This is a genomic window from Phycisphaerae bacterium (genome assembly GCA_024102815.1).
In the GTDB taxonomy this organism is placed as follows: domain Bacteria; phylum Planctomycetota; class Phycisphaerae; order UBA1845; family UBA1845; genus JAGFJJ01.
Map to the genome: position 1 here is coordinate 1 of JAGFJJ010000010.1, position 163422 is coordinate 163422.

At 62.9% G+C, this 163422-nt stretch carries 132 protein-coding genes, 2 tRNA genes, 1 other RNA gene, 4 pseudogenes and 1 riboswitch; of the genes and pseudogenes, 80 read left to right on the top strand and 59 right to left on the bottom strand.

Translation table 11 applies throughout. The features are described from left to right. Positions 1–45 precede the first annotated feature (45 nt). Positions 46–2742 carry an AAA family ATPase gene (locus J5J06_02725; protein ID MCO6435984.1) on the top strand — a complete coding sequence of 899 codons (2697 nt, stop codon included), beginning with the start codon at positions 46–48 and terminating at the stop codon, positions 2740–2742. Positions 2743–2812: 70 nt separating this feature from the next. Further along, on the top strand, positions 2813–3352 hold the full coding sequence (locus tag J5J06_02730; GenBank protein MCO6435985.1) for a hypothetical protein: 540 nt from the start codon (positions 2813–2815) through the stop codon (positions 3350–3352). 119 nt (positions 3353–3471) lie between these two features. Here the strand turns inward: J5J06_02730 and J5J06_02735 are convergent, their stop codons facing one another. Continuing rightward, the gene (locus J5J06_02735) at positions 3472–4170 is read right to left on the bottom strand and encodes an SDR family oxidoreductase (protein MCO6435986.1); all 699 of its coding nucleotides are present in this window, start codon (positions 4168–4170) and stop codon (positions 3472–3474) included. A gap of 80 nt (positions 4171–4250) precedes the next feature. Next, positions 4251–5348: a folate-binding protein YgfZ gene (locus J5J06_02740; GenBank protein ID MCO6435987.1), complete on the bottom strand. Its 1098-nt coding sequence runs from the start codon at positions 5346–5348 to the stop codon at positions 4251–4253. A gap of 374 nt (positions 5349–5722) precedes the next feature. On the opposite strand from J5J06_02740, the gene J5J06_02745 reads away from it, so the two are divergent. Together J5J06_02745 and argS are read left to right on the top strand one after the other, a co-directional pair. Continuing rightward, positions 5723–6073 carry an iron-sulfur cluster assembly accessory protein gene (locus tag J5J06_02745; protein ID MCO6435988.1) on the top strand — a complete coding sequence of 117 codons (351 nt, stop codon included), beginning with the start codon at positions 5723–5725 and terminating at the stop codon, positions 6071–6073. 151 nt (positions 6074–6224) lie between these two features. Beyond that, positions 6225–8051, top strand: a complete 1827-nt coding sequence (gene argS / locus J5J06_02750) for an arginine--tRNA ligase (GenBank protein ID MCO6435989.1) — start codon at positions 6225–6227, stop codon at positions 8049–8051. Positions 8052–8173: 122 nt separating this feature from the next. Here argS and J5J06_02755 read toward each other — a convergent pair whose 3' ends face one another. The 3 genes from J5J06_02755 to J5J06_02765 form a co-directional block, all read right to left on the bottom strand. Beyond that, entirely contained in the window at positions 8174–8449 is a 276-nt protein-coding gene (locus J5J06_02755) for a FeoB-associated Cys-rich membrane protein (GenBank protein MCO6435990.1), read from the bottom strand. Beyond that, complete coding sequence (gene feoB, locus J5J06_02760; GenBank protein ID MCO6435991.1) at positions 8450–10858, bottom strand: ferrous iron transport protein B; 2409 nt, start codon at positions 10856–10858, stop codon at positions 8450–8452. A 100-nt stretch (positions 10859–10958) separates the two neighbouring features. After that, entirely contained in the window at positions 10959–11288 is a 330-nt protein-coding gene (locus J5J06_02765; GenBank protein MCO6435992.1) for a ferrous iron transport protein A, read from the bottom strand. A gap of 439 nt (positions 11289–11727) precedes the next feature. Here J5J06_02765 and J5J06_02770 point away from each other — a divergent pair, with 439 nt between their 5' ends. Both J5J06_02770 and J5J06_02775 read left to right on the top strand, forming a co-directional pair. Beyond that, positions 11728–12264: an RNA polymerase sigma factor gene (locus J5J06_02770; GenBank protein MCO6435993.1), complete on the top strand. Its 537-nt coding sequence runs from the start codon at positions 11728–11730 to the stop codon at positions 12262–12264. Further along, positions 12261–13052 carry a hypothetical protein gene (locus J5J06_02775; GenBank protein MCO6435994.1) on the top strand — a complete coding sequence of 264 codons (792 nt, stop codon included), beginning with the start codon at positions 12261–12263 and terminating at the stop codon, positions 13050–13052. Before J5J06_02770 ends, J5J06_02775 begins: the two co-directional genes overlap by 4 nt. A 101-nt stretch (positions 13053–13153) precedes the next feature. Here the strand turns inward: J5J06_02775 and pepF are convergent, their stop codons facing one another. Together pepF and J5J06_02785 are read right to left on the bottom strand one after the other, a co-directional pair. Further along, entirely contained in the window at positions 13154–15007 is a 1854-nt protein-coding gene (pepF, locus tag J5J06_02780) for an oligoendopeptidase F (GenBank protein MCO6435995.1), read from the bottom strand. A 198-nt stretch (positions 15008–15205) separates the two neighbouring features. Then, positions 15206–15292 (bottom strand) — tRNA-Ser (locus J5J06_02785). Between the two features lie 379 nt (positions 15293–15671). On the opposite strand from J5J06_02785, the gene J5J06_02790 reads away from it, so the two are divergent. Together J5J06_02790 and J5J06_02795 are read left to right on the top strand one after the other, a co-directional pair. Then, a complete protein-coding gene (locus J5J06_02790) occupies positions 15672–17582 on the top strand; it encodes a S9 family peptidase (GenBank protein MCO6435996.1) in 1911 nt (636 codons plus the stop codon). Between the two features lie 163 nt (positions 17583–17745). Next, positions 17746–20349, top strand: coding sequence for an exo-alpha-sialidase (locus J5J06_02795; GenBank protein MCO6435997.1), 2604 nt, complete (start codon positions 17746–17748; stop codon positions 20347–20349). A 486-nt stretch (positions 20350–20835) separates the two neighbouring features. Here the strand turns inward: J5J06_02795 and J5J06_02800 are convergent, their stop codons facing one another. Beyond that, the gene (locus tag J5J06_02800; protein MCO6435998.1) at positions 20836–21291 is read right to left on the bottom strand and encodes a hypothetical protein; all 456 of its coding nucleotides are present in this window, start codon (positions 21289–21291) and stop codon (positions 20836–20838) included. Positions 21292–21698: 407 nt separating this feature from the next. On the opposite strand from J5J06_02800, the gene J5J06_02805 reads away from it, so the two are divergent. Next, positions 21699–21845, top strand: a complete 147-nt coding sequence (locus J5J06_02805; GenBank protein MCO6435999.1) for a hypothetical protein — start codon at positions 21699–21701, stop codon at positions 21843–21845. Between the two features lie 132 nt (positions 21846–21977). Beyond that, a complete protein-coding gene (locus tag J5J06_02810; protein ID MCO6436000.1) occupies positions 21978–22664 on the top strand; it encodes a 7-carboxy-7-deazaguanine synthase QueE in 687 nt (228 codons plus the stop codon). A gap of 215 nt (positions 22665–22879) precedes the next feature. Here J5J06_02810 and J5J06_02815 read toward each other — a convergent pair whose 3' ends face one another. Beyond that, positions 22880–24196: a GGDEF domain-containing protein gene (locus J5J06_02815; protein MCO6436001.1), complete on the bottom strand. Its 1317-nt coding sequence runs from the start codon at positions 24194–24196 to the stop codon at positions 22880–22882. After that, on the bottom strand, positions 24193–25527 hold the full coding sequence (locus tag J5J06_02820) for a hypothetical protein (GenBank protein MCO6436002.1): 1335 nt from the start codon (positions 25525–25527) through the stop codon (positions 24193–24195). Before J5J06_02820 ends, J5J06_02815 begins: the two co-directional genes overlap by 4 nt. Positions 25528–25945: 418 nt before the next feature. Here J5J06_02820 and J5J06_02825 point away from each other — a divergent pair, with 418 nt between their 5' ends. Both J5J06_02825 and J5J06_02830 read left to right on the top strand, forming a co-directional pair. Beyond that, positions 25946–26362: a hypothetical protein gene (locus tag J5J06_02825; protein ID MCO6436003.1), complete on the top strand. Its 417-nt coding sequence runs from the start codon at positions 25946–25948 to the stop codon at positions 26360–26362. Then, positions 26359–26676, top strand: coding sequence for a hypothetical protein (locus J5J06_02830; GenBank protein MCO6436004.1), 318 nt, complete (start codon positions 26359–26361; stop codon positions 26674–26676). Before J5J06_02825 ends, J5J06_02830 begins: the two co-directional genes overlap by 4 nt. Positions 26677–27040: 364 nt before the next feature. Here J5J06_02830 and J5J06_02835 read toward each other — a convergent pair whose 3' ends face one another. The 3 genes from J5J06_02835 to J5J06_02845 form a co-directional block, all read right to left on the bottom strand. Then, positions 27041–27385 carry a hypothetical protein gene (locus J5J06_02835; protein ID MCO6436005.1) on the bottom strand — a complete coding sequence of 115 codons (345 nt, stop codon included), beginning with the start codon at positions 27383–27385 and terminating at the stop codon, positions 27041–27043. A 448-nt stretch (positions 27386–27833) separates the two neighbouring features. Next, positions 27834–28226: RNase P RNA component class A (gene rnpB, locus J5J06_02840), an RNA gene on the bottom strand. Between the two features lie 319 nt (positions 28227–28545). Then, positions 28546–30513, bottom strand: a complete 1968-nt coding sequence (locus J5J06_02845; GenBank protein MCO6436006.1) for an ATP-binding protein — start codon at positions 30511–30513, stop codon at positions 28546–28548. 1082 nt (positions 30514–31595) lie between these two features. Between J5J06_02845 and J5J06_02850 the strand changes: the two genes are divergently transcribed. Beyond that, a complete protein-coding gene (locus J5J06_02850) occupies positions 31596–33707 on the top strand; it encodes an alkaline phosphatase family protein (protein MCO6436007.1) in 2112 nt (703 codons plus the stop codon). After that, positions 33704–35779, top strand: coding sequence for an alkaline phosphatase family protein (locus tag J5J06_02855; protein ID MCO6436008.1), 2076 nt, complete (start codon positions 33704–33706; stop codon positions 35777–35779). The genes J5J06_02850 and J5J06_02855 overlap by 4 nt, the downstream gene beginning before the upstream one ends. 116 nt (positions 35780–35895) lie before the next feature. Here J5J06_02855 and J5J06_02860 read toward each other — a convergent pair whose 3' ends face one another. Beyond that, positions 35896–36042 carry a hypothetical protein gene (locus J5J06_02860; protein MCO6436009.1) on the bottom strand — a complete coding sequence of 49 codons (147 nt, stop codon included), beginning with the start codon at positions 36040–36042 and terminating at the stop codon, positions 35896–35898. 14 nt (positions 36043–36056) lie between these two features. On the opposite strand from J5J06_02860, the gene J5J06_02865 reads away from it, so the two are divergent. From J5J06_02865 to J5J06_02900, 8 genes are all read left to right on the top strand, one after another. Continuing rightward, complete coding sequence (locus tag J5J06_02865; protein MCO6436010.1) at positions 36057–36251, top strand: hypothetical protein; 195 nt, start codon at positions 36057–36059, stop codon at positions 36249–36251. A 183-nt stretch (positions 36252–36434) separates the two neighbouring features. Then, a complete protein-coding gene (locus J5J06_02870; protein MCO6436011.1) occupies positions 36435–37379 on the top strand; it encodes a hypothetical protein in 945 nt (314 codons plus the stop codon). Positions 37380–37532: 153 nt separating this feature from the next. Next, positions 37533–41534 (top strand): exodeoxyribonuclease V subunit gamma, encoded by a 4002-nt coding sequence (locus J5J06_02875; GenBank protein MCO6436012.1) that lies wholly within the window; start codon positions 37533–37535, stop codon positions 41532–41534. Between the two features lie 188 nt (positions 41535–41722). Then, on the top strand, positions 41723–42541 hold the full coding sequence (locus tag J5J06_02880) for a hypothetical protein (protein MCO6436013.1): 819 nt from the start codon (positions 41723–41725) through the stop codon (positions 42539–42541). Next, on the top strand, positions 42492–42875 hold the full coding sequence (locus J5J06_02885; protein MCO6436014.1) for a hypothetical protein: 384 nt from the start codon (positions 42492–42494) through the stop codon (positions 42873–42875). The genes J5J06_02880 and J5J06_02885 overlap by 50 nt, the downstream gene beginning before the upstream one ends. Continuing rightward, positions 42872–43738 (top strand): hypothetical protein, encoded by an 867-nt coding sequence (locus J5J06_02890; GenBank protein ID MCO6436015.1) that lies wholly within the window; start codon positions 42872–42874, stop codon positions 43736–43738. Before J5J06_02885 ends, J5J06_02890 begins: the two co-directional genes overlap by 4 nt. Positions 43739–43923: 185 nt before the next feature. Further along, a complete protein-coding gene (locus tag J5J06_02895) occupies positions 43924–46473 on the top strand; it encodes a DNA translocase FtsK 4TM domain-containing protein (GenBank protein ID MCO6436016.1) in 2550 nt (849 codons plus the stop codon). Positions 46474–46847: 374 nt separating this feature from the next. After that, positions 46848–47552: a hypothetical protein gene (locus tag J5J06_02900; protein MCO6436017.1), complete on the top strand. Its 705-nt coding sequence runs from the start codon at positions 46848–46850 to the stop codon at positions 47550–47552. A gap of 3 nt (positions 47553–47555) precedes the next feature. Here J5J06_02900 and J5J06_02905 read toward each other — a convergent pair. Then, positions 47556–48397, bottom strand: a pseudogene (locus J5J06_02905) (IS5 family transposase). 309 nt (positions 48398–48706) lie between these two features. Between J5J06_02905 and J5J06_02910 the strand changes: the two are divergent. The 12 genes and pseudogenes from J5J06_02910 (at position 48707) to J5J06_02965 (ending at position 56801) form a co-directional block, all read left to right on the top strand. Further along, positions 48707–48934 (top strand): helix-turn-helix domain-containing protein, encoded by a 228-nt coding sequence (locus tag J5J06_02910; GenBank protein MCO6436018.1) that lies wholly within the window; start codon positions 48707–48709, stop codon positions 48932–48934. A 17-nt stretch (positions 48935–48951) separates the two neighbouring features. Further along, on the top strand, positions 48952–49788 hold the full coding sequence (locus J5J06_02915; GenBank protein ID MCO6436019.1) for a hypothetical protein: 837 nt from the start codon (positions 48952–48954) through the stop codon (positions 49786–49788). Between the two features lie 95 nt (positions 49789–49883). Further along, complete coding sequence (locus J5J06_02920) at positions 49884–52373, top strand: DUF3987 domain-containing protein (protein ID MCO6436020.1); 2490 nt, start codon at positions 49884–49886, stop codon at positions 52371–52373. Positions 52374–52487: 114 nt separating this feature from the next. Then, positions 52488–52838, top strand: a complete 351-nt coding sequence (locus tag J5J06_02925; protein MCO6436021.1) for a hypothetical protein — start codon at positions 52488–52490, stop codon at positions 52836–52838. Between the two features lie 44 nt (positions 52839–52882). Further along, positions 52883–53374, top strand: coding sequence for a hypothetical protein (locus J5J06_02930; protein ID MCO6436022.1), 492 nt, complete (start codon positions 52883–52885; stop codon positions 53372–53374). Between the two features lie 6 nt (positions 53375–53380). Then, entirely contained in the window at positions 53381–53707 is a 327-nt protein-coding gene (locus J5J06_02935) for a hypothetical protein (protein MCO6436023.1), read from the top strand. Between the two features lie 4 nt (positions 53708–53711). Continuing rightward, positions 53712–54050, top strand: a complete 339-nt coding sequence (locus tag J5J06_02940) for a hypothetical protein (GenBank protein MCO6436024.1) — start codon at positions 53712–53714, stop codon at positions 54048–54050. Between the two features lie 95 nt (positions 54051–54145). Then, entirely contained in the window at positions 54146–54844 is a 699-nt protein-coding gene (locus J5J06_02945) for an HK97 family phage prohead protease (GenBank protein MCO6436025.1), read from the top strand. Between the two features lie 153 nt (positions 54845–54997). After that, positions 54998–55174 (top strand): hypothetical protein, encoded by a 177-nt coding sequence (locus J5J06_02950; GenBank protein ID MCO6436026.1) that lies wholly within the window; start codon positions 54998–55000, stop codon positions 55172–55174. A gap of 9 nt (positions 55175–55183) precedes the next feature. Further along, a complete protein-coding gene (locus tag J5J06_02955) occupies positions 55184–55408 on the top strand; it encodes a hypothetical protein (GenBank protein ID MCO6436027.1) in 225 nt (74 codons plus the stop codon). A gap of 32 nt (positions 55409–55440) precedes the next feature. Next, on the top strand, positions 55441–55656 hold the full coding sequence (locus tag J5J06_02960; GenBank protein MCO6436028.1) for a helix-turn-helix transcriptional regulator: 216 nt from the start codon (positions 55441–55443) through the stop codon (positions 55654–55656). 2 nt (positions 55657–55658) lie between these two features. Beyond that, a pseudogene (locus J5J06_02965) lies at positions 55659–56801 on the top strand (site-specific integrase). Positions 56802–57065: 264 nt separating this feature from the next. Here J5J06_02965 and J5J06_02970 read toward each other — a convergent pair. The 6 genes from J5J06_02970 to J5J06_02995 form a co-directional block, all read right to left on the bottom strand. Beyond that, positions 57066–57149, bottom strand: a tRNA-Leu gene (locus J5J06_02970). 25 nt (positions 57150–57174) lie between these two features. Beyond that, on the bottom strand, positions 57175–58356 hold the full coding sequence (aroC, locus tag J5J06_02975) for a chorismate synthase (protein MCO6436029.1): 1182 nt from the start codon (positions 58354–58356) through the stop codon (positions 57175–57177). A 4-nt stretch (positions 58357–58360) separates the two neighbouring features. Next, positions 58361–59275, bottom strand: a complete 915-nt coding sequence (ftsY, locus tag J5J06_02980; protein MCO6436030.1) for a signal recognition particle-docking protein FtsY — start codon at positions 59273–59275, stop codon at positions 58361–58363. A gap of 8 nt (positions 59276–59283) precedes the next feature. After that, positions 59284–59718 carry a transcription antitermination factor NusB gene (gene nusB, locus J5J06_02985; GenBank protein ID MCO6436031.1) on the bottom strand — a complete coding sequence of 145 codons (435 nt, stop codon included), beginning with the start codon at positions 59716–59718 and terminating at the stop codon, positions 59284–59286. Positions 59719–59725: 7 nt separating this feature from the next. Then, positions 59726–60202, bottom strand: coding sequence for a 6,7-dimethyl-8-ribityllumazine synthase (locus J5J06_02990; GenBank protein MCO6436032.1), 477 nt, complete (start codon positions 60200–60202; stop codon positions 59726–59728). 160 nt (positions 60203–60362) lie between these two features. Next, on the bottom strand, positions 60363–61511 hold the full coding sequence (locus tag J5J06_02995) for a hypothetical protein (protein ID MCO6436033.1): 1149 nt from the start codon (positions 61509–61511) through the stop codon (positions 60363–60365). Positions 61512–61726: 215 nt separating this feature from the next. On the opposite strand from J5J06_02995, the gene J5J06_03000 reads away from it, so the two are divergent. Then, positions 61727–62704 carry a hypothetical protein gene (locus tag J5J06_03000; GenBank protein ID MCO6436034.1) on the top strand — a complete coding sequence of 326 codons (978 nt, stop codon included), beginning with the start codon at positions 61727–61729 and terminating at the stop codon, positions 62702–62704. On the opposite strand, the gene J5J06_03005 is transcribed toward J5J06_03000, so the two are convergent. The 4 genes from J5J06_03005 to J5J06_03020 all read right to left on the bottom strand — a co-directional run bounded on the left by J5J06_03005 (position 62676) and on the right by J5J06_03020 (position 67831). Further along, positions 62676–64907 (bottom strand): MFS transporter, encoded by a 2232-nt coding sequence (locus tag J5J06_03005; GenBank protein ID MCO6436035.1) that lies wholly within the window; start codon positions 64905–64907, stop codon positions 62676–62678. The genes J5J06_03000 and J5J06_03005 overlap by 29 nt on opposite strands. 180 nt (positions 64908–65087) lie before the next feature. Continuing rightward, a complete protein-coding gene (locus J5J06_03010; protein MCO6436036.1) occupies positions 65088–66245 on the bottom strand; it encodes an acyl-CoA dehydrogenase family protein in 1158 nt (385 codons plus the stop codon). Positions 66246–66481: 236 nt separating this feature from the next. Then, positions 66482–67198: a hypothetical protein gene (locus J5J06_03015; GenBank protein MCO6436037.1), complete on the bottom strand. Its 717-nt coding sequence runs from the start codon at positions 67196–67198 to the stop codon at positions 66482–66484. Between the two features lie 42 nt (positions 67199–67240). Continuing rightward, entirely contained in the window at positions 67241–67831 is a 591-nt protein-coding gene (locus tag J5J06_03020; GenBank protein MCO6436038.1) for a type II secretion system protein, read from the bottom strand. A gap of 358 nt (positions 67832–68189) precedes the next feature. On the opposite strand from J5J06_03020, the gene J5J06_03025 reads away from it, so the two are divergent. Continuing rightward, on the top strand, positions 68190–70211 hold the full coding sequence (locus J5J06_03025) for a YgiQ family radical SAM protein (protein ID MCO6436039.1): 2022 nt from the start codon (positions 68190–68192) through the stop codon (positions 70209–70211). A 23-nt stretch (positions 70212–70234) separates the two neighbouring features. Here the strand turns inward: J5J06_03025 and J5J06_03030 are convergent, their stop codons facing one another. Both J5J06_03030 and J5J06_03035 read right to left on the bottom strand, forming a co-directional pair. Further along, positions 70235–71173, bottom strand: a complete 939-nt coding sequence (locus J5J06_03030; GenBank protein MCO6436040.1) for a hypothetical protein — start codon at positions 71171–71173, stop codon at positions 70235–70237. Positions 71174–71195: 22 nt separating this feature from the next. After that, on the bottom strand, positions 71196–71624 hold the full coding sequence (locus tag J5J06_03035; protein MCO6436041.1) for an ACT domain-containing protein: 429 nt from the start codon (positions 71622–71624) through the stop codon (positions 71196–71198). A 153-nt stretch (positions 71625–71777) separates the two neighbouring features. On the opposite strand from J5J06_03035, the gene J5J06_03040 reads away from it, so the two are divergent. Continuing rightward, the gene (locus tag J5J06_03040) at positions 71778–72413 is read left to right on the top strand and encodes a DUF2238 domain-containing protein (protein MCO6436042.1); all 636 of its coding nucleotides are present in this window, start codon (positions 71778–71780) and stop codon (positions 72411–72413) included. Positions 72414–72466: 53 nt separating this feature from the next. Here J5J06_03040 and J5J06_03045 read toward each other — a convergent pair whose 3' ends face one another. Next, on the bottom strand, positions 72467–75067 hold the full coding sequence (locus J5J06_03045; GenBank protein ID MCO6436043.1) for a hypothetical protein: 2601 nt from the start codon (positions 75065–75067) through the stop codon (positions 72467–72469). 505 nt (positions 75068–75572) lie between these two features. Then, complete coding sequence (truD, locus tag J5J06_03050; protein MCO6436044.1) at positions 75573–76826, bottom strand: tRNA pseudouridine(13) synthase TruD; 1254 nt, start codon at positions 76824–76826, stop codon at positions 75573–75575. Positions 76827–76929: 103 nt separating this feature from the next. On the opposite strand from truD, the gene J5J06_03055 reads away from it, so the two are divergent. The 4 genes from J5J06_03055 (at position 76930) to J5J06_03070 (ending at position 85589) form a co-directional block, all read left to right on the top strand. After that, entirely contained in the window at positions 76930–78360 is a 1431-nt protein-coding gene (locus J5J06_03055) for a 3-deoxy-D-manno-octulosonic acid transferase (protein ID MCO6436045.1), read from the top strand. Beyond that, on the top strand, positions 78360–80351 hold the full coding sequence (acs, locus tag J5J06_03060; protein ID MCO6436046.1) for an acetate--CoA ligase: 1992 nt from the start codon (positions 78360–78362) through the stop codon (positions 80349–80351). The genes J5J06_03055 and acs overlap by 1 nt, the downstream gene beginning before the upstream one ends. A 233-nt stretch (positions 80352–80584) precedes the next feature. Continuing rightward, the gene (locus J5J06_03065) at positions 80585–83584 is read left to right on the top strand and encodes an SMP-30/gluconolactonase/LRE family protein (GenBank protein ID MCO6436047.1); all 3000 of its coding nucleotides are present in this window, start codon (positions 80585–80587) and stop codon (positions 83582–83584) included. Between the two features lie 133 nt (positions 83585–83717). After that, on the top strand, positions 83718–85589 hold the full coding sequence (locus J5J06_03070; protein ID MCO6436048.1) for a chloride channel protein: 1872 nt from the start codon (positions 83718–83720) through the stop codon (positions 85587–85589). 6 nt (positions 85590–85595) lie between these two features. Here J5J06_03070 and J5J06_03075 read toward each other — a convergent pair whose 3' ends face one another. The 12 genes and pseudogenes from J5J06_03075 to thiC form a co-directional block, all read right to left on the bottom strand. Continuing rightward, entirely contained in the window at positions 85596–86849 is a 1254-nt protein-coding gene (locus J5J06_03075) for a cytochrome c3 family protein (GenBank protein MCO6436049.1), read from the bottom strand. Further along, on the bottom strand, positions 86839–88080 hold the full coding sequence (gene hybB / locus J5J06_03080) for a Ni/Fe-hydrogenase cytochrome b subunit (protein MCO6436050.1): 1242 nt from the start codon (positions 88078–88080) through the stop codon (positions 86839–86841). Before hybB ends, J5J06_03075 begins: the two co-directional genes overlap by 11 nt. Further along, positions 88043–89077: a 4Fe-4S dicluster domain-containing protein gene (locus J5J06_03085; GenBank protein ID MCO6436051.1), complete on the bottom strand. Its 1035-nt coding sequence runs from the start codon at positions 89075–89077 to the stop codon at positions 88043–88045. The genes hybB and J5J06_03085 overlap by 38 nt, the downstream gene beginning before the upstream one ends. A gap of 70 nt (positions 89078–89147) precedes the next feature. Further along, complete coding sequence (locus J5J06_03090; protein ID MCO6436052.1) at positions 89148–90356, bottom strand: substrate-binding domain-containing protein; 1209 nt, start codon at positions 90354–90356, stop codon at positions 89148–89150. Positions 90357–90588: 232 nt separating this feature from the next. Next, positions 90589–92277, bottom strand: a complete 1689-nt coding sequence (locus tag J5J06_03095; GenBank protein MCO6436053.1) for a hypothetical protein — start codon at positions 92275–92277, stop codon at positions 90589–90591. Between the two features lie 164 nt (positions 92278–92441). Next, the gene (locus tag J5J06_03100; protein ID MCO6436054.1) at positions 92442–92795 is read right to left on the bottom strand and encodes a four helix bundle protein; all 354 of its coding nucleotides are present in this window, start codon (positions 92793–92795) and stop codon (positions 92442–92444) included. Between the two features lie 217 nt (positions 92796–93012). Beyond that, positions 93013–94227 (bottom strand): annotated as a pseudogene (locus J5J06_03105) (error-prone DNA polymerase). Positions 94228–94260: 33 nt separating this feature from the next. Continuing rightward, positions 94261–94725: pseudogene (locus tag J5J06_03110) on the bottom strand (PHP domain-containing protein). 12 nt (positions 94726–94737) lie between these two features. Continuing rightward, the gene (locus J5J06_03115; GenBank protein ID MCO6436055.1) at positions 94738–96333 is read right to left on the bottom strand and encodes a DNA polymerase Y family protein; all 1596 of its coding nucleotides are present in this window, start codon (positions 96331–96333) and stop codon (positions 94738–94740) included. Further along, positions 96239–97099 (bottom strand): hypothetical protein, encoded by an 861-nt coding sequence (locus tag J5J06_03120; protein ID MCO6436056.1) that lies wholly within the window; start codon positions 97097–97099, stop codon positions 96239–96241. The genes J5J06_03115 and J5J06_03120 overlap by 95 nt, the downstream gene beginning before the upstream one ends. Positions 97100–97381: 282 nt before the next feature. Beyond that, positions 97382–99271 carry a radical SAM protein gene (locus J5J06_03125; GenBank protein MCO6436057.1) on the bottom strand — a complete coding sequence of 630 codons (1890 nt, stop codon included), beginning with the start codon at positions 99269–99271 and terminating at the stop codon, positions 97382–97384. 292 nt (positions 99272–99563) lie between these two features. Further along, on the bottom strand, positions 99564–101633 hold the full coding sequence (thiC, locus tag J5J06_03130) for a phosphomethylpyrimidine synthase ThiC (protein MCO6436058.1): 2070 nt from the start codon (positions 101631–101633) through the stop codon (positions 99564–99566). An 82-nt stretch (positions 101634–101715) separates the two neighbouring features. Next, positions 101716–101836, bottom strand: a riboswitch (TPP riboswitch). A 364-nt stretch (positions 101837–102200) separates the two neighbouring features. Here thiC and J5J06_03135 point away from each other — a divergent pair. From J5J06_03135 to J5J06_03165, 7 genes are all read left to right on the top strand, one after another. Next, positions 102201–103124, top strand: a complete 924-nt coding sequence (locus J5J06_03135; GenBank protein ID MCO6436059.1) for an HDOD domain-containing protein — start codon at positions 102201–102203, stop codon at positions 103122–103124. A 652-nt stretch (positions 103125–103776) separates the two neighbouring features. Beyond that, on the top strand, positions 103777–105288 hold the full coding sequence (locus J5J06_03140; protein ID MCO6436060.1) for a flagellin: 1512 nt from the start codon (positions 103777–103779) through the stop codon (positions 105286–105288). Positions 105289–105585: 297 nt separating this feature from the next. Then, the gene (locus J5J06_03145; protein ID MCO6436061.1) at positions 105586–107037 is read left to right on the top strand and encodes a flagellin; all 1452 of its coding nucleotides are present in this window, start codon (positions 105586–105588) and stop codon (positions 107035–107037) included. Positions 107038–107242: 205 nt separating this feature from the next. Beyond that, positions 107243–110407: a flagellar filament capping protein FliD gene (gene fliD / locus J5J06_03150; protein ID MCO6436062.1), complete on the top strand. Its 3165-nt coding sequence runs from the start codon at positions 107243–107245 to the stop codon at positions 110405–110407. Between the two features lie 101 nt (positions 110408–110508). After that, a complete protein-coding gene (gene fliS / locus J5J06_03155; GenBank protein ID MCO6436063.1) occupies positions 110509–110991 on the top strand; it encodes a flagellar export chaperone FliS in 483 nt (160 codons plus the stop codon). A gap of 116 nt (positions 110992–111107) precedes the next feature. Then, positions 111108–112307: a hypothetical protein gene (locus J5J06_03160; protein MCO6436064.1), complete on the top strand. Its 1200-nt coding sequence runs from the start codon at positions 111108–111110 to the stop codon at positions 112305–112307. 298 nt (positions 112308–112605) lie between these two features. Continuing rightward, the gene (locus J5J06_03165) at positions 112606–113679 is read left to right on the top strand and encodes a branched-chain amino acid aminotransferase (GenBank protein MCO6436065.1); all 1074 of its coding nucleotides are present in this window, start codon (positions 112606–112608) and stop codon (positions 113677–113679) included. Between the two features lie 109 nt (positions 113680–113788). Here J5J06_03165 and J5J06_03170 read toward each other — a convergent pair whose 3' ends face one another. Next, complete coding sequence (locus tag J5J06_03170) at positions 113789–114046, bottom strand: hypothetical protein (protein ID MCO6436066.1); 258 nt, start codon at positions 114044–114046, stop codon at positions 113789–113791. A gap of 20 nt (positions 114047–114066) precedes the next feature. Continuing rightward, positions 114067–115038, bottom strand: coding sequence for a zinc dependent phospholipase C family protein (locus J5J06_03175; protein ID MCO6436067.1), 972 nt, complete (start codon positions 115036–115038; stop codon positions 114067–114069). A 229-nt stretch (positions 115039–115267) separates the two neighbouring features. Between J5J06_03175 and J5J06_03180 the strand changes: the two genes are divergently transcribed. The 7 genes from J5J06_03180 to J5J06_03210 all read left to right on the top strand — a co-directional run bounded on the left by J5J06_03180 (position 115268) and on the right by J5J06_03210 (position 122392). Then, positions 115268–115624 (top strand): STAS domain-containing protein, encoded by a 357-nt coding sequence (locus J5J06_03180; protein MCO6436068.1) that lies wholly within the window; start codon positions 115268–115270, stop codon positions 115622–115624. Between the two features lie 35 nt (positions 115625–115659). Then, positions 115660–116127 (top strand): ATP-binding protein, encoded by a 468-nt coding sequence (locus tag J5J06_03185; GenBank protein ID MCO6436069.1) that lies wholly within the window; start codon positions 115660–115662, stop codon positions 116125–116127. A 31-nt stretch (positions 116128–116158) separates the two neighbouring features. Beyond that, a complete protein-coding gene (locus J5J06_03190) occupies positions 116159–116443 on the top strand; it encodes an acylphosphatase (GenBank protein ID MCO6436070.1) in 285 nt (94 codons plus the stop codon). Between the two features lie 234 nt (positions 116444–116677). Continuing rightward, positions 116678–117469, top strand: a complete 792-nt coding sequence (locus J5J06_03195; protein MCO6436071.1) for an electron transfer flavoprotein subunit beta/FixA family protein — start codon at positions 116678–116680, stop codon at positions 117467–117469. A 1-nt stretch (position 117470) separates the two neighbouring features. Continuing rightward, a complete protein-coding gene (locus J5J06_03200; GenBank protein ID MCO6436072.1) occupies positions 117471–118457 on the top strand; it encodes an electron transfer flavoprotein subunit alpha/FixB family protein in 987 nt (328 codons plus the stop codon). Positions 118458–118533: 76 nt separating this feature from the next. Then, a complete protein-coding gene (locus J5J06_03205) occupies positions 118534–120648 on the top strand; it encodes a (Fe-S)-binding protein (protein ID MCO6436073.1) in 2115 nt (704 codons plus the stop codon). A gap of 370 nt (positions 120649–121018) precedes the next feature. Beyond that, positions 121019–122392: an MmgE/PrpD family protein gene (locus tag J5J06_03210; GenBank protein ID MCO6436074.1), complete on the top strand. Its 1374-nt coding sequence runs from the start codon at positions 121019–121021 to the stop codon at positions 122390–122392. Between the two features lie 202 nt (positions 122393–122594). On the opposite strand, the gene J5J06_03215 is transcribed toward J5J06_03210, so the two are convergent. Beyond that, on the bottom strand, positions 122595–123467 hold the full coding sequence (locus J5J06_03215; GenBank protein ID MCO6436075.1) for a hypothetical protein: 873 nt from the start codon (positions 123465–123467) through the stop codon (positions 122595–122597). 142 nt (positions 123468–123609) lie between these two features. After that, entirely contained in the window at positions 123610–125133 is a 1524-nt protein-coding gene (locus tag J5J06_03220; protein ID MCO6436076.1) for an MFS transporter, read from the bottom strand. Between the two features lie 293 nt (positions 125134–125426). On the opposite strand from J5J06_03220, the gene J5J06_03225 reads away from it, so the two are divergent. The 5 genes from J5J06_03225 (at position 125427) to J5J06_03245 (ending at position 131495) form a co-directional block, all read left to right on the top strand. Further along, entirely contained in the window at positions 125427–126884 is a 1458-nt protein-coding gene (locus J5J06_03225) for a hypothetical protein (protein ID MCO6436077.1), read from the top strand. Between the two features lie 688 nt (positions 126885–127572). Then, positions 127573–128265, top strand: a complete 693-nt coding sequence (locus J5J06_03230; GenBank protein MCO6436078.1) for a methyltransferase domain-containing protein — start codon at positions 127573–127575, stop codon at positions 128263–128265. Between the two features lie 121 nt (positions 128266–128386). After that, positions 128387–128851: a ribonuclease HI gene (gene rnhA / locus J5J06_03235; protein ID MCO6436079.1), complete on the top strand. Its 465-nt coding sequence runs from the start codon at positions 128387–128389 to the stop codon at positions 128849–128851. 32 nt (positions 128852–128883) lie between these two features. Beyond that, a complete protein-coding gene (locus J5J06_03240) occupies positions 128884–130542 on the top strand; it encodes an alkaline phosphatase (GenBank protein ID MCO6436080.1) in 1659 nt (552 codons plus the stop codon). A 236-nt stretch (positions 130543–130778) separates the two neighbouring features. Further along, complete coding sequence (locus J5J06_03245; protein MCO6436081.1) at positions 130779–131495, top strand: hypothetical protein; 717 nt, start codon at positions 130779–130781, stop codon at positions 131493–131495. Here the strand turns inward: J5J06_03245 and J5J06_03250 are convergent. The 7 genes from J5J06_03250 to J5J06_03280 form a co-directional block, all read right to left on the bottom strand. Further along, complete coding sequence (locus J5J06_03250; GenBank protein MCO6436082.1) at positions 131482–132726, bottom strand: serine/threonine protein kinase; 1245 nt, start codon at positions 132724–132726, stop codon at positions 131482–131484. The two genes, J5J06_03245 and J5J06_03250, sit on opposite strands and share 14 nt — an antisense overlap. A gap of 231 nt (positions 132727–132957) precedes the next feature. Continuing rightward, the gene (locus J5J06_03255; GenBank protein ID MCO6436083.1) at positions 132958–134154 is read right to left on the bottom strand and encodes a 50S ribosome-binding GTPase; all 1197 of its coding nucleotides are present in this window, start codon (positions 134152–134154) and stop codon (positions 132958–132960) included. Then, positions 134151–134948, bottom strand: a complete 798-nt coding sequence (locus J5J06_03260; protein ID MCO6436084.1) for a type III pantothenate kinase — start codon at positions 134946–134948, stop codon at positions 134151–134153. Before J5J06_03260 ends, J5J06_03255 begins: the two co-directional genes overlap by 4 nt. After that, on the bottom strand, positions 134926–135993 hold the full coding sequence (gene obgE / locus J5J06_03265) for a GTPase ObgE (GenBank protein ID MCO6436085.1): 1068 nt from the start codon (positions 135991–135993) through the stop codon (positions 134926–134928). The genes J5J06_03260 and obgE overlap by 23 nt, the downstream gene beginning before the upstream one ends. 9 nt (positions 135994–136002) lie before the next feature. Continuing rightward, positions 136003–136428 carry a hypothetical protein gene (locus J5J06_03270; GenBank protein MCO6436086.1) on the bottom strand — a complete coding sequence of 142 codons (426 nt, stop codon included), beginning with the start codon at positions 136426–136428 and terminating at the stop codon, positions 136003–136005. Between the two features lie 152 nt (positions 136429–136580). Continuing rightward, positions 136581–136826, bottom strand: coding sequence for a 50S ribosomal protein L27 (gene rpmA / locus J5J06_03275; GenBank protein MCO6436087.1), 246 nt, complete (start codon positions 136824–136826; stop codon positions 136581–136583). A gap of 120 nt (positions 136827–136946) precedes the next feature. Beyond that, positions 136947–137594 carry a hypothetical protein gene (locus tag J5J06_03280; protein ID MCO6436088.1) on the bottom strand — a complete coding sequence of 216 codons (648 nt, stop codon included), beginning with the start codon at positions 137592–137594 and terminating at the stop codon, positions 136947–136949. 179 nt (positions 137595–137773) lie between these two features. Between J5J06_03280 and J5J06_03285 the strand changes: the two genes are divergently transcribed. The 7 genes from J5J06_03285 (at position 137774) to J5J06_03315 (ending at position 142870) form a co-directional block, all read left to right on the top strand. Next, entirely contained in the window at positions 137774–138172 is a 399-nt protein-coding gene (locus J5J06_03285) for a hypothetical protein (protein MCO6436089.1), read from the top strand. Positions 138173–138178: 6 nt separating this feature from the next. Then, positions 138179–138484 carry an EthD family reductase gene (locus J5J06_03290; protein MCO6436090.1) on the top strand — a complete coding sequence of 102 codons (306 nt, stop codon included), beginning with the start codon at positions 138179–138181 and terminating at the stop codon, positions 138482–138484. A 27-nt stretch (positions 138485–138511) separates the two neighbouring features. Then, the gene (locus J5J06_03295; protein ID MCO6436091.1) at positions 138512–141085 is read left to right on the top strand and encodes a serine/threonine protein kinase; all 2574 of its coding nucleotides are present in this window, start codon (positions 138512–138514) and stop codon (positions 141083–141085) included. Between the two features lie 118 nt (positions 141086–141203). Then, positions 141204–142043 carry an enoyl-CoA hydratase/isomerase family protein gene (locus tag J5J06_03300; protein ID MCO6436092.1) on the top strand — a complete coding sequence of 280 codons (840 nt, stop codon included), beginning with the start codon at positions 141204–141206 and terminating at the stop codon, positions 142041–142043. A 26-nt stretch (positions 142044–142069) separates the two neighbouring features. Then, positions 142070–142300, top strand: a complete 231-nt coding sequence (locus J5J06_03305) for a DUF433 domain-containing protein (GenBank protein ID MCO6436093.1) — start codon at positions 142070–142072, stop codon at positions 142298–142300. Continuing rightward, positions 142300–142632 carry a DUF5615 family PIN-like protein gene (locus J5J06_03310; protein ID MCO6436094.1) on the top strand — a complete coding sequence of 111 codons (333 nt, stop codon included), beginning with the start codon at positions 142300–142302 and terminating at the stop codon, positions 142630–142632. Before J5J06_03305 ends, J5J06_03310 begins: the two co-directional genes overlap by 1 nt. Before the next feature lie 73 nt (positions 142633–142705). Beyond that, positions 142706–142870: a hypothetical protein gene (locus J5J06_03315; protein ID MCO6436095.1), complete on the top strand. Its 165-nt coding sequence runs from the start codon at positions 142706–142708 to the stop codon at positions 142868–142870. A gap of 181 nt (positions 142871–143051) precedes the next feature. On the opposite strand, the gene J5J06_03320 is transcribed toward J5J06_03315, so the two are convergent. Beyond that, the gene (locus J5J06_03320) at positions 143052–143204 is read right to left on the bottom strand and encodes a hypothetical protein (GenBank protein MCO6436096.1); all 153 of its coding nucleotides are present in this window, start codon (positions 143202–143204) and stop codon (positions 143052–143054) included. A 179-nt stretch (positions 143205–143383) separates the two neighbouring features. Here J5J06_03320 and J5J06_03325 point away from each other — a divergent pair, with 179 nt between their 5' ends. The 7 genes from J5J06_03325 to J5J06_03355 all read left to right on the top strand — a co-directional run bounded on the left by J5J06_03325 (position 143384) and on the right by J5J06_03355 (position 151753). Then, positions 143384–144151: an enoyl-CoA hydratase/isomerase family protein gene (locus J5J06_03325; GenBank protein ID MCO6436097.1), complete on the top strand. Its 768-nt coding sequence runs from the start codon at positions 143384–143386 to the stop codon at positions 144149–144151. 56 nt (positions 144152–144207) lie between these two features. After that, positions 144208–145005 carry an enoyl-CoA hydratase/isomerase family protein gene (locus J5J06_03330; GenBank protein MCO6436098.1) on the top strand — a complete coding sequence of 266 codons (798 nt, stop codon included), beginning with the start codon at positions 144208–144210 and terminating at the stop codon, positions 145003–145005. Positions 145006–145173: 168 nt separating this feature from the next. Next, on the top strand, positions 145174–147111 hold the full coding sequence (locus J5J06_03335) for a transketolase (GenBank protein ID MCO6436099.1): 1938 nt from the start codon (positions 145174–145176) through the stop codon (positions 147109–147111). Between the two features lie 118 nt (positions 147112–147229). Beyond that, the gene (locus J5J06_03340; protein MCO6436100.1) at positions 147230–147853 is read left to right on the top strand and encodes a DUF1579 family protein; all 624 of its coding nucleotides are present in this window, start codon (positions 147230–147232) and stop codon (positions 147851–147853) included. 241 nt (positions 147854–148094) lie between these two features. Next, a complete protein-coding gene (gene amrB / locus J5J06_03345) occupies positions 148095–148976 on the top strand; it encodes an AmmeMemoRadiSam system protein B (protein ID MCO6436101.1) in 882 nt (293 codons plus the stop codon). An 81-nt stretch (positions 148977–149057) separates the two neighbouring features. After that, positions 149058–150686 (top strand): phosphoglycerate dehydrogenase, encoded by a 1629-nt coding sequence (locus J5J06_03350; protein ID MCO6436102.1) that lies wholly within the window; start codon positions 149058–149060, stop codon positions 150684–150686. A 62-nt stretch (positions 150687–150748) separates the two neighbouring features. Beyond that, the gene (locus tag J5J06_03355; protein ID MCO6436103.1) at positions 150749–151753 is read left to right on the top strand and encodes an ROK family protein; all 1005 of its coding nucleotides are present in this window, start codon (positions 150749–150751) and stop codon (positions 151751–151753) included. An 11-nt stretch (positions 151754–151764) separates the two neighbouring features. Here J5J06_03355 and J5J06_03360 read toward each other — a convergent pair whose 3' ends face one another. The 6 genes from J5J06_03360 to J5J06_03385 form a co-directional block, all read right to left on the bottom strand. Beyond that, positions 151765–152184: a PEGA domain-containing protein gene (locus tag J5J06_03360; protein ID MCO6436104.1), complete on the bottom strand. Its 420-nt coding sequence runs from the start codon at positions 152182–152184 to the stop codon at positions 151765–151767. 17 nt (positions 152185–152201) lie between these two features. Beyond that, positions 152202–152681 carry a metallophosphoesterase gene (locus J5J06_03365; GenBank protein ID MCO6436105.1) on the bottom strand — a complete coding sequence of 160 codons (480 nt, stop codon included), beginning with the start codon at positions 152679–152681 and terminating at the stop codon, positions 152202–152204. A 55-nt stretch (positions 152682–152736) separates the two neighbouring features. Further along, on the bottom strand, positions 152737–153171 hold the full coding sequence (locus J5J06_03370) for a CBS domain-containing protein (GenBank protein MCO6436106.1): 435 nt from the start codon (positions 153169–153171) through the stop codon (positions 152737–152739). Between the two features lie 157 nt (positions 153172–153328). After that, positions 153329–154438, bottom strand: coding sequence for a ThiF family adenylyltransferase (locus J5J06_03375; protein ID MCO6436107.1), 1110 nt, complete (start codon positions 154436–154438; stop codon positions 153329–153331). A 155-nt stretch (positions 154439–154593) separates the two neighbouring features. Next, positions 154594–155280 carry a hypothetical protein gene (locus tag J5J06_03380; protein MCO6436108.1) on the bottom strand — a complete coding sequence of 229 codons (687 nt, stop codon included), beginning with the start codon at positions 155278–155280 and terminating at the stop codon, positions 154594–154596. Positions 155281–155326: 46 nt separating this feature from the next. Continuing rightward, positions 155327–155794, bottom strand: a complete 468-nt coding sequence (locus J5J06_03385; GenBank protein ID MCO6436109.1) for a universal stress protein — start codon at positions 155792–155794, stop codon at positions 155327–155329. 248 nt (positions 155795–156042) lie between these two features. Between J5J06_03385 and lipA the strand changes: the two genes are divergently transcribed. The 6 genes from lipA to J5J06_03415 all read left to right on the top strand — a co-directional run bounded on the left by lipA (position 156043) and on the right by J5J06_03415 (position 163301). Further along, entirely contained in the window at positions 156043–156966 is a 924-nt protein-coding gene (lipA, locus tag J5J06_03390) for a lipoyl synthase (GenBank protein ID MCO6436110.1), read from the top strand. Positions 156967–157612: 646 nt separating this feature from the next. After that, complete coding sequence (locus tag J5J06_03395; protein ID MCO6436111.1) at positions 157613–158143, top strand: hypothetical protein; 531 nt, start codon at positions 157613–157615, stop codon at positions 158141–158143. Next, positions 158025–160697, top strand: a complete 2673-nt coding sequence (locus J5J06_03400) for a hypothetical protein (GenBank protein MCO6436112.1) — start codon at positions 158025–158027, stop codon at positions 160695–160697. Before J5J06_03395 ends, J5J06_03400 begins: the two co-directional genes overlap by 119 nt. 135 nt (positions 160698–160832) lie before the next feature. After that, on the top strand, positions 160833–161555 hold the full coding sequence (tmk, locus tag J5J06_03405; GenBank protein MCO6436113.1) for a dTMP kinase: 723 nt from the start codon (positions 160833–160835) through the stop codon (positions 161553–161555). Then, positions 161542–162705, top strand: a complete 1164-nt coding sequence (locus J5J06_03410; GenBank protein MCO6436114.1) for a DNA polymerase III subunit — start codon at positions 161542–161544, stop codon at positions 162703–162705. The genes tmk and J5J06_03410 overlap by 14 nt, the downstream gene beginning before the upstream one ends. Before the next feature lie 128 nt (positions 162706–162833). Continuing rightward, positions 162834–163301, top strand: a complete 468-nt coding sequence (locus J5J06_03415; protein MCO6436115.1) for a DoxX family protein — start codon at positions 162834–162836, stop codon at positions 163299–163301. The last annotated feature ends 121 nt before the right edge of the window (positions 163302–163422 follow it).

A 163422-nucleotide genomic window follows, 5' to 3' on the forward strand; every position in this document is an offset into this window, starting at 1 on the left:
CTGTCAACTACGCGCACTGTCACCGACTAGGAGACCTGAACCACCATGGAGCTCAAGCCCACGAACAAGGTGGCCGAGGCCCTCGCGCTCGCTCAGCGAGCCGCCCAGAGCGCCGGTCACCCGGAGATCACCCCGGACCACATCACCAGCGCTCTCGCACAGCTCGACACCACGCAGGCCGACGCCCTCCTGGCCGCAGCCGGGACCGGCGTGGGGCACGTGCTCTCCCAGGCCGACGCGCGTCTCCGGTCGCTGCCGAAGACCTCCGGAGCCGCCCAGGGTCCCACGTTCGGCCGCGAGGCGATGACCGTGCTGGACCGAGCGAACACCCTCATGCGTGCGAAGGGCGACAGCTTCCTCGCCGTCGACCTGCTCTGGCTCGCCCTCGCTGAGACGGGCCACCTGGCCGCGGTCGAGAAGCGCGGCGCCGCCGACATGGAGAAGGCCATCGACCAGATGCGGGGCGGGCGCAAGGTCACCTCGGAGACCCCGGCGGAGGTCGGCGAGGCGCTCGAGAAGTACGGCACCGACCTGACCCAGATGGCCCGCGACGGCAAGCTCGACCCGGTCATCGGTCGTGACTCGGAGATCCGTCGCGTCGTCCAGGTCCTCTCGCGACGCACGAAGAACAACCCCGTCCTCATCGGTGAGCCCGGCGTCGGCAAGACCGCCGTCGTCGAGGGCCTCGCCCAGCGCATCGTCGACGGCGACGTGCCCGAGAGCCTGCGCGACAAGAGGCTCATCGCCCTCGACCTTCCCGCGATGGTGGCCGGGGCGAAGTACCGCGGGGAGTTCGAGGAGCGGCTCAAGGCCGTCCTCGAGGAGATCAAGGCCAGCGACGGCCAGATCATCACCTTCATCGACGAGCTGCACACCATGGTCGGCGCCGGCGCCTCCGGCGAGGGTGCCATGGACGCCGGCAACATGCTCAAGCCGATGCTCGCCCGAGGCGAGCTGCGCCTCGTCGGTGCCACCACGCTCGACGAGTACCGCGAGCACATCGAGAAGGACGCGGCCCTCGAGCGCCGCTTCCAGCAGGTCTTCGTCGGTGAGCCCTCGGTCGAGGACACGATCGCCATCCTGCGCGGCCTCAAGGAGCGCTACGAGGCGCACCACAAGGTCGAGATCGAGGACTCCGCCCTCGTTGCTGCCGCATCGCTCTCGCACCGCTACATCAGCGGCCGCCAGCTCCCCGACAAGGCCATCGACCTCGTCGACGAGGCCGCCTCGCGCCTGCGCATCGAGAACGACTCCATGCCCAGCGAGCTCGACGAACTCCGCCGCCGCATCATGCAACTGGAGATCGAGCGCGAAGCCCTCAAGAAAGAAAAGGACGAGGGCAGCCGCCGCCACCTGGAGCAGGTCCAGAAATCGCTCGCCGAGTTACAGGAAGACAACGGCCGACTCTCCGCCCAGTGGGAGAACGAAAAGAAACAACTCGAATCCATCAAGGAGGTCAAGCAGGCCATCGACGCCAAGCACAACGAGCTCGACGACGCCCAGCGCCGCGGTGATCTGGAACGCGCCGCGCGCATCCGTTACGGCGAACTCCGCGAACTCGAACAAACGCTGAGCGACCGCGAAATCAAGTTTGCCGAGCTCCACGCCGCCGGCGGCGGACTCTTGCGCGAGGAAGTCACGGCCGAGGAAATCGCCGAGGTCGTCAGCAAGTGGACCGGCATCCCCGTCTCCCGCATGCTCGAAGGCGAAATCGAGAAGCTCATGCGCATGGAGGATCGCCTGCACGATCGCGTCGTCGGCCAGGATGAAGCCGTCCGCGCGGTGTCCGATGCCGTACGGCGATCTCGCGCCGGACTGGGCGACCCGAACCGCCCGGTCGGCTCGTTCCTCTTCCTCGGCCCGACCGGCGTAGGCAAGACCGAGCTGTGCAAAGCGCTCGCCGAGTTCCTCTTCGACGATGAGTCGGCCTTCGTCCGCATCGACATGAGCGAGTTCATGGAGCAGCACAGCGTCGCGCGACTCATCGGCGCCCCGCCGGGCTACGTCGGCTACGAGGAAGGCGGGCGCCTGACCGAAGCGGTGCACCGCCGCCCCTATTGCGTGATCCTCCTCGACGAAATCGAGAAGGCCCACCCCGACGTGTTCAACGTGCTGCTCCAGGTGCTCGACGACGGCCGCCTGACCGACGGCCACGGCCGCACCGTGGACTTTCGCAACACGATCATCGCCATGACCAGCAACCTCGGCAGCGAGTACATCCAGCAGATGATCGACGAAACCGGCGAAGGCGCGAGCCGCAGCATGAAGCCTGCGCAGACAAGCGGCGACGAAGTCGCCTCCAATTCCGACGCCTCGCTTGCCGAAGACAATACGCTACTCGACATCGAAATCGAGATGAAAGTCCGCGAAGTGCTCAAGCAGCACTTCCGGCCGGAGTTCCTCAACCGCATCGACGAGACGGTCATCTTCCGGCAGCTCTCCCGCGGCGACCTGGTGAAGATCGTCGAGATTCAGACGCGGCACCTGACGCGGCGACTGGCCGACCGCGACATGTCCCTGGAGCTCACGCCGGCCGCCATGGACAAGCTCGCCCGCGACGGCTACGAGCCGGCGTACGGCGCCCGCCCGCTCAAGCGACTCATCCAGCAGGAGATCGAAAACCCCCTGGCTCGGCGCATCCTCAGCGGCGAGTTCGCCCCCGGCGACCACATCACCATCGACGCGGCCGGGGAGGGGTTTGTGTTCGGGAAGAACAGAGAGGCAATAGGTAATAGGCAGTAGGCAATGGGCGACGGGGCAATTGTAGGCGTTGCCCGGCCCACAACAACAGCTTGAAGAAGGAGATTCGCTGATGAGGTACATGCCGCCGAAACAAATCGAATTAACGCAGTCTGAAACGGACTTATATGCACGCATCCCTGATATGCCTTCCAGCGACAATTGGCAGGCGGGCGCCGATGCAATGGAGGAACTCGTCACATCGCTCCTGGACCGAAATGCGGTCCCAGAAGTGCGTCTGCGGCTCTTCCAGGATACGGACTACACTGAAACGGATAGCGGCAAATCGCCGGAAACAGTGTTTGAATCCAACGGTAAGATTGGTAGCGCGATATACCGCGACGGCAACTTCATACCGTACTTGCGGCACTGGATTGAAGGGCCTAATCTGCCATCTCACGTCGTCGATGGTCTGTGTGCGATCATGAATGAGGATCGAGGCACATCCGGGATGATGATGAAACAATACCAGAGTTTCGCAAGGGAAGCAGTGCGCAAATACAACCTTAATGCACAAAGAGCTGCGAAAGAGTTCTTTCGGCTTGGTGTAGAGATCGGTATGGAAATCGGGGATGCAAGGGTCTTACGGCAGGCGGCAATGAGCGCCCGGTAGCCAAAGATTGGGTAGGAAGCAAGGCGGGATCATCCGTGCGTACTCCGTCGTCCCTCCTATTGCCCATTGCCTGTTGCCTCTCTTCCCCTTCGTGGCTCCGTGGCTTCGTCGCTTCGTGGCTATCTTCTGACAAACACCGTCTCCCCCGTCGCGTAGTGGAATTCTTCTCCGCACAGGCCGAACACCGCGGCCGCGACGTGGGAGGGTTCGAGCGCCTGTCCTTCGGGAAAGTCGGGGAACGCATCGCGGAGCATGCGCGTCTCCACCGCGCCGGGAGCCACGGCATACACGCGGATGTTGTGCGCCCGCCCTTCGTCCGCGAGCGCCCGCGTCCACAGGTTCACCCAGGCCTTGGATGACCCATACGCGGCGAAGCCTGAGAAGGGATCGACCGAGGCAACGGACGAAATCGTTACGATCACGCCCCCGCCCTGCCGCTTCATGATCGGCCAGGCATAGCGGCACCCGTGGTAGACGGCGTCGATGTTCACGGCGCGAATGGTGTCGAACAAGGCTGGCTCCATCTCGTCGAAGGGCCCCTTCGGCGCGACCCCCGCGCAGTTCACCAGAATGTCCACCCGTCCGAACTGCTTGGCCGTGTCGTTGATCAGCGACTGGATGTCACCCGGGGCGCACACGTCCGCCGCCTGGAAATAGCACTTCCCGCCCGACGCCTCGATGGCCGACGCCGTCTCCTTGAGTTCCTTCACCGAGCGCGACGCCGCCACCACCTGCGCCCCGGCCGCGGCGAATCGCTCGCACACCGCCCGCCCGATTCCCCGGCCTCCGCCCGTCACCACGACAACTTTCCCATTCATCGCGGATTCTCCGTTGGGTGAATGTTGAATGTCGACTTCGTGCCTTCGCGCCGGCGCTCGGACCGCACGCGCTCTGCTTGCTACGCGATGGGCAGCTCCGCCAGCCGGGCACAACGCGGGTGCTCTTGCGACCCCTCGCCCCCGCCGATCATGACGACCTTCTCCGCACCGAGCGCCACCGTTCGCACGTACCCGAGGGCCACGATCTCCGGCCGGGCGGGCGATCGCGCCGCGCTGGTCATCGTTCCAATCGTCTGACCGGCTTCATCCAGAATCGCCTGCGGCGCCGCCAGCACATCGCCCGGTTCCACGAGCAACCCGCAGAGCCGCCGCGCCACCACGCCGCGCGAACGCATCCGCTCCACGACCTCCTGCCCGAGATAGCACCCCTTATTGTAGCTGACCGCCCGCCGCGACTGCCCCGTCTCCGCCGGAAGATATTCCTCGATGATTTCCCGCCCCGGCCAGGGCACACCCGCCTCGATCCGCCGCACGTCCAGCGCTTCGCTGCCCACCGGACCGGCCGGCATTTTTCGCGAGCCGTCCGTCAGCCACTGCCAGAGCTCGACCGCTTTGCCCACCGGAACGATCAGCTCCATCGCATACGCGCCGGAAAAGTCGCTGCGGAACAAGGTGACCGGCACGCCGCACAGTTTCGCCTCCCCGTGCGACCAGACGGCGAGATTGGCCGCTTGCGGCAAACCCTCCCCGGCCAGAAGCTCGCGCGTCCGCTCGCCGACCAGCGCCATCCGGACGCACTCGTCTCCCATCGCCGCGATCGCGACATCCTCGGTGATCGTGTACTTTTCCAAGTGCCTCAGGGCGGTGTCTAGAAATCGACAATCCAGATCGAGTCGGATTTCCTCTCGCCCGACGAGCAGACCGACATCGAACAGAATGCGCCCCTGAACGTTGAGCACGAACGCGTAATTGCCCTCTCCTGCCCCAACCGTCTTCACGTGATTCGTGGTGAGATTGTGCAGCCACGAGGCGCGGTCGGCCCCGCGAACGCTCAGGATGGTGCGGTTCGATCGGTCGACCAGCGCCGGCCCGGAACCGAGCAGCGCATACTCCTCATCAAGCGCGCCGAACCGGGCAACCGGCGACTCGCCTTCCGCGATCGCTGCCGCACCGGTCGAGCTAATCTGAGACTTTAAGAAATCCGTCCATCGTTGCATGGCAACTGGTTCCGTTGCAGAGGATTCCGACTTCAGATCAGGACGCTCCATAGGAGAAGCATACGAGCGCGGGCTAGGTCCGCAAACACCTCGTCAGCCGGCCGTGGAATGACGATGGAAAAGGGGGCGGGTCGTTCCGGCGATAACCGAAATCCAGAACCCGCGTTTGCCTGCTTCCTGGACTCTGGCGTGTTCCGAAGTGATGGCGGGTCGCAAGGCGGACCGCTTGTCTGGAGTTCCCCCGGGGCCGATGTCCGCCCACGAATCAGGCGGAAATCCCGGGCGCTGAATTTTTCGCGTCCCGTGTATACAATTGGTCGGACCGGAGAATCGGGCCAATACAAGAGCATTGATCTGAATCGGAGAACAACGTCATGGTCATGTTGACGGAACGGGCCGCGAAAGAGGTCAGCCAGATCATCGAGCAGCAGAACGAAGCCGCGCGGAGCAGCAACGAAGAAGCCAAGCCGCTGTACCTTCGCGTGGGCGTCAAGGGCGGCGGTTGCAGCGGATTCAGTTACTCGCTCGACCTGACCGAGAGCAAGTCGGATCAGGACGAAACCTGGGACCAGCACGGCGTCCAGGTCATCTGCGACCCCAAGAGCCACCTCTACCTTGACGGCACCGAAATCGACTTTAAGGACGAAGTCATGGGACGCGGGTTCGTGTTCAAGAACCCGAACGCCACTTCGAGCTGCGGCTGCGGATCGAGCTTCTCGGCGTAGCCACCATCTCGCGTACGGCCGACCTTCAGCGCCGACGCCGCTCGAAACAGACTTACGCAAGCCGCGGAGGTAAAGGCCTTCGCGGCTTGTCTGCTTATGACCCGCGGGCGCACGGTTGCGGACGCCCCGCGCTGCGGTCATTATGCCCGCCATGCGTTCACCACAAGAGGAACTCGACGTTCGTATGCGGCAGGCTCTGACGGCCTTGGGTGCCGCGGACGCCGACCCGTTGCTGCGCCCCGCGCAGGACGAGAAGTTCGGCGATTACCAATCCAATTGCGCCATGGGTCTGGCCCGGCAACTCGGCAAGAAGCCGCGCGATCTTGCCCAGGCCATTGTCGAGAACCTCAAGATTGACGACGTGTGCGAGCCCGTGGAGATCGCCGGACCGGGGTTCCTCAACTTCCGCCTCAAGCCGGAATACCTGTCCCGAGTCCTCGCGTCGATCCCCGCTGCGAAAGAAGGCGAAGTCGACCGTCTGGGGGTTCCGCCCGCCGAGCATCCCGAGATCGTCGCGGTCGATCTTTCCAGTCCCAACCTCGCCAAGGAAATGCACGTCGGCCACCTCCGCAGCACGGTCATAGGCGACTGCATTTGCCGCGTCCTCGAGTTTGAAGGCCACACGGTCCACCGCGAGAACCACGTCGGCGACTGGGGCACGCAGTTCGGCATGCTCGTCGCGTTCTTGCGCCGCGTTCGCCCGGATGTCGCCGATCGCCCCGAAGAGCTCGTCATCCGCGATCTGGAGACGTTCTACGTCGAGGCCAAGAACCTCTTCGATGCCGACGAGGAATTTCGCAAAGAAGCCCGCGATACGGTCGTCGCACTGCAGAAAGGCCATCCCGGTACGCGCAAGATCTGGCGCGCGTTCTGCGACGAATCCCTTCGCCACTGTCACGAGATCTACCGCCGCCTCGGCGTGCGGCTCGAGGACCGCGGCGAGAGCTTCTACACCGACCTGATGGACGAGGTCATTCGACGCATCGAGAGAATTCGTCAGAAAGATGAATCCACCGGCCGCCCACGCGACAGAGACTGGTACGTCGACGAAAGCGACGGGGCGCTGTGCGTCTTCCTCGGCGAACGATTCAAGACGCGTGAGGGCAACGACCTGCCCCTCATCGTCCGCAAGGCCGACGGCGGCTACAACTACGCCACCTCCGACCTCGCCGCGATCATCCACCGCATCGAGCAGCTCCACGCCACGCGAATCGTGTACGTCGTAGGACTCCCCCAGAAGCAGCATTTTGAGATGGTCTTCGAGGCTGCCCGAAAGCTGGGCTTCGCGGATGACTCCGTGGCCCTCGAACACGTCGGATTCGGAAGCATGCTGGCCAAGTCCGGACGCCCCTTCAAAACGCGCGAGGGCGGAACGGTCAAGCTCAAGGACCTCCTCGACGAAGCCGTCGCCCGCGCGCGGCAGGTTGTGGATGCCTCTTCGGCCGAGAGCGCCGCCGAGTCCGACCTCGACGAGTCACACCGGAAGGCCATCGCCGAAACGGTCGGGCTGTCCGCCGTCCAGTACTTCGACCTCTCCCATGCCATCACCAGCGACTACAAGTTCGACCTCGACACCATGCTGTCGCTCGAAGGGAACACGGCCCCGTACATGCTCTACGCCTACGCCCGCGTCCGCTCCATCGGGCGCAAGGCCGGTATCGAGTGGTCGTCGCTGGACGCACATGCGCCGCTGCCGGTGGAGCACCCGGCCGAGGTCGCTCTGGCGAAGCGACTGCTTCAGTTCCCGGATGTTCTGCGCGCCGTGACCGCGGAGCTCCGCCCGAATCTGTTGACCGACTACCTCTATGAGCTCTCCCGCGCTTTCAGCCGCTTCTACGACAAGAAGCTCGGCGTGCGCGTGATTGACGCAACACCCGAGAGCACGCGAAATGCCCGCCTGCGCCTCTGCGACCTCACCGCCCGCACGCTAAAGCTCGGCCTGCACCTGCTGGGCATCGAGACGCTCGAGCGAATGTGATGCTTGCGGAGTTGCGAACGCGGAGAAACGTAGGGTACGTCCCCCCGACGCGCCATCTTCTGGTCCAGCTTCCGAGGCGCCATTCGACCATTCGCTGACGGCTAGAGGGGCTGCCGAGCACGTCACTTCGGCGCAGGCCGGAATCCAGAGGAATGTGCTGGAATCCGGTCTTGAATCCCGGCTTCCGCCGGATTGACGCCTTCAGGATGCATAACGTTGACGGTCACCAGCGGAATCACCTTTACCTGACGCGATGTTTCACGCTGATCGCCGCTGGACGCGCAGCCTCCGCAAGACGACCCGCACCCCGCGTCGCCGCGCATGGAGCGCCACATCCACCGTGCGGCGTAAACCGCCGCGGCAAGCACAAGCAAAATGGCAATGATGTCACCGATCATTCACGACACCCAGTGCGAGGCCAACTGATACGTGGCCAGCGCCGCAACGTACGCCAGCGAAGTCATGTACACGAATGTCACGATCGGCCACGTCCAGCTCCTTGTCTCTCGCTTGATCGTGGCCAGCGTGCCGCCGCATTGGCAGCAAAGCGCAAAGAACACCATAATGGAAAGCGCAACCGCGATGTTGAAAACCGGCGAACCGTCCGGCCAGGTCGCCGACCGCAGCTTCTCCCGCAAGCTCACGCTTTCTTCGTTCTCGTTGCCTCCAAGATTGTAGATCGTGCCCATCGTGGCGACGACAACCTCGCGTGCCGGGAACGATGCGATCACGGCCGTCCCGATCCGCCAGTCCCAGCCGAGCGGTTTCACGACCGGCTCGATCCACTGCCCCATCCGCCCCAGCAGGCTGTGCCGCAGATACGCCCCCGACTCCAGGTGGTCGATTTCCGCCAGCCGCTCATCCAGCGACTGCGCTTCGACTTTATGCGTCGTTTGCACTTCCCCTTCGTGCCTTCGTGCCTCCGTGTCTTCGTGCCTTCTTCGATCTTCCCCTCCGTGGCTCCGTGGCTCCGTGGCTCCGTGGCTTCCTCTCGCTGCCTGTTGCCCATTGCCTTCTTCAAACGTCGCCGCCGCCTCGGCCCGCATCTGCTCGAACCTCTCGCCAATCGAAGCCGGGCGAGGATAGTATCCCAGCGCCCAGATGATCAACGTCACGGCGAAAATGATCGTCCCGGCGGACGAGACGAAGGCCTTCCCCTGCCCGACGACCCGATGCAATACGGTTCGCACAGACGGCCATTTGTACGAAGGCAACTCCATCAGGAACGCTTGCGGCGGGCCGCGCATGATCGTTCGCTTCAGCAGCAGCACGACCCCCACCGCCGCGATAACGCCGATCACGTACATCGACAGCAGCACGACCGCCTGGAGGTTCAGCAATCCCCCCAGGATCCACACCGACGGAACGAACGCCCCGATGAGCAGCACGTACACCGGCAGACGCGCGCTGCAACTCATCAACGGCGCGACCAGGATCGTGATCAGCCGATCGCGCCGGTCCTCGATCGTCCGTGTCGCCATGATGCCCGGTACGGCGCAGGCAAAAGAAGAAAGCAGCGGAATGAACGACTTGCCGCTCAGCCCGACCAGACCCATCCAGCGATCCAGCAGGAACGCCGCCCGCGCCATGTAGCCGCAGTCTTCCAATATCGCCAGAAAAAGAAACAGGATCAGAATCTGCGGCAGAAAGATGAGCACCGCCCCCACGCCGGCGATCACGCCGTCCACCACGAGACTGCGCAGCGCTCCCGTAGGAAGCAGGGGACCGATCACCGTCCCCGACCAGGCAAACCCCGTGTCCACTGCGTCCATGATCGGCGCCGCCCACGCGTAGATCGACTGGAATACCGCTCCCATGAGCAGAATGAGCACGGCCAGCCCCAGCACGCGATGCGTCAGCACGCGATCGACGCGCTCCGACCACGACGCCGGTGCCGGAAAGCGACGCACGAGCGCGTTTCGTCGAACACGATCGATCCACGCATAGCGGATCCGCGCTTCGATTTCTCCGCGCGGGACACCCTTGCCCTCAAAGACCGACCGCCGCCGATGAAGCTCGACCTCTGCTTCGGCGCCGTACCGCCGGCTGATGCGCTCCTCGTGATAGCCCCCGCTGTCCAGCAAGGCCTGAAGCACCTCGGCCTCGGATACATGGCCCCCCCCGTTCCCGAACTGGGCGATAAACGCCCGGAATCCGGCGACCTCGGCCGCGACCTCTTCCGGCAACGTGACCTGCCGCGGAGGAGGCTCCCCGCCGATGGACGCAACCACCGCCTGGATGAGTTCCGCGACGCCCTTCTGCGTTCGTGCAACCACCGGCACAACGGGAACGCCAAGCTCGCGCGACAACGCCGCGGCGTCGATCGTGACGCCCGTTGCTTCGGCCAGATCAACCATGTTCAACGCCGTGACCACAGGCCGGTCCAGCTCCAGGAGCTGACTCACGAGAAACAGGCTTCGCCCGAGGTTGGTCGCATCGATCACCGCAACGATCACGTCCGGCGCGGGCACGTCCGCCTGAGCGCCGAGCAGCACATCCAGAACAACGGCCTCATCCGCCGAACCGGCCGCAAGACTGTACGCACCTGGAAGATCCACGATTTCGACCTTGCGCCCGTCTCCGCCCTGCCGAAGAATGCCGACGGTCTTGTCGACGGTCACGCCCGGATAGTTTCCGACGCGCTCCCGGAAACCCGTAAGCGCGTTGAACAGCGTGGTCTTGCCCGTATTGGGATTTCCGACCAGGGCCACGAATGCGGCGCGCTGGTATACGACCTGACTTGCGTTTGCGGGAGATCGCGGCGCGTCAGCCGTCGCGGGGTTGGGGCTGGGAGGAAGATGGCTCATCGATCATCGAAGAACCGGGACGACCCTTCGGCCGACCGGCGTCATCCCGGCAAATGCAGCATTCGTTTGCGATTCGCGTCGGCCCGAACAACGATCGCGATCAAGCGGCGCCGGCAATGGGAAGGTGTTCGCCCGGAAGTTTCTGCACGACTCGGCTGATCCGGATGCAGGCCTGATGGCGCCGCCCAAGCCCCACGCATCGACCATCGAGCCGTACAATGCACGGACAACCCGCGCGCACCATGGTCAGCTCCATGCCCTGCGTGAACCCGAGGTCAGCGAGTCGCTTGCAGTGCAGATAACCGCAGTCAATCGACTCGATCCGCACCGTCTCCCCGGATTCCAGCGATGCCAGCGTGAGGCCCCCGAGACCGGCCCCCAAACCTCGCTTGCCACATCCCTGTTTGCGAACCATGCCCAGCCCCATCATTCTTGAGACTCCGTCTCCGATTCGAAATCGGAGAATACGTTCCGGGGTTGACTCCGGCCCCGTCGGCCCGTCGCGGTACCCATCCGCGCCTCTCGCCGTTCTGTCCAGCAATCAACGTGCCATGAACGGCGTCCGCGCCGAGATACTCAATGTCAACTCGCCCCATTATTCTACCACGCAATCGCCGATCGTGTAGGGATTGGTGCGCATAAACGAAACTTGGTCTCAAAGAATCCGCACGTTCGTGTCTCACAAACGGACGCGCATCGGAGACGAACGACGGCTCTCTTCTCTGACCACATCGAGGGTAACCGTGCGGAAAGCGTCAAGTTGCAATAATCCGGGGGCTCCGGGACATTGTTCTCCATGAGGGCTGTTCAATGGGGTAGCCCGACGGGTCGATTGGCCAGATTAGATCCCCGCCATCTTGCCATTGCGAATGGACGAATTCTCCGACGCGTTCCGCGGGGCTTACCGGTCCCTCTGGTTTGTCGCCGTAGGTACGTCCTCATGCGCCTCAGAAGCGGACGACATCGTCCAGGAGGCCGCCGTAGTCGCCCTGAAAAAGCTCCACGAGTTTCAACCCGGTACTGATTTTGTCGCCTGGATGGCCCAGATCGTTCGCTACGTCGGCCTGAATCACTCGCGCAAGCGCCGCAGAAGGCCCATGAACAACGCCGACCCGAGCACTCAGACTGACGCTGCCCATCGTGCCCATGCGGGCGAAACTCCCGCGCCCGGCAACAGCGCCCTCAAGCACGGCATTCTGACGGCACTGGAGGACGTTTCCGATACGGCGCGAGCCTGCCTTATCCTGAGAACCGTCGAGGACATGCCCTATGGCCGGATCGCCGAATTGCTCGAGATACCTGAAGGAACCGCCATGAGCCATGTGCACCGGACCCGGCAGATTCTCCGCAAGCGCCTGCGCCAAATCGCGCAGCCGCAGCACAACTGGACCGAGGGGAACGGATGAGCCTGGACCCGAACATTCCCATCGATGACCAGCTCGACCGTTATCACGACGGCATGATGAGCGAGGACGAGCGCCGCGCATTTGAGCAGCGGCTCGCCTCCGATCCCGAGTTGCGTCGCGAACTCCAGCACCAGGACAGGATCGACGCCGAGATCCGCCGAGTCTTCGCACCTCCCCGTGTGGAATCCGAGCGCGCGGACGACGTACTGAACCGGGCACTGGCCGCGACCGCAGGCGGCACCCGCGCGCCCCGGATGAGTGCAAGTCCTCGATCTCCCTGGCGGTTCGTTGCCGCCCTCGCGGCCGCGCTTGCTATGAGCATCTACGCGGGATGGCAGGTGTACGAGTTCACCCGCCCCGAGCGCCCGGCCGTGCGATCCTACGTCGTCGGCCCGAAGCGGAGCATGCTCGCCGTCTACCGGGAGGAGCTCGAGAAGGGGTTCAAGCCCGAGTGGGTCTGCCGAAATGAGGAGGAATTCCGGCGCTCCTTCAGCGACCGATTCGGCCAGGCTCTGGCATTCGCCCACCTGCCCAGGAACGTCTGCCCGCAAGGCCTCTCCTACGAACACATCTTCTCCACGTTCACCATGCACCTGCTGGTCCGCGTGGACGACCGCGCCGTCGTCGTCTTCGCCGACAAGCTGGACCGCGACGAACCCCAGACCCTCCCGCCGGACTCCGACCTGCATCTCCACCGCCGCGTCATCGGCGATCTCGTCCTCTACGAAATCTCGCCCTTCGCCGAGCCGCGCGTAATACCCTACTTCTTTGATCCCGACGCAAACTGATCACCCTTCGCAGGCATCGGCGTTCGGCCCAAAACAAATCGACCCGGACGACGTCTGCCATCCGGGTCGATTGAAATGGCCATTTCGTCAATGCGCAGCGATCAGGCCCCGGGGCCCACCTTCTTCAGCAGCTCCTCCGTCTGATTCAGAAGGTCCTCGAAGATCTTCATCGCATCGAGAATGGGCTGCGGCGAAGTCATGTCCACGCGGGCCATCTTGAGCATGTCGATCGGATATTTCGTGCTCCCGCCCTTGAGGAACGACAGATACGCGTCTACCGCTCCCGGCTCCTTGTCCATGATCCGCCGGGCAATGTTCGACGCGGCGCAGTAGCTTGTCGCATACTTGTACACGTAGAAGTTGTAGTAGAAGTGCGGAATGCGGATCCAGTAGCTGTCCACGAGATCATCGTGCGTGTACGCCGGTCCGTAGTACTTCTTCATGATCTTCCCGTACTCGGCATCGAGCGCATCGGCCGTGAGCGGCTGTCCCTGCTCGGCCATCTCGTGAACGCGCTGCTCGAACTCGCTGAACATCGTCTGCCGGAACACCGTCCCGCGAATGCCCTCCAGGAACTCCACCAGCAGGTACAGCTTGAGCTCCGGATCGGCCGTCTCCTTCAGGACGTAGTTCTGGAGGAGAATCTCGTTGCAGGTCGAAGCCACCTCGGCGCAGAAGATGTCGTAGTCGGCGTAGATATACGGCTGAGTCGTCCGCGAAAGGTACGAGTGCATCGAGTGACCCATCTCGTGGGCCAGCGTGGACATGTCCTCGTATCCGCCGTGGAAATTCATCAGGATGTACGGCTGGGTGAGGAACGTCCCGCTCGAATAGGCTCCGCTGCGCTTGCCCTTGGTGGGATACACGTCCACCCAACGGGACTCGAAACCCGTCGTCATGGCCTTGATGTACTCGTCTCCCAGCGGAGCGAGGGCCGTTTCAATCTTCTTCACCGCCGGGTCGTATTCGATCTCATACTTCTGCTCCGTGACAAACGGGGCGAAGAGATCGTACGCGTGCACGCCGTCCTTCAGGTTCAGCGCCTGCTTGCGGATCTTCTGATAGCGATGAAGCAGCGGCAGATTATCATTGATCGTCTTGATCAGATTGTTGTACACCTCCGTGGGAATATTGCCGCCGTCCAGCGCCGCCGCCAGGCAACTGTCGTATCCCCTGGCCCTCACGTTCATGATGTGCGTTTGCACGACGCCGTTGAGCAGCGCGGCCGCCGTATTGCGGAATTCGCGATACGTACCCACGATCCCTTCATACGCCGCCTTGCGCACGTCGCGATTCGTATTGCGCATGAACAGGTAGAACGCGGAGTCACTCAGCTCCACGTTGTCGCCCTTCTCGTTCTTGATCGTGGGGAACTTCATGTCGGCGTCCTTCAGGAAGCTGTAGGCCTGATAGGGCGTCGACGTCACCTCGCCGGTCAGCGCCATGAGCTCTTCCTCGCGCGGAGAGAGGATGTGCGCCTTCTGCCGGAACAAGTTGTCGAAGTACTGCCGATACAGCGCCAGCACCGGATTGTCACTCATCCAGGAATCCAGCGTCTCTTTCGGAATAGACGTGAGCTCAGGCTCCAGCCATGACGTGGACCGGCTGTAGTTGACCGCCAGCGAACGAGCCCGCGAGCGCATGGCCTGCGTATCGCCCTCGCGCAGGTCCTGGTCGGCCAGCAGAGACGCGTACACGTAGACCCGCTCCAGCCGGGCGGCAGCGTCATCGCGTGCCTTCAGCACACCCAGGAGCTGGCTCGGCCCCCGGCTGGGCATGCCCTGCATGCTGCCCAACTCGGTGATCTGCTTCTCGACGGCCTTGTACTCATCCTCCCAGGCGCCCTTGTTGATGAAGATCGTCTCGGTCGCCCAGGTGTATTGCTTGGGAACCTCGCTGCGATCGAGGACGCGCTGGGTCTCCTCTGCTCGGGTCGTCGAGGCGGACGAACTCATAACCGTCACCATCCCTGCCATCGATAAGAGTAGGAAGCGGAACGAAAACATCGGGGAAGTCTCGCAACGGGGCGTATGGAATGAGCTTGCCCGCGGCGACCCCGCCTGCCGCGGCGCGGGCGCGTCGGCCTTACGCTGTAGGTCAACGAATCGTCAGACTATCGACCCGCCGCCGACGCCGCAAGTCAGATCTGGTAACGGAGCGGGAGGGATTCGAACCCTCGGTGCAGTTACCCGCACACCGCATTTCCAGTGCGGTCCCTTCAGCCACTCGGACACCGCTCCGGGGCACTTCGCACGATCCGCCATCTCGCGGACCGCGCGGACCCGCAAGTCTAATCCCCACCGCAGTCCCGGTAAAGGTTTTGCCATCCCGAGCCCCCGTCATTCCGGCCGAAGCCGGAATCCGGTCCTGCCCGCTTGTCGGCTCGGCAACGAATAGTTTCGACAATAAGTAACACGCCGTCTTCCCTTACCCCCGGTTATCATCTATTGGTGTTGGAACCGCCGCACGGCCCGTCCGTACGGCGACGACGCAACTCGGCCGGCGCCGTTCACGATAAAGCGCAGCGACGTCACCGTTGCCATGAATCGAAAACGCGGAGCGAGCAACATGAATCGAATGAACTACGCAGGAGGCATCATCCTCATCGCCTGTGCACTCATGAGCCCAAGAACTTTCACCCCGAACGCCAAGGCCGAGCTGCCGCCCCTCATCCCGAGGAAGGTTCTTTTCGGAAACCCCGACCGCGTGTCCCCGCAGGTCTCCCCGGACGGCAAGCTCCTCGCGTACATCGCGCCCGACGAAGGCGTCCTCAACGTCTGGGTACGAACAGTCGGCGCCAGCGACGACCGCGCCGTCACCGAGGACCGCAAGCGCGGCATTCGCTACTACACCTGGGCGGAGAACAGCCGCCAGCTCCTCTACATTCAGGACAAGGACGGCGACGAGAACTGGCATGTCTACGCGACCGACATCGCCACGGAGAACACCCGCGACCTGACCCCGATCAACGGCATCCAGGCCCGCATTCTCGCCACCGAGCCCCAGTTTCCCAACGAAGTCCTCGTCGCAATCAACGAGCGCAATCCGCAACTTCATGACGTCTACCGCGTCGATCTCCGTACCGCCGAACGCAACATGGTCGCCGAGAACGACCAGGGCTTCATCGGCTGGCTGGCCGACCAGAACCTCGCCGTGCGCGGTGCCATGCAGGCCACGCCCGATGGCGGCACGCGCCTCCTTGTCCGCGACACCGTCCGCGCCCCGTGGCGCCCGCTCGTATCATGGGATACGGCCGATGCCCTCAACAGCGGACCCGTCGCCTTCACCGCCGACGGCCGGTCCATGTACATCATCAGCAGCGCCGGCAGCAACACCGGCGAACTCCGCCGTGTGGACCTCGCCACCGGCAAGCAGACCACCCTTGCCTCCGATCCCCAGGCCGACGTCTCCAGCCTCTTCATTCACCCCGTGACCCGCGTGGTGCAGGCCGTGGCCTTCACCAAGGAACGCGAGGAGTGGAAGGTGCTCGATCCCGCCATCGCCGATGACTTCGATGCCCTGCGCAAGGCCCATCGCGGCGATTTCACCATCATCAACCGCGATCGCGCCGACCGCACCTGGCTCGTCGCCTACGTCACCGACGACGGACCGGTCTATTACTACGCCTGGCAGCGCCCGGAGAAAAAGGCCGAGTTCCTCTTCACCAACCGCAAGGAGCTTGTCGACCTCACGCTCGCCCGCATGGAGCCCATCGCCTACCAGGCCCGTGACGGCCTCGTGGTTCACGGCTACCTCACCCTCCCGCCCGGGCTGGAGCCCAAGAACCTGCCGCTTGTGCTCAACGTCCATGGCGGACCTTGGTACCGCGACACCTGGGGCTACAACGGCGAGGTCCAGTGGCTCGCCAACCGCGGCTACGCCGTTCTTCAGGTGAACTTCCGCGGCTCGACCGGTTACGGCAAGGGGTTCCTCAATGCCGGCAACCGTGAGTGGGGCGGCAAGATGCAGGACGATCTCGTCGACGCCGTGAAGTGGGCGATCGAGAGGGGCTTCGCCGATCCCAAGCGTATCGCCATCTACGGCGGCTCCTACGGCGGATACGCCACCCTCCGAGGCATGACGTCCACACCCGAACTCTTCGCCTGCGGCGTCAGCATCGTCGGCCCCAGCAACCTCATCACCTTCATGAAGAGCATTCCGCCCTACTGGAAACCGCTCGAACCCATCTTCTTCGAGCGCGTCGGCAATCCCGAAAAGGACGCCGAGTTCCTGAAGGAACGCTCCCCGCTGACCCACGTGGACAAGATCACTAATCCCCTGCTCATCGCCCAGGGTGCCAATGATCCGCGGGTCAACCGCGCGGAGTCCCTCCAGATCGTCGAAGCCATGAAGGCCAAGAGCAAAACAGTCGAGTACGTCGAGTATCCCGACGAAGGCCACGGCCTCGCCCGACCCGAGAACCGCCTCGACTTCTACACCAAGGCCGAGAAATTCCTATCCGAGCACGTCGGAGGCCGGTACGAAAAATCCCCCGACGACGGCGGCGGCCCATCCTCACATTCGGATTGACGCCCGTCGGGTCCGCCCTGCGGACCATGTTCCCGTGTGCCACTGCTCTTGAGCAGTGCAGTCCCTGCCCGTCCAGGGATTGCCCCCATTCGATTAACATACCCGCCCTCCATCCGTCCCATACGGCAACGACACGGCAACGCCGTTCCCGGAGCCGACAGGCATGTATCGAACACGAACGAATCCCCGTACGCGCAACCTGATTTGGGCGCCCCTCTTCGCCCTTGCCTCTGCCCAATCCACCCTCGCCGCAGGGAACGCGGCCCCGCAGCTTGCTCGCCCCGCCGACGCCGCCCCGCCGGCCCTCCGCTTCGCTCACTCCCCCGACGGCCTCGAGTTCCGCGACACCGGCGTTGTCTTCGCCAAGCGGGCCGCCGCACCCGACCTCTTCCGCATGCCCGGCGGAACGCTGCTCGCCCTCTTCGACCACGCCCCCGACACCGCCACCCCCAACCGCTACGCCGCCCACGTCTGCTTCTCGCGCGACGACGGCAAGACCTGGTCACGCCCCCAACCGGTCGACATCACCGACCGCGCCAAGCGGAGGCACCTTGCCATCCAGGGTGACATTTTCCTGGCACCGGACGGCATCATTCGACTCTACTTCGTTGAACCGGTTGCAGATGCCCGCGCGTCACGCTCCGGGGGAAACCGCAGCCACTTTCGCCTCCGTTCCGCCGTCACCCGCGACGGCATCCATTACCGGCTTGACGAGCGTTTCCGCGCCCCCGACTGGGGCGACCGCGTCGCCGACCCCACGCCCATCGTGATCGACAACCGTGTCCACCTGCTTATCCGCGCGGCCGAGAACGAAGACGATAAGTCCTCGGCTCTTCGCCACGCCGTGTCCCGCGACGCCCGCCGATTCGCCCGCCTCGCCCCGCCGGATCTCCCTCGCGACGCCGTTCCCTTCGCGACGGTCAAGCTCGCCGATCGCCTGCGCATCTACGTCGCCACGCCGGACGGCATCCGCTCCGCCACGTCGCGCGACGCCCGCCGCTGGGATATGGAAGACGGCGTTCGTCTCGCCGACGCCACGGACGCGGCCGTCGTCCGCCTCGTGGACGGCTCGTACCTCATGCTCTACCGCCCCGCTGATCCCGCATCGCTCCCATCCGATTCGCCCGGGTTGACATCGTCCCTGACGCAATCCCTGTATGGATACGACCTCGACGCGCCATCGGCCGATGCCGCCGTCATGGCACTCGACACCGGCCAGCCGGACACCGGGCACATGCCCACGGACGCAGACAGCGGCGATTCCAGCGGCAGTGCCAACAGCTTGGAAGCATCCGACGCCTCCATGCAGGGGGGTGACGACTTCGACTCTGATTCGGACGTTGCCTCTTCAGACGCCGGCACAGATCCAGTCGACGCGAAGGCCACCGATCCCGACGACGAAGGCCATGCGGAAATACTCGATGAAATGTCGCCGTTTCCCGACCCCGACGGCTTCGCTCCCCTGCCGGATTTCACCAACCCCGTCGATTACTTGAGCTGGTACCGCGACTACTCGGCCAACCCCGCCGGAACTGCTGCCTACGACGCTTACACGCAGTTGATTCCACTCGATCAATCCCAGGACGGCCGCGGCACTGTCTGGCCGGAGGACACCACGAACATGTTCTCCGACCCCGATTACGATGGACCACCCCGCCCCTGGAATCCCGCGGACCACCCTGACTGGGAATCCTCCTACCAGGCCATGCGCGATCTTGTAGACCGCTTCCGCGATGCCTCCGAGCTCGACGGCTACGCCACCCCCGCCGCCACCCGCGACAGCACCAACATCCTGCTCGGAATCCTCCTGCCCTCGCTTGCTCCACACCGCGCCCTGGCAAAGCAGACCCTGGCCGACGCCTGGCGGATGGAGAACGGCAGAGTACCGCCGGAGCGCATGCGCCAGGCTTTTCAGACCACTCTCCGCGCCGCCGCGCACATGGAGGAGGGAGCCACCCTGATCGAGGGTCTCGTCGGTCTCGCCGAGTGCAGACTCGTTCGTGACAACGCCCGCGCCGCCCTCGCTCAAGACGTATTCAATTCGCCCGAGCAGATCGCCGAAACGCTGCACACGCTGCGCGAATACGACCGCCCTGGCCCTGACCCGACGTTCGCCTTGCGCGGCGAACATGCCGCCGCTATGGACCTGATCCAATACATGTTCACCCCACCCGCCCCCGACGGAACGCCGCAGTACCATCCCGAGCGCGGTCAGGATCTGCTCTCCGAATTCGTCGACGACCCGGTCCGAATCGATCTCGGCCGGCTCACGCCCAACGATGCCTACCGCTCAATTGCCACGCTTGATAACCACTACCGTGAGCTGGCTCAGATGATGAGCATCGGCTATCCCACGGTCCGCGCAGCCGATATCGCCGCCATGGAAACCGTCAACGCCCAATCGACGCCGCTCACCAAAGTCCTCCTGCCCTCGCTCAGCCGCCTGTACAGCCTTCACGCCCGCGCCGAGGCCGACCGCCGCGCGACGCAGCTTGCCTACGCCACGGAGCTCTTCCGCGCCCGCAACGGCCGCTGGCCCGCCTCGCTGGCGGAACTTCCCGCCACCGAAATCGCCCCGGAAGCGCGCACCGATCCCTTCACCGGACGCGATTTCGGCTATCGCGTCGATGACAACGGACCGCGCATCTATTCGCTTTCGGAAAACGCCCGCGATGACGGCGGCGTTCATGCGCCGCGCTGGAACGATCGACTTGAAAGCGAAGACGCCTCCGATGACTACGTCTTCTGGCCGCCCCAAGAGAAGTGACCCCGGAAGCGAGGCGACCAGCAGCGACTGACCGGCAGAAACCCACCGGCATGACACGGCGCGCTATGAGCATGGTGCAACCCACAACACGCGCCCGGCGACCGGAATTTCGCGAAATGCAGCACGCAATCGGCGACAGAACAAAGAACCGTAGGCTTCCGCTCTCCGATTCCCTCCGTTCCGGCGCAAACTGGAATTCAGACCCTCCCCGGAATCTCATCCGGCACGGCTCGTGAGCCAATCTTGCTATTGCCTACTGCCTATTATTGCCTCTTGCCTGCTGCCTATTGCCTACTGCCTATTGCCTTTCTTCTCTTCCCCTTCGTGCCTCCGTGCCTCCGTGGCTACGTCGCTTCTTCCTCCGTGCCTCCGTGCCATCTTCCTACTGCCTACTGCCTATTGCCTATTGCCTACTGCCTATTGCCTATTGCCTTCCTTCTCTTCCCCTCCGTGCCTCCGTGCCTCCGTGGCTACGTCGCTTCTTCCTCAACTCTCCCCCCCGATATCATGCCACAGCGCCAGGTACAGCACCCGGTCCTCCTCCGCCTCGTGCCGCCGCACCACCGCGATCAGCTCCCGCACCCGCGCCGCGAACACGAACCGGTCCTCCAGACCAAGATCGGCCAGCGTCTCCGACGTCCGAATCAGCCGGTCCAGAGCGCCGATCATCGTCGAGTGCTCATTCCGCAGCGCCTCGAACTGGGCCAAATAGCGCGGAGCGATCTCCTTCGCATCCTTCGGCGTCTCCAATACACCGATGGCATGATGAATCCGCATCTGCGCGTGAAGCTCGCGAAGGGCCTGATCAATCACACCGAGATCACAGCCCTCCACCCCGCCATCACGACCTTCGTCCAGAATCCGCTCCAGCCGGTCCACGAAAGGCCCGATTTCGCTGGCGCGCGTTTGCCCGCTCTCCATTTCCGACGGTAAGCTGGACATGTCTTGACCTCCTGAGGAAGGGGGATTTCGACACCGGCCGCGCTGGGATTTCGACCGTCCCGTGGAACCCGGCCCGCGCGGCCCATTCTACCGGGGCCCGCAGTCGGCGACCAGCCTCCACCGGCGCCGCCATGCGAGCGCCGCTCCGACGCCGGTGTGCCGCTGCCCCGAGGCAGTGCTCGTCCCATGACTGGAGAACCGCAATGCCCGCGAAGATCGACTGGTACTACCATCGCAAGGGCTGAACGACCTGCGGAAAAACGCAGGGGTACCTTGCGAAGAACAACCTGGAACCGAAGGAAATCATCGACGCCAAGGCCAGACTCGGCCAAAGCGACGCACTCGAACTGGCACGATCCGCCTCGACCGTCATTGCCGCCAAGGGCAAAAACGTGGTGCGCTTCAATATGAAAATGGACCCGCCGGACGATGCCACGCTTCTGTCACACATGCTCGGCCCGACCGGCAACCTGCGCGCCCCCACGCTCCGCATCGGCAAGACCCTGCTGATCGGCTTCGACGAGCAGACCTACGGCGACATACTGGGAGCCTGACGCCAATCAAACGGAAGTCGCGCCGCCAGGCGCACTGCGGTCATTTTCGGGGGGACTCCGTAGAATCTGCGGTGCGGACCAGCTATGCAGCGGCTCGGAAGGTCGTTGTTCATCAACGAAAACTGGACAGGCATGCTCATCGCCGAAATTTTCCACAGCATCCAGGGCGAAGGAAAGCTCGCCGGCGTGCCCAGCGCCTTCATCCGCACCAGTGGCTGCAACCTCCGCTGCTCCTGGTGCGACACGCCGTACACGTCCTGGGAGCCCGAAGGCGAAGAATTGTCGATCGATCAGATTCTCGCGCGCATTCGCGAGTACGCCGTCACGCATGTCGTCCTCACCGGCGGCGAGCCTCTCATCGTTCCCGGTGTCGAGCAGTTGTCCCGCGCCCTCGTCGAAGGCGGCCACCATCTGACCATTGAAACCGCCGCCACCGTCTGGAAGGACGTCGCCTGCGACCTCGCCAGCCTTAGCCCCAAGCTTGCCAACTCCACGCCCTGGCAGCGCGAGTCAGGCCGCTGGGCCCTGGCCCACGAGCGCTCCCGCATCCACGCCGACGTCATCCGCCGTTTCATGGAATTCCCGGATTATCAATTGAAATTCGTCGTCGAGAATCCTGACGACCTGAAGGAAATCGATGATTTGCTTGCCGAACTCGGCCCCGTCCCCACGACCAACGTCCTGCTCATGCCCCAGGGTCTGACCGCCGACGAAATCAACGCTCGCTCATCCTGGCTTGCCCGCCTCTGCCTCGACCGCGGATTCCGCTACTGCCCCCGCCTGCACATCGAACTCTTCGGCAACACCCGCGGCACGTGAAGCGCCTTCCACTTTCTGTGGCCTACTGCCTATTGTCTATTGCCTATTGCCTATTGCTTATTGCCTTTCTTCTCTTCCCCTTCGTGGCTCCGTCGCTTTGTCGCTCCGTGGCTTCTTCTTCTCTGCTTCGTGCCTCCGTGCCTCCGTGCCATCGTGCCTTCTTCCTACTGCCTATTGCCTATTGCCTACTGCCTTTCTTCTCTTCCCCTTCGTGCCTACGTGCCTTCTTCCTCCCCTATCACAAACACCCGATTCTTCCCCGCCCGCTTCGCCGCCAGCAGTGCCTCGTCCGCCTTGGCCACCAGCTCCTCGGCCGACTTCCCATCCCACGGATACGTCGCCAGCCCCCCGCTGATCGTCACTTCCGCCCGCGCCTCCGACGCCAGCCGCGGAAACGACTCGTCGTGCAGCGCCGCGCGGAATCGATCCAACACGTCCAGCGCCTGCTGCGGCGGAGCCGAACCCGCCATCCGCGACCCCTCCGCATCCCAGAACACCACCGCGAACTCATCCCCCCCGTACCGCGCGACGATATCCTGTTCCCGGCAGTACTTGCGGAACAGCTCCCCTACGCGCCGGATGATGTCATCCCCCGCATCATGCCCGCACGTATCGTTGAACGTCTTGAAGTTGTCGATGTCAAACAGCAGCACCGTCACCGCGAACCGCTGTCGCTCCGCCCGCGACAGAATCTCGCCGAGCCGCTCGCGAAGATACCGCCGGTTGGGAAGCCCGCTCGTCTCATCCGTCTCCGCCAGCCGACGCAATCGCCGCTGCCGAGTCGCGGCATCCAGCAAATACCCCGTAATCCGCGCGTAATGCGCCAGCTTCTCCACTTCCGCCGGCAGATATCCCGTCCGCTCCCGCTCCGACACCGTGATCTGCCCGATCACCCCCGAAGCCCCCTCCAGCGGAACCACCAGCACCGGCCGCGACACCGCCTCACCCGCCGTCGCCACCGCCCCCTCCGCCACCACCGTCACGCCCCGCGCCCCCAGCGCCCACTGCACCAGCGACGCAAGCGACCGCAACAGCTCGATCGGCCGGCCCTCCATCCGCGACAGCGTCTCCGCGAATCGCGCCAGCTCCTCCGTCGACGCCGGCGGAACCTCGGCCGACCTGACCCGCGCCTCCTCCCTCACCAGCCCCAATGCCGCGTCCATCTCCTCACCCACCGGAGGCAACAGCACGTAATCATCCGCCCCGTCGCGCATCAGCTCCCGCGCCTGCGACTCCAGCGCCGGCTCGCAAACCGGCACGATCCGCACCTCGCGCCCTCCGGCCATCCGCATACCCGCAATCGCCCGCCGCGTCCGCCGGGCATCCTCCACCAGCGGAATCAGCACCGCCTGCACATCATCCCGCGCCGCCTGCACGACCCCCGCCAGCAGACTCGGAATGACCACCGTCCGCATCGCCGGATACCGCCCCCGCACAAACTCCGCGAGCTGCTCGTGCATCCCGCCCGCGGCCACGACGACCAGTCGTCGTGCTTCTTCCTGATCGGACTTGATCATCGGCGTAACGCTCACGATGACGCATCCTCCCCGCCGGAGCGGCCTGCGTCGGACTCACCGTTTCCGCGATCTCCGCGCTTTCCCCCCGCATCCCGCATCCGCGGCACAAACGCCGCAACATCATCACCCAGCAACTCACGCAGCTCGGCCTCGCTCAGCAAAGGCTCCTCCCGCCGCGCACGCGACGTCGAACCCTTGGCGGATTCCGATGCCTCTCCCGGTTGGAAACTTTCCGCGGCAGGCGCGCTCGACTCTGCCGCCGGCGAGGTCAACCGCGCGTCGCCCGCCTCCTGTTCGCCCGCTTTCTTTCCGCCCGCTTCCAGTTCACCCGCTTTCTGAAATACGTTTCCCTTTGGATCACCGCCACGATCCGCGGACGTCGCTTCCTTCGATCCCGCCTCTGCGCTTCCCGGCTTTCGCCTGACCGGCCGACCCTCATACTGCTTCCACGGAACCCGCACCCCCTCGGCCCCGCCTTGGCCGGCTATCTCTTCTTCTTGATGGGTCCGTGCTTCCGTCGCTTTTTCCTTCTTCCCCTCCGCGCCTTCGTGCCTTCTTCCTTCTTCCCCTTCGTCGCTCCGTGGCTTCGTGGCCCCGTGGCTTGCTTCTCCCTGTTGCCTGTTGCCCGTTGCCTGTTGCCCCTTCTCTGCTTCGTGCCTCCGTGCCTCCGTGCCTTCGTGCCTTCTTCCTTCTTCCCCTTCGTCGCTCCGTGGCTTCGTGGCTTCGTCGCTTCTTCTCTCCACCCACCGTTCCGCCCTCGCCTTCGCCAAGACCTTCACGCCGCCCGCGCGCTCCAGCCGCTCCAGCAATCCGCCGTCGGCCCCCCCGCGATACACCACCACTTCGGGCCCTCCGCGCATGCGCGACAGAATCCCGAAAAACTCCTCATCTTCCGGATCGAGGTCGCGCGTCCGGACGATCACCGCGTCCCATAAACACTTCGATTCACCTTCATGACCATCCCCCCCCACGATCATTGCCATCGCCTGAAAAACATCCGGGCACGCAACCACCTCCGCCCCCGCCTCGCGCAGCCGCGCTTCAACCGCGCCGACCAGCGCCTCATCTTCAACCCCGGCCGACTTCTCCGCCGGGCTCGGGATCTTGCTTCCCGGGCTCCATGAGCTCCGTCGCACGCCCGACTCGGCGCCCGGCCCGCTCCGAGCCCCGTTCAACGGCGATTTCTGACCCTCTTTTCCCGGGAATTCTCGGACGAACGCAGGTGTTCGGACATGAAGCACGCGAAACGCGGATGTTGGGGCCTCGGCGGTCATGGCGACGGCGATCGCGTGAAATGCATCTGTGGGCTCGCTCTTTTCCTCCAATTCCCAGTCTAGGGATCGCACTGAGGGGCGTCAATCGCGTTTTGCGCTACTGGGGCCGGGGGCGCTCACTCGGCCGCCACTTTGCGCGCGATCACCCATCACGTTATTACCTATGGAGGCATCAACGGGCATCGTGCCCCGACCTCCCGCAACGTTCCCCGCGCGAGCACCAATGCGCACGAACGTCGCCCGCTCGTCCTTCATGGAACGCACTCCCGGTGCCTTATGTCCTCTTCTCTCGTCGTTTCTGTATTCCCTCTTCTCTTCCCCTTCGTGGCTTCGTGGCTCCGTGGCTTCGTGGCTTCGTCGCTTCTTCCTCCGTGCCTCCGTGCCTTCGTGCCTTCTTCCTATTGCCTATTGCCTACTGCCTATTGCCTACTGCCTATTGCCTTTCTTCTCTTCCCCTTCGTCGCTCCGTGGCTTCGTGGCTTCTTCTCCCATGCTGACCACCACCATTGAATCTCACGCCGCTTTGATCGCCCTGCTCACGCCGCTCATCGGCGTGCCCCTCGGCCTGATCACCTTCTACCTGCGTTCCCTCCGCGAGAACCAGCAGTCCTGGGCCGCGGAGTTTCGCCGCCGCATCGCCGCCCTCGAAGCCGCCCTTCGCGATCTCCGCCGCGCCGACGCCGACTTCGCCCGCGACTACACCACCAAGGAGGAATGGCTCCGCGAGCTCTTGCACGCCCGCCGCCTCTTCGAACGCCTCTCCGAACGAACCTGCCGACTGGAAACGCACGCCGACCGGGCCCGGCCGGCGCGCCATGATCCACCCGAAACGAAACAAGCCGACGGCGCCGCACGCGCGACTTCCGCGCCGGCGGCGACCCGGCCCACCCAGGAGAAAAAACCGTGACCGTCACAAACCGAGACGCCACCGAAACCAAGCGTGTGCGAAACGAATTGCTTGTCGTCCTGAAAGTCGTCTACCCGGCCGCGCTCCAGACCGACCAGATCTTTCGCAGCATGCTCGTCCTCTTCCCCATGCTCGAACTCGATGAGCTCCGCCGCGACCTGCACTACCTCGCCGCCAAGAACTACGTCGAACGCGTCGTCGCCGACGACGAGCACAACGGCGATTACACCGCTTGGCGCCGCCGCTGGTTCCGCCTCACCACCACCGGCCTGGAGCTCGCCGATCGCTGCATCCACGACCCGGCCTTGGAGTAATCCTCGGCGTAGTTGGCTGTCGTTGGATTTGATTGGATGAACTCGATTGGATGAACTCGAATGACCCCGGACCCAGTCATGTGTGCCACTGCTCTTGAGCAGTGTTGTTTAGGCGCGATCCCATCGCTCTTGGGCAGCGCCAACCTAGATCCAGGCGACAGGCACCTCTCTTGGCCATTGCCTGCCGCCGTTCTTCTCTTCCCCCTTCGTGGCTCAGTGGCTCCGTGGCTTCGTGGCTTCTTCCTTCGTGCCTCCGTGCCTCCGTGCCTTCGTGCCTACTTCCTATTGCCTACTGCCTACTGCCTATTGCCTTTCTTCTCTCCCCCTTCGTGCCTTCTTCCACAAAAGGTCTCCCACAATGACGTCACCCGCCCACCACAATCAGATTCCCGGTGCCGAAGTTCCCATCGACCCCCACCGCCACCGGCAGGTCTCCATCGCCGCCATCCTCGATTCCACCTTCGGGCGCTTCGCCGAAGCGCACCCCGATCTCTGGCAGCGCCGCGCCTTCCTCATGCTCGTAGGTCTCGTCTACGACCGCCTCGCCACCGACGAGCAGGAACTCTCCACCGAGGACCTCGTCAAACTCGCCCGCGTCCTGGCGGAGAGCCGTCGCGCGCAGCCCAGTCCGGCGGAATCGGGCGATGACGTGACCGCCGGACAGGAAGGCAGCGGCCCCGATGCACCATCCGCCGGCGGACTCCCCCATTTCCTCCGGAACATCCCGGATCAATGGACCACGGCCGTACGCGAAATCTACGGCGCCGATCCGGAAGGTGATGTTCCGGATATCTCCTGCGAGCCGCAGACTCCTGTCCCTGACGCGAGGCCACTCGCTTTGCGGGGGAACACGTGTCAAGGATCAGCCTTCGCGGCAACCCCGATTTCGATAACTTCCCGCACCCCCTCCGACCCGCCGGCCTGTGAGACATGCGGTTCGCCGCTCGTCATTCCGGCGAAAGCCTGTATGCCATGCGGTTCGCGTGTCTCCGGACACGCGGTTCGCATGCCTGTACCAATCCGCCAACACAGATCAACAGCCCAACGCCTCAGCGCAATCGCGCAGGCGAATTTCTACCCCGAACTGCCTTCGTCAACCCGCGCAAATGCCTCGACACGATGGGATGCGATCCCGGAAGTGAAAAAACGCCGGACGGTGGCGGAGGGGGTGCGTAAGCCGAATTCTGTTCCCCGATCACTCGGGGCGGCGGTCATGTATCTGGGCCGGCGGTCGCCCGCCGGCTCGAGCACCCTACCCGCAGCTTACGGCCGGAGCCCGGCCGACGGAACGGGCCGCTCCTCGCTGCCTATTTGGGCTTGCTGGCGGTGGGGTTTGCCCTGCCGCGACCGTCACCGGCCGCGCGGTGCGCTCTTACCGCACCTTTTCACCCTTGCCGTCCGCCGGTCGCCCGGCGGCTTGGGCGGTGTCTTTTCTGTGGCACTTTCCCTCGGCTTGCGCCGGGTTGGCGTTACCAACCACCGTGCCCTGCCCAGTTCGGACTTTCCTCCCGATCGCCTGTGGCGATCGCGCGACCACCCGCACCCCCTCCGCCACCGTCCGGAGTGCAAGGCAACGCGTCATTGTATCCGACCATGCGCAAATCGCACGGCCGCACGTTCTACAAATTGTAAGACTGGAATCTTGCTTGAATCGATCGGCGTGTACGCCCCGCCCGCGGAACTACATCGTCCCCCCGGAGCGTCTTCCCGGTGCCCATTGCCTATTGCCTCTCCTCTCTTCCCCTCCGTGTCTTCGTCGCTTCGTGGCTCCGTGGCTTCTTCCTATTGCCTACTGCCCATTGCCTATTGCCTCTCCTCTCTTCCCCTCTGTGGCTTCGTCGCTTCGTGGCTCCGTGGCTTCTTCGCCAATCATCTCCACCGCTGCTGCGGACCCAGCGCCGCCGGCCTGCGGAACGGAACCGGTCCCGTCGGCAAGGGCTTGGCCGACGGCGCTGCCGCACCGGCCTCCGCCAGCTCCGGCGCGATCGCGGGGGGAAGTTCCTCCTGGTCCAGTTCGCGCCGCCCGGCGTTGCGGTCCTGCCGCCGCCAGTGGTCGATGATGTTGTCCAGATCGCCCTGCGGGATCTGCGACGACCACAGCGTGAAGAAGTCGAGGTTGCCGCTGTTCGGCGGCGGAGCCGGGAAATCCACCAGCGTGCGCATGGGCATGATCACGCTGTCGCCGATCACGAAGGCCTCGCCGGGACGAAGAATCGGCAGCATCTGGATCAGGCCCGTAAAGTGATCGCTGACCACCTTCGCCACGTAGTTCTGGTCCTCCGGGTTGCTCAGACGCATCGTCACGAAGCTGTTGCACTGGGCCAGCACCGTTTCGGAGAGCTCCGACGGACGCTGCGAGACGATCATGGCCGCCACGCCGTACTTTCGGCCTTCCTTCGCCACCCGCTCCACGGCGGTGCGGGCGAACGACGAGATCTTCGAATCGCGCGGAATGTAGTTGTGCGCTTCCTCGAAGACCAGCAGCATCGGATGCCGTTCGTTGTGCGGCGTCCAGAAGTTCAGATCGAAGAGCAGCCGCGTGAGCACGGCCACGGTGATATCGATGATCTCGAACGGCAGTCCGGACAAATCGATAATGGTCATGTTGCAGCGCGGCTCGACCCGCCCCGTAAGCAGCTTGATGAGGTGGTTCATGAGCAGCGAGGTTTGGCCGGCGCTGGCGTTAGCGATGAGATGGTCGCGGAAATAACGCGACTTCAGGCCGTGATCCATCGGCCGCAGCAGGAACTCGTAGCGCCGGTCATTGTACTTGGTGTCAATGGAATCGATCAGCCCGAGCAGCTTTCCGAAGTAGAGCGGATGCGGCGTCTCGCCTTCGGGATTGCCCCGGTTGAAATGGCAGCGCTGGGTGCGCATGAGCTGCTGTTGCTCGTCGATGGGCAACGAGCGCAAGGCGAGCTGGCTGAAGGCCAGGTGATCGTCGTTGAGCACGAAGCGGGCTTCGTTGAGGTTCTCCGCGTACGCCTTGAAGCGATCCAGCGAGAAGTAGATGGGCGTATCCAGCGTCAGCGTCTTGGTGAGGCCGAGTTCGCGAGCGGCGTCCTGCTTGAACTCCAGCAACGCGGTCCGCAGGAACGAAACCTGCGTCGAAACGTTCATCGGGTTCGACTCGTCCAGAAAAATGGCCTCGATCTCCTCGTACTTGAGCAGCCAGTACGGAAGCACAAGGTCATCGGCGCCGAGATAGGTGACGTTGGCATTGAGCTGCCCGTGCTCATCCGAGAAGGCGGAACGGTACTCACCGTGCATGTCAAAGAGCACGACCTGGGCCTGGGGAAAATCCAGCACCTCCTGCATGATCTTGGCCGTGGTGCAGCTTTTGCCGCTACCGCTGTTCCCCAGGACGGCCACGTGCTTGGTGAACAGCTCCGTACCGAGAACCTTGACCTCGAAATCCGGATTGAGCGCGAAGCGGCCGAGGGTGAAGCTTTGCGGGTACTTGGAACCGGCCAGGAGCTGGTCGAAGCTGCCGAAGATCTTCTCGAAGTCGCCGCTGACGGCGACCCAGACATCGTCGCCGACGATGGGGTACTCGTTGACGCCGCGGACAAAGCGCCCGGCCTTGATCTCGCCGAGGAGCTGCACGTGCATGATCATCTGCGGCTCGACGTCGACGACGGTGATCTCCTGCCGCCCGACGCCCGTCACGAAGCCGACCAGGGTGCGGTCGTCCATGGGAATGGTGATATAGGAGCCGAGTTGTCCCACCCGGTAGGTCCGCTCCTCGTGAAGGAGGTTGAGCTCAGGGGTGGTGATGACGACGTCCACCCGGCCGCTGGCTACCTTGACGACATTGCCGATCTTGAGCTGGCTCATTGAGCTGCCTCTCCAGGATGTAATCGGGGCGGGCCCGCCACCGAGTGGCCTCGGGGCCTCTTATTCATCGGAATCGAGCGGGCGTACCGGAACCGCATGTGCAGGTTGTTTCTCTAGAACAGGGTACGATTCCGGCGATCGGCCGCGCCCCGCCGACGCCACCGGCTATCTTCTCGGCTGGTTGATAAATCAGGGAAAAAATGAACGGCCCGCGCGTGCTCGAACTACACCTCGCCGGCGTGTGCATTATCGGTACGAGAGACCTTTCCCCTCCGGGTCACCGGACGGCGGACGATTGCTCGGCCGCCACCGCCGGTCCAAACCGCGCCGGACGGCGCGAGCCCTCGACGCTGTTACAGAGCCGGCCCTCGGTCATCCGGGGAAGCGCTCGACAACGACCAGACACTCGGCAGGAGTTGCCGATTGCAGCTCCAATGGATTTATTTCCACAATCGCCGAGGCGCGCCGACCCGCGTTGCGTCGTTTCCGGAAAGTCGGCCATCCCAAGTCTAACTCGGTCACCGCTTAGTTTTGATCGTGTCACGGCGAATCTAGGACGGCAGCGAATAATTCTTGGGAGAAATCTTGTCGATGTTGACCTTGGACGATGAACGGGTATAGTATGAGGCGGATGCGCGATCAAGGCAGGGCCGAAAGAATCGCGCAGATTGCCAGAATAACCAAGCTTCCACTCGCTGCGGCACCCTTAGACCGCGCCAATTTCTCAATCGGGGTGCCGCACGCCTTTTTACAGGCCTGTGATATTTTTGCTCAAGTCGTTCATTCATCGTGCACGGGTCTTCGAACCAGTCAGACTTCAATAACAGCCACCGCTGGTCTTTTCGGGAATCCGAGCGCGTCCGGCGCGTATTCTGGTGAAATGGCGCATCCGGACGCACCCCGCCACCGATTCGCGCTGATCAAGAGGCGCATCAAGATGCACCCAGCGCGTTCTGGACGCGCGTGATGAATCGCACGATCATCCGGCATTGTGACATTTGCTTGGCAGTATTGTGATTAGCAGGCATTCATCCCCGTTGGGTCCCCCGCGAATCAAGGCGTGGATCATCGTCCTGGCGTTGATCGTCGTCGGGAGTTGGTGCTCACCGGCTCAGGCCTACATCGGACCGGGCGCCGGATTCGCGGTCGGCTCGACGGTCGTCGCATTCTTCTTTGCATTTCTTTCCGGTCTCGCGGCGATTTTCCTCTGGCCGATTCGATGGCTTTTCCGATTCATGCGCAGCCGGCGGGCGATGTCGCGGGCGCGGATTCGGCGAGCGGTGATTCTCGGTCTGGACGGCATGGAGCCGAGCCTGGCGGAACAGTTCATGGCCGAGGGCCGGATGCCGAACCTCAAACGGCTCGCCGAGCAGGGTTGTTACAAGAAGCTGGCGACGACGGCCCCGCCACTGTCTCCAGTGGCCTGGTCCACCTTTCTCACAGGCTGCAACCCGGGCAAGCACAATATCTTCGACTTCCTCACGCGGGATAAGCGCACCTATCTGCCGCTGCTTTCTTCCGTGAGCATTCATGGCCCGCGCCGGACCATGAAAATCGGGCGGTGGTCCGTGCCGCTGGGAAAGCCGGAGATCCGTTTGCTTCGGCGCGGCAAGCCGTTCTGGAACGTGCTCGGCGAGCACGGCATTTTCAGCAATATCATTCGCGTGCCCATCACGTTTCCGCCGGAGCGGTTTCGGGGCGTGCTGCTTTCGGCGATGTGCGTTCCGGATCTGCGGGGCAGCCAGGGAACCTTCAGCTTCTATACGACACGATCTGAAGCCGACGAGGAGCACATCGGCGGCGAGCAGATCCGCGTGCGGCGCGAGGGTGACGTCATCCGGTCACACCTGGTGGGGCCGAGCGTTTCGTCGGAAGGAAACGGCGGGCCGCTGAAGTGCCCCTTCGAGCTGCGCATCACGGGGAAAGACAGGGCGATTCTCAAGGTCAACGGGGAGTCGATTTCGCTGACGCGGGGAGAGTATACGCCGTGGGTGCGGGTCTCGTTCCGCGCCGGCCCGGGGGTGAAAGTAAGGGGCATTTGCGAGTTCCTGCTGCAAGCGACAGAGCCGGAGGTCGAGTTGTACGTAACGCCGATCCAGATCGACCCGGAGCGGCCGGCGATGGCGATCGCGCATCCGACGGTGTTCTCCACGTACCTGGCGAAGAACCAGGGGATGTACGCGACACTGGGACTGGCGGAGGACACGTGGGGACTCAATGCGAAAATCCTGAGCGACGATGACTTTTTGCACCAATGCCTGGAGGCGGACCAAGAGCGCGAAGAGATGTTCTTCGATGCGCTGGAGAAAGTGCGGAGCGGACTGGTGACGTGCGTGTTCGACAACACGGATCGTATCCAGCACATGTTCTGGCGGTACATCGATCCGGATCATCCGGCGCATGCGGGACAGGCGCCGGTGCAGCACCGCAAGGCGATCGAGGAGCTCTACGAGCGGATGGATGATCTCGTGGGACGGACGATGGAGGCGTGCGATGACGATCGCACACTGCTCATGGTCGTCTCGGATCATGGGTTCGCGCCGTTCCGTCGGGGCATCGATCTGAACGTATGGCTGGAGCAGAACGGCTATCTGAAGCTAAAACCGGACGGGCGGGGGAAGAAGTATCTGGCGGGCGTGGACTGGGAGAACACGCGAGCGTACTGCCTGGGGCTGGCGGGAATCTGGCTGAACGTGAAAGGCCGGGAGTCCCAAGGGGTGGTCGAACCCGAAGAGGCGGCGGTGCTGCGCGACGAATTGTGCGCGCGGCTGACGGGCTTGCAGGACGAGGAAAGAGGCGCGCCCGCGGTGCGGCGGGCGATGAACGCGCACCGGATCTATCGCGGGCCGTACAAGGAGGACGCGCCGGATATCATATTGGGATATGAACGAGGCTACCGGGTGAGCTGGGAGGCAGCGATCGGGCAAGTCACCGACGCACTGTTCCACGACAACATGAAGGCGTGGAGCGGAGATCACTGTATCGACCCGACGCTGGTGCCGGGTGTGCTGTTCTGCAACCGGGCGATCTCTGACGAGCGGCCTCGGCTGATGGATCTGGGAGCGACGGTGCTCGATCTGTTCGGCGTCGATGTCCCCCGGCACATGGACGGCGCGGCGCTCAAGGTGGCGGATATCGATGGCACGTTCTCCGGCAATGGAGTGCGCGCCCAAACGGCAGGTCAAACGGAATGAGGGGAAGGCCGCTTAACGTCGCGATGCTGACACGAAGTGTCGTTGCCGCCCTGGGCCTGGCTGCGGCGATCGGTCTGACGTCGTGCAGTCGTTCGGCGGCGAAATCGAGCGCGGCGGGCAGCGGCGCGCAGGCGGTCGATCCCGCGCGGCGGAAAGTCGTGGTCATCGGATTCGACGGCATGGATCCGCGGATGTGCCAACGGCTGATGGACGAGGGCGAGCTGTCGAATCTGAAGGCGATGGCAGACCGCGGCGGGTATCGGCCGTTGGGTACGAGCATACCACCGCAGAGCCCGGTGGCGTGGTCGAACTTTATCACGGGTGCGGGGCCGGGGGTTCACGGCATCTTCGACTTCGTACACCGTGACCCGGCCAAGCAGATCGACGCGTATTACTCGGCGGCGAAGACGATCGAGAGCGAGGACGGCTGGGTGGTGGGCGAGCACAAGCTCCCGCTGACGTTCTGGCCGTTCGGGGACAAGCCGACCGAGACGGTGCTCATGCGGAGGGGAACGCCGTTCTGGGATTACCTCGATCGCGCGGGGATCGCGGTCCGGCTCTACGACATTCCATCCAACTACCCGCCGACGCTGTCTTCGGCGGGGAATGCCAAGTGCATGAGCGGGATGGGCGTTCCCGACCTCATGGGGACGTATGGGACGTACCAGTATTTTTCCGAAGACACGACACGGGTGACGCGCGAGGACGGCGGGATTCGGCGAGGGCTGGTGTTCGTGAAGGATCGGGCGTCGGGGATTCTGGAGGGGCCCGCCAACTCGTATGCCGACGGGCGGACGGTGCCCTCCACCGTACCATTCGTGATCTACCGGCATCCTTCGGAAGCGACGGCGCGGATCGAGATCCAAGGGCAGACGGTGCTGCTGCGGCAAGGTGAGTGGAGCACGTGGAAGCGGGTCGTATTCGACATGGACATGCCCCCGTTCCTGCCGAAAGCGAAGGCGAACGGGATCTGCCGGTTCTTCCTGCAAGAGGTGCGGCCCAACTTCCGGCTGTTCGTTTCGCAGATTCATATCGATCCGAGCGACCCGGCCGGTCAACGCGTGAGCGAGCCGGAGGCATTCGTCACGGAGATCTACGATCGGCTGGGGCTTTTCCCCACGGCGGGATTTCAGGAGGCGTACAAGGCGCTGTCCAACGAGGTGTTCAACGACGCGGAGTATCGCGAGCAGGCGGATAACGTCTTGACGGAGCGGTTGCGGTTGCTGGGCTTCGCGCGGGAGGAGTATCAAGGCGGGTTGCTGTTCTTTTACTTCTCGAGCACAGACCTCCAGGCGCACATGTTCTGGTGGGACAGCGACCAGCCGCATCCGACGCGGACGCCGGCCGAGGCACGCAGGTACCACAAGGTGATTCAGGACCTGTACCGGTCGATGGACGGCGTGGTTGGAGAGATTGTCGAGCAGTATGGGAAAGACGCGCTGGTGCTGGTGCTTTCGGACCACGGGTTCTGCAATTTCAAGCGGCAGTTCCATTTGAATACGTGGCTGCGGCAGGAGGGGTACATCAAGCCGGATGACTGTACGTCGGTCGCCGATGAGAAGGCGGCGGTGGCGGTGGACTGGAGTCGGACGCGGGCGTACGGGTTGGGGTTGAACGGGCTGTACCTGAATCTGAAGGGACGGGAGAAGCTGGGGATCGTCGAGCCGTTTGAGAAGGAGGCGCTGCTGCGGGAGATCTCGCAGAAGCTGCTGAGCGTGCGCGATCCGGTCGACGGCCGGCCGGTGATCAAGTACGTCTATCAAACAAGTGAGGTTTATGACGGGCCGGAAGCTGCGAATGCGCCGGACCTGATCGTCGGGTATTACCGGGACTTTCGGGCGTCGTGGGCGACGACGCTGGGGGAGATCACGGATTCCATCCTGACGGACAATCACTCGGCATGGAGCGCGGACCATTGCATTGCGTCGGACGAGGTTCCGGGGGTACTGTTTTCGAATCGGCCGATCACGCGGACTGACCCGGCATTGATCGATTTGGCGCCGACGATATTGGAGGAGTTCGGCGTGGCGCGGCCGGAGGCGATGCAGGGGAAGAGTGTGTTTGGCGAGTAGCCACGAAGCGACGAAGCCACGGAGGGAAGAAAGGCAATAGAAGCTGTTTCAAAACCCCTGTGACACCGCGTTTTCAGTAGCCCCGGGCCAGATGCCGGGCAGTTTTGAAATGGCTTCTAGGCAATAGGCAATAGGCAATAGGCAATAGGCAATAGGCAATAGGCAATAGGCAATAGGCAATAGGCAATAGGCAATAGGCAATAGGCAATAGGCAATAGGAAGATGGTCGGAGCGGGATGCTCGGTTACATGAACGAAAAGCACTGGGAGAGGTGATTGTGGCGAAGATCAAGATCGAGGACAGCGTGTTTGATCGGGTGAAGCGGGTGGCGGAGATCGCGGGGTACGCGACGCCGGAGGAGTTCGTCGTTCACGTGATCGAGCGGGAGCTGGAACGGATCGAGGGGAGTGAGGGCGCGGCCGACGAACAGCAGGTGATCGATCGCCTCAAGGGGCTGGGGTACCTGGAATAGAAATGCGGAATGGTGAATACGGAATGTGGAATGAAGACATAGCATAGAAATCGGTCTGCGGGGCAGACCCCATGATCTGTGAATGCTCAATGGCGAATGCGGAATGCGGAAGGTGGAATTGGCGACAAAGAAGTGACAGAGAAATCGGTCCTATAGGCTGACAGTGCAAGGGTGTAATAGGGCGTGGATGCGGTCGAGTGGGTATTGATCGAAGGTGCGCTGGCGGTTCGCTGGCTGGGCGGCGCGATCGCGTGGCTGGCGGAGCGCGCCTGGGGCGGATTCGATCAGGTGGCCAACCCGTTGCTTTCCCCCATCGTCGGGTTCGTGAACCCGGTTACGACGACGATCGGGGATGCGGTCTACGCGGTGCTAGGGTGGATACCGGCGTGGGCGGGGCTGGTGATTTTGTCGGTAATCGTGGGCGTGGTGATGGTGCCGCTGTTCGGGCGATTGTCCAATCAGGCGGGGATCGCGCGGGCCAAGGATGCGATCAAGGCCAACCTGCTGGCACTGAAGCTCTATCGCGATGAGTTGCACGTGACGTTCCGGTCGCAGTGGCGGATTCTAAAGGCGATCGGGCGGCTGCAATGGCATGTGTTGATGCCCATTCTGATCCTGCTGTTTCCAATGCTGCTGGTGCTGGCGCAGATGGGCGTGCATTACCAGTGGCGCGCGGTGCGGCCCGGGGAAGTCGTTCAGGTGCGGATGAAGGTCGACGAGGCGCGGCTTGGCGATCGGCCGGTGGTGTTGAAGGCAGGGCCGGGGTTTGCCGTGGAGGTCGGGCCGGTGCCGGGGGGCGGGGAGATGTGGTGGCGGCTGCGGGCGGAAGAGGCCGGGCGTTGCAATCTCGATTTCGCGGTTGGTCCGCTGACAATTCGGAAGGAGCTGGTGGTCGGCGAGGGAATCAGGCAGGTGAGCGCGGTGCGGCCGGGGGCGTCGTGGACGGCGCGGCTGCTGCATCCGGTAGAGCGGCCTTTGCCGGCGAAGTCGGGCGTGGAAGAAATCGAGGTGTTGTATCCGGCAAATCCATCGTGGATTGCGGGATCGAACGTGTGGGTGGTGACGTTTTTCGTGGTGTCGATGGCGGCGGCGCTGATCGCGGCGCCGGTGTTCGGGGTGAAGTTCTGAAGAAGGCACGGAGGGGAAGAGAAGAAAGGCAATAGGCAGTAGGCAGTAGGCAAGAGGAAAAAGGCACGGAGGCACGAAGCGACGGAGGGGAAGAGAAGAGGCCCCCGGGGGGAATGTTGACCGTCGGGGGGCGGTCGGATACCACGCGGGGTCATGTCGGTTCGATTCATCATCGGGCGAGCGGGCACGGGCAAGACGCACTACTGTCTGCAATCCGTCCGGGAGAACCTCAAGCAAAGTCCGGTTGACGGGCCACGGTTGATCGTACTGGTTCCGGAGCAGGCGGCGCTGCAAACGGAGCGGTCGCTGCTGGAGTCGGGCGGCGTGGGGGCTGCGCATCGCGCGGAAGCGCTGTCGTTCCGGCGACTGGCGATGAAGGTATTGGAATCGACCGGCGGTTCGGACCGGATGGCACTGTCCGAGCCGGCGCGGGCGATGGTGCTGCGGCACCTCGTACACGTGCACGGGAAGAAGCTTCAGTATTACCGGCGGGTGGATCGGCTGGGCGGGTTTCTGGAGCGACTGGGGGGAACGATCTCGGAGCTGATGCAGGAGTGCGTGGGGCCGGAAGAGTTGGTTAGAAGAAGGCACGGAGGCACGAGGGCACGGAGGAACGGAGGAAGAAGCGACGAAGCCACGAAGCCACGGAGGCACGAAGGAGAAGAAAGAAGAAGGCACGGAGGCACGGAGGCACGGAGGCACGGAGGAAGAAGCGACGAAGCGACGGAGCCACGGAGCCACGAAGGGGAAGAAAGAAAAAGGCACGGAGGCACGAAGGCACAGAGGAACGAAGGGGAAGAGAAAGACTGGGGGGATGATCCGCTGCGGGCGGCGAAGCTGGCGGATGTGGCGCGGTTGTATCGAGCTTATCTCGATTACCTGGGTGACAGCCGGGTTGATCCGACGCAGTATCTCGATCTGGCGCGGGAGCGCATCGCGCGGTGCGGGTGGTTAAGCGGGGCGCTGCTGTGGATGGATGGGTTCGCGTCGGTGAGCCGGCAGGAGATGCGGATTCTGCTGGAGTTGGGGAAGGTCTGCCGGCGGGTTGAAATCTGCCTGATGGGCGATCCCGGGGCGATGCACACGGCGGGACGGTCGGGCGGGGAGCTGGAATCTCTGCGGTTGTTTCGGCGGCTGGAGGAAACGCGGGAAGACCTGGAGCAGGCGTTTGCGGAAGCCGGCGTGGAGATCGAATCCCCCCTGCTGCTGAAGGGTCGGCCGGGACGGTTTCGGGACGGTTCGATGCTGGCGACGATGGAGGCGCGATGGACGGGGAATGGGGAATGCGGAATTGTGAATGGGGAAGGAATAGAAAAAGACGATCCGCATAGCGGACCCTGCGGAACGGGGAATGCGGAATTCGGAATTGCGGAAGAAGAAGCGCTCGGAGCAGACGCGCGGGTTGAGACGGGTGGGTCCGAGGAAAGACCACAAGGTGGTGCGTCGGGGGACGCACCCTACGAAGGCTCAGAACGAGCGCGCGAAGCAAGCGTAATCGGAAGGACCGCGCAGGCTGAAGCCTGCGGCTCGTTGGGCGGGATCGAGCTGGTTGAATTGCCAACGCGGCGGGTCGAGGTCGAGTATGCAGTGTCAAGGATCTGTCAGTGGCTGCGCGGCGAGGATGGTGCGCCCCCCCACCGCCTGCGGGACACGGCCATCATCGTGCGGGACCTGGAGCCCTATCACGATCTGATCACGGCGGCCCTTTCCGCGCGGAACATTCCACACTTCATCGATCGCCGGCGCCCGATCGGGCATCACCCAATCGTCGAACTGCTTCGCTGCGCAGTGAAGCTGGTCGTTGATGACCTGCCCCTGGATTCGATGCGGACGCTGCTCAAAACGGGCTTGTTGCCGCTCGGCGCTTCGGACGCGGACGCGTTGGAGAACGCGCTGATCGCCCGGGGTATCGAGGGGATCGAGGCATGGCGCCAAGCGTGGCCGGCGTGGACGGAGGCCGGTGGCGATCGCGGAATGCACCGTGAGCAAGCGTACGAGGAAGCGCTCGCGGCGCAGGTGAATCAAGCGCGCGAGAGCATACTGGGAGTACTGGAGCCGTGGCTGGACGTCGTGCAGCGGGAGGCGGTGCTCAGCGGGCCGGCGTGGGCGGAGGCGATTCGGTCGTGGCTCAAGCACCTGAATGCGGCCGGAACGCTTGCCGCGTGGAGCACCGAGGCGGAGCGACGGGGGGATGCGGACGAGGCGAACGAGCATCGGCAGGCGTGGCGGGACGTGGCGGCGTTTCTGGACGATCTCGAGGGCGCGTTCGCGGAGACAGAACTGGCGACGGAAGAACTCGCCCGTGTGCTGGAGCACGGCCTGGCGGCGCTGACGCTGGGGCTGGCGCCGCCGATGGTAGACCAGGTGCTGGTGGGATCGATCGAGCGGAGCCGGCATCCGAACATCCGATCGGCGGTGCTGCTGGGGTTCAACGACGGGATGTTCCCGCGACGTATCGCGGAAGACGCCATTCTGAACGACGAGGATCGAACGTTTCTGCGGGGGCGCGGATTGCGCGTGGCGCCGCCATCGCGGGAGAGACTGCTCGACGAGCGCTTGCTGGTGTACATCGCCCTGACGCGGCCGAGTGAGCGCATGGTGATCACATGGGCGGCGGCGGACGACGACGGCCGGGCGCTGCGGGCATCGCCGTTTGTCGAGGCGGTGAAGGGATCGGTTGCGGGTTTGGAAACAGCGAGTGTGGGCGATCCGGTTCGGACGCGGAGCTTCTGGGACATTCAGACGATTCAAGAGGCGGCGCGGCGAATCGGAATGGAGATGCGGAACCGGCCGTCACGGGCGGAAGATGAAGAAGGCGTTCGGGGGGCGTGGAATGGGCTGTATGAGTCGCTGCGGGGGGAAATGAAGAATGCGGAATGCGGAATGGGGAATGCGGAGAGAACAGGCGGCGAGGAAGATGGTTCGTCGGGGGACGCACCCTACGAGTTGCGGGCGTTGGGGGCGGAGCGCGAGGCGCGGCTGACCGCGGAATCCGTGCAGACGCTGTTTGGCGGCACGCTACGGATGAGCGTTTCGCAACTGGAATCCTACGCGGCGTGTCCGTTCCAGCACTTTGCGCGGTTTTCGCTGCGGCTGCGCGAGCGGCAGACGTCGGAGATGGCGGCGGTGGACATGGGCCGGGTGCATCACGCGGTGCTGGAGCGAACCGTTCAGGAGATCATCAGTCGCAAGCATGATCTTGTGGCGATGGACGAGGATGCGCTGGGCGGCGTCGTGGAGGACGTATGCGCGGCCGTGGGCAAGGAACTGGAGGATGCGGCGCGCGTATCGCAGGCGCGGGATCGCTACCAGTTGCGTCGTACGGCGGAGGAGTTGCGTAGAATCCTCCAGGCGCAACGCCGGATAGCGGGTGCGGGTCGCATGCGGCCTGCGGCGGTGGAACTGGGTTTCGGATTTGACGAGCCGGGCTCATTGCCGGCGCTGGAGGTGTCGACACCGAATGGGCGGAAGATGCTCGTGCGCGGATATATCGACCGAGTGGATCTGGCGGATCTGGCCGGGGAGATGCTCGGCGTGGTCATCGACTACAAGCGGACGCGGCATCGCACGCTTGATCTCGGACAGGTGTTTCACGGGCTGTCGCTGCAACTGCCGGCGTATCTGCTGGTGCTGGCGGCGCGGGGCGAGGCGCTGGCGGGCCGGCCGGTTCGTCCGGTGGGTGCGTTCTTCGTGACGCTGGAGCGGACGTATCAATCGGTGGTGCATCCGGATGCGAAAAAGGGGGACGACGACGAGGATCCGGCGAGCGGCGTGGGGAAACCGCGTGGTGTGCTGCTCGGCGACCATGTGGATGTGCTGGAAATGATCGGGTCCGGCGGGCAGTCGGCGTGCTACAACTTTCGATGGAAGAAGGACGGGGACATCGCGGCGATCGATCGCAGCGACGGGGCGGACGCGGCGGGTTTCGACAAGATCATGGCGATTGCGCTGCGGCGGATCGGGGAGTTGGGTGACGCGATGATCGATGGTCGCGTAGAGGTGCGGCCGTTTCGGATGACGGGCACGACCTCGCCGTGTACATGGTGCAAGATGATGCCGGTGTGCCGGTTCGAGTTCGCACCGGACCGGGTGCGGTATCTGGAGAGATTGGGACGGAAGGAAGTGATGGGAGGGAGCAGGCACGAAGGCACGTAGGCACGGAACTACGAACGGGAAGAGAAGAAAGGCAATAGGCAGCAGGCAATAGGCAATAGGAAGAAGGCACGGAGGTACGAAGCAGAGAAGAGGCAGCAGGCAAAAGGCAACAGGCAATGGGCAGTAGGCAATAGCAGGCAAGAGCGAGTGCGAAGCAACCTATGCGGGCGTTGTGGTCAAGATTGAAGATGGTCCGCGAGGCAATCGCGCTGCGGAGGCAGTTCGGATTGCCCGAAGTGGACGGCTCGCTGGAGCACGGGGCGCTGTTCCTGCTCGACGGCGTCGGCGGTCTGCAACTGAGCGTGGTGCTGGCACGGGCGGCGCTTGCGGCGGAGACGGATGCTCCGGGAACGATCGTGTTTCGCTGGCAGACGCCGGTCATGGGCGAGATGCTCAGCGATCTGATGTGGCTGCGGCGTAACAAGGTGCAGGCGGCGAAACTGGCGCGGCGGATCCTGGCGGTGCGGCGAGCACACCCGGAAGCGAAGATTCACGTGCTGGCGGTGAGCGGGGGTTCGGGGATCGCGGTGTTCGCGATGGAGGCGCTGCGCGGCCGGGCTGTCGTCGAAACACTGATCCTTGCATGTCCTGCGCTTTCGCCGGGGTATAATCTCGGGCCGGCGTTGCAGTGCGTCGAAAGGGCTTACGCGCTGGTCAGCCATCGAGATCGGTTGATCCTCGGCGTGGGAACGTCGGTTTTTGGGACGGTCGATCGGAAGTGGTGTGCGTCGGCGGGCCGGGTGGGATTCGAGCTGCCGATCGCGGCAAGCTCAAGCGATCTTGCGAACTACGGGAAGTTTCGCGAGTTGCACTGGTCGGAGGATCTGGAGGCCGTCGGGCACCACGGCAGCCACGCGGAGTGGGCCGGGCGGCGTTTTCTTGAAGCGCACCTGATGCCGATGCTGCGGGGGGAACCGCTGATCGAGGCCCGGCCTATTACGCGTCGGACGGCGGACCGTGCTCGAAGCGGGCCAGCAGGCGGAGCACATCGGACGGAGCTTCCGTGAGGGGTACGACTTCGGAGCTCGAGGTGATGGCGCCGGAATCGTGCTCTCCGGCGAAATTCATGACGACGACGTCGGCGCGGGCTCCCCGGCGGGAATAGACCTCGGCGACCCGGCCGTCGCGGAGGACGACAATGATTTCCGTGCGCGTCATGCGATGAGCGACCTCGGCGGCGCAGGAACAGACCACGGCTCGAACCGGCAGGCGTCGAGTTTATCACAAGCGGAGTTCATGGACATCCGGGGGACGGGGGAGCCAATCGCCGATAAGCCATTGGGCGGGACCGGGCGGAGAAAAGCGGAGGCGAGGTCCTGCATCGCTTGGAGCCGAACATGATGAATCGAGCGAGAAGGTGGATGTACATTCCGGCAGCGGCGGCTGTAGCGCTGCTCGCTTTCGGAACGACCTGGGCACAGCAGATCGAGCCGGCGCGAAAGCGGCAGCCGGCGAGGCCGGTCTCGCGGAAGTCGCTGGAAAGCGATCGGGCGCGGAAACCGGGTGGGCCCGCGATCGGGGGGTATTGCCCGGTGTCGTACTTCCGGGACGGAAAGGCGGTTCCCGGCAAGGAAGAATTCAAGCTGACGCGGCTGGGGGAGACGTACTACTTCGCCGATGCGGAAGCGCGGGCGATGTTCGAGAAGGATCCGGAAAGGTACACGCCGAGGTTGTCCGGGTGGTGCGTGCTGACATTGGGGGGGCCGTACGGAAACCGGTTGGAGGGCGATCCGGAGGTTTTCCGGATCATCGACGGGAAATTGTATCTTTTCTTGTCCCCGCGAGCGATGCGGGCGTTTGACGCCCAACCGGCCGGCGTCATTGAGAAAGCGGAACAACGATTTCACCAGCCGATGATCATCGGATACTGCCCCGTTTCGTACTTTACCAAGGGGAAGGCGGTGATGGGGAGCCCGGAGTTCATCGCCGTCTATGCGCGACGGACGTACCAGTTCGCTGACGCGGAGGCGAAGGCCAAATTCCTGGCCGACCCGGAGAAGTACCTGCCGCAATACAACGGATATTGTGCCGCGTCATTGATCGACCGGAAGAAGCTCTTTGCCGACCCGACACAATTCAGCATCGTGAACGGACGGCTGTTGCTGTTTCTCAATGCTGAGAAGAAGGCCTGGTTCGACGAACACGCCAAGGAAGCGATCGAGTCGGCTGACCGGGTCTGGGCGCTTGTGCGAGACCGATACTAGGCCCTGCGGTCGCGTTCGGGGTGGAGCGCCGCCCGGAGGACAGCCGATATCAAGGGAAGAAGCCACGGAGCGACGAAGCCACTGAGCCACGAAGGGAAAGAGAAGAAAGGCAACAGGCAACAGGAAGAAGAGATCGGACACGGAGGGATGAGGGGCGCAATTGACGGCACCTCTCTTGACCAGGGATGAGTCGCCGAACGACGGACAGCATGGAGGCGGAATTGCCTACGCCGAGGTCGCTCCTGCTGCCTCTGGCGGCGCTGACGGCATGTCTGTTTTTCTGGGCGGCGCTGCTGACATTCAACCCGGGCGACTGGCCCAGTCCTCACCAGTTTCCGCATAATCAACCGGCCGTGAACGCGTGCGGTCAGGTGGGCGCTTTCGGAGCGTACTGGCTGCGTCATGTTCTGGGCGATGGGGCCTATCCCCTGCTGCTGTTCTTTACGCTGATGGCGCTGTCGCGGCTGACGCAGGGGCCCATCGGGAGTCTGTGGGAGCGCGGTTTCGGACTGGCCCTGCTGGTCGGCGCGACATCCACGACCTCGTATTTGATGACCCGTGGGACGGCGACGGCGTCGCTGACGGGGCACGGAGGGCTGGTCGGGTTCGGGCTGGGTCGGTTGATGACCACGTACCTGGATCGGACGGGAACGATCATCGTCGTGGTTTCAAGCCTGATCGTGGGACTGCTGTTCATCACCGAGGGATGGGTCCTGCGCCTGCCGGGAATCGCCCGGCGGACAAGCGTGACGGCAGGAAATCAAGCGATTCGTGTGATCCGGGCGGCTTCGGCGACGGCGGGATCGGTGTTGAAACCGGCGATCGGGGTGACGGCCGAGGAAACCGAGGAACTTCTCGGAGCGCCGCGCGCACGCGCGTCGGCGGGATCGGGTTCGCGGAACAAGTCCGGGACCGCTCAAGGGAATCTCTTCGACGAGGAAGAGGCCGCGGAAGAAGAGCGCAAGTCAGCGCGCCGAGGACGCCGGACGGTGGAGCCGGAGGATGAGGAAGAGGACGAGGCCGTCGACGAAGTAGAAGAGGATGCGATCGACGAGGACGAGGAACTGGACGAAGACGTCGACGCCGAGGAGGAGGAGGAGGAGGAGGCGCCCGCCCAGGCCGCTCGTGCCCGTGCGGCGCGGGCGCTTGCCGGTCCCAAGGTGAACATGCCCAGTCCGCAGCGCATGGCGCGAGCGGAGCCCTATCCAAAGCAGATCGAGAACTGGCGGTTGCCGTCGCTGGATCTTCTGGAGGCGCCGCAGTTCAACTTCAGCGCCCAGCAGGAAACGGCCGTGCGGGAGCAGGCCAAAGTCCTGGAGGGCACGTTGAGCGAGTTCCGGCTGGACGCGCGGGTCGTGGAGATCGACACGGGGCCGGTCATCACGATGTTCGAGCTGCGGCTGGGTTCGGGTGTGAAGGTCTCGCAGATTTCGGCCCTTTCGAATGATATCGCCCGGGCGCTGAAGGCACACGCCATTCGCGTGGTGGCGCCGATTTCGGGGAAAAACACGATCGGCGTCGAGGTTCCCAACCTGCAAAAGGAACAGGTCCGCCTGAAAGAGCTGATGACCATGGCGGGCAAAAAGGCGTCGGAGCAGAACCTGCCCCTCTTTCTTGGGAAAGACGCGAGCGGCGCGGCGCTGGTGACGGACCTGACCAAGATGCCGCACCTGCTGATCGCGGGCACGACGGGATCGGGAAAGAGCGTGTGCCTGAATGCGATCATCCTCAGTCTGCTGATGACCAAACGGCCGGACCATGTGAAGCTGATTCTGATCGACCCGAAAATGGTGGAGATGAGTCAGTTCAAGGAAGTGCCGCACCTGATGTGTCCGATCGTCACGGACATGGCCCGGGCGGAGAAGATCCTGGAATGGGCCGTGACGAAAATGGACGAGCGCTACGAACTGCTGGCCGAGGCTCGCGTGCGAGACATCGCTTCGTACAACCGGCTGGGCGCGGACGAGCTGTATCGGCGCATGGAGCCGACGACGGATGAAGAGAAGGCCCAGATTTCAACGCACCTGCCGTTCATCGTGATCGTGATCGACGAGCTTGCGGACCTGATGATGACCTCGGCCAAGGAAGTCGAGCATCATCTGTCGCGGCTGGCGCAAAAGTCTCGGGCGGTGGGGATCCACATCATCGTGGCGACGCAGCGTCCCGAGGCGAAGGTGCTGACGGGGCTTATCAAATCCAACCTCCCTTGCCGGATTTGCTTCCGCGTGGCGTCGCGGCTGGACTCGCGGATCGTGCTCGACCAGAACGGCGGCGAGGTACTGCTGGGACAGGGCGATATGCTGCTGCTGCCGCCGGGCATGCATAAGCTGACGCGAGCGCAGGGAACGTTCCTGGACGACAGGGAGGTCCAAGCCGTCCTGGATGATCTTGCCAGCCGGGCCAAGCCGGAATTCCATCCGGAACTGGTGCGGATCAAGACGCCGGGCGAGGAAGGTGACCTCTCCCTGCGTGACCCGCTCTTCGACGATGCGGTGCGGATCATTCTCGAGTCGCGGCGCGGAAGCGTGAGTTTGCTTCAGCGGCGGCTCAACGTCGGCTATTCGCGGGCGTCGCGGCTGATCGACCAGATGGCGGAAGCGGGAATCGTCGGAGACTACAAGGGCTCGCAGGCGCGGGAAGTGACGCTGACGCTCGAGGAGTGGGATGCGATCCGGTCGCGGATGGAGGAAGAAGAGAACGAGGAGGCGACGGTATCGACGGAGCATGAAGGGTAGGGAAAGGCAATAGGCAATAGGCAATAGGCAATAGGAGGCGTCGTTCGTTCTGAATTGCGGCTGGGGGGACTCGAACCCCCACGACACGTCCATAAAGCCCCGTCAATCAAGCACTTACAAGCGATCTGAAAACGACATATGTCGAGACATATGCTCCGAGGCCCTCGATCCCGAGTTGGCGGCCCTGGTGCGGGCGTGGCCCCGGCTGCCCGAGGCTCTCCGGGCTGGCATCATGGCGATGATTCGATCGACGGCGGACGGTGGGTAAACTGTAAGCGGGTAGGTCGCTGATCCCGACCGAACCGAGCCGAGTGGAGATCGGACGCTATCCCCCGATCCCCTCGGCCCGGGCCCGCCCTTAGGGGGGTAGCACCATGCTCGATCAATTCCTGGCTGACGTGGCCCAAGCGGCCGACGAAGTAAGGCGACTCATCCGAGATCACGGCACGGTGACGGTGCCCGGCCCCGTCGAGGGCTCGACGTGGGAGCTGTCCGAACGCGAGAAGCCCCTCGGGAAGCTGTGCGGCAAAGTACGCGACGCGGCGGATCGTGCTCGCCGATCTCTTGCTCCCAACGGCCCGACGCTGCTCTCCGGCAAGGTCGATGCAATCGAGGAGCTATTCCTCAGGTTCGCGGCCGATGCCTTGTACGCCCGGCGATCGAACGAGCCCCCGGCATCGGCTACCGAGATCGACACGGCAATCGGTGACGCCGTCAAGTATCGGTACGCGGCCGACGGGGCAAGCACGCCCGAGGCTGCCCGGTTTACGCACTCCGATGATTTTATGAGTGTGCTGTGGGGCGAGCGAGTATTTCACTTTACCAAATCGCAAGCGGCAGCGATCAAGCTCCTATGGCAAGCGTGGGAACGCGGCGGGCTTTCTGTGGCCGAGGAAACGCTTGGCGAGGCCGTGGGCAGCATTGCAGATCGCTATCGGCTACTGCACACTTTTCGGAAGAATGGCAAGAATCATCCCGCCTGGGGCACGATGATCGTCAAAGCCGCTAAAGGCACCTATCGACTGGCTCCGCCCAACTCTATCGAGAATCACCAGAAATCACCAAACGTCAACCGTTAGAAACTATCTCAAATTAGCCAGTCGCCATGATCGACGATACCACAGCAGAAGGCACGCCAGTTGAATCAAGCCGAGGTAGTTGTGCGCCTTTTTGTTGTAGCGGACGAGAATCGCGCGGCAACGATTCAACCAGCCCAGCGTGCGCTCCACAACCCAGCGTCGTGCTGGCTTTGTCTTGCGAGATCGGTCGTCCATCTTCTCCTCGCCGATCCGACGGATGTGCGGATGGTATTCTCCGTTCACCGCAGCCGCACGGCCGGTCGGGTTATCATAGCCTTTATCCAAACACAGATGTTGTTCCTCGTCGTCCGGATCAGGACGCTCGACAACGATCGCTTCGATTGTCGCCTCCAGCAGCTTGGCGTCATGCACGTTCGCTGCCGCGACAACAACGCCCAGCGGACCGCCATCGCCCTCGACAATCACGCTGCGCTTGCAGCCGTTTTTCGCACGATCCGTCGGGTTTTTGCCCACTTCGTCCCCCCCAAGCGCGCCTTGCCCATGGCCGCGTCACCGCTCTGCCACTGCCAGTCTACGCCATCGAGCTCATCACAATGCTCGATCAGCAACGACCAGATTTCGGCAAACACGCCTTGTTCAATCCAGCGCTGCATTGTGCGATGCACCGAACTGTCGTCGCCGAACCGCTTGGGCAGCACGTTCCACTGACAACCGGTGCGCAACTGATAGATGATGCCGTTCAATGCTTTGCGGGCATCGATTCGGTTGCGACCCGGCCCCGGTTTGCGCGCATCCAACCGCTCCAACACCGGCTGAACATAATCGTTCCAGAGATCGTCCGGACACGCCCAGACGGTCTCCAACCGTTTGACACGCCGTTTCATTCTGGCCATCCATGGCTCCTTCCAAAAAGTCCATGACGCCAATATCGACAGGAAACGGCTTTTTGAGATAGTTTCTTAGTACACACCGTGCCCGGTAGACTTCGGGCATGGAAACGCAACGGCTCGACAACCTACGGGCACTGGCACGCAAGCTCCAGCTCCCCGCCGATTGGCTAAAAGCTGAAGCCCGAGCCGGGCGGATTCCCTGTTTACAGGTTGGGCGGCAACTCAGATTCAACGCCGAGGCGGTAGAGCAAGCCCTTATACAACGTGCGACGGCGGAGCCCTCGAAGCAGGAGGGTCCGGCCAGTGAGTGACATCCGGTTGACACCCGATCCTATGGGCGATCCCCTGCTCAATTCACGGAGTTTGTGCAAGTTCTTGGACTGCACCGATCGAACGCTCCGAACCTGGCGTGCCCTCGGGCGGCTCCCCGACGCGGACGTGTGCATCGGACGCAATCTTCGATGGCGACGCTCGACAATCGAGCGATGGCTTGAACAAGAAACCCGGCAGCGTGGCCGGTGTGATAGGTGATTTTCGAGAGGATAGCAATGGCACGTGGACGACTGAAACCGAATTGGCAGGCACACTTTGTGTGCCCGGATTGTTTGGGATGTTCGGGCTGGCATGGCCCCGATCCGAGAGACGAAGTTTACGTCTGCGATGACTGCGAGACGTGGTGGCCCGGGTGCAATTTCGATCCCGAGGATTCATTGCGAAAGCTGGACGCGGCGGAGGCGGCCGACAAAAAGGCCCGCTATCGTGAGGTTGCTTGCGTGCCCATGCCCGAGATCGTGATTGCGGAGCCGTGGGATAACCTCAGCACGTGCGTTTCCTGCAATAGTAGCTTTGCCGAGGATGAGCACTTCGGGCTGTCATTCTTTCACGAAAACTTGCTCTTTTCACTGTGCCGACGCTGCGGCGAACAACGCGATCTGCGACTCGCTCAATACGTCGCACTCCTGAATGCGGCGATCGGATTGCGGAAAGGCGACTGCCTGGCGATCGCCCGCAACAACGCAATGGCCGAATCACTTGCCCAATCGGGGGCACAACGAATTTACGGAGACGCGGGCGGGGGCGGATTGTTTAAGCTTGCATTGGGGGCCGATGACGATGCGGCCGACATGAGCGTTTATTGCGGCCGATGCCCGGACTGCAACAAGGTGGGCGACTTGACGTGGCGTGATCCTGTGGTGCCTGTGTTTTGCTGCGATGATTGCAAGACTGTCTGGGGCATGAACGTGGGCACGATCTTCGGCGGCTGGCGGAGTATGTCCGAAGCGGACTTCGCTCGTGAGCGTGAGCGACTGGCGGGGTATCGCTGGTGTGGGGTTGGAGACGAGGTATCAAGCAAGGCCAGTGCCGAAGCAATTACCCCGTACTAATGAGAAACCCGCCCCATACAGGCGGCGGGCGGAGTGATGACTAGGTGAATCATACTGATCCCAATTCCCCCCCGCAACGGCCCCGAGCTGGTGAGTTGCCCCCCGAAGCTCGCCAGCTCCTGGGGCTGATCTTCAAGCCGGATGATCTCATCGAGTTCCGGATCATCGATCCCGATGGCACCGTCGATCGAAGCTGGACTACCCTAGCAAAGCCGAGCCCGGCGGCCGTGGCGAATATGATCGGTGGCAATTCGGTGAAGCGGGCGGGTATTTACTTCTCGGTGTGTGCTCGCAAGCACAAGGGGGGGAAGAAACAAGACGTTGCCCGGGCTCGATCACTGTGGGGTGACTTCGACGGGATGACGCCCGACGAAGTTGCCTATCGATGCAACGAGCTGGGCATCCCCCCGACGATCATCATATCCAGCGGCGGCGGCACTCACCTTTATTGGGTACTCGATGAGCCGATCGAGTTCGACAGCCCCGAGGCGATCGCCAAAGTCGAGAACGCAAACAAGCGGATCGCACAAGCGATCGGCGGGGATCACGTGTGCGACGTTTCAAGGGTGCTGCGACTGCCGGGCTTTCTCAACGCGAAATATGATCCTGCACGCCCCTGCACAATCGTGAAGCTCGACGGCCCCCGGTGGGACTTCGATCGGCTCTTGGAGTTTCTGCCCGAGTTGCCGGCGGCTCCAACGCCCTCGGCGGACGGCAACGGCAAGCATCGCGGCCCCGTCAATCACGCCCTGGTCGGCCGTGCGATGGAAATGCTGGCGGCCGATCCGGGGGACGGAGATCGCTCGCGGCGGGATCACGGAGCACTCTGCACACTGTATCGAGCGGGATGCACTCAAGAACATGCACAAGCCCTGTGCTCCGGTTTCTCGAAATTCGGCGACGGGCGAAAAGATTACTTTGCACGCTCCTGGGTAGCGGCAATAGCGGCGACGAAAAACGAAACCCCCCGTGGCGACCCCGCCAGTAAGGGTTTTGTCACCGTCGCCAGTGCAGAGAGTTTGAAAATCGATATCCCGGCATGGCGGCCGTGCCCCGTCGAGGCCCTCCCCCCGAGGCTCTTGGAGATCGTGACGGCGATCTCCTCGGCGACTTCTACTGATCCGGCTTACGCTACCCTCGGTGTGCTCACAGCGGCGGCGGGGTGCATAGGCAATCGGGTAGCTGTGCTGCTCAAGGGGGGCTGGGTGGAGCCCTCGATATTGTGGGGCGGGATCGTAGGCCGATCCGGCGTGACGAAGAGCCCGGTAGTCAAGGCCGTCACACGCCCCCTCGTGCAGCTCTATCAGCAAGATCGGCAAGCTTTCGCCGAGGCGATGACTGAGCACGCTATAGCTGAAGAGCGGTACGGGATCGAGCTTGCGGCGTGGAAGGCCGCTCAAAAAAAAGGCCCGCCTACTGATCCCCCGGTACGTCCAGAGAAGCCTAAACAGAGACGCGTGCTCATCGGTGACATAACCATTGAGGCCGTGGGTGCCAAGCATAGTGAGAATCCGCTCGGGCTGATCGCTGTGCGTGAAGAGCTTGCAAGCTGGGTAGGCTCATTCGACCGCTATGCCAGCGGCGGTAAGGGCTCGGACTCCGGGGCTTGGCTCTCAATGTACGACGCAACTCCCCTTGTGATCGATCGTAAGGGCGGAGACTCGATATTCATCCCCCGTGCGGCTGTGAGCATATTCGGCAGCATACAGCCCGGTATTCTGCGGCGTTACTTTGGTGCCAAGGAACGTGAATCCGGCCTACTCGCTAGGCTGCTGCTCACGTACCCCCCCGAGCGTGCTCCGGTATGGACGGAAGCCGAGCTGGCTGAGGGTGTAGAATCTCGTTGGGGGAGCCTGCTCGGTATGCTCCTGGGGCTCCTGCCCGGCATCGACGACGACGGCAACCCGAGGCCCCGGTACCTACCCCTCGGCGATAGTGCTAAGGCCTTGTGGATACCCTGGCACAACGCCCATGCCCAAGAGACGGTGGAGATCTCCAACGACGATCTCGGGGCTCACTTGGCAAAGCTCCGGGGTGTGTGTGCTCGGTTGGCCCTGATCTTTGCCTGTGTGCGTGCAGCGGATCACAACGCCCCCGTAAACAGCATCGGCCCCGAGGATATGCAACGGGCGATCACGTTCACGGATTGGCTCAAGTGTGAAGCCGGTAGGGTGTATGCCCTGCTTAACGAGACGGATGCACAGCGTGAGTATCGCCAGCTTCTAGAGTGGATCACTCGACGTGGGGGATCGTGCTCTGTGCGTGATCTCACCCGAGGCCCCCGGCAGTATCGGGATGATCCCGAACACGCCCAGGCTGCACTAGAGCGTTTGGCTGAAGCGGGCTTCGGTACCCTCGGGTACGACTCCGGGCCCGGCCGGCCAAGTCTCAAGTTTCGGATCACTTCCAGTGGCGACGGCGACGAAACCCCTTGCGACGCTATCACCAATGAGGGTTTCGATTTTGAGACAGTGGATATCGAGGCTGATCCGACGTGTGGGACATCGGCGGTGGAATACCCCGACGTGCTGCCCGAGGAGTGTACGGGGAGCGATCCCCCAGCGGATTATCGTTATGGTACTTGAGTTAGTACAGTGTGGGTGTAGTGCCCTTGCAATCTCGGGTAGCTGGCCATTTATAGACCGTGTGCCCAACGTGCATTTTTTCGAGCCGTTGCCGACTGAAAATGGATATTCGCCATGAGCAAAGAAACCATTAAGGCCCCCAAGCACTTGAAACCCGCCACTCGGCGTTGGTTCGAGGAGATCGCGGCCGAGTTCGAGCTTGAAGCCCATCACGTGAAGCTGCTCACACTGGCGGCTGAGTCGTGGGATAGGTGCCAAGGTGCTCGGGAGCTGCTCGACAAGTCGGGTGTGTCCTATACGGATCGCTTCGGGTGCCCGCGATCCCGGCCCGAAGTGGCTGTCGAGCGTGACTCCCGGCTGGCCTTTGCTCGCCTTGTACGGGAGCTGGGGCTCGATGTGGCACCCGAGCCCGGGCGGGTGCCTCGGTTATCGCCTACCGGCCCGGCCAAGAAAGGCGGTGCGTGATGCCCCCTTACCGAAAAAGAACATCACGGCGGCAGCGGCCCGGCTTGGAGCTTACCGACGCTGTGCGTGCTCTCCTGGAGCGGGGCTCGACGATTCTCATCGAGCTGGAACGTGGGCTCCGGCACCATGTCGATGATGATGAGATTCGGGCATTGTGGGAATTGCACGGCGAGCAGATCACTCGCGAGTGGGCTGCGAAATATCCCGGCTCCCGGCCGTATCACTGGTGGACATTTGATGCGCCTGAAAAGCGTTTGTGCTTGGGCGGTGTGCACTGGTTCGATGATCCCACGTGGAAAGCGGCGGTGGCCGAGGCCCATGCGGAGTACCCTGATATCTACGGCGTGGTCGGTGGATACTACGGGCTGTCCCGCGGCGTGCCTCGGATTTGGAGTAGGGAGCTTGCCAGCAATGCGGCGGGCGATGACTTCGAGACTGAAGCCGAGTTCTTGACTCGGCTCGGGCTGTGGTTGCCCGGTGAATGTGAGCGGTGGGAGAGTCTACCCCCCGAGAATGATGCTGATGATGAGGAGTAAGAAACAATGGCGAGTGCTACGAAAGTCGAGCGTGACGTTGGCGAGCGAGTGCAGGAGTTGTGCAGGTCGGTATCTGAAGCCGGTAGGCATTTCGTCGAGGCGGCTTCGGATCGAAGCGTGCTCACGCTGGCATTGAACGAAAACCGCGACTTGCAAAACAAGCTTCGAGGCCGACTGCATATCGTGCTCGGACAAGAGGCCGATGATATCGCCGAGGAGTTGGATCACTTATGGCATCGATCGCGGCGGCTGCTCGACATTCAATCGAGCATCGGTCGGATCGTGGTGGAATTGAAGCGTATGACTGAGGCTATCCAAGCAATAGGAGAGTGAACGTATGACAACGGACATGAAACTTCTGGCGACGATCGAGAACCTGGCCGAGGAAACTGCTCCGCTCCGTGATTCGACACGGCGTATCGAGGAGCTGCGGCTGATGGAGAAATCGTATCGAACCCTGGCGACCCGGGCGGCGGATCGACAGCGTGAAGCGGGATACAACGGCGACTATGCAGCGTCGAGTTCGGCGGGGCATGAGAACGAAGCTTTCCGCGTTTGTGCCGACATCACCCGCGACGTGGCCGAGACTCTCCTATCCCTGCAAACCCTGGGCGGGCGGTTTAAATCGCTGCGGCGACGGCTCGAAGAAGAGCTCGCCAAGAAAGTAGGTGCCTGACCATGCCATATTATTCATCAACATTGGCGCAAAAGGCCGACTTCCTAGCGGGTTTCGTGCGGCACTGGTCAAAAAACCTAGACCAGCTTGAGAGAATGTCGGCACGCTCAGCGGAGGATGATGTGGAAGCCCTCTTCAGGGAAATTCACCATCTTGCGACAGAGGAAGAATATCGTTGGCTGCAACGGTATCGCCCGGTGATCGACAAACTCAAAGGGGCGATATCGGGGCGTGCCGAACGGCGTTATTTAACGGCGAAAGCAGCAAGGCGGCTGCAAGAACCGCCAAGCACGGCCCAAGGTTGGGCGATATGCGGGCTGGCCAGCGTGTTCGAGGATGATCTCGACGATGGCACAAGGTTCTGGATTCTGCCCGATGCTTACGAGACTGTCGCCCCCAGGGCTTTCGATAAAGCACTGCGGGAGCGACAAGCGGTGAAGTGCCTTATCACCCACGATCGGCGATACGAGATCGGCTCGACAACGCGGGGCAATCTATCATTGTCCACCACATGCAAGGGGCTGCTATACGAGAATACCCTGACGGTGGATTCTGCCATAGTTCGCAAAGCCCTCGGGGCAGTGTGGGATGGTGCCCTTGCCGGATCATCGTTTTGTTTTCAATTGGCGGCCGACGGCTCGGGCGAAGAGTATCGACTGTTGCCGGGCAATGTTGTGCATCGGCGGATTCTGGAAGTTGAGAAGCTCATCGACGTTGGCCCGTGTGAGCGTGGAGCGTACGCCTCGGCCACGACGTACACAATGCGTGTCGATCAATTGGCACTCTCAGCGTGATCGGGCTCCCCGTTACGCTGTGGTCGGGCTGTGCAGCACGCTCCGGCCGGTCGTTCCGTGACGGCTGGGGCGGTGCTCCCCCGCGTTAATGTGTGAACGAATCGGCGTGGTGCCGATCGCTGGTTATGTGGCTTATTATTTGGAGTATTTGCTATGTTGTTTGTTGAAGTAAGTGCAGAGAACGGCCGGATATTGTTTCCGTTGAATGAGGTCGCTTTCGTTGAAGAAAAGGACGGTTCAGCGGTCGTTGTTTCGAAGGTCGGAGGTAAACGCTACCAGTGCGTTCGTTCGTTCGATGAGCTCAAAGCCCTGACCACACCGGCCGAGTAGGAAGCGTCAATGGCTGGCCGGGTAAACCCCTTGTCCGATGCCCGGATCGGCGGGAGCAAAGCCGAAGCTCCGCCCCCGATGAGCAGCCCGCCGACAAGTCGAGACGGCCAGTATTCCGACGGCATCGAGGAGCGAAGCCCCGGCGACGCGGACAAGCTCCCGACTCGTGATGCCGTGTTCGCCAAGCACGTGCAGCGGATCGGTCGATGGCTGCGGCGGCATCGGACGGGTTGACGGGATATCGACAACGGGATAAGCTATCCGGCATGAATACGGATCAACTCAACGCGGCGGCCCGGCAGCACTTCGAGAAGCTCGGCATAAGCATGAACGAGCTTTGCCGACGATCCGGGCTCGGATACGCGACGGTACACAATTGGTGCTCGGGTGCCCGACAAGGCACGGTGGAGCTGGCGACATTCGTACGGATCGCCGAGGCCCTCGGGCTCGACATCCGGCTGGTGCGACGGCGAAAGGGGTAGCGATGGCCCATATCTTTAAGGCTAGGCATCCGAAAATGCGGACGGCTCGCGGGCGTGACGGCTCGCCGATCATGGTGGAGAAGATCGCGGCCCGAGGCCCCAACAAAGGCAAGCGTGTGCTCGTGCCTCAGCGGGAGCCGGTGCTCGGCCGTGACGGCAAGCCGGTGTACGTCGAGGCGGATGTATATTCCATCGCTTACACCGATGCCAGCGGCAAGCGTAAGACGGCATCCGGCTATCGTGATCTCGCCTCCGCCAAGCAGAAGCTCGCCACGATTGAACGGAGCGTCGAGCGGCAGCGGGCGGGCATCGTCGATGTTTCCTTCGAGCACGGCGAGAAAGCCCTCGACAAGCACGTTGCCGACTGGATCGACGATCTTCAGCGGGCGGGGCGTGCATACCAGTACACCCGGAAGCTGCACGATCGGATGAAGCTGATTACCAACGAGATCGGCTGGACAAAACTCGGCCATATCGACGTGGATAGCTTCTCCTCCTGGCTCGGACGAAAGCGGCGGGCGGGGCTGTCCGATCGGACGTGCAATCACTACATCGAGGCTGTGCGTGCCTTGTGCAATTGGCTGGTAAGCCACAAGCGGATGGAGAAGAACCCGATCGCGGGCATCGCCAAGGCCGAAGCTACCGAGCCGGTGATCCCCCGGCGGGCGGCGACCCTCGATGAGCTTGGCAAGATCGTGACGGCCAAGCGTGGCCGAGGGCTGATCTATCGCACGCTGGCTTACACGGGGCTGCGGCGGATGGAGTGCCAAGCACTTCGCTGGGGTGATCTACTGCTCGACGATCCCAAGCCCGCGATCCAGCTACGGGCGAGCACGACGAAGAGCCGACGGGCGGACGCGATCCCCCTGCCGGCGGACTTGGCCAAGCTGCTCCGTGAGTATCGCCCCGAGGGCTGGAAGCCCGGTGACACGGTGTTCGGCCCCCTGCCGACGTATCGCACGTTTCGACGTGATCTCAAGAGCATGGGCATTGAACCGATCACGGATGCCGGGCGGCTCGATCTTCATTCCCTGCGGGTAACGTACGGGACGATGCTCGCCAAGGCTGGCGTGAACATCCGTACGGCGATGGAGTTGATGAGACACACGGACATCCGGCTCACGACTCGTGTCTATACCGATGCCCGGCTTCTCGATACGGCTGGAGCGGTGGAGCAGCTCCCCCGGCTGGACGATTCGCCGCAGCAGGAGCAAGCCCGAGCGACGGGTACGGACGGGCGATCTCAGACATATGTTGAGACATATGTTGAGGGGCTTCCGAAAGGGCGTAAAACTTACCGGATGCCTAACAAAATGGACGATCGGCCCGTAAGTGCCGACGGTGCGAAAAAGCCTATAAAACAAGGCAAAAACGCACAAAAACGAAGTGACAAGATTCTGTCACTTAACTGCGGCTGGGGGGACTCGAACCCCCACGACCTCTCGGCCACTGGATCCTAAGTCCAGCGCGTCTGCCAATTCCGCCACAGCCGCAAGCTGCCGTTCGGGCGCATTCGGATCAGGGCTGAGCGCCATCGCCCGGGGCGGATGCGGGCGAGAGCGAACGGGCCGCGCGCAGAAAATACTCATACGCCGCCCGCACCTCGTCCAACGTATCGCCGCCGAACTTCTCGAGGAACGCCCTCCCGATCTCAAAGGCGACGACATTCTCCGCAACTACGCTGGCCGCTGCAACCGCTGCCACATCGCTGCGCTCGTAGTCGGATCGCTCGGGGGTAAGTGTCAAAAGATTGACACTCGGCATACCCCGCAGGAGCGTGCTGATCGGTTTCATCGCGGCCCGCAGGACGATCGGCGCGCCGTTCGTCATGCCACCTTCGATTCCCCCCGCGTTGTTCGTCGGCCGCACGAATCCGAGCGAGGGCAGGTTTCGCTCGGCCGGGCTGAAGGTAATTTCGTCGTGTACCGCGCTGCCGGGCAACCGGGCTGCGCCGAATCCCAGGCCGATCTCCACACCCTTGATCGCCTGAATGGAGCCGACGGCCTGCATGATGCGGCCATCCAGCTTGTCCTGCCAGCGCATGCAAGAGCCCAATCCCGGTGGATGTCCGGTCACGTGTACTTCAACCACACCGCCGACCGTGTCCCGATCGGCGGCGGCGCGATGAATAACGTCGATCATGCGCAGAGCGGCCGCGGCGTCGGGGCAATAGGCTTCGTTGGCGTCGCGATTCCGCCGAAGATCATCGGGAGCCGTATCGAGGTCGACGGCCGCTTCAGCCCCCTCGATCGACTTGACGAAGCCCACGACGTCAATGCCGAATTCGTCCAGCAGGTTGCGCACCAAGGCGCCCGCCGCGACACGGGCAGCGGTCTCTCGCGCCGAGGCCCGTTCGAGCGTCTCGCGACAATCCACGGTCAAGAACTTGAGGCTTCCGGCCAGATCGGCATGACCCGGACGGGGGCGATGAACCGCCGGCGCCTCGTCGATGCGGACATCGCGGTTGACGATCTGAAGCGCAAGGGGCGAACCGATCGTCCGGCCTCCGCGAATCCCCGAGAGGATCTGGACCTCATCGTGCTCAATTCGCTGCCGACCGCCTCGGCCGTAGCCACCCTGCCGTCGACGGAGCTCTCCGTTGATGCGGTCCTCGCGAACCGTAACGCCCGCCGGCAGGCCCTCCACCAGCGCAATCAGCGCTTTACCGTGCGATTCACCGGCGGTGCGATAGTCGAGCATCGGACTACTCTGCAAAAAGCGCTTCCACAAACGTCGCCGGATCGAAGGGTGCGATGGCGTCAGGCGTTTCCCCGAGTCCGACGAACTTGACCGGCACGTTGAGCTGATCGCGAATGCCGACGACGACACCCCCCTTGGCACTGCCGTCGAGCTTGGCCAGGAAGATGCCGGTTACATCCACGTGCTCGGAAAACTGTCTTGCCTGGTTGATGGCGTTCTGGCCGATGGTCGCGTCCAGCACGAGCACCACTTCATGCGGTGCACCTTCGATCTTGCGCTCAACGACCTTACGGATTTTGCCGAGTTCGCGCATGAGGTGATCCTGCGTATGGAGCCGACCGGCCGTGTCGAGCAGAAGTACGTCCGCCTCCCTGGCCACGGCCGCCTCGCAGGCATCGTAGGCCACGGCACCGGGGTCGGCCCCCTGCCCGTGCTTGACGATCTGCACACCGACGCGCTGCGACCAGATGGAGAGTTGTTCAACGGCGGCCGCACGGTACGTATCGCAGGCACCGAGAATGACCTTCTTTCCCTGCCCGGTGAACCACTGCCCGAGCTTGGCGACGCTGGTGGTCTTGCCGGAGCCGTTGATACCGGTGACGAGAATGACGGTCGGCCCGGACGGCGCAAAGTGGATACTCCGATCGGACTCCGGCCAGAGGGAAATGATGTGGCGTTTCAGGTAGGGCGTGACATCCTGCTCTTCGACAATCTCGCCCTTTTTCCAGGCCGCATTGAGCAGGCCCACGAGCTTGGCGGTTGTCGCGGGGCCGAAGTCCCCGGCGAGCATGGCTGCTTCCAGGCGGTCCAGGGTTTCCTGATCGATCTTTCGCCCCACGCGGAGGATGGACCGGAATCCGGTGGCGATCTTCTCGCGGGTGCGCTGCAACCCCTGTTTGATACGATCGAACAGTCCCATGATTCTCTTTACGCAGGTTCGTCCGGAGTCGCCCGAATCGATCGCCACACGCGATCGAGTACACCGTTGATGAAGCGCGGTGATTCGGCGCCGCCGAATTCCCGGCCGATGTCGACGGCTTCCGTAATCGCCACCTTGGGCGGCGTGCGTCCGCCGAGGAGCTCCACGGCGGCGACCCTCATGATGTTACGCTCGACGGTGGAAATTCGCGAGAAGTCCCAGTGTTCGGTGGCGGAGGCGATGAGCTTGTCAATCTGCGGAGCGCGCGACCAGTAGATTCCGACGATCCATTCCGCCTCCGTCGAGGCATCCGCGGGGACGTCCTGCTCGGCGAGGAATTCGCGCAAAAGGTCGTGGCCGGAGTCGGGCTGGGCCTCCCATTGACAGAGGGCCTGCATGGCCAGAATGCGAGCCTGATGACGTTCCAGGTGTGGAGCAGTCATGCCAGGATCAGGAACCGGAGGGGAACTGGCGGAGCAGGGTGGTCAATTCGATCGCACTGAGCGCCGCATCGGCTCCCTTGTTGCCGGCCTTGCTGCCGGCGCGCTCCACGGCCTGCTCCAGCGAATCGGCGGTGATGACGCCGAAGGTGGTGGGCACGCCCGTGGACATGGCCACTTCGGCGATGCCCTTCGCCGCTTCGGCGGCGATATACTCGAAGTGCGGTGTTTGCCCGCGAATGATGCAGCCCAGGCAGATGACCGCGTCGAACTGACCCGAGCGCGCAGCCTTGCCCGCGACGAGCGGTAACTCGAAAGAGCCGGGGACGTAGATCGCGGTAATCTGACCCTCCGGGCATCCGTGGCGCTTCAGCGCGTCAATCGCCCCGCTGACCAGGCGACCCGTGATGAAGTCGTTGTAGCGGCTCACGACCAACGCGAAGCGCTGCGAATCGACGGCGAGTTGTCCGTGAAGTTCCTTGACCATTGTGTCTATCCCTACGCGGCGAGGCCGTACGACACTTGGGCGAAAGCCGGAGGCCAACGGAAGCGTGCATTGGACGTGGATTCCGGATTGCGCCGGAATCACACGCCCCAATACCCCCTACCGCTCCTCAAATTACGGTGCACCGGGGACTGGTCAACCACTAATCCCCCACCGCCTTGGCCTGGATCCGATTCGATTTCAGATCGACGACTTCCATCGTATCCGCCCATTCGTCGCGGACAAGATACTCGGCAAGCTCCTCCGCGGTCATCTTGGCCTTGATGCGGAACGTGGCGACGCCCTTGGTCACCTTGGGGCCGTCCACGCTGACAATCTTATCGGGGTCAAGATCGCGCAGCCTTTGCTTGATTCTCAGCCCCTTGGCCACGGACATCCCTTCCACCTCCAGGGTGATCTCGCCGCCGGAGGAAATCCGCGTCGCCCACTGTTTCATGATCGTGTAGTAGACGTTCTCGACGAGGTCCACGCCGGCGTTCTCCAGGGCCTTCTTGCCGGCCTGCGGCGACGTGGTATGGAACCCGCGGGCACCTCCCCGCCAGTTCGGAATGGACTCGCTGGCGATGAGCTGGCCCGTATCGGTGTAGAACATCTTCACGGCGGCGTCGGCGTTGTACATGGCCGTGGGCTCGCCGAAGAGGTCTTTCACGCCGGCCGCGTTCGCCTGGGCCGTGCCGGTCACGAAGATCTCCGTGCCGAAGTCCTTGGCGATCGCCTGGACCTTGGCGACGTTATCTTCTGCTGCAGCGTCAGCCGATTCCTTCTCCATGATCTTGCGAATCTGCTCCCCGGCGTAGACCGTGAAGCCGATGTCGAGCAACCGCTTCTCGATCTGCGTCTCGAGGATGCTGCTGTCCTGCACGACGCCGTCGATGCGTTCGAGGATGTAGACGGCGATACCGGGCCGGCCGATCTGGTCGAGCACGTTCTGCACCGCGCCCCACTCCGAGCTGACCACGCTCTTGTCCACTTTGGCGCGAATCGTGCAGTAGAAGACCCCCCCAGCCCCGGCCTCCTCCTTGACGACTTTGTAATCGGTGACGATGCCGTCGGCCCGTGCGTAGATGGTGTCGCGGATCAGTTCGAAATTCTCGGTCTGGCTGTGGGAGCTGATCTCGACCTGACCTCCCCGCTCCAACGCAACCCGAAGGGCGTCCTTGCAGGCGGCGTCCTTCGTAATACCTTTGCCTTCCGCGTTGACTTCAACGATTTCCGCCCGAACGGGGGGGACCATCGACAAGACAACGGCGAAAAATCCGATCCGAAGTACCGAATTCAAAACAGCTTTCATGCGGCTGATCCTGTACGAAAAGAGTCGATCCAACGCAATGAGATTGTCCCCGGCGAGGCGGGGCGGTCAAGTTGGGCAAAACGGTGCCCCCGCCCCCTTGAGCCAACCAAAGAAGCAACCGATCTACTTGGCAAGACCGCTCGCCGGACGAGAAGTTAGATAAAGTCCGTCGGATCGGACTGGTCAGGACAGATGTCGTGGAAATACGCTTCAGCATGCCACATTCGCCGATTCTCCGGACTTACGGGAAGGTCCCGGGCGCTTTGCGGGAGGACCGTCGCGGGGGCTTCTGCAACAGGACTCGAACCTGCGCGGAACGGGCCGCGCTCGTCCTCGCGGCGTTGAGCATCAGCCTGCCCGGCTGCGGCAACATGCTGGGCACAACCCCCTACGTCCTGTTCACAGTCCCCTTTTCCGTTGACGGCGAGTCCGTTGGAAGCGCCTTGATCGACACCGGCGGAAGCTTCGAGATCATGTTGCGCGAGACCTACGGTCTCGATGTCGTCGGGAGCGTTGACGTACTCTCGTTCGATGGGCCGCGCACGGTCGATATGACCGCGCCGTTCACGTACCGGGCAGGCGGAATCCAGGCTCAAGCGTCGGGGGCGATCGTCGGTGCCGCAGCCTGCGACTGCAACGCCCTTGGCATCGAGTTCTTCCGCAAGACGGGCGTTATTCTCTCCCTGGATTTCCGGGAGCGAACGGCCGCGTTTGCCGCGGCAATCGCGCAAGAGGGTGTCTTCGTGCCGTTCGCCGATCCGCCGGAGCACCTTCGCGGATTCGATTCGGCGTTCCTCGAAGTGGACGTGACCTCCGGCAGCACGACCAAACGGATGCGCGCCCTGCTGGACACGGGCGCGGCTGCCTCGGTGATGTACCGTGGCGCCCTGCCCGGGCTCGAGGGCAGCACAGGCGACCGACAAACGATTGACATTCGCCACGATGCGCTGGGTACCGTTCGCGCGGGCGTCATCCTCCACTTGAACGACGCAGTACCGGAACTCATCATCGGGAATGACATTCTGGGAGCCTGGGGAAACCAGTGGTACTTCCGATTTGATCCCGTCGGAGGCTACGTCGTTGTCGTGCCCGCGGAGCCGAGCCCCAGCAATGATCAGGCCGCATTCTCGCGGTCCCGCCAACCGCCAGCGTTGGGGGGCGGCGTCATCGCAGCGCCAACGCGGCGTCGATAATGCCTTGCTCACTCGGCAGGACCAGGTCAGCGGCCGGTCCCAGCGGAATGTAGGTATCCAGGCCGGTCACCCGGGCGGCACGCACCGCGCCGCCACAATGCTCCCAGAGCAGGGCCAGCACGGCCTCGTTGATTCCCCCTGTTCGCCGGCCCTCGTCAACCACGAGAACCCGCCCGGTCGTCTGGGCCTGCGCGATGATCCAATTTTCATTCAGCGGATTCAGCCAGCGTAGATCAACGATTCTTGCGGCCATCCCATGCTGCTCGTGGAGTGCCCGCGCGGCGCGGAGAGACAAGTACACGCCGTTGCCGAAGGTGATGATGGTGAGGTCGCGGGCTTCCTCGTGATAGACCGCCCCCTCCCCGAAAGGAATGAACTCCTGCGGCGGAGGGTATTCGAAGCTCCAGCTCCGATCCTTGGGTTCCCAGAGATCCTTGGTCATGTACAGGGCGATCGGCTCGACAAAGGCAATGACCCGGCCGTCGACCGTTGCCATGGCCATACATGTCCGGAGCATCTTCACAGCGTCGTCGCCGCGGCTCGGCGTGGCGATGACGAGACCGGGCACATCGCGTAAGGCGGCGATGCTGTTGTCGTTATGGAAGTGCCCGCCGAATCCTTTCTGATATCCCCACCCGGCGATGCGAATGACCATGGGGTTGCGAAACTGTCCATTGGAGAAATACTGGAGCGAGCACGCCTCGCCGCGAATCTGATCCTCGGCGTTATGGTAGTAGGCCAGGTATTGAATTTCCGGTATGGGAAGCAGCCCCAGATGGGCGGCGCCGACAGCCAGACCAAGGATCGTGGTTTCATCCAGAACAGTATTGAAGACGCGCCCCGCTCCGAACCTGGACATGAGTCCGGTCGTGACGTGGTATACCCCGCCACGCTTGGCTACGTCTTCTCCGAAGACGACGGCGCGGGGGTACTTGACCAGCAGATCATGCAAACCGTGGTTGATCAGCGCTCCCAGGTGGCGAGCGGGCCGGTGCTCCGGCAACTGGTCTTCACTGCCGAAGATATGAAGACGATCCTCCAGCGACGGCACGCGCGCCGCTTCCGCGGCGACGGCGTCCGGCGAATGCGGCGCCAGGGGCGCCATGATCTGCGCAGCCGAACTCAATTTCGGCCGGTGGGCCGCGGCCTCCGCGGCCTCGCGAACCCGTTCGCGCGTCCGTTCATAAAGGGCAAGCACGTCGGCAGGCGTCATCACGCCCAGATCCATCACGCGACGCGCGCAGCTCAGCAGCGGATCCCGCGCCTCGGCCGCCTCGATTTCGTCCCAGCCGTGGTACTCGGTCTCCGGGTCCGTGCCCGCATGTCCCAGCAGGCGCACGACGTTCAAATGGAGGAAAACAGGCTGGCGGCGGGAGCGGCAATGATCGATGGCGGCGCGCACCGCGGTGTAGCCTTCGATCAGATCGAGTCCGTTGGCCTCGAAATAGGTCAGGCCGAACCGATTCACATAGTTCGCCCGAATCCACCCGTGAGGCGTCTTCACGCTGATGCCGACACCGTTGTCCTCGCAGACGAAGAGGATGGGAATCGGCAACTGCTGGTATGCCGCCCTTGCCGCCGCATTGAGCGCCGTTTGCGCGGTGGCATGACTAACGGAAGCATCGCCGAAGGAGCAGACGACGAGCATGTCGGGAGGAATATCGATACGGGGATCGATACGCCGCGCCCGGGCGATGCTCATCGCCGCACCGACCGCCTTTGGAAAATGACTGGCAATCGTGCTCGTCTGGGGCGGAACGTTCAGTGCCAGGCTGCCCCAGATCTTGTGCCGCCCGCCCGCGGTGGGGTCGTCGCTGCTGGCCGCGAAACCGAGCATGGTGTCCCGAATGAAGTCGAGGTCGGGCCGCTTTCGCGCGCGTTCAGCCATGAACGCCCCACTGCGATAGTGGAGAAACGCCAGATCGGTAACCCGAGTCAGGCGGCCGACCAGCGCGTTCCCCTCGTGCCCGGCACTACCGATGGTATAGAACCCGTCATTGCGGGCGCGCATTTCGCGGGCCACGTAGTCGATATGCCGGGACAGAATTTGCGATTCGAACAGCTCGCGCAGGTCGCGACAGGTGAGTTCACTGCCGGGAACAACCGGCTCGTCGTCCGGCCGAGCGGAGGGGGCGCCGTCTTCAAGCCGGCGGTGGCCGACATAAGAAAGAAAGTTCTCGTCCACCACGACCGCGCGATTCAGATTGAAGCGCGTTGAGCGGGGAGTCGTCTGCGTGGATTGCGTGGAACGGGACAAGTTCTCTTCTCGTCATGATGATGCGATCGGCCGGCGCGTCCTCGAAGAAATCTGGCTTGCTGCTGGACCGGCCATACCGAGCGGCGGACCGTTCTCGGCGAAGGTGAACGAGACGCCATGCGGCCGTCAGAAGGCCCCTTTGCCGTCGGCCAGTTCGCGACCGACGATAAGCTGGTGAATCGTCTCCGTTCCCTCATAGGTGATAACGCTCTCCAGGTTGAGCATGTGCCGCACCGGGCAACACTCCACGCTGATCCCGCCGGCGCCGAGAATGTCTCGAGCGTCGCGGGCAATATCCAGGGCCATGCGCACATTGTTCCATTTGGCCATGGACACGTGCGAGTGATGCATTGTCCCCTCGTCTTTCAATCGACCCAGTTGCAAGGCGAGCAGTTGTCCGAGCGTAATCTGCCGAACCATGTCCGCCAGTCGAATCTGGACGGTCTGCTTGTGGAGCAGCGGCGATCCGAAGAGTACACGGTTGCGGGCGAATTCCAGGGCCTCGCGGTAGCACGCCATGGCCGCGCCGACGCCGCCCCAGGCAATGCCATAACGCGCCTGCGTGAGGCAACTCAGTGGTGCGGCCAGCCCCTCCGCGAGCGGGAGACGGTTGGCATCGGGAACGCGGCAATCGTCAAAGAAGAGCTCGCTGGTAATCGACGCCCTGAGGGAGAACTTGTGTGGGATGTCCCGCGAGGTGTAACCCGGGGTCCCTTTCTCGACGAGGAACCCGCGAATGCCCTCTTCGGTCGCGGCCCAGACGACCGCGACATCGGCCAGCGTGCCGTTGGTGATCCACATCTTGGCGCCGTTGAGGACCCAGTCCCCGCCGCGTTTCACGGCCCGGGTCTTCATGTTGCCCGGATCGCTGCCGCCGTCCGGCTCGGTCAAGCCGAAGCAGCCGATGGCGCGTGCCCGGGCCATGTCCGGAAGCCAGCGCTGCTTTTGCTCCGGCGTTCCATAGCGATCGATGGGATACATGACCAACCCGCTCTGCACCGAGGCGAAGCTGCGGATGCCGCTGTCCCCACGTTCGAGCTCCTGCATGATGAGCCCGTAGGCAACGTTGTTGAGACCGGCGCAGCCGTAGTCCTTCAGCGTCGGACCGAAGACCCCCAGTTCCGCCATTTCCGGAATGAGGTCCTTGGGGAAGCGCTCGTGCTCGAAACAATCGGCGATGACGGGAAGTACCCGTTCGTCAACGAACTTCCCCACGGCGTCGCGAACCTGCCGCTCGTCCTCGGTCAGCAAAGAATCAAAAGCGAAATAGTCAGGTAGAGCGATATCGGGCACACTGATCTCCGCGAATTACTACTTTAATAGAACCGGCCGTGGTACTCGAAATGAATAGTAGCGGAAACGGGTGCGGCTCGTCAAAAGAGGGCCTGTCGTTTGCGGGGCGGCGGGATGCTTACCGTCGCCCAACTTCAGTGACCCAGCGATTGGCGGGTAGGTGCAGCGGTTCTTTGCGCAATGCGGGGATCGCGAAAGACGAACGTGTTCTTCGGGAATCGTCTGGGCTAAGGCCGGCCGCCGCCGGAGCCACCCGACGAGCCGGGGCGACTCGACCCGCCACGTGCATTTCCGCCCGGTCCTCCCGGTCCGCCTCGTCCTCCCGGACCGCCGCCTCCGCCGCGCCCGAATCCGGGACCGCCCGGCATCTGGATTCCCCGTTCCTGCGCTCGGGCGCGCATGGCCGAGAAGTAGGCCATTCCCCGAGCCATTTCGTCCGGATTCCGCGACTCGGATTGCTCTTTCCGCTCCTGCTGTGTGCGATTGGCGAATTGGGCCCGCCAGCGGTCGCGCTCGGCCTCGGAGGGGGGCTGCTGCGGTGCTTCGCGGCGCCATTCCTCCACACGCTTCATGAACTCGTCGAGGTGCTTGTCCAGGACGGACGGCTTGAGGTCGTCGGGAGCGTCGAAATACTCATCTACCCGCTCTTTCATGGCCGCCTGCCAGGACTGGCGCATGTTGTCGCGCAGTTCCCGGCGCTGCTCGTCGGTCAGGTCGTCGCGGCGCATGATCTCGCGCATCGTGCCCGGCCCGCCCTGTTCCATTCGGGCGCGAAGGGCGTCGGGTTGCAGGTCCGGGGGCAACGACGAAGCCGGAGCGCGGTTCACTGGAAAAATCGCAAACACCGCAGCCACACTGCCGGCCAGCACCACGCCTGCCACGGAAATCCACTTCCACTTGCCTGATTGAACCGGCTTCGCGTTTGTCGAACGCTTCTGCTTCACATCACGTCTCCCCGAAATTCGGTGAATCGGCCGAATTTCGGATCAGAACTCGTAGTCCGTCACATGACCGTCACCGTAGAGATAGCGACGCGCGCCGACGGTACCACCCTTGCCGTGGAAGTTGTCGAAGTCGCGCATGATCCAGATCGTGTTGTCGGGAATGGCCTCGCCGATTCGCCGCTCAATCCTACCGGCAACCTCGGCGGTGGTTCGCCCGGCGAACTGCCAGCGATATTCGTAGGAGGATCTTTCCGATTCGAAGTACGTTTTGCCGCGGTTCGGCTCCGGCCGGCGGTCCCCGTTGTCATCCATCGGGCATCGGAAAACGCGGGGTTCGCCACCCACGTGATCTTCCAGAACATCCGCAATATAGATGGGCTCTTTCGTGGAAAGCGGGAACGGACCCGTTGAGGGAAGGAAGGAGGCGTACGGCAAGCGGTCCTTGTTCTCGGACAGATAGGACCGAAGCCCGACCCCGACCTGCTTGAGATTGCTTGCGCACATGGTCCGCTTGGCCTGGGAACGAACCTTGCTCAACGCAGGAAAAAGAATGGCGGCCATGATGCCCATGATGGCAATGACCACCAAGAGCTCCAACAGCGTGAATGCCCGGCGCCGATCCATGGCTTCCATTGTACCTGTATCGACTTCCGCCCGACAATTCCCCAAAATCGGCCCGGACATGATCTTACGGTTACATGACGATCGCAGGGGCCGAATTCCCCGCATAACGCAGAACGATGGCCGCAACCACTTATTGCCGGGAAAGCTGCCCAGGAAGTCGAATCCTGCACAGGGGCGATCCCGCCAGGCCCACCGCTTGTTCTGGGAGCACGGTTCGGCGTACACTCCACGGCAGCGTTGTCATCGGTTCCGATGACCCAAGGAGCCTTTCCGCGAGGAACGAGATCGCGGGGATTCAGTCGGGTGGACCCACCCCTGAAACCCGCGAGGAACCGTCCGGACGGATCGGCCTCAAAGGTGGAGCATCATGGTTTCAAAGGCAAATGTCGTGCGCGCCGTTCCGGGCGCGTATTCCCCGACGAAATTCGTTCCGCTGGGGGTGCCGTCGCGATCGGCTCCGCGTCCGCTGCCCATGAGCATGGACGAGGCACGGGAGCGCGGTTGGGAAGAGATTGACGTCGTATTCGTCACCGGTGACGCGTACATCGATCACCCCAGCTTCGCCATGGCCATTCTGGGGCGCGTGCTTGAAGCGGACGGGTTCCGCGTGGGAATCGTCGCCCAACCCGACTGGCACTCCTGCGACGCTTGGAAGACGTTCGGCCGGCCTCGACTCTTCTTCGCCGTCAGTGCCGGCAACATGGACTCGATGATCAACCACTACACGGCCAACCGGAAGGTGCGCAACGATGACGCATACTCTCCCGGCGGTCGCATCGGGCTGCGGCCGGATCGGGCAACACTGGCGTATTGCCAGCGAGCGCGGGAGGCGTTCAAGGGCGTTCCTGTGATCGCCGGCGGTGTCGAGGCCAGCCTGCGCCGCCTGGCGCACTATGACTACTGGAGCGATACGGTCCGCCGTTCGATTCTGCTCGACGCCAAGTCCGACCTCGTCGTGTTCGGAATGGGTGAATCGGCGATCGTTGAAATCGCCCGCCGCTTGCGCGATGGCGAGACGGTTCGGGACCTGCGCGACATGCGCGGCGTGGCCTACGCGATGGGAGCGAGTGAAGATGCGCCCAGCGGGTCGAACGCTGTCGAGCTTCCGTCCTTCGAAGCTGTCCGCGAGGACAGGCTCGCTTTTGCTGAAGCCACGCGGCTGATCCACGTCGAGACCAACCCCTACAACGCCCGCACACTGGTCCAACGGCACGATCGCCAGGCGATCGTATGCAATCCCCCACGTCTGCCGGAGTCGCAGGAGGCGATGGATTACTTCTACGATCTGCCGTACACGCGCAAACCGCATCCGCGGTACAGCGAGCCGATTCCGGCGTTCGAGATGATCCGGGACTCGGTGACGATCATGCGCGGCTGCTTCGGCGGCTGCACGTACTGTTCAATCACCACGCACCAGGGCCGGATCATCCAGAGCCGCAGCCGCGGGTCAATCGTGCGGGAGGTGGAATCAATGTCGGCCGACGGCGACTTCAAGGGCATCGTCAGCGACATCGGCGGGCCCACGGCCAACATGTACGAGATGCGCTGCCTGCGTCCGGAAATCGAAGCCATCTGCCGGCGGCTGAGCTGCGTGCATCCCACCATCTGCCCGCTGCTGGGCACGGATCACGGCCCGCTGCTGGAGGTCATGCGCGAAACGAGACACGTACCGGGGGTGCGGAAAGTCCTCGTGGCAAGCGGCGTGCGCATGGACCTGGCGAGACTCTCGCCGGAGTACATGCATGAGCTGACCTCGCATCACGTCGGCGGGCACCTCAAGGTCGCCCAGGAGCACACCGATACCACGACGCTGTCACTCATGAAGCGCCCGGCGCCGGAGAGCTTTCAGGATTTCGATCGGCAGTTCAAGGAGCAATCGGCCGAGGCGGGGAAGAAACAGTACCTTGTCCCCTACTTCATCTCCGCCCACCCCGGCACGGACCTGCCGGCGATGATCGACCTGGCGGTGTTCCTCAAGCAGAACGGATACAAACCGGAGCAGGTGCAGGACTTCATCCCCGCGCCGTTCGACATCGCCGCGTGCATGTACCACACGGGGCTCGACCCGTTCACGAAGAAGCCCGTGAAGGTGGCCAAGGGCCTACGCGATCGCAAGCTCCAGCGGGCGCTCATGCAGTTTTTCAAGCCGGAGAACTACTTCGCGGTACGAAAGGCGCTGATCGAGGCGGGGAAGCAGGATTTGATCGGCGACGGCTGCGACTGCCTGATCCCCGCCAAGCCGCCTCAGGCCGCGATCGACGCCCGCATGCGCCGGGCGCAGCGCGAACTCAAGGACGGCGACCATGTCCACAGCCGCCAACGTACACCGGGGCGAGGGTATCGGCCGGGGAGGAAGACGGCGAAGAGGAGGCATCGCAAGAGCGAATAAGCACATTGGAGAGTTCTCTCGGCTTATTGCGTCTCCGTGTTTCCCCCGTGGGTATCGAAATCTCGACGAGAAATCCCTGGGGCGGCGTGTTTATCAAGCGCCTGCTGGACCTTGAGTCGGAGTAATTTGCGGTTAAGGGGCCAATTGGCGAGATCGCCCGCCTTAATCAGGGCGGAGGCTATCTTGTCCACGAAAGCTGCAACGCCAGTGAGGACTATCACGAACCAGACTATCGATTCAGTTGAACTCGGGAGCCAGTCACGGAACGGCCTGTATTCAGGAGTTCCTTTGAGACGGTCCAAATGCTCAGGGGATTTCGCCTCCTGGAGTTGACTCGAAAGCGCCAAGAGGGTCTCCACGATCTCATAACCATTTGCACCCCGTTGAAACATTTCTTGGATTACGTCGTGGAGATCTTCAATTACAATGGGATCGCCAAAGTCAAATCTGTCAGTGTCCCCGCCGCCCTCAACGAGCTTTGCAACCGGGCCAGGGACTTTCGCGTCAGAGCGTGGCGATGCCCCGTCATCCGATGGACGGCTGAACCAAAGAACCAGTAGAACGAAGAAGAGCGGTGGAAGGAGCTTCTTGGCCTGCAGAATGCTCTTAGGAAGATATCTATCGAGGGCGTTGCGGCGAAAATCTGCCTCGATGTTCTCAACATCCTGCTCTGTCCGAGCCTTGAGGAGCTTGTTGAATAATCCTCTGGCAACGTCGTAGCCTTCTGCGCCTTTGCGAAGAGCGTCGAGTAAGTCCTTCGCAACCGCGAATGTAGCCCCACCGGGCAGAAGATGCAGTCGGCCTTTGTGATCGGTAAACATATTGCTGGAGGGAACCAAAATGCCACATCGTCGGCAGGTCTCGGCGCAACTCATGACCGAGCTGTTGGTGGAGCCGGAAATCTGAAATGCAGATTCAAAGATCGCACCGCAACGCGGACACTGAAGATAGACTTTTTCCATAGGTTATGCCCGCCGTTCTGAACTAAGCCCCCAGCAATTCCACCGCCCTTTCCCGGTCGGCCACGCCGATGACCAGCGTGAACGTGCCGATCGTCGCCCCGCTGCCATAGACGTACTCGATGTTGATGCCCGCGTCGGCCAGGCGGTTGGCGATGCGCTCCAGCTCGCCGGGCTGGTTGTGGGCCCGCATGGTCAGCACGGACTCGGCGAAGAAGTTGTAGCCGGCATTGGAAAGAACGGTTCGTGCCGTATCGGGCGGCTGGCAGATCATGTTCACCCAGCAGCAGTTCTGGTCATCGGCCACGCAGATCGCCTCAATGTTCACACCGCCCTCGCGCAAGGCGCGGCACAAGGGAGCCAGTGAACCGGGACGATTGGGCAGCCCCACGCAGAACTGCGTACTCTCCGAAATGCTGTTGGGGACAACGTGGGTGGGAAGGGCCTGATCCATGAGATGGTGCCTCCGGGCGGAGGCCGCGACGGACGTCCGCCGATTTGGTGGAACTATTGTACCACGCAAGCCCACCAGGGTGAAGTGGTGCGGCGTCAATATCGGACGCGGACCGCTCTTGCCGGGCGGGGCCGGGCTGGAGAACATCCGGCCATGCGCTTGTCCCGAGCAGAGCGAATTCTCCTGGCCGTCAATCTTCTGAACCTTGCGGTTTTCGCGCCGCTGGCCTTGAGGCGCGGCAATGACGAATTCCTGATCTACGCCGTGGTGATCGTGATCATCGGCGGGCTGGTTCTGTGGCGGCAGCCGCGCGTTCGATTCAGTGCGTCGCTGCTCGTTGGACTGACCGTCTGGGCGGTCCTGCACATGGCCGGCGGGATTCTCGTCGTCGGGTCCGACGTGCTGTACGGACTGATGGTCCTGCCGATTCTCGATGAGCCCCCCATTCTCCGTTACGACCAGCTCGTGCACGCCTTCGGCTTCGGCGTCGCGACCAGCATGTGCTACCACGTCCTTCGCAACTATCTCCATCCGGAGATCGATCGGTGGTTCGCGCTTGGGTGCCTCGTCGTGCTCATGGGGCTTGGCGTCGGAGCGCTCAACGAGATCATCGAGTTCGGAGCGGTGCTCGCACTCCCGCAAACCGGCGTCGGCGGATACGAGAACACGTTGCTGGATCTTGTATTCGACTTGATCGGGGCGATTGTCGCGGCGGCTTGGATCGTCACCCGTGAGCGCAAGAGAACGCGGCACGCGCCGGCAGGGGAGCCGACACGTGCCGCGGATTAGGAATCAAACCTCACTCAGCGATTACCGCTGAGTTTCGAGCTCTTCACGTTCGATCAACCGCCACTGGCCAGCGCGGTGAGGCCGTCGATCGACGCCGTCAGGAACCCGAACACGAAGTCCGGATTGTGGACACCCATGCTGCCGTCGTTGTTGGCAAGGTTGTAGTTCCAGCCGGCCTTGACCAGGCGCTCGTCGGCGAACATGTAGATGTCGCCGAGGTCGGTGTCGGCGTCATCGATAACCTTCACGCTGTTGAGGCCGACCGGGCCGATGACCGTGTCGTCCGCCAGCGTGAACGTCAGCGCCTGGCGCCCGCTTCCCTCGCCAAACGACAGGCTGGCGATGTCGGCAATGCTGTCGATGACCGTGGTCGTTCCGCCACTGCTGATGCTGATGCGGTTGCCGGCGGCAATCTGCGCCGCGAACAGATCGGAGAAGGCGGCCTCGATAAGGCCCTTGAGCATCTCGGATCTCGTGGCGTATGCGTCCTGCAGCGCGTCAGGATCGATCATCTCACCGTGGCACTCAGCGCAGATGCCGGTGCTGGCGAAGAAGGTGTGGTTCGTACCGCCGAGGTTGTACGACAGCAGATCCGGCGGCGGCGTCTGCCGCATGTGGCAGTTCACGCAGGTGTCCTCGACGAAGGAGTGAGGCCCGCGCACACCGACCGTGACCTGGTAGGCATTCTGACCCATGAGGATGTCGGCCTGGGCGGAGCCGTGCGGGGCACGCGTCGCCTCGGCCGTGCCGAAGTCCGCAGTGAAGTTCGAATCGTTCTTGAGTCCGCGGCGCGTGTTGTGGCAGGTTACGCAGATGGCACCCTTACCCGCGCCCAGGACGGTGAAGCCGGCAATCAGCGGCGGCGAGTCGCCCTCGATGTACACGTTAGCGTTGTTGTTGTCTCCGCTGACCGTCCCAACCATGTGCGGATCGTGGCAGGTCACGCAGGTCTGCGGATGCGTTTCGTCGGCCGTCCAGGTGACTTCTACATCCGCGAGAGGATCGGTGGCGGGATCGTTATCGAGCAGAACCGGCAGCCAGGCGAGGAAGCCATTCGCCGAGTGGCAGCGTGCGCAACTGCCGTTCGTGCCTTCCTCCGCCGCCAGCTCGTAGTTGGCGTGGCGGCTGAGCTGCCACTGCTGGAAGCGTCCGTGACGGAGCGGCTCTCCGTGGCAGGAACCGCAGACGTCGGAAGCAAGACTTACGCGGGGCGCGCCCATCGTATGGGCACCGCCGGAATTCGGGCCGTGGCAATTCTCGCACTGGATGTTGCCGAACTGCATGGCATTGGGGAAATCGGCCAGCGCCGTGGTCCAGTTGTCGGGGCTGGGATTGTTGATGAGCCCGGAGTCGAGGAACGCCTGATAGTCGTCCTGATCGTCCAGACCGTTGTTGTCGGCCGTCGGATCAAACCCCACGCTGTGGCAGGCGAAGCAATTCGGACCCCAGTGATCGCCGGTATTGAGCTGATCGGTAAAGATCATCGCGTGACCGGTCTCGCGCCAAGGCGTAAACATGTCGGGCGCGATCGTGTCGTTGTGGCACACCGTGCAGTTGTCGGCGACCGGAAGCCCGTCGGCCCCCTCTCCCGTGACGGCACCAACCCACTCGCCGGCATAAATCTCGATCTCGACTTCCGCAGCCGGATCGACCGTCTCATCCGTAACGGTAAGGGTGTATACGCCGCTTCGGTCCGGTGTGAAATAGGGATTGCGCGTGGTGGCGTCGGTCAGCGCCGCGCCCGAACCGCTCGGACGGGCAAGCGACCAATCATACGTCTCTTGCTCCTTGCCTTGCAGAAGGACGGGAACACCGATCGGAACGTTGCGCAGGCCGGTCGTCCAGCCCCAGGGCAACTCCGCGTGAACCTGCAGCGAAGCGTTGTAGGTACCGGAAGACGTTCGCACGGCGACGCTCAAGTTCGAAAGGCCCGCCTCCTCCAATGAGAACGGGTTGATTCCCGCGACCTGGAAGCGGCTCGGCAGTCCACCCACGAACTCGCCTTCGGGCAAGGGAACGTTTGGAGGCAATTGGTCAGCACCGATCGGCGGCTCGGTCAACGCGGTGTAGAGACGGTCTTTGTAGGTTGCGAGAGCAGGAAGCTCGACGGAGGGCGTGCCCGAGTTGCCGCCATCGATGACTACGGCAACGCCTTCGCCCTGGGTCCAGGTGTAGCTCTGCAACGTCGAGCCGTCGAGGATCTCGACCGTGGCCCGCGCTGTAACCGTCTCTCCCGGTGCGGGATCGCCGTCAATGGAGGTTGTGACGATGACGTTGGCAGTCGGCGTGAGCGCCGCGTCGGCCGTGGTCACCAGACCGGGCAGGATCAGCACGGTACGCGAGACCGACTGGAATCGGCTGTCGGTAAACGTGATCTCATAAATGCCGTTGGGCAGCACCGCGGAGAATGTTCCGTTCGCCGCAGTGGTGATGTCGACGCCATCAACAGCGGGGTCGACGGCCACCGCCACCCCTTCGACGGCACTGTCCGTGAGGTCGTTGGTGACGGTACCGGACAGCGTTCCCGTTGCCCCACCGCCGCCACCGCCGGGTATGACCGGACAGCCGGTTACGAAGGCCAGACTCAACACGCCGACCAACGCCGCGACGCCTTGCAGGCGTCTGGCACCGAAGGTAGCTCTTTGCGTCATCATCCCTGTTTACCTCCAGCAACGAGTCCGAACCCGCCGCCTTGATCAACCACGATTCGCCCTGGGGCTTTGTCGATCGCAAGCGGGTCTATGCATTCATCATCGGAATTCGCGTGGTTGCCTCTCGCACATTACCTGAGAGAAGCACCGCACGCACGAACATCCTCCCGTGATCTGAAGAACAAACCGCGGCAAAGCCCTGCCCTGAACCTGAGACCCCCGCTTGTCAGGGTGGGCTGCTTCATACCCGCGCACTGCGCGGCCCAACATAACGCCGCGCCGCGTTAAGCTGCCGCCAACCCAAGACCTTACGACCGACGAGTACCCGCGCCAAGCGAGAAGGCCGCAATGTATCAGGAAGTCAACCAGCCCAAGTATCACCCGGCAAGTTCAGTGCCAGAAACGGCCAAAACGACTTTCGATTTGGGTGAGGATTCCAATTCGGTTATCTCCGGCGAGAATCGGCATATTCTGCGCTGAAGAGATATCACAGGGTCTAGTGACAGGGTTAGTCTGCGTCTTCGGACTTGCACAACTCACGTGTCACGACGGTGGCATAGGCACCAGGGGGAAGTTCAAAGCGAACCTGAACATACGGTCCCCGATCATCGCTACCAGTGTTGGATTGCACGTTTTTCATTGGAACGCGTAATGGCCGACGAGCGCCGTCCATGGAATCACCCGGCGGCGGATGGCGCATCTGCTCCACATCCAATCCCGCCTCGGACAGTACGGCTGATTCCATCTCACCGGCTTTGCCCTCGGTCGGGGTCATTCGCTTTCCGAAGAGAGGACCGGTCGGGGAGATCTCCAGCGCCACACAGCGGGGCTGTTCCTGCGCAGGATCGATCACGCGGAAGCAGGCGCCGTTGGCGTGCTTCCAGGCCATGTCGCCGGCTTCCAACCGATCCAACTCGAAAATGCGCTGAGCGAGTACGCGATTGAACAACGCGCTTTGCAGCGCCGACAGAAACAGGCGGCGAAGGTTCGCGGGAATGGACTTCCATGCGCCGCGGTAGTCTCCTGCGCGACGAACCAGCGTCCGGCAGATGCGAATCTGGTCCCGAAAGGCATTGGGCCAGGTGCGTGCGGCGCTGTCGAAATCACCGGCATCGTAGAGCTCGCGGGCAACTCGGACGTCGCCGCGATCCTCCGGACCGGGACGGCCGACAACCCAGCCGATCGCTTCCGCAAGATCCCCGATGATCGCGGCGCGCCCGATCAGCGCGTTGTCCCCGCGCGCGCCGAAACGCTGGGCGCCGAAGTAATTGGGAACACCTCGCCGGGTCAGCTCGGAGAGAATCGCCTGCGCGCTCGCATCGGCTTCGCTTTGCGAGCCCGCGAATTCGCGAACGCGCAGGTCAAACCGATTGCCAGACAGGTGACCGAGTTTCAGCTTGTTCGTGTGCCGCGCGACATCGAGAACGCGGAGCCGATCCCAGCCGAGCTTCCGCACACGGTCGGGATCGATGTGTTCCAGACTGAGCTGCTGGCGGGTAACGCCGTGCGCATCTTTGAGCCCCGCGTAACCGATCTCTCGCGGATGGCGTCCCAGGGCCCTGGCGATGCGCTCGATGGCCGCGGGCGTGGTCATTCCCCCTTTCTCGATCGTGAAATAGACGTGTGTGCCCTCGCCCGATGCCAGGTAGAGCGGAATTTCCTCCACGAGAAAATCCTCGTTGAAGCGCTTGGTTCGCCCTCCAATGCCGGGCAACTCGGCGGTGAGGAAAGGCAATTCGTTTTCGTCGTACGTCAGTTTCATGGTGTTGAGTGTACGTCGTGATTCGCCGGTTACCAATCGTCGGCCATGTCCGGACAGCGGGCCGTCATTGGAGCGAGGCCGCGGGTGATATAGGATATTCCCCGTGATGCGCTATCTTGCGGATGTCGCGTACGCTCTGGCCGGTGCGGCCTATCTCCCCAAGGCGTTGTATGACGCGCTGGTCGTGGGTAAGAACCGGCGCGGCTGGGGGCAGCGTCTCGGCGGGTTTCCGCAACTGGACGGTCGACGGCGCCTCTGGATTCACGGTGTCTCCCTGGGCGAGATCAACGCCACGCCACGGCTGGTAAGTGCGCTCCAGCAACGCCTTCCGGATTTCGATACGATCGTAACGTCCACGACGGACACGGGCTTCGCCCGCGCCGTCGAGCACTTCGGCCCGGACCGCGTGTTTCGATTTCCGCTCGACTTCAGCGCGGTGATTGTTCAGGCGCTGAAGCGACTCCGTCCGAGCCTGATCGTCCTCGTCGAATTGGAAGTCTGGTACAACCTGGTCCGTCAGGCAACAGGGCGCGGGGTCCCTGTCGCGGTGGTCAACGGCCGACTCACGGAGCGAAGCGCTCGACGCCTCGCCCGGCTGGGCACTCCCGTGCGACGGATGTTTGCCGATCTAGCGTGGATCGGGGCGCAGGATGAGACGATTGCGGAGCGGTTTCGCCGGCTCGGAGCGCGCCCCGAACGTGTTACGGTGACTTCTTCGCTGAAATGGGATACGGCTCCCCTGGATCAGGCCGTGGAGGGCGTAGAACCACTCGCCCGTGCGCTGGGAATCGTGACCTCTCGTCCCGTCTGGGTGTGCGGCAGCACCGGACCGTCGGAGGAGGAGATCGTCCTTTCAGCTTACCGGCTTCTGCTGGACCGCTGGGCCGAATTGGCACGGCGCGTGCAAGACGATTCACGAGGGGAGGCGGATCGCGCCGCGCAGCCTCCCTGCCTGGTGATCGTGCCGCGCAAACCGGAGCGATTTGAAGAGGTCGCCCGCCTTATTGTGCGGAGAGGCTTCGAATGTACGCAGCGCAGCGCGCACCGTGACGGCAGCCAAGCTCCTCCGGAGTCCCATCGTCGGGTGATCCTCGGCGACACGATGGGCGAACTGCGGAAGTTCTATGCGCTGGCCGATGTCGTATTTGTCGGACGCAGCCTGGTTCCGCTGGGCGGTTCGGACCCGATGGAGGTTGCGGCGCTCGCCCGGCCAATGCTGTCCGGCCCGTTCATGAACAACTTCGAGACGCCGGCCCGGGCACTGGAAGGTGCGGGTGCTCTTCGCACCATTCAGGATGCTGAGACACTGGCCGGCGCCGTCGGAGCGATGCTCGCAGATCGCCATGGGAGCCGACGACTGGGTGAGCGGGCCCGGGAAGTCGTACGAAGCCATCGGGGTGCGACGGCGCGGACCGTCGACGCATTGTTGCGGCTGATTGATGGAATCAAACCTGCCCGGGCGGGTGCGGAAGCCTCGGGCGAACATGATCGGATGCAAGTCGAAACGACCACTTTTTCCCAGGAGCGAACATGATGTCTGGCACCACGACCGCGGAGACCGGGACGAATCGCCCGGCCGTTTTCGATCCACCGGCAAACGTCTCGTCCAAGGCTTACGTCAAGTCGCTGGATGATTACCGCCGCATGTACGATCGGTCCATCAAGGACCCGGAGGGGTTCTGGACGGAGTTTGCCAACCAGTTCCACTGGCAACAGAAGTGGACCAAGTTCCGCGAGTTCGACTTCAAGAACGATATCTCCGTCAATTATTTCATCGGCGGGAAGACGAACGTGTGCTTCAACGCGCTCGACCGGCACCTCGACAAGCGCGGCGACCAGGTCGCTATCCTCTGGGAGGGCAATGAACCCGGCGAGACGGCCAAGCTCACCTACCGCCAGCTGCACGCCGAGGTCTGCAAGTTTGCCAACGTGCTCAAGAAATTCGGAGTCAAGAAGGGCGACCGTGTGTCCATCTACATGCCGATGGTGAAGGAACTGGCCATCGCCATGCTGGCCTGCGCGCGTATCGGCGCCATTCACTCCATCGTATTCGGCGGGTTCAGCCCGGAATCGCTGGCTGACCGCATCGTCGATTCGACCTGCGAGATCATCGTCACGACGGACGGCGTCTTCCGCGGCTCCAAGGCCGTACCGCTCAAGGCCAACGCCGATGAGGCGATGAAGATCGCCGGGCGCCAGGGCGTGAACGTGCGCACGTGCATCGTGAGCGAGCGGGTCGGCTCCGCGAAGCTGAAAACCGAGATGCAGTCCGGGCGCGATTACTGGTGGCACGAGGTGATGAAGGACGCACCGGCAAAGTGTGATCCGGAGTGGATGGACTCGGAAGACCCGCTGTTCATCCTGTACACCTCGGGTTCCACGGGCAAGCCCAAGGGCGTGCTGCACACCACCGGTGGGTACATGGTCTATACGACCACGACGTTCCGCTACATCTTCGACTACCACGACGGCGACATCTTCTGGTGCACGGCCGACATCGGCTGGGTCACGGGACACTCGTACATCGTGTACGGCCCGCTTTGCGCCGGGGCCACCACGCTGATGTTCGAGGGCATTCCCACGTATCCGGATGCCGGACGCTTCTGGGATGTCGTCGACCGTTACAAGGTGACGCAGTTCTACACGGCGCCGACTGCGATCCGCGCTTTGATGCGCGAGGGCGAGTCGTGGGTCCAGAAGCACAATCTCTCGTCGCTGCGCATCCTGGGTTCGGTGGGCGAGCCGATCAACCCGGAGGCATGGCTCTGGTATCACCGCAATGTTGGACACGGAAAGTGCCCCATTGTGGACACCTGGTGGCAGACGGAGACGGGCGGCATTCTCATCACGCCGCTGCCCGGTGCGACGCCGCTCAAGCCTGGTTCGGCCACGCTGCCCTTCTTCGGCGTTCGACCTGTCATGCTCACCCCCGAAGGCAAGCGGATCAACGGTCCCGGCTCCGGCGTGCTATGCATCGAAGAGCCCTGGCCGGGCATCATGCGGACGGTTTACGGTCAGCATCAGCGTTTCAAAGAGACGTACTTCAGCACGTATCCCGGCCTCTATTTCACCGGCGATGGTTGCCGTCACGACGAAGACGGCTACTGGTGGATCACGGGCCGTGTTGACGACGTGATCAACGTCTCGGGTCACCGCATGGGCACGGCCGAGGTGGAAAGCGCCCTCGTCGCCCACCACGCCGTGGCTGAAGCCGCCGTCGTGGGATTCCCGCACGAGATCAAGGGTCAGGGCATCTACGCGTACGTGACCTTGAAGCAGGGGCAGGAATACACGGATGCACTGAAGAAGGAACTGGTGCAGCACGTGCGCAAGGAGATCGGCCCGATCGCTGCGCCGGATGTCATTCACTGGGCTCCGGGACTTCCCAAGACGCGCTCGGGCAAGATCATGCGGCGCATCCTGCGTAAGATCGCGGAAGGACAGCCCGAGCAGGTGGGGGATACATCGACACTGGCCGACCCCGGCGTGGTGAAGAACCTCGTCGATACCTACAAGAAGGCGTGATCGAAGCCGTTGACCGGGTTGAAGGTCGATCAACCCGATAATCGGTTTTCAGACTTGGTGAACTGGGGGACAAAGGCCGTTCCCTGATTCGAGGTTTTGTTTCTCATTTTCGGCAAGCCCCCGGGGCCCTGCGGGTCTCGGGGGCGTTTTTTGTTGATGGCACGCCGTTTGCGATGCGGAAAGTATCTCTCTACCTCCGAGGGGAGGGTTTGCGCACATCACGGGAAGAATCCATGAAATCCGTCATCCTGCTCGCCGTTTTTGCAGTGCTACCGGAACAGGTCGCACCCCTGGAGCATGTTGCTTCGCTTAATGAAATGTTGCGGAGCCCCGCACGAGTCGCCGTGTCGTCGGACGGTCAGGTCCTGGTAACTGACCCGTCGCGCCGGCAGATCGTACGATTCGATGCCCTCGGGAATCTGCTTGGTAGCTGGCCGGTGCCCGAGCGCCCGATCGGCCTCGCCGTGCACCCGGACGGTCGCTACTTCGTCTCCTATCGCGATGAGCCCGGCGTGGGGATCTACGATTCGACGTTCACTCGAATCGGTCTCCTGGGCGAAGGGCAGCCTCTCGTTGCCTTTACACGTCCGACGGACATCGATGTCGCTACGGACACCGGGAGAATCTATGTCGTCGATTCCGGCGCGGATCGCATCTACGGCTTCGAAAGCACGGGCGGCCTGGCACTCATCTTCGGCACCCATGGCGAAGGATTGGGGCAGTTTCAATATCCCAGCGCTATCGCGGTGGATGAAGAACGCAGTCGTCTGCTCGTCGCGGACCAAGACAACTTCCGCGTCCAGGTGTTCTCGACGTCGGGCCTGCTCCTCGGGCGATTCGGGTTTCGCAACAAGTACCTGCCCTCAGGCGGACAAGAGGGCTGGCTGCCTCGCACGCAGGGAATCGCCGTCGACGATCAAGGATACATCTACCTTGCCGACGCGCTGATGAACACCGTGCGAATCTTCGCCCCCAATGGCATGGAACTGGGCAAAGTCATTGAGCACGGACAAGCGGCAGGTGCGGTGCGCACACCGTGCGATCTTGCATTGAGCCCTGACGGCCAGCGGCTGTATGTCGCCAGCACGAATACTTCTACCGTTGAGATCTTCGCCACGCCCACGCTGCCGGCGCCACGAGGCATGAGTATCGAGATTGTCGGCGACGGCCACACGGCAGGAACGAATGACTCGGCCCACGACACGGAATTCCGTCGGACCAAGGAAGCACGGGGCGTGACGAAAGAGAAAGGGCTGCGGCCCTCTCACGCTGAACCATCTCATGTTGATTCGCTCGCCGACTCCGGGCATACGCCAATCGCTGGATTCGCGGTCCTGTCAAGCTACGAAGGTCCACACATGATCAACGCAACGGTGATCTGCGGGCGGTGCCACGGGATCGCCGGTCAACCCGGCGGTAACCCCGCGACGCTCGAAGGGCAGATTACACTTTGCATGTCCTGTCACAGCAGCGGTGGCCAGGCGATGAGCACACCGCTCAATGCGGCGGATATTATCCACGGGAACGATGGCCCCGGGCGTTCGCATCCCTGGGGAGTTCCCGCCGTAAACGAAGATTTCGGCTCGACCGGACCCCATGCAGGCGGCGACATGGCGGCCTACCTCGCCTCCGGCGGCCTCATCAAGTGCGGCACATGCCACGACCAGCACAGCAATGATGCTGGTTCGCCGTATCTGCGGGTCCGCAACACCCGCGGCTCCATGTGCAAGGAGTGCCACACGGGGAGGAGCGATCACACCCCTGACAGCGCATGGCAACCGAACTGCAATGAATGTCACGCGCCGCACGATTCCTCAAGCTACAATCTGTCGTTGATCGCAACGTCCGTGGAGAACAGGACGCTGGACATGATGATGCCCGTCGTGTTCACGGCTCGTACGGGTCCCGGAAGCTTCGACGACGGGAATCCCGCCAGCAACGACGGCATCTGTCAGGTATGCCACACGGCCACCGCCTATCATCGATATGACGGATCATCGGCCGGGCACCACGGAGGTTCCGACTGCACCGCCTGTCACCCGCATGAAGACGGCTTCCTGGCAACCGGGGGCGCTTGCGATGCCTGTCACGGCGCTCCGCCGGCAACGGGGGCCCACCTGGCGCACTTCGGCGGAACGGCCGAAGACGCCAATTACGGTGGCGTCGAGAATCTCTCGCTCCCCGCGTCGCACGTATTTCAATGTGGCAACTGCCACCCACACGCGTCATCGCGGCATCTCAACGGCACCGTTGAGATTGAACTGTATTATCCTGGAGCCCCGCCCGACAGTCTGAAGGGGCGCAACCCGGCTACAGCGGAATATACGCCGGGGCCCGTTGCGCACACGGATGTCAACGGCATCCCCTACTCGTTGGGCTCATGTTCAAATGTCTACTGCCACAGCCAAACCGTCTGGTCGTCGCCCACGCCGATTTCCGCGCCGCTGGTCGATTCCGGAACGGGATTTCCAATCCTGGATGCAAACGGCAACCTGACCTACGACCCGTATTCCGTAACAGAATCGAGGGATTACGCCGTCGTAAGCTGGGGAGACTCCGCACTGGGCTGTAATGCCTGCCATCGAAACAACCCTCAGACTTCATTCCCGGATGTTCGAGCGGGCGTGGGAAATTCGCACGGCTGGATCGACGACTTCGGCTACGAGGATCTCCACGCATGGAATATGGGGTTCGATCCGCTGACGTGCCGGGTATGTCACTTTGCCACGGTTCAGGACGAGATGACCTGGGTGCGCGATGCGCAGGATATCACGCATTTCGACGATGCGCCGATTGCCGATAGATCCATTCACGTGAACGGCGCCATTGAAGTCGTTTTCGATCCTGTAAACCCCGTGGTCTATCCGGCGACGGGCCGCACATATGAGTACAATCTGGCCACTGCTGCATACGATCCTTCGAGCAAGACCTGCTCTAACGTCGGTTGCCACCTGAATCAGGCCGCCCCGGAATGGGGCAAGCCCTATCGGTGGTGGGATCCGTTCGAGTGCGACCAATGTCATCAGTACGGCGGACCCTGGCCGCGGGGTTCGTCGGAGATCGTTCTCGAACAACCGACCATGCATTTTGATCCGATTGAGTTGGAGAAGTCCGCCTCATCGGGCGATCCGGCAATCTGTACGCGCTGCCACCAGGGACATACCCTCCGTCGCGATCAAGACCCAGCACCCGTGCGGAAGGAAACGCGCTCAACGCTGCGTGACGAGCGATAGCGTCTCACTTCGGCAGCTTGCGGCCGCCGCTACAACTTGCGTACCTGCGCGATGCCTATAAGCTTGCGAGCCCCGGCCTCGAGGACTGGCGACCGGGTCGAGAATCACCGCAGGCCGGCGTAACGGATCGCGCATGAACAAGGAAAAGATCACACGGCTCGGCCCCGTTGGCAGCACCGCCAACCTCGCGCGGATGCTGCTCAGTTGCACTGCGGTGGGCCTGATTGCGGGCGGCGGTGCAGCATTGCTTCTGGTCATGCTCCAGGCGGGAACGTCCCTCGGCCTGGGTTTCCTGGCGAACTATTTCCCCGGCACGGCCGGCAACGAGTCCGTCCCGCCCTACTTGATCTTCGGATCGCTTTTCGCCGGCCCCGAAATCGTTCGATGGATGCTTTTGATTCTGCCCGCGCTCGGCGGACTTGCCAGCGGCATCATCACGTTCACATTCGCGCCGGAAGCCGAAGGGCACGGCACGGACGCGGCCATCGTCGCCTACCACTTTCGCGACGGGGCGATTCGCAAACGGGTGCCGATCATCAAGGCCATCAGTTCCACACTCACGATCGGCTCCGGCGGTTCCGGCGGGCGGGAAGGCCCCATTGCCCAAATCGGCGCGGGATTCGGATCGGTGCTCGGACAATGGCTCGGCGTTCCGCCTGCGGAACGGCGGATACTCATGGCCGCGGGCCTGGCGGCGGGAATCGGGGCGATCTTTCACGCACCGTTGGCTGGCGCGCTCTTTGCGGCCGAGGTGCTCTATCGCGATCCGGATTTCGAGCATGAAGTGCTCGTGCCGTCCTTCATTTCCTCGATCGTGGCCTACAGCACATTCGGAGGCGTATTCGGATTCGAGCCCCTGTTTCGAGCGCCACCCTTCACCTTCGACTCCGTCGCGCAATTGCTCCCCTACCTCTTCCTGACGGGCGTGCTGACCGTCGCCGCCATGCTTTTCGTGACGGCCTTCTACGCCGTGCGCGACTTGACCTTCAAGCGCGCCTCGCGAATCCCGAACCACATCAAACCGGCCATCGGCGGACTCATCGTCGGGCTCATCGGCTACTTTCTGCCTGAAGCCCTCGGCACCGGTTATGGCGTGGTCCAATCGTGTCTCGACGGCAACGTCATTGCGCTGCCCACGGCGAGTGTCCTGGGCACGATGCTGCCCGCGAACTGGGGGCCCACGTATGTTACCGTGACCGTTCTCGGGCTGATCGCCATTTCCAAGATCGCCACGACTTCCTTCACCATCGGCACGGGCGGCAGCGGCGGCGTGTTCGGACCGGCCATCGTCATCGGCGGGGCGCTCGGCGGCATGACGGGCATCATCTGCCAGCATCTCTTTCCCTCGTTGAACATCCAGCCCGGGGCGTTCGCCCTCGTAGGCATGGCCGGCTTTTTTGCCGGCGCCGCGAACACGCCGGTGTCCACCATCATCATGGTCAACGAAATGTCGGGGAGCTATCGACTGCTCATCCCATCGATGCTCGTCTGCATCTTGTGCTACATCCTCTGCCGCCGCTTCACGCTGTATCGCGAGCAATTGCCGTCACGGCTCCACGCCCCCAGCAAGATCGGCAGCATGGCCAATGCCGTGCTCCGCTATGTCACCGTCGGTGATATTCTGGAAAGACGGGGCGAACTGGCGCCCGTGCTGCTCCGCGACGAAATGAGCTTTCCGGATGTCCTGGATCGTTATGCCACGTCAGCGCAGGACTGTTTTCCGGTTGTCGACAAGGAAGGGAAGCTCACCGGGGTCATCGACGGCCGCGATATCCGCAGCATTATTCATCTGGGAACGGTGCCGGAACTCATCATCGCTCATGACATCGTCCGCCCCGCGATCACGGTGACGCCGGGGGACTCGCTGCTGGCGGCACTCAACAGCCTCATGCGCTCCAATCTCAGCGAACTCGTCGTCATCCAACCGGACGAAGACGACAAGATCGTGGGCACACTCGGCCAACCCGACATCGTCGCCGCTTACAACCGGCAGCTTCGCACGTGACATTTCTCAACGGGCGGAAGCGCCATCGGCTCCGTTCGGAAACCGCATCTCTCCCTCGTGGCAATCCGTACACACGGGGGGCCGGTCGTAGCGACCATCTTGGTGGCAGGTGCTGCAATCAATCTCGGCGTGATTCTCGTCAAGAACCTGCCCCGTGATGGCATGGTCGAACGCGCCGGCATCCCAGGGCTCGTGACAGGCCGAGCACTCTTTTGAAGGCGCCTCAAACGGAACGTCCGCGTGGCAACTGCGGCACGGCACGCCGGCGTGGTAGGATTTCAACGGCCAACCCGCAACGGTGGCGTGGTCAAACAAGCCGCGCAGAGGAGTACCGTCAGGAATGTGGCATTTCTCGCAGCGCCCGGCCGACCGTCCCGCAAGACTCATGTCGTCGCGATGGCATCGCACACAGGGCGCGTGGTGCTCCACCAGGGTCGAATTCCGGCGCGCCTCGTCACTACGGCTGTGGCAGCGCGCGCAGCTCGACTCCCGATGGCAATCCACGCAGCGAAGACCGAATCGATCCGCATGCTCTCCGTGTCGGAACAGCACGCGTCCCGACGCTTCCCGATTCGCCGACCCTTCATAGAATTCCCCGGCTGGTGAGGGGATGGGTGGATGCATCCGTCCGAGTATCTCTCCGGGGCCGGGTGCCGCCGCCACACGGCTCCCTGCCTTGCGCCGATGGCAGAGTTCGCACGCGCGTTCATCGCTCCATTCCCGATGACAAGCCAGGCATTGTTGGTGATAGGCGCCGCGCAGCCCCGGAAGATCGACGCTCGTACCGGATGCGGCAGGATCATGGCAGGCTCGACATGGGGGAGGTGGCTGACCCGCTGATGAATGGTGGTGGCACGTCGCGCACCCGTCGCCCATCTCCGCCTTTTCCGCATGACCACGGTGGTCGAACGGAACGGGCAGGTAGGTGTTCTCCAGGACTCCCAGAACGATCACGTCACTGACCGCAGCGAGCTCCGCCGTCGGGACGAGATGCCGGGTGCAGGGATTCCGCAGACATGGGGCCGAATGCTTCGGCGTCTCGCAATAGTGGCAATTGCCACAGTTCGTTGCGTGTTCCTCTGGTTCCGCGACGCTTGTCTCGACGGGAACGGCGTCCACCTGCGTCTTGTCCTGCGCCAGTGTGGTCGCCGTAGCCGTCAACAAGATGGCCATCGTCGCCGCGAGGCGCAGACACGACCCGCGTGCTCCACTCTCGGCTGCGCCGAACGGACCATTGCCCCCCAGAGCCTCAGGCGCCATGTCTCACCGCGCCTTTCTCAATCCTCCGTGGCGCATCCACCACGGAGCGCCCGCATTCCGGCACGAAATCGACGATCGCCAGATTCATTGCCAGGAAACGCCAGAGCACGATCAGGCCGGCGAGGACCCCGATCGTAAACCCCCACTCGGCAAGTGATGGAAAATATCGGTATGGCGCCATGAACGGACGGAACCCCAGCCAGTACACGTTGGTTCGATAGAGCACGACTCCGAACATGACCATCAGGCATGCTGCGCCCAATGCACGGGGACTACGCAGCACGCGCGATGACATGAGCATGACGAGAGGAACAACGAGTCCGACGCCGACTTCCAGTCCGAAGGCAGCGGACACCAACGAGAAATGGCGCAACTCGGCGAAGCTCCCACGAACCAGCAGATCGCCGATCTTAAATGCCAGATACACACCCAGGACAACGGGCAGATAGCTTGCGAGACGGCTCAGTTGTCGCATGGGCGGCCGCAGTCCCAGTGAAGTCGAGGACCAGAGACATACGAACATCACCGTGGGAATTGCCGCTACGACGGCTGACATCACGAACAGGAGGGAGAGAATGGGCGTCCACCAGAGCGGATGGAGCTTGGGACCGGCCAGCACCATGACGTGCCCCAGGGAGGATTGGTGCAGGCAGGAGATCGCAATGCCGAGTATCACCACGCCGATCATCACCGGCTCGAGCAGTTGATACAGAGACCCGCAGATAACGCCCAGCCAGGGATGGCGAACATCAAAACGAAAGCGCTCGCAGACCACCGGAACGAACTCGAGATACAGCACCGACAGATAGCACATCACGCACATGCCGACCTCGAACAGCGCCGAATTCCCCTGCCACATGCTCGGAAGAAGCGGATGCCAGATGTTGTAATAACGGCCGAGATCGGCCGCGAGTAGAATGCAGGCGCACGTGTAGCCCAGCAACGCCGTCAGGAGCGCGGGGCGAACGAGGAAGTGATAGTCCTGGCGATTCAGGACGTAGACAAGGCCCGCCGTAACGAACCCCCCGGCCGCCAGCGCGATGAATGAAACGTCCGCGACGATCCAGATACCCCACGGATAGACCTGGTTCATGTTGGTGCTGGCCTGCAGGCCGAACGCAAAACGATAGATCCCGAAGGCCACGCCCAGTCCTGCCATGAGGAGCAGGATCGCCGTTCCCGGGGTAAGAAACTTAACGCGCGAGAATGTCGGCAGCGCACTGTGGCTCATCGTGGGACTCCTCAAGTCTGGACACGTCACCATGCACGACCGCGATACGATCCCTGCCGACCTGGCCGTTGTCGCTCGAGGCGGAGTCGACACCAAACGGGATTTCGCGACGGCGCGTGAGCCATGCGGTCAGCCCCAGGATCGCGCACCACGCCACGGGAGGCATGAAGTGCTTGAACACGCCATGCTGGATCGACTCCGTCAGGCGGGGCCAGGAGCTTGCCGCGACCGGCGGAAACCCGAGCTGCTCGAACGGAACCGGACTCAAGTACAGCCAGGACGTTCCGCCCGCCTCGAACTCTCCGTAGACATGGTCCACGTACACGTCGGGCTGGCGGGCAACACGCTCATGTGCCTTGGCAATCAGTTCCTCGCGCCGGCCGTAAATGAGGCACTCTTTCGGACACGCCTGCACACACGCCGGAATCGTGCCCCCGTTCGCGTGATCCTCATCGAAACAGAATGTGCAACGACGGACGCGCGGGGTGAGCGGCCTGGCGTACTCGTAGGCGGGCATTTCGAATGGACACGCCACCATGCAGTAGCGACAGCCCATGCACTTCTGCGCGTCGTACGTCACGGGCCCGTCAGGCAGTTTCCGCAGAGCACCCACGAGGCACGCGGATACACATGCCGGATCGACACAGTGCATGCAATTTTGCTTTACATACACGGCCGAAGTTCCGTCATCGTGGTTGAAGGTGCGTCTGTTGACGACGGTGAAGGAATCGGGACCGGGACGACGAGCTTGCTCGAACAGGGACTGGTCTTCCAGTTCCTCGGGATCAATCTCGGGAAGGCCGTTGGCTTTTGCGCAGGCCGCCTCGCAGCGCCGACAGCCGCTGCATCGGACCACGTCCACCAGCACTCCCATGGCCTGCGGTGCCGCCTCAATGTGCGAAGATGAATTCGCCCGCGCCGGTGAGGCGGCTACTGCAAGCCCCCCCGATCCAATCGCCACCGCCCTGCGAAGAAACGCTCGCCGATCAGGATCCATGGGAAACACAGCCTTTCTTGCGTCATCGATCTTGCCATGCTCCGGTGAGCGAATTGAACTGCTCGCCGGACTAGAACCCGACGTAGGCGTAGCCCTGTCCCTGAAGATCGATGATTCTCGGGTAGGCCGAGGCAATGGCTTTCACACCCGGTATCAGGTCCGCCTTGCTCAAGCCCAGCTTTTCCAGCGACTTGCCGCACACCTCGATCTGCACGCCCATATCCAGGAGTTCGCGGACTGCCGAACCGTCGGGATTGGCACCGGGAGTCTTGGTCGCCTTGGCGTAACCGGCGTCGCTGAGCAGTCGCCTCACGGAATCGCCGTCGAACACGGCGGTCAGATGCACCTCGGACGGCGGAACGCCGATTGCCTCGTATTCCTTGAGCAACTCGCGAATCCGCAACAGGCCGTTCGGCTGTCCGTCGTTGCCGTCGTTCCCGTCAACCCGGCAGACGGCGCAGATGTCGCGCCTCACGACCAGCGGAGACCCTTCCTCTCCGGGGCTCATCCAACCCCACGATGTGAAGATCTCCTGCCCTTCCGGGGAGGTGAGGAAGTTGATGAACTCCCGCGCCACCGGCTTCTCCGCCCCACGCTGCGTTAACGCAACGCTGCAATGCCGGTAGACTCGGTAGTCCGCGCTCACCGGGATCAGCTTGGCCTCGTCCCGCAGGGGCATGTACCAGATGTTCCAGGTGATCCAAGCGTCGAGATCGCGGTGCTGCCGCCACAGCTTCATGGCGTCATCGCTCGTTTCCGCGGAAACCGAGATATTGGCCCGTAGCTCACGCAGCGCGCGGACATCCGCGAAGCGGCCGGCCATGTCTTCCCACAGAGCGGTCTGGCCCGATCCCTCGACCACCATGATCCTGAGCCCGGGTTGCAGGAGGTCGGGAAAGTCGCGGATGCCCCGCGGATTATCGGGCCGAACAAGAATGACGGACGGACGCATGTACAGCGGTGTTACCGAGGCCGGGTCGATCTTCAGGCTCTCCGTCCGCTCGAAACGGGTCATCATGTACCCGGCACTGGCATAAATCAGGTCAGCATCGTCGCCGGCCTTGGCGATCCAGGAATCCACCGGTCCCGAGTGAACGTCAATGGTAATCTGATGACGCGCCCCGAACGCCGTCGCCGCGTCGTGAATCGCCGGCGAAGGCCCCGAAGGGCCGTAGAGTTTCATCGACTCCGGCGGATCACCGCGCAACGCGGGAGTCAGGGCGAACGTGATGACCGCAAAGGTAAGGCAGTGCGTACGGCAAGCGTAACGAGGGAACATGAGTGTATCTCCCAACATCGGCGGGCAAACCAGGACGCATCACACCGCAGCGGAATCGCTCCGCCCCATCAACGTCCGCCGGATGTGTCGCGCCGAGAGCGCATCCGGCAATTAAGTTACTTACATTTTCTGTGCCGCAGCCGGGCGGCAATGAGGAATTCGTGCGCGACATGGCGCGGTTCAGATATAATTTATTCGCTGAATTATCTGTGTACGGACGCCGGCAGGAGATTTACCGGAAGTCGCGTGAGCGCCGGGGCAGGTCCGCAACCCAATCCTCGATATTCTCGAACCCCGCCACCAGCAGGTGAACCACCGACCCCCGACGCTCGATGCGCCCGCGAGCGATCACCAGCCTGGCGTAGACGGCCGCGTCTCGAAATCGCTCATAGACCTCCGGCCGGACGATCAGGTCCAGGCGGGCGGTTTCGTCCTCGATGGTCATGAACATCACCCCTTTGGCAGTACCCGGCCGCTGGCGAAAGAGCACAACACCCCCCACCGCCGCCCGACGACCGAACGGCGATGCCCGCTCGTCCTTGGCCTCGGCAGCGGTGATCACGCGCAGCCCGCTCAACCGCTCGCGCAAAAATGAAACCGGATGGGCCTTCAGCGAAAGCCCTACGGAGCAGTAATCCCGAGTGACATCGTCGGCCGGTGGGACGGCGGGCAGGCGCACCCCGCCGTCACGCGATTCCGGAATACCATCGAACAACGGCAGCGCTCGACCCTTGAGCGCGCGAACTTCCCACAACGCGTGCTGGCGATCAAGTCCCATCGACCGGAACGCGTCGGCCGTGGCAAGAACGTGGAGCGTGGACGCCGATACCTCACTGGCCCGCCACAGGTCGAAGACGGAAGCGAACGGCCCGAACCGCCTCACCGCCTCCACGATCGCGTCGGCATCGCGCCGCCGCAGTCCGTCCACCATCCGCAGCCCCAGGCGCAACGCCGGCCCGTCTCCCCCCTCCGTGCTTTCTTCTTTCCTTCCCTCCGTCGCTTCGTGCCTCCGTGCCTTCTTGGCTTCTCCTCTCCACCCCTTCGTCGCTCCGTGGCTCCGTGGCTTCGTGGCTTCTTTTTTCCTGTTGCCCGTTGCCCGTTGCCCGTTGCCTCTCTTCCCCCTTCGTGGCTCCGTGGCTTCGTGGCTTCGTGGCTTCGTGGCTTCTTTCTTCCTGTTGCCTGTTGCCTGTTGCCCGTTACCTCTTGTCTGCTCCGTGCCTTCGTGCCTCCGTGCCTCCGTGCCTTCTTCCTCCAACGTACAATCCCATTCACTGTAATTAGCATCCACGCCGCGCACGACGACGCCGTGCTCCTGGGCGTCGCGGACGATCTGCGCGGGCGCATAGAAACCCAGCGGCTGGCTGTTCAGCAGCGCGGCCGCGAACACCTCCGGGTAGTAGCACTTGATCCACGCCGAAGCGTAGACGAGCAACGCGAAGCTCGCGGCGTGCGACTCGGGAAAGCCGTACTGGCTGAAGCCCTTGAACCGCTCGAAGCACCACACGGCAAAATCGCGACTGTAGCCGTTGCGGACCATCCCACTGACGAACCGCCCGGGGAACTCCGCGATGTCCGACTTGCTGGTCCACGCCGTGATCGCCCGGCGGAGCTTTTCCGCCTCCCCGGCGGTAAACCCCGCGGCCTGAATCGCCAGGGCCATCACCTGCTCCTGAAACAGTGGCACCCCCAGCGTCTTGCCCAGCACGCGGCGAATGGTCTCGTCGGGGTAATTCACCGGCTCCTCGCCGTTGCGACGCCGCAGGTAAGGATGGACCATCTCACCCACGATCGGCCCCGGTCGGACAATGGCCACCTCGATCACGAGGTCATAAAAGCAACGTGGCTTGAGTCGCGGAAGCATGGTCATCTGCGCCCGCGACTCGACCTGAAACACGCCGAGGCTGTCGGCCCGGCAGAGCATGTCGTACACGGCCGGGTCTTCGGGGGGAATGGTGGCTAAGGAAAGGCACGAAGGCACGGAGGCACGAAGGCACGAAGGGCCGGAAGGAAGAAGGCACGGAGGCACGGAGGCACGAAGGCACGGAGGGTCAGGATTCTGGCAGAAAGTACTTTCATGCTCATCGGCTATTTCTCGAGACTCCGTATGAGACCCTGAAGCACGCGGTCCGTTTCCTGGAGCAGGGCGTTGATCGCTTCCAACGACCGAAGGAACTCCATTTGTTCGCACAAAATCAACTGGGTTTCGAGCTCCGCAAGAGAACCGCGTGCGACTCGAAGAAATCGGAGATAGTCCGTTCGGCTTTGCCGGGCATAGCCTTCCGCGATGTTGCTCGGAATGGAGACCGCACTGCGCCTCATCTGAATCGTCAGCCCAAACCTTTCGACATCGGGCATTGTCCGAGTGGTCTCGTAAACCATCTTTGCCAACAGCATTGATTTCTGCCAGGCAATCAGATCCCGAAATGTCTTGATTTTCATCGCAAGCCTCTCTTTCCACTTGCCTTGTTATCTTGGCGCCTTTTGCTTCGCGTCTTCTTTCCTTCTTCTGTTCGTGTCTCCATGCCTCGGCACCTTCTTCCTGTTGCACGTTGCCTGTCGCCTGTTGCCCGCTATCTGCTTCGTGCCTTCGTGGCTTCGTGCCTTCGTGCCTATTAAGAAGCTCCAGCCCCTTCCGTATCGCCGTCAGCATGCCCAGCCCGAGCACGTCCACCTTGAGTATGCCCAGCGCGTCGATGTCGTCCTTGTCCCACTCGATGACCGTGCGATCGGGCATGGCCGCGTTCTCGATGGGCACGAGTTCGGAGAGTTTTCCACGGGTGATGACGAACCCCCCCACGTGCTGCGAAAGGTGACGCGGGAAACCCAGCACCTCGCGGACAAGTTGAATGAACAGCTTGATCGTTTCGTTGGCGGGATCGAAGCCGATGGCGGCAAGCTGCGCGGGCACATCGCCCGACTGCGAATCGGCGAAAGGATTCCTCTCCCAGCGATCCACGCGTTTGGCGATGCGGTCCACGGCGTCCAGCGAGAGCCCCAGGGCCTTGCCCACGTCGCGGATGGCGCTTCGCCGGCGATACGTAATCACCTCGGCCGTGAGCCCGGCGCGGTCCCGCCCGTACTTCTCGTAGATGTATTGAATGACCTCCTCGCGGCGTTCGTGCTCGAAGTCGATGTCGATGTCCGGCGGCTCGTTGCGCTCCCGGCTGACGAAACGCTCGAAGAGCAGGTCGATGCGATCCGGATCGACGGAGGTGACGCCCAGGCAATAGCACACGGCGGAGTTGGCCGCCGCGCCCCGTCCCTGGCAGAGAATTCCCCGCGAACGCGCGAAAACCACCAGATCGTGCACGGTCAGAAAGTACGGCGCGTAGTTGAGTTCCTCGATCAGGACAAATTCGTGCTCGATCTGCCCGCGGACTTTATCCGGAACACCACCGGGATAACGCTCCTTCGCGCCCATCCAGGTCAGCGCCTCGAGATGCTGCATCGGCGTCATTCCCGGCGGGCAGGTTTCCTCGGCATACTCGTAGCGAAGTTGGTCCAGGCTGAACGAACCGGCACGCTCCGCGATCGCCGCACTTCGCGACAGCGCGCCCGGACGATCGCGCCAGAGTCGCCGGATTTCGTCGAGAGGTTTGAGATAGCGCTCCCCATTGGGGAACAGTCGAAACCCCGCCTCGTCGATGGTGCAGCCGTGACGCACGCAGGTCAGCACGTCCTGAAGCGGGCGGCGCTCGGCGACGTGGTAGTAAACGTCCTGAACGGCGACCAGCGGGACCCGCAGTTGCTTCGCCACCGTTTCGCAGTGTTTCTCGTGCGCCCGGTCCCGCCCGTCATACAACTGCGCCGCGCCGAGAGAGAGCCGATCGTCATCGAATGCCTCTCGCAATCGATGCCACTCACGCGGCATTTCGTCGCAGTCAGCCGAGGACGGCAACAGCACGCCGAGCAGGCCTTCCTGATGATCCAGCAGATCATCAAGCGTCAGTTGACACTCCGCCTTGGCCGCGCGGCGCTTGCCGACGGTCAGCAGCGTGCAGAGGCGCCCATACGACGCCCGGTCCGTGGGATAGACGAGAAGTGAAAGCCCTTCCGGCTCCGTAAAGATCAGACGACAGCCGACGATGAACGGAATCTGCGATTCTTTCGCGGCAACGTGGGCGCGTACGATCCCCGCCAGCGTGTTGTGATCGGCGACGGCCACGGCGCCATAGCCGAGCTTCGCGGCTTGGTGCACGTACTCGTCGGGATGACTCGCGCCCCGCAGGAACGTGAAATTGCTCGTGACCGCCAGTTCCGCGTAGGACGGATCTCGCGATCGCCGTTTCGTTCCCGCCCGTCGCTGCGTCGTCGAAGGCTGAACATGCGGATGCGCGTGCGCTTTGGCGTCAGGAAGATCGGGCACGATGGAACATCCCGCTTACGCCCACAGCCCATGCACGAACCATCCCTTGGTGACACGGTCCCGATACACCCACAGGAACCGTCCGCAGTCGTCCTGAACCGCGTAGTAATCCCGCCCGCCGTCCGGCGAAGGCGGACCGTCGCGCTTCGACCGCCACCACGGCAGGGCGATCCGCTCCGGCCCGCCGGCGCACCGCACGGCGAACTCCCGCCCGCGCCAGTGCAGCCACGAGGGCGGACCGTCAGGCACCAGGGAGATCACCTGCACCGGCTCGGGAACCGTGAGCAACTGCGAAGGTCGATCGAACACCGCCGCTGCGGCCGCGCGATCGTCATCATCTCCGCGCGATTGCCGCTTCGGCTTCGCCGACCACTTCCCCAGCGGGAACGCCTCTTCAGGAACATGCGTCGCCACGGGCGAAATTCTCAGCACGCCCCGTGAACCGAACCGATCGATGAGCCGATCCACGAATTCTCCCAGCGCCGCTTCGTCCCGGGCGAGGCGGTCCTCGTCCTCGCCGTGGGCGAAATGCATCTGCGTGGCCGAGAGCTTTCCCATGCGCAACGCCCGCAGGACAACGGACTCCACTCCGTAGCCCATGTTCACCCGCTCGAGCCTGGGGCCGAGCAGCGTCCACAGATGCCGCACGCTGCGGCAGGGATAGGTGAGCATCAGCGTGATGTGCCACGGCTCCGCCGACAATCGCTGGAAGACGACTTCGAGCGTCCGCGCGCCGCAGCCCCGCTCCTCCAGTTGCAGGACCAGCGCGAAAAGAAGCTCGCGAACGGTAAGCGTGATCGCCTCCAGGCTGGTCACCGCTCCGTCGAACATGCGTGATACTTCAGGAGGTGTCGACGCCCGTTCAGGAACGATCGCCTCGGCCGTGAGCCCCGTGGCCTGGTCGAGCCGGCGCAGCAGATCGGCGCCGAAGCGGCAGGCCAGTTCCTCGCGGGGAAGTTCGAGCAGCGAACCGATCCGCTCGATGCCCACTTCGTGCAGCGCCGTGACGAAGACCGGATCGATGCGCAGCCCCGCCACCGACAGCGGCGCGAGGGCATCGCGAACATGCGCGGCCTCGACGATGGTAATGTGATCCTCGTTGAAGCGGGCCATCGCCCAGGCGCAGCCCACCGTGGGAGCCAGCGCCAGCCGGGCGGACAGTCGCCCCTTCCTCAGCGAGCGATCAACCTGCGCGACCATCGTCCCGTCCCCCCCAAAGAGGTGTTCACAACCGGCCACATCCAGCAGCAGTCCGTCCGGCGCGTCGGCCGCGACCGTCGGAGAGAAACGCTGCGCCCACAGCGCCAGGCGTCGCAGCCGCTTCGCGTCCTCCTCGGGCGTGAACGGCCGTACCCATACGTCTGTTCCCCGAAGCAACGCCTGGGCATGGGCCAGACCCATGCCCAGGCGCACCCCTTTCGCTTCGGCGCGCTCGCAGGCGCAGGCGATCCACTCCTTTCCCCGCTCGCGGGACACGAGCAGCACGGCGACCGGCTGCGCGGGCGGGCGGCGCGGATCATGCCTGCACGCGCTGCCGCGCGCCGGGGACTGTTCCCGCATCGCCAGTTGCACCGGCCAGCGGGGCAAGTACACGGAGAGCACCTTGGCCACGGTCCCACTCCACCACCCGCACGCGCGGGCGCCGTTCCGGCTGCCCTCCCTTGCAACGCAACAACTCGATGCGCCATCGCGCATTCAGCACGTCCGCCTCGTCCTCCGCTGATCCGTCGCTTCGCGACTCCCAGCGCACCCACCGGCGCGTCTGCGCTGCCGAAGTCAGGTTCACCTCCCAGGGCGGGCGAACAAGCCACGCGGGCGTATCGTTCGTTCTGGCCACGAGCTGCACGCGCCGCGTGGCGGCCATGTCGAACCCGCTGCCATCGGCGATGACAACGCCCACGGCTGGGCAGCGAAGCGCCAGGTCCACGGCCCACAGGCGATCGCCGGGGCGATCGGCCGGGGCGAAGATCGAGCCTTCGAGACTTCGCCGGTCGCCGTCCGCACCGACCAGGACTTTGCCGTAGGGGAAACAGCGCCGCCCGATCCAGATCGTCCAATGCCCGCCGTCGGCGCGGGCGAGGAACCGCCTCACGCCATGGACCAGGGGCAGCAGCGGTGGTATCCAGTCGCGGTAAGCACCGCGATTGGGGGCGTCGGGGGCATCAACCGCCGATGCGGCCACGCCGAACCACTCGTGCAGACCACCTTTCGCCAGATCGTCGCCCAGCGTTGCGGCGACGCCCGTCTCTCCTCTTACGGCAAGCGGGTCGTGCCTGGGCGAAGCGGGCCGCTCCGCGGACCGGTCGGGATCGCCCAACCGGACCACCCGCCCGCCGAACCGACCCTGAAAAGCGAGAATGTCGTCCACACCGGACACCGCTGGGCCTCCGATCCTTCCGGGCCTATTGTTTGGCATATGTTAGGTTTCTGGACGGGGGAAAGCAAGCCATTTCTTGATAGCAATATAACCTCTTATAGAACGGTAGATTGCGAACAGGAAACGTACGGTTCGGCCAGAAATCCTTGGATAAGCAACCGCCGACCCTGGAGTGTGATGCCGGACCGATCGACCGGCATCCGACGGAAGCGCCGAACGAAACCTGCGATATGATGTGATGTCACTTGCGCAAGTGGGCGCCCGATCGCATCGGCCCGTCGCTCAGGAAGACGAGGCAAGAACGGGCAGCGCCGTCGTCCGTGGGCCCGCTGAGGGCACGTTGATCTGCACCTTCGATTCCATGCCAAGCTGAACCATACCGGGAAGCGCGTGGCTCGCCGGTGTACCGTCGATGCTCAACAGCGGGACACGACTCATCGGCGGGGCAGACTTGCGCCGAATCCTCCCGAGCCGAAGCCGCAGGGCCCAGCCGATCGTCCTCTTGACGGTTTCCGCCAGACCCATCATGCCCAGCACCTGCCAGAAGGGATCCGCAGCGCGAAGCTCCGTATTGGGCCGAACGAGCGACCAAGCGAACCGTACGGGGTTATAGAAGTAGGCATAGGCGAGCAGGATGTTGATCTGCTTGCGCCAGGGTTTGGCGTGGTTGGACGCCACGACGTGGTTTCCGCCGAGCATGTGTTCTTCGATCTGTTTGCCGCCCACGCTTTCGTAGGCCATGCCCGATGTGTAGGTCTCTGAATAGAGCTTCGAACCGGTGGCGGGAACCAGCATGAGCACCTGCATGCTCACGGCACCGGCCTTACGGAGCAACCGCACCTGGTTGAGCAGGCCGTAAGGCTTGGGCCCGATGCTGACCAGCGGCTGCTCGTCGTGGTGCATCATCATGGGCATGGGGTGAATGCCGTTCTTTCGCAGCAAACGGAAGGCTTCGCTGGTCTTGTCGACGCTCTGCCCCTTCTTGACCAGCGTCGCGGTCATGTCTTCCACGCCCATCCAGAGTGAACGGAGTCCGGCCCGCTTGATCAGCGGGAGATGCTCCTGGAGTTTCAGCGTATCGTGAACCGTCGCTTCCGTGGCCCATCGAAACTGCTTGCGCGGATCGCTGTTGCTGCCCCGCACCCGCGCGAGGGTCTCGACGATTTCGAGCGTTCGCTCCTCGTGATTGAAGAAATTGTCATCGGCTCCAAAGTACGTCTTCAAACCGAACTCGCGGTTGATCCGCGTCATTTCGTCGGCGATGCGTTCGCCGCTCTTGACGCGATACTGCCGCTGGTTGTATGCGGGAATTGGGCAGTAGGGACACGCGAACTTGCAGCCGAACGTCAGGACCAGCGAGCCGATTGGGCTGTACCGTCTTACCTCCGTAGCAGGAAGCGCCCGCGCGGACAGCGTCATCGCTCGACTCGGCGGCTCAAGCAGTTGGTACCCCAGCACAGGGTGAGGCAGTTCATCGAGATCGCTCACCAGCCGCTGGATGCCCGTGTCCACGAGATCTTCCGCGACCCCGTCCAGGCTTGATCGAGCAAACACGAGTCCCGGAATGCTGTCGAGCAATCCTCGGTCGCGGGCGCGAAGGAACGTGGCGCGGATCGGCTCCCCGTTCGACCGCTCGTGCAGCAGCGCTTCGAGCAGGCTCAGGAAGACGTACTCCTCGCCGGTGACGGCGACGTCGGCTCCCCAGCGATCGTTGGGATCCGTGCCAAACACGTCCCAGGGTTCGTAAATGACTTTCGGCCCGCCCACGATAACCAGCGGCCGATGTGCGGGATCGATCCGGCAGACATCCCGGATCAGCGTCTTGCACGCCGCGGTGTGAAGGGCCATGCTCGACACCATGAAGATGTCCGGCGTCCGGCCGTCGAGCTGCATCATCGAGGGACGGAACTGGCGGTTCCACTGCTGGAGGACGATCCGGGTCTTGGCGAACCCCACGTCGGCCATGGCGGAGCCGATGGCACGAACGCCCGCGGGAGCCATGCGCAGGTCCGCGTAAATGAACGGCAACATGCGCGTGCGATGATCGAAGGCACAGGCGATGACGGTCGCGAGATCGTGCCGGGGTGCGATGCTCCGCAACCGGCGGCGGAGTTCGACCAGTGCGCCTGGGCGCAGCAGCTCATCGCCGCGTGTACGACGTGGTAGTTCCATGTGTTCAGACTGCCCCCGTTCCGTCTGACGTTGCTTCCGACGCCATTGCGCGGTCGTTGCGGATGCGCGATCGAGTTCAGGGTGCCGCGAACTTCGCCCCGACCCGTGGCAGAGGTAAGACCTACCCTATTGGAGAAATGCGATGCCTTCGGCAGGTGTAAGCAAGCGAACGAAACCGCCTGTCGCGCTTGCACACCCCCTGCGACGAACAGCGTTGTCTCCTCTCCCGTGCCGAGAAGGATACCCGATCAGCCGGCCCTGAAACAAGCCAGCCGGATCGGGGCGCACACCGCTAGGTCCGATACACTTGCCCCCCGCTCTTGCGGAACTCCTCGGACTTCTCGGCCATGCCAAGCTGGATTGCCTCGTTTTCGCTCACGCCGTGGCTGGCGGCGTAATCGCGTACATCCTGGGTGATCTTCATCGAGCAGAAATTCGGGCCGCACATGGAGCAGAAGTGGGCCGTTTTGGCGCCCTCCTGGGGGAGTGTCTCGTCGTGGAACGACCGGGCCCGTTCGGGATCAAGCGAAAGATTGAACTGGTCTTCCCAGCGGAACTCGAACCGGGCCTTGCTGAGTGCGTCATCGCGGAGCTGCGCCCCCGGGTGCCCCTTCGCCAGATCAGCGGCGTGGGCGGCGATCTTGTAGGCGATCACGCCCTGGCGAACGTCCTCCCGATCCGGCAGTCCCAGGTGCTCCTTGGGAGTCACGTAGCAGAGCATGGCGCACCCGTACCAGCCGATCATGGCCGCGCCGATGGCGCTGGTGATGTGGTCGTATCCGGGAGCGATGTCCGTGGTGAGCGGGCCGAGCGTGTAGAACGGCGCTTCGTGACAGATGGACAGCTCCTTGTCCATGTTCTCCTTGATCATGTGCATGGGGATGTGGCCGGGACCTTCGATCATCACCTGCACATCGTGCTTCCAGGCAATCTGGGTCAATTCGCCCAGCGTCTCCAGCTCGGCGAACTGTGCCGCGTCGTTGGCGTCGGCGATTGACCCCGGACGAAGGCCATCGCCCAGGGAGAACGAGATGTCATAGGTCTTCATGATCTCGCAGATGTCTTCGAAGTGCGTGTAGAGGAAGTTCTCCTTGTGGTGGGCCAGGCACCACTTGGCGAGAATCGAGCCGCCGCGCGAGACGATGCCCGTCACGCGGCGCGCGGTCAGCGGAATGTAGCGCAGCAGCACGCCGGCATGAATCGTGAAATAGTCCACGCCCTGCTCGGCCTGTTCGATGAGCGTATCGCGGAAGATCTCCCACTTGAGTTCCTCTGCCTTGCCGTCCACTTTCTCCAGCGCCTGGTAGATCGGCACCGTACCGATGGGAACGGGCGAGTTGCGCAGGATCCACTCTCGCGTGGCGTGAATGTTTTTTCCCGTGGAAAGATCCATCACCGTGTCCGTGCCCCAGTGCGTGGCCCAGATCATCTTCTCGACCTCTTCCTCGACGGTGGAAGTCACCGCAGAGTTGCCGATGTTGGCGTTAATCTTCACCAGGAAATTGCGGCCGATGATCATCGGCTCGATTTCGGGATGATTGATGTTGGCGGGAATGATCGCCCGGCCGCGGGCCACTTCATCGCGTACGAACTCTGGCGTGATCACCCGGGGGATAAATGCCCCGAAGCGCTGTCCGAGGTGCTGTTGCCTGGCCAGTTCCTCGTACCCTTCCACGCGCTGGTTTTCGCGGATGGCGATGAACTCCATCTCGGGCGTGATGATGCCCTCTCGAGCGTAGTGCATCTGGGTGACGTTGCCGCCTGATCGTGCCCGCAAGGGGCGGCGCTGCACGCCGGTCGGGAACGGCTGATCCACGCGAGCATGCCCCGCGTCTTGCCTCTGCCCGTTGTCCTTCGGCTGAATTGCACGTCCTTGGTAGGGCTCGACGTCGCCTCGCTCCAGGATCCAATCACGGCGGAGCGGAGCCAGCCCCTTCCGCACGTCGATGGAAACATCGGGGTCGGTGTACGGGCCGGAGGTGTCATATACGTAGACGGGGGGATTCTGGGCTCGGGACGCGCCGTTCGACCCGGATGCATTCGTCTGCGTCAGAGCGATCTCACGAACGGGGACGCGAACATCGGAATGGAGCTTCCCTGCAACGTAAGACTTGCGAGAAGCAACATATGCGGAGGGAGTCGTCAACGCCGCAGCGGCACCCTCGTGCTTACCTCTCTTGGACGTCGAATGTTTGCTCTGGCCGTTTCCGTCTCCGCGTTTGGCTTGCGTCCCGTTCCTTTTCGCGCTCTTTTTCGGTGCGGTTTTTGACGGCTTCGTGCCGTTTGAACCGGTGGTCCCCAGAACGGAATCCTTCGATGCCTTGGCGGATTTTGTCACAACGCCTTTGCGCGGCGATGGCATGATCGACTCCTTCACGGTATTCACATCCGACGGGGTTGAGCGGAACGGGAAAGCCGGCATCAGCAGGGAGCAGGGATGTGCCCCAGAGCGGATGTCGCTTCCCTACGCAGGCTCACGCCGCGGCGACCGCACCGCGCGCCCCTGATCAGGTTCGAGGGCTATGCTCTCAGCCCGCACAAACGCAGGCACACCCAGCGACAATCAGGTTTTATGGGAACCAGCGCGAACCGTCAACTTGAATCCGCCCGAAGCGCGGGACAACCCTCGGTCCTCGGCGTCCCGTCCGTGGTTCAAGATTGCAGAGGTGATGGCACGGACCGTGGTCCATCGCGATTCGGCCCCGGCTCGCCGGGTCGGTGACCGGTCGCGTCCTTATTCGTTTCCCCCGACTCGCCGATGTACCGCTGTCGCAGCAGTGGCCGACGCCGCTCCGCGCCCTCCGCCCGGGTTGCGTCCGCTCATCCGCCGTTGCCGTTGCGGAGACTGCTGCTCGATATTTTCGGTCCTGCGCCCCAAGTAGGTCTGCCACGCGCCGTTTCAGAAGCGCGGGCCAGGAGTAAGGTTCTGATGAATGCCAAGGTGCTCGAAGGTCTCAAAAGGTCGGCCGCCGTCCCCTCTGTTCCGCAGGTCGTTACGCGGTTCCTGGAACTCATGCAGGATCCGAACTTCAAATATGATGATCTCGTCCGGGTGCTGTCCGCCGACGCAGGAACGGTGAGCGAGATCCTTCGCCTGGTGAACTCCGCGTTGTTCGGTGTTCGTCAGAAGATCGTCTCGCTGCGCCAGGCGCTGACGTTGCTCGGACCGAAGCGCACGCGTTCGCTTATCCTCGGCCGATTCCTCGTCGATCGCATGGCCCAGAAGCATCTCACCCGCCTGGACATGAGCTATTTCTGGCGCCGCTCGCTGGCATCGTCGGTCGTGGCCAGCCGCATTGCCGACCGCATCCTTCCCAAGTTCCGCGAGGAAGTGTTCATCAGCGCATTGCTGGCGGATATCGGCCTGCCGATTCTCGCGGAATCCTTCCCCGAGGCGTACGAACCGATCAGCCGGGAATTCTGCCCGCGGGGTAAGACGTTCACGGCCGACCAGGAAATTGAGCTCATCGAGGTCGCCCACTCCCAGGTGTCAGCGATGATCCTGAAGTACTGGGCCCTGCCGGACATGATCGCGGTCGCGGTGAACCTGCACCAGTCGGCCAATCCCGGCGAGGGCGACACGGCAACCATCGCGCGCATTCTCAACGCATCCGATTCGATCGCGAAACTGCTTTGCGAGATTCCCGACACGGACTCGGTCGTGCGTACGTGCATGGAGTCGGCCCGGTTCGCCCACATCGATATGGATGTTCTTGTGGAGTTGCTCCCCTCCATCGAAGCGGACATCGAGGAACTTGCGGGCGTGCTGCGAATCGACGTCATCCCCAGCAACGTATACGCCATCATCGCGAAGACGATTCACGAGAAGATTTCATCAGCGGCGATGGCCTGACCGACTGGCCACTGCGAGGAATCGAATCGAGGCCGTCGGCGCTATCTGGCGCGGACGGCCTCGTTGTTTTCCAACCCCAAAGCAGCCCGGACGGCACAGGGGCAGAGCGGACCCAGTCCCTGGGGATCAAAGTCCTGTCCTACCGGAGTCGGCTTCCTTGTTCCGAGAATTCCAATCGACCCGGGCCGCAAGATTTTCGGGGGACTCACCTTCCAATCGCGAACGTCCCAAAAAAAGGCTCATGGCGAGCGTTCAGGCTCGTCGGGGACGTCCTGTAACAGGATCTGAAGGATGGCGGATTCGACCGCGTCCTTCAGGGTCCGCTTGTGGGGTCCGAATGTACTAAAGGCCGTTTATCGGCAGGTCGATGCTTGCTTTGTTATCCCCCCTTGATTTCACCGGGGGCGGTAAGCCGTTCGAGGCGTCATTCGCCGTCGCATGTGTATGCGGACGCCGGGCAAAGGAGTATGGGACTTGGTCGAAGCAGGACGAGGATTCGCGGCAACGACCGGTCTGCGTGGTCGAGAGGGTCACACGAACAGCCCGTCGCCGAGTAAGGATCGGCGGCAACAGTCTGCGACGCTGACTTCGTAACGGATGGCGGTTTGCTCTCCGCGGAAACGTCGCGGCGCCTTGGGAGGCACGAACCAGGATGAGTCGGATCAACACCAACGTCGAATCGCTGATCGCCCGTCGCGCACTGTCCATCAACAACCAGTCGCTCAACCAGGCCCTGGGCCGGTTGAGCACCGGCCTGCGCATCAACTCGGGCAAGGACGATCCCGCCGGTCTGATCGCCTCCGAGACCTTGCGCTCCACCATCCGGGCCATCGACCAGGCCGTGGAGAACGCCAATCGCGCCGACACGATCGTCGCCGTGGCGGAGGGCGGGCTCCAGGAAATCAGCTCCCTCTTGCTCGATCTCGAAGCCCTGGTCGACCAGAGCGCCAACGACGCCGGCCTGACCGAACAAGAGATCACCGCCAATCAGAATCAGATCGACTCCATTCTTCAGTCCATCAACCGGTTGGCCGAGGCCACGGCCTTCGGTGATCGCAAGCTGCTTAACGGCACGTTCGACTTCACAACCTCCGGCGTGAACATCAACGAGCCGACGGGCGCAACGCTCGATCACCTCGACCGCGTGCAGATTAACTCCGCCAAGATCGCCGCAGGTGCGTTCCGCCAGGTCAGCATCAGTCGCGTTACCGCCTCGACTCGCGCTTCGATCAGCGCCGTCCTCGGGGGCGGCAACGGCTCCGGCGTACGAAACGGCACGCTCGGCGACACGACCACCATCCAGATCCGTGGTAATTACGGCTCGGAACTGCTCAGCTTCGCGTCCGGCACGGCGGCTGCCGACATTGTCACGGCCATCAACGACCGAACGAACCTCACCGGTGTCCGTGCATCGGCTTTTCTGGGCGCCGACGGCGCCGGCACGCCGACGATCAGCTTCTCCAGCACGGAATTCGGTTCGGACGCAAGCGTCGCCGTCACGGTCCTGGAGAACTCCGGCGCGGCCCTGGGCGACGCCATCGGCGTCAGCGACGCCAAGACCTATGGCACGGACGGGACGTTTACCATCAACGGAAACAGCGCCATCGTGGACGGCCTGAACGCGGCGGTCCGTGCCGGCGATCTTTCGCTCGACCTGACGCTCAGCGAGGCATTCGGCGGCGGAACAAGCACCGAGACCTCGACAGCTTTCGAAATCACCGGCGGCGGTGCCACGTTCTCCATTTCGCCGACCGTGGGCCTCAGCGGACAGGAATCCGTGGGCATCGGGGAAGTTTCCACGGCCAGACTGGGCAGCGGCGAGTCCACCGTCGGCTTCCTGTCCTCGCTCGGCACCGGACAGGCCAACGACCTCAGCAGCAAGAACTTCTCGCAGGCCCAGCGTATCGTCCGCTCCGCGATCAATCAGATCGCCAGCCTCCGCGGGCGGCTCGGCGGTTTCCAGAAGGACACGATCGCCAGCACGGTCAACTCCCTGCGTGTGGCCCGTGAAAACGTCACCGCGGCCGAGAGCGCTATCCGCGACGCCGACTTCGCCGTCGAGACGTCAAACCTCACGCGGGCACAGATCCTCGTGAATTCGTCGACGGCCGTCCTGCAACTGGCCAACGCCGCCCCGCAGAACGTCCTCGCCCTGCTCGGCTAATCCTGGGCAGAATAGCACGCGAATCAGCCACGAACCGGCCGGGACCCCGTCCCGGCCGGTTTGTTTCTTCCGGCGCCGGCCACAAGGAGCAGGATTCCGATTCCGGGGCGCCTTAAGTCAAGGTCATCTCCGAAGCGTCCGAAAATCCAATTGGTTCGCGCCGCTGGGGAATACCCCTAATGCCCCTGCACGGAAAGGGACGGACCCGCGGACGAACGCCGACGAAATCAGCGATACACGGCTGTATCGCTTACGGGGCCGGATAGATCGCCGGCCCGTCACGTCAAGGACGACGTGATGAGTCGAATCAACTCCAACGTACCCGCGCTTCGCGCGATCCATCAACTGGCGCAGAACCAGGCCGATCTCAACTTGCGCCTGGAGCGCCTCAGCACCGGCCTGCGCATCAACCGCGGCCGCGATGATCCCGCCGGGCTCATCATCTCCGAGCTGCTCCGTTCCGAAATCTCCGCGACGACGCAGTCCATCGACAATTCCGCGCGGGCGAGCAACGTGCTCTCCACCGCCGAGGCCGCGCTCGCGGAAGTCTCCGCCCTTCTGTTGGACCTGCAGGAACTTGTTGTTTCTTCTGCCAACGAAGCTGGACTGTCCCAGGCCGAGATCCGCGCCAATCAGCAGGAAATCGATGCCATCCTTGAGAGCATCGATCGAATCGGACACACCACGGAATTCGCCGGTGAGCGCCTGCTCGATGGAAGCCGCGCGTATCAACTTTCCAGCGTTCCGCCGGCGGCCATTGCGTCACTCGCCTTGTATTCCGCACGCATTCCACATGGACAAACGCAGGACGTCACCGTCCGGGTCACGCAATCCGCCCAAACGGCTCGCCTTGCGTTTGTCGGGCAGACCGCCGGAGGAACGTCCACCCTGTCGGCCACGACGATTCAGATTCAGGGACGGTTCGGCAGCCAGCTCCTGAGTTTTGCCAGCGGGACGACGCTCGCCGAGGCCCGTGACGCCATCTCCGTCGTCGCGGCAGGCACCGGCGTTTCGGCCGTTGTTTCTGCGGTTGCCATCGGCACCGCCGCCAGCGCGCTCATCCTTACGAGCACGGAAGTGGGATCGGACGCGTTTGTTTCAGTCTCCGCCATCGATGGCAATTTCGTTACCACCAGCAACGCCAACACGACGTCCCGCGCTGAAGGTCAGGATGCCGGCGTCCTGATCAACGGCGCTTCGGCGTCGGTTCGCGGACTGCTTGCCGAGGTTCGCTCGGGCGCGCTCGACGCCAAGATCCACCTGACCCAGACCTTCGCTCAGACGTTGTCCTCGGCCAGCTTCTCCATCGCCGGCGGCGGCAGCGTCTTTCAGCTCACGCCGGAGGTCGCCCCCAACGGTCAGCTCTTCGTCGGCCTGGATGCGATCAACACTACAACCCTGGGCAACGCAGTAACCGGCCTGCTCTACACCGTTCGCGCCGGCGGCGAGAACGACCTGGAATCCCAGAACTATGCCACGGCCCAGCGCATCGTGGACGAAGCGATCAACCAGGTCGCTTCATCGCGCGGACGAATCGGCTCCTACGTTCGCAACATTATCGATCCCAACGTGCGGGCGCAGCAGGTCGCACTGGAAAATGTGACTGCGTCGGAATCGGTCATCCGGGACGCCGACCTGGCCGAGGAAGTATCCGCCCTGACCCGCGCCCAGATTCTCGTCCAGAGCACCCAGAGCGTGCTCCAGATCGCCAATTCCGTCCCCAATCTGGTCCTCGCCTTGCTCTCCTGATAACTGATACACGCGTCATACTCGTGCCTGAGAGCGTCCTCTCGCAGCCTATTCGAATACGAGAGGCACTCCCGCACTCAATCCTGAAGGGAGTTTGCGGACCGTGCCGATAACAGACATGGGTTGCGGTGCGCGCTCGTCCGATACTCCGGGGACCCGTTTCCACGACCAGCGCTACCCACCCCCCTGAACCAAGGCAGGCGTTATGAGCGGAATCTCCAGTGGCATCGGACTCGTTTCCGGCATCAATACCGCGCAGTTGATCGATCAGCTCATCGAGCTGGAGCGCGGGCCGATCAAAGCGCTGCAGAAACGGGTCACCGGCATTGACACGCAGCGAACGGCACTGGCGGCGTTGTCGGCCTCACTCCTCGCCCTTCGCCAGGCAGCCGCTCGTTTCGATGACAAGAATTTCTTCCGGGGATTCAAGACCATCAGCAGCAACGAATCCATCCTTACCGCCCAGGCCACTTCCGATGCAGCCCCCGGTTCTTACCGCTTTCGCGTTCAATCATTGGTTTCGAATCACGCCGTGGTCAGTCGCGGCTTTGCGGACGCCGATCAGACCCCCGTCGGATCCGGCACCCTCACCATCGAAGTCGGCGGTCGCGTGGACCCCGATACCAAGTTGGCCGTGCTCAATGGCGGCTCGGGCGTACGTCGCGGAACCGTCGTGATCACCGACCGTGCCGGCAATTCGGCCGAGATCGATCTCACGCGCGCCGTCACCGTGACGGACGTGCTCGACGCAATCAACAACGCTGCGGGAATCAACGTCCGCGCTCGCGTCACCGGCGTGGACGGTAATGGAGCCTCAGGAGAGCGCATCGTCATTGAAGACCAGAACGAATTCGCCGAAGGATCGACCGCCGGCCGCCTGATCGTGGCTGACAAGGCCAGCGGTACAACCGCGACCGATCTGGGCATCGCCGGCAGCACGACCACGGCGCGGCTCGACGGACTGGACCTGATCCATCTGGACGATGCCACACCGTTGTCTTTCTTGAACGACGGCAACGGCATCGGGCGGACGACGCAGCTACAGCCCGGCGCGGACCTCAGCTTCAGCACCAGCGACGGCGACTTCGACGTCAACCTGAACGGAATCCTCGCCCAGAATCTCAACACCGACCTGCGGGCGTTAAACAACGGGAACGGTGTCCGGCTTGGTGTCATCCGCATCACCGATCGCGCCGGGAAGTCCGTCGAGATCGACTTGGCGGATCCCGACCAGGATCCCATCCGTACGGTGGCCGACCTGCGGAATCGAATCAACAGTGCGACGGAAGCGGCCGGCGTCTCCGTGCGGCTCGGCCTGGTCAACTCGAGCTTTCAGATCACCGACAACACCGGCCTGACGGGCGAAAATGCCAAGAAGCTGATCGTCGAGGATGTGAGCGGAAACACGACGGCAGACTTGGGCATCTCGGGAAATGTCTCGTCCTCCTCCATCGTGGGGCGCGACGCCTATCGAATTGCGAGCATCGGCGATGTACTTCGGGCAATCAACTACGCGACGGGCAACGACGGAATCGTGGAAGCGAGCATCTCCGCCGATGGAAACGGTATTGTTCTCACCGCGCTTGACCCGGCGGTTTCCGTACAGGTCAATGCCGGCGACTCCACCGCCGCCCGCGATCTGGGAATTGAAGGTCTGACGTTCGGCGGCGACCAAGCCGGTGCGACCGCCTCTTCGCGCCCCCTGCTGGGCGGACTCAACAGCGTCCTCCTGAATTCCCTTCGCGGCGGGCGCGGCATCACGACGGGCGTCATCACGCTGACCGATGCCGCCGGTCAATCCGGTGATGTCGACCTGACCAGCGCCCGTACGCTCCAGGACGTCATCGACCTCATCAATACCGCTACGGAAGGAAGCGGACTCGGGCTGTCCGCCTCCATCAACGCCGCCCGCAATGGAATCCAGCTCACCGACGATTCCGGCGGCAGCGGAAACGTCATCGTGGCCGATCAATCCGGCTCACTTGCGGCCGACCTCGGTCTGGCCGGAACGCATTCGCTCGGAGCGCGGCGCTCCATCAACGGCGGCAACGCCCAGTTCCAGTACATCACGGAGAACACCCTACTCTCCGAGTTCAACAACGGCGCGGGTGTGGAGATCGGCTCGTTCAACATTACCGACTCGGCCGGCGGCGTGCATACCGTCGCCCTTTCCGCCCTGACCAGCGACCTCGGCGACGTCATCAAGGCCATCAACGATGCGGGCGGCGGCGTAATTGAAGGGCGAATCAACGACACGGGCGACGGCCTGGTCGTTGTTGACCAGGCGGGCGGCGACGGACGACTGACCATCGAGGACGAGGAAGGCGGCCGGACAGCTCGCGATCTCAAGTTGACGGGCACGGCATCGGCCAACGAGAACTACATCGATGGTACGCTCGAGATTCGCGTGAACGTCGGCGGGCGCGACACGCTGCGCGACCTTGTCACGCGGATCAACAACGCCGGCGGCGCGGTCGCCGCGAATATCGTCAATGACGGCAGCGGCGTGCGCCCCTACAGCCTGACCCTTACTTCCGAGGTCGCCGGCGCGGCGGGCGAGTTGACTGTCGACTCAGGTGACCTGGCGATTGACTTCAGCACGCTGAGCCGTCCTCGCGACGCGGTCGTCTCCGTCGGTGGAGGCGACGGTGCGTCTTCGATTCTGGTTACGGGAACGAGCAATACGATCGAGAACGCCGTTCCCGGTCTTTCTCTCAATTTGCTCTCCGCCGGGAGTGACGAAGTAACCGTTTCCGTGACCGAGGACATCGAGTCGGTTATCGAGGACATCCGCACATTCGTCTCGCGCTACAACGACCTCCAGTCGCAGATCGATACGGCCACGGCGTTCAACCAGGAGTCGCTGGAGCGGGGACCGCTGCAAGGCGATCGCACGGTCAACCAGGTCCGTAACCGGCTCCGGTCCCTCCTGCTCCGCTCCTACGGGGACTCCAGTTCCATCAGCCGCTTGTCCGCCATCGGCATTCGCCCGGCATTCGGAACCGGTGCAAACGCCGGTTCCTCGAACAACCGTCTGGAGTTCGACGAAGAACGCTTCCGTCAAGTCTACGCCCAGTCGCCGGACCGCGTCGCGGAGCTGTTCTCCTCGCCCGACACCGGCTTCGGCGCGGTGATCGACGGCGTCATGGACGAGCTGTCCAACGGCACCGATGGCCTGATCACGCAGCACGACGGCGTTCTTCTGGACCAGCAGGAATTGCTGCAGAATCGGATCGACCAGCTCAACCAACTGCTGGCCGCGAAGCGCTCGCGGCTGGAAACGCAGTTCGCAGGACTGGAATCGGCGCTGGCAGCTCTCCAGGACCAGCAGAACTCGCTCAACACGCTGGCCCAGCTTGCGGGGCAGTAGCGGCCTCTTCGCCCCGCCGCGATAACCCGTAGCACGACCGGGCGCCATAACCGGCAACCGCGATCAAGCTCCAGGCGCCACTGTCCGATACTACCTGCGCCATGACCGAAGCGGCTGACAATCCCTATCTGCGCGACGCCGTGATGACCGCGACCCCGGAGCAGCTCCATCTCATGCTCTATGACGGCGCCATCCGTTTCACCACGCAGGCCCGCGACGCCCTTGCGGCCAAGGACTACGCCCGCTCCTTCGACCGCCTCACCCGGGCGCAAAACATTATTTCGGAAATGCAGTCCGCCCTGAACCACGACGTGAACCCCGAGCTTTGCCAGCGCGTCGCGTCCATCTACGCCTTTCTTTACCGCAAACTCGTCGACGCCAACGTCCAGCGCGACGTCCACGCCGTGGAGGATGCCCTCCGCGTTCTGACCATGGAACGAGAAACATGGCAGCTTCTCGTGGACAAGGTCAACGAAGTCCGCCAGACGGGCTCCCAATCGGCCCCGCGCCAGTCCCGGGAAATGACCACAGACCAATCCGACACCGACAACTCGGTCGGCCAGTCCATATGCTTCGAAGGTTGAATCGAACGATCCCGTCGGCCCCGCCTGCTCGCGGCACAGCCTCGATATTTCCGCCCTCGCCCGTTCCTTGGCCTGCACCCCTTGCCTTCCGACGCCTGCATGTTTCAATGTCCGACATGCCGAGATTCAAGGCATCTTTGCTTCCATTCCCGTGGCGTTGCTTCTCCAGCCGTACCGGCTCGGCGTGCATTGTCCTATTCCTGGCCGCGGTCGTTGCTTCGCCGAGCTCCGCCCAGGCACCCGATCCCACCGGAGACCCTGCTGCGAACCCGGCGCCTGAATCATCCATCGCCGCGCTGCGGGCTGATGGTCGGCCCGACGATCAGGCGCCTCCCGACACTCGAAGTCCGGAGGAACTGGTCCGCGCCGCCGATGAAGCCCTCGCCGAATTCGATAAGGCAACCTCGGTCCGTGAGCGCGAACAAGCCCGTAAGCAACTCGATGAAGCGGTGTTTTCCCTTGTGCAGCGCGCTCCGACGGACCCCCGCCTCCTGCTGTACGAGGCGCAGCGAAAGGTCTGGGCCGGCAACGGCGGACAGGCCTTGGCACTGGCACAAAAGTTCGTCCGGACCCCCGAGGGGGCCAGTGACTGGCGTGGACACCGCCTGATCGGCGATCTCCTGGTCAACGATTTCGCCCAACTGGCCCGCTCCAGCTATGAACGAGCGTTGCAACTCCATCCCGATGAGCCCTCGATCCTGCTCGGCCTCTCCATCTGTGATGGCAAGCTGGGACGGCGCGATGAGGCCGTGGAGTGGGCACGTCGGGCCGCAGCCGTCCGCCCGACGCCGAATACCCTCGGCCAGCTCGCCAATGCACAGGCGCTCGCGGAACAATGGTCGGACGCCGTCAGCAGCGCGGAGCGCGCGGTGGCTCTGGCACGGGAACGAGCCCTGGCCGAACCCGGTCAGCGCCCCCCACTCGAAACGCTCGATCGCCTGCTGGGTCTTTCCGTCGAGATCTCACGCCAACGCATGCGCCGCCAGGAATCGAAAGTCGCCTCCGATCAATATGTTGAGCTGTATCGCAAGATGTCTGCCCAGGCCGACAATCAACGGGTTTTGCGCGACGACGACATTCACGCCGCACTCGTCGACGGGGTCCTCGGTCCGGAGGCCGATCCGTCAAACGAACTGCTGGGCATCTTTTTCGATTTGTCCCTGAAGCTCGGGAAATGCGATGCGGCTCGCAAGGCGCAGGCACTGCTGGCGGATCGATCCCCAGGCGAAGAGGCGGCGCTTTCCTTCGATCGCCTTCGCGCTCGCTGCGGGGACGGCCCTGCAACTCCCGCGTCGGATGTCCCGGATCGAGGTTGATCCCCGCCGCTGGTCCGAAAATCATGCCTCGGCCGATCGCAAACTGACTTCGGCGCGTTGCACAACCTGCTGCGGGAGACCGCCTTAAGCAACGCACCCGACGCTGCGCAGCGCCTCGTACGCACGGCAGTTGCTCGACTTTCACGCGGATTAGGGATATGGCATCGCGCTTGCTTGTGCTATAATGCAGTGCCACGCGGAGGCGCGGCACGCCGCCGGACACCAGCGTTCGGCATGAGGCACGGTTGCGGCTGTTCGGGTCACGTCTTGGAAGGAGGCAGGTATGGCAACGCGGGAAATGGTAAACCGCCGAAACAGAGCTCCTGAGATCGTTCCCCCCACACCGGAAAAGGCGGACCTCGATTGGTCCCATCTCGACTTCGGCTATCACAAGACCGACTTCAACATCCGGTATACGTGGCGCGACGGTTCCTGGGATCTCGGCGTGCTTTCCCCGGACGAGTCGTTGCCCATTCACATCGCCGCCACGTGTCTTCACTACGGGCAATCCTGCTTTGAAGGGCTCAAGGCCTACGAGACCCGCAAGGGCGACGTGGTCGTCTTCCGCCCCGACGAGAACGCCTGCCGCATGGTCCGGTCGGCACGCAAGATCCTCATGGAATCCGTCCCCGAGGAGATGTTCCTCGAGGCCGTTTTCCGCGTCGTCAATGCCAACCGCCGCTTTGTGCCCCCGCACGGCACGGGCGCTTCGCTTTACATCCGGCCGCTGCTCATCGGCACCGGTCCACAGATCGGCGTCAAGGTGGCCACGGAATACACCTTCATGGTGCTCGTCACGCCCGTGGGCCCCTACTTCAAGACCGGTTTCAAACCCGTTGATCTCGTCGTCGAGGAAGAAGTCGACCGGGCCGCTCCGCTCGGCGTCGGCGACGTCAAAGTCGGCGGGAATTACGCCGCCGGCATTCGCGCTTCCAAACACGCCCGCGAACGCGGCTTCACCGAGGTCCTCTACCTCGACGCCAAGGAGAAGCACTACATCGACGAGTCCGGACCGGCCAACTTCTTCGCGATCACGGCCGATGACCAATACGTCACGCCGGAGAGCCCATCGATCCTGCCCTCGATCACGAACATGTCGCTGATCCAGTTGGCTGAAGAAATGGGCCTTCGTCCTCAACGCCGTCCGCTCCCGGTCGAGGAGATCTTCAACTACAAGGAGGCTGGCTGCTGCGGGACCGCCGCGGTCATTACACCGGTGGGGTCAATCACCTGGCGCGATCGCAAGAAGGTCTACAGTCCGGACGGCAAGCCCGGCCGCCGCTGCTCCGAGCTCTACGAAAAGCTGACCAGTATCCAGGTCGGCGATGCGCCGGATAAGTATGGCTGGCTGCGCGTCGTCCCCGAGAACTAGGATCAGACCGTCCGCCCTTCAGAGGAATGCCCGCGAAAGCTCGGGCTGGGGATGGCGGCGCAATGTACGCCTTGTGAGTCGCGGCGCTCCGGTCTGCGCGCCAACACCATTAGTTGTTCGCGAACAACGCTTCTCGTGATGGTCGCTGCTTCTTGAGTTCCACACGAATCTCGCGGTCGATTTGCCGTCGGAGGCGCCAGCGCCGCCACCAGCCCGCCTCGTGAAGCTGATCGGCAAACCGCGCTTCCACCTCAGCTCGAATGGACATCATGAGATCCTTCTCGACGCGCTCTCGCCCGTCGGCGACGAAGTGATCCGACTTCCTCCTCGACTTGGCTCGCGCACTTGATTCGGCTTTTTCTGACATGATGAGATCCGCCCCCTGGATCAGTTCGCCGTGACGATCGTCGTCCCCGGTGCCGCGCCCGCGCCTGCCATCGTTGCCGGCGCCCGACTCGGAGCCATCGCCGCGGAGAACTCCCGCCGCCGATACTCCGTCGACAGGCCCGCGCGACGCAAACGACGCTCGTCCCGACGGTGGGCGTGCACGTTCATCAACGCTGACGTGCCGTTGGGATCGTCTCGCAGAACCAGCGAGCGATCGCCTTCACTGAGCACGGAAAGTATCCGGTCCAGGCACTCGCTGTGATAATTCTCCAGCAGATCGGCAGACAACGGCCAACGCGAATTCGCGTTCACGCGCGCCACCGTCCAGCGAAATCCGCGCCGGAGCGTGAGCACGTTGATTCGGTCAAACAGCGCTCGGTTGACGTCGTAAGAAAGTAGTGTATTTCGCAAGAGGGGCGCCAGATCACGGTGGTGCTGCTCGTGGTCCTGGCGCAGCAGCGACCGCAGCGCCGCCCACGATCGCGGACGCTGCATGCCGTCGGCACGGAGTTCCCAATACAGATGGCCGACGTTGATGTTGTGTCCGCTGACCACCACCTGGCGCGGCACGAACTTCCCGTGCGCCACGGTATCGGCCGCGAGGTGCGACAGGTAGCCGTAAGCAAATGCGCGGGCGGGCTCGTCCGATGCTTGCTCGAGCAGGCGGAATGCCGTCGACCAGTGATGGCAGAACTGCTTCACCCGGCTCCATCGCTTGGCGAACACCACGTCCGCCGCGACGTTGCCGTACAGAAAGGAGAATCGGTGTCGAGCCAGAATCGCGGCCAGACCCGCCGGGAGAAGACTGAGTTGGTCGAGTATGCTGCCGCCCAGAGCAACGTGTGTGGCGGGTCCCCAGGCATAAGCGGAATCGGCACTGAACAACACGATTGCCGCGATCGAAAGCGCAATGACCAGCAGTGAGTTGCGCCGGCCCGGCATTCTTGCGGGGTCAGGTTGTTGATGTTTCATGGATCAAGCAGCCGCGCCGAAGCACGGATTGTCCTTAGCTTAGTCGGTTCAATAAACCGCTCTAACAGGATTGTGGCCATTCGAGGCGACTCCGGCAAGGGAGAACCGCGCACCTTGACCATTCTTGACACCCGTCCGGTCCGTCCTAGACTTTACAATTGCCCCGATGCCAGACCGGCACCGGGGCCGAGCGCCGGACCGGTCGGACACCAGGACAACGGAAAGACCTATGCCCGAAGATCTTACACACCTGACCGTAACCCGTACCGGTAACGTCCACGTCATCGAATTCGCGGACCGAAAGATCCTTGAGGAGCTTTCCATCGCCGAAATCGGCGATGAGCTCAACATGATCATCGACGACGAGACGGGCATCGAAGTACTGCTTTGCTTCAGAAACGTCGAGCACCTTTCCAGCGCCGCACTCGGAATGCTCATCAAGCTCAAGAACCGCATGGACGAGCTGCGTGGAAAGCTGATGTTATCGGACATCTCTCCCCAGATTTACGAGGTTTTCAAGATTACCAAGCTCAACAAGCTTTTTCACATCTATGATACCGCGGATGAGGCGCTGAAGAGCCTGTGACGCCGGTGAAGCCAGGAGCTTGATTGAGGTTGCCCATGCCCGTCGCGGACCCGGACAGGGAAGAAACATTCGTGGTCTGTGTCATCCGCAGCGATATCGCCGATGCCCGTGCTCCCAAGGAAGCGATCCTGCGTGAGGCTGAGCGGCACGGATTCAGCGAAGACGATGTTTTTGCATTGAAACTGTCTCTCGAAGAAGCGGTCAGCAATGCCATCAAGCACGGCAACCAGAGCGATTCTGAGAAACTGGTCACCATCCGATACGCTGTCGACGACAAGAAGGCCGCTGTGATCGTCGCCGACGAGGGACGCGGATTCCTCCCGGAACAGCTTCCCGACTGCACGGTCCCGGAACGCCTCTCTGTCCCCAGCGGGCGCGGCGTCATGCTCATGAAGGCCTATATGGACAAGGTCTGCTATCGGGACAACGGACGCGAAGTGTACTTCGTCAAGCTTCGAAGTCGCGGCGGCCCATCGGCGGGAGCGGACCAGACCGCCGATTAATGGGGCCGCGTGCGAGAGCGGAACTGATACCATGTCTGGGCAGGAAGCCACGCGCCGCACGGTTCACTACAACGGATACGTTCAGGGCGTGGGCTTCCGGGCCAGTGTCGCGTCACTGGCCCGGGGCTTCGAAATCACCGGCTATGTGAAGAACTTGCCCGACGGTCGCGTGGAACTGGTGGCCGAGGGTTCGACCACAGAACTCGATCGATTTCTCGGAGCAATCTCCCGCGAGATGCGTGGCAACATTCGCGACACCCAAGTGAGCGAAGGCCCGGCCGGCGGAAACTGGCAGGATTTCCGCATCGTCCATTGAGCTCGGTCATCCGGACGGCCGATCCTACCCGCCTCCATCCCACCCTCTTTCCTGAGGCTCCATTCGTTCGATTTCGGCTGGGCTGGCCCGCGATTTGCAGCGGGACCGATGCGCGTCGGATGGATGATTCGCCCTCAAGGGCTGCGTTCTTCGCCCGAATCCATTACCATCCTGCGGATTACCCGGGTCCGGCCTCGCCCGGCTGACGCCCGTGCAGAAAAGGAGAAGTCCACATTGAAAATCCTCACCATCGTCAAACAGGTGCCCGATTCCAACGCGACCATCAAAATCATGCCCGATGGCTCCGGGATTGACCCGGCCGGGCTAAAGCTCGTTCCTGACCCATTTGACGAGTTTGGGATTGAGCTGGCGGTCCAGCTCAAGGAGAAGCGCAAGGACGTTTCCGAAGTGGTCGCCATCACCCTGGGCCCCGACAAAGCTGCGGAAGCCCTGCGCGTGGCGCTCGCCATGGGAGCGGACAGCGGCATTCACATTAACGACGCCAAGTTCGACCCACTAAACGAGCTATTATTCGCCCAGGTGGTCGCCGAGGCGGTTCGTAAGGAAGCGGGCGATTTCTCTCTGATTTTCTGCGGGAAGTACAACATCGACCTCGACGCCGGCGCGGTCGGTCCCGCACTGGCCGAGTTTCTCGATATCCCGCACGTCGGCGCGATTACCGCTTTGGAGGTCAGTGACGACGGCAAGTCGTTCAAGGCCCGCCGGCGGATTGAGGGTGCCGACGAGGTCGTCGAGGGAACGCTCCCGGCGTTGATGACCATCGAGAAAGGCCTGGTTGAGCCGCGTTACCCGTCGCTGCCCAATCTCATGAAAGCCAAGAAGAAGCCGGTCAAATTGCTGACCTCTGCCGAACTGAGCGGGGACGAGGCGCTTTCCGCGGGCCTGGGATTCCAGTCCATCGCCCCCCCGCCGCCGCGACCGGAGTGCAAGTTCGTCGAGGGCGATCCGGAAGACATGGCACGGGTACTGGTTCAACTGCTCCGCGAAGAGGCAAAGGTAATTTAGCATGGCCAAGAACATTCTTGTTTTTATCGAACAACGTGAAGGGAAGATTCTGCCGGCGTCGTTCCAGCTTCTGGCGCTCGGTGAACAACTCGCGTCCAAGACCGGCGGGCAGGTCGATGCCTGCCTGGTCGGCAAAGACGTGAGCGGACTGGCGGATTCCGTGGCGTCCTACGGGGCCAAAGCCGTTTACACGATTCAAGACGCGGAACTCGCCCGGTACCGTGCTTCCGCCTACGCGTCCGCGCTCAGCGCCGCCATCGATGCGGCCAAGCCCGGCATCGTCCTGATTCCCACATCGGCCATGGGGCGCGACCTGGCCCCTCGCGTCGCCGCCCGCAAGAAAGCGGCGCTGGCCATCGACTGCACGGAGGTCAGCGCCGAGGGCGACGATCTCGTGGTCATGAAGTCGATGTACGCCGGGAAGTTTTCCGCCAAGTTCGTCCTCAAGGGCGGGCGACTCCAGATCGCCGCGGTTCGCGCCAACGCCTACGCTGCCAAGGAGCCGCAACCGGGTGTCAAGGCCACGACACAGTCCGTCGCGCTTTCGCTCGACGACAAGGCCCGGCGAGTGGACTGCAAGGAGATCGTGGCCACCGGCTCGGGAGTCAAGGACGTCACCGAGGCGGACATCGTCGTCTCCGGCGGGCGGGCTTTGAAGTCCGAGGAGAACTTCAAGATCATTTACGAACTCGCCGGCGTGCTCGATGCCGCCGTCGGCGCTTCCCGCGCCGCCTGCGACGCGGGCTACCAGCCGCACACCCGGCAGGTCGGTCTGACCGGCAAGGTCGTCACGCCCAAGCTTTACATCGCCTGCGGCATCGACGGCGCCATTCAGCATCTTGCCGGCATGCGTGGCAGCAAGGTCATCGTGGCCATCAACACCAAGAAGGACGCCCCGATCTACAAGGTCGCCAACTACGGCTGCGTCGCCGACCTGTTCACCATGGTCCCGCTGCTGACCAAGGAGTTCGAGCGAGCCAAGGGCTGACGGCGCCGCGCGCTCCATGGAGGATCGATCGTCCCGCGTAGAACCGTGAGGAGCCATTCGAATGGGTCCGCTTGCCATGACGATGTTGCTGCTCGCCGGCTGGGGCATTTTCGCCTGGTCCGCCTGGCGGCGCTGGAAGTTGATGATGGTCGGCGCGGCCGAAAATCGTGCCGACCAGCCCGGCGAACGCCTCAAGCGCACGCTGCGCTACGCCATCGCCCAGGTGCGCATGCGCCGCTACCCCCTGGCCGGCATCGCCCACCTCATCATTTTCTTCGGCTTCGCCGTCCTGCTCCTGCGCTCGTTGATCCTCTGGGGGCGGGGATACGACCCGTCATTCGACTTCTGGATATTCGGCACCGACCAGCCGCTGGGGAAAATCTACGCCTTGCTCAAGGACATCTTCGCTCTGCTCGTGATTCTTGGCACGCTGGTCTTCGTCTATTACCGCGTCATCGCTCGTCTGCCGCGCATGACGCTCAGCTTTGAGGGCCTGCTGATCCTCATCATCATCCTGGTGATGATGGTCTCGGATATCTTCTACGACGGCGCCTCGATGGTGCGGGCGGCTCGCGCTCCCGGCGAAGTCTCCAGCCACGTCGTAACCGCAAGCACGGTGCCGGCCGAGCCCGGCGAGATCGCCTTCGTTCCCTACGAACCCGCCGGTTCCGTTGCGGCCATGATGGTCCAAGGGTTCTCCGATCGCGCCCTGGTAGTCCTCGCCCACGCCGGCTTCTGGACGCACGCCGCGCTCGTGCTCATCTTCCTCAACCTGCTCCCCTACTCCAAGCACTTCCACGTCATCACCGCCATCCCCAACGTCTATACGCAGAGTCTCAAGCCCGCCCGGCTCCCGCCCATCATCGACATCGAGGGCAAGCTGGAGCGCGAAGAAACGCTGGGCATCCGCCGCATCAACCAGTTCACCTGGAAGGCCATCCTCGACTTCTACACCTGCACGGAATGCGGGCGGTGCAGCGATCACTGCCCGGCCACAAATACGGGCAAGAAGCTCTCGCCCAAGCATTTCACGCTCGACTTGCGCGACTTCCTTTACGCCCAGAAGGAGCCGCTCGTTGCTGCCAAGGCAAGTGGAAATGGCAGCGCCGCCGGCAACGGCGAAGCCGGCGACAACGGCCAGCCCGACGAGCACCACAAGGATCTTGTCGACGGCGTGATCGACCCCGAAGTCCTCTGGGCCTGCACGACCTGCCGCGCCTGCGAGCAGGAGTGCCCCGTGTTCATCAGCTACGTCGACAAGATCGTGGACATGCGCCGTTACCTCGTCCAGGAACGCGGCGAGTTCCCCAACCAGTTGCAGTCGGCATTCAAGGGGCTGGAGACCAACGCCAATCCGTGGAGCTTCCCGGCCGAGGACCGCGCCGCATGGGCCGAGGGGCTGGACATCCCCACCCTCGCCGAGAAGCCCGACGTTCCTGTACTCCTTTGGGTGGGATGCGCTCCCGCATTCGACGAGCGCGCCAAGAAAGTCACCCGCGCCACGGCCCGCCTCCTCCAAAAAGCCGGCGTGGACTTCGCCATCCTCGGAACCGAAGAGCAGTGCACCGGCGACCCCGCCCGCCGCGCCGGCAACGAGTACCTCTTCCAGATGTTCGCCCAGGCCAACATCGAGGTCCTCAACGGCTACGGCGTGGACAAGAAGACCGTCGTCACCGTCTGCCCCCACTGCTTTAATACCCTCAAGAACGAGTACGCCGATTTCGGCGGCAACTACAACGTCGTCCACCACACGACCTTCCTCGCCGGACTGATCCGTCAGGGCAAGCTCAAGCCGACCAGACGCGTCGATCGCGCCGTCGCCTTCCACGACTCCTGCTACCTCGGCCGGTACAACGACGTCTACGACGATCCGCGAACGGTGCTCTCCTCGATTCCCGGCGTGCGCCTGGTCGAGCCGGTGCAGACGCGCGACCGCGGCATGTGCTGCGGAGCGGGCGGGGCACAGATGTTCAAGGAAGAAGAAGAGGGCAAGGAGCGGGTCAACGTCGCCCGAACGCAGCAGCTTCTCGACACCAAGCCCGACGCCATCGGCAGCGCCTGCCCCTTCTGCATGCGCATGCTCATCGACGGCTTGGCCGAGAAGGAAAAGGAGGACCTGCCCCAGCTCGACGTGGCCGAAATGCTGCTGGAAGCGGTGGAAATCGAGGAACCGGTGGCGTCCGAGGTGTAACAGTTCTGGGGCGCTCACTTTGCGCACCGATTCGAGTGAGCGCCCTTGCGCGTTATTACTATAGGGGGACCCGCCGGGTGGCGTGGTCCAGCCCGCCGATGGCGGGCGCCGCGATGAGATTTGCCCCGTTCCCCGACGGCCAGATTGGAGGCCAAACGCATGCAATGGCCACTGTTACTACTGCTCGGCGTGGCGTTCTGGTTCGTTACGATTCTGGAGAGACTGACGGCGTTCTAAAACCAAGCGAACCCCTTGGGGCTCACTGGCATTCGCCCGCAGGGCGCACGATCGTAGCCGGCGGCTTCAGCCCCCGGTTGCGGCTCGTACCATGTTCAACGATGACTGACGCATTCAATACGAAGGGAACGTCATGACCATTGCCAACAAACTCGCCAAGTGGACGAAAGAACTCAAGTTCGAGGACCTGCCCGCCAAGACCGTGCATGAGGTCAAACGGCGCGTGATCGACTCCCTGGCCACCACCCTGGGCGCCTACTGGTCGCATCCCGCCCGCGTCGCCCGGGCCAAGGCCATGGCCGTCAGCGACATGCCCCCCTCGTCCACGGTCTGGGGCACCGACCACCACACCACGCCCGACCTCGCCACCTTCGCCAATGGCGCCATGGTCCGCTACCTCGACTACAACGACACCTACCTCAGCAAGGAACCGGCCCACCCCTCGGACAACATCGCCCCCACGGTCGCCGTCACGCAGAGCGCCGGCCGCCCCGGCCGCGATCTCATCCTCGCCGCGGTCATCGGCTACGAAATCCAGTGCCGCATGTGCGACGCCGCCAGCTTGCGCGCCGGCGGATGGGACCACGTCACCTACGGCGCCCTCTCCACCGCCCTGCTCGCCGGCAAGTTGTGGAACCTCTCCGCGGAGCAGCTCGAGCACGCCCTGGGGCTCGCCGGCGTGTGCAACATCACCACCCGCCAGACCCGCACCGGGCAGATCTCCGACTGGAAAGCCTGCGCCTTCGCCAACGCCGCCCGCAACGGCGTCTTCGCGGCCGACCTCGCCCGCCGCGGCATGACCGGCCCCAACGAAATCTTCGAAGGCCCCAAGGGTCTCATGCACCAGCTCAACCTCGGCGGGCTCAAGGAGATGACCCTCGGCAAGGACGGCGACTTCATGATCGACAAGACCTACATCAAGTTCTGGCCTGCGGAGTATCACTCGCAGTCGGCCATCGACGCCTGCCTCCAGCTTCGCCCGCAGATCGGTGGCAAAAAGATTGAGAAGATTCACATCAAGAGCTTCGAGGCCGCGGTGAGCATCATCGGTTCCGAGCCGGAGAAGCTCCGCCCCACCTCACGCGAGACCGCCGACCACTCCATGTTCTACTGCTGCGCGGCCGCACTGCTCGACGGCGACGTGACGCTGGCGACGTTTGACGAGGACCGCCTGGCCGATCCGAAAATTCTCGACCTGATCGATCGCACGAAAATCGTCGAGGACGCGGAAATGAATCGCGGCTATCCCAAGGGCATCCCCAACGACGTGACCATCACGCTTGCAGACGGTACGAAGCTCAACAAGCGCGTGGACTTCCCCCGCGGCCACGCCGGCAACCCCATGACCGACGACGAGGTCGTGGCCAAGTTCAAGCGCATGGCCGACGGCGTGGTGGACGCTCCCACGGCCGACTTCATGCTCGAACAGGCCTGGGCATTGGACAAGCTGACCGACGTGACGCCGCTGTTTACGTTCAAGGTGACGGAGCCGAAAGGCGGGAAGTAGACGGAGCCCGAGCAGGTGACGCCCGCGCGACGGAGTTTTCAATTGCGGGATGTGCCCGAGCGGGGTGGCCCACCGCTTCAGCGGTGGGGGAGCGACATGGATATTGGGAGGGGGCGTTGCCCACGGCTGTCAAGTCAGCTTTGCAGCCCCGCTGCCAAAGCGCTGTAGCCCACAGCGAAGGAGAATCTCGGAGGAATTACAGTCATTCCATTTCAGCGAGACGATCAACGTGCGCTTGAGGAAACCAGGGGTTCGGAGTCTCGGCTATACCTGTCAACATATCCGAACAACCGGTAAGCGTGACAAATTCAAGATGCGAAATAGTCAAGGGTGCCCCCTGCAGCTCATTCCCAGCGAAGCAATCGTGGCCGACAAAAACACTGCACCGATCGACCTGCTTTGGGTCACCATTTCTGGTACCGTTTGCAGCGTAGTCGATTTTCCAGAGCCTCCCATCTGGAACGACCAAGATCGGCAGAATCAGCGAAAGAAAAGTGCCATTGCACTCTTTGCCTTCGGACGCGGCCTCATCCGCCAAGTCTTGCGCGGACGCGAGCGCTTGAGACCACTTTTCGAAGACATCCGCATCGCTTGCAATAATTTCCCCTTCCTTCGACTTGCCAATCTGTGGGCAATTCTTGCCAACAGGTTCGCCGATTTGATATTCGGAAGCCGGATGATCGCTCACGCGGATCGTCTTGCAGTAACCTGCTATAGCAGGAATGTATGGACGATCCTGCGGAACTTGATCGGGGTCGTAGGAGTGCAGCAATTCATGGAAGCTCTCTTCGGGAGCTCGCGGAACACACATGATCAACAAGGGAAAGTTGGTTGTGACGTGCTTACATTCGACGGCACACCGAACCCGGAAAGGACCTTTGGATTTCTGTGCCCGGATGTCGAATTGGCGGCGTTTGCCAGTTACAGGATCGGTGTAGGAACCACCATGTTGGCATTCGAAGCCCAATCCTGAAATTCGCTCTAGACATTGAAGCTCGAAGGCAAAGTCGGATGAGGTATTTAGGTATTCAAGCATATCCTCTTGGCAAATCGGGAGGTTTTTCAGTTTGGCCATGCCCTCGCCGTCCTTTGCGCGTCCATTCGCGACTTGCTCAATTCGGGCAAGTGGAGTGCCCAACGAGTCTCGCGCCGTGGGGAGCAACAGAGGATTCTATCCTTCACTCGTTGAACAGGCGAACTCTCGCGTGGCCCGATTCCTACGCGTTCATGTCCTTCCACCGTTTGGCCAGTTGCCCGAAGATCGCCAGGGCGATGGCCGCGGCGAATCCGGTCGCCGCGAAGGGAATCCATACGTGGTATTGCGGGTGATACGTGTCCCAGAGCAGCTTCGTCGCCGTGTCCGCGTCGACACCGAGAACCGCCTGGAGTTTGGCGAAGGCCTCTGTTCGCGAAACCCCCGTAACCGTTTCCAGCGTTGCGACCGAACCGTCCCAGGTTTTCCCGGCCACGTACGACGTGTGTTGCACAAGATACTTCAGCGCCAGCGTGGCCTTCTCCCCGTAGTTGCCGTACACCACGCCCGCGATGTACGAGCCCGCCCCGACGCCCACGCCGACGGGGATGTTGACGTACCCGAGGTAGAGCCCGCGCTTGCCCGGCGGCGCGATCAGGTTGAGGTACTCGTTCTTCTTCGGCCCGGTGAGCATCTCGCCCAGCGAAAAGCAGACGATACCCAGCAGAAGGAACCAGCCGTTGCCCGTCATTCCCGCCACGAGCACGCCGGCTGTGGCCATGACCATTCCGAAGAACATGGCCGACAAGGCCCGCATCCGCCGCACCGCCCAAGACACCGGCACCATCAGGCACACGATGAGCAGCGCATTGAGCGAAAGGAGCACTTGCTGCGGCACGCGAAGCTGGCCGTTCGGACCCGTTTCGCGCCAGCTCTCGAACGGCGCCCAGGCTGCGACCTTGGAGCTGTCCACCCAATCCACGATGAAGTTCGGCTGGAGATCCCAGAGCTGGTACATCATCATCCAGAAGCAGGACATGATCATCAACCAGATGAACAGCCGCGGCTCGAACACGTGGCGGATCGTCGTCCAGAGCACACCGAGCGGGTTCTGTGTCTTGGACGCTCCGGACGGCACGTCGCGATAGGTGAACAGCATGATGTAATTCATCGCCGTGAAGCCGGCACACGCCAGAAAAAGCGTCCGCCATCCGCCGTCGGCGCGGTTGGCGTTCAGCAGGAGCGGCGATACGTAGTGCCCGATCAGCGATCCAACGTTAACGATCCAGTAAAAGACGCCCCAGCCGAGCGATGAGCTCTCTTTGCTCAACTGGTGACCGAGCGTTGCCTGCAAGCTGGGCTTGAAGAACGACGTGCCGAAGGCGAGGATGACAATGCCGGCGAAGAACCCTTCGTAGCTGTGCGTGAACGCCATCATGAGGTAGCCGATGATGTTCACGGTGATGGAGAACGCGAGCGAGTTCTTGTAGCCGTAGCGATCCGCGAATCCGCCCGTCGCCATGGGCAGGATCGACTGGATCACCGCCCACCACATGTAGATCACGCCCTTGTGCTGGGCGGTCAGGTGCAGCCCGCCGGGCTCGGTGGCCTGCATGATGTAGATGGGCGCGACCGGCCGGAGCGTGTAGTAGGCCAGCCGCTCCCACATCTCGATGATGTTGCACAGCCAGTAGGTGGAGTTAAGTCGCCGTGACGCCGGCGGTGCGAATTCTTCCATCCGGTCGGTGTCGCTCGACGAGTTGCTCAATATTCCTCTTCCTCTCTCTCAGCTTGGAGCATGCCATGCGGCGGCGAAACAGGAACGGCACGGCCCAGTCTCACCGACTCCCCTCCCGGGAGGAGCTCACGAAGGACCGGCCGTGCAACGCCACGATGCGGCAACTGCGCCCTAAGTTTCGTCCAATGGCGAAGTTAGGGCTTCGTCATGGTGGGTTCCCCCAGACTTCGAATCTCGGGAATTCCCACGTTGCCAGACGCCAAGTCCGCCTATAATGGGGAGTCTGGGGCGATTACTCAAGATCTTATCGGAACTCAACAGAAATGCGGAACCGTTGTCGTGCGGTGCTCTTCCTGATGGTGACGCTTGTCGGCGTCATTTATTGCGGTTCAGCTAACGCCCAGGTCGAGCTTTCCGTGCCCGCTGAGCCCCCTTCCACACCAGGTTCGGAAAAGCCGAGGGGGCCGGATTCGCCGCTCGCGACGACGCGGCCCGGTGATCCCGTCGCGTTCATACCGACGGCCTCCCTTTGCATGGAGTCCGAGACGCAGTGTCACGTTCCTGACGGCCTCGTACGGACCGCCCTCCGACTTCGTCGCAGTGATGTCCCCATCGTCGCCGGGCAGTTCTCGCTCCGCTTCGACCCCGATGTGCTGGATATCGTGGACGTCGCCCCCGGTCGTGCCTGCGATCCGGACTCTCCATTCGTTTCAACGTTCGCCGAAAATGTGAACAAGGAATTGGGCGCCATTTTCCTGGCGGTAAGCGTCGATGCGGCAAACCTCGACGATGCCACGGCCGGTCCGGCCAGCATGGTCTGCCTGACATTTCGAGCGAAGACGCAGGGCCTTTGCGACGTCGGACTGGTCGCCGGCCTCTCGCCGACCACGACCCTGCTTTCCGACGCCGAGGGCGATTCCGTGCTTATCCGCAACGACCAGGTGTGCAGCGCAGGTCCTGCGAGCCTGTACCTGAGTCGGTCGCGCGTTGAAGTGGGCCGCCGGTGCGACTGCTTCGGAGGAACGGCCGACTGTTCGAGCCTGGATTCGGCATGCGCCGCCGGAGTTTGCGATCCCGTGCGCGGTCTCTGTCGTACCGAGCCCGTCAACGAGAACCGCCCTTGCGACGACGGTGTTGCGTGCACGGTGCTGGACACATGCGTGCAGGGAACGTGCCTGGGCTTCCGGATGGAATGCCCCAGCCTCTGCCTGTCGGCCGATCAGCCCTGCCCCACATCCGGGCAGCACATGACGCTTCGCGTCATGCTCGGACGGAGCCTGTCGCGTATTGCGGCCGCGCAGTTCTCCGTGCAGTACGATCCGGCCTCAGTCGAATTGCTCAGCGTCAAGCCCGGAGCGCGATGCGATGCAGAGTCTCCGTTCGTCATCGAAGCATTCAAACGAAAGTCGGACGCCGTCGGTGAGGTTGATTACGGCGTTCTGGTCGACCCATTCGATCTGTCACGGGCGACCCGCGGCCCCTCCACGATTGCCTGCCTGACGTTCCTGGCCAGGACTGACTCCCCGGGAGACATGTGCCTCTTCGACAATGGAGGAACAGAGGCGCTGCGACTGGCCGACGACAAGGGGAACCCCGTCCCGATCAACAACGTCGGCGCCTGCGAGGCCTCCGGCGCCTATCCCTTGCTCTCTTGCATCGGCGCCTGCCAGGACATCCCAGCCACGTCGACGTGGGGGCTGCTGGCGCTCACGCTCGTCGTGCTGACGGCCGGAAAACTGCTCTTCAATACCGGGTATCGCAAGTCCGGCGATGCGCTCTGATGAAGGGCCGGTCGTGCCTTCCCGGGCGATCAGACAACAGATTCAGGAAGTTCGCCTCGTCAAAAAAAAGAAGGGCCCGATCGGGATTCGCCGACCGGGCCTCATTCCGTTTGCCGCCGTAGGCAGCATCGTCTACTGCCACTACAGCAGCATACACCTACATTGATCGTCCAACGGATCACCTCCTTCCATTAAACGGGACTCTCGGAGGCCGGCGACTGTTGGAAACCGTCGTTCGCACTCCGAACCCGCCCCGCGAGTCGTCACTCGCGGGCTCAACGCCCGCCGCGACACGTTGCCGGCGCGACGCTCGGCGGAGCGCCAACCCTTGCCGCACACGCCCTATTCCGTGGCTTAGCTCAGGGCGCACCACTCCGCACCCATACTATAATGCCTTGCGCAGCCCAGGTTCAACAAAAATTTCCCTCAGGATTTTCAGAATAAGAAGAAGGCGGCAGCATGCGTCGCATGAGAGGGCGCCGAGGGCGACGTGTTCTTGCGCCTCGCGCCGCCCGACGGATGGGGCGCCCCTTGTGCAAAAGGTGTCCATGGGGCATGCTTTAGGCAGATCTCGCGGCCTTGCCGGCGCGGAGGCAAGATTTGCCAGCGTGATTCGACTAGCATAAATCCCGCTCGAACGAAAACCCGGCCAGAGGTCGGCACGCCTCTGGTAGTGGAGTTGCCCTCCATGAATCTCGGTCACACGATCCGCTTCCTGCACGGATACGTTCGCCAGCCGCAGACGGTTGGAGCGCTCGCTCCCAGCTCGCGCCCCCTTGCGTTGGCGCTTTCGGAATACGTCCGAACCGCCGGCTCGCCGATCCGAATCCTGGAAGTGGGCGCCGGCACCGGTCCGATAACCAAGTGCCTTGGCGAGCGTCTGGGCCCCGAGGATCGCCTGGATATTTGTGAAGTGAATCCGGAGTTCATGGAGATCCTTCGTCGGGACGTGCTCAGCAAGCCGCCGCTGGACCGTGCCTTTCGGCGCGGGGCCGTCCGCCTGTGGAACTGCCGGGTCCAGGACATCGACCACGCGGAGCGCTTCGATCGCATTGTCTCCAGCCTGCCGTTTACGGTGTTTCCCATCAGCGATGTCGCTGCGATTTTTGAGCTGATTCGGGAGATGCTCGTGCCCGGAGGTGTCTTCAGCTACTTCGAGTATGAGTTGATGCGTCGCCTCTCGCGAAACTGGTCCCTGGGACCCGGGCGGGCACGGATCAAAGCGGTCTCGGCGTTTCTCGACGAGCAGATTCGGGCCCATCAGATCAGCTCCCGGCTCGTGCTGGGGAACATCCCGCCGGCCCGCGTGCGCTACCTGCAATTCGAAAGCGCCCCAGCCGAAACGGCCGGTGCCGTCGTTTCCACCGTCCGGTCCGCCTGATTGGATCACGGAAGCGGCGCGCATCGACATCAGCCCGACCATGCACTACGCTCCCGAGTCCGAGCTCCGCAGCCCCTGGCTTCCGGTCAGGCGTTAGAGGCCCTGTCAACACACGAGACCGATGTCGCCCCCCGAAGTTATCCTGTTCACCGATGGTGCGTGCAGCGGAAACCCCGGCCCGGGCGGCTGGGCGGCCATCCTCAGACACGTCGCCACGGGCAGGACCAAAGAGCTCTCCGGGGCCGAGCCGCTCACGACGAATAATCGAATGGAACTGACGGCGGTGATCGAAGGCTTAAGAGCATTGAAATCGGATCGGCGGCGCCGGGTGCACCTGGTTGCGGACAGCGAGTACGTCATCCTCGGCCTCACCCGGTGGATCGACGGCTGGATCGCCAAGGGATGGAAGCGCGGCAATAAGGCGTCGTCGGAGCCGGTGAAGAACGTCGACCTCTGGCAGACGTTACATAACCTGACTTCCCAGCATGACATGACCTACGAGCATGTTCGCGGTCATTCTGGACACCCCGAGAACGAGCTCTGCGACCGGCTGGCGGTCGCCGCGATCGCGTCCCTTCGTTCGTAGATTCTTAGCGCGGCCCCGGTAGACTTCCGCCCATGTCTTCCCAAGCAAGAACAACATCAGGCATTACGGCCGCCGTCCTGGTTGGCCTGGGGCTCATTGTTGTGGGGTCTTCGGCCTTGAGCCGAAGCGTGTCCGATCCGACGCTCGAGGCGGCTGATCGATCACCCGGCGGGAAATCGCCGGCGATCCCCCAGCGCGAGAGTGCGTGGTACCGCGAAGCGCGACGCGCTGTGGAGCGGGCCAGAGACCAGGCACCGGTCACCGGCAAGGCCCGAAACGTCGTCCTTTTCGTGGGCGACGGCATGGGCATAGCCACGGTTACGGCCGCGCGGATTCTCGAAGGACAGAGGAACAACGGGTCCGGCGAGGAAAATGCGCTGAGCTTCGAGAAACTCCCGTATACCGCACTCGTCAAGACCTACAACACCGACCAGCAGGTAGCGGACTCGGCCGGAACGATGACCGCCATGGTTACCGGAGTGAAATGCCGTGCGGGGGTTTTGTCCGTGGATGAGCGGGCTCCACGAGGGGATTTTGTCGCAGCGAAGGGTCGTGAACTGCTCACCATCCTGGAATGGGCGGAGCAACGGGGACTCTCCACGGGGGTCGTAACGACCACGCGCGTCACGCACGCCACACCCGGCGCCTGCTACGCCCACACGCCCGAGCGGGACTGGGAAAGCGACGCCAACCTCCCCGACGCGGCGCGCGCGGCCGGCTTCCCGGACATCGCCCGGCAACTCATCGAGTTTCCGTACGGCGACGGCCTGGAAGTCGCCATGGGCGGCGGCCGCATGGCCTTCCTTCCCAACAACATGCCTGATCCGGAGTACCCCGACAAGCCCAAACTGAGCGGCAAACGGCTCGACGGGCGTGACCTTACGAAAGAGTGGATGCGGCGCTCGAATGCGGCCTACGTATGGAACAAGGCCCAATTCGAAGCTGCTCAACCGGCGGAGACGAGCCATCTGCTCGGTCTCTTCGAGCCCGATCACATGCAGTACGAACACGGTCGTCGGGGCGACGGCGCCGGTGAGCCCGCCCTGCACGAGATGACCGCCAAGGCCATCGACATTCTGTCGCGGAACCCCCAAGGGTATTTCCTCATGGTTGAAGGCGGCCGGATCGACCACGCCCATCACCTGAACAACCCCTATCGGGCGCTCGACGACACGATTGAATTCGCCCGGGCGGTGCGGGCGGCCGTGGAGAAAACGAATCGACAGGAGACCCTCATCATCGTCACGGCCGACCATAGCCACACGATGACGATCGCTGGTTACGGGGTGCGCGGGAATCCGATTCTTGGAAAGGTCATTGTGGCCGACCCGGCAACGGGCGTGACCTCGCTGGGCAAGGATGAGCTCGGCCTGCCGTATACCGCGCTGTCGTACGCGAACGGACCGGGGTACACGGGCGCATCGAGGGGCACGGAGGAGGGAACCAAGACGATTCCGCCTGCCGACTGGGGTTTCAAGGGCATCGCCAAAGGGCGTCCCGACCTGACGCTCCTGACGACCGAACTCCCCGATTACGTCAGCGAGGCCACGGTTCCACTGGAGTCGGAAACGCACGGCGGCGAGGACGTTCCCCTGTACGCCGACGGTCCGCAGGCCCACCTCTTCCATGGGGCCATCGAGCAGAACGTCATCTTCCATGTCATGGTCGAGGCATACGGCTGGTCGCCGTAAGGCGTTTTCTGCGGCTCACTCCAGCAGCTCTGAAAAGTGCTTTAAGCTTCTATTTTTCCAAACCTTACATCCATACGGGACGTCGCTCGGCAACGTGGGGAACTCGCGACGTGCGGATTCCGTCCAAGGGTAATCCCCCAGGCCGGCGTGAACCTATCAATACTGGGATCAAGCATTTACGCTGTGGGTTCCGATAATGTCGGCGAATGGACAATCGGAAGCGATGGAGTTCGCGCATGAGTCGAGAGAACCGGCAAGAGCAGCAACGAACGGCCCGGAATGTCCGGAAACCCCCCGGGAAGCGGCCGGACGTGCTCGTTCGATTTCGAGGCGACGGCGAGCTTGCGGTAGATGGGGAAGTGCGGCCGGGGTCACTGATCCTGGAGGCGACCAACTGCGACGGGGACACCGCGCCGTGGTTCCAGGACTACTGGTGGACGCAATTGATCGACTGCTTTGCCAATGAGCCGCTGGTCATTCACATTGCGCCTACTCTGCGCGCCGTCATGCACGCGGACGTTCGTCATCAGGTCGAAATGGTTCGGCGCGTCGCTCCCGCGTGGCGCGTAATCGGCCACGTGCACCGAACCGATCTCCACGGGCCCGATGACCTCCGCACGCTCGCCCTCAGCGGGTTCGATGAGATCCGCGTCATTGACGCGGAGGGACGCCCATCTCCGGACGAGCGCATGCGCGAGGACCTCTCTGCAGCGCAAATCATCGCGGGCATCCGCGAGGAGCAGCAACAAGTCGGCACGACCCGCCCCATCCTCGTACGCGTTCCCGCATCGGCCGCGCTGAAGATCAGTAGCCCGGATGCTGAATCACAAAGAGCCCCTTCGGCAGGAACGTCGACGACGGAAGAATTGAAAGAGCGCGATCCTATTGCAGAACGTTGCGCGGGTACCCAGACCGTGAGGCAGGAGGCGTCGCGAAGCTCTACCGCCCGGTGACAAACAGCAGGATATTCAGCAGAATCGACAGCCCCAGAAAGACGCCGAGAGCGAGCACCAATTGGGGTGGCACGCCGGGGCCCTTGTGCGCATCCGCGTCCTTTTCATCCGGCTCTTCGATGCGCTTCCCGCGTGTGGCCAGCGTCTGAAGAAGTTCGTGGTCGTAGCGCTTGCGGGCCTGAAGCGGCGGCTCACCCTTGGAAATGGCCTCGAGGTCCATCAGGACCTCTTCCATCGACGGGTAACGCTCGTCCGCACTCTTGGCCATCATCACTTCGATGATCTCGCCGCAACCCGACGAAAGTGAATGATTGATGTGGTCCGGGGGAACAAGCTGTTCCTTGAGATGTTTGTGCATGACAGCCGACGGCGAACTTCCGTCGAAAGGTACCTTGCCGGCCACCATGTGATAAAAGGTCGCGCCGAGCGCGTAGATATCGGCTCGGCCGTCGATGGTGATCTCCCCGCGGATCTGCTCGGGGCTGATGTAATAGGGTGTACCGTAGGCGCGTCCCGCCTCGGCCGTGGCGGTCACGTAATCATTCACCTCGCGCGCGAGACCCATATCGGCGAGTTTGACAATGCCCTCCTTGGTCAACATGACGTTCTTGGGCTTAACGTCGCGGTGAATGAGCCCGACGCGGTGGGCATGGGCCAAGGCTTCCGCAACCTGCCGGACAATTCGCACGGCGTCCTGTTCGGCCAGCGGCCGACCATCGGTAAGCAGCTCGTGGACGGTCTGCCCGTCGATGTACTCCATCACGAAATAGTGATAGCCGCTCGATTCGCCGACGTCGTAGGCCTGCACGATGTGCGGGTGATTGAGGCGGGCGGCGGCGCGACCTTCGCGGTAGAACCGCTCAACGAATTCGGGGTTCTCGCTCAGTCGCTTGGGAAGCACCTTGATGGCCACGACGCGATCGAGGCTGAGCTGCTTGGCCTTGAAGACCACGGCCATCGCCCCCTGCCCCACTTTGCTGAGGATCTGAAATCCCGGGATCTGCTGAGCCGGGCGGTACATCGAATCCTCGTCCATCGCCATGCTCAGGCGATTGACCTGCGAATGCGTGATGTAGCCGTGGTTGAGGAGAAGTTCCTGGAGGGTGTGCCGCTTGCCCTTCTTCTCGAGCAGGTGGCGCTGTTCATTGAGCACAAACTCCACCTCGTTGGACGAGCAGAGCTTGCGTTCGACGACCAGTCGCGCCAGTTGAGTGTCGTCAAAGCTCGACATGCATGTTTCCGGACCACCGGACCCTGCCGGCGGCGGCCCAATCTCGTGCCGCCCGGCGCGCACCTACCTCAACAGTAGGAGTGAAATGAGGCCGATTCAACTGCCCGGGCGCCGAATTGCGGGCCGCTCCGGCACCTCGCGCAACACTTCGCCCCGGCAAAGGGGAGAATTATCGGCCCACGAGCGGCGTCTGTCACGCGCCGATTTTCTTCACCCCCATCACTGGCGGGTTCAGGCGAGCATCCGCCGCAAGATTGCTTCGGCGTTCGCCGCGTCCGACTCCATTACTTCGAGCACACTTCGAGCCGTCGCCGCCTGACCTGAAGTGAACAGACTTGCAGAATTCCCTTCGGCTCGCTCCACGCCGAGCAAACCGAGAAGCTCCCGGGCCAAGTCGGCCATGCCGGCGCCGTCCATCGCGGAAACGGCCACATTCTGTACATCGCAACCAACCGGCGAACCTTCTTTGACGTCGCCAGGCGCGAAACCGGGATGGTCGGACTTGTTCCATACGAGCAGCGTCGGCATCTCCCCAGAGAGGACCTGCCTTGTGATATCTTTCGCTTCGGTCGAAAAAGGCACTGAGCCATCCAGAACAAGAAGCAGCGCTGAGCTCCGCGCGACGGCTGACACGCCGGCCTCGATCGCGGTCATTTCGAGGTCGTCCACCGAAATACGGCGTCCGGCGGTGTCGATCAGGCGTATGGGAATTCCATGCAACTCGACGTCCGCTGAAACCCAGTCGCGCGTCGTGCCAGGCACTGGCGAGACGATCGCGGCATCCCGACCCACCAGACGATTGAACAGCGTGGACTTTCCGCTGTTGGGCGGACCCACCAGCGCCACAACGGCGCCCTCGAGGAGCAAACGGGCGCTCGAGTAGCCATCAATGAGCCGCTCGATCCTGACGCGCGCCGCAGGAAGGTTGTTGTGGAGCAGGTCGACGATCCGATGCAATTCCGCCGGAAGGCGTGTTCGTTGCCGAAGCAGGAAACGTACTGCCCGTTCCGACTTTGCGCCAACCAATGCCATGTGGATTTCGCGGTCGATTGCACGTCCACCGGACCAGACATCGGCCGCGATGACGTCCTGCGGCGCTACGACCGCCGCACCGTGAAATTCGAACAGGCGCAGGAGGCGTTGTAACACCCTCGGACCACCGTGGGCGAAGACATCCACGGCCGGGTCGCCGGGCGTATCCGCGGCGGCGACGAGCACGTCGTCGAGCGTCTCGTCCCCATCGACAATCCGGCCGTATCGAATACGGCCATTTTCGAGGCATCGAGCCGTCAGCTCGCCGCCTTCTGTCGGGCGGAATACCTTCGAGACGAGTTCCAGTCCTCCGACACCGCGCACACGCAGAACCGCAATCGCACCGGCGCCTGAAGGCGTCAGCACAAGGACGCGCGTGTCCAACGCGGCGGTCATACGCCCTGCTCGGCCAGGTATTTCGAAAACGCCAGACCGGTGCCCTGTAACACGAGATGTTGAACCGTGGTGTCGAGGAAATCGCAGATCGGCATCATCAGCACCACATCACCGCCGGTCGCCACGACCTGAGGCCAACGGTTGAGTGAAGTCGCATAGCCTTCGACAATATTGCGAACCGCGCCCGCAATCCCGCGAAGCACGCCCGTCTGAAGCGCCTCGATCGTATCCCGGCCATACGGAAGCTCGGGCAATTCGGAGGGGGCAAGCGGCAGTTGACCAGTGTGCTCGTGAAGGGCCTGGAATTGAAGCCGAACGCCGGGGAGGATGGCTCCGCCGAGAAGAACGCCGTCGTCATCGACGAGATCGATCGTCACGGCCGTGCCAAAATCCACCACGATGCAACCGCGTTGAAGTTTCTCGAATACCGCGGCCGCGGCGCAGACACGATCCCGCCCGATGGCCTTGGGATCGACGACCGAAATGTCCATGGGCAGGGGAATCGACTCCCCCACGACCAGCGCCGGCCGGCCGAGGATTTTCGCTGCTCGCTCGCTGAGTTCGTCCAGCATTCGAGGCACGACCGAACAGATCACCGCGGTCGTCAGACCGCCCTTGGGCGCCTCGGTCTGATGTGCTTGCAGCACTTGCTCGAACGCCGCCCAGTCGCCTGTCGTCACGGAGAGCGGCGATTTGACCTTGCCGTCGGTCCAGGTTCCCACGGACGTATGCGAGTTTCCCAGGTCGATGACCGCGACCGGAGCGTTGGGATCAACTTTGGGTATCTTGAGCATGGGGTTTTCGATGCGGCGGCGAGGGCAATGTCGCCAAGGGCGCCGGGCGCTCCCGGACTTCGCGAATCATCGACCAGAGCCGTTCTTTCAGAATATCCACATTCCGCCCGGTCACGGCGCTGATCGACAGCACTTCACGACCCAGCGTTTCCGCCAGCATTCTAGCCCTTTCCTCTCCTTCGGTCAGGTCTACTTTGTTGGCGACGATCATTTCCTGCCGCTCGGCGAGCACGGGGCTGTATTTGTTCAGCTCGTTGCGGATGGCGCGATAGGCCTGCTCGGGAGGCATGATCGGATAGGGCGAACCCACGTCCACGACGTGCAGAATGACGCGCGTGCGCTCGATGTGCCGCAGGAATTCATCGCCCAGGCCGGCTCCTTCGTGCGCGCCTTCGATCAGACCCGGTATGTCGGCGATCACGAAACGGCGAAACTCGGAGAGCTCGACGAGCCCAAGCTGCGGCTGAAGCGTCGTGAAGGGGTAGTCGGCGATCTTGGGCTTGGCGCGGGATAGCCGTGAGAGCAACGTGCTCTTGCCCGCGTTGGGCAAACCGACCAGCGCCACGTCGGCGATGAGCTTCAGCTCCAGCCGAAGCCAGCGCTCTTCTCCGGGCGTGCCCGGTTCGAATTCGCGCGGCGTCTGGTGCGTGGGCGTGGCGAAGCGGGCGTTACCCTTGCCGCCAATGCCGCCTCGGGCGATACACGAGCGCTCCTCTGCTGTGGCGAGATCCTTGATGAGCAATCCGGAGTCGCGGTCGAAGATCAATGTGCCGACAGGCAGGTGCAGGGTCAGATTCTCACCGTCCGGGCCCGTACAGTTGCTGCCCATGCCCGGCCGGCCGTTCTTCGCTCGCCAGTGGTGCTTGCCCGAGAAGTCCAATAGCGTCTCGACGCTCGGGTCGGCGAAGACGAAAACGCTGCCGCCATCGCCGCCGTCACCGCCGTCGGGACCGCCCTTGGGCATGTACTTCTCCCGGCGGAAGCTGACGCACCCGTCACCGCCCTTCCCGGCGCAAACGTAGATTTCGGCGCGATCGATGAGCATGGGGACAGATTATCGCGGCGGATTCGATTCGTCTCGCGCGGCGTCCGATTGTGTCGATTCAGCCGATTCCATTTTGCACTTGCCGGGCATGACATCCTCCCAGCGAAACGGCGTCCCGCACTCCGGGCACCGTGTCGAAACCGCACCGGTCAGATCATAAGCGCACTCAGGGCAGTATGGGTGGTCTCCGGGGATGGCGAGGTCGGCAACACGCTGGCCGTCAAAGAAAAGATACAGTCCGCAAACCAGCGAAATGACAGGACCGCTGAGGATGAAGAGGAATTGCATTGCCGATTCTGATGCGCCGCTCGAGCCAAATCCCCCCCAAAACTGACATATCCAGGCTAGCTGTGTCAGTAACGATTGCGCTCCAGTCACGGTGAGAGCTACGCCCACGATTTTCAGCAGCAACCGGAACAGCGTCTTATACTTCATTCAGGTTCACCGCAGCTTTGCCTTCCAACGCTTTTGCGCCGTCAGGAGACCGAAGTTTACGCGGAGACGCTCCCAACAAAAAAGGCGGCATCTCGCCGCCTTCATGGGGAGTTCAATTGAAATGCACGTGCGCATTCCGACGCACCGCGCGCTCAGTTCGCTGTCGGAACCACGTCCACCATCCGGCCGCGGAATTGGACGACGCCGTCGGACAGCGAAAACAGGGTGTAATCACGTCCCAGGCCGACGTTGTGACCCGGCTTATGATGCGTGCCGCATTGCCGAACGATGATCGTTCCCGGCTGAACCGCCTGACCGGCAAACCGCTTGATGCCCCGATACTTGGGGTTGCTGTCGCGACCGTTCCGCGACGAACCCTGTCCCTTTTTGTGAGCCATACTCGCACCTTCCCAATTCCGCCGCGCAATCCGGCGGCTAGTTAGCTCTCGCAAGATCAGCTGTGAACCGACCACCCGCGCGCCGCATGGCGGCGCCGCGCTTGGCCATGCCACCCGAATCTAGCGCATAACCCAATCCCGCGTTCGCCGGACCGCCCGGGTCTGCTCCCGCGTTCTCACATCACCGGGGAGATCATACGCAAGAGCCAGGGTTCTACGCAACACGTGCGGACCCTTGTCTGCCATGTCCGATTTTGAGGCGCTGGCAACCGCCGGGGCATTCACACGGGCGATCTCGCCGGAAAGCCCTGCCACGTAAATCGTGAAGGCATTGGCCTCCGGATCGAAATCTCGAAACACAGCGGCCGAGGATCGGGCGTTTTCCGCCCCCTGGAGCAGTTTGCCAGTGATCTCGTACGGCGGGGCGAAGAACGGATATTCCTTGCGGTGTCGGGCGGCGATCATTTCGTAAACACCCGGAGGGACGTTCTCGCCCCCGTGGACCACGTCGAGCGTATCCGTCACCAGATCAAACGACGGGAAGAAATCCACATCCTGCCCGGTATTGTTGGTCACCTTGAAGAGCATGTACCAATAGGTGACGGGCTCGTCCTGCCCCGGCAGGGTCACCGTGATCCGCTGCGGGTCGGCGAAGGTGAAATCCAATTGCCAACTCGGGCTGATGAGGTCGGCCTGAGGAGCCGCGCGGAGCCCGCCGGAAATCAGGAAGAATGACGTAATCGCGGCCGTGAGAATCCTCGTTTTCATGGTCAGAAGATCGTACGCCCGCAGATGCCGCTGTCAACGGAAGCCGATCGCCCGCAGCTACGCGTCCCTGGCAACGCACAGACCCGGCGCGCCCTCGATTTGCTGGCATGGAGCGATCGACGTAGATTCCTCCCACGGGCATTGGGCGGAGACTCGGTACGATCCATTGGAGGCAGGAGATGAAGCCCGGCTTGAACCCCGGCGTGGCCCGCGAAGTACTCGTTACCGTCACGGAGGACATGTGCCCGGCCTTCGACGGCGTCATCATCCATCGCTGTTACTCCACCTGGTCGGTGGCGCATCATTTCGAGGTCGCCGCGAGGAAGGTGCTGGTGGACTTCCTGGAGGATCACGAGGAAGCCATCGGGTCCCATTTGAGCGTGGATCACGTCGCCCCCTGCCCGGTGGACCGAGCGGTTCGCCTGCGGGCGGAGCTGGAGGAGGTCATTCCCGGACACCATCCTCGCATCGTCTGTCGGATCGAGGCGTTCGACCACGACCGCCTGCTCGCCCGGGGACGGCAAGTCCAGGTCGTCATGCACAAGGAGCATTTGCGCAGGTACATCGAAAGGAGCTGAAGCGACATGGTGAAGTTCATCGCCCTCTACAAAAAGCCCGCCGACATCGCCGCGTTCGAAAAGCACTACGAGGAAGTGCACCTGCCGTTGGTGAAAAAATGGCCGGGGCTGCGCAAGCTGGAGGTCACCCGTTTCACGGGATCGCCCGCCGGCGAGCCGCGCTATTACATGATGGCCGAGATCTACTTCGACGACAAGAGTGCCATGGTGGCGGCACTCCAGAGCCCGGAAGGCAAGGCCGCGGGCAAGGACATCATGAGCGTCGCGGCCGACATCGTCCACATGATGTTCGGGGAGGTCAGCGAAGCGTGACACGAATCCGGGTGGATGGATGAGCCAATGCATGACCCGCCGAACCCATCTGACGAAACGCGGTCGTTGCCAGGAGGCGTGCCGGCGGATCCGTCGAAGCAGCCGCTGGATCGACAGCCCGGATCGCAAAGTCCGATTCCCCAGTATTTTGGCCGGTACCGCATCGTCCGGGCGATCGCCTCGGGCGGGATGGGCACGGTCTACGAGGCCGAGCAGCAAAGTCCCAAGCGGACTGTCGCGCTCAAGGTCATTCGACACGGCCTGACCACTCCCGCATTGTTGCGTCGGTTCGAGCTGGAATCGCAGGTCCTCGGCAGACTTCAACATCCCGGCATCGCCCAGATCTACGAGGCCGGGTTCGCCGAGACGGAGTCCGGCACGCAGCCCTTCTTCGCCATGGAGTATGTTCGCGGTGAGGACCTACGAGAATACGTCAGGCGGAGCAACCTGGGCACCCGCCAGAGGCTCGACCTCATCGCCCGCATCTGTGACGCCGTCCACCACGCCCACCAGAAGGGCGTGATCCACCGCGACCTCAAGCCCGGCAATATTCTCGTGGATGCTTCCGGCCAGCCGAAGATCCTCGACTTCGGCGTCGCCCGGGCGACCGACTCGGACATGCAGGTAACGACCATGCAGACCGACGTCGGGCAGCTCATCGGCACGATCCAGTACATGTCGCCGGAGCAAGTCGCGGCCGATCCCAATCAGCTCGACACGCGCAGCGATGTGTATTCACTGGGCGTGATCGCCTTCGAGATTCTCACCGGCCGGCCGCCCTATGACCTCAAGAACAAGATGATTCACGAGGCGGCGCGAATCATCCGCGAGGAGGAGCTGACCCGCCTGAGCACCTTCAATCGCACCCTCCGCGGCGACGTCGAGACCATCGTCGGCAAGGCGTTGGAGAAGGAGAAGGAACGCCGCTACCCCTCCGCAGCGGGCCTGGCGGAAGACATCCGCCGCTACCTCGCCGACGACCCCATCCTCGCGAGGCCGCCCAGCGCCATCTACCAGTTCAGGAAATTCGCTCGCCGGCATAGAGTTTTTGTCGGGGCGGTCGCGGCCGTATTCATCGCTCTCAGCGGGGGAGTCGTCATGACAGCTCGGCAGTATTTCGCGGCCGAGAAAGCGCGCGCTGAAGCGGCAAAGCGCGCAGACGAATTGGAAGAGGTCGCATCATTTCAGGAGCAGCAACTGGCAGGCATCAATGTCCCCAGAATGGGTGAAAGTCTCCGGAAAGGGGTATTGGTGAAGGCTCGAGAGGCGGCCGAATGGGCAAAAGTCGGCGAGCAGGAAATCAGCCGACGAATGGAACTTTTGGAAGAATCACTTGCCAGCGCCGACTTCACGGACCTGGCCCTCGATACTCTCGACCAGCATGTCTTTGAGGGCACGCTTGCAGCCGTCGAAACGCAATTCGCAGACCAGCCGTTGATTCGAGCAAGGCTTCTTCAGACGCTGGCCGATACGATGCGCGACTTGGGACTGATTGAGCAGGCAAGCACCCCACAGGAAAAGGCTCTCGAATTGCGCCGTACGATCCTCGGTAATGAAAACGAAGATACCTTATTCTCGATCAACAGCATGGGGCGCTTGCGATCCGTACAAGGAAAACTCGAAGAGGCGGAATCGCTCTATCGCGAGGCGATGGAACGTGCACGAGCGAGCAAGGGTGAGGATTATGTCGGAACCATGATTGCCCTGGGAAACCTCGCTTCCGTACTTCAAAGGCAAGGGAAACTGGACGAAGCGGAAGCCCTTCAGAAAGGCTCGCTTGAGCATCGACAACGTGAGCTGGGTCCTGAGCATCCGGACACCCTCGTGGCCATGAACAGCCTCGCGCTTCTGCTTCAAGAGCGCGGGCGATTCAAGGAGGCCGAAGCCCTGAATCGAAGAGCGCTGGAGTTGCGAATCAAGGTCCTCGGCCCGGATAATCCCGAAACGCTTGTGTCGTTGAACAACCTGGGATATGTCCTCCGCCGGCTCGGAAGGAATGTCGAAGCCGAAGATTGCTATCGCCGCACCCTGGAGGCTCGGCGCCAAGTACTCGGCAATGATCACTGGCATACCATTTTGTCAGTAAACAACGTCGGCTCCGTGTTGCGTGACCAGGGCAAATTGGACGAGGCGTTGCAATACTTCAAGGAAGCATTCGAATCGTCCCGCCGCGTCCTCGGTGACGAACATCAGCGCACGGCCCTCTGGGCCAACAACTATGCCGGTGTCTTGAATCAGCTGGGTCGCTACGAGGAAGCTCTCCAGATACTGCGGGAGATGGAGCCGGCTGCCCGAAAAGTCTGGATTGGCGAGAATGACCCTTGGCTTGGGAATTTCTTCGTCGGCATCGGCGAGGCACTCGCCGGCCTGAAGCGATTCCCCGAGAGCGAAAAGACCTTGTCGGATGCCTACCGCCGCGTCAGCGTCAAGGGAGAACGACACGAAATGACCATTCGCGCGGTCCAAGCCCTCAGCAGACTATATGAACAATGGCACGCCGCCGAACCGGACAAGGGCTACGACGCCAAGGCTGCCGAGTGGCGGGCGAAGCTGGAAGCAGCGAAATCGCCGCCGGAAGCAGCGCCCGGAACAGACAATTGACGGTATGTGCGAATGCCGCAAGATTGGAGGACACGGACAGGTTGGACCGACAGCCCACTCCGCTTCGTCCCAATTGGATCTGCCGCGGGCCATGGCCCGCGCTCCGGAGACGTAGAACATGAACTTCCCTCAGCCCCAGCCGGCCGAGTCGTTCGGATTCCAGAACATCATCTACGAGAAATCCGGGCATCGCGCCACGGTGACCATCAACCGCCCGAATGTGCTCAACTGCCTTGACTGGCCTACGCTGCGCGAACTCTACCGTGCCTTCGAAGACGTGTCCTTTGACGATCAGATTCGCGTGATGGTGCTCACCGGCGCCGGCGACCGGGCCTTCTGCACCGGGGCGGACCTCAAGGAGCAGACCGACGAGTGCCTCGACAAGCCAGCGGCCTACTGGAAATGGATGGGCGCCTTCATCGAAGTTCATGAGAAGCTCCGCAATATCGGGAAGCCGACCGTCGCCCGGCTCAACGGCATCGTCGTCGGCGGCGGAAACGAGATGAACATGTCTTGCGATCTGGCCATCGCCGCGGGCGACATCTTCATCCGCCAGGTGGGCGCCGCCCGGGGTAGCGTCGCGGCGGCCGGCGCGACCCAGTGGCTCCCGCTCATCGTCGGCGATCGCCGCGCCCGCGAAATCCTCTTCCTCTGCGAGGAGATTCCCGCCGCCAAGGCCCTCGATTGGGGCCTGGTCAACCAGGTCGTGCCGCGCGCCCAGCTCGACGCGGCCGTCGACGCCATGTGCGAGAAGCTCATCAACAAGCTGCCCGACTGCACCCGCTACACCAAGCAGCAGCTCAACTTCTGGCGGGAGCTGTCCTGGCACATGACCATCGGCCACGCCCGCGACTGGCTTTCCGTGCATAACCTCTCCGGCGAGGTGAAGGAAGGCATCTCCGCCTTTGTGGAGAAGCGGCCGGTGGATTATGATAAGGCACGGCGGGAGGTGCGATGACTTTCCACCGGAAGGCACGGTGACGAATGGAAAGGCGCGATCGGATCATTGTCCATCCCGACATCCTCGTGGGTAAGCCCGTGATCAAGGGCACGCGTCGGGCGGTGGAGTTCATCGTTGAACTCCTAGCCAACGGTTGGACTCAGAAGGAAGTGCTGAACAACTATCCCGGATTGACGGCTGAAGATGTGCAGGCGTGCCTTGCGTACGCGAGTGAGCGTCTCAAATCCGAGCGGATTTACCCGCCTTCCAGCTGATGCTATCTATTCTTGCAGACGAAAACGTTCCAAGCGCTGTCGTCGAAGCGCTTCAACGCGCGGACCACGAAGTGCGTTGGGCAAGGGTGGACTTCCCAGGGGAATCTGATTCATTCCTCTGCGAACTTGCCCAGCGCGAGTCTCGCCTACTCTTCACGTTTGATAAGGACTTCGGCGAATTGGCCTTCCGCTCGTCCCTGGACTCAGATGCTGGCGGCGCCTTGCTTCGCACAGGAATACTTGCTCCAGCCAAGTTGGCTGCAATCGTGGCTGCCGCACTGAAGCAGCAGATTTTATGGGCCGGACATTGCCAAATGGGAAATGTCGGTTAAGATTTCTTGGGCCGGTAGGTTGGCACGCCTGAAATTTGACCGAGGTAACATGAATCGAGAAAGAAGACAATTCTTGATGTGGATCACATTGGCCGGCATTCTATTGATGAGCGTTGGTATTCACGACATGTTCTTCGCGGCCAACGTCCATAAATCGATGTTCGTCATTGTGCTCGGAATGGTGGGTGGAGCCTGTTTTCTCCTGAATGCCCTGCTCCAATGGCGAAAGTATCGGTAGCGAATTGGCGACACGGAGTATCGCTGGGCACTGAATTCCGCACGAGGCCACATCCCCTTGATCATTGTCTGGCGTGAAATTCTTATCGACTTTGAGCCCGTGTGTGGCCCGGTTAGGTCTCGCGGTCGCGGAATTCTTCGTACCAGTCTTGGACGACGATGATGCCTTCTTCGCTTGCTTTCTATTCGTTTTCTTCCTCGGTTTGAACGACAATGAATCGCTCGTCATCCGGACCCATATCCAACTCCTGGAAACAATTGTCGCTTATCGAGAAGAGTGGGACGGGCACACCAATCTTGACCTGGTCATCTGCGATCCCAACGGATGCTTCCATGTTAATAGTGGGCGCTGCCCGTCCAACCAAGTTGGCTGCCGTCGTGACTGCCGCCCTGAAGCAGCAGATGTCGTGGTCCGGACATTTTGCAGCTATTGAAGAAAATCGAATCCGCGTCGTGCCTTTGCCTCCGAAGAATCAATAGGCGCAGGCGCCTGAATTACACACGGGAACCAGAAATGGGAAACCTCGTCCAGAAATCCGAAGGCCACGTCGCCCTCCTCCAGCTCCACCGTCCCGACCGGCTCAATGCTTTGTCGATCGAGCTGATGGACGAACTCATCCGCGCATTGGAGACGTTCGACCAGGACGACAACGTCCGCGTCATCATCCTCCACGGCGACGAGCGGGCCTTTGCCGCGGGGGCGGATATCGGTGACATGGCCGAGGCCTCCCTCCTGGACATGTACCGCCGCAACAACCTCGCCCGCTGGAATCGCATCCGGCAGATTCGCAAGCCCGTTATCGCTGCGGTCAGCGGCTTCTGCCTCGGCGGCGGGTGCGAGCTGGCCATGCTTTGCGACATGATCGTGGCATCGGAGTCCGCGCAGTTCGGCCAGCCGGAGATCAACATCGGCGTCATCCCCGGCGCCGGCGGTACCCAGCGGCTCACGCGGGCCATTGGCAAAGCCCGGGCGATGGAGATGATCCTCACCGGCCGATTCATGTCCGCGAGGGAAGCGTTCGAGGCCGGGCTGGTCTCGAAGGTCGTCGCCAAGGAGCAGTACCTCGCCGAAGCATTGCGGCTCGCTCAGGAGATTGCGAAGAAGGCTCCCATCGCCGTGCGCATGGCCAAAGAGGCCGTCAACAAGGCCCACGAACTATCCCTCACCGAGGGTATCGAATTCGAGCGCCGCGTATTCTACATGCTCTTCGCCACAGCCGACCAGAAGGAAGGCATGAAGGCCTTTCTCGAGAAGCGCCCGGCGAACTATGAGGGTAAGTAGGCTCAAAGTACTTCTCAGTTCCGTCGATTCGAGTTTCTGAGAGCGGAGATCAAATCATGCCCGATTCGAATGCCCTCGCGGTTGCCGACGCCGTCGCCGTCCGCACCATCACCCTCAACCGCCCCGACGTCCTCAACGCCTGCAACGAGTCCTTGCTCGTCGCCCTGGGTAAGGCCGTTCGAGAGGCGGAGAAAGATGCCGCGGTTCGATGCATCGTCATTACGGGGGCGGGCCGGGCTTTCTGCAGTGGACAGGATCTCGCCGATGTCGCCGGCCGCTACGACTCGGACGCTCCACTCGAGCTCGGCGCCCACATCCGCAAGAACTACAACCCCCTGATCCAGAAAATCCGCACCATGGAGAAACCCGTGGTCGGATCGATCAACGGCGTCGCCGCCGGAGCGGGTTGCAGTTTGGCGCTCGCTTGCGACCTTCGCATCGCCGCCGAGTCCGCAAGCTTCATTCAATCGTTCGTTAACGTCGGGCTGGTTCCCGACAGCGGAAGCACCTTCTTCCTTCCTCGCCTCATCGGCAACGCGCGGGCCATGGAAATGACCTTCACCGGCCGCAAGATCAAGGCCGACGAGGCCCTGCAAATCGGACTGGTCAACCAGGTCGTACCGGACGACCAGCTTGCCACCGCGACCGCCGAACTCGCCGCGAAGCTCGCCGCGCTTCCCACCAGGGCCATCGGCCTGACCAAGCGGGCTATCAACGCCGCATGGACCTCGGACCTCGAGGAGCAGCTTGACTACGAGGCCATGCTCCAGACCACGGCCGGGCAGACGCACGACCACCGTGAAGGCGTCACGGCATTCCTGGGGAAGCGCAAGCCGGAGTTTCGCGGCCAATAGAGCGGTTGCCGCACGGGAATTCACAAAACGGCTGTTCCCTTGCGCTGTCCCTCCCAGGCCGGCGCTTGATGCCCCGCGCCGCGCAAGCTAATCTCCGCCGTGTTCGTCGCCGAACGTGCGAATTCGAACTCCGCTGCTCGCCCAATAACCCTTGCCCCGGAGCATGAAGTGTCCGCAACATCCACCGCTCACGCCAAGGCCGTTGAGCTCGGCCGACATATCCTGCGAATGACCACGGCCGCCGGCTCCGGGCACCCCTCGAGTGCCCTGGCAATCATTCACGTCGTCATCGATCTGATGTACCGCACAATGCGTTACGACCCGGCTGATCCATGGAATCCGGGATCGGATCGACTGGTGCTGTCGATTGGGCACGCCGTTCCGGCCGCTTACGCCGCTTATGCCGATCTCGAAGGGGTTGTCGGCAAAAGCCCCAAAGAGGCCCGCCCGCTGACAATCGATGATCTTGCTTCGCTGCGCGAACTGCACAGCACGCTCGACGGCCACCCCAACCCGGCTGAGGGCTTCCCGTTCTTTGATGCCGCCACGGGCTCGCTGGGACAAGGCCTTTCGGCAGCCGCGGGATTGGCGGTCGCGGCGCGATTGGACAAGAGCAACAAGCGGATCTTCGTGATTGCCGGCGACGGCGAATCGCGCGAGGGACAGTTCTGGGAAGCGGCCGACTTCATCGTCGATCACCGCCTCTACAACGTGTGCCTGATCGTAAGCTGCAACGGGCAAGGCCAGGCTGGACCGGTTTCTCACCAGCAATCCGCGGAAACCGTTGCCGAAAAACTCGAGGCGTTCGGGTGGAAAGTCGCGACAATCGACGGGCACGACCCGGATGCCATTCACGGCGCCACCGCCGAATCAGCCGGGAGGGGCCATCCCACAGCCATCATCGCCCGCACCGTCAAGGGCTGGGGCGTGGACCTCATGCTCCATTCCAACTACCACGGCAAGCCCGTTCCTGCGGCGGAACTGGGCGCGGCATGCGCACAACTGGAGGCTTACGGAAAAAAGCTCGGCGCCAAGGCCGAGGAGAGCTGGACGCCGCGAAAGCCAGGGAAGATCGCGGCAGAGTCGGCACGTGTCCCTATTGCGTTGCCGGGCCTCGACTCGGCCCTTCGCGATGCCGGACTGGCCGCCGCACTCGACAAAAAGGAACTCGCCACCCGCGTGGCCTGGGGTGTCGCGATGGTGGCACTTGGCAAGGCCGACAATCGTATCGTGAGCCTCGACGGTGATGTAAGCAACTCGACCTACGCCAATCTCTTCGCCAAGGAGCACTCCGACCGCTTCTTTGAGTGCAAGATTGCCGAGCAGAACATGATCACGGCCGCCTCCGGTCTTGCCGCCGCGGGGAAGATCCCCTTTGCCAGCAGCTTCGGCAAGTTCATCGAGCGCGGTCTGGATCAGGTCGACATGGCCGCCATTACCCGGGCAAACATCAAGATCGTGGGCTCGCATACCGGGGTTTCGCTCGCGGCGGACGGGCCCTCCCAAATGGCGGTGACCGACGTCGCCTTTTTCCGCAGCATGTGTCACGTGGACGCGGGCGGACGACCCGCGTGCCGTGTTTTCCAGCCCAGTGACGCCGTCAGTGCCTATCGCCTCACCGAGCTCATGGCCAATCTCGACGGCCTCTGCTACCTGCGCACGCATCGGCCCAACGCCCCGTTTATCTACGAGCTCGATGAGACGTTCACGACCGCGGGCTTCAAGCAAATTCGAAGAGGTGCGGACATCACGCTGGTCAGCGCGGGATACATGCTGCACACGGTGCTCAGTGCGGCCGGGCGGCTCGCGGATCGGGGCATTTCCTGCAATGTCTTCGACGCCTACGCGCTTCCCCTTGAAACGGATGCCATTCTGGACGCCGTGCAATCATCCGACTCGACCATTCTCGTCGTGGAAGATAATTTCGCCGGCGGACTTCATGCCGAAATCGCCGAGGCCGCCGCCGCCCGCGGGGACATCCGCGTGGTGGGCATGACGGTCGCTCGAATGCCCAAGTCCGCGCGCACGGCCGAGGAAGTATTTGAGTACTGCGGCGTGGGATTGGATCAAATCGTGGGCCGGTGCCGTGAACTCGTCGGGCGTTGAATTCGTTATAAGATAGTGGTGACGCTTGGAGAGCGGCCCGGCGGCGCGCAAGTGCCCCGGCTTGGTTTTGGCGTTGCGCCCGTGTCGCAAGGTCCGGAACGGACTTGGAGCCCTTTTGATGTCTCAGGAATGGTCGCGCGTTCAGCCGCGAAGTACGATCATTTTCGCCATGTTGTTCGCATGTGCGTCGTTTGGCCATCGCGCATGGGGTGATGACGAAGTCAAGCTCCCGGTGCCCGAGTTGGCCGTCTTCCAGGAAATGATCGGCTCCTGGGATGTGACCGAACGCCACCTCGACAAGAACGGGCAGGAATCCGCGGTCGCCAAGGGAACTGAAGAAGTTCTTTGGGAACTGGACCAGCGCGCCATTCGCCGCGTATATGCCACCTCCACCAACTGGCGAGCCTATCGCGCCATCGGCTTCCTCGCATGGAACGAAGCAACCCAGCGACTTGAGGGCACTTGGTTTGACAACGCATCGCGCAACGGGCCGACCCTGGTCACCGGCCGCTGGGACCCCGTTGAGCGCACCTTCACGTACACACTTCGTGCCGTGGGCGATGACGGCTCCGCCATTATCCTGCGCGTCGTGGACCGATTCATCTCCGACAAGGAGCGGCAGGCCGTCACCTATCTCGTCGAAGGCGAAAAAACCACGAAACAACTGGAGGTTGAGTACAAGCGTCCTCCGCCGTGCCCCGGCGCTCATGCGGCGAGCATCGGCGAATTACCGGGCAAGTGAACCACGTCGCCCGTCGCCGTTCCCCGCCGTGCAATCCCCGCAAGCGACCCGCCCCGCCCGCCGATATCACTCGGAACAGTACCGTCTTGGCGTTATCCGCCGTTCGCGCTACGATTCTTGACGACGGCTACATCGGGCGCGATGCTGTCGATCTGGAGGGAAGTCGGAGTCGGTATTCCGACGGCGGCTCAGCTTGTGCCGTTTCAATTGAGGTCGATCCGAAAACGGGGGACCGCTGAACATGCGGGTTCGCGAACCGGTTGTAGCCGGGCAATTCTACCCAGCCGATCCCGAGCGCTGTCGCGCCGACGTCGACGCGCTGCTGCAAGCGGTCGCGGCGGCGGAAACGGCCTCGCCGGATCAGGATCCGGTGGGCGGACTCGTTCCCCACGCGGGCTGGATGTACAGCGGCGCACTCGCCGCGGCGGTCCTCGCCCGGCTTGCGTTTAACCGGCAACCGCAGGTGGTCGTCCTGTTCGGAGGTGTCCACCGTAGCCGAGGGCGTCAAGCGGCCATGTTCGGTGACGGGCGCTGGGAGACGCCGCTGGGGCCTGCAATCGTCGACGCCCGTCTTGCGGAGCGCGTCCTGGGACATTCCAACCTCATTCTCGACGACCCGTATGCACACGAGGATGAACATTCCATCGAGGTGCAGATGCCCCTCGTCGTGCGCCTCTTCCCCGAAGCCAGGGTGTTGCCCATCATGGTCCCGCCCATTGCCGACGCTCATGAGGTGGGCGAGGCCGTCGCGCGGACTCTGACGGCCTATCGCTACGATGCGGTGGTCGTGGGGACGACGGACCTGACGCACTACGGACCGGCCTACGGCTTCACGCCGCGCGGTGTCGGATTGAAGGCCCGAGCCTGGGCCAAGGATGAGAACGACCGGCGCTTCATCAGCCTCGTGTGCGACATGCAGGATCGGGAGGTCGTGGGGGAGGCCGCTGCGCACCGCAACGCTTGCAGCAGCGGGGCGACGGCGGCGACTATCGCGGCCTGTCGGAAGTTGGGTGCCGAATCCGGCCGACTGCTGCACCATACGACCAGCGCCGAAATAACACTGGCCAAGTTCGGGTCTCAGGCGGAGGACTCGGTGGGCTACGCCGGTATTCTCTTCGCGTAATGGAGCAACCGTTGCGGCGGGCATGTATCGCCGGACGGATGAAGGACCGTTTTCAGAACGAATCCCAGGAGTGCGGGTACGGTGCCCAGCCCACCGTGCCTGATTGAAGTTGCCATGCCCCACATACTCGTCGCCGACAATATCGCCGAGACCGGACTTCAACGGCTCAAGAGCAGCCCGCAGATTACCTTCGACGTCCGCAAGGGTCTGTCTCCGGCGGAACTGGCCGAGGTCATCGGCGGCTACGACGGCGTGCTCATTCGTTCGGGCGTCCAGATCAACCGCGAGGCACTCGCCCGGCCCGGGCAGCTCATGGCCATTGCCCGCGCCGGTGTCGGTGTGGACAACGTCGATGTTGCCGCGGCAACAGCCGCCGGCGTGCTCGTGCTGAACACGCCGGATGCCAACACCATCTCCACCGCGGAGCACACCTTCGCCATGATGCTGGCCTTGCACCGCCGAATACCCGAAGCGCATCAGCACGTCCTGAGCCGGCAATGGAAACGATCCAGTCTCGAAGGCCACCAGCTTGCGGGATCCACCTTGGGCATCGTCGGTCTGGGGCGCATCGGCCAGGCCGTCGCCCACCGTGCGTTGGCGTTTGAAATGAATGTGATCGCCTTCGACCCGTTCGTGAAGCTCGATGCGGCGCTCGACGGCCAGGTCGGCCTGATGCCTGATCTTCCCAGTCTGCTTGCGGCGTCCGATTGCGTCACACTCCACGCCACGCTCACGAATCAAACGCAGCACATGATCGGGCCTGAGGAATTGGCTGCCATGAAGCCCGGGTCGCGCCTCGTCAACTGCGCTCGCGGCCCGCTTGTCGATGAGACGGCGCTGGCCGCCGCGTTGAAGTCCGGCCACCTCGCCGGTGCTGCCGTGGACGTGTATGAACACGAACCACCGCGCGACAGCCCCCTGCTGGATGCCCCCAACGTCGTCCTCTCGCCGCACCTCGCCGCGTCGACCGCGGAGGCCCAGGCGCGCGTCTCGCTGGACGCGGTGGACGCCCTGCTCGCCTACCTGCTCCGCGGAGAGATTCGCTCGGCCGTCAACGTATCCGACCTTCCCGCCACGCTCACGCCCCGAGCCCGTGGTTTTGTCGATCTGGCCTTCCGCATGGGCACGATTATCTCCCCGTGGTGCGCGGAGGGCGTTGAGCGCATCCGCGTAACGCTCTACTCCGAGCCGCTTCACGAAATCGCCCACACCGTTGCCGCACAGACCCTGGCCGCCGTGCTTACGCCCCATCTCGATGTCCGCGTGAATCTGGTCAACGCCATGGATATTGCCAGGCGGCGCGGCATCGTCGTCGATCACCTCGCACATTCCGTGGCCGCCAGCCGCGCCGAATCGATCCACATCCTCGTGGAAGCGCGTGGTCAGCGCCATGAGATTGAAGGAACCGTCTATGCCGATGGCCGACCGCGCGTGCTGGCCATCAACGGATACCGTATGGAGATCGTCCCCGCGGGACCGATCGTGATGATCTTCAATGATGATTCGCCGGGCGCGATCGGTCTGGTCGGTCGAACACTGGGTGAGGCAGGGATCAACATTGCCAACATGGCGCTTTCGCGCCGCGGGCGGCACGCGCTGATGGTCTTGGCACTCGATACACCCCTGCCGGCGGAGGCGCGCGAAGCACTCGTCGCCCAACGACCTCCGATCAATGGCGTGCGCAGTGTCATGCTTCCGCCCGAGAGTTGACACCGGCAGAGCCCGCGGCAACCGTTTCCCGTTGGCACCGCGCCGTTCCGGAGTCAGTAGATATGAACGAGAAGCAGCTACTGGCCGTCGGTCTCGACCTCGGCGGCACGAACATCAAGGCCGGCCTCGTCGATCACAAGGGAGCGATCATCCAGCGCTTGGACCGCCCCAGCGATGCCGCCCGCGGTCCCGAAGCGGTGATCAAAGACCTCATCACCGCGGCCCGAACGATCGTCGAATCCGCCCCGGACGGCTGGAACCAGGTCGCCGGCGTGGGTATCGGCTCACCGGGTCCGCTCAGCCCCCGCAAGGGGCGCATCGCGAAAATGGCCAACCTCCCCGGCTGGAACGATGTCCCCCTTCGCGATCGAATCGCTGACGCACTCGGCTGCGACGTTCACCTCGACAACGATGCCAACCTCGCGGCATTCGGAGAGTACTGGGTCCACCGCGATCGGCATCCCGAGGATATGGTTCTGCTCACGCTTGGAACCGGCGTCGGCGTCGGTGCGATCATCGAAGGCCGGGTCCTGCACGGCCACTTTGAGAACGCCGCCGAGCTGGGCCACATGATCGTCCAGGTGAACGGCCTGCCCTGCCCCTGCGGGCAGCGCGGTTGCCTCGAACAGTACGCTTCCGCCTCGGCGCTGGGACGCCGCGCCCGGCAGGCCCTCGTTGACGGCGAAGCGTCTTCCCTGCGGGAGCGACTCGATCATGGCCAGGAGATTGCCGCCGAACACGTCGAACGCGCCGCGAAGGACGGCGACGGCCTCGCCTGCCGCCTGTGGGATGAAGCCTGCCTCAATCTCGCCGTCGCCGTCATCAACATCCAGCACGGCTACAACCCTGCCCGCGTCGTGCTTGGCGGCGGGCTCAGCCGCGCCGGCGACTTTCTTGTCAACGGCGTTCGCAAGCACCTGCAAGACCAGCGCTGGCGGCTGTTCGATGACGTTCCGGAAATCGCCCTCGCCAAGCTCGGCTATGACGCCGGGGTCATCGGCGCGGCCGCGCTGGTCTGGAAGAGCCGGGAGAGCCTGACGAAGCCGACCATCGGCGGCAAGATGTGATCGTGGGCCCCTTACGGGCGGATGTCGATCGCCTTTTCACGAAACTCGAACGCGCGTTCCGTCAGCTCGTCTCGATCCGGCGCCGTCGCGGGCGCCAGAACGAATTCCCGCTCGTGAACATCGTGAATCCGTCCCGGCCAGAGAACTTCCGCGAAGAAGTCGGCGGGGATCGTCTGGTACCACGGCGCAGGAACTTTCCAGCTTGTCTTCAGTGTCTCGTAGCCCTCCTTGCGGAGGACGACGTCGTAATCGCCGTACCATGTAAAATCGACTTCGGTCGGAGAGCGGCCGATCTCCTGATCGTTCAGAACCACCAGCGCTCCGGGCGGAGACGTGGTAATCTTGAGCGTACGACGGACGCAGCCGGCCGTGGCAACCGCACCCACCGCAATCAATATCACTGTTGACAACTGCGCGACTCTTGCCGTCATTTCGTATGCACCATTCCCTAACCGGGGAGTTCGATAATCTCCGCGCTCGGTCCCTCGGTGTTGAGGATTGCCACGGTGCACCGCCCATGCACCCATCCACAGCACTCCCCGGGATTGAGCATGAGCCGCCCATCCTGTTCGCGATTGACCACTTCGTGCGTGTGCCCCGTGATAACGATTTCCGCCGCGGCGACATCCTGTTCGCTGCACCAGTCGATGAAATGATGAACCAGGATTTTCCGCCCGCCCAGTTCCAGCTTGAGCGGACCATCCTGAATCTTCGGCAGTTTCTTCTTCAATCCGTCGCGCTCGCCGTCGTTGTTGCCGTAGACGACATGGGTCGGACCCGCGAATCGGACCAGCCGATCGGCCGCGAAGGGAGCAACGATGTCGCCCGCATGGATGACCGCGTCCACGCCCGCCCGGCGAAAGACCTCCATCGCGGCATCCATCGTCGGCAGTCGATCATGCGTATCTGCGATCACACCAATCAGCACGACGCTCCACCTCCCTGCTTGGTCTTCTTGGGCCGATTTCGCAACCAGACCGGCCTCAGCTCCATCCGTGAAGATACTCGTGCAGATACTCGATCGTGGTCTGCTTTTCGGCCGCCTCCGTCGCCAGGATGTCACCCGACGAGATCAAACCGTGAAGTCGGCCTTCCTCCACCACCGGCAAATGGCGAATATGCTTGGCCGTCATGATGCCGCGGCATTCACTCAGCGCCGTGTCCCTGCGACAGCAGAACATGGGCGTGGACATCAAATCGCCCACCTTCACACTCGAAGCATCCTTGCCGGCGGCCACGACCCGCGTCAGTACATCCCGCTCGGTGAAAATACCGACGACCCGATCGCCGGCGGTCACCACGACGGCGCCGATGCGGCGCTGATTCATCAGCTTGGCGGCGTCGAGAACGGTGCTGTCTCGATCTACGGTCGCGACGTCGGTTCCCTTGCGGTCAAGAATGGTCTGGGCGGTCGGCATGGACGGTCTCCGCAGCGGAAGGGCTCGGACCGGCGGGAGCGCTTCGCGCCGCGTCCGATCCGGCATTTCTTTTTCCGAGAAGTCGACCCTACTGTCAAGCGCGACGTGCGACAGCCACGACGCGCCATGGCACCGGTGCCCCGGCGCATAATCCGGCCTAGGCGCCGATGTAACGGGCATACAACGATCTCGCCCGTTCGGGACTGTCGGTACCCTTGATAATCGCCCGGCCGTCCGGAAACAGCGTCAACTCACATTCCTCGACGGTCGCGCGCAGCATGTAACGATTGACCCGCAACGAACGCTCCGCCACGGGTCTCAGTTTCGCCGCGATTCGCTCCAGGTCGAACTCGCGCTCCGTCGGCGCGCTCGCGGTCGTCGCACCGTGGCCGAGTTCCGTCGGCGGATGAATCTGCACGGCATTTCGCCCGCAGAGCGTCGTCGTGAACGGCGAGCGCCGTCCTTGCAGGTACTCGAATGCTCTCCGTCCGCAGCACGGACAATCCGGGCGGCGGGCGCTCAACATATTGATGGAAGTGAATCGCCCAGACCACGCATCGATCTTGATCAGCCTGCGGTGCAGCGCATCGCGCCGGCCGGCCAGGATCTTCATGGCTTCCATCGCCTGCAATGAAGCAACGATCTGCACGGCCGGAGCAAGGACCCCCACCGTGTCGCACGTGGGCGTCAGTTCCGCCGCGGGCGCTTCCTCGAACACGCAGCGCAGACAAGGCGTCTCATCCGGCAGAAAGGCCATGACCAGCCCCGATGCCCCGATCGCCCCGCCGTAAACCCACGGCACCCCGCTCTTGAAGGCGAGGTCATTCAGCAGGTAGCGCGTTTCGAAATTGTCGGTGCCGTCCAGGATCAAATCGGCTCCCTCGGCCAGGCGCTCGATGTTGCCGGGGACGACGTCGGTCACTACGCCTTCGATCGTCACGCTGGAATTGACGCGCCGTAACTTGCGAGCCGCGGCTTCGGCCTTGGGCAAACCCTCGGAGATGTCCTGCTCATCGAACAGGAATTGCCGCTGAAGATTGGAGAGCTCGATGAAATCGCGATCACATATTCGCACTCGTCCGACGCCGGCCCGGACGAGCGTCCCGGCCAGTGTGCATCCCAGCGCTCCGCAACCGACCAGCAGCACCGAGGAAGCAACGAGGCGCCGTTGTCCGGATTCGCCGATTTCCCCATAGAGCAAATGCGCCGCGTACCGCGCGTCCCCAACGGGACTTGCGAGATCCGAGGCCGAATCATCTACAGGCATTGCCGACATTCAAGGGCACCCAAAACACCTGTTTGGCAGTTCATATTGACCTGCCCGGTGGCAGACGTCTGGTCCTTGTCCGCTGTATAAGGGAGGTTGAGTGGCTTCTGACATCTGGCCGCCTGATATACAAATAGGGTATGCCAGTAAGAGCATCAACGCGATTTTGGGGGGGTCTTGCGCGGACGGAGGTCGTCCAGCCGGATGACTTCTTCGTCATCCGTACGGGCGCCGAGATGGCGTCTTGAAGGTCGTCGCGAGCGACTGGATTCCGGTTTCTCGAAAACAATCGGGTCGGCCGCCTGCGAGTCATCCGGGCTAGCCTGGTCGGACACATCGATCTCCACGGCCCCGTCGGTCTTGCGGAGCTCGCCGATTTCCCGCAGTTGCTCGGCCTGGTCTTGCACCTCTTCCGCCTCGACGTCTTCCGCCGGTAGCGTCGAAAAATCGAGAATGGTTCGAAGCCCCGACACCGCCAGCATCAGGCCCAGAATGAGATAGACGATCGGCCCCAGCGACAGCCCAGCGCCAACCAGCATGATCGCCCCGCCGAGGACGATCCCCAATCCCACCAGGGTCGAGGTCAGTCCCTCTGCAAGAAGGGCATAGGCCGTCCCGAAACAGCAGCCCACCGCCGCGCTGAGCAGGAGCAGCCCGCCTATCCGGAGACTGAATACGAAGATCTTCGATCCCGCGACAAATGTCTCGTTCCCCGCGGCACCACCGAATACGAAAAAGCCGAAGAAGATCATCAGGGCTGCGGTCAGCGCGCACGCCCCCGTGTGCTGGCGCACGTAGGCTTCGACGTCGATGACTTCAACGTGATCAGAAAACTGCGACACGATGTCCTCGAATCTCGTCGTCGAACTGCATATGACAAGTGCCGCGTTAATCCGCGGACTCGTCTTTCCCGCGGACGGTCAGCACGGGGCACTCGGCCTTGCGCACCACCTTTTCCGTCGTGCTCCCCAGAAGTGCATGGGCAAATGCCCCGCGGCCGTGCGTGGCCATCACGATCAGGTCGATCTCGTGCTCCCGCGCGAAGGCAATGATCTCCGCAAACGGGCGCCCCACTCCGATATGCACCAGCGCTTCGCGCTTCACGTCCGACAGGAACTTCGCCTTGAAATCCAGCATGCGTTCCCTGGCCAGCTCCAGCAACTCTTCCGGCGGAGGACCGACCGGGATGCTTTCCGGCCCCATGCCGCTCCAATACTGGTAGGCCTCATCCAGGATATACAGGGCGTGAAGCTGGGCATCGAAGGTGCGGGCCAGTTCCACCGCGTAGGGCGCGGCCTGCATGGACACGTCCGAAAAGTCCGTCGGAAAGAGGATGTTCGAAAAGCGGATAGACATGAGACGTGACGCTCCGGGCTTCCCTGCCGAACGGCCGGCGTCGACACACCTGTCATCCTACGGTAACCGACGGATTCGGTCAAACCGCAACTGGCCGAGCCGTACCGTTTTCTTATACAATCCTCGAAACGCCCGGCCGCCGAAAATGACTCCCGCACGGGTCATTTCGCAGGCCGTAAAGATCGAAAACGACGCAGTCATACGAAGCCCGAACTGCGTCGGCGCAGCCTCTGACAATCGAGAATCCCATGGTGGAACTGAACGTTCTTTCATCAGATCCTTCCCCTCCGAAGCGGCGACTCCCCTCCTGGCTCAAGCGGCCCGTGCCCTCCGGGGACTTCGGACACACCCGCGGCGTCGTCGCCGAGAGCGGCGTGGCCACGGTTTGCCAGGAAGCCCGCTGTCCCAACCTCTCCGAATGCTGGTCCAAGCGACACGCGACGTTCATGATCCTCGGCGACAAGTGTACGCGGCGATGTCATTATTGCGCGGTCGATACCGCTCGCCCCGAGCCCCCCGCCGCCGACGAACCCGATCGACTCGGCGAAGCCGTCGCCCAGCTCAGCCTGCGACACGTCGTGCTCACGGCCGTGGCACGCGACGATTTGAAAGACGAAGGCGCGGGGCATTACGCCGCGTGCGTTCGGGCGATTCATGAGCGATGTCCATCCACGACCGTCGAAGTCCTGCCGGCTGACATGCACGCGCGGCGCGACTGCATCCAGACGCTCTGCGACGCCGGGCCGGAGCTGTACAACCACAACATCGAAATGGTCGAGCGGCTGACGCCCGCTTTTCGTCCGCAGGGGAAATACCGCCGATCGATTGATGTGCTCCGTATCGTCAAGGAGATTGCTCCGCACATTCTCACCAAGAGCGGCCTTATGGTCGGCCTGGGTGAAACGGTTGACGAACTTCACCAGACCTTCCGCGATCTGCGCGACGTCGACTGCGATGTGCTCACCATCGGGCAATACCTCCAACCCACCCTCGACGGCCACGCACCCGTGGCCCGCTACTACCGGCCGGAGGAGTTTGAAGAACTCGCCGCATTCGCTCGCGAACTGGGCTTCATCAGCGTGGCGGCGGGGCCCTTCGTGCGCTCCAGCTACAACGCCGGCGAGGTGTTCGAAGAAAGCCGCCGGCGTCGTAATTCCGAAGCGGTTTCTTAGTTGAACGACCAACTGAGAATTGCACGCAGGCACCATTTCTTCCTACCGTGGTGCAAATCAATGGGCCGGAGTAGCCACGAAGCGACGAAGCCACGCATGGGAAGATAGGCAATAGGCAATTGGAAGAAGATCGGGGCATTCGGGTTTCTCCTTATCGGCACTAACGCGGTGCGGCACGGGCACCGGCGCGTGACCCTCTATAAGTAATAACGCGCATGGGCGCTCAGTCGGATTGGCGTTTAAAGTGAGCGCGCGTGGAATGGTCGCACGTAAGGCCCTATGAGGACAGTGGTTACGGACTGGGCGCGCGGCCGGGAAAATGCGCGGGATGCTGTTGGCAGAAGGCAATGACGCGGATCGGCAAAGCGGGATCGGGCTAAGAACACGCGGCCCAGGAGGGCATTTCCACGAAGCGTGGGCAACCAATTCGGCGCCCATCGACACTTATCACCTTCAGTGATTTCAGGAGTCGAATGGACGTTTAATGCCTTATCTTAAGAAAGTCTGAAACATCGATGTGGCACGTTTTTCATTGTTTTACCACGCCGCGGGTGGTAAAATGCGACTTCATGCCTGCGATTGTCTGAGCGCCGCCGCGGGTGGACATTTGCCGCCCGTTGGATGCAACACCATAGGAGGACCCACCATGGCGCCACATCCTGCTCGGGCGATGTTTAATTCCGTAAACGGAAATCACTGCGGGTCGAGCCGGGGGAAATCGCACTTGAACTCCGTGTCCGTACTCCTCGGCTTCGTGGCGATAATTGCGGCACCTGTTTACGGGCAGTGTCAGTGGCTGCCGGGAGACGGCGCGCCGGGTCTCTACCCCACCATCGCGGTTGCCGAGGCCTGGACTCTGTGGGATCCGGATGGCCCCGGCGGGCAGCCGGAGTTGCTCGTACTTGGTGGGGAATTCAGTGTTGTCGGCAAAACCGTGGCCAACAACATCGCGGCATGGGACGGCTCCAACTGGTCCCCCCTGGGAACGGGCATGAACGACGCTGTCCGCGCGTTCACTGTCTTCGACGACGGCAGCGGCCCGGCGCTTTACGCGGGGGGTGAGTTCACCACTGCAGGGGGGGGTAAGTGCCAAGTACATCGCCAAGTGGGACGGCTCGAACTGGTTACCCCTGGGAACGGGGACGAACGGTTCGATCTACTCACTCACCGTTTTTGACGACGGGAGCGGCCCGGCACTCTACGCAGGAGGGTGGTTCCAATTTGGCGGGGCATATGGCATCGCCAAGTGGGACGGTTCGACCTGGTCGCCATTGGGAACGGGGATGAATGGCACGGTCTGGAGCCTCGCCGTTTTCGACGATGGAAGTGGGCCGGCGCTTTACGCGGGGGGTTCGTTCTCGACCGCCGGCGGCGTGAGCAGCAGGGGCATCGCCAAGTGGGACGGCTCGACCTGGTCGGCCGTGGGACCGGCGACGGATGGCGGTGTCTACGCCCTCACCGTCTTTGACGACGGGAGCGGTGCAGCCCTGTATGTGGGCGGTTCCTTCTACAATGTCGGACTGGTGGGCGCTTGGAGCATCGCCAAGTGGGACGGTTCGACCTGGGCGGCGCTGGGAACGGGGATGAGGTACATATCGCCGGATCGTCCGGAAGTTCACGCTCTTGGTGTATTCGACGACGGAAGCGGCCCGGCGCTCGTCGCGGCGGGCCTATTTATCACGGCCGGAGGGGTCAGCGCCGACAACATCGCCAAATGGGATGGCTCGACCTGGTCTCCTCTGGGGGCGGGAATACCGGGGAGCGTAAGCGCTCCCGTCCATGCACTCGGGGCCTTCGACGACGGGAGCGGCCCAGCGTTATATGTGGGCGGGCGGTTCGACTCGGCCGGCGGCGTGAGCAGCAGGGGCATCGCCAAGTGGAACGGCTCGTCTTGGTTCGGCCTCGGCACTGGCCTAAATAGCTATATTTTGGATGTTATTGCTTTCGACGACGGCGGTGGACAGGCATTGTATGCGGGAGGAACTTTTACCATTGCCGGAGACGTCAACACCCGTGGAATCGCCAAGAGGAACGGATCGAGCTGGTCTGCTTTGGGGACGGGTCTGGACGGCTCGGCCTCGGCATTTGCCGTGTTCGACGACGGCAGCGGTCCGGCGCTGTTCGTGGGGGGCCAATTCACCAGCGCCGGCGGAATCAGCGCCAACCGAATTGCTAAATGGAACGGTTCGAGTTGGTCTTCCCTGGGGACGGGGATGAACGGCTCGGTCAGCACGCTCACGGTTTTCGACGACGGAAGCGGCCCGGCTTTGTACGCCGGGGGCGGATTCACAAGCGCCGGCGGGGTAAGCGCCAACTACGTTGCCAAATGGGATGGCTCAGCCTGGTCGGCCTTGGGAACCGAGCTGAACTCGGGGGTGGCGGCGCTCGCTGTTTTCGACGACGGGAGCGGGCCGGGGCTGTACGCAGCGGGAGGGTTCGCGACCCCCGGCGTTGCCAAATGGGATGGCGCGACTTGGTCAGCCTTGGGAACGGGTATGTCCGGCGGGGGGGTGAACGGAACCTGGGTCATTGCCCTCGCGGTCTTTGACGACGGGGACGGACCGGCGTTGTACGCGGGTGGGTCTTTCGCCAATGCGGGCGGTGTCGTCGCCCTGCACATCTCCAAGTGGGACGGCTCAACCTGGTCGCCCGTGGGCACAGGTATGAACAACGCCGTCTACACCCTCACCGTATTCGACGACGGATGTGGCCCGGCACTTTACGCGGGAGGCGAATTCATCACTGCCGGAGGCATCAGCGCCAACAACATCGCCCGATGGGACGGCTCGACTTGGTCTCCTTTGGGAGCGGGCGTATCTGTTGGGGCACCATTTCCAACCAGCGTCGTCCTTGCCCTTTCGGGCTTTGACGACGGCAGCGGCCCGGTACTGCATGTGGGTGGGAATTTCGCCATTGCCGGTGACGATGTTTCCCTCTCCTTGGGCCGGTGGGCCTGTTTGGATCCGGCCCCCTTAAGCCCACCCCTGGAAATGACAACCTATCCGCATGGGGCGGCGAAGCAGCGTTATATCAGCTTCCAACCGGATGTGGGGCCAAGGTGCTTCGCGTATCAGGTAACCGACGTGGAGAGTGGGTCGGCCTATTACATCAGCACGCCGCGAACGACGCCGCCTTCGGTTGGCGGACAGGGGCTGACCTTTGTGGTTTCCGACCCCTCGCCGGTTCTGTTCGATTGGACAGCGTTGCCCGTTGTTCATGTGGGTGGATGCATGATCGCTCCGGGAGATGCGGATTCGGCGACCGGGCGGGCGTACGAAGTTCGCGCGACGGCGGACGGGGTCGACTTCTCCGCGCCGCTGACCGTGTATACGGCGGCTCGTCCCACGGCGGCGAACGCCCGTTTCTGGGCGGATGTGGTGGGCGGATTTTCGGCCGGTGGTGATGGGATGACTATACCGCCCACGCCGGCGAATTCGTGGACGCCGCCGAATCGCGCGGTAAGCGGATTCGACATTTCGGCGACGCTGCAGGGTGCGTCGTCGGCCTCGACCGCACCGCACTTTACCTGGACGGACGTGAACCCGGAGCCAACCGACCGCGTGACGATCGGCCCGGACGTGCTCCGCGTGGTGAATGCGTTCAGTGTGGGCTCGGGAAAGGAGTTCTATCCGTACGCTTATCCCGAGACACCGACGACGATTCATGCACCGACGCCGCCGTCACCGGCGCTCTGTCCGGCGCCGCCGCTGATGGCGACGCTCACGCCGTGATGGAACTGACCGAAGAAGCTACGAAGTGACGGAGCCACGGAGCCACGGAGCCACGGAGCCACGGAGCCACGAAGGGGAGGAAGTCGGCAATTCACATCCTATAGGCACGCGTCGATCGGGACGTACAATTCGTGCATGGATGCTTCGTCTCTTTCAAATCTACGCGGGAAGTTTGTGGTCCTGGACGGGCCGGACGGGAGCGGGAAGTCCACGCAACGGGAGCTGCTGGCTGAGGGGCTGCGCGGGCTGGACGTGCCCATGACGTGCTGCCGCGATCCCGGGGGGACGGCCATCGGGGACCGCATCCGCTCCGTGCTGCTGGACTTCGACCTGAGCACGATGAACGTCAACTGCGAGGCGCTGCTGTTCATGGCGTCGCGGGCGCAGCTCGTGGCGGAGGTAATCCGGCCGGCGCTGGAGGCGGGGCACGCGGTGCTGTGCGACCGGTTCGTGACCTCGACCTGTGCGTACCAGGGGGCGGCCGGGTACGACCCACGGCGGGTGGTGGAGCTGGCGCGGTTCGCGATCGACGACTGCTGGCCGGACGTGACGGTGGTGCTCGACGTGGACGTGGAGCAGGGGTTTGAGCGGATCGGGCGGAAGAAGGAGCACGCGGGGAAGAACCGACAGAAGGACGCGGGGCAGTCGCTGCTGATCCCGGGAGCCAAGCCGGACGCGATGGAGGCGCGGTCGCTGGAGTATCACCGGAAGGTGCGGCAGATGTTCCTGGAGGTGGGGTCGTACTACCCCCGGCCGGTAGTCGTTGTGGACGGGCGAAGTCACGGCGAGAGCGACGAGATTCGCAAGCAGCGGGTTCACGAGCGGGTGGTGGAGGCGATTCGCGGTGTCCTTGGCTGAGGTGAAGCACCAGGCTCACGCCCACCGGCAGATTCAGCGGGCGCTGCGTGCCGGGCGGCTGCCGCACGCGTGCATCTTCCACGGGCCGGAGGGCGTGGGGCGAGAGATGTTCGCGCGGGGGCTGGGGGCGATGCTGCTGTGCGAGCGGCCCATCGAGCGGAAGATTAAGGAAGCGGAGCGAGAGAGCTTCGGGGTCGACCTGCTGCTCGAGGGGTGCGGCGCATGCGAGGACTGCCGGGCGGTGGCGTCGGACGCGCATCCCGATATGCACCTGATCTATCGGCAGCTCAACCGCGAGCACCCGGACTCTACGGTGCGGAAACGGAAGGCGATCGACATCAGCGTGGACGTGCTGCGGCACTTCGTGATCGATCGCGTGGGGCTCACCCCGCAACGCGGGCGATACAAGGTGTTCGTCATTCGCGAGGCCGAGCGGATGACGATCGCGGCGCAGAACGCGTTGCTCAAGACGCTGGAGGAGCCGCCGGGAGCAACGCTGATCGTACTGCTCGTGCCGTCGCCGAGTGTGCTGCTGCCGACGACGCAGTCGCGTTCGCAGGCGGTGCGGTTCGACCCGCTGCCGACGGCGTTCGTGCGCGAAAAACTCGCGGCGCATCGGAGCGATCTCTCGGGCGAGCAGTTGAATTGGTATGCGGAGATGGCCGGGGGGAGCATCGGCGAAGCGGTGCAAGGCGTGGACGATGATCTTGCGGGGGTCAACGGGCGGATGGTGGATCTGCTCGCGCCGAGCAAGGGCATCCCCCCATACTACGCAACGAAGCCGTGGGAAGAGCTGGCCGGCGAGCTGGCCGATCGCGAGCGACAGCGTGACAGTGAAATCAGCGATACGGAAGCGACGCGGCGCGGCCTGCGCGGGTTGCTCAAGCTGGCGGCGGCGTGGTATGCGGATGTCCTGCGGATCGCGGCGGCGAACGAGATCGAGCCGGTCAACCGCGAGCATCTCGGCAGGCTGAAGGTCGTGGCCGGCGCTATGCGCGCCACGGATGCTGCCTCCGCCGTCAAGCGAATTGCGGAGGCCGAGCGGCAGATCGATTTGAACGTGAATACGCAACTCTGCCTGGAGACGCTCCTGAACGACCTTGGTCGCATCTCTCGGGCGCATTCGCCCAAAGCCCACTCGCCTTCCTGAATTTCCGGCTGACCCGAATCCAACCGACAGCGGACGGCATCCAACCCGTGATTGGAACGGACCGAATCCGCCGGGGCCAATTCGACGGTGGATGGGTGAACTTCAGGAATCCTGCGGAGTTACATGCGATGATTGACCAAACTACGACCCATCCGCACGTGGCGGAGGTCAACCGAGTTGTCGAGGCGCGTCGCCCCCTGTCCAAGAACCTTCGCATCGTGAGTTGGGTGCTGAGGATTGGCGCCTGCGTAATCCTCGCGCAAACGCTCTTCTTCAAATTCGCAGCGGCGGAAGAATCCGTGTACATCTTTCAGACGCTCGGTGTGGAGCCTTGGGGAAGGATTCTGGCGGGATCGGCCGAGCTGATTGCCTGCGTGCTTCTGCTGGTGCCGGGAACAACCGTATTCGGCGCGGCGCTGTCGCTGGCGATCATGATCGGGGCCATCGGAAGCCACCTGACCAAGCTGGGAATCGTCGTGAAGGACGACGGCGGCCTGCTGTTCGCACTGGCAATCGTCGTATTCACATCCAGCATCGCGCTTCTCATCATCCACCGCGGCGACATCCAACGGCTGTTGGGAAGGATCTTGCGCTAGCCGCCATATTTCATGAGTTGTCGAATGAGACGGGCTGATTCGTTGTGGTCGGGCGTGCGAGCGGGCCGGGGACACACCGCCCCCTTTCCCCCGTGCTGATTTCGATTGTCGGTTACGGATG

Coding starts and splice junctions, on each gene's coding strand:
- nusB (MCO6436031.1), bottom strand. CDS start 59,718: ATGACTGCTCCACACCTGGAACGTCATCAGGCTCGCATTCTGGCCATG.
- J5J06_02940 (MCO6436024.1), top strand. CDS start 53,712: ATGACAACGGACATGAAACTTCTGGCGACGATCGAGAACCTGGCCGAG.
- acs (MCO6436046.1), top strand. CDS start 78,360: ATGTCTGGCACCACGACCGCGGAGACCGGGACGAATCGCCCGGCCGTT.
- J5J06_03260 (MCO6436084.1), bottom strand. CDS start 134,948: ATGCTCAAGATACCCAAAGTTGATCCCAACGCTCCGGTCGCGGTCATC.
- J5J06_02745 (MCO6435988.1), top strand. CDS start 5,723: ATGGTCATGTTGACGGAACGGGCCGCGAAAGAGGTCAGCCAGATCATC.
- J5J06_02995 (MCO6436033.1), bottom strand. CDS start 61,511: ATGAAAGCTGTTTTGAATTCGGTACTTCGGATCGGATTTTTCGCCGTT.
- J5J06_02825 (MCO6436003.1), top strand. CDS start 25,946: ATGCTGACCACCACCATTGAATCTCACGCCGCTTTGATCGCCCTGCTC.
- J5J06_02835 (MCO6436005.1), bottom strand. CDS start 27,385: ATGGGGGAGTCCGCCGGCGGATGGTGCATCGGGGCCGCTGCCTTCCTG.
- J5J06_02755 (MCO6435990.1), bottom strand. CDS start 8,449: ATGATCGGTGACATCATTGCCATTTTGCTTGTGCTTGCCGCGGCGGTT.
- J5J06_03200 (MCO6436072.1), top strand. CDS start 117,471: ATGGCCAAGAACATTCTTGTTTTTATCGAACAACGTGAAGGGAAGATT.
- J5J06_03045 (MCO6436043.1), bottom strand. CDS start 75,067: ATGATGACGCAAAGAGCTACCTTCGGTGCCAGACGCCTGCAAGGCGTC.
- J5J06_03125 (MCO6436057.1), bottom strand. CDS start 99,271: ATGGAACTACCACGTCGTACACGCGGCGATGAGCTGCTGCGCCCAGGC.
- aroC (MCO6436029.1), bottom strand. CDS start 58,356: ATGCTCGACTATCGCACCGCCGGTGAATCGCACGGTAAAGCGCTGATT.
- J5J06_03025 (MCO6436039.1), top strand. CDS start 68,190: ATGGTTTCAAAGGCAAATGTCGTGCGCGCCGTTCCGGGCGCGTATTCC.
- thiC (MCO6436058.1), bottom strand. CDS start 101,633: ATGCCATCGCCGCGCAAAGGCGTTGTGACAAAATCCGCCAAGGCATCG.
- J5J06_02795 (MCO6435997.1), top strand. CDS start 17,746: ATGTATCGAACACGAACGAATCCCCGTACGCGCAACCTGATTTGGGCG.
- J5J06_02725 (MCO6435984.1), top strand. CDS start 46: ATGGAGCTCAAGCCCACGAACAAGGTGGCCGAGGCCCTCGCGCTCGCT.
- J5J06_02805 (MCO6435999.1), top strand. CDS start 21,699: ATGAAAATGGACCCGCCGGACGATGCCACGCTTCTGTCACACATGCTC.
- fliS (MCO6436063.1), top strand. CDS start 110,509: ATGACCGAAGCGGCTGACAATCCCTATCTGCGCGACGCCGTGATGACC.
- argS (MCO6435989.1), top strand. CDS start 6,225: ATGCGTTCACCACAAGAGGAACTCGACGTTCGTATGCGGCAGGCTCTG.
- J5J06_02915 (MCO6436019.1), top strand. CDS start 48,952: ATGGCACGTGGACGACTGAAACCGAATTGGCAGGCACACTTTGTGTGC.
- J5J06_03330 (MCO6436098.1), top strand. CDS start 144,208: ATGCCCGATTCGAATGCCCTCGCGGTTGCCGACGCCGTCGCCGTCCGC.
- J5J06_02845 (MCO6436006.1), bottom strand. CDS start 30,513: ATGAGCCAGCTCAAGATCGGCAATGTCGTCAAGGTAGCCAGCGGCCGG.
- J5J06_03100 (MCO6436054.1), bottom strand. CDS start 92,795: ATGAAAATCAAGACATTTCGGGATCTGATTGCCTGGCAGAAATCAATG.
- J5J06_02925 (MCO6436021.1), top strand. CDS start 52,488: ATGAGCAAAGAAACCATTAAGGCCCCCAAGCACTTGAAACCCGCCACT.
- J5J06_03040 (MCO6436042.1), top strand. CDS start 71,778: ATGCGCTTGTCCCGAGCAGAGCGAATTCTCCTGGCCGTCAATCTTCTG.
- J5J06_02900 (MCO6436017.1), top strand. CDS start 46,848: ATGCTCGATCAATTCCTGGCTGACGTGGCCCAAGCGGCCGACGAAGTA.
- J5J06_02955 (MCO6436027.1), top strand. CDS start 55,184: ATGGCTGGCCGGGTAAACCCCTTGTCCGATGCCCGGATCGGCGGGAGC.
- J5J06_03030 (MCO6436040.1), bottom strand. CDS start 71,173: ATGGAAAAAGTCTATCTTCAGTGTCCGCGTTGCGGTGCGATCTTTGAA.
- J5J06_03205 (MCO6436073.1), top strand. CDS start 118,534: ATGACGATGTTGCTGCTCGCCGGCTGGGGCATTTTCGCCTGGTCCGCC.
- J5J06_03035 (MCO6436041.1), bottom strand. CDS start 71,624: ATGGATCAGGCCCTTCCCACCCACGTTGTCCCCAACAGCATTTCGGAG.
- J5J06_03090 (MCO6436052.1), bottom strand. CDS start 90,356: ATGTTCCCTCGTTACGCTTGCCGTACGCACTGCCTTACCTTTGCGGTC.
- J5J06_02950 (MCO6436026.1), top strand. CDS start 54,998: ATGTTGTTTGTTGAAGTAAGTGCAGAGAACGGCCGGATATTGTTTCCG.
- J5J06_02880 (MCO6436013.1), top strand. CDS start 41,723: ATGGTCCGCGAGGCAATCGCGCTGCGGAGGCAGTTCGGATTGCCCGAA.
- J5J06_03215 (MCO6436075.1), bottom strand. CDS start 123,467: ATGGCCAAACTGAAAAACCTCCCGATTTGCCAAGAGGATATGCTTGAA.
- J5J06_03075 (MCO6436049.1), bottom strand. CDS start 86,849: ATGGCGCCTGAGGCTCTGGGGGGCAATGGTCCGTTCGGCGCAGCCGAG.
- J5J06_03185 (MCO6436069.1), top strand. CDS start 115,660: ATGCCCGTCGCGGACCCGGACAGGGAAGAAACATTCGTGGTCTGTGTC.
- J5J06_03375 (MCO6436107.1), bottom strand. CDS start 154,438: ATGCCTGTAGATGATTCGGCCTCGGATCTCGCAAGTCCCGTTGGGGAC.
- J5J06_03160 (MCO6436064.1), top strand. CDS start 111,108: ATGCCGAGATTCAAGGCATCTTTGCTTCCATTCCCGTGGCGTTGCTTC.
- J5J06_03305 (MCO6436093.1), top strand. CDS start 142,070: ATGGAAAGGCGCGATCGGATCATTGTCCATCCCGACATCCTCGTGGGT.
- J5J06_03310 (MCO6436094.1), top strand. CDS start 142,300: ATGCTATCTATTCTTGCAGACGAAAACGTTCCAAGCGCTGTCGTCGAA.
- J5J06_03340 (MCO6436100.1), top strand. CDS start 147,230: ATGTCTCAGGAATGGTCGCGCGTTCAGCCGCGAAGTACGATCATTTTC.
- J5J06_02810 (MCO6436000.1), top strand. CDS start 21,978: ATGCTCATCGCCGAAATTTTCCACAGCATCCAGGGCGAAGGAAAGCTC.
- J5J06_03300 (MCO6436092.1), top strand. CDS start 141,204: ATGAACTTCCCTCAGCCCCAGCCGGCCGAGTCGTTCGGATTCCAGAAC.
- J5J06_02740 (MCO6435987.1), bottom strand. CDS start 5,348: ATGCAACGATGGACGGATTTCTTAAAGTCTCAGATTAGCTCGACCGGT.
- J5J06_02770 (MCO6435993.1), top strand. CDS start 11,728: ATGGACGAATTCTCCGACGCGTTCCGCGGGGCTTACCGGTCCCTCTGG.
- J5J06_03285 (MCO6436089.1), top strand. CDS start 137,774: ATGAAGCCCGGCTTGAACCCCGGCGTGGCCCGCGAAGTACTCGTTACC.
- J5J06_03395 (MCO6436111.1), top strand. CDS start 157,613: ATGGCGCCACATCCTGCTCGGGCGATGTTTAATTCCGTAAACGGAAAT.
- J5J06_03355 (MCO6436103.1), top strand. CDS start 150,749: ATGAACGAGAAGCAGCTACTGGCCGTCGGTCTCGACCTCGGCGGCACG.
- J5J06_03000 (MCO6436034.1), top strand. CDS start 61,727: ATGCCACATTCGCCGATTCTCCGGACTTACGGGAAGGTCCCGGGCGCT.
- truD (MCO6436044.1), bottom strand. CDS start 76,826: ATGAAACTGACGTACGACGAAAACGAATTGCCTTTCCTCACCGCCGAG.
- J5J06_02800 (MCO6435998.1), bottom strand. CDS start 21,291: ATGTCCAGCTTACCGTCGGAAATGGAGAGCGGGCAAACGCGCGCCAGC.
- J5J06_02945 (MCO6436025.1), top strand. CDS start 54,146: ATGTCGGCACGCTCAGCGGAGGATGATGTGGAAGCCCTCTTCAGGGAA.
- J5J06_02890 (MCO6436015.1), top strand. CDS start 42,872: ATGATGAATCGAGCGAGAAGGTGGATGTACATTCCGGCAGCGGCGGCT.
- J5J06_03360 (MCO6436104.1), bottom strand. CDS start 152,184: ATGACGGCAAGAGTCGCGCAGTTGTCAACAGTGATATTGATTGCGGTG.
- J5J06_02765 (MCO6435992.1), bottom strand. CDS start 11,288: ATGATGGGGCTGGGCATGGTTCGCAAACAGGGATGTGGCAAGCGAGGT.
- J5J06_03065 (MCO6436047.1), top strand. CDS start 80,585: ATGAAATCCGTCATCCTGCTCGCCGTTTTTGCAGTGCTACCGGAACAG.
- J5J06_02775 (MCO6435994.1), top strand. CDS start 12,261: ATGAGCCTGGACCCGAACATTCCCATCGATGACCAGCTCGACCGTTAT.
- J5J06_02875 (MCO6436012.1), top strand. CDS start 37,533: ATGTCGGTTCGATTCATCATCGGGCGAGCGGGCACGGGCAAGACGCAC.
- J5J06_03385 (MCO6436109.1), bottom strand. CDS start 155,794: ATGTCTATCCGCTTTTCGAACATCCTCTTTCCGACGGACTTTTCGGAC.
- J5J06_03225 (MCO6436077.1), top strand. CDS start 125,427: ATGCGGAACCGTTGTCGTGCGGTGCTCTTCCTGATGGTGACGCTTGTC.
- hybB (MCO6436050.1), bottom strand. CDS start 88,080: ATGAGCCACAGTGCGCTGCCGACATTCTCGCGCGTTAAGTTTCTTACC.
- fliD (MCO6436062.1), top strand. CDS start 107,243: ATGAGCGGAATCTCCAGTGGCATCGGACTCGTTTCCGGCATCAATACC.
- lipA (MCO6436110.1), top strand. CDS start 156,043: ATGGTGGAACTGAACGTTCTTTCATCAGATCCTTCCCCTCCGAAGCGG.
- J5J06_03135 (MCO6436059.1), top strand. CDS start 102,201: ATGAATGCCAAGGTGCTCGAAGGTCTCAAAAGGTCGGCCGCCGTCCCC.
- J5J06_03240 (MCO6436080.1), top strand. CDS start 128,884: ATGTCTTCCCAAGCAAGAACAACATCAGGCATTACGGCCGCCGTCCTG.
- J5J06_02960 (MCO6436028.1), top strand. CDS start 55,441: ATGAATACGGATCAACTCAACGCGGCGGCCCGGCAGCACTTCGAGAAG.
- J5J06_03210 (MCO6436074.1), top strand. CDS start 121,019: ATGACCATTGCCAACAAACTCGCCAAGTGGACGAAAGAACTCAAGTTC.
- pepF (MCO6435995.1), bottom strand. CDS start 15,007: ATGAGTTCGTCCGCCTCGACGACCCGAGCAGAGGAGACCCAGCGCGTC.
- J5J06_02790 (MCO6435996.1), top strand. CDS start 15,672: ATGAGCCCAAGAACTTTCACCCCGAACGCCAAGGCCGAGCTGCCGCCC.
- J5J06_03020 (MCO6436038.1), bottom strand. CDS start 67,831: ATGGAAGCCATGGATCGGCGCCGGGCATTCACGCTGTTGGAGCTCTTG.
- J5J06_03070 (MCO6436048.1), top strand. CDS start 83,718: ATGAACAAGGAAAAGATCACACGGCTCGGCCCCGTTGGCAGCACCGCC.
- J5J06_03250 (MCO6436082.1), bottom strand. CDS start 132,726: ATGTCGAGCTTTGACGACACTCAACTGGCGCGACTGGTCGTCGAACGC.
- J5J06_03085 (MCO6436051.1), bottom strand. CDS start 89,077: ATGGATCCTGATCGGCGAGCGTTTCTTCGCAGGGCGGTGGCGATTGGA.
- J5J06_03180 (MCO6436068.1), top strand. CDS start 115,268: ATGCCCGAAGATCTTACACACCTGACCGTAACCCGTACCGGTAACGTC.
- J5J06_03145 (MCO6436061.1), top strand. CDS start 105,586: ATGAGTCGAATCAACTCCAACGTACCCGCGCTTCGCGCGATCCATCAA.
- rnhA (MCO6436079.1), top strand. CDS start 128,387: ATGTCGCCCCCCGAAGTTATCCTGTTCACCGATGGTGCGTGCAGCGGA.
- tmk (MCO6436113.1), top strand. CDS start 160,833: ATGGATGCTTCGTCTCTTTCAAATCTACGCGGGAAGTTTGTGGTCCTG.
- J5J06_03175 (MCO6436067.1), bottom strand. CDS start 115,038: ATGAAACATCAACAACCTGACCCCGCAAGAATGCCGGGCCGGCGCAAC.
- J5J06_03320 (MCO6436096.1), bottom strand. CDS start 143,204: ATGGAAGCATCCGTTGGGATCGCAGATGACCAGGTCAAGATTGGTGTG.
- J5J06_03245 (MCO6436081.1), top strand. CDS start 130,779: ATGAGTCGAGAGAACCGGCAAGAGCAGCAACGAACGGCCCGGAATGTC.
- J5J06_03325 (MCO6436097.1), top strand. CDS start 143,384: ATGGGAAACCTCGTCCAGAAATCCGAAGGCCACGTCGCCCTCCTCCAG.
- J5J06_03170 (MCO6436066.1), bottom strand. CDS start 114,046: ATGTCAGAAAAAGCCGAATCAAGTGCGCGAGCCAAGTCGAGGAGGAAG.
- obgE (MCO6436085.1), bottom strand. CDS start 135,993: ATGCTCATCGATCGCGCCGAAATCTACGTTTGCGCCGGGAAGGGCGGT.
- J5J06_03255 (MCO6436083.1), bottom strand. CDS start 134,154: ATGACCGCCGCGTTGGACACGCGCGTCCTTGTGCTGACGCCTTCAGGC.
- J5J06_03165 (MCO6436065.1), top strand. CDS start 112,606: ATGGTAAACCGCCGAAACAGAGCTCCTGAGATCGTTCCCCCCACACCG.
- J5J06_03370 (MCO6436106.1), bottom strand. CDS start 153,171: ATGCCGACCGCCCAGACCATTCTTGACCGCAAGGGAACCGACGTCGCG.
- J5J06_03095 (MCO6436053.1), bottom strand. CDS start 92,277: ATGCTCTGCCGGGCCGACAGCCTCGGCGTGTTTCAGGTCGAGTCGCGG.
- J5J06_03295 (MCO6436091.1), top strand. CDS start 138,512: ATGCATGACCCGCCGAACCCATCTGACGAAACGCGGTCGTTGCCAGGA.
- J5J06_02855 (MCO6436008.1), top strand. CDS start 33,704: ATGAGGGGAAGGCCGCTTAACGTCGCGATGCTGACACGAAGTGTCGTT.
- J5J06_02735 (MCO6435986.1), bottom strand. CDS start 4,170: ATGAATGGGAAAGTTGTCGTGGTGACGGGCGGAGGCCGGGGAATCGGG.
- amrB (MCO6436101.1), top strand. CDS start 148,095: ATGCGGGTTCGCGAACCGGTTGTAGCCGGGCAATTCTACCCAGCCGAT.
- J5J06_03230 (MCO6436078.1), top strand. CDS start 127,573: ATGAATCTCGGTCACACGATCCGCTTCCTGCACGGATACGTTCGCCAG.
- J5J06_03140 (MCO6436060.1), top strand. CDS start 103,777: ATGAGTCGGATCAACACCAACGTCGAATCGCTGATCGCCCGTCGCGCA.
- J5J06_03270 (MCO6436086.1), bottom strand. CDS start 136,428: ATGAAGTATAAGACGCTGTTCCGGTTGCTGCTGAAAATCGTGGGCGTA.
- J5J06_03415 (MCO6436115.1), top strand. CDS start 162,834: ATGATTGACCAAACTACGACCCATCCGCACGTGGCGGAGGTCAACCGA.
- J5J06_03290 (MCO6436090.1), top strand. CDS start 138,179: ATGGTGAAGTTCATCGCCCTCTACAAAAAGCCCGCCGACATCGCCGCG.
- J5J06_02990 (MCO6436032.1), bottom strand. CDS start 60,202: ATGGTCAAGGAACTTCACGGACAACTCGCCGTCGATTCGCAGCGCTTC.
- J5J06_02895 (MCO6436016.1), top strand. CDS start 43,924: ATGAGTCGCCGAACGACGGACAGCATGGAGGCGGAATTGCCTACGCCG.
- J5J06_02935 (MCO6436023.1), top strand. CDS start 53,381: ATGGCGAGTGCTACGAAAGTCGAGCGTGACGTTGGCGAGCGAGTGCAG.
- J5J06_03190 (MCO6436070.1), top strand. CDS start 116,159: ATGTCTGGGCAGGAAGCCACGCGCCGCACGGTTCACTACAACGGATAC.
- rpmA (MCO6436087.1), bottom strand. CDS start 136,826: ATGGCTCACAAAAAGGGACAGGGTTCGTCGCGGAACGGTCGCGACAGC.
- J5J06_02730 (MCO6435985.1), top strand. CDS start 2,813: ATGAGGTACATGCCGCCGAAACAAATCGAATTAACGCAGTCTGAAACG.
- feoB (MCO6435991.1), bottom strand. CDS start 10,858: ATGAGCCATCTTCCTCCCAGCCCCAACCCCGCGACGGCTGACGCGCCG.
- ftsY (MCO6436030.1), bottom strand. CDS start 59,275: ATGGGACTGTTCGATCGTATCAAACAGGGGTTGCAGCGCACCCGCGAG.
- J5J06_03280 (MCO6436088.1), bottom strand. CDS start 137,594: ATGAAAACGAGGATTCTCACGGCCGCGATTACGTCATTCTTCCTGATT.